At 70.3% G+C, this 189,552-nt stretch carries 179 protein-coding genes, 2 tRNA genes and 1 pseudogene; 120 read left to right on the top strand and 62 right to left on the bottom strand.

What is annotated here, in order from left to right:
- Positions 1 to 821 precede the first annotated feature (821 nt).
- Complete coding sequence (locus AC1ROY_RS27635; protein ID WP_493152146.1) at positions 822 to 1,190, bottom strand: DUF2493 domain-containing protein; 369 nt, start codon at positions 1,188 to 1,190, stop codon at positions 822 to 824.
- A 277-nt stretch (positions 1,191 to 1,467) separates the two neighbouring features.
- Between AC1ROY_RS27635 and AC1ROY_RS27630 the strand changes: the two genes are divergently transcribed.
- On the top strand, positions 1,468 to 1,668 hold the full coding sequence (locus AC1ROY_RS27630) for a hypothetical protein (RefSeq protein ID WP_493152145.1): 201 nt from the start codon (positions 1,468 to 1,470) through the stop codon (positions 1,666 to 1,668).
- Positions 1,669 to 1,940: 272 nt separating this feature from the next.
- Here the strand turns inward: AC1ROY_RS27630 and AC1ROY_RS27625 are convergent, their stop codons facing one another.
- Entirely contained in the window at positions 1,941 to 2,168 is a 228-nt protein-coding gene (locus tag AC1ROY_RS27625) for a hypothetical protein (protein WP_493152144.1), read from the bottom strand.
- 858 nt (positions 2,169 to 3,026) lie between these two features.
- Positions 3,027 to 4,361 carry a tyrosine-type recombinase/integrase gene (locus tag AC1ROY_RS27620; RefSeq protein WP_493152143.1) on the bottom strand — a complete coding sequence of 445 codons (1,335 nt, stop codon included), beginning with the start codon at positions 4,359 to 4,361 and terminating at the stop codon, positions 3,027 to 3,029.
- 163 nt (positions 4,362 to 4,524) lie between these two features.
- Between AC1ROY_RS27620 and AC1ROY_RS27615 the strand changes: the two genes are divergently transcribed.
- The 3 genes from AC1ROY_RS27615 (at position 4,525) to AC1ROY_RS27605 (ending at position 10,485) form a co-directional block, all read left to right on the top strand.
- Entirely contained in the window at positions 4,525 to 8,439 is a 3,915-nt protein-coding gene (locus AC1ROY_RS27615; protein WP_493152142.1) for an FkbM family methyltransferase, read from the top strand.
- A 245-nt stretch (positions 8,440 to 8,684) separates the two neighbouring features.
- On the top strand, positions 8,685 to 9,716 hold the full coding sequence (locus tag AC1ROY_RS27610; protein WP_493152141.1) for a GHMP family kinase ATP-binding protein: 1,032 nt from the start codon (positions 8,685 to 8,687) through the stop codon (positions 9,714 to 9,716).
- A gap of 37 nt (positions 9,717 to 9,753) precedes the next feature.
- Positions 9,754 to 10,485, top strand: a complete 732-nt coding sequence (locus AC1ROY_RS27605; RefSeq protein WP_493152140.1) for a class I SAM-dependent methyltransferase — start codon at positions 9,754 to 9,756, stop codon at positions 10,483 to 10,485.
- 3 nt (positions 10,486 to 10,488) lie between these two features.
- Here the strand turns inward: AC1ROY_RS27605 and AC1ROY_RS27600 are convergent, their stop codons facing one another.
- On the bottom strand, positions 10,489 to 11,751 hold the full coding sequence (locus AC1ROY_RS27600) for a DNA polymerase IV (protein ID WP_493152139.1): 1,263 nt from the start codon (positions 11,749 to 11,751) through the stop codon (positions 10,489 to 10,491).
- Between the two features lie 124 nt (positions 11,752 to 11,875).
- On the opposite strand from AC1ROY_RS27600, the gene AC1ROY_RS27595 reads away from it, so the two are divergent.
- Positions 11,876 to 13,444 (top strand): ABC transporter substrate-binding protein, encoded by a 1,569-nt coding sequence (locus AC1ROY_RS27595; RefSeq protein WP_493152138.1) that lies wholly within the window; start codon positions 11,876 to 11,878, stop codon positions 13,442 to 13,444.
- A gap of 3 nt (positions 13,445 to 13,447) precedes the next feature.
- Here the strand turns inward: AC1ROY_RS27595 and AC1ROY_RS27590 are convergent, their stop codons facing one another.
- Positions 13,448 to 15,040 (bottom strand): ABC transporter substrate-binding protein, encoded by a 1,593-nt coding sequence (locus tag AC1ROY_RS27590; protein WP_493152137.1) that lies wholly within the window; start codon positions 15,038 to 15,040, stop codon positions 13,448 to 13,450.
- A gap of 216 nt (positions 15,041 to 15,256) precedes the next feature.
- Here AC1ROY_RS27590 and AC1ROY_RS27585 point away from each other — a divergent pair, with 216 nt between their 5' ends.
- Complete coding sequence (locus AC1ROY_RS27585) at positions 15,257 to 16,045, top strand: IclR family transcriptional regulator (RefSeq protein ID WP_493152136.1); 789 nt, start codon at positions 15,257 to 15,259, stop codon at positions 16,043 to 16,045.
- 23 nt (positions 16,046 to 16,068) lie between these two features.
- Positions 16,069 to 17,361, top strand: coding sequence for an LLM class flavin-dependent oxidoreductase (locus AC1ROY_RS27580; RefSeq protein ID WP_493152135.1), 1,293 nt, complete (start codon positions 16,069 to 16,071; stop codon positions 17,359 to 17,361).
- A gap of 63 nt (positions 17,362 to 17,424) precedes the next feature.
- On the opposite strand, the gene AC1ROY_RS27575 is transcribed toward AC1ROY_RS27580, so the two are convergent.
- The gene (locus AC1ROY_RS27575) at positions 17,425 to 19,344 is read right to left on the bottom strand and encodes a PhoX family protein (protein ID WP_493152134.1); all 1,920 of its coding nucleotides are present in this window, start codon (positions 19,342 to 19,344) and stop codon (positions 17,425 to 17,427) included.
- A gap of 353 nt (positions 19,345 to 19,697) precedes the next feature.
- Here AC1ROY_RS27575 and AC1ROY_RS27570 point away from each other — a divergent pair, with 353 nt between their 5' ends.
- Positions 19,698 to 21,341, top strand: coding sequence for a GMC family oxidoreductase (locus AC1ROY_RS27570; protein ID WP_493152133.1), 1,644 nt, complete (start codon positions 19,698 to 19,700; stop codon positions 21,339 to 21,341).
- A 13-nt stretch (positions 21,342 to 21,354) separates the two neighbouring features.
- Here AC1ROY_RS27570 and AC1ROY_RS27565 read toward each other — a convergent pair whose 3' ends face one another.
- On the bottom strand, positions 21,355 to 22,230 hold the full coding sequence (locus AC1ROY_RS27565) for an ROK family protein (protein WP_493152149.1): 876 nt from the start codon (positions 22,228 to 22,230) through the stop codon (positions 21,355 to 21,357).
- 63 nt (positions 22,231 to 22,293) lie between these two features.
- On the opposite strand from AC1ROY_RS27565, the gene AC1ROY_RS27560 reads away from it, so the two are divergent.
- The 12 genes from AC1ROY_RS27560 (at position 22,294) to AC1ROY_RS27505 (ending at position 32,789) form a co-directional block, all read left to right on the top strand.
- Positions 22,294 to 22,539, top strand: a complete 246-nt coding sequence (locus tag AC1ROY_RS27560; RefSeq protein ID WP_493152132.1) for a sulfurtransferase TusA family protein — start codon at positions 22,294 to 22,296, stop codon at positions 22,537 to 22,539.
- Positions 22,536 to 23,462 carry a histone deacetylase family protein gene (locus AC1ROY_RS27555; protein WP_493152131.1) on the top strand — a complete coding sequence of 309 codons (927 nt, stop codon included), beginning with the start codon at positions 22,536 to 22,538 and terminating at the stop codon, positions 23,460 to 23,462. Before AC1ROY_RS27560 ends, AC1ROY_RS27555 begins: the two co-directional genes overlap by 4 nt.
- 87 nt (positions 23,463 to 23,549) lie before the next feature.
- Positions 23,550 to 23,822, top strand: coding sequence for an exodeoxyribonuclease VII small subunit (gene xseB / locus AC1ROY_RS27550; RefSeq protein WP_493152130.1), 273 nt, complete (start codon positions 23,550 to 23,552; stop codon positions 23,820 to 23,822).
- 34 nt (positions 23,823 to 23,856) lie between these two features.
- Positions 23,857 to 24,777: a polyprenyl synthetase family protein gene (locus tag AC1ROY_RS27545; protein WP_493152129.1), complete on the top strand. Its 921-nt coding sequence runs from the start codon at positions 23,857 to 23,859 to the stop codon at positions 24,775 to 24,777.
- The gene (gene dxs, locus AC1ROY_RS27540; protein WP_493152128.1) at positions 24,777 to 26,702 is read left to right on the top strand and encodes a 1-deoxy-D-xylulose-5-phosphate synthase; all 1,926 of its coding nucleotides are present in this window, start codon (positions 24,777 to 24,779) and stop codon (positions 26,700 to 26,702) included. The genes AC1ROY_RS27545 and dxs overlap by 1 nt, the downstream gene beginning before the upstream one ends.
- 3 nt (positions 26,703 to 26,705) lie before the next feature.
- Complete coding sequence (locus AC1ROY_RS27535) at positions 26,706 to 27,491, top strand: TlyA family RNA methyltransferase (RefSeq protein ID WP_493152127.1); 786 nt, start codon at positions 26,706 to 26,708, stop codon at positions 27,489 to 27,491.
- Positions 27,492 to 27,627: 136 nt separating this feature from the next.
- Complete coding sequence (locus AC1ROY_RS27530; protein ID WP_493152126.1) at positions 27,628 to 30,309, top strand: PAS domain-containing protein; 2,682 nt, start codon at positions 27,628 to 27,630, stop codon at positions 30,307 to 30,309.
- 77 nt (positions 30,310 to 30,386) lie between these two features.
- Complete coding sequence (locus AC1ROY_RS27525; RefSeq protein WP_493152125.1) at positions 30,387 to 30,629, top strand: YMGG-like glycine zipper-containing protein; 243 nt, start codon at positions 30,387 to 30,389, stop codon at positions 30,627 to 30,629.
- A gap of 8 nt (positions 30,630 to 30,637) precedes the next feature.
- A complete protein-coding gene (locus AC1ROY_RS27520; protein WP_493152124.1) occupies positions 30,638 to 31,123 on the top strand; it encodes a Dps family protein in 486 nt (161 codons plus the stop codon).
- Between the two features lie 22 nt (positions 31,124 to 31,145).
- Positions 31,146 to 31,511 (top strand): ElaB/YgaM/YqjD family protein, encoded by a 366-nt coding sequence (locus tag AC1ROY_RS27515; protein WP_493152123.1) that lies wholly within the window; start codon positions 31,146 to 31,148, stop codon positions 31,509 to 31,511.
- A gap of 172 nt (positions 31,512 to 31,683) precedes the next feature.
- Positions 31,684 to 32,376 (top strand): PRC-barrel domain-containing protein, encoded by a 693-nt coding sequence (locus AC1ROY_RS27510; RefSeq protein WP_493152122.1) that lies wholly within the window; start codon positions 31,684 to 31,686, stop codon positions 32,374 to 32,376.
- A gap of 203 nt (positions 32,377 to 32,579) precedes the next feature.
- Positions 32,580 to 32,789, top strand: a complete 210-nt coding sequence (locus tag AC1ROY_RS27505) for a hypothetical protein (RefSeq protein ID WP_493152121.1) — start codon at positions 32,580 to 32,582, stop codon at positions 32,787 to 32,789.
- Between the two features lie 37 nt (positions 32,790 to 32,826).
- Here AC1ROY_RS27505 and uvrB read toward each other — a convergent pair whose 3' ends face one another.
- The gene (gene uvrB / locus AC1ROY_RS27500; RefSeq protein WP_493152120.1) at positions 32,827 to 35,031 is read right to left on the bottom strand and encodes an excinuclease ABC subunit UvrB; all 2,205 of its coding nucleotides are present in this window, start codon (positions 35,029 to 35,031) and stop codon (positions 32,827 to 32,829) included.
- A gap of 90 nt (positions 35,032 to 35,121) precedes the next feature.
- Between uvrB and AC1ROY_RS27495 the strand changes: the two genes are divergently transcribed.
- Complete coding sequence (locus AC1ROY_RS27495) at positions 35,122 to 35,361, top strand: hypothetical protein (RefSeq protein WP_493152119.1); 240 nt, start codon at positions 35,122 to 35,124, stop codon at positions 35,359 to 35,361.
- 11 nt (positions 35,362 to 35,372) lie between these two features.
- The gene (locus tag AC1ROY_RS27490) at positions 35,373 to 36,125 is read left to right on the top strand and encodes a hypothetical protein (RefSeq protein ID WP_493152118.1); all 753 of its coding nucleotides are present in this window, start codon (positions 35,373 to 35,375) and stop codon (positions 36,123 to 36,125) included.
- Positions 36,126 to 36,180: 55 nt separating this feature from the next.
- On the opposite strand, the gene AC1ROY_RS27485 is transcribed toward AC1ROY_RS27490, so the two are convergent.
- From AC1ROY_RS27485 to AC1ROY_RS27475, 3 genes are all read right to left on the bottom strand, one after another.
- On the bottom strand, positions 36,181 to 37,116 hold the full coding sequence (locus AC1ROY_RS27485) for an FUSC family protein (RefSeq protein ID WP_493152117.1): 936 nt from the start codon (positions 37,114 to 37,116) through the stop codon (positions 36,181 to 36,183).
- A 68-nt stretch (positions 37,117 to 37,184) separates the two neighbouring features.
- Positions 37,185 to 38,171 (bottom strand): HlyD family secretion protein, encoded by a 987-nt coding sequence (locus tag AC1ROY_RS27480; protein ID WP_493152116.1) that lies wholly within the window; start codon positions 38,169 to 38,171, stop codon positions 37,185 to 37,187.
- 32 nt (positions 38,172 to 38,203) lie between these two features.
- Positions 38,204 to 38,734 carry a GNAT family N-acetyltransferase gene (locus tag AC1ROY_RS27475; RefSeq protein ID WP_493152115.1) on the bottom strand — a complete coding sequence of 177 codons (531 nt, stop codon included), beginning with the start codon at positions 38,732 to 38,734 and terminating at the stop codon, positions 38,204 to 38,206.
- Between the two features lie 62 nt (positions 38,735 to 38,796).
- On the opposite strand from AC1ROY_RS27475, the gene AC1ROY_RS27470 reads away from it, so the two are divergent.
- The 5 genes from AC1ROY_RS27470 to AC1ROY_RS27450 all read left to right on the top strand — a co-directional run bounded on the left by AC1ROY_RS27470 (position 38,797) and on the right by AC1ROY_RS27450 (position 43,380).
- Positions 38,797 to 39,618, top strand: coding sequence for a CoA transferase subunit A (locus tag AC1ROY_RS27470; protein WP_493152114.1), 822 nt, complete (start codon positions 38,797 to 38,799; stop codon positions 39,616 to 39,618).
- A complete protein-coding gene (locus AC1ROY_RS27465; RefSeq protein ID WP_493152113.1) occupies positions 39,615 to 40,355 on the top strand; it encodes a CoA-transferase in 741 nt (246 codons plus the stop codon). Before AC1ROY_RS27470 ends, AC1ROY_RS27465 begins: the two co-directional genes overlap by 4 nt.
- Positions 40,352 to 41,590, top strand: a complete 1,239-nt coding sequence (locus AC1ROY_RS27460; protein ID WP_493152112.1) for a CaiB/BaiF CoA transferase family protein — start codon at positions 40,352 to 40,354, stop codon at positions 41,588 to 41,590. Before AC1ROY_RS27465 ends, AC1ROY_RS27460 begins: the two co-directional genes overlap by 4 nt.
- A complete protein-coding gene (locus AC1ROY_RS27455) occupies positions 41,591 to 42,325 on the top strand; it encodes a hypothetical protein (protein ID WP_493152111.1) in 735 nt (244 codons plus the stop codon). It begins immediately after the preceding gene.
- 149 nt (positions 42,326 to 42,474) lie between these two features.
- Positions 42,475 to 43,380, top strand: coding sequence for an alpha/beta hydrolase (locus AC1ROY_RS27450; RefSeq protein ID WP_493152110.1), 906 nt, complete (start codon positions 42,475 to 42,477; stop codon positions 43,378 to 43,380).
- Between the two features lie 25 nt (positions 43,381 to 43,405).
- On the opposite strand, the gene AC1ROY_RS27445 is transcribed toward AC1ROY_RS27450, so the two are convergent.
- Together AC1ROY_RS27445 and AC1ROY_RS27440 are read right to left on the bottom strand one after the other, a co-directional pair.
- The gene (locus tag AC1ROY_RS27445) at positions 43,406 to 44,272 is read right to left on the bottom strand and encodes a CDP-alcohol phosphatidyltransferase family protein (protein WP_493152109.1); all 867 of its coding nucleotides are present in this window, start codon (positions 44,270 to 44,272) and stop codon (positions 43,406 to 43,408) included.
- Positions 44,269 to 44,943, bottom strand: coding sequence for a phosphatidylserine decarboxylase (locus AC1ROY_RS27440; protein WP_493152108.1), 675 nt, complete (start codon positions 44,941 to 44,943; stop codon positions 44,269 to 44,271). Before AC1ROY_RS27440 ends, AC1ROY_RS27445 begins: the two co-directional genes overlap by 4 nt.
- Positions 44,944 to 44,992: 49 nt before the next feature.
- Between AC1ROY_RS27440 and AC1ROY_RS27435 the strand changes: the two genes are divergently transcribed.
- A complete protein-coding gene (locus AC1ROY_RS27435; RefSeq protein WP_493152107.1) occupies positions 44,993 to 45,382 on the top strand; it encodes a hypothetical protein in 390 nt (129 codons plus the stop codon).
- Here the strand turns inward: AC1ROY_RS27435 and AC1ROY_RS27430 are convergent, their stop codons facing one another.
- Complete coding sequence (locus AC1ROY_RS27430; RefSeq protein ID WP_493152106.1) at positions 45,383 to 46,687, bottom strand: LysM peptidoglycan-binding domain-containing protein; 1,305 nt, start codon at positions 46,685 to 46,687, stop codon at positions 45,383 to 45,385.
- 443 nt (positions 46,688 to 47,130) lie between these two features.
- Between AC1ROY_RS27430 and AC1ROY_RS27425 the strand changes: the two genes are divergently transcribed.
- The gene (locus AC1ROY_RS27425; RefSeq protein ID WP_493152105.1) at positions 47,131 to 48,771 is read left to right on the top strand and encodes an ABC transporter substrate-binding protein; all 1,641 of its coding nucleotides are present in this window, start codon (positions 47,131 to 47,133) and stop codon (positions 48,769 to 48,771) included.
- 169 nt (positions 48,772 to 48,940) lie between these two features.
- Here AC1ROY_RS27425 and AC1ROY_RS27420 read toward each other — a convergent pair whose 3' ends face one another.
- The 3 genes from AC1ROY_RS27420 to aroC form a co-directional block, all read right to left on the bottom strand.
- A complete protein-coding gene (locus AC1ROY_RS27420) occupies positions 48,941 to 50,134 on the bottom strand; it encodes an MFS transporter (RefSeq protein ID WP_493152104.1) in 1,194 nt (397 codons plus the stop codon).
- Positions 50,135 to 50,226: 92 nt separating this feature from the next.
- Entirely contained in the window at positions 50,227 to 51,432 is a 1,206-nt protein-coding gene (locus tag AC1ROY_RS27415) for a hypothetical protein (RefSeq protein WP_493152103.1), read from the bottom strand.
- A gap of 115 nt (positions 51,433 to 51,547) precedes the next feature.
- Positions 51,548 to 52,654: a chorismate synthase gene (gene aroC, locus AC1ROY_RS27410; protein WP_493152102.1), complete on the bottom strand. Its 1,107-nt coding sequence runs from the start codon at positions 52,652 to 52,654 to the stop codon at positions 51,548 to 51,550.
- Between the two features lie 49 nt (positions 52,655 to 52,703).
- Between aroC and AC1ROY_RS27405 the strand changes: the two genes are divergently transcribed.
- Positions 52,704 to 53,000 (top strand): hypothetical protein, encoded by a 297-nt coding sequence (locus tag AC1ROY_RS27405; protein ID WP_493152101.1) that lies wholly within the window; start codon positions 52,704 to 52,706, stop codon positions 52,998 to 53,000.
- Between the two features lie 25 nt (positions 53,001 to 53,025).
- Positions 53,026 to 54,729 (top strand): cation:proton antiporter domain-containing protein, encoded by a 1,704-nt coding sequence (locus AC1ROY_RS27400; protein ID WP_493152100.1) that lies wholly within the window; start codon positions 53,026 to 53,028, stop codon positions 54,727 to 54,729.
- A gap of 18 nt (positions 54,730 to 54,747) precedes the next feature.
- On the opposite strand, the gene AC1ROY_RS27395 is transcribed toward AC1ROY_RS27400, so the two are convergent.
- Together AC1ROY_RS27395 and AC1ROY_RS27390 are read right to left on the bottom strand one after the other, a co-directional pair.
- A complete protein-coding gene (locus tag AC1ROY_RS27395; protein ID WP_493152099.1) occupies positions 54,748 to 55,704 on the bottom strand; it encodes a Bug family tripartite tricarboxylate transporter substrate binding protein in 957 nt (318 codons plus the stop codon).
- 8 nt (positions 55,705 to 55,712) lie between these two features.
- Complete coding sequence (locus tag AC1ROY_RS27390; RefSeq protein ID WP_493152098.1) at positions 55,713 to 56,369, bottom strand: GntR family transcriptional regulator; 657 nt, start codon at positions 56,367 to 56,369, stop codon at positions 55,713 to 55,715.
- A gap of 63 nt (positions 56,370 to 56,432) precedes the next feature.
- Between AC1ROY_RS27390 and AC1ROY_RS27385 the strand changes: the two genes are divergently transcribed.
- The 5 genes from AC1ROY_RS27385 (at position 56,433) to AC1ROY_RS27365 (ending at position 60,935) form a co-directional block, all read left to right on the top strand.
- A complete protein-coding gene (locus AC1ROY_RS27385) occupies positions 56,433 to 57,878 on the top strand; it encodes a hypothetical protein (RefSeq protein WP_493152097.1) in 1,446 nt (481 codons plus the stop codon).
- Positions 57,875 to 58,417, top strand: a complete 543-nt coding sequence (locus tag AC1ROY_RS27380) for a UGSC family (seleno)protein (RefSeq protein ID WP_493152096.1) — start codon at positions 57,875 to 57,877, stop codon at positions 58,415 to 58,417. Before AC1ROY_RS27385 ends, AC1ROY_RS27380 begins: the two co-directional genes overlap by 4 nt.
- Before the next feature lie 32 nt (positions 58,418 to 58,449).
- Entirely contained in the window at positions 58,450 to 58,824 is a 375-nt protein-coding gene (locus tag AC1ROY_RS27375) for a nuclear transport factor 2 family protein (protein ID WP_493152095.1), read from the top strand.
- Positions 58,825 to 58,870: 46 nt separating this feature from the next.
- Positions 58,871 to 59,824, top strand: coding sequence for a Bug family tripartite tricarboxylate transporter substrate binding protein (locus tag AC1ROY_RS27370; protein ID WP_493152094.1), 954 nt, complete (start codon positions 58,871 to 58,873; stop codon positions 59,822 to 59,824).
- Between the two features lie 64 nt (positions 59,825 to 59,888).
- A complete protein-coding gene (locus AC1ROY_RS27365) occupies positions 59,889 to 60,935 on the top strand; it encodes an AI-2E family transporter (RefSeq protein ID WP_493152093.1) in 1,047 nt (348 codons plus the stop codon).
- A 3-nt stretch (positions 60,936 to 60,938) separates the two neighbouring features.
- On the opposite strand, the gene AC1ROY_RS27360 is transcribed toward AC1ROY_RS27365, so the two are convergent.
- Positions 60,939 to 61,832 carry an AraC family transcriptional regulator gene (locus AC1ROY_RS27360; protein WP_493152092.1) on the bottom strand — a complete coding sequence of 298 codons (894 nt, stop codon included), beginning with the start codon at positions 61,830 to 61,832 and terminating at the stop codon, positions 60,939 to 60,941.
- 153 nt (positions 61,833 to 61,985) lie between these two features.
- Between AC1ROY_RS27360 and AC1ROY_RS27355 the strand changes: the two genes are divergently transcribed.
- Complete coding sequence (locus AC1ROY_RS27355) at positions 61,986 to 62,681, top strand: type 1 glutamine amidotransferase domain-containing protein (RefSeq protein WP_493152091.1); 696 nt, start codon at positions 61,986 to 61,988, stop codon at positions 62,679 to 62,681.
- Between the two features lie 45 nt (positions 62,682 to 62,726).
- Here AC1ROY_RS27355 and AC1ROY_RS27350 read toward each other — a convergent pair whose 3' ends face one another.
- Positions 62,727 to 64,157 carry an aldehyde dehydrogenase family protein gene (locus AC1ROY_RS27350; RefSeq protein WP_493152090.1) on the bottom strand — a complete coding sequence of 477 codons (1,431 nt, stop codon included), beginning with the start codon at positions 64,155 to 64,157 and terminating at the stop codon, positions 62,727 to 62,729.
- Between the two features lie 146 nt (positions 64,158 to 64,303).
- Here AC1ROY_RS27350 and AC1ROY_RS27345 point away from each other — a divergent pair, with 146 nt between their 5' ends.
- The 10 genes from AC1ROY_RS27345 to rutC all read left to right on the top strand — a co-directional run bounded on the left by AC1ROY_RS27345 (position 64,304) and on the right by rutC (position 74,463).
- Positions 64,304 to 65,710: an amidase gene (locus AC1ROY_RS27345; protein ID WP_493152089.1), complete on the top strand. Its 1,407-nt coding sequence runs from the start codon at positions 64,304 to 64,306 to the stop codon at positions 65,708 to 65,710.
- Positions 65,711 to 65,762: 52 nt separating this feature from the next.
- Positions 65,763 to 66,662, top strand: a complete 900-nt coding sequence (locus tag AC1ROY_RS27340; RefSeq protein ID WP_493152088.1) for a fumarylacetoacetate hydrolase family protein — start codon at positions 65,763 to 65,765, stop codon at positions 66,660 to 66,662.
- A 36-nt stretch (positions 66,663 to 66,698) separates the two neighbouring features.
- Positions 66,699 to 66,890, top strand: coding sequence for a hypothetical protein (locus AC1ROY_RS27335; protein WP_493152087.1), 192 nt, complete (start codon positions 66,699 to 66,701; stop codon positions 66,888 to 66,890).
- On the top strand, positions 66,887 to 67,864 hold the full coding sequence (locus AC1ROY_RS27330) for a tripartite tricarboxylate transporter substrate binding protein (protein WP_493152086.1): 978 nt from the start codon (positions 66,887 to 66,889) through the stop codon (positions 67,862 to 67,864). Before AC1ROY_RS27335 ends, AC1ROY_RS27330 begins: the two co-directional genes overlap by 4 nt.
- 30 nt (positions 67,865 to 67,894) lie before the next feature.
- Complete coding sequence (locus AC1ROY_RS27325) at positions 67,895 to 69,091, top strand: M20 family metallopeptidase (protein WP_493152085.1); 1,197 nt, start codon at positions 67,895 to 67,897, stop codon at positions 69,089 to 69,091.
- A 120-nt stretch (positions 69,092 to 69,211) separates the two neighbouring features.
- Positions 69,212 to 69,619 (top strand): hypothetical protein, encoded by a 408-nt coding sequence (locus AC1ROY_RS27320; RefSeq protein WP_493152084.1) that lies wholly within the window; start codon positions 69,212 to 69,214, stop codon positions 69,617 to 69,619.
- Positions 69,619 to 72,213, top strand: coding sequence for a hybrid sensor histidine kinase/response regulator (locus tag AC1ROY_RS27315; protein ID WP_493152083.1), 2,595 nt, complete (start codon positions 69,619 to 69,621; stop codon positions 72,211 to 72,213). Before AC1ROY_RS27320 ends, AC1ROY_RS27315 begins: the two co-directional genes overlap by 1 nt.
- 74 nt (positions 72,214 to 72,287) lie before the next feature.
- Entirely contained in the window at positions 72,288 to 73,232 is a 945-nt protein-coding gene (locus AC1ROY_RS27310) for a Bug family tripartite tricarboxylate transporter substrate binding protein (protein ID WP_493152082.1), read from the top strand.
- A 103-nt stretch (positions 73,233 to 73,335) separates the two neighbouring features.
- Complete coding sequence (rutB, locus tag AC1ROY_RS27305) at positions 73,336 to 74,070, top strand: pyrimidine utilization protein B (protein WP_493152081.1); 735 nt, start codon at positions 73,336 to 73,338, stop codon at positions 74,068 to 74,070.
- 6 nt (positions 74,071 to 74,076) lie between these two features.
- Entirely contained in the window at positions 74,077 to 74,463 is a 387-nt protein-coding gene (gene rutC, locus AC1ROY_RS27300) for a pyrimidine utilization protein C (protein ID WP_493152080.1), read from the top strand.
- Positions 74,464 to 74,520: 57 nt separating this feature from the next.
- Here rutC and AC1ROY_RS27295 read toward each other — a convergent pair whose 3' ends face one another.
- Positions 74,521 to 74,985 (bottom strand): Lrp/AsnC family transcriptional regulator, encoded by a 465-nt coding sequence (locus AC1ROY_RS27295; protein ID WP_493152079.1) that lies wholly within the window; start codon positions 74,983 to 74,985, stop codon positions 74,521 to 74,523.
- Between the two features lie 161 nt (positions 74,986 to 75,146).
- Here AC1ROY_RS27295 and AC1ROY_RS27290 point away from each other — a divergent pair, with 161 nt between their 5' ends.
- The 3 genes from AC1ROY_RS27290 (at position 75,147) to rutD (ending at position 77,278) form a co-directional block, all read left to right on the top strand.
- Positions 75,147 to 76,160 (top strand): 1-aminocyclopropane-1-carboxylate deaminase, encoded by a 1,014-nt coding sequence (locus tag AC1ROY_RS27290; protein WP_493152078.1) that lies wholly within the window; start codon positions 75,147 to 75,149, stop codon positions 76,158 to 76,160.
- Positions 76,161 to 76,166: 6 nt separating this feature from the next.
- A complete protein-coding gene (locus tag AC1ROY_RS27285) occupies positions 76,167 to 76,445 on the top strand; it encodes a hypothetical protein (RefSeq protein WP_493152077.1) in 279 nt (92 codons plus the stop codon).
- 77 nt (positions 76,446 to 76,522) lie between these two features.
- Positions 76,523 to 77,278 carry a pyrimidine utilization protein D gene (rutD, locus tag AC1ROY_RS27280; protein ID WP_493152076.1) on the top strand — a complete coding sequence of 252 codons (756 nt, stop codon included), beginning with the start codon at positions 76,523 to 76,525 and terminating at the stop codon, positions 77,276 to 77,278.
- On the opposite strand, the gene AC1ROY_RS27275 is transcribed toward rutD, so the two are convergent.
- Genes AC1ROY_RS27275 through AC1ROY_RS27260 form a run of 4 tightly spaced genes read right to left on the bottom strand, consistent with a single transcriptional unit; the run spans position 77,279 to position 81,241 of the window.
- Positions 77,279 to 78,640, bottom strand: a complete 1,362-nt coding sequence (locus AC1ROY_RS27275; protein ID WP_493152075.1) for an amidohydrolase family protein — start codon at positions 78,638 to 78,640, stop codon at positions 77,279 to 77,281.
- Positions 78,637 to 79,461 (bottom strand): ABC transporter permease, encoded by an 825-nt coding sequence (locus AC1ROY_RS27270; protein WP_493152074.1) that lies wholly within the window; start codon positions 79,459 to 79,461, stop codon positions 78,637 to 78,639. Before AC1ROY_RS27270 ends, AC1ROY_RS27275 begins: the two co-directional genes overlap by 4 nt.
- Positions 79,409 to 80,176: an ABC transporter ATP-binding protein gene (locus AC1ROY_RS27265; protein ID WP_493152073.1), complete on the bottom strand. Its 768-nt coding sequence runs from the start codon at positions 80,174 to 80,176 to the stop codon at positions 79,409 to 79,411. The genes AC1ROY_RS27270 and AC1ROY_RS27265 overlap by 53 nt, the downstream gene beginning before the upstream one ends.
- A 9-nt stretch (positions 80,177 to 80,185) precedes the next feature.
- On the bottom strand, positions 80,186 to 81,241 hold the full coding sequence (locus tag AC1ROY_RS27260; RefSeq protein ID WP_493152072.1) for an ABC transporter substrate-binding protein: 1,056 nt from the start codon (positions 81,239 to 81,241) through the stop codon (positions 80,186 to 80,188).
- Positions 81,242 to 81,547: 306 nt separating this feature from the next.
- Between AC1ROY_RS27260 and AC1ROY_RS27255 the strand changes: the two genes are divergently transcribed.
- Positions 81,548 to 83,701, top strand: a complete 2,154-nt coding sequence (locus tag AC1ROY_RS27255; protein WP_493152071.1) for an EAL domain-containing response regulator — start codon at positions 81,548 to 81,550, stop codon at positions 83,699 to 83,701.
- Positions 83,702 to 83,720: 19 nt separating this feature from the next.
- On the top strand, positions 83,721 to 86,201 hold the full coding sequence (locus AC1ROY_RS27250) for an ATP-binding protein (RefSeq protein ID WP_493152070.1): 2,481 nt from the start codon (positions 83,721 to 83,723) through the stop codon (positions 86,199 to 86,201).
- 86 nt (positions 86,202 to 86,287) lie between these two features.
- Here AC1ROY_RS27250 and AC1ROY_RS27245 read toward each other — a convergent pair whose 3' ends face one another.
- On the bottom strand, positions 86,288 to 87,247 hold the full coding sequence (locus AC1ROY_RS27245; RefSeq protein ID WP_493152069.1) for a crotonase/enoyl-CoA hydratase family protein: 960 nt from the start codon (positions 87,245 to 87,247) through the stop codon (positions 86,288 to 86,290).
- A gap of 264 nt (positions 87,248 to 87,511) precedes the next feature.
- On the opposite strand from AC1ROY_RS27245, the gene AC1ROY_RS27240 reads away from it, so the two are divergent.
- Together AC1ROY_RS27240 and AC1ROY_RS27235 are read left to right on the top strand one after the other, a co-directional pair.
- Positions 87,512 to 87,829, top strand: coding sequence for a plasmid stabilization protein (locus AC1ROY_RS27240; RefSeq protein ID WP_493152068.1), 318 nt, complete (start codon positions 87,512 to 87,514; stop codon positions 87,827 to 87,829).
- Positions 87,830 to 88,025: 196 nt separating this feature from the next.
- A complete protein-coding gene (locus tag AC1ROY_RS27235; protein ID WP_493152067.1) occupies positions 88,026 to 89,138 on the top strand; it encodes a hypothetical protein in 1,113 nt (370 codons plus the stop codon).
- Positions 89,139 to 89,257: 119 nt separating this feature from the next.
- On the opposite strand, the gene rpoH is transcribed toward AC1ROY_RS27235, so the two are convergent.
- Positions 89,258 to 90,139, bottom strand: coding sequence for an RNA polymerase sigma factor RpoH (gene rpoH / locus AC1ROY_RS27230; RefSeq protein ID WP_493152066.1), 882 nt, complete (start codon positions 90,137 to 90,139; stop codon positions 89,258 to 89,260).
- Between the two features lie 252 nt (positions 90,140 to 90,391).
- On the bottom strand, positions 90,392 to 91,393 hold the full coding sequence (locus AC1ROY_RS27225) for an RluA family pseudouridine synthase (protein ID WP_493152065.1): 1,002 nt from the start codon (positions 91,391 to 91,393) through the stop codon (positions 90,392 to 90,394).
- Between AC1ROY_RS27225 and AC1ROY_RS27220 the strand changes: the two genes are divergently transcribed.
- The 7 genes from AC1ROY_RS27220 to AC1ROY_RS27190 all read left to right on the top strand — a co-directional run bounded on the left by AC1ROY_RS27220 (position 91,394) and on the right by AC1ROY_RS27190 (position 96,539).
- Positions 91,394 to 91,684, top strand: coding sequence for a DUF6476 family protein (locus AC1ROY_RS27220; RefSeq protein WP_493152064.1), 291 nt, complete (start codon positions 91,394 to 91,396; stop codon positions 91,682 to 91,684).
- A gap of 85 nt (positions 91,685 to 91,769) precedes the next feature.
- Positions 91,770 to 91,845 (top strand) — tRNA-Glu (locus AC1ROY_RS27215).
- Positions 91,846 to 92,386: 541 nt separating this feature from the next.
- A complete protein-coding gene (locus AC1ROY_RS27210; RefSeq protein WP_493152063.1) occupies positions 92,387 to 92,818 on the top strand; it encodes a hypothetical protein in 432 nt (143 codons plus the stop codon).
- A 197-nt stretch (positions 92,819 to 93,015) separates the two neighbouring features.
- Positions 93,016 to 94,110, top strand: a complete 1,095-nt coding sequence (locus AC1ROY_RS27205) for an alpha/beta fold hydrolase (RefSeq protein ID WP_493152062.1) — start codon at positions 93,016 to 93,018, stop codon at positions 94,108 to 94,110.
- A 657-nt stretch (positions 94,111 to 94,767) separates the two neighbouring features.
- Entirely contained in the window at positions 94,768 to 94,968 is a 201-nt protein-coding gene (locus AC1ROY_RS27200; protein ID WP_493152061.1) for a hypothetical protein, read from the top strand.
- 212 nt (positions 94,969 to 95,180) lie between these two features.
- Entirely contained in the window at positions 95,181 to 95,465 is a 285-nt protein-coding gene (locus AC1ROY_RS27195; protein ID WP_493152060.1) for a hypothetical protein, read from the top strand.
- Between the two features lie 363 nt (positions 95,466 to 95,828).
- Positions 95,829 to 96,539, top strand: coding sequence for a hypothetical protein (locus AC1ROY_RS27190; protein ID WP_493152059.1), 711 nt, complete (start codon positions 95,829 to 95,831; stop codon positions 96,537 to 96,539).
- A 52-nt stretch (positions 96,540 to 96,591) separates the two neighbouring features.
- Here AC1ROY_RS27190 and AC1ROY_RS27185 read toward each other — a convergent pair whose 3' ends face one another.
- Genes AC1ROY_RS27185 through AC1ROY_RS27175 form a run of 3 tightly spaced genes read right to left on the bottom strand, consistent with a single transcriptional unit; the run spans position 96,592 to position 99,477 of the window.
- Positions 96,592 to 97,626, bottom strand: coding sequence for a glycosyltransferase family 2 protein (locus AC1ROY_RS27185; RefSeq protein ID WP_493152058.1), 1,035 nt, complete (start codon positions 97,624 to 97,626; stop codon positions 96,592 to 96,594).
- On the bottom strand, positions 97,623 to 98,324 hold the full coding sequence (locus tag AC1ROY_RS27180; RefSeq protein ID WP_493152057.1) for a hypothetical protein: 702 nt from the start codon (positions 98,322 to 98,324) through the stop codon (positions 97,623 to 97,625). The genes AC1ROY_RS27185 and AC1ROY_RS27180 overlap by 4 nt, the downstream gene beginning before the upstream one ends.
- Entirely contained in the window at positions 98,317 to 99,477 is a 1,161-nt protein-coding gene (locus AC1ROY_RS27175) for a glycosyltransferase (protein WP_493152056.1), read from the bottom strand. Before AC1ROY_RS27175 ends, AC1ROY_RS27180 begins: the two co-directional genes overlap by 8 nt.
- Before the next feature lie 1,119 nt (positions 99,478 to 100,596).
- Between AC1ROY_RS27175 and AC1ROY_RS27170 the strand changes: the two genes are divergently transcribed.
- Positions 100,597 to 101,430, top strand: coding sequence for an ABC transporter permease (locus tag AC1ROY_RS27170; protein WP_493152055.1), 834 nt, complete (start codon positions 100,597 to 100,599; stop codon positions 101,428 to 101,430).
- Positions 101,431 to 101,435: 5 nt separating this feature from the next.
- Complete coding sequence (locus AC1ROY_RS27165; protein ID WP_493152054.1) at positions 101,436 to 102,197, top strand: ABC transporter ATP-binding protein; 762 nt, start codon at positions 101,436 to 101,438, stop codon at positions 102,195 to 102,197.
- 21 nt (positions 102,198 to 102,218) lie between these two features.
- Here AC1ROY_RS27165 and AC1ROY_RS27160 read toward each other — a convergent pair whose 3' ends face one another.
- From AC1ROY_RS27160 to AC1ROY_RS27125, 8 genes are all read right to left on the bottom strand, one after another.
- Positions 102,219 to 103,187, bottom strand: coding sequence for a tripartite tricarboxylate transporter substrate binding protein (locus tag AC1ROY_RS27160; RefSeq protein ID WP_493152053.1), 969 nt, complete (start codon positions 103,185 to 103,187; stop codon positions 102,219 to 102,221).
- A gap of 67 nt (positions 103,188 to 103,254) precedes the next feature.
- Entirely contained in the window at positions 103,255 to 104,595 is a 1,341-nt protein-coding gene (locus AC1ROY_RS27155; protein ID WP_493152052.1) for an MFS transporter, read from the bottom strand.
- A 34-nt stretch (positions 104,596 to 104,629) separates the two neighbouring features.
- Positions 104,630 to 106,042 carry an FAD-binding oxidoreductase gene (locus tag AC1ROY_RS27150; protein WP_493152051.1) on the bottom strand — a complete coding sequence of 471 codons (1,413 nt, stop codon included), beginning with the start codon at positions 106,040 to 106,042 and terminating at the stop codon, positions 104,630 to 104,632.
- A complete protein-coding gene (locus AC1ROY_RS27145; RefSeq protein ID WP_493152050.1) occupies positions 106,039 to 106,977 on the bottom strand; it encodes a 2-hydroxyacid dehydrogenase in 939 nt (312 codons plus the stop codon). Before AC1ROY_RS27145 ends, AC1ROY_RS27150 begins: the two co-directional genes overlap by 4 nt.
- A 2-nt stretch (positions 106,978 to 106,979) precedes the next feature.
- Positions 106,980 to 107,642, bottom strand: coding sequence for an RraA family protein (locus AC1ROY_RS27140; RefSeq protein WP_493152049.1), 663 nt, complete (start codon positions 107,640 to 107,642; stop codon positions 106,980 to 106,982).
- Positions 107,643 to 107,653: 11 nt separating this feature from the next.
- On the bottom strand, positions 107,654 to 108,625 hold the full coding sequence (locus AC1ROY_RS27135) for a Bug family tripartite tricarboxylate transporter substrate binding protein (RefSeq protein WP_493152048.1): 972 nt from the start codon (positions 108,623 to 108,625) through the stop codon (positions 107,654 to 107,656).
- An 89-nt stretch (positions 108,626 to 108,714) separates the two neighbouring features.
- Entirely contained in the window at positions 108,715 to 109,749 is a 1,035-nt protein-coding gene (locus AC1ROY_RS27130; protein WP_493152047.1) for an NAD-dependent epimerase/dehydratase family protein, read from the bottom strand.
- Between the two features lie 2 nt (positions 109,750 to 109,751).
- Positions 109,752 to 111,197 carry an aldehyde dehydrogenase gene (locus tag AC1ROY_RS27125; protein WP_493152046.1) on the bottom strand — a complete coding sequence of 482 codons (1,446 nt, stop codon included), beginning with the start codon at positions 111,195 to 111,197 and terminating at the stop codon, positions 109,752 to 109,754.
- A gap of 107 nt (positions 111,198 to 111,304) precedes the next feature.
- Between AC1ROY_RS27125 and AC1ROY_RS27120 the strand changes: the two genes are divergently transcribed.
- The 14 genes from AC1ROY_RS27120 to AC1ROY_RS27055 all read left to right on the top strand — a co-directional run bounded on the left by AC1ROY_RS27120 (position 111,305) and on the right by AC1ROY_RS27055 (position 125,433).
- Entirely contained in the window at positions 111,305 to 112,030 is a 726-nt protein-coding gene (locus tag AC1ROY_RS27120; RefSeq protein WP_493152045.1) for a GntR family transcriptional regulator, read from the top strand.
- A gap of 282 nt (positions 112,031 to 112,312) precedes the next feature.
- The gene (locus AC1ROY_RS27115) at positions 112,313 to 112,492 is read left to right on the top strand and encodes a hypothetical protein (RefSeq protein ID WP_493152044.1); all 180 of its coding nucleotides are present in this window, start codon (positions 112,313 to 112,315) and stop codon (positions 112,490 to 112,492) included.
- A 93-nt stretch (positions 112,493 to 112,585) separates the two neighbouring features.
- On the top strand, positions 112,586 to 114,229 hold the full coding sequence (locus AC1ROY_RS27110; protein ID WP_493152043.1) for an arylsulfatase: 1,644 nt from the start codon (positions 112,586 to 112,588) through the stop codon (positions 114,227 to 114,229).
- Positions 114,230 to 114,231: 2 nt separating this feature from the next.
- A complete protein-coding gene (locus AC1ROY_RS27105) occupies positions 114,232 to 115,236 on the top strand; it encodes a sulfatase-like hydrolase/transferase (RefSeq protein ID WP_493152042.1) in 1,005 nt (334 codons plus the stop codon).
- A gap of 5 nt (positions 115,237 to 115,241) precedes the next feature.
- Positions 115,242 to 116,252 (top strand): AAA family ATPase, encoded by a 1,011-nt coding sequence (locus tag AC1ROY_RS27100; RefSeq protein WP_493152041.1) that lies wholly within the window; start codon positions 115,242 to 115,244, stop codon positions 116,250 to 116,252.
- A 1-nt stretch (position 116,253) separates the two neighbouring features.
- The gene (locus AC1ROY_RS27095; protein WP_493152040.1) at positions 116,254 to 117,183 is read left to right on the top strand and encodes a DUF58 domain-containing protein; all 930 of its coding nucleotides are present in this window, start codon (positions 116,254 to 116,256) and stop codon (positions 117,181 to 117,183) included.
- An 11-nt stretch (positions 117,184 to 117,194) separates the two neighbouring features.
- Positions 117,195 to 118,586: a DUF1254 domain-containing protein gene (locus tag AC1ROY_RS27090; RefSeq protein WP_493152039.1), complete on the top strand. Its 1,392-nt coding sequence runs from the start codon at positions 117,195 to 117,197 to the stop codon at positions 118,584 to 118,586.
- Between the two features lie 7 nt (positions 118,587 to 118,593).
- Entirely contained in the window at positions 118,594 to 120,120 is a 1,527-nt protein-coding gene (locus AC1ROY_RS27085; RefSeq protein WP_493152038.1) for a DUF1254 domain-containing protein, read from the top strand.
- A 15-nt stretch (positions 120,121 to 120,135) separates the two neighbouring features.
- Positions 120,136 to 120,384 (top strand): DUF3302 domain-containing protein, encoded by a 249-nt coding sequence (locus AC1ROY_RS27080; protein WP_493152037.1) that lies wholly within the window; start codon positions 120,136 to 120,138, stop codon positions 120,382 to 120,384.
- Positions 120,381 to 121,322 (top strand): efflux RND transporter periplasmic adaptor subunit, encoded by a 942-nt coding sequence (locus AC1ROY_RS27075; protein WP_493152036.1) that lies wholly within the window; start codon positions 120,381 to 120,383, stop codon positions 121,320 to 121,322. The genes AC1ROY_RS27080 and AC1ROY_RS27075 overlap by 4 nt, the downstream gene beginning before the upstream one ends.
- A gap of 68 nt (positions 121,323 to 121,390) precedes the next feature.
- Positions 121,391 to 121,834: a DUF4381 domain-containing protein gene (locus AC1ROY_RS27070; protein ID WP_493152035.1), complete on the top strand. Its 444-nt coding sequence runs from the start codon at positions 121,391 to 121,393 to the stop codon at positions 121,832 to 121,834.
- Positions 121,818 to 122,756, top strand: a complete 939-nt coding sequence (locus tag AC1ROY_RS27065) for a VWA domain-containing protein (RefSeq protein WP_493152034.1) — start codon at positions 121,818 to 121,820, stop codon at positions 122,754 to 122,756. Before AC1ROY_RS27070 ends, AC1ROY_RS27065 begins: the two co-directional genes overlap by 17 nt.
- Positions 122,753 to 124,231 (top strand): VWA domain-containing protein, encoded by a 1,479-nt coding sequence (locus tag AC1ROY_RS27060; RefSeq protein WP_493152033.1) that lies wholly within the window; start codon positions 122,753 to 122,755, stop codon positions 124,229 to 124,231. The genes AC1ROY_RS27065 and AC1ROY_RS27060 overlap by 4 nt, the downstream gene beginning before the upstream one ends.
- Positions 124,228 to 125,433 carry a BatD family protein gene (locus tag AC1ROY_RS27055; RefSeq protein WP_493152032.1) on the top strand — a complete coding sequence of 402 codons (1,206 nt, stop codon included), beginning with the start codon at positions 124,228 to 124,230 and terminating at the stop codon, positions 125,431 to 125,433. The genes AC1ROY_RS27060 and AC1ROY_RS27055 overlap by 4 nt, the downstream gene beginning before the upstream one ends.
- 28 nt (positions 125,434 to 125,461) lie before the next feature.
- Here the strand turns inward: AC1ROY_RS27055 and AC1ROY_RS27050 are convergent, their stop codons facing one another.
- Both AC1ROY_RS27050 and AC1ROY_RS27045 read right to left on the bottom strand, forming a co-directional pair.
- Entirely contained in the window at positions 125,462 to 126,130 is a 669-nt protein-coding gene (locus tag AC1ROY_RS27050) for a response regulator (protein ID WP_493152031.1), read from the bottom strand.
- Between the two features lie 359 nt (positions 126,131 to 126,489).
- Positions 126,490 to 128,103 carry a PAS domain-containing protein gene (locus AC1ROY_RS27045; protein WP_493152030.1) on the bottom strand — a complete coding sequence of 538 codons (1,614 nt, stop codon included), beginning with the start codon at positions 128,101 to 128,103 and terminating at the stop codon, positions 126,490 to 126,492.
- Positions 128,104 to 128,599: 496 nt separating this feature from the next.
- Here AC1ROY_RS27045 and AC1ROY_RS27040 point away from each other — a divergent pair, with 496 nt between their 5' ends.
- Positions 128,600 to 128,974, top strand: a complete 375-nt coding sequence (locus AC1ROY_RS27040) for a response regulator (protein WP_493152029.1) — start codon at positions 128,600 to 128,602, stop codon at positions 128,972 to 128,974.
- A 4-nt stretch (positions 128,975 to 128,978) separates the two neighbouring features.
- Here AC1ROY_RS27040 and AC1ROY_RS27035 read toward each other — a convergent pair whose 3' ends face one another.
- Complete coding sequence (locus AC1ROY_RS27035) at positions 128,979 to 129,548, bottom strand: hypothetical protein (protein ID WP_493152028.1); 570 nt, start codon at positions 129,546 to 129,548, stop codon at positions 128,979 to 128,981.
- A gap of 209 nt (positions 129,549 to 129,757) precedes the next feature.
- Between AC1ROY_RS27035 and AC1ROY_RS27030 the strand changes: the two genes are divergently transcribed.
- Positions 129,758 to 130,690 (top strand): SphA family protein, encoded by a 933-nt coding sequence (locus tag AC1ROY_RS27030; protein WP_493152027.1) that lies wholly within the window; start codon positions 129,758 to 129,760, stop codon positions 130,688 to 130,690.
- A gap of 635 nt (positions 130,691 to 131,325) precedes the next feature.
- The gene (locus AC1ROY_RS27025; protein WP_493152026.1) at positions 131,326 to 131,817 is read left to right on the top strand and encodes a hypothetical protein; all 492 of its coding nucleotides are present in this window, start codon (positions 131,326 to 131,328) and stop codon (positions 131,815 to 131,817) included.
- Positions 131,818 to 131,884: 67 nt separating this feature from the next.
- On the opposite strand, the gene AC1ROY_RS27020 is transcribed toward AC1ROY_RS27025, so the two are convergent.
- Both AC1ROY_RS27020 and AC1ROY_RS27015 read right to left on the bottom strand, forming a co-directional pair.
- Entirely contained in the window at positions 131,885 to 132,811 is a 927-nt protein-coding gene (locus tag AC1ROY_RS27020; protein ID WP_493152025.1) for an NAD(P)-dependent oxidoreductase, read from the bottom strand.
- Positions 132,808 to 133,164 carry a carboxymuconolactone decarboxylase family protein gene (locus AC1ROY_RS27015; protein ID WP_493152024.1) on the bottom strand — a complete coding sequence of 119 codons (357 nt, stop codon included), beginning with the start codon at positions 133,162 to 133,164 and terminating at the stop codon, positions 132,808 to 132,810. Before AC1ROY_RS27015 ends, AC1ROY_RS27020 begins: the two co-directional genes overlap by 4 nt.
- Positions 133,165 to 133,430: 266 nt before the next feature.
- Between AC1ROY_RS27015 and AC1ROY_RS27010 the strand changes: the two genes are divergently transcribed.
- The 17 genes from AC1ROY_RS27010 (at position 133,431) to AC1ROY_RS26930 (ending at position 150,590) form a co-directional block, all read left to right on the top strand.
- Positions 133,431 to 134,156: a GntR family transcriptional regulator gene (locus AC1ROY_RS27010; RefSeq protein WP_493152023.1), complete on the top strand. Its 726-nt coding sequence runs from the start codon at positions 133,431 to 133,433 to the stop codon at positions 134,154 to 134,156.
- Positions 134,157 to 134,239: 83 nt separating this feature from the next.
- Positions 134,240 to 135,022 carry an enoyl-CoA hydratase-related protein gene (locus tag AC1ROY_RS27005; protein WP_493152022.1) on the top strand — a complete coding sequence of 261 codons (783 nt, stop codon included), beginning with the start codon at positions 134,240 to 134,242 and terminating at the stop codon, positions 135,020 to 135,022.
- A gap of 49 nt (positions 135,023 to 135,071) precedes the next feature.
- On the top strand, positions 135,072 to 136,067 hold the full coding sequence (locus AC1ROY_RS27000; protein ID WP_493152021.1) for a Bug family tripartite tricarboxylate transporter substrate binding protein: 996 nt from the start codon (positions 135,072 to 135,074) through the stop codon (positions 136,065 to 136,067).
- A gap of 10 nt (positions 136,068 to 136,077) precedes the next feature.
- Positions 136,078 to 137,295, top strand: a complete 1,218-nt coding sequence (locus AC1ROY_RS26995; protein WP_493152020.1) for an acyl-CoA dehydrogenase family protein — start codon at positions 136,078 to 136,080, stop codon at positions 137,293 to 137,295.
- A 3-nt stretch (positions 137,296 to 137,298) separates the two neighbouring features.
- Positions 137,299 to 138,381: an acyl-CoA dehydrogenase family protein gene (locus tag AC1ROY_RS26990; protein ID WP_493152019.1), complete on the top strand. Its 1,083-nt coding sequence runs from the start codon at positions 137,299 to 137,301 to the stop codon at positions 138,379 to 138,381.
- Positions 138,378 to 139,040, top strand: a complete 663-nt coding sequence (locus AC1ROY_RS26985) for a 3-oxoacid CoA-transferase subunit A (protein ID WP_493152018.1) — start codon at positions 138,378 to 138,380, stop codon at positions 139,038 to 139,040. The genes AC1ROY_RS26990 and AC1ROY_RS26985 overlap by 4 nt, the downstream gene beginning before the upstream one ends.
- A gap of 12 nt (positions 139,041 to 139,052) precedes the next feature.
- Entirely contained in the window at positions 139,053 to 139,712 is a 660-nt protein-coding gene (locus AC1ROY_RS26980) for a 3-oxoacid CoA-transferase subunit B (protein ID WP_493152017.1), read from the top strand.
- A gap of 1 nt (position 139,713) precedes the next feature.
- A complete protein-coding gene (locus AC1ROY_RS26975) occupies positions 139,714 to 140,958 on the top strand; it encodes a thiolase C-terminal domain-containing protein (protein WP_493152016.1) in 1,245 nt (414 codons plus the stop codon).
- 11 nt (positions 140,959 to 140,969) lie between these two features.
- Positions 140,970 to 141,488, top strand: a complete 519-nt coding sequence (locus tag AC1ROY_RS26970) for a Zn-ribbon domain-containing OB-fold protein (protein ID WP_493152015.1) — start codon at positions 140,970 to 140,972, stop codon at positions 141,486 to 141,488.
- A gap of 231 nt (positions 141,489 to 141,719) precedes the next feature.
- Positions 141,720 to 143,309 (top strand): ABC transporter substrate-binding protein, encoded by a 1,590-nt coding sequence (locus AC1ROY_RS26965; protein WP_493152014.1) that lies wholly within the window; start codon positions 141,720 to 141,722, stop codon positions 143,307 to 143,309.
- A 106-nt stretch (positions 143,310 to 143,415) separates the two neighbouring features.
- On the top strand, positions 143,416 to 144,363 hold the full coding sequence (locus tag AC1ROY_RS26960) for an ABC transporter permease (protein WP_493152013.1): 948 nt from the start codon (positions 143,416 to 143,418) through the stop codon (positions 144,361 to 144,363).
- Positions 144,364 to 144,373: 10 nt separating this feature from the next.
- Positions 144,374 to 145,276 carry an ABC transporter permease gene (locus AC1ROY_RS26955; RefSeq protein WP_493152012.1) on the top strand — a complete coding sequence of 301 codons (903 nt, stop codon included), beginning with the start codon at positions 144,374 to 144,376 and terminating at the stop codon, positions 145,274 to 145,276.
- Between the two features lie 3 nt (positions 145,277 to 145,279).
- Positions 145,280 to 146,338, top strand: coding sequence for an ABC transporter ATP-binding protein (locus AC1ROY_RS26950; protein WP_493152011.1), 1,059 nt, complete (start codon positions 145,280 to 145,282; stop codon positions 146,336 to 146,338).
- A gap of 8 nt (positions 146,339 to 146,346) precedes the next feature.
- Positions 146,347 to 147,330 (top strand): ABC transporter ATP-binding protein, encoded by a 984-nt coding sequence (locus tag AC1ROY_RS26945; protein ID WP_493152010.1) that lies wholly within the window; start codon positions 146,347 to 146,349, stop codon positions 147,328 to 147,330.
- Positions 147,330 to 148,037: an isochorismatase family protein gene (locus AC1ROY_RS26940; RefSeq protein WP_493152009.1), complete on the top strand. Its 708-nt coding sequence runs from the start codon at positions 147,330 to 147,332 to the stop codon at positions 148,035 to 148,037. The genes AC1ROY_RS26945 and AC1ROY_RS26940 overlap by 1 nt, the downstream gene beginning before the upstream one ends.
- A gap of 231 nt (positions 148,038 to 148,268) precedes the next feature.
- Positions 148,269 to 149,615 carry an FAD-dependent oxidoreductase gene (locus tag AC1ROY_RS26935; RefSeq protein WP_493152008.1) on the top strand — a complete coding sequence of 449 codons (1,347 nt, stop codon included), beginning with the start codon at positions 148,269 to 148,271 and terminating at the stop codon, positions 149,613 to 149,615.
- A gap of 12 nt (positions 149,616 to 149,627) precedes the next feature.
- Positions 149,628 to 150,590, top strand: a complete 963-nt coding sequence (locus tag AC1ROY_RS26930) for a Bug family tripartite tricarboxylate transporter substrate binding protein (RefSeq protein ID WP_493152007.1) — start codon at positions 149,628 to 149,630, stop codon at positions 150,588 to 150,590.
- A gap of 134 nt (positions 150,591 to 150,724) precedes the next feature.
- Here the strand turns inward: AC1ROY_RS26930 and AC1ROY_RS26925 are convergent, their stop codons facing one another.
- Complete coding sequence (locus AC1ROY_RS26925) at positions 150,725 to 151,492, bottom strand: IclR family transcriptional regulator (RefSeq protein WP_493152006.1); 768 nt, start codon at positions 151,490 to 151,492, stop codon at positions 150,725 to 150,727.
- Positions 151,493 to 151,649: 157 nt separating this feature from the next.
- Between AC1ROY_RS26925 and AC1ROY_RS26920 the strand changes: the two genes are divergently transcribed.
- The 15 genes from AC1ROY_RS26920 to AC1ROY_RS26850 all read left to right on the top strand — a co-directional run bounded on the left by AC1ROY_RS26920 (position 151,650) and on the right by AC1ROY_RS26850 (position 165,439).
- A complete protein-coding gene (locus AC1ROY_RS26920; RefSeq protein ID WP_493152005.1) occupies positions 151,650 to 152,603 on the top strand; it encodes a tripartite tricarboxylate transporter substrate binding protein in 954 nt (317 codons plus the stop codon).
- Positions 152,600 to 153,475 carry an alpha/beta hydrolase gene (locus AC1ROY_RS26915; RefSeq protein ID WP_493152004.1) on the top strand — a complete coding sequence of 292 codons (876 nt, stop codon included), beginning with the start codon at positions 152,600 to 152,602 and terminating at the stop codon, positions 153,473 to 153,475. The genes AC1ROY_RS26920 and AC1ROY_RS26915 overlap by 4 nt, the downstream gene beginning before the upstream one ends.
- Positions 153,472 to 154,443 carry a Bug family tripartite tricarboxylate transporter substrate binding protein gene (locus AC1ROY_RS26910; protein WP_493152003.1) on the top strand — a complete coding sequence of 324 codons (972 nt, stop codon included), beginning with the start codon at positions 153,472 to 153,474 and terminating at the stop codon, positions 154,441 to 154,443. Before AC1ROY_RS26915 ends, AC1ROY_RS26910 begins: the two co-directional genes overlap by 4 nt.
- A gap of 5 nt (positions 154,444 to 154,448) precedes the next feature.
- Positions 154,449 to 155,261, top strand: coding sequence for an aspartate/glutamate racemase family protein (locus AC1ROY_RS26905; RefSeq protein ID WP_493152002.1), 813 nt, complete (start codon positions 154,449 to 154,451; stop codon positions 155,259 to 155,261).
- Between the two features lie 22 nt (positions 155,262 to 155,283).
- Entirely contained in the window at positions 155,284 to 155,868 is a 585-nt protein-coding gene (locus AC1ROY_RS26900; RefSeq protein ID WP_493152001.1) for a cysteine hydrolase family protein, read from the top strand.
- Positions 155,869 to 155,873: 5 nt separating this feature from the next.
- Positions 155,874 to 158,009, top strand: a complete 2,136-nt coding sequence (locus tag AC1ROY_RS26895) for an acetate--CoA ligase family protein (RefSeq protein WP_493152000.1) — start codon at positions 155,874 to 155,876, stop codon at positions 158,007 to 158,009.
- Positions 158,006 to 158,725, top strand: a complete 720-nt coding sequence (locus tag AC1ROY_RS26890) for an enoyl-CoA hydratase/isomerase family protein (protein ID WP_493151999.1) — start codon at positions 158,006 to 158,008, stop codon at positions 158,723 to 158,725. The genes AC1ROY_RS26895 and AC1ROY_RS26890 overlap by 4 nt, the downstream gene beginning before the upstream one ends.
- On the top strand, positions 158,715 to 159,857 hold the full coding sequence (locus AC1ROY_RS26885; RefSeq protein WP_493151998.1) for an acyl-CoA dehydrogenase family protein: 1,143 nt from the start codon (positions 158,715 to 158,717) through the stop codon (positions 159,855 to 159,857). The genes AC1ROY_RS26890 and AC1ROY_RS26885 overlap by 11 nt, the downstream gene beginning before the upstream one ends.
- Positions 159,854 to 161,026 (top strand): thiolase C-terminal domain-containing protein, encoded by a 1,173-nt coding sequence (locus tag AC1ROY_RS26880; protein WP_493151997.1) that lies wholly within the window; start codon positions 159,854 to 159,856, stop codon positions 161,024 to 161,026. The genes AC1ROY_RS26885 and AC1ROY_RS26880 overlap by 4 nt, the downstream gene beginning before the upstream one ends.
- Position 161,027: 1 nt before the next feature.
- Positions 161,028 to 161,390, top strand: coding sequence for a Zn-ribbon domain-containing OB-fold protein (locus tag AC1ROY_RS26875; RefSeq protein WP_493151996.1), 363 nt, complete (start codon positions 161,028 to 161,030; stop codon positions 161,388 to 161,390).
- 69 nt (positions 161,391 to 161,459) lie between these two features.
- Positions 161,460 to 162,425 carry a Bug family tripartite tricarboxylate transporter substrate binding protein gene (locus tag AC1ROY_RS26870; RefSeq protein WP_493151995.1) on the top strand — a complete coding sequence of 322 codons (966 nt, stop codon included), beginning with the start codon at positions 161,460 to 161,462 and terminating at the stop codon, positions 162,423 to 162,425.
- A 56-nt stretch (positions 162,426 to 162,481) separates the two neighbouring features.
- The gene (gene selD, locus AC1ROY_RS26865) at positions 162,482 to 163,528 is read left to right on the top strand and encodes a selenide, water dikinase SelD (RefSeq protein ID WP_493151994.1); all 1,047 of its coding nucleotides are present in this window, start codon (positions 162,482 to 162,484) and stop codon (positions 163,526 to 163,528) included.
- A 155-nt stretch (positions 163,529 to 163,683) separates the two neighbouring features.
- Entirely contained in the window at positions 163,684 to 163,995 is a 312-nt protein-coding gene (locus AC1ROY_RS26860; protein ID WP_493151993.1) for a hypothetical protein, read from the top strand.
- A 19-nt stretch (positions 163,996 to 164,014) separates the two neighbouring features.
- The gene (locus AC1ROY_RS26855; protein WP_493151992.1) at positions 164,015 to 165,019 is read left to right on the top strand and encodes a radical SAM protein; all 1,005 of its coding nucleotides are present in this window, start codon (positions 164,015 to 164,017) and stop codon (positions 165,017 to 165,019) included.
- A 96-nt stretch (positions 165,020 to 165,115) separates the two neighbouring features.
- Positions 165,116 to 165,439 (top strand): hypothetical protein, encoded by a 324-nt coding sequence (locus AC1ROY_RS26850; protein ID WP_493151991.1) that lies wholly within the window; start codon positions 165,116 to 165,118, stop codon positions 165,437 to 165,439.
- A 3-nt stretch (positions 165,440 to 165,442) separates the two neighbouring features.
- On the opposite strand, the gene AC1ROY_RS26845 is transcribed toward AC1ROY_RS26850, so the two are convergent.
- The 10 genes and pseudogenes from AC1ROY_RS26845 to AC1ROY_RS26800 all read right to left on the bottom strand — a co-directional run bounded on the left by AC1ROY_RS26845 (position 165,443) and on the right by AC1ROY_RS26800 (position 176,611).
- Positions 165,443 to 165,823: a hypothetical protein gene (locus AC1ROY_RS26845; RefSeq protein WP_493151990.1), complete on the bottom strand. Its 381-nt coding sequence runs from the start codon at positions 165,821 to 165,823 to the stop codon at positions 165,443 to 165,445.
- A gap of 8 nt (positions 165,824 to 165,831) precedes the next feature.
- Positions 165,832 to 165,927 (bottom strand) — tRNA-Sec (locus tag AC1ROY_RS26840).
- An 87-nt stretch (positions 165,928 to 166,014) separates the two neighbouring features.
- Positions 166,015 to 167,838, bottom strand: a pseudogene (gene selB, locus AC1ROY_RS26835) (selenocysteine-specific translation elongation factor); the annotation flags it as partial.
- Entirely contained in the window at positions 167,835 to 168,608 is a 774-nt protein-coding gene (locus AC1ROY_RS26830; protein ID WP_493151989.1) for a tetratricopeptide repeat protein, read from the bottom strand. The pseudogene selB and the gene AC1ROY_RS26830, both read right to left, overlap by 4 nt.
- The gene (gene selA / locus AC1ROY_RS26825) at positions 168,595 to 169,965 is read right to left on the bottom strand and encodes an L-seryl-tRNA(Sec) selenium transferase (RefSeq protein WP_493151988.1); all 1,371 of its coding nucleotides are present in this window, start codon (positions 169,963 to 169,965) and stop codon (positions 168,595 to 168,597) included. The genes AC1ROY_RS26830 and selA overlap by 14 nt, the downstream gene beginning before the upstream one ends.
- A 2-nt stretch (positions 169,966 to 169,967) precedes the next feature.
- Entirely contained in the window at positions 169,968 to 170,879 is a 912-nt protein-coding gene (gene fdhE / locus AC1ROY_RS26820) for a formate dehydrogenase accessory protein FdhE (RefSeq protein WP_493151987.1), read from the bottom strand.
- Between the two features lie 51 nt (positions 170,880 to 170,930).
- Entirely contained in the window at positions 170,931 to 171,629 is a 699-nt protein-coding gene (locus AC1ROY_RS26815; RefSeq protein ID WP_493151986.1) for a formate dehydrogenase subunit gamma, read from the bottom strand.
- Positions 171,626 to 172,537: a formate dehydrogenase subunit beta gene (gene fdxH / locus AC1ROY_RS26810; RefSeq protein ID WP_493152148.1), complete on the bottom strand. Its 912-nt coding sequence runs from the start codon at positions 172,535 to 172,537 to the stop codon at positions 171,626 to 171,628. Before fdxH ends, AC1ROY_RS26815 begins: the two co-directional genes overlap by 4 nt.
- A gap of 83 nt (positions 172,538 to 172,620) precedes the next feature.
- A complete protein-coding gene (fdnG, locus tag AC1ROY_RS26805) occupies positions 172,621 to 175,704 on the bottom strand; it encodes a formate dehydrogenase-N subunit alpha (protein ID WP_493152147.1) in 3,084 nt (1,027 codons plus the stop codon).
- 187 nt (positions 175,705 to 175,891) lie between these two features.
- Positions 175,892 to 176,611: a M48 family metallopeptidase gene (locus AC1ROY_RS26800; RefSeq protein ID WP_493151985.1), complete on the bottom strand. Its 720-nt coding sequence runs from the start codon at positions 176,609 to 176,611 to the stop codon at positions 175,892 to 175,894.
- Between the two features lie 93 nt (positions 176,612 to 176,704).
- Here AC1ROY_RS26800 and AC1ROY_RS26795 point away from each other — a divergent pair, with 93 nt between their 5' ends.
- Together AC1ROY_RS26795 and AC1ROY_RS26790 are read left to right on the top strand one after the other, a co-directional pair.
- On the top strand, positions 176,705 to 177,580 hold the full coding sequence (locus AC1ROY_RS26795) for a DMT family transporter (RefSeq protein ID WP_493151984.1): 876 nt from the start codon (positions 176,705 to 176,707) through the stop codon (positions 177,578 to 177,580).
- 59 nt (positions 177,581 to 177,639) lie between these two features.
- Positions 177,640 to 178,134 carry a VOC family protein gene (locus tag AC1ROY_RS26790; protein WP_493151983.1) on the top strand — a complete coding sequence of 165 codons (495 nt, stop codon included), beginning with the start codon at positions 177,640 to 177,642 and terminating at the stop codon, positions 178,132 to 178,134.
- A 4-nt stretch (positions 178,135 to 178,138) separates the two neighbouring features.
- Here the strand turns inward: AC1ROY_RS26790 and AC1ROY_RS26785 are convergent, their stop codons facing one another.
- Complete coding sequence (locus AC1ROY_RS26785; protein WP_493151982.1) at positions 178,139 to 179,653, bottom strand: helix-turn-helix domain-containing protein; 1,515 nt, start codon at positions 179,651 to 179,653, stop codon at positions 178,139 to 178,141.
- Between the two features lie 91 nt (positions 179,654 to 179,744).
- Between AC1ROY_RS26785 and AC1ROY_RS26780 the strand changes: the two genes are divergently transcribed.
- The 3 genes from AC1ROY_RS26780 to AC1ROY_RS26770 are packed head-to-tail and all read left to right on the top strand — an operon-like array spanning position 179,745 to position 182,196.
- Complete coding sequence (locus tag AC1ROY_RS26780) at positions 179,745 to 179,999, top strand: hypothetical protein (RefSeq protein ID WP_493151981.1); 255 nt, start codon at positions 179,745 to 179,747, stop codon at positions 179,997 to 179,999.
- A 23-nt stretch (positions 180,000 to 180,022) separates the two neighbouring features.
- The gene (locus AC1ROY_RS26775; protein WP_493151980.1) at positions 180,023 to 181,318 is read left to right on the top strand and encodes an ATP-grasp domain-containing protein; all 1,296 of its coding nucleotides are present in this window, start codon (positions 180,023 to 180,025) and stop codon (positions 181,316 to 181,318) included.
- A complete protein-coding gene (locus AC1ROY_RS26770; RefSeq protein WP_493151979.1) occupies positions 181,315 to 182,196 on the top strand; it encodes a DMT family transporter in 882 nt (293 codons plus the stop codon). The genes AC1ROY_RS26775 and AC1ROY_RS26770 overlap by 4 nt, the downstream gene beginning before the upstream one ends.
- Before the next feature lie 12 nt (positions 182,197 to 182,208).
- On the opposite strand, the gene AC1ROY_RS26765 is transcribed toward AC1ROY_RS26770, so the two are convergent.
- Together AC1ROY_RS26765 and AC1ROY_RS26760 are read right to left on the bottom strand one after the other, a co-directional pair.
- Positions 182,209 to 183,498: an adenylosuccinate synthase gene (locus tag AC1ROY_RS26765; protein WP_493151978.1), complete on the bottom strand. Its 1,290-nt coding sequence runs from the start codon at positions 183,496 to 183,498 to the stop codon at positions 182,209 to 182,211.
- Positions 183,498 to 184,658 carry an ATP phosphoribosyltransferase regulatory subunit gene (locus tag AC1ROY_RS26760; RefSeq protein ID WP_493151977.1) on the bottom strand — a complete coding sequence of 387 codons (1,161 nt, stop codon included), beginning with the start codon at positions 184,656 to 184,658 and terminating at the stop codon, positions 183,498 to 183,500. Before AC1ROY_RS26760 ends, AC1ROY_RS26765 begins: the two co-directional genes overlap by 1 nt.
- 63 nt (positions 184,659 to 184,721) lie before the next feature.
- On the opposite strand from AC1ROY_RS26760, the gene AC1ROY_RS26755 reads away from it, so the two are divergent.
- Positions 184,722 to 185,258: a hypothetical protein gene (locus AC1ROY_RS26755; RefSeq protein WP_493151976.1), complete on the top strand. Its 537-nt coding sequence runs from the start codon at positions 184,722 to 184,724 to the stop codon at positions 185,256 to 185,258.
- 3 nt (positions 185,259 to 185,261) lie between these two features.
- Here AC1ROY_RS26755 and AC1ROY_RS26750 read toward each other — a convergent pair whose 3' ends face one another.
- Positions 185,262 to 185,810 (bottom strand): carboxymuconolactone decarboxylase family protein, encoded by a 549-nt coding sequence (locus tag AC1ROY_RS26750; RefSeq protein WP_493151975.1) that lies wholly within the window; start codon positions 185,808 to 185,810, stop codon positions 185,262 to 185,264.
- Positions 185,811 to 185,866: 56 nt separating this feature from the next.
- Between AC1ROY_RS26750 and AC1ROY_RS26745 the strand changes: the two genes are divergently transcribed.
- A complete protein-coding gene (locus AC1ROY_RS26745; protein WP_493151974.1) occupies positions 185,867 to 187,429 on the top strand; it encodes a sulfatase-like hydrolase/transferase in 1,563 nt (520 codons plus the stop codon).
- Between the two features lie 57 nt (positions 187,430 to 187,486).
- On the opposite strand, the gene AC1ROY_RS26740 is transcribed toward AC1ROY_RS26745, so the two are convergent.
- The gene (locus AC1ROY_RS26740; RefSeq protein WP_493151973.1) at positions 187,487 to 187,984 is read right to left on the bottom strand and encodes a flavin reductase; all 498 of its coding nucleotides are present in this window, start codon (positions 187,982 to 187,984) and stop codon (positions 187,487 to 187,489) included.
- The gene (locus AC1ROY_RS26735) at positions 187,984 to 188,673 is read right to left on the bottom strand and encodes a DUF3047 domain-containing protein (protein WP_493151972.1); all 690 of its coding nucleotides are present in this window, start codon (positions 188,671 to 188,673) and stop codon (positions 187,984 to 187,986) included. The genes AC1ROY_RS26740 and AC1ROY_RS26735 overlap by 1 nt, the downstream gene beginning before the upstream one ends.
- Positions 188,674 to 188,723: 50 nt before the next feature.
- On the opposite strand from AC1ROY_RS26735, the gene AC1ROY_RS26730 reads away from it, so the two are divergent.
- Positions 188,724 to 189,425, top strand: coding sequence for a dienelactone hydrolase family protein (locus AC1ROY_RS26730; RefSeq protein ID WP_493151971.1), 702 nt, complete (start codon positions 188,724 to 188,726; stop codon positions 189,423 to 189,425).
- Positions 189,426 to 189,552: the final 127 nt, after the last annotated feature.

Raw genomic sequence — 189,552 nt, 5'->3', positions numbered from 1 at the left:
CGAAGTCCCCTCGCTCCAAGCTGACCCAGCACACTCAACACACCCGCCGGAAGAAGGGCCTCGGCACCGCGCTTACGATCTAGCAGCTCGCGCGCTCGAAGCTTTGCGGCAGGACTCTCAATGCCCCAGGCAATGAGCCTGCGAAGTTCGTCTGAGTCCCGCGCGTGGTCGCGCTCGGCTACCATGGTCGGAGATTCCATGTCGGTGTTTCTCGCGGACTGCATCCGGCCAGTCGAAACGGCCACGGAGCTTGAACACTTGGCGCGGCAGCCTGTTGCTCAGAGGCGATTAAGCGGACCCCGGCGTGGCCTTAGCGAGGATCCCTGGGGACAAGGTAGAGCCAGCGCGGCAGTGTCAGCCGATCCGTTCCACTCACCCTGCCTGATACGGCCGATCCCCATCGCTCGCGCGAACGGGCTCACTGCCGGCATGACGAAGATCAGTTGGCGACAAATGCCATGCATCAGGGCGCGAGCCACTTGAACGCCAAGATGCCAAGGCCCAGCAGCGCCAGCGAAGTCGCGGCTAGGCGCAGATAGGGCGCCATCATGGCTTCTTCGCGGGGCGCAGGCAGATCAGAGCAGTGCCCACGCCACCAGCGCCCAGAACACGATCATCGGCAGGATGAGGCCGGCGCCGATCCAGGTGAGGACGAACCGGCGGACGGAGTGTGAGGCGCGCGTCGGCATCAGGGCTTCCATGAGCGGTCCCGCCCATTCTGCCGCCCGGCGGTCATCAAATGTTAGGAGGACGGCATGTTCGAAGAAAGACGACCCTCGGGGCGACTTAGGCGCCGAGGGGATACTGCTGACCGATGCGGTCTACTGAACCTCGGCTCCGATTGGCTCCCACACCGGCACGCCCTGAGCTCGTAGTAGCCCTGCCATGTTGGCTGTGTCCCTTCCGCCCGGGAAAGCGATCGCTGCGTCCGGCTGGCCCTCGCGCAGCATCTGCTCGTTTCGGATCGGCCCGGCGGCGAGGCCGTAACGCTTCCAGTTCGCTGGATAGACAACCACTAGGACACCGCGATCGGCGCCCCAACGGCCGCCGAGAGTGTCTGCGCCCGAGGCTCCGCCGTGGATCAGAGTCGTAATAGATCGCCTCGCGTGCACGCGGTCCAGCACGTCATATATCTCCTTGACGTTAGCGAAATCGCGGCCGCCAAAGACAAGGACGCGGAAGCTCGGCATTCTCATCATGATCTGCGATTGACCCTTTTATCGCTCTGGATTGACGTAAACTACAATCCTGACGGGTAAATGGCGGAGCCGTCGAGTCATAAAAAGTGAGATAATCGCGTATATTGCTATTCGATACGCGAGCAGTCCGTGGATATCCAGGCGCCAAGCGACAGCAACATTCTATAGAATGAAATTTACCTCCGGATTTCCTGCAACCGCGGGTTGTCCATTGCGAATTGGGGCAGCAAGATTGTCATGAGTGATCCTTCCCTGGAGGAACCGAGCCTTGCCTGACCCGACGTCGAGAATTCTGGTTCCTGTGATCGCCGAGACTTTGATCAATTTGGAGCATATGGTCCTGATACTGGCTGCTATGCACGAGAACAGGAAAGATCCCGCATCCGTCGAACTGCTGATTATCGAAGCCCTGGGCTATATCGAGCGCAGCAAGCGAACGCTCAACTTGGAAGTGTCCGAGATAGCTTGAGGCGGTTTCGGACGCCAGAACCGCGAGGACAAATCGAGTTTCATCTGCGCGACTACGGCAAGAGCGGGATACCGCGGCCACCGATCGGGCCTGTATAAATCTCAACCTCCGCAGCCCACCGAAACCCTCCGGTCGAGGCCCGCCCAACTTGCCACTGGATTGGCGCGGGAAATCCTCGAAGCGGATGTCCGCCTCGCGCGGCGTGAACGCGCGCCCCGGCGTCTCGCGGCGGACTCGTTCTCACAAGACCGCAACCCGATGCGCCGCTCCGCTCAGTCCTTCCGAACCACATTGCACTCGCGCCAGAGCCAGCCCTGGAATTCCTGGACGGCGATGCCGGCATATGTGGGGCGCCCCGGCCGGTGGTGGAGCAACAGCTCGGGAAGACGCTGGGCCAACTCCTGCGCCGCATCAGGCGACTCTTTGAGTAGGGAGCGGACCGCCAAGTCCAGTACAAGCAAGCGGCCACTGAGTTCGGCGATTTTTAGGTCGGGCGCCACGATTTGTTCTCCCAAGCAAGGTTGTACTCATGCCGCCTTACAGAGTGCATTAGCGCATCTGGGTGAGGCAATAGAGTTCTGGGACTTGGGCTCGTTCACCTCGCCACCGCGTCGGCGGGGTGGGGAGAACGAGGAGCACTACGTCCTCGCAATACCAAGGATTTCCTCCACACGATGGAGGCGATCGCTGATGTCCTTGAGGAGTGCCAACGCTTGCTCGGACGCCCTCTCGCCACTGAGGCCGGCGGGGGTGCTGGCGCTGGTCAGCCCAAGCTGCTGCGCGCGCAATGGCTCAGTTTCCGTGGCCTGCGGCGGATCGACGGGTCGCGGCTGCTGCCGTCGCGCATCCTCTCGCAGTTCGCGCCTGACCCACTCCGGCAGGTCATATGAATCGCCCATCTCGCATCTCCCTGGTGTCGTCGCACCCACCAGTCTGAGCGAGGGCGGCTCCTGCGCGCGAATCCTTCCTTCGCATGGAGCCGCCTGAGATGAGCGTCGGCCTCTTCCCAGAGCAGTCGAATACCGCGCCGCCGCCCGCTGCAGGTGGTAGACTACTTGCGCCAGGGCTATCCGCCCGAAGGGCCGAGCACCACGCACGGCTGATGCCATTGGGCCTCTCATCCAGCCCAGGCAAGGCGGTCAGTCAGCCGCTGCTTGCCCGGCCGGCTCTTTGCGGAGGTTTTGGTGGTTATGGGGGTTTTGGGGAACGTGCGGAAATTCGGAAAACGAGGGTCAGCCTGAGGCCAGACACCTCGTTCCTCGCGGCGGGTGAGCACGAGCCAAGGCGCCTATGATCCCTATGATCCCCTATGCTTTTCCGGCCGGGCCCGACGCGTGCATCTGTGTGAGCGTGCGATCCTAAACCGCCGACCTCTTTGCCCGCTCGGATGCCAGGTCTGTGACCTCTGCTGTTTGCCCCATGCACCACCGTGCCCATGCCTCCATCATCGGTCGGCGCTCTTCCACCAGGGGATCGCGCGCATAGGCGGCTCGCACCTTGTCCTTGTCGCTGTGAGCCAGCGCCTTCTCGCTGAGGTGATCCGCGTAGCCATGAGCCAGCGACCACGCCTTGAAGGTCGCCCGGAAGCCGTGCGGCACCACGGCGCAGCCCTCGTCATCACGCCAGCGGGGGCGCTCGCCTTTCTCCAAACCTTCCAAGCTCATGCTGCGCACCATCATCGAGAGAGCCGTGTCCGATAATGGTCGGCCTTTGCGTCGCCCTGGGAAGACGAGGCTATCTGGTCCATCCGCAAGGGGCTTCATCTCGACCAGCAAATCCAAAGCCGCCAACGAGAGAGGCACTTGATGCAGCCTGCCGCCTTTCATTCTGGCGGCAGGCAAGGCCCAGATCGACGCACTCTCGTTGACCTCGCGCCAGGGCATGCCCCGCATCTCCCCACTCCGGGCGGCGGTCAGGATGGAGAAGCGCAGGGCCAGCGCGGCCATGCTGGAGCGCCCGCGGAGAGCGATCAGGAAGGCGGGAACCTGCTGCCAGGGGAGTGATGGGTAGTTCGCGCCCTTCTCCTTCTCCCGGCGCGCTGCGGCCTTCAGCTTGGTTGGGGCACCCAGCACTTCGGCAAGGTGTCCACGCCACGCTGCGGGATTGGAGCCTCTCGGCCGCAGGGATGTAGCGGCAGCATAGTTCAATACCGCCTCAATGCGTCCGCGCACTCGGGAGGCTGTCTCGGGCGTCTTCGTCCAGATCGGCTGAAGTGCGCGGAGGACATGATCTGTGTCGATCTCAGCCACCGGCACTGGCCCAAAGATCGGAAAGACGTAGGACCTCAGCGTGGTCAGCCATTGTTCGCCGTGCTTGGGATTCTTCCACTCGGATGACTTGGCCCCGTGCAAAGCTATGGCCGCGGTCTGGAAAGAGACCGGAGCAACCTCCGCCTCCGCCTCGTCCCTGTCCCGTGCAGCTTCGGCCTGTTTCGCGGCCAGCGGATCTACACCTGCCTTGAGCAGCGCCCGGGCCTCTCCCGCCCGCTGCCGAGCATCCGCGAGAGATAGCGCGGACGGCCCTCGTGCGGCGCCCAAGCCCATGTCCCTGCGCCGGCCGCGTACCGAGTATCGCAACACCCAGGAGGCAGAGCTAGCGCCCACCACGAGCATCAACCCGCTACCATCGACGTAGCTTCCCGGCTTTGCATTCTTCACCTGCAGGGCTGTAAGGGGCTCAGCTCGCTTCGGCATGGTTCGCTCCGCTGCTATGGAGTTATCCCCACAACGCTCCCCACATCATAGCGATGTCTTGGAACGGGCTCAAGCGAACGTCCACGGTCAAGCAATGAGGCAAAACGAGAAGAAGCGGCGAATAGGCGCATTCTCATACTGGCAGTTCGGCCGCAGGCGGATGTTGAAGAACTGGACACTGGCAGAGGCGCTCTCCGCCGGCGAGCGGCTGGAATGGGAGATCACGAGCGAGCGCCGCCGGACCGAGAGCGAGCGCCAGCACCGGGTCGAGCAGCTCAAGCAGCACCGCGCCGCCCTGGAGGCCCTGCGGGAGCAGATCGCCTCCCGCGACGTCGAGCTCGCGGAGGCGATCGCCGCGCGCGACATGGTCGCCAATAGCGGCATCTGGCGGCTGACCGCGCCGCTGCGCCGGCTGGGCAGCGAGCACCCCCGCGTGGCGCGCAACCTGCGGCGCGTCCTGCAGGTGATCTGGTGGACGGCGACGCTGCAGATCGGCCATCGCTTCCTGCTCTGGCGCCGCCACCGGGCCGCCGCCGCGCAGCAGGCCACGGCCGAGTTACCGTCCCTGCCGGAGCCCGCCGCACCGGCCGCCGCGCCACCCCGCACCCCGCTCACCCTGCGCCTCGACTTCGAGGAGATGTACGGCACCGCGCCGATCGGCTTCCCGGCCGTGGCCGACCCCGAGGTCTCGGTCATCATCCCGGCTTATCGCGGCCTGCCCGAGCTGCTGAACTGCCTCCGCTCGCTCGCCGTCCATCGGCGCGGCGAGCCGTCCTTCGAGGTCATCCTGGTGGACGACTGCCCGGCCGAGCCGGTGCTGCCCCTGATCCCGGAGAGCCCCGGCCTGGTCGGCATCGCCAATGCCGAGAACCTCGGCTTCCTGCGCACCTGCAACCGCGGCGCCGAGGCGGCGCGCGGGCGCATTCTCTGCCTGCTGAACAGCGACACCATCGTCCAGGCGGGCTGGCTCCGCACGCTCGTCGAGGCGTTGGACTCGTCTCCCCGCGCCGCACTGGCCGGGAGCATGCTGCTGAACGACGACGGCTCCATCCAGGATGCCGGCTGGCGTATCCTGTCGAACGGCTGGGGGCAGCCCATCGGCCGCGACGGCGATCCGCGCAACGGCGCCTACACCCGCCGGCGCCGCGTGGATTGCGTGACCGGCGCCTGCTTCGCCGTGCCCCGGCGCGTCTGGGACGAACTGGGCGGCCTCGACACCGCCTATGCGCCCGCCTTCTATGAGGAGTTCGACTTCGCCTTCCGCGCAAAGGAGAAGGGGCTGGAGGTCATCTACGAGCCGCGCAGTCGCGTCGTGCACCTCGGCAGCTCCTCCTACGGCGCCGAGCGCCGGGACCAGCTGTCGGGCATCAACCAGCAGACCTTCGCGGCCCGCTTCGCCGAGACGCTCCGCCGCCAGCCGGGCGACCCCTCGGACGAGTTCGCGATCGCCGAGGCCGGCCATCCGCGGCCGGTGATCCTGGTCGTCGACCACGGCGTGCCGCGGCCCGACCGCCATGCCGGCGACGTCACCATGACCTCCTACCTGCAGCTGCTGGTCCAGGCCGGCTGGCGGGTCGTCTTCGGGCCGCGCGACGGCTTGGCCGAAGGCCCCGCCGCCGAGGCTCTGGAGACGCTCGGCATCGAGCTGATCCGCGCGCCCTGGACCATCGAAGGCTGGCTCGCGGAGCACGGGAAACACCTCGACGCGGCCTGGATCAGCCGGCCGGAGATCGCGGCGAAGCTGCTCGGCCCGCTGCGCGCCCACAGCCGGGCCGAGATCGCCTACTACACGCACGACCTGCATTTCCAGCGGATGGAGCGCGAGGCCGCGACGCACGGTGACGCCGCGCTGACGCGTGCCGCCGCGGAGATGCGGGAGAAGGAGCTGGCCGTCCTGCGCGCGGCGGACCGCGTCATGACGCCGAGCGGCGAGGAAGCCGAGGTCATCCGCGGCCTCCTCCCGGAACAGCGGGTCATCGCCATCCCGTCCTACTGCTACGCCGAGGAGGAGCTGCATCCGCGCGACGCCGCCCATTTCGAGCCGCTGCAGGACGTGCTCTTCGTCGGCGGCTTCCCGCACACCCCGAACGTGGACGCGGCTCTGTTCATCGCCCGCGAGGTGATGCCTCTCGTCTGGCGGGAGCGGCCGGAGGCCCGCCTGCTGCTGGTCGGCTACGCCCCGCCGGCCGAGGTCCGCGCCCTGGCCGGGCCGCGCATCCTCGTGACCGGGCAGGTGCCGGAGCTCGATCCCTATTTCGACCGGTCGCGCGTCATGCTCGCGGCTCTGCGCTACGGCGCGGGCGTGAAGGGCAAGGTCGTCGAGGCGCTACGCTTCGGCCTGCCCGTGGTGACCACGCCGGTCGGCGCCGAGGGCATCGGCATCACGCCCGGAGCCGAGGCCCTCGTCGCCGGGGATGCGGCGGGGCTGGCCGCGGGCGTGCTGGCGCTGCTGGGGGATGCGGAACGCTGCGCCTCCCTGTCGCAAGCCGGCGTCGCGCTGATGCGGCACCGCTTCACGCGCAGCGCGGCGCGGGCTGCGCTCAACGAGGTGTTCCGCACGCCGCGCTGCAGCGCCTGCGGCTCGGCGAAGCTGATGGCACCGCCGCTGGACGGCAATTTCCGCGAATCCTTCGTCTGCCAGGGCTGCTATGCGTTGGGCCGCGCCGAGGCGATGGCGCGCGTGCTGGTGCGGCGCTTCGCCCAGGCCGGCGAGAGCTCGCTGCCCGAGCTGATGCGCAGCCGCCCGGAGCTCCGCATCCACGAGCTCGGCTTCGTGGGCGGCATCGCCGACGCGCTCAATGGCTTCCCGAACTACTCCACCTCCGAGTTCTTCCCGGACGTGCCGATCGGCACGCCGGGGCCGCACGGCGTGCGCTGCGAGGACGTGACCCGCCTCACCTATGCCGATGCGAGCTTCGACATGGTCCTCAGCCAGGACGTGATGGAGCATGTCCCCGACCCCGTCCGCGGCTTCGCGGAGACGGCGCGGGTGCTGCGGCCCGGCGGCTCGCATTTCTTCACCATCCCGCAATACCCCGACATGCCGCGCAGCGTGACCCGCGCCCGGCTGGGTGAGCAGGGTGTGGAGCACCTGCTGCCGGCGGAATACCACGGCGATCCCGTGCGGTCGGAGGGCGCGCTGGTCTTCACCGACTACGGCGCCGACCTCCCGGAGCTGATCGCGCAGGCCGGCCTGCTGCTGGTGCAGCACGACGTCCCCGTGCTCGGCGGCACGGCGCGCGAGTCGATCCGCATCTTCGAGGCGGTGAAGCTGCCGCCGCTGCCCGATCTCGACCAGGCGGACGCACGGATGCTGGCCGACCTGCAGGACAGCCAGGAGGCCTACGAGGTGCTGATCCGGCGCCTCTACACCTCCGAGCTGCGGACGGGCGACACGGCGATCGACGGCGGCGCCAATTTCGGCGCGCATACCGGGCCGATGACCGCGCTGGTCGGGCCCACGGGCCGCGTGCACGCCTTCGAGCCGCTGCCCCACGCGGCCGCCCATGTCCGCTCCACGTTGGCCGGCCGGCCGCAGCTCACGCTGCACAATAAGGCGCTCGGCCGCGAGGCCGGCCACGCGACCTTCCACCACGTGGTGAACGACGCGGCGCTCTCGAGCCTGCTCGACCGCGATCTCTCCTTCGCCTATCCGGACCTCGAGATCCAGAAGATCGAAACGGAGCTCGTGCCGCTCGACACGCTGGCCGACGAGCCGGTGCGCTTCATCAAGCTGGACCTGGAGGGCTACGACTTCCTGGCCCTGCGCGGCGCGACGGAGCTGCTGCGCCGGCAGCGCCCCATCGTCGCCTTCGAGTTCGGCGGCAAGGACGCCGCCCTGCCGGCCGGCTACGACGCACCGGAGTTCTTCGCCTATTTCGAGAGTGTGGACTACCGGCTGCTCGACCTGGTCGGCCGCGAGTTCACCACGGCCTTCTTCAACCTGCCCTGGGACCAGCGCGAGGTGCCGCACTACGTGGTCGCGGTGCCGAAGGAGCGGGAGGATGTCGCGCCGAAGCTGCGCGCGCAGGCCTGGTCGATCCTTGTCGGAGCCGGCCGCCGGCCGGCCGGGGCGTGAGCCGCATGCCCGGCGGGCAGCCCCATGCACGGCCTGCGCCGCTCCCGCGGCGCGCTCCCGCCGGGCGCGCGGAGGCCCATGCCGCCGCGTGCCCGGCGCACGGCATCCGCCTTCCCAAACGCGGCATTGCACGTCATAGCTGAACCTTCCCGGTGCCGGGGGGCGAAACGCCCGGCGGAACGCTTCGACAGGAGGCGCCGCATCCGAACGGCGCCCGATCCCATCCGCGGAGGACGACGCCTGCCATGATCATCCGTGCCCGAGCTCCGCTGCGCCTCGGCCTGGCCGGCGGCGGCACCGACGTCTCGCCCTACACCGACCTGCATGGCGGTGCCGTGATGAACGTCACCATCGACCGCTACGCCTATGCCATGGTGGAGCCGCTGACGGGCGACGAGATCGTCGTCGAGAGCGTGGACCTGAAGCGCCGCCGCGCCTATCCGGTGGCCGCGCGGCTGCCGCTGGACGGCGAGCTCGACATCGCCAAGGCGGTCTACAACCGCATCATCGCCGACTACGGGCACGGCAAGGGTCAGGCGGTGCGCATCAGCACCTTCTCGGAGGCGCCGGCCGGCTCCGGCCTCGGCTCCTCCTCGGCGATCGTGGTGGCGCTGGTGCAGGCCTTCACCGAATGGCTGGCGCTGCCGCTCGGCGAATACGACGTGGCGCACCTGGCCTATGTCATCGAGCGGCAGGACATCGGCCTGCATGGTGGGCGGCAGGACCAGTACGCCGCGGCCTTCGGCGGCTTCAACTTCATGGAGTTCTACGCGAACGACCGCGTCATCGTGAATCCGCTGAAGATCAAGCAGGAGGTCGCGAACGAGCTCGCCTCGCGCACCATGCTCTGCTTCACCGGCGTCTCGCGCGAGAGCGCCACGATCATCGCGCAGCAGAGCGACAACGTCCGCGCCGGCGCCACGAAATCCATCGACGCGATGCACGCGCTGAAGGCCTCCGCGCTCACCATGAAGGAGGCGCTGCTGCGCGGCGACTTCGAGCTGCTGGCCGAGACGCTGCGCGAGGGCTGGCTGCAGAAGCGCGCCATGGCGAGCGGCATCAGCAACGCCCGCATCGAGGAGGTGCAGGCGGCGGCGATGCAGGCCGGCGCCTATGCCGGCAAGGTCTCGGGCGCGGGCGGCGGCGGCTTCATGATGCTGCTGGTGCCGCTGGAGAGCCGGCTCGGCCTGATCGGCACGCTGGAGGCCATGGGCTGCCGCGTGGAGGGCTGCTTCTTCACGCAGGAAGGGGCTACGGCCTGGCGCGTGCGATCCTGATATCCCCTTCCCAGTCCGGCCAGGAGCCCGACCGCCCATGAGCGAGCTACCCGACTGGACCACCGCCCTGATCACGCAGAAGGAGCGGCTGAAGATCGGCGACGGGGAGCTGGAGCAGCTCTTCTGGCAGTTCTATCCGCGCTACCGCTTCCTCAAGACCCTGCCCATGAACGCCTCGCTGCTCGACATCGGCGCGGGCTCGGGCGGGCTGTCCTTCTGGTCGGAATGGGGCCACCCGCGCCGCAAGGACATCCGCTTCTTCGGCGTCGACCTGCAGCGTGGGCAGCATGCCGGCCGCTACGCCGACTGGCGCGTGGCGAACCTGGACGAGGGGCTGCCCGATTTCGGCCATCCCTTCCAGGGCTTCCTCGCCTCGCACCTCATCGAGCACGTCGCGAGCCCGGCCGGGCTGGTCGAGGCGATGCGCCGGCAGGCCGCGCCCGGGGCGCGCATCTACCTGGAATGGCCGCATCCGCGCAGCGCGGGCTTCCCGAAGGCGGCCGATCTCGGCGCGCAGGGCTTCGTCATGCAGACCTTCAATTTCTTCGACGACTTCACGCATCTGCGCACGCCGGAGCGGCGCGAGGTCGAGGACCTGCTTTCCGCCAGCGGCTTCCACATCGTCGAAAGCGGCGAGGTCACGCTCGGCCCGGTGGCCGAGGAATACATGGCGCGCGGCAGGCGCAGGAACGACATGGTCTGGCGCCAGATGGGCCTCTGGGCTGCGACCGGCTGGTGCAACTACGTGATCGGGCAATTGCCGGAGTAGCCCTCACCGCTTCCGCCCGCCCAGCGCCCGGCCCGCCACCACGCTCCCGGCCCCGAATTTCTCCCGGAGCGCCTCCACCGCGCGCCACCTGGCCGCGCGCTTCGGCGCATTCGGATCGGCGAGGTCGCCCCGGTCCGCATCGGCCGCCTCCGCCAGCGGCGCAGCGCCCAGACCCAGCAGCCGGTAGCGCGTGCCGTCCGCCGCCCTGGCCAGCAGCGGCCGTGCGGCCTCGAACATCGTCTCGGGGAGCAGCGTCGGCGCCGGCATCCGCGCGCTGCGCGTGATCGTCTCGAAGCCGGCCGTCTTCAGCTTCAGCACCACGCCGCCCGCCGCCAGCTCCTTCGCCGCCAGCCGCTTGGCCAGCCGCTCGCAGATGCGCCAGAGCACGGCCTCCAGTTCGGCGAGGCCGGCCAGGTCCTCGTCGAAGGTGGTCTCGGCGCTGACGCTCTTGGTCTCGCGATCGGGGCTGACAGACCGGCTGTCCTCGCCCCGGGCACGGGCCGCAAGCGACGGCCCCTCCGCGCCCAGCCGCGCCATCGCCGCCCGGTCGTCCAGGGCCGCGAGCTGGCCGAGCCGGGTGATCCCCGCCGCCTCCAGCCGCCGCGCCGCGGCCGGGCCGATCCCTGGCAGCAGGCCGACCCGCTGCGGCGCCAGCCATCCGGCGGCCTCGTTGCGCCCGATCACCGCGAAGCCGCGCGGCTTGTCGCGCTCGGCCGCCAGCTTCGCCATCAGCCGGTTGCCCGCGAGGCCGATGGAGACCGTCACCCCCACCTCCTGCTCCACCCGCTTCGCGAAGCGCGCCAGCACGGCCGCCGGCGGCGCGCGGTGCAGCCGCTCGGTTCCCGCGAGATCCAGCACCGCCTCGTCAATGGAGAGCGGCGCCACCAGCGGCGTCAGCGCCTCCATCATCGCGCGGATGCGGCGGCCCTCGGCCACGTATTTGGCCATATCCGGCTTGATCACCACCGCGTCGGGGCAGGCCGCCAGCGCCTTGAACATCGGCATCGCGCTGTGGATGCCATAGCCGCGCGCGACATAGCAGGCCGCCGAGACCACGCCGCGCTTCGCGCCGCCGACCAGGACCGGCTTGCTCGCCAGCTCCGGGCGGTCCCGCTTCTCGACGCTCGCGTAGAAGGCGTCGCAATCCACATGCGCGATGGTCAGCGCAAACAATTCGGCATGACAGAGCAGCCGGCGGCCACCGCAATGACGGCAGGCAGGCTCGGGGCCAGGATCCCGAAAACAGTCGCGGCAGAGCGCGTCCATGACGTCAGCATGAACCCGGGGCGAGCATCGCGGAAGGCTCCGCCCTCCCGCGTTCTCTCCGCTTCGCGGCCAACCCCGCCAGGGAACCAGTTCCCTGGACTCTGATTCCTTATAAGCTTCGCCCATGCACCGACGCTCGCTCCTCGCCCTCCCCGCCGCATCAGCGGCCCCTGCCCTCGCTCAGGGCGTCCGCCCCCTGAAATTCGTGCCCAATTCGGACCTCACCGTGCTGGACCCGATCTTCACCGCCGGCTTCGTCCAGCGCCTGCACGCGCTCATGGTCTTCGACACGCTCTACGGCCAGGACGAGAACTTCCAGGTCCAGCCCCAGATGGTCGCCGGCCACGTCGTCGAGAACGACGGGAAGCTCTGGCGCCTCACCCTCCGCGACGGCCTGCGCTTCCACGACGACACGCCCGTCCTCGCCCGCGACGTGGTCGCGAGCCTGCGCCGCTGGGGCAGCGTCGATCCCTTCGGCCAGGCGCTGATGGCCCAGACGGACGAGCTCTCGGCCGCCTCCGACACCGAGGTCCGCTTCCGCCTCAAGGCGCCCTTCCCGCTCCTGCCCGCGGCTCTCGGCAAGAGCACCGCCTTCCTCCCCGTCATCATGCCCGAGCGGCTCGCGAGCACGCCCGCCAACCGGCAGGTCACGGAGATGGTCGGCAGCGGGCCCTTCCGCTATCTCGCGGCCGAGCGCGTGGACGGCGTGCGCAGCGTCTGGGAGCGCTTCTCCGGCTACGTGCCGCGCCCCGACGGCACGCCCTCCTTCATGGCCGGCCCGAAGATCGCGCACCTGCCGCGCGTGGAATGGGTCACCATCCGCGACGACGCCACCGCCGCCGCCGCGCTTCGACAGGGCGAGGTGGACTGGTGGGAGCGCCCGCAGACCGACTACCTCGCCACCCTGCGCCGCCAGCGCGACATCACCGTCGAGGTGATCGACCGCACCGGCTTCATGACCATCATCCGCTTCAACCAGCTCTACCCGCCCTTCGATAATCCGGGCGTGCGGCGCGCGCTGCTGGGCGTGATCAGCCAGACCGACCTGATGGCCTCGGTCTCCGGCGGGGACCCGTCGCTGGCGGATGACCGCCTCGGCGTCTTCTGCCCGGAATCGCCCATGGCCAACGATGCGGGGATGGGCGTGCTGACCGGCCCGCGTGAACTCGGCAAGGCCCGGCGCGAGCTGGAGGCGGCGGGCTACAAGGGCGAGCCGGTGGTCTTCCTCACGCCCACCAACAACCAGGCGATGAACGGCCTGGCCGAGATCGCGGCGGATTCCCTGAAGCGGGCCGGCATGAACGTGAACCTCACCCCGGTCGATTTCAGCTCGTGGCTCGCCCGCCGCAACAACCGCGAGCCGCCCGAGCGCGGCGGCTGGAGCGCCACCGCCAGCTTCCTGCCCGGGACGGACATGTGGGACCCGGCGGGCCATCTCGCGATCCGCGGCAACGGCCCGCGCGCCTGGTCCGGCTGGCCCAACGCACCGAAGCTGGAGGAGCTCCGCGACGCGTGGTTCGCCGCGCCCGACGAAGCCGCCCAGAAGGCGATCTGCCGGCAGATCCAGGAACAGGTCTGGATCGACGTGCCCTACATTCCCGGCGGCCGCTGGTGGCAGCCGACCGCCTATCGCCGCAACGTGAGCGGCGTGCCGCGGGGCGCGCCGCTCTTCTACAACGTCCGGATGGGCTGAGGCTCAGCCCTTCCGCCGCAGGTTCCACATCACCGGCAGGCCGATCGGCAGCACGCCTTCCAGCTCCGTCCGATAGGCCGCCGGCACCGCGAACTGGCCGGTGAAGAGCATGGTCGCCTCCTCGTGCACCAGGGCCTGCATGCGGTCGGCCAGCTCCTTGCGCCGGGCGGGGTCGGACTCGGCCTCGAAGCGTTCGAGCAGCGGCTGCATCTCCGGGATGCAGTACCAGCCCGGATAGCTCGTCGAGCAGCTGTAGGCCGTGCCGTAGTTGGAGAGCGGGTTCAGCAGGTCATAGCCCGTCCAGACCACGGGGACGAGGCTCCAGCCGCCCTGCTCCACCGGGTCCTGCTTGAGGCGTCGCTGGGTGATGGTGGCGTAGTCGTAGGTCTGCAGGTCCACGTTGAAGCCGGCCTGCTTCAGCCGGTCGGCCAGCACCAGCGTCATCGGGCTGATCAGCGCGGAATCGCCGCTGTGCAGCAGCGCCACGCGCTGGTTCTTCATGCCGGACTGCTCCAGCAGCACCCGCGCCCGCGCCATGCCGCCCTCACGCCAGGGCCGGGTGCCGGCCTCGGAGGCATAGGGCCCGCCGCACATGAAGATGCTGCCGCAGAAGGGCATCGCCATGTCCGAGGGCAGCCCGAGCGCGGCCAGGATCTCCTCCTGGTCCACCGCGGCCTGGAGCGCCTGGCGTGCCAACCGGTTGTTGAAGGGCGGCTGCAGCGTGTTGACCTGCACGCCGCCCATCACCTGCGCGATCGGCGGCGGCGCGGCCATGGCGATGGAGCGCTCCCGCCGCAGCCGCGCGATGTAGTCGATCGGCACCAGCTCCAGGTAGTCCACCTCGCCCGTCTGCAGCGCCGCCACGCGGGTCGCGAGGTCGGGCATGGAGACGATCTCGATCACCTCGGCGCGCGGCACCTTGCCGCCGGCGAGGCCGTCCGCCGGCTCGTCGCGCGGCACGTAGTGGGGATTGCGGCGCAGGACGGCGCGCTCGCCCGGCCGCCATTCGGCGCGATTGAAGGTGAAGGGACCGGAGCCGACGATCTCCGCCACCTGCCGGCTGGCGGGCGTGGCCGCGAGGCGCGCCGGCATCATGAAGGGGACATAGGCGGCCGGCTTGCCCAGCGCCTCGATCACCCAGCCGAAGGGGCGCGACAGCTCCAGCGTGAAGCGGCGGTCGTCCTCGGCGCGCAGCTCCTTGGTGGCGGCGAAGAGCCGGCGGCCGAAGCCGTCATTCGAGCCCCAGCGGCGCAGGCTGGCCACGCAGTCCTCGGCGGTGACGGGGGTGCCGTCGTGCCAGGCGAGGCCGGGACGCAGGGTGAAGCCCCAACGCATCCCGTCCTCGCTGCGGGTCCAGCTTTCCAGCATCTGCGGGCGGTAGCGGCCCTGGCTATCCATCGAGACCAGCGTGTCGAAGACCATGTAGCCGAAGGCGCGGGTCGGATTGGTGTTGCCGAAATGCGGATCGAGGATCTGGAGCTCGACGCTCAGCACCAGCCGCACCGGCCGGTCGCGGCCCTGCGCCATCACCGCCCCGGAGACGAGGGCTGGCGCGCCGAGCAGAAGGGGGCGCCGCCCCAGGGAAAGGCCGCTCATCGGCGAGCCTCGTGCGATCGGTGCTGGAACATGCGGAACCCTCTCCCCGCGCGGCAGGCGCGGGCTGCTCGAAAATGGGTCGGGACTGGCGGTGCCAGCCTTTTCGGCCTGGCTTTTGGTCACTCGAAGAAAAATCGTATCTCTAGAAGATACTTTCATATCGAAATAATGGTAGACGGGAGCGCATTTGCCCGTCAACCTATCGCCGTGAGATCGATGACACTTGCCGAACGACCCGAGGCTGGCGAGCCGGAGCGGCGCGATCCCCTCTTCATCGAGGCGGTCGCCCGCGCCTTCCGCGTGCTGGAGACCTTCTCCACCTCGCCCCACCCCGCCTCGCTGCGCGAGATCGCCAAGGCCGCCGGCATCGACAAGAGCGGCGTGCAGCGGCTGGCGCACACGCTCGTGCAGCTCGGCTATCTCGAGACCGCGCGCGGCGGGCTGCTGCCGGGCCGGCGCCTGCTGGAGCGCTCCTTCGACTACCTGCGCAGCCACAAGCTGATCGAGCGCGCCACGCCCGTGCTGGTCGAGGTGCGCCGCACGGCGCAGGAGCGCGTGGACCTCAGCCTCTTCGACGACCTCACCATGCTCTACGCCATCCGCCTGCAGGCGAAGCGCGAGACCTTCTTCACCAATCTGGTGGGCCGCCGCATCCCGACCTTCTGTTCCTCCGGCGGGCAGGCGGCGATGTCGCGGCTGGACGAGGACCGCGTGCGCGACATCCTCGCCCGCTCGCCCATGGACAAGCCCACGCCGCAGACCACGACGGACCACGCGACCATCCTCGAGCGCGTCCGCCTCGCGCGCGCGGAGGGCTATGCGCTCGTCGCCAACGAGCTGCTGGCCGGCGTCGTCTCGGTCGCGGCGCCGGTCCTGAACGCCCAGGGCGAGCCCATCGCCGCCGTGCACATCGCCGGCCAGGTCGGCGAATGGCCGCCCGAGGAGTTCGGCCGCCGCTTCGGCCCCCTCGCCGCCGAGGCCGCGCAGGCGCTGCACGACGGCTGATCCTTCCACCGAAAGAGCAAGTCATGACCCCAGCAGCACGCCGGATGCACCTTGGCGTCTTCGTCCTTGGCACGGGCAACCACGTCGCGGGCTGGCGCTACCCCGGCGCCTTCGACAGCTTCCAGAGCCTGCCCGTGATCCAGCAGATCGCCCGCACGGCCGAGCGCGGTCTCTTCGACCTGCTCTTCCTCGGCGACAACCTCAGCTTCGATGCGGGCGCGCATCCCTCCTTCGCCGCGCGCTTCGAGCCGATCACCATGCTGTCGGCACTGGCCGCGACGACCACGCATCTCGGCCTCGGCGCCACCGCCTCCACCACCTATGGCGAGCCCTACACCGTCGCGCGCGCCTATGCCTCGCTGGACCATCTGAGCGGCGGGCGTGCGGCCTGGAATGCCGTGACCAGCTCCGGCCCCGCCACCGGGAAGAACTTCGGCCGGCAGCACCCGCCGCATGCCGAGCGCTACGCCGTCGCGGAGGAGTTCGTGGACGTGGTGCGCGGCCTCTGGGACTGCTGGGAGGACGACGCGATCGTGAAGGACCGCGTGACGGGCCGCTACATCGACGCCGCGAAGGTCCACAAGCTGAACCACCGGGGGCACTACTTCCAGGTGGAAGGGCCGCTCAACATCGGGCGCTGCCCGCAGGGACGGCCCATCATCCTGCAGGCGGGCTCCTCGGAGCCCGGGATGAAGCTCGCGGCGCGCACGGCCGACGTGGTCTTCTCCGTGGTGCAGGACCTGGAGGAGGCCCGGAAGGGCTATGCGGCGCTGAAGGCGAAGCTGCCAGATTACGGCCGCGCGCCGGAGGAGCTGTCGGTGCTGCCGGGCGTGATGCCCGTGATCGGCGCCACGCGGCAGGAGGCGCGCGACAGGCTCGACCTGCTGCAGGGCTTCGTGAGCGACACCAGCTCGATGGCGATGCTGTCCAACCGCATGGGGACGGACATGTCGGTCTACCCGCTCGATGGCCCGGTGCCGGACCTGCCGCTGCCGGAGACCTCGCACGGCTTCGCGCGCGCCATGCTGGCCAAGGCGCACCGCGAGAAGATGACCCTGCGTGACCTCTACAACCTCACTGCCGCGGCGCGCGGGCACTGGGTGATCTGCGGCACGCCGGCCGACATCGCGGACACGCTGGAAGAGTGGTTTTCGACGGGCGCGGCGGACGGGTTCAACATCCTGCCGCCCTATTTCCCCGGCGGCTTCGACGACTTCGTGGACCTCGTGGTGCCGGAGCTGCAGCGCCGCGGCCTGTACCGGACGGAATATGCGGGGACGACGCTGCGCGAGCATCTCGGGCTCAGGCGCCCGTGACCGCGGGTCCAGGGGCCCCTGGCCCCTGGCGGGGGTCGAGGGGGCGGAGCCCCTCGTCTTCCTTCAGCTCCCGACCGCGCCGCCGCCCGTCTTCGTGATCACCACCACCGAAGGCCGCGGCGGCATGGCGTCGTCGAAGTCCGGCCAGCGCGTGGAGGGGCGCTCGAAGGTGCTGCCTGAATCCTCGCCCGGATGCTGGATCGCGAGGAACAGCGCGCTGTCGTCCGGCAGCACGAAGGGGCCGCAGACCTCGGCGCCCGTGGGCGCCTGGTAGAAGAGGCGGGTCAGCGCGCGGCCCGGTCCCGTCGTGTCGGCGGCGTAGATGCCGTCGGCCACGCCGGCCGCGGTCGGCGCGCCGTCGGTCGCGATCCAGATGCGACCCTTGCTGTCGAAGGAGCAGTTGTCGGGACAGGAGAGCCAGCCCTCGGCGCTGGTCGCGCGATGGTACTCGGCGCCCGCGTCGAGGCCTGGCTTGCCGGCACGCAGGAAGAGGCTCCAGCGCATGGCGTCGGCCGCGTGCTCGCGCCGGTTCGCCGGGCCCGGCGGGATGATCTCCAGCACATGGCCGTGGTCGTTGCGCGGCCGCGGGTTGGCGGCGTCCACCCGCTGCGGCGTGCGCGAGGAGTTGTTGGTGAGCATGACATAGACCACGCCGGTCGCCGGGTTGGTCTCGACGTCCTCGGGCCGGTCCATCGGGGTGGCTTCCAGCAGGTCCGAGGCGCGGCGGGTCTCGATCAGCACGTCGGCCTGGCTGGCGAAGCCGTTGGCCGCGGTCAGCGGGCCCTGGCCGTGCACCAGCGGCAGCCAGCGCATCGTGCCGTCGGCGTCGAACTTCGCGACGCTGAGCGTGCCCTCGTCCAGCAGGTCGCGGTTGGCCGCGGGATCCTGCGGGTTCCAGGGCCGCGCGGTGACGAAGCGGTAGACGTAGTCGAAGCGCTCGTCGTCGCCCATGTAGATCACGACGCGGCCATCGGGCGCGATCGCATGGGTCGCGCCCTCGTGCTTCACCCGGCCGAGCGCGGTGCGCTTGATGGGCGTGCTCGTGGGGTCGTAGGGGTCGATCTCGACCACCCAGCCGAAGCGGTTGGCCTCGTTCGGCTCCTTCGAGCGGTCGAAGCGGGCGATGTGGCGGTACCAGCCATAGCCCGGCGTCGCGGTGATGCCGTAGCGGCGGTGGCTCTCCGCCTGGGCGGGATCGGCGAGCTCCCCACCGAAATAGGTGTTGAAGTTCTCCTCGCAGGTGAGGATCGTGCCCCAGGGCGTGGTGCCGCCGGCGCAGTTGTTCAGCATGCCGAGCACGCGCGTGCCGGAGGCGTCCTCGCTGGTGCGCAGCCGCGGATGCCCGGCCGCGGGGCCGGAGATGGTCATGGGCGTGCCGCCCGTGATGCGGCGGTTGAGGCGCGGATTGGCGGCGGGCTTCCAGCGCCCGTCCACGCGCTCCAGCTCCACGATGCTGCCGCCATGGGCCATGAGCTCGGCCTGGACCTGCTCGGCCGAGACGCGGGCGCGGGCCTCGCTGCCGGTGCCCATGCCGGGGAACATCAGGTTGGTGTTGGTGTATTCGTGGTTGGCCCAGAGGAGGGCGCGCTCGCCGATCCGGCCGCCGCGCTCGGGCGGGATCACGGCGATGAAGTCGTTGTTGTAGCCGAACTGGAGGGCCTGGGCCGCGGCCGTCACGTTGCGCGGGTCGAAGGCGGGCGCGTCGGGGACCACCGGGTCGCCCCAGCGGATGACGATGTGCTTCTCGTGGCCCTCGGCCACGGCGTCGGTCTGGGCGAGCTGGTGGCGCAGCTCGTTGAAGGTAAGGGTGGAGGGGCCGCCCTCGCGCGGAGCGGTCTGGGCCTCGGCGGCGCCGGTGCCCAGGGTCCAGGCGGCGGCCGCGCCGAGCAGCGCGCCGCGGCGGGAGAAGCGGGCCTCGATGATCTCGCCGATGGTCGCGCGGGGCGCGGGGTTGCTGCCGATGTCTTCGATCTCGATGGTCATGGCGTCACGTCCGGGGGTGGGGTTTGCGTGGTTGTTTGCCCCCGATCATGACGCGGCTGCGTGATCGTTTCGTGACGGCATCGGTACCCGGGGAGGATGTCCCGTGCCGAGGTAAGGACCTCGGTCATGCGCGGGGCGGGTCCGTCCCGGATGGCCCATACCAAAGCCGTCATGGGCCATGCCGGATCGCCTGCCTATCTCCGGTCGCTCGACCTGGAGGTCCACATGACCAGAACCGTTCTCATCCCCCGCGCAGCGTCCGGCCGTGGCCAGGCGATGGCCAGGCTTCCTGCCCTTCGCGACGGGAACCTCCTCGCGCGGAAGGGACGCGCCGTCAGCGCGAGGTCGAACCCATGAATCGGGATCTCGAAGACGCGCGCCACGCCCGCGCGGTCGCGGAGAACCAGTCGAAGCTCGGCCGCCATCTCCGGCCGGACTACGATTTCATCGTCTGTGGGGCGGGTTCCTCCGGCTCCGTCGTCGCGGCGCGGCTGGCCGAGCGGCACGACGCCCATGTGCTGCTGCTCGAGGCAGGCGGCGACGACCTGGTCCCCACGGTCATGGAGCCCGGCCAGTGGCCGCTCAATCTGGGCTCGGAGCGCGACTGGGCCTTCGAAGGGCAGCCCTGCCCCCACGTGAACGGGCGCCGCCTGCCCCTGAGCATGGGCAAGGCGCTGGGTGGCGGCTCCAGCGTCAACGTCATGGTCTGGGCGCGCGGCCACAGGGCGGACTGGGACCATTTCGCCGCCGAATCGGGTGATCCCGCCTGGGGCTACGACTCGGTGCTGGACTATTACCGCCGCATCGAGGATTGGCAGGGCCCAGCCGACGAGCGGCGCCGCGGCTCGGGCGGCCCCGTCCATGTGGCGCAGCCGGCCTCGCCGCAGCCGGTCGCGCAGGCGATGGTCGAGGCGGCCGGGCAGCTCGGCATCCCGCGCTTCGACAGCCCCAACGGCGCGATGATGGAAGGTGCCGGCGGGGCCGCCATCGCGGACCTGCGCATCCGCGGCGGCAGGCGGGAGTCGGTGCACCGGTCCTACACCTGGCGGCGCATGCACCAGCCGAACCTCACCGTGCTGACCGGCGCGCTCGTCTCCCGCCTCGTCCTCGACGGCACCCGGGTGATCGGCGTGGTGGCCCTGGTCGACGGGCGGCCCCTCACCTTCGGCGCGCGGCGCGAGGTCGTCCTCTCGCTCGGCGCCGTGCAGACGCCGAAGGTGCTCATGCAGTCCGGCATCGGTCCAGAGGAGGAGCTGCGCGCCCACGGCATCCACGTCGTGCAGCACCTGCCGGGCGTCGGCCGGAACTATCAGGACCACGTCGCCTTCGGCTGCACCTGGGAGTATCGCCGTCCGCAGGAGGTCGGCGGAGGCGGCTGCGAGGCGACGCTGTACTGGAAGAGCGACTCGCGGCTGGAAGCCCCCGACCTGCTGCAGTGCCAGCTGGAATTCGCGGTGCCCTCGCCGGCCGAGGTCGGCCTCCCGGCGCCCGAGCATGGTTGGACGATGTTCGCCGGCCTGGCCCAGCCAAAGAGCCGGGGCCGCCTGCGCCTCTCGGGCGCGGACCCGCTCGACCCGATCCTGATCGAGCCGAACGCGCTGAGCGAGCCCGAGGACATGGCCGCCGCCCTGGCGACGGTCGAGCTGTGCCGCGAGATCGGCAACCATGCCGCCTTCGGCGCGCTGGTGCAGCGTGAGGCGGCGCCGCGGCCGCGCGACCGCCGCGGCATGGAGCAGTTCCTCCGCAACGGGGCAGTGACCTACTGGCACCAATCCTGCACCGCGAAGATGGGCCGCGACCCCATGTCCGTCGTCGACCATGAACTCCGCGTCCACGGCATCGGCAATCTCCGCATCGCGGATGCGTCAATCATGCCGCGGATCACGACCGGCAATACGATGGCGCCCTGCGTCGTGATCGGCGAGCGGGCGGCGGACATGATCCGAGCCACCCACGGCATCCTGCCGGCCGAGCCGGCCGTTCACGCCCCGGCGTGACGGCTCGTCTGCCCTAATTCCACAGCCGGGCGGCGCCGAGCACGCCCGAGCTGTCGCCATGCCGCGCCGGCACGATCCGCGTCCGCACCATGTCGGAGAAGACGTGGCGCGGGAGGAGCTTCGGCAGGTCCTCGTAGAGATGCGCCATGTTGGACAGCCCGCCGCCCAGCACGATCACCTCCGGGTCGAGAATGTTCACCACATGCGCGAGCGCGCGGGCCAGCCGGTCGGCGTGGCGCGCCAGGGCGCCCCGCGCCGCCGGGTCGGGCCGCGCCGGCAGGCCCGAGGCATCCCGGGCGCCGGGCCCGTCGGCATCGGCCGCGAGCGCCGGCCCGCAGAGGAATTTCTCGATGCAGCCGCGCTGCCCGCACCAGCAGGCCGGGCCGGGAAACTCGTCCTCTGTCATCCAGGGCAGCGGGTTGTGGCCCCATTCGCCGCCGATCCGGTTGAAGCCCTCCAGCAGGCGCCCACCGATCACGATGCCGGCCCCCACCCCCGTCCCCAGGATCACCGCGAAGACGCTGGAGGCCCCCGCCCCCGCTCCATCAGCCGCCTCGGAGAGCGCCAGGCAGTTCGCGTCGTTGGAGATGCGGACGTCGCGGCCCAGCGCGGCGGCGAGGTCCGCGTCCAGCCGCCCGCCGTTCAGCCAGATGGAATTGGCACCACGCACCAGCCCCGTCGCGGGCGAGAGGCTGCCGGGGATGCCGACCCCCACCGTGCCATCAGCGCCGAGCTCCGCCTCCACCTCGGCGACCAGCGCCGCGATGCTGGCGATGACGCCGGCATAGTCCGGCGGCGTGGGCCGGCGGCGGCGCAGGATCTGCGCCCCCGAGGCGTCCAGCGCCACCACCTCGGTCTTCGTCCCGCCCAAATCCACGCCGATCCGCATGAAGGCAGGCTGCGGCGCCCCACCCTTGCGGGCAAGCCCCGTCGGATGTGGGATAGCGCGCATATGCCCGACCCCCTCGATCTGCGCGGCCTCGCCTGCCCGCTCCCCGTGCTCAAGGCCAACAAGGCGCTGCGCGGCATGGCGCCGGGCGAGACCCTCGTCCTGCTCGCCACCGACCCTGCGGCCGTGAAGGACTTTCATGCCTATGCCCAGGAGACGGGACACGAGCTCCTGGCCTGGGCGGAGGAGGAAGGCCGGGGCGGCGAAAGAATCTTCCGCTTCGCGCTGCGCCGAAGGGAAGAGCCATGACCGTCCTGCTGCTCACCCATCGCGACGGCCTCGCCCACGACATGGGCGAGGGCCATCCCGAATGCCCGGAACGGCTGCGCGCCGTGCTCCAGGCGCTGGATTCGGAGGAATTCTCCGACCTGCTCCGCGACGAGCCGGGGGAGGCCACCGAGGAGCAGCTCACCCGCGTCCACCCGGCCGACTACGTGGCGGCGATCCTCGGCATCCGCCCCGAACCCGGCGAGAAGATCGCGCTGGACGCCGACACCGTCATGTCCGCCGGCAGCGCCCGGGCCGCCCTGCTGGCCGCCGGCGCCGCCGTGCGCGCGGTGGACGAGGTGTGCACCGGGAAGGCGCTCCGCGTCTTCTGCGCGACCCGCCCGCCCGGCCACCACGCCGAGAAGCGCCGCCCGATGGGATTCTGCTTCTTCTCCAACGTGGTCGTCGCCGCGCGGCACGCGCAGGCCGTCCACGGGCTGAAGCGCGTCGCGATCCTGGATTTCGACGTCCATCACGGCAACGGGACCCAGGATTGCGTCTGGGAGGACCCGTCCATCTTCTTCGCCTCCTCGCACCAGATGCCGCTCTACCCCGGCACCGGCGCGGCCTCGGAGACGGGGGCGGGCAACGTCTTCAACGCCCCCCTGCCCCCGGGCGCCACCGGCGCCGCCTTCCGCGCCGCGTGGGGCCCGCTTCTGGCCGCCGCCGAGTCCTTCGAGCCTCAGCTGATCGTCGTCTCCGCCGGCTTCGACGCCCATGCGCGCGACCCGCTGGCCCAGCTCCGCCTGCACGAGGCCGACTTCGCCTGGATCACCGAGCAGATCTGCGCCCTGGCCGATCGCTGCTGCGAGGGCCGGGTGGTCAGCCTGCTGGAGGGCGGCTATGACCTCGACGCGCTGGCCGCTTCGGCCGCGGCGCATGTCCGGGCCCTGCTGCGCAGCTGATACCGATCGGTCCCGGCATTTGGGTTTTGTAACAGAAAGTCCTATACTCGCCCGTTCAGCGGGAGGATGCCCAATGGAGGGGCAGCGATGACCACCGATGCCCCTCATGGCACGTCCCTTGCGGCCAGCCCTGCTGGCGACGACATCCGGGACCTCCCCTTCGAGGAGGCGCTGAGCCAGCTGGAGGGCATCGTGCGGTCCCTGGAGGGCGGCAAGAGCACCCTGGCTCAGGCCATCGCCGAGTACGAGCGGGGAACGGCGCTGCGCCGCCATTGCGAGGCGAAGCTGGCCGAAGCCGAGGCGAAGGTGCAGGCAGTGGTGGAAGGCGCAGGCGGGCTCTCCCTGCGCGACGTTGAATAGACCAGACGTGGGAATAGGGATCGCGGGAACAGGTATGGATATGGTGACGGGCGGGAATTCCGCCGCCTTCCTCTCGGCTGCGATGACGCAGGCCGCCCAGGACATCGACGCGGCGCTCGACCAGCTCCTTCCCGTGGCGGAAGGCGACGAGGCGCGGCTGTTCGACGCGATGCGCTACTCCACCATCGGCGGGGGCAAGCGGCTGCGTGGCTTCCTGGTGCTGGAGGGGGCGAAACAGTTCGGCGTCTCGCGCACCTCGGCGCTGCGGGTGGCCTGCGCGATCGAGATGATCCACGCGTACAGCCTCATCCACGACGACCTGCCGGCGATGGACAATGACGACCTCCGCCGCGGCAAGCCGACCAACCACAAGGCCTTCGACGAGGCGACCGCGATCCTCGCGGGCGACGCCCTGCAGAGCCAGGCCTTCACCGTGCTGGCCGAGGAGGCCACCCATCCCGACCCGCAGGTGCGGATCGAGCTGGTGCGCATGCTGGCCCATGCCGCCGGCCCGCGCGGCATGTGCGGCGGCCAGATGCTCGACATGATGGCCGAGCAGGCCGCGGCGCCGCTGGAGGAATCGGCCATCGGCCGGCTCCAGCTGCTCAAGACGGGCAAGCTCATCGAATTCTCGGCCGAGGCCGGCGCCGTGCTGGGCAAGGCCGCCTCCTCGCAGCGCCATGCGCTGGAGAGCTACGGCCGCAACCTGGGCGCCGCCTTCCAGATCGCCGACGACCTGCTGGACGCCACCGCTTCCACGGAGGTGATGGGCAAGGCCACCGCCAAGGATGCCGGCGCGGGAAAAGCCACTCTGGTGGGGCTTTTGGGAGTGGATCGTGCAAGACTCCAAGCGGAGCGACTCGTAGCCCAGGCACGGGACCATCTGGAGGTCTTCGGCGCGAAAGCGTCCCTGTTGCGTGCCCTGGCCGATTTCGTGATCGAGCGGAGGAACTGATGCAAGACCGCCCCGAAACTCCCCTGCTCGACCGGGTCCGCTACCCCGCGGACATGCGCAACCTCTCCAACGAGCAGCTGCGCCAGCTGGCCGACGAGGTCCGGGCCGAGACCATCAGCGCCGTCTCGGTGACGGGCGGGCATCTCGGCGCCTCGCTCGGCGTGGTCGAGCTGACCGTGGCCGTGCATGCCGTCTTCGACACGCCGAACGACCGGCTGATCTGGGACGTCGGCCACCAGGCCTATCCGCACAAGATCCTGACCGGACGGCGCGACCGCATCCGCACGCTGCGCCAGGGCGGCGGGCTCTCCGGCTTCACCAAGCGCAGCGAGAGCGAGTACGACCCCTTCGGCGCGGCGCATTCCTCGACCTCGATCTCCGCCGGCCTCGGCATGGCCGTCGCGAGCGGGCTGAAGGGCGACGACCGGCACGTGATCGCCGTCATCGGCGACGGCTCCATGTCCGCCGGCATGGCCTATGAAGCCATGAACAATGCGGGGGCCAGCAAGGCCAACCTCATCGTCATCCTGAACGACAACGACATGTCGATCGCACCGCCCGTCGGCGCGATGTCGGCCTATCTGAGCCGCACCATCTCCTCGCGCCCCTTCCTGTCCGTACGCGAGTTCATGGCGAAGATGGCCAAGAACTTCCCGGGCCCGATAGAGCGCGCGGCCAAGCGCGCCGACGAATACGCGCGCGGCTTGCTGACCGGTGGGACCCTCTTCGAGGAGATGGGCTTCTACTATGTCGGCCCCGTCGACGGCCACAACCTGGATCACCTGCTGCCGGTCCTGCGGAATCTTCGCGATTCCGGCCATCAGGGGCCCTTCCTGCTGCATGCAGTGACGCAGAAGGGCAAGGGCTACGCGCCGGCCGAGGCCAGCGCCGACAAGTATCACGGCGTGGTGAAGTTCAACGTCGTCACCGGCGAGCAGCAGAAGCCGCCGCCGGGCCCGCCGAGCTACACCAAGGTCTTCGCCCAGTCGCTGATCGCCGAGGCCGAGGCCGACGAGCGCATCGTCGCCATCAACGCCGCCATGCCCTCGGGCACCGGGCTCGACCTCTTCGCCAAGCGCTTCCCCAAGCGCTGCTTCGACGTGGGCATCGCCGAGCAGCACGCGGTCACCTTCGCCGCGGGTATGGCGACCGAGGGGATGAAGCCCTTCTGCGCGATTTACTCGACCTTCCTGCAGCGCGGCTACGACCAGGTCGTGCACGACGTGGCGCTGCAGTCGCTGCCGGTGCGCTTCGGCATGGACCGCGCGGGCCTGGTCGGCGCGGACGGCGCGACGCATGCGGGCAGCTTCGACATCGCCTATCTCGGCTGCCTGCCGGGCTTCACGCTGATGGCCGCAGCCGACGAGATCGAGCTGGCCCACATGGTCGCCACCATGGCGACGATCGACGGCGGCCCCTCCGGCGTGCGCTACCCGCGCGGCGAGGGCCTGGGCGTCGAGGCGTTGCCGGCCCGCGGCATCGTCCTGCCCATCGGCAAGGGCCGCGTGCTGCGCGAGGGCAGCAAGGTCGCGATCCTGTCCTATGGAGCGCGGCTGCAGGAATGCCTCAAGGCCGCCGACGAGCTGGCGACCTTCGGCCTCTCCACCACCGTCGCTGATGCGCGCTTCGCCAAGCCGCTCGACACGGCGCTGGTCGAGCAGCTGGCCCGTCACCACGAGGTGCTGATCACCATCGAGGAAGGCAGCGTGAACGGCTTCGGCGGGCTGGTGATGCACCATCTCGCGACACACGGGCTGCTGGACCACGGCCTCAAGCTGCGGCCGATGACGCTGCCGGACATGTGGATCGACCACGAGTCGCCGAAGAAGCAGTACGACCTCGCGCGGCTGAACGCGCCGCAGATCGTCGAGACGGCGCTGGCGGCGCTGGGCAAGGGCGCTCTGGCGGTCCCTGCCACAGCCTAGGCCGTGGCCAAGGGCACGCGCGCCGACGTCGCGCTGGTCGAGCGCGGCCTCGCGGAATCGCGGACCCGCGCGCAGGCGCTCATCATGGCGGGCCTCGTCTATTCGGGCGAGCAGCGCATCAACAAGCCGGGAGAGGTGATCGCGCCCGACCGTGCCATCGAGCTGCGCGGGCAGGACCATCCCTGGGTCTCGCGCGGCGGCGTGAAGCTGGCGCATGGCCTCGCCCATTTCGGCCTTTCGCCGGAGGGGCGGGTCTGCATGGACCTGGGCTCCTCCACCGGCGGCTTCACCGACGTGCTGCTGACCCATGGCGCCGCCCATGTGTATGCGGTCGATGTCGGCCACGGCCAGCTCGCCTGGAAGCTGCGCAACGACCCCTGCGTGACGGTGATGGAGCGCGTCAACGCCCGCCACCTGACGTCGCTGCCGCCTCGCGCGGGCCAAGGCCCGCTGCCGGCGGAGGAGGGCGACCTCCCTCCCCTGGATGTCCTGGTCTGCGACGCCAGCTTCATCGGGCTGCGCGTGGTCCTCCCGGCGGCCCTGGGCTTCTGCAGGCCCGGCGCCTGGGCCATCGCGCTCATCAAGCCGCAATTCGAGGTCGGCCCCGCCATCGCCAAGGGCGGCGTGGTGCGCGACGCCGCGGTCCACGAGCGAGTCTGCGCCGAGATCGCCGCCTGGTGGGCCGCCCTGCCCGGCTGGCGCGTCCTGGGCGTGGAGCCGAGCCCCATCCTCGGCCCGGAGGGGAATCGCGAGTTCCTGATCGCCGCGGAGCGTATTTCCGCCGGCTAACCCCCTAATTCCATGTTTAGGAATGCGAAACCCGGGGGCCCGCCGCATCGTTGGACAAGGCAGACCGAAACCCGGGGAAAGCCCGGGACGGAAACCCATTTCGCGACATCCAAAGGTCGCGCGAGAGCCGCGCACCGTGCCCCTGGCCCTACGTGCCTTCCTCGGCCTTCTCCTGGCCCTTGTTCCCGCCGGCGCCGTCCTGGTCCAGATGGAGCGCGATGCGCGGATGGAGCGCGCCGTCCAGCTCGCCGACCAGGCCTCGGGCCTGGTGCAGCGCGTCGCCGCGCAGCAGGCGGCGACGATCGGCGCCGCGAAGCAGCTGATCAGCGCCATCGCGGCGACCCCTGCGCTCCAGGGCCGCGACTGCCCCGCCTTCCTGCGCCGCGTGCTGGAGGCCAATCCGCGCTACCTCGCGGCCGACCTCACGGATGCCGAGGGGCGCGCCGTCTGCACCAGCCGCGCGGAAGCGCCCGCCGATCTCGGCCTCCAGGCCGTGCTGCACGACAACGTCTTCCGGCTCGGCGGCTACCAGTCCGGCGCGCTGAGCCTCGCCGCACCGGTACGCGACGCGGCGGGGCGTGCGGTCGGCGCGGTCGCGCTGACCCTCTCGCTGGACTGGCTGGGCCGCGACCTCCAGGCCATGGGGTTGCCGCCGGATTGCGCGGCCACCATCGCCGACCGCGACGGCATCGTCCTCGCCAGCTCGCGCGATCCCGAGACGCGGGTAGGCCGCGCCCTCTCCGGCGTCGCGCACCGTTTCCTCGATGCCGCGGCCGCCGGCGTCGCGGCCGTGACCGGCGAGGAGGGGCTGCGGCAATTCGCCTATGTCCCACCCGGGGCCGGAAGCGGGCTCTTCCTCGCCGTGGGGCTCGACGAGCGCCAGGGCGCCGCGCTGCAGGCCGACCGCCGCATGGCCCTGATGATCGTGGGCGCGCTCCTGCTCAGCTTCCTGCTGGCGCTGCTGACCTTCCACGCCTCGGCCGAGGGGCCGGTGCAGGCGCTGCTCGGCGCCGCCCGGCGCTGGGGCGCGCAGGACTGGCGCGCGCGGGTCGGCCGCATCGGCGGCGGGCGCGACTTCCGCCGGTTGGCCGCCGCCTTCGATGGCATGGCCGAGGCGGTCGAGACGCGGCAGCGCGCGGAGGCCCGCTGGCAGGCCTGCATGGAGGCCGCGCCGCTGCTCGTGCTGGCGGCCGATCGCGAGGGCCGGGTGGAATGGGCCAATGCCCAGTGGCGCGAGGCCACCGGCCTCGGCCTCGAGGAGACCCGCAACGACGGCTGGCTCGCAGCCGTCGATCCGCAGGACCGCCCCGCCGTCGAGGCCGCCTGGCGCGCGGCGGTGTCGGATCCCTGCGGCGTTCCCCTGCTGCAGGAGCTGCGGCTGCGGGGCGGCCACCGCTGCCTGCTCAAGGGCGCGCCGGCCGTCTCGGCCGAGGGCGAGGTCCTGGCCTGGGCGCTCTTCGGCCTCGACGTGCGCGAGCTGCGCCAGGCCGAGGCGCGGGCCGACGCCACCGACGCCAGGCTGCGCGCCGTCTATGCCCATGCCCCGGTCGGCCTCTGCCTGCTGGACCGCGAGCTGCGCTTCCTCGCCGTCAACGAGCGGCTCGCCCGCGCCCATGGCAGCTCCGCCGCCGACCATCTGGGCCGGCCCCTCGCCGAGGTCGCGCCGCACTTCGCCGCCGAGCTGGAAGCCCGCCTGCATCGGCTGGTCGAGACCGGCGAGCCCGTCGAGGACCTGGAATTCTGCGCCACCACGGAGGGTGAGGAGGAGCGCTGCTGGCTCTGCAGCTACCATCCGGTGCGCGACCGCGCGGGCGCGGTGGTCGCGATCAGCGGTGCCGTCGTCGACATCACCGCGCGCCGGCGCATGGAGGATTCCGCCCGGAAGCTGTCGCAGGAGGTCGACCACCGCGCGCAGAACGCGCTGAGCGTGGTGCGCGGCCTGCTGCGCCTGTCCGCCGCCGATGCGCCGGACGACGTGCCCGCGCTGGTGGAGGAGCTGGAAGGCCGTATCGGCGCGATGAGCCGCGCGCATGACGTGCTCTCGCGCGAGAACTGGCTGGGCGCGGATCTCGGCGAGATCGTCGTGCGCGAGCTCGCCGCGCATCCCGGCCGGGTGAAGGCGTCGGGACCGCCGGTCCGCCTCACCGCGGAGGCCGCGCAGCCGCTCGCGCTCGCGCTCAACGAGCTGGTCAGCAACGCCCTGCGCCACGGCGCCCTCTCCAGGTCGATGGGGCATGTCACGCTGAGCTGGGCGCGCACGGAGGGCGGCGCAGAGCTGCGCTGGATCGAGCGCGGCGGGCCCGATATCGCGGGCCCGCCCGAGCGGATCGGCTTCGGCACCATGCTCGTCGACGCCAACATGCGCACCCAGCTCGCCGGCGAGGTACGCCGCCACTGGGAGGCCGAGGGCCTGACCTGCGTGCTCGCCATCGGCGCCGAAGCCCTGGCGCGGGATGCCGAATCCGCCGGGCTGGCGGAGGGGCCGCTCGCGGGGCGGCGCGTGCTGCTGGTGGAGGACGATCCGGTCTCGGCGCTCTCGCTGGCGGCGGCGCTGCGTGAGGGTGGCTGCGAGGTGCTGGGCCCGGCGCGCTCGGCCGCGGAGGCGATGTTCCTCGCCGGCCAGGTGGGGCGCGTGGATGTGGTGGTGCTCGCCGGACGGCTGGGTGGCCGGCCGGTGCAGGAGCTCGCCGAGGCGCTGCGCGACCGCGCCGGCGTGGTGCTGCACCTCTCCCCCGAGGGGCTGAGGGGCCGCCCCGTCACGCCGCGCGGATTGCGCGACGCGCTGGCCGAGGCGCTCGCAACGCCGCGCGGCGGCTGAGTTTCCCAAAGGGGGCATGCAACGGGAGCGGCATCCCGCGCGTTTCGAATTCACCAGACACCATCGGAGAAACGAACATGCGAATATTTGCGAAGGCGGCCTGTGCCGTCCTCCTCTTCGGCAGTCTTTCGGCCTGCGGCTACAGCACCGGCGACCGCGTCGGCTCGGGCGCGCTGATCGGCGGCGCCGGCGGCGCGGCGATCGGCGCCATGGCGGGCAACCCGCTGGCGGGCGCCGCGGCCGGTGCCGTGGCCGGCGGCGCCGTGGGCGGCCTGACCTCGCCGAACTCGGTCAACCTCGGCCGGCCCGTCTGGCGCTGAGGCCCGCCATGCCGAGCGACACCAAGACGAAGAAGCGCCCCGCCTCCAACAAGGCGGAGGCGGGCGTGGGCGCCTCGCTGAACGGGTTCCTGGCCGATACCTACGTCCTGCTGGCCAAGACGCAGGCCTGCCACTGGAACGCCACGGGCCCGAACTTCTTCGGCCTGCACAAGCTGACGGAAGCGCAGTACGGCGAGCTCTTCGCCAGCATCGACGAGCTGGCCGAGCGGGTTCGCGCGCTGGACGTGCTGGCCCCCACCGGCCTGAACGCCATGCTGCACCTCGCCTCGCTGCAGGAAGCGCCGGACGGCCCGGTCTCCACGGTCGATGCCGCGCGCATGCTGGCCGAGGACAACGCCACCCTGGCCGATCGCGCGAGCGACCTGGCCGAGGAGGCGGACGACGCCGACGACCTCGCGACACACGACATGCTCGTGAAGCGCATCGAGGTCCACGAGAAGGCCGCCTGGCTGCTTCGCAGCCATCTCGGCTGAACCTTTCATCCAGGAGCACATCATGTCCCAGAGCACCATCGACAACGCCCGCAACCTCGCCAACGACGCCAAGGGCGAGGCGACCCGCCTGGCCGGCAATGCCCGCGACCTCGCCTACAACGCCAAGGACGATGCCTCGCGCTTCGTGTCCGATGCCAAGGCCGAGATCGTGCAGCTGCGCGAGAAGGTCGAGGCGCTGATGAACGACCGCATCACCCCGGCCGTCTCGGCCGTCGCGGATCGCGCCAGCGCCATCGGCAAGTCCGCGAGCGACACGGTCCGGCATCAGGCCGATCGCGCCACGGATGCCGTGCACGACAAGCCGCTCATAGCCCTGGGCGTCGCGGCGCTGGCGGGATTCGTGATCGCGAGCCTGATCCGCCGCTGAGGCTGGCCAAGCTTGAGGGCGGAACGGGGCGGGAGGGAACTCCCGCCCCGTTTTGCTGCGCGCGCGAATGGCGGAAATCCGCGCTTTTCGCCACGTCCGGCAGCAGATCCGGGAAACTTTGCGTCGGGTCGTTCGTTCAACCCGCACTATCCTCAGAGAGGGAACCACGACGATGAAAAGCCTTCACACCAACCTGCTTCCGATGACCCTGGCCGCCGGTCTGGTCGTCGCCCCGATGCTCGCCTTCGCCCAGGCCGACGGCACGCCCGGCAATCCGCCGAGCACCGCCGCGGGCCGCGCGATCGACCGCGCCACCGGCAACCCGACCGTGCCAGACGGCGCCCCCGGCAATCCGCCCGGCACCGCGGCGGGCCGCGCCATGGACCGCGTGACTGGCCAGGCGACGAGCCGTGACGGCACGGGCAACAACCCGCCGGGCAGCATGGCGGACCGCGCCGCGGAGCGCGCCGGACAGGCCACGCGCGATGCGACCACTCCGGCTCCGGCCACCACTGCGACCGCGCCCACGACCGCCGCGACCACGCTGGCCGTGACCGCCGGCTCGGTGGTGACGGAACGCCCCCGCCTCAGCCAGATCATCGGCGGCAACGTCTACAACGAGCGCAACGAGCGCGTGGGCGAGGTCGACGACGTGATCCTGGCGACGCCTTCGGGCACCGCCCAGGCTCCGATGGCGATCATCCAGGTCGGCGGCTTCCTCGGCATGGGCGGCCGACTGGTCTCGGTTCCGCTGAACGACCTGCGCTGGAATGCCGAGAACAGCCGGATCGTGATGCCGGGCGCCACGAAGGAGGCCCTGCAGTCGCGGACGCCCTTCGACTACAACTCGCTCCGCCGCGGCTGAGCGATCTGCCTGACGAAGACAGGCGGCGCGGGGAAACCCGCGTCGCCTTTTCCTGTACGTGGTCTAAAAACATGCTATTGCATATGCGAAACCGGCTCACGCCAGAGACGTTGTGAAGACATGTCTGTCCACGCCACATTCATATCCAGGAGTGCGTCTCGCCGGTCCCGCCACGGGTTCCGTGGGGAGAGCAGCCGCTTGCCATGAGCGACGGCCCTGAAGAATCCGGAGACGAGAAGCCCATGCCGACCGCGTCCCAATGGTCGCCCAGGCCACGCCGGAATCCGCCTGCGGAAACCGGCTTCGACAGCTGGCTGAACCGCAGCCTGCGCGCCTCCTTCGGCGAGGTGGCCCAAGAGCCGGTGCCGCCGGAGTTACTGGAACTTATCCGCAGGAACACCCAGGCGAAGTAACCTGGGTTAGGGCCACAGGACTTTATTTGCGGTCCAACTATCTGCGTGCCGGGCGCTTCATCTTCTTCGGATCGTAGCCGCCACCCCCCGGGCCCATCGGCTTGGGCTTCCAATCCTTCTTGGCCTCCTTCCTGGGAACGGCCTCGCGTAGCGAGCGGCCCGCCTGGTTGGGCGAGAGCACCACGTCGCCGGGGATCCCCAGCTCCAGCGCCTCCAACCGCTTGATCTCGTCGCGGTAGCGGGCCGCCGTCTCGAATTCGAGATCGGCTGCCGCGGCACGCATCTTCTTCTCCATCTCCGCGATCGCCTGGCGCAGGTCCTTGCCGACGAACTGCGCCTCGGCATCGCCCTCCACCGCATCCACGGTCACGTAGTCGCCCTGGCTGACGTCGCGCAGCACGTCGGCGATCTCGCGGCGGATGGTGGTCGGCGTGATGCCGTGCTCGGTGTTGAAGGCGATCTGCTTGTTGCGGCGCCGCTCCGTCTCGCTCAGCGCGCGGGTCATGCTGTCGGTCATGCGGTCGGCGTAGAGGATGACGCGGCCCTCGGCGTTGCGCGCGGCGCGGCCAATGGTCTGGATCAGCGAGGTGGTGGAGCGGAGAAAACCCTCCTTGTCTGCATCCAGGATGGCGACCAGCCCGCATTCGGGGATGTCGAGCCCCTCGCGCAGCAGGTTGATGCCGACCAGCACGTCGAAGACGCCGCGGCGGAGGTCGCGGATGATCTCGATGCGCTCCAGCGTGTCGATGTCGCTGTGCAGGTAGCGCACGCGTACGCCCATCTCGGTGAGGTATTCGGTGAGCTGCTCGGCCATCCGCTTGGTGAGCACGGTGACGAGGGAACGGAAGCCCTTGGCGGCGACGGACTTCACCTCGGCCAGCAGGTCGTCCACCTGGCCCTCGACGGGGCGGATGTCGCAGACGGGGTCCACGAGGCCGGTGGGGCGGATGACCTGCTCGGCGAAGACGCCGGCGGTGCGCTCCATCTCCCAGGGGCCGGGGGTGGCGCTGACGAAGACGGTCTGGGGACGGAAGCTTTCCCACTCCTCGAACTTCAGCGGGCGGTTGTCGGTGCAGCTCGGCAGCCGGAAACCGAAATCGCTGAGGATGATCTTCCGGGCATAGTCGCCCCGGTACATGCCGCCGATCTGCGGCACGGTGACGTGGCTCTCGTCCACGACCAGCAAAGCGCCTTCGGGCAGGTATTCGAACAGCGTCGGCGGCGGCTCGCCGGGATTACGCCCCGAGAGGTAGCGGGAATAGTTCTCGATACCTTTGCAGGAGCCGGTGGTCTCCATCATCTCGATGTCGAAGGTGGTGCGCTGGTCCAGGCGTTGGGCCTCCAGCAGCTTGCCCTCGGCCTCCAGCTCCTTCAGCCGCTCCTTCAGCTCGATCTTGATCCGGCCGATGGCCTGCTGGAGGGTCGGGCGCGGCGTCACGTAGTGGCTGTTGGCGAAGATGGAGACCCTGTCGAACTCGCCCGTGATCTCGCCCGTCAGGGGGTCGAATTCGCGCAGGCTCTCCACCTCGTCGCCGAAGAGGCTGATGCGCCAGGCGCGGTCGTCCAGATGCGCCGGCCAGACGTCCAGGTTCTCGCCGCGCACCCGGAAGTTGCCGCGCTGGAAGGACGCATCGTTACGGCGATACTGCTGCTCGACGAGGCCCTTCAGCAGGGTGTCGCGCTGGATGGTCCCGCCGCGCTCCAGCTTCACGACCATATTCGAATAGGTCTCGACCGAGCCGATGCCGTAGATGCAGGAGACCGAGGCGACGATCACCACATCGCGCCGCTGCAGCAGCGACTGCGTGGCGGAATGGCGCATGCGGTCGATCTGCTCGTTGATCTGGCTGTCTTTTTCTATGTAGGTGTCCGTGCGCGGGACATAGGCTTCCGGCTGGAAGTAGTCGTAGTAGGAGACGAAGTACTCAACCGCGTTGTCGGGGAAGAAGCTCTTCATCTCGCCGTAGAGCTGCGCCGCCAGCGTCTTGTTGGGCGCCAGGATCAGCGTCGGCCGCTGCACCGCCTCGATCACCTTCGCCATGGTGAAGGTTTTTCCAGAACCGGTGACGCCCAGCAGCACCTGGTCGCGCTCGGCCGCGTTCACGCCCCGGATCAGCTCCTCGATGGCGCGCGGCTGGTCGCCGTTGGGCTGGAAGGGACTCGCGACCGTCAGGGGCTTGCCCACGGGCGGCATGGGCTGCCGGATGGGCTGGAAGAGCATGGGCGCGGCGATCAGGTTCATGGACCGCAATATAGGCACGGGGGCCGCCGCATGCAGCCGGCCCCATGCATCCGGTTTGGGCGATCGGGCGTTCCGGCCTATATGGAGCCCATGCCCGAGGATGTAGACCCCGACGACCTCTTCGTCAGCGACGACGCCTATGCGGCCGGTCGCGTTGCCTTCAAGCAGGGCGCCTCGGTGCTCGAGAACCCGATGGCGCAGACCGGCGACTGGGGCAAGGCCTGGTTCGCGGGCTGGCTCGACGCGCTGGCGGACGCCGTGACCGGCCAGGACCGCGAGAAGGCCGGCTATGCCCGCCTGCTCCGGCACGACAAGGCCGAGCCCTTCTGAGGCACATCGCCATGCGACACATCGCCGCTTTCCTCCTGGCCGCGAGCGTGGCGGCGCCCGCCGCGGCCCAGACCCGGATCATCGCCCAGGCCAACGGCTGGTCCGCCTTCGGCGGCACGGCCGAGGGCGGCGCCTCGACCTGCGGGCTGGAGACGCGCGACCCCAACACCGGGCGCCATTTCCTGCTGCAGCACCTGGTGGGACAGGACCGGCCGATCCTGCGGCTCTCCCGACAGGGATGGAACCTGCGCGCCTCCTCGGCGCTGCCGGTGCGGATCGTGATCGACAACCGGCGGATTTTCGCCGCCAACGCCACGGGCGCGGGGCGGGAGATGAGCTGGCCGCTCGCGCTGGAGACGTTCGAGCCGGCCTTCCGGCAGGGCGCGCTCATGCGGATCGAGTTCCCGAACGGGCCGGACGCGCCCTGGAACCTGAGTCTCACGGGCACCAACACCGTGATGGGCGCCTTCATGGGCTGCCTGCGGATGATGGTGATCCAGCCGGGCGAGATACAGCCCATCCAGCCGCCCCCGCCCGCGGAGCCGCCGCCCCTGGCGCCGCCGCTGGAGGAGCCGCTCCGGCCGCCAGTCGAGGCGCCCGCCTTCCCGACGGCGCCCGCCCCCGCTCCGACGGAGCTGCCGCGGATCGACCTGCCGGCCGACAAGACGCTGCCGGAAGCGCCGCCCGCGGACCGGCCGGCGGAGCCCGCGCCGTCGACCGATCCCAAGCAGGGACCGAAGGGCGGGCCGACCACTCGGCTCTGAGCCTAGGCCGGCACGGTCCGCCGCGGCGGCGCGACCAGCACCGCCACCACCAGGATCAGCGCCACGCCCAGCGAGATTCCCGCCAGCCGCTCCAGCACCGGCTGGGCTGCGCAGGCGGGCCGCGGTCGGAGACCAGCGCCATCACGAAGGCCACGCCGGCCTGGGTGCCGACATAGGCCGAGGGACCGCCGCCCTGGTGCAGGGTGGAGAAGACGAAGAGCCCCAGCCCCACCACGCCCAGCCACAGCATCAGCGAGTCCATCCCGACTCCCAGCACCAGGGCGAGGCCGGCGGCGGCGCCGAGCAGGCAGCCGAGCAGCCGCTGCCGCGCCCGCAGGTGGACCGAGCCCACGTCGCGGTCCAGCAGGACCATGGCGGTCGCGGCCATCTGCACCACCGCCGGCAGGTCCAGCGCCGCCCAGGCGAGCAGGACCAGCACCGGCAGGAGCCCGCCGGCGAGGGTCAGCCGGTCCAGCGCCGCCGGCGGCTCGGGCGCCGGGGCGCGATGCCCGGACGAGGCGGCGCCCGCAGCAACGAAGGTGGCGCAAAGCACGCCGGTGGTGATCTCCAGCAGGCGCCATTGCGCGAAGGCGAGCAGCCCGGCCGGCGCCGAGGCGCCCTGCATCAGCACCATCACGGCCGTCACGCCGCCGTAGAACCAGGCGTAGCCATGTGCCCCGGCGGCGAAGCGGCCGCGCACGCCCAGCGCGCCGACCGCGAAGAGCGACAGCACGAGCAGCCCTGGCTGTCCCGCGCTCGCCTGCGCCAGCAGCAGCCCCAGGCCGAGCCCCGTCACCGTGCCCGCCACGCGCTGCGCCGCCTTGGCCCAGAGCGCGTCGCGGTCCTGGTTCGCGACCACCCAGGCCGAGAGCGCCGCCCACCAGGGATCCTCGAGACCCAGCCACAGCGCCGCCAGCAGCGCCAGCACGACGCCGCCCGCCGTGACCAGCCCCTGCCGCGCGCTCCAGCCGGGGTTCGGAGCCTGTCCCATCAGGGTCCCCGGTGCCGAGGCAGAAAAGACCCGCCCGATCGCGGCGCGGGCTTTCGCGAGCTGGGCCCTCAGAACCACACCAGCACCCGCGCGGTCGCGCCGTGGTAGAGGCGGAAGCCCTCCGGCAGGGCGTCGAGCACGATCTCCACCGGGAAGCGCTGCGGGAGGCGGATCCAGTCCGTGTCGGCGGGCACGTTGGGCATCACGCCGTCCTCCGGGCCGGGGATGGTGCCGGACACGGCCGCCGCGGCGCTGCGCACGCGCCCGCGATGAAGGCGCCAGGGGTCGCTGCCGAGCGTCACCCAGACGCCCTGGCCGGCCCGCAGCCGGGCCATGTGGCGCTCCGTGACATTGGCGACAATGCGCCAGTCGGCATCGGTCACCAGCAGGAGCACGGGCTGACCGATGATCGCCGCGTCGCCCGGGCGGGCGGTGAAGGGCGCCACGCGGCCGGCGGCGGGGGCGGCGACCGTCGCGCGGCTCAGCTGGTATCGGGCGGTGTCGAGCGCCGCCGAGGCCTCGGCGATCTCGGCCTGGCGCACCTGCACGAGCTGCCGCGCCACCGCCACCGCGGCCTCGGCCTGGTTCACGGCGGCGCGGGACATCTCGGCATCGCGCGCGGCGTCGTCCACGCGCTGCATCGGCGTGTCGCCGGCGCGGACCAGCTGCCGCTGGCGGCCGAGCGCGGCCTCGGCATCGGCACGGCGGGCGAGGCCGGCATCCAGCGTGGCGGCGCCCTCGGCCACGGCCTGCTGCGCCAGCGTGTGCTGCTGCTGCGCGGTGGCGAGCTGCGCCTCGGCCGTGGCGACGGCCAGCGCGAAGGGCCGCGGCTCGATGGCGAAGAGAGCGTCGCCGGGCCGTATCAGCTGGTCGTCGCGCACGGGCAGGCTCGCGATCGGGCCGCCCACCTCGGGCGCCACGGTCACGAGCGCCGCGACCACGCGGGCGTCGCCGGAATAGGCGAAGATCGTGGCGGAGAGCTCATAGATCGCGAAAAGCAGCGCGGCGGCCAGCAGCACGGCGCGGACGAGATGCGTCTCGACCCAGCTCAGCATCGCGCCACCTTCTCTCCTGTTGCCGCCGAGTATCACACGGGGCGCGCGATCCGGTAGAGCAGGTGCAAGCGCTTCGGATGCCCCTCGGGCAGCCGCGGATGCTCGAAATCACCGTCGGGGGACATGCCGAGCTTTTCCATCAGGCGCCAGGACGGCTCGTTGGGCGGGATGGTCCAGGCGACGATCTCGCGCAATGCCAGCGGCCCGAAGCCGGTGTCGAGCGCGAGGCGCGCGGCCTCCTCGGCGTATCCTTGCCGTTGATGCGCGGGCGCGGTGCGCCAGCCGATCTCCACCGCCGGCGTGAAGCGCGCGTCGAAGCCGACATGCATGAGGCCGACAATCCCCACCAAGCCGGGCGCGTCCCGCCGCACGACGCTCCAGAAGCCGAAGCCGTGCTCCGCGTGATGCGCCATGATACGGGCCAGCCAGGCGTCGCTCTCCGTGCGATCCATGGTCTTGGCGAAGTGCTGCATCGTGACAGGGTCGCCGTTGATGGCGGCCAGCTCCGCCGCGTCGGAGGGCTCCGGCGGGCGCAGGAGCAGCCTCGGGCCTTGCAGGATCATCGGCGCTTCCCCCTCGCCTCGCGTGACGCTTCCGCGTAGATTCCGGCAGGAAGGAACGCAAGATGACCCCCATCGACCTGGAAACCATGGCCGCCGGTGTGCCCGACGGCGCACTCATCGCCCTGCCCCCGGACAATTCGCTGCCCTCCGTGGCGCTGGCCAAGGCGCTGATCCGCCGCGGCGCGCGCGAGTTGCGGCTGGTGGGTGTGCCGGTCTCGGGCTTCGCCACCGACATCCTGATCGGCGCGGGCTGCGTGGCGAGCGTGCAGACCAGCGCGGTGAGTCTCGGCGAGGCCGGCTTCGCCCCGCGCTTCACGGCGGCGCTGAAGGCCGGGAAGCTGAGCATCACCGACGCCACCTGCCCGGCCGTCCACACCATGCTGCAGGCCGCCGAGAAGGGCGTGCCCTTCATGCCGCTGCGCGGGATCATCGGCAGCGACATCCTGGCGCACCGGCCCGACTGGCGGGTGATCGAGAGCCCCTTCGGAACCGGCGAGAAGATCGTGGTGCTGCCGGCGCTGCATCCGGATATCGCGGTCTTCCATGGCGTCATGGCGGACAGCCATGGCAACATCTATGTCGGCCGCCGGCGCGAATGCGCGACCATCGCCCATGCGTCGAAGCGCGCGCTGGTGACTGTGGAGCGCGTGGTCGAGGGGAATTTCCTGGAGGACGAAAGGCTCGCCCCGGGGACGATCAACGCGACCTACATCAGCGCCTTCGCCATCGCCGAGCGCGGCGCGCGGCCGGCGGCGCTGCTCGACGAATACGGCTTCGACGCCGCCTATGTCGCCGCCTATGCGCGGGCGGCCAAGACCGATGCGGGCTTCGCCGAATGGTGCGCGGAGCATGTCTTCGAGTCCCGCGCGGTCGCTGCCGAATGAGCTACCGTTCGGAAGAGTTGCTAGCCGTCACGCTGGCCAGGCTGATCCGCGCCGTGCCGACGGGCCACATCGCCGTCGGCGCCGCCTCGCCCATCCCGGCGGCCGCCTGCTGGCTTGCGGTGAAGCAGGGCGAGCCGGTGCGGCTGTCCCTCCTGCACAAGCGCACCGGAAACCCCTTCACCGAGGGCACGCGCGAACTCTTCGACCTCACCGGACAGGGCCGCATCGATCTCTTCTTCCTCGGCGGCGGCGAGATCGACGGGCAGGCCAACCTCAACCTCATCGGCACCGGCGAATGGCCCGGCCGCGAGGTGCGCTTCCCGGGCAGCTTCGGCTCGGCCTTCATGTACTTCATGACGGGCCGCACGATCCTCTTCCGCGAGGAGCACAGCCCGCGCGTGCTGGTCGAGAAGGTCGCGCACATCTCGGCGCCGGGGATCAGCGAGCCCGGCGTCTACCGCCGCGGCCACGCGCAGGCGCTGGTGACGGGGCGCTGCGTCTTCGCCTTCCATCCGGACCGCGGCCGCTTCTCGCTGGCCTCGGTGCATCCGGGCGAGACGGTGGAGAGCGTGACGGCCATGACCGGTTTTTCGTTCGACATCGACGGCGAGGTCCCCGAGACGCCCGCGCCGACGGCCGAGGAACTTGCGCTCCTCCGCGGATCGGTGTGTGACGAGATGATGGAAACCTATCCCGACTTCTGTGCTCGGGTGTTCAACCGAAAGGCTGCGGCATGAACGACGCCCTTCCGATGGCCGAGGGCCGTGCCCTCGCCTCCGGTCCCGGCGCCCTCTCAGGGCTGCGCGTGGTGGATCTGACCCGCGTGCTCGGCGGTCCCTACTGCACCATGGTACTGAGCGACCACGGCGCCGAGGTCATCAAGCTCGAGCCGCCGCAGGGCGACGAGGTGCGCGACTGGGGCCCTCCCTTCGACGACAAGGGAGACGCCTCCTACTTCCTGGGCGTGAACCGCAACAAGAAGTCGGTCGGCCTCGACCTCTCGCAGCCGCAGGGCCGCGAGGTGCTGCTGCGTCTGCTCGAAGGGGCCGACGTGCTCATCGAGAACTTCAAGCCGGGCAGCATGGAGAAGTGGGGCCTCGGCTACGAGGAGGTGCTGTCGAAGCGCTTCCCCCGTCTGATCCATTGCCGCGTCTCGGGCTTCGGCGCGACGGGGCCGCTCGGCGGCTTCCCGGGCTACGACGCCATCCTGCAGGCGATGGTCGGCCTCATGTCGATCAACGGGACCGAGAATTCCGGGCCGACGCGGCTGGGCACGCCGATCGTGGACATCGCGACCGGGCTGTTCAGCACCATCGCCATCCTGATGGCGGTCGTCGAGCGCGAGAAGTCGGGCCAGGGCCAGTATTGCGACATGACGCTGCATGATTGCGGCATGGCGCTGCTGCACCCGCACGCCGCCAATTTCTTCCTCAACGGGAAGCGGCCGGTGGCCACGGGCAACCCGCATCCGAACCTCGCGCCCTATGCCAAGTTCACCACGAAGACCTGCGAGATCTTCGTCGGCTGCGGAAACGATCCGACCTTCAGGAAGTTCTGCAAGTTCCTCGGCCTGGAGGAGCTCGGCACCGATCCGCGCTTCGCCACCAACGGCCAGCGCGTGATCAACAAGCCGGCGCTGACGGAGATTCTGAACAACCGCTTCGCCGACGAGGACGGCATCGACCTCTGCCAGCGCATGCTGGCGGCGGGCCTGCCGGCCGGCCCCGTCTACGGCGTGGATCAGGCGATGTCCGCCCCGCACACGGCGCATCGCGACATGGTCACCGAGAAGGACGGCTATATCGGCCTCGGCACGCCCATCAAGTTGAGCCGCACGCCCGGCGGCACGCGCGCCGCGCCGCCGCGCTTCGCCCAGCACACCACCGAGGTGCTGGCAAAGCACGGCTTCTCCGAGGAGGAGATCGCGCGCCTCGCCGAGGCCGGCGTGCTGGTCGAGAAGCGGCGGAAGTAAGTGGTCCCCGAGGTCCGGGAGGCGGGTGCGCCTCCCGAGGTCGCCGCGATCTACGAAAAGCTGCGGGAGGCCTATGGCCTGCCGCTGGTCAACCTCATCTGGCGCCATTTCGCGGCGCTGGACGGGGTGCTGCCCTGGGCCTGGGAATCCGTGCGCCCCGCTTTGCCTCTGCTCGACGGCGCGCGGGAACGGGTGCTCGCCAGCCTTTCCGTGCCGAGCCTGCCGATGGGCGCGGCGGCGGCGCAGCTGGCCGCGCTCTACAACCGCGGCAATCTGAGCAACCTGATCCTGCTGACGGCGCTGCTGCGCGGCAAGCAGGGCGACGCCGTGGCCCCCGACGCGCCGCCGCCGGCGATGCTGCCGGGTTCCGTGCCGCTGCCGAAGCTGGAGGATCTGCCGGAGGACACGGCCCGCCCGGTGCGCGCCCTCGGTGCGCTGCACGGGCATGAGGCGGGGGTGATCCCGACCCTCTACCTCCATCTCGCGGCCTGGCCGGAGTTGCTGAAGCCGCTCTATGCGGCGCTCTCGCCGATGATGGCGATGGGCCGCATCGCCCTGCTGCGCGAGGCCGCCATCGCCGCCGCCTCCGTCGAGGCGGACCGGCTGCGCCCCTACCTCGCCGCGCCGCCGGAGCCGCCGGCCGAGGCGCTGGCCACCGCGCGCGACACGCTGCGCATCTTCACCACGCGCGTGATCCCCGAGATGGTGCCGATCGGCCTGATGATGGTGCGCTGATCCCCCCTGGACGTTTGAACCGACCTCGCTGATCCCTTTTCCGTCGCGACCGAAAACGGTCGCCGGCGCGCCGGAATCCGCCCGGCCGCAAACGCTTCCTTAAACTTCGAAAGAGACCATGGCGCCTCCACGCAAGGAGTGCGTCTGCCATGGTTCCCACACCCCAACTTTCCCGCCGCCACCTCTTGCTCGGCGGGAGCGCCGCGGCCCTGACCGGGTGCATGGCGCCCGGCCCCGACGGCGTCGCCGACTTCACGCATCTGAACATCCCCGTGCAGAACGACATCGCCTATGGCGACCATCCGCAGCAGCGGCTCGACGTCTATCCCGCCGCGAGTTCCAGGATCGGCAACGTCCTGCCCCGCCGTCCGGCGGTCGTCTTCTTCCATGGCGGCTTCTGGCAGTTCGGGGACCGGGCGGAGGCGCCGGTGCAGACGGTCTGCAGCCACCTCGCCGCCCGCGGGATCACGGCCATCGCGGCCGGCTACCGGCTCTATCCGGAGACCAACCACCAGGGGATCCTGGAGGATGCGGCGCAGGTCGTCGCCTGGGCCATCCGGAACGGCGAGGTTCACGGCGCGGCCCGCGGCCGCGTGGTGGCCAGCGGGCATTCGGCCGGCGGCTGGATGTCGGCGATGCTGCATGTGCGCCCGCAGCTGGTCCATCAGGCACTGGGCGTGGTGGAAAGCGACCGCCACCCCTTGAGCGGCATCGTTGGCGTCGCCGGGCCCTATGCGCACTGGCCCACCCGGTTCCCGCTGCTGTTCAACCTGTTCGAGGGCGTGCCCACCGAGCAGCGGCTGCCCAACACCTATGTCTCGGGCAACCTGCCGCCCTCGCTCCTGGTCCAGGGCATGTTCGACACGATCGTCTGGCCGCCGAACGCCATGTTCTTCGCGCGGGATCTCGAGCGCGCCGGCAACCGCTCCAACACGCGCTACTACATGCGCGAGCACATGACCGTGATGCCCGTCGTGGGGCTGCTGCCCGGAAGCCTCGCGCTGGTCGACGACATCGAGGCCTTCGTCAAAGGCCCGCGGGTCAGCGCCGCCTGAGCCCCGTAGGGTCGGCGGCTCCCTGTCACTCCTGGGCGGGAGCCGGCTCCTCAACGATCATCGCCTCGGCCTCGGCCTTCAGCCGCGCGTAGGAGCGGGCCGAGAGCACCAGCATCGCCATGTACATCGCGCCGCCCAGCGCCAGCGCGGCCCAGGGCTCGGTGACCAGGAAGGCGATGAAGGCGCCGGTGCCCAGCAGCAGCGGCAGCACCATCTGCGCCGGCACCTTGAAGTTCTTGAAGGACCAGGAGGGCAGCGTGCTCACCATCAGCCCGCCCACCACGAAGAGCACGATCGCGCTGAAGAGCGGATAGCGGATGGCATTGGCGAAGCCGTCCCACTCCCATTCCGCGAAGGCGAGCGAGGCGAAGAGCGGGAAGAGCGCCAGCCCCGCCCCCGCCGGCGCCGGGACGCCGGTGAAAAAGTTGTAGGCATAGGCGGGCTTGGGCGGCGGGATCACGCCCGGCTCGGCGATGCTCGCGGCGTTGAAGCGCGCCAGCCGCAGCGAGCTGCAGACGGCGAACATCACGCAGGGGATGAAGCCCAGAGGCCCTGCATGCTGGAGCGTCCAGAGGTAGAGGATGAGCGCCGGCGCCACGCCGAAGCAGAGGAAGTCGCTGAGGCTGTCGAACTCGGCGCCGAAGCGCGAGGTGCCCTTGAGCAGGCGGGCGATGCGCCCGTCCAGCCCGTCGATCACGGCCGCGACCACGATGAAGGAGGCGGCCTGCGGGAAGCGTCCCTCGATGCCGAAGCGGATCGCGACCAGGCCGAAGCACAGCCCGATCATCGTCATCAGGTTCGGGATGAGCCGGTTGAAGGAGGGACCGCGGAAGCGCGGCCGCTGGCGCGGGCCGAGGCGGCGGAGGCGCCCGCGGAGGCTCGGCTTGTTCATCCCGCGAGTTCCGCGAGCACGGTCTCGCCGCCGATCATGGTCTGGCCCACCAGCACCTTGGGCTTCACGCCCTCGGGCAGGTAGACGTCGGTGCGGCTGCCGAAGCGGATGATGCCGAAGCGGTCGCCTGCCAGTAGCTGGTCGCCCTCGCGCACCGTGCAGACGATGCGGCGCGCGACCAGCCCCGCGATCTGCACGCAGGCGAGCTGGCGGCCGTCCGGCAGGTCGAAGCGCAGCGCGTTGCGCTCGTTCTCCGTGGAGGCCTTCTCCATGCTCGCGTCGATGAAGGTACCGTGGCGATAGGCGATGCGGCTGATACGGCCCTGGACGGGCGCATAGTTCACGTGCACGTCGAGCACGGAGAGGAAGATGGCCACGCGCCAGCGCGGCGCCTCGCCCATCTCGAGCTCGGCCGGCGGGACGGCGGGGCCGACGAGGACGACCTTGCCGTCGGCCGGGGCGATGACGAGGTCACGCTCCTGCGGCGGCACGCGCTTGGGATCGCGGAAGAAGTAGAGGCAGAAGAGCGTGAAGGCGACGCCGATCCAGAAGAGCCAGGGCCCGAGGATCAGCCCGCCCACCACGGCGACCGCGGCGCCGCCATAGATGAAGGGCTTGCCTGCCGGGTGCGGCGGCGAAAGGACGAGGGACAGGCTGTTCGCGAGGGACATGCGGCGGGTTTATCCTCTGTTCACCTTTCTGCGGCAAGTTTCGGTCCGCATGATCACGCTCGGTCCCTTTGCCGTCGGACGCGACGGTTCGCTCTCCCCCCGCTCGCCCGGCCTCCGGCCCGCACTGCGCTTCGCCTGGCGGGGGCGCGCCTGCGAGGCCTTGCTGGTGGATGGCGCGCTCCGGCTGCGCGCGATGGCCGGCCGCATCCCCTCCACTGCGGAGCGCAACGCCGACCGCGCGGGAACGTTGCGCGCGGTGGCCGAGCTGCCGCCCGATCTGCCGGAGGGCTGGCAGCTCCGCCTGACCGCGGACCACCGGCTCGCGCTGGAGGCGGAGGCGCCGCCGCGCGGCACGGTGGTGGGCATGCTGGGCGAGATGGTGCGCTTCGCCATGGCGATGGACCCGTATCTGGACCGGCTGGAGGCGGCGGGCGCCTGATCAGGGCGCCCCGTGCGGCAGCGTGAAGACCTGCCCCGGATAGATCAGATGCGGGTTGCGGATCTGCTGGCGGTTGGCCGCGAAGATGTCCGTGTAGCGAATGCCCTGGCCATAGGCGCTGCGCGCGATGCGCCAGAGATTGTGGCCAGGCTGGACCACGTGCCGGCTCGGCGTCTCCTCCGCGCTGGCAACGGCGGGCGGCCGGTCGCGCTGGAAAGGCTGCTCGACGCGCGCGAGGACCTGCCCCCGCCCGCCGAGCTGGTCGGCGCGGAGCACATGGCGGCCGAAGGCCGGCTGCGCCTGGGGCGAGTAGCTCCAGCGGCCTTGGGTGTCGGCGACGACCTCGCCCACGGGGGCGTCGTCGATGTAAAGGCGCAGCTGCGCGCCGGCCGGGGCCGCGCCGGCAAAGCGCATGCCGGCGGTGCCGGCATAGTCCACGAGGTCGATCGAGAGCCGCGCCACGGCGGGCGCCTGCAGCACCTGGATCGGCGCCTGTACGCCCGGCGCGGGCAGCAGCAGCGCCAGGGGCGTGGATGGCGGCTCGGCGGTGGGCCCTGCCTCGGGCGCCGGACCGCCCGGCGCGGGCTGTGGGCGGGCCTCGGCCAGGACGGGCGCCGGCGGGCCGGGCACCAGGAGCACGACGCTGGCTTCACCCGCCAGCGGCTCGCCGCCGGGCAGGCGCGCGGTCAGCGTCAGCTCACGGGCACCGGGCGCCAGGGGGGAATCGGGCAGGATCACCCATTCGCCGCGCGCATCGGCCCGGCCGCGGCCGATCTCGCGGCCGTTCTCCAGCAGGATGACCTCGGCCCCGGGCGCGGCGCGGCCGGCGGTGACCAGCGCGCCCCGGGCGCCGACGCGCGCCACGTCGAAGCGCGGCGGATCCTGACGCGGGCGGGCGGGCTCGGGACGGGCGGCGGCGGGCGGCGTGGGCTCGACGCGCGGGGCGGCAGGCTCCGGGCGAGGCGTTGCGGCGACGACGGGTGACGTGGGTTCCGGACGCGGTGTCGCAGCAGCGACGGGCGGCGTGGATGCGGCGCGCGGCGCGACGGGGTCCGGACGGGGCGCGGCAGCGGTGGACGGCGCAGGCTCGGCGCGCGGGGCGGCGGGTTCCGGACGCGGGGTCGCGTCCTGTGGCCGGAGGGCGGCGATCTCAGGAGGCGGCGCGGCGGGCTCCGCGCGCGGCGGGGCAGCTTCCGGTGCCGGGGGGCGAGACGCCTCGGAAGACGGTGCCGCGGCGCCGGGCCGCGGCACGGAGGCTTCGGCGACCGGCGCGGCCGTCTGCGGGCTCGGCGTCAGCGCCGCCACGCTGGACCTCGCGGGGCCCGGCTGTGGCGTGGAGCTTTCGGATTCCGGGAGGCGCGGCGGCTCGGCACGGAGCGCCTCCGGACCCGGACCCGGGCCCTGGATCGTCCCCTGGGCTGTCTGCGCGGACGGGCGTGTCGGGGCCTCATCGGGCGCGGTCCGGAATGCGCCTCCCAGCCAGGCGCCCAGCAGGAGCGTGAGCCCCGCGACCGCGAATATCCCCAACCGGCCCAAGCTGATCCCCAACAGACTCGCGAATTTGTAACTAAGCGGAAGCGCGCCCGCCGTCCACGCCGGAGCGGGATTCCGTCCATGAAATCGGCGGCTTCGCGCCATTTTTGTCGCGGCCCCGCGCCGCGGTGCCATTTTTGGAGCGGAGCGTGGAGGGATGGCATGGCCTCCGTCTTGCAAGGCAGCTGTCACATCCCAGCCCGGAAGAGCCCTGAATGACGCAATCGCCCCTCTCCCGCCGCGACCTGCTGGCCCTCGCCGCGGCCGCCGGCGCCACCGGCATGCCATCCCCTTGGGCGGCCGGCGGCGCCCATGCCCAAACGGCGGGCGAGCGCGTGCTTCGCTACGGCATTTCCATGGCCGACATCCCCCAGACCACCGGCCAGCCCGACCGCGGCGCCGGCGCCTACCAGTTCACCGGCTACACGATCTACGACCCGCTGGTGGCCTGGGAGATGGATGTCGCCGACCGTCCCGGGAAGCTTGTGCCCGGCCTCGCCACGGGCTGGGAGGCCGATGCCGCGGATCGCAAGAAGTGGGTCTTCCGCCTGCGCCCCGGCGTGAAGTTCCACGACGGCAGCGACTTCGACGCCGATGCTGTCATCTGGAACTTCGAGAAGGTTCTTAATCCGCAGGCGCCGCATTTCGACAATCGCCAGGCCGCCCAGGTCCGCCCGCGCCTGCCGAGCGTGGCGAGCTACCGCAAGGTCGACCCGATGACCGTCGAGGTCACGACGCGGGCGGTGGACAGCATCTTCCCCTACCAGATGCTGTGGTTCCTCATCTCCTCGCCGGCGCAGTACGAGAAGCTGGGCCGCAGCTGGGAGCGCTTCGCCTCCGAGCCCTCGGGCACCGGCCCCTTCCGCCTCGCCCGCCTCGTCCCGCGCGAGCGCGCGGAGCTGTTGAAGAACACCGGCTACTGGAACCCCGCGCGGATGCCGAAGGTGGACCGCATCGTGCTGGTGGTCGCGCCCGAGGACACGACGCGCACCAACGCGCTGCTCACCGGCCAGGTGGACTTCATCGAGACGCCCTCGCCCGACCTCGTGCCGCGGCTGCGGCAGTCCGGCGCGCGGATCATCGAGAACGTGACGCCGCATGTCTGGAACTACCATCTGAGCCTGCTGGAGGGCTCGCCCTGGCGCGACCTGAAGCTGCGGCAGGCGGCCAACCTCGCCATCAACCGCGACGAGATCGTGGCGCTGATGAACGGGCTGGCGAAGCCGGCGGTGGGCGTGGTGGATCCGACCTCGCCCTGGTTCGGCAATCCCACCTTCCGCATCACCCATGATCCGGACCGCGCGCGGCGGCTGGTGCAGGAGGCGGGCTTCTCGCGCGCCAACCCGCTGAAGACGAAGTTCCTCGTGCCGAGCGGCGGGTCGGGGCAGATGCTCTCGATGCCGATCAACGAGTACATCCAGTCGGCCTATCGCGAGGTCGGCATCGACATCGAGTTCCAGGTGGTGGAGCTCGAGGTGTCCTACACCTGCTGGCGCCAGGGCGCGGCCGGCGAGATCGCGCGCTCCGGCAACATCACCGCGAACAACGTCGCCTATGTGACGAGCGACCCGCTCTACGCGCTGATCCGCTTCTTCCACTCCAACCAGATCTCGCCGCGCGGCGTGAACTGGAGCCACTACCGCGACGCCGAGATGGACCGGCTGATCGACGAGGCGACGAGCAACTTCGATCCGGCGGCGGTGGATCGGCTGATGGCCCAGGTGCACCAGAAGGCGGTGGACGAGGCGCTGCTGGTCTTCGTGGTGCACGACACCAACCCGCATGCGGCGAGCCGCAACGTGCGCGGCTACACGCAGGCGCAGCACTGGTTCCAGGACCTGACGACTTTGGCGTAGCCAAAGTCTTTGTTTTTCGTGCCCTCAGACGCCGGGCGCCGCCTCCGGCGGCTTGGCTTCGCCGCAGCACTGCTGCACCCGATGGGAAGTCGAGTGGGCGGCGCCGGCCTCAGTCGCGGCCGGATTCTCGATTGGTGCGCTCCTCTTGTTAGCGCGCACCGAGGTCCAGTTATGATCGCCTGAGCGCCGCCACGGCCAGCATCGACATTGCCAGCAAGACCATCACGCCGGCAAAGACGCAGACGCTCGTCCATCCCGCGAGGCTCCAGGCGTAGACGCCCGCAAAGGAGCCGAAGGCGCCGCCGCCGAAGACCGACACCATGTAGACCGTGTTCAGCCGCGCGCGGATCTGGTCGCCGAGCCGGAAGATGCGGACCTGGTTCGCCACCTGCCCCGCCTGCATGCCGAAATCCAGCAGGTTCACCGCCAGCACCAGCGCGAGTGCCGAGGCACCGCCCAGCGTCCCGGACACGAGCAAGGACACGGCCACGCAGGCCAGCCCGATCGCATTCACGAGGTTCGGCCCGATCCGGTCCGAGAGCCGCCCGGCCATCGGCGCCACCATCGCACCCGGCGCGCCCCACAATCCGAACAGCCCCACCGCTGCCGCGCCGAAGCCGAAGGCCGGCGTCGCGAGGTGGAAGGCCAGCGTCGCCCAGAAGGCCGAAAAGGCCGCGAAGACGCAGAAGCCGATGCCCGCCGAGGTCCGCAGCGCCCGGTGCTCCAGCAGCAGCGCCGGCAGCGAGGCCAGCAGCGCGCCATAGCCCTGACGCCGGCTCGGCGGCGCGGCGGCGGGCAGATAGGCAGGCAGCGCCAGGAAGAGCAGCGCCGTCAGCACGCCCGCGACGAGATAGGAGGCGCGCCAGCTTCCCGCCGCCGTCTCCACCGCGCCCGAGACGGTGCGCGAAAGCAGGATGCCAAGGATCAGCCCGGTCTGCAGCACGCCGATGACGCGGCCGCGATGATGGCCCTCGACCATCGAGGCCGCGACGGGAATGAGAATCTGCGGCACCACCGTCGCAGCCGCGATGACAGCGCTGGCGACGGCGAGCGCGCCGGCATCCGGTACGACCGCCGCACCGAACAGCCCGAGCGCGGTCACCGACATCAGCCAGCGCAACAGCCGCCGCGGCGCCACCAAGTCGGCCAGCGGCACCACGAAGAGGATGCCGAGCGCGTAGCCGACCTGCGCCGCCACCGCGACCCGGCCGGCCATCGGCTCTGGCACGCCGAAATCCTGCGCGATGGCATCGAGCAAGGGCTGGCAGAGATAGATGTTGCCGACCATGACGCCGCAGGCCGCAGCCATCATCATGAGCGTGCCGCGCCGCGCGCCCGGGATGAGCGAAGTGCTGTTCGACATGAAGTGCCTTCCGCGAAGGCCTCGCGCGGTCGCCGCCCCGCGGACGCGCTTCCGCGGGACGTCAGGCCAGGTGGGCCAGTCTGTTCATCCGTTCAGTTGCTGCTGATCGCGGGCTCCAGCCCCGCATGCTTCGCCGCCGGATGTCCTGGATTCCGGAAGCGGAGCTCGCCTTCGGGGACGGAAGCGCCGACCCCGAAGAATTCCTGCCGCGTGGTGCAGGTCACTGCCACGACGCGCTTCGCCACCGGCTCGGTCAGGAAGCGCCGCACCGCACCCTCCAGCTCCAGCGTGTCGCGCAGCGAGTGCCACTCGGCCGCCTCGAGGTCGTCCAGGAAGACGGAGAGGATGCCCGGCTGCCTTCCCGAGAGCCGCGCCTCCGCCGTGGAGGCCAGCCGCCGGCCGACCGCCTGGGAGATCGCGTTCTCGCGGCCCGCGCGGGCCGCCATGACGAAGATGCTGCCGCTCGCGGGATCCGCCGTGACGGCGAGATGCGCCTCCACCCCGAAGACCTGCCGCAGCCGCGCCGGCAGTGCGCGCTGCGGGTCGCTCGCGGCCTGGGCGCCGGCCAGGACCAGCGGGTCCAGCTTCAGCACCGCGTCGGCGCTGGAATCCTGCCGGCGCTCATTGGCCAGCATGGTGGAGATGCGCGCGTGCAGATCCGCGAGCTGGGTCGTGTCGGTGACGCCCTCGGGCAGCGTCATCTTCAGGATGTAGCGGCCGGGATGGGCCGCGAGCCAGGTCTGCAGCTCCGGATTCACCCGGTCTACCAGGCTCGCCCAGTGGCCGCGGTGCAGCGGGCGGCCTTCTTCCGCCGAGACGGTCTCGCAGACCACCTCGGTCGCCGCGCCGCCGCGCTCGATGAGCAGGTCGTGGTCGGCGCCGTCCAACAGGCCGTCGAAGCGCACCGCGAAGCCACGCGCCCGCAGCAGCGAGGCCGTCCGGACGAGGTGGAAGAGCGGGATCAGATTCGCCTCGCCGGCGAGGCCCGCCGCGAGCATGACCTTGATCCGCTTGCGGCCGGCGTCGGGCAACGCCTTGGCCAGCCCCGCGACCTCGCGGGCGAAGCCCAGCACCAGCCGCTCCGCGCGGCCGGCCTTGGCCATCATCTCCGGCCGGTCGAGCCGGGCCAGGATCAGCTCCAGCATGTGGCGCTGCTGCGCGGCGCGGCCGGCCAGCGAGCCCGGCTGCGCGCGCGTGCCCAGGTCGAGCACGCGCTTGCGCCAGGTGGCGGCGCCGGCCAGGGCCACGAAGGCCTTCAACGCACTGACATCGGCGGAGGTCGGTTCGGCAGGCGGCATAAGCCCTCGTCTGGGTGTCGCGGCATCGAGCGCGGCCGACACCGTCCCGTCTTGCACAGAAGCGCTGTCTTGCACGGAAACGCTATCAGGATTCATTCCTGCGCCTCAACCGGGGTCATTCGCGCGGAAGCCGACCCAGGATGGGGGCCCCGGGGTTCTGCGCGCGGTGGCGCAGGAGGTGGTCGGCGAGGATGCAGGCGAGCATGGCCTCGCCCACTGGCACGGCGCGGATGCCGACGCAGGGATCGTGGCGGCCCTTGGTCAGGATGTCCGTGTTTTCACCCGCCTGCGTCACGGCCTGGCGGGGGGTGAGGATCGAGCTCGTGGGCTTCACGGCGAAGCGGGCGACGATGGGCTGGCCCGTCGAAATACCGCCCAGGATCCCGCCCGCATGGTTGGCGAGGAACTCGACCTGGCCATCCTGGCGCATGCGCATCTCATCGGCGTTCTCCTCGCCGGAAAGGGCAGCGGCGGCGAACCCGTCGCCGATCTCGACACCCTTCACCGCGTTGATGGACATGAGCCCGGCCGCGATCTCCGCGTCGAGCTTGCCATAGATGGGAGCTCCGAGCCCCACGGGAACCCCCTCGGCCCGCACTTCGATCACGGCGCCGACCGAGCTGCCCGCCTTGCGCACGGCGGAGAGCCGTTCTTCCCACCGGACGGCAGCCCTGGGGTCGGGGCACCAGAATTCGTTGTTGCCCACCTCGGCCCAGTCCCAGGCCTCGCGGTCGATGCGGTCGGCGCCGATCTGGACGAGCGCCCCGCGGATCACGACCCCTTCCCCCAGCACGCGCCGCGCCACCGCGCCGGCCGCCACGCGCATGGCCGTCTCGCGCGCCGAGGCCCGGCCGCCGCCGCGGTAGTCGCGGATGCCGTATTTCCATTCATAGGCGATGTCGGCGTGCCCGGGCCGGAAGGACTTCGCGATCTCGCCGTAGTCCTTGCTGCGCTGATCCTGGTTCTCGATGTGCAGCGCGATGGGCGTCCCGGTGGCCCGCCCCTCGAAGACGCCGGAGAGGATGCGGACCTGGTCCGGCTCCTGCCGCTGCGTCACGAACTTGGAGGTGCCGGGCTTCCGCTTGTCCAGGAAAGGCTGGATCCAGGCCTCGTCCAGTTCCAGCCCGGGCGGGCAGCCGTCGACGACGCAGCCGATGGCCGGGCCGTGGCTCTCGCCCCAGGTGGTGACGCGGAAGAGGTGGCCGAAGCTGTTGTGACTCATGGCCTCCCCTCCTAGCCTGGGAGAGACGCCACGGCCACTGGGAGGGCGCATGCGCCGCCTCCTGGTCCTGCTGCCGCTGGCGCCCCTGCTCGCCCCTCTGGCCATCCCCCTGGTCATCTCTTGGGCCGCCCTGGCCCAGCCCGCCGAGCTCTGCCGCCTCTACCCGCGCGACGGCGAGCATGCCGGCTGCGGCCTCTGCGGCGGCCCCGGCTGGCGCCGGCCCGATGGGCGCTGCGCCAACTGGAGCGATGTCGGCCCGCCCGACTGCCGCGCCCTGCGCCGCGAGTTGGCCGATCCCGCCCGCTGCGCGCGGCAAAGGGATCGCGGCCGCCCCATGGCGCGCTGAACGGGGCACGGGTTACCCTTCCTTCATGCACCCCGCCCCGTCGCTTCTGGCGACCCTCGTCGTCGCCCTTGCGCTCGCCTTCGGCCTGGGGCTCGTGGCCCGTCTGCTGCGGCTGCCGCCGCTCCTGGGCTACCTCGCCGCCGGCCTCGCGGTCGGGCCCTATACGCCGGGCTTCGTCGCCGACCGGGGGATGACCTCGGCCATGGCGGAGATCGGCGTGGCGCTGCTGCTCTTCGGAGTCGGGCTGCACTTCCGGCCGCGCGACCTGCTGGCGGTCTGGCGCGTGGCGGTGCCGGGCGCGATCGGCCAGGTCGCGATCGGCACCACGCTGGGCAGCCTGCTCGGCTGGCTGGCGCTGGGACTCGGCCCAGGGCCGGCGGTCGTCTTCGGGCTGGCGCTGGCCATCTCCTCCACGGCCGTCGCGACCCGCACCCTCGAGGAGCGCGGCCGGCTCTCCGGCGAGGCCGGGCGGGTCGCGCTCGGCTGGCTCGTCGCGCAGGACCTCATCGTGGTGCTCGCCCTGGTGCTGCTGCCGGTCCTGTCCGGCGTCCCCGGCGAGCTCGGCGGAGCGCTCGCCCGGACCGCGCTGCAGCTTGTGGCCTTCGTGCTGCTGCTGGGCGTCGTCGGGCGCGTGCTCATGCCACGGCTGCTGGCCCTGGTCGCCGCCACGGGGTCGCGCGAGCTGTTCACGCTGGCCGTGGTCGTGGCCGCGCTCGGCACAGCCTTCGGCTGCTCCGCCCTCTTCGGCGTCTCGCCCGCGCTCGGCGCCTTCTTCGCCGGGGTGCTGCTGGCCGAGAGCCCCCAGGGCCACCAGGCCGCCGCCGAGACCATGCCGCTGCAACGCATCTTCGTGGCGCTCTTCTTCGTCTCGGTCGGCATGCTGGTGGACCCCGTCGCCATCCTCGCCGCGCCCTGGCTGGCGCTCGCGGCCTTCGTCACGGTGCTGCTCGGCACCGGCGTCGCGATCCTGGTGCTGCTCACCGCGCTGCGCGTGGCGCTGCCGACGGCGGCCACCGTCGCGGGCGGGCTGGCCCAGATCGGCGAGTTCTCCTTCGTCCTGCAGGAGCTCGCCATCGGCTTCCACGTCCTGCCCGCCGAGGCGCGCGGGCCCATATTGGCGGCGGCGACGCTGACCATCATCCTGGCCCCCGTCTCGCTGTCCCTGTCCGAGCGGCTGGCGACCCGCCTCGTCGGCGAGCGCCGCTACCGCGCCTGGATCGCCCGCCGCGCCGGCGCGAGGGCCTTCGCCGCGCTGCCGCCGGGCCTCTCCGGCCACGCGATCATCGCGGGCTACGGGCGCGTCGGCCGTGTCGTCGCCCAGGCGCTCACCGAGCACGGCATCCCCCATGTCGCCATTGAGGCGGACCACGGCGTCGCCATGGACCTGCGCGCCCAGGGGCTGCCCGTCGTCTGGGGCGACGCCGCCCAGCCGGAGGTGCTCAAGGCCGCCCGTCCCGAGACCGCCAGCCTCATCATCCTCGCCATGCCCGACGCCTTCGGCTGCCGGCGCGTGCTCGACATGGCCCGTGCCGCCAACCCGACCATCGCCGCCACCGCGCGCGCCCATAACGACGAGGAGGCGAGCTTCCTGGGCCGGCTCGACGGGGTGGGGCTGGTGGTGATGGGCGAGCGCGAGATCGCGCTCGGCATGGCGGGATTCGCGCTGCAGCACTTCGAGCTGGAGGCGGACACGGCGCAGCGGACGGTGGATCGGCTGCGGCAGGGGTGATGCAGGCCCCTCCTGCGATCAGTCCGCCCGGATGCCCCGCTGCCGGATCAGGCTCGACCACAGCTCCACCTCGCGCGCGAGGAAGACTCCCAGCTCTCCCGGCGAGCTGGGCGCGGCCTCCGTGCCGTCGCGCAGCAGGCGCTCCACGATCTCCGGCTTGCGCAGGGTGGCGCTGGCGGCCGCATGGAGCTTCTCCAGCACGGCCGGCGGTGTGCGGGCCGGCGCGAAGAGCCCGTACCAGTTCAGCGTGGTGAAATCGGCGAAGCCCTGCTCGATGAGCGTCGGCACCTCGGGCGCGGCGGGGCTCCGGCGCGGGCCGGTGAAGGCGACGGCGCGCAGCTTGCCGTCGCGCACCAGCGGCAGCGCGGTCGAGGGATTGTCGAACATGCCGTCGAGCCGGCCGGCCACGAGGTCCGTCAGCGCGCCGGCGGAGGAGCGGTAGGCGACATGGACCATCGGCACGCCGGTCCGCGCGGCGAGGAGCTCCATGGAGAGATGCCCCATGCTGCCGGGCGCGGCCGAGCCGAAGTTCAGCCCGCCGGGCTTCGCGCGCGCCGCGGCGACGAGGGCCTGCGCGTCGCGGACGGGGCTGTCGGCGGCGACCACCAGGATCTGCGGGTTGGTCATGACCATGGTGATCGGCGCGAAGTCGCGCAGTGGGTCGAAGGGCAGCCGCGGGAAGAGGCCGACATTGATGGCGAGCGGCGCCGCAGTGAGCAGCAGCGTGTAGCCGTCAGGCGCGGCGCGGGCGACGTATTCCGTGCCGATCTGCGTGGCCGCGCCGCCGCGGTTCTCGACCACCACCGTCTGCCCGAGTTCGGCCGACATCAGCGGCGCCATGAGCCGTGCCACGAGGTCGGTGGCGCCGCCGGGCGCATAGGGCACCAGGATCTGCACGGACCGCGTCGGGTAGCCTTGCGCCCGGGCCGGCACGGCGAGCAGCGTCGGGGCGGCGAGCAGGTGGCGGCGGCGCATGGCGTCTCCTAGCTGAGAGGAAGGGCGGGAAGCTTCTGGCTGGCCTGGGCCTGGACGCGGCGGACATGGGCGGCGAGCTCCGCCTCGGCCTCGGCGAGGCGGCCGGCGAGCGCCAGGTCCAGGATGCGGCGGTGATGCGCAAGCGCGGTGGCCATGCGCTTGGCGTTGCGCGGCAGGCGGTGGCGCAGCGCGCCGACCTGGCTGGCGATGCCGCGATAGGAGTCGATGAGCAGCGAGTTGCCCGAGGCGCCCACGATCGCCTCGTGGAAGGCGGCATCCATGGCCTCGGCGCGGGCGAGGTCACCCGCCTCCAGCGCCAGCGCGGCGCCGGCGAGCGGCACGGAAAGCGCGGCGGCCAACCGGTCCGGGTCATGACCCGCCGCAAGGCGCAGCGCGCCGCATTCCAGGATGGCGCGCATCTCGCAGACGGTGCGGATCGCCTCGGCGTCGGGCGACATGACGAAGCTGCCGCTCTGCGGGCGGATGGTGACGAGGCCCTCGGCGGCGAGGCGCTGCAGCGCCTGCTTCACCGGCGTGCGGCTGATCTCCAGCTCGGCGGCCAGCGTGCGGTCGGAAAGGCGCTGCCCGAAGGCCAGTTCTCCCCGAACGATCCGGTCGCGGATCTGTGCCAGGGCCTGGTTGCTGAGAGGGTCGGCGGCGTCCATCTATCTGGAATACCAGTTTTCGGTTGACAGCCGCAAGGAGGAATCTGGTATTCCAGTTTCATCATGCCGCTCGATACCCCCCAGGCCCCTGCCCTGCCCGATGACGGGCTCGTCCTCTTCCTCAAGGCGGAGTGCCCGACCTGCCGGCTGCTGATGCCACTGCTGCCGTCGCTCGGCGCGACGCTGGTCATCCAGGACGACCCCGCCGCCTTCCCCGCGGGCGCCCTGGACGACACGGCGCTGGCCGCCTCCTTCGCGGAGAACATCGAGATCGTCCCCACGCTGATCCGCCGCGAGGCCGGCCGCGAAGCCGAGCGCACCGAGGGCTGGGATCGTGCGGACTGGCGCCGCCTCACCGGCGACGAGACGCTCGGAGAGGCCCTGCCCGCCTTCCGCCCCGGCTGCGGCTCCAAGTCGCGCGAGCCCAATGTCCACGAGCACCTGGTCGCGCGCTTCGGCGAGACCGGCATCGCCAGCCGCCGCATCGGCATCGGCGAATGGGATGACCCCATCGAGGCCTGCTTCGACCGCGGCTGGACGGACGGCCTGCCCGTCGTCCCGCCCACGGACGCGCGCATCCTGCGCATGCTGCAGGGCACACGGCGCAAGCCGGACGAGGTGATCGGCCGCGTGCCGCCGGACCTCATGCCCGTCACCGTCGAGAAGGTCGCGATCAACGCCGTCATGGCCGGCTGCCGGCCGGAATACATGCCCGTGCTGCTGGCCGCGCTGGAGACCGCGCTGGAGCCGGTCTTCACCCTGCACGGCATCGTCTGCACGACCTGCTTCTCCTCTCCGGTCATCATCGTGAACGGGCCGATCGCCAGGCGCATCGGGATGAATGCCGGCATCAATGCGCTGGGCCAGGGCAACCGCGCCAATGCGACGATCGGCCGCGCGCTGAACCTCATCATCCGCAATGTCGGCGGCGGGCGGCCGGGCGAGCTGGACCGCAGCACCATCGGCGGCCCCGGCAAGTATACCTTCTGCTTCGCGGAGAACGAGGACGATCCGCGCTGGCAATCGCTCGCCGAGGCGCGCGGCATCGCGCCGGGCAAATCTGCCGTGACGCTGTTCCAGGGCGACGGCATCCAGGGCTTCGTGGACTGGAAGAGCCGCACGCCGGAGGAGCTGTCGCGCTCGCTGGCGATGAGCCTCGCCGCCGTCGGCCACCCCAAGCTCTGCGAGTTCTTCAATGCCATCCTGGTGCTCTCGCCCGAGCACCACGCCATCTTCGCCGATGCCGGCTGGGACCGCGCGCGCATCGAGGCGAGCCTGCACGACGACCTCCGCCGCCCTGGCGAGGAGCTCATCGCCGGCGCGCAGGGCGTGGGCGAGGGCATCGCGCCGGCGCGCGCGAAAGAGATGGTGAACAAGTTCTGGCCGGAAGGGCTGCTGGTCGTCCGCGCGGGCGGCGCGGCGGGGCTCTACTCCGCCATCTGCTGCGGCTGGACGGGCGGGCGCTTCCGCGAGGAAAGCCAGCCCGTGACCAGGGAGATCGTCGAATGAGAAGCCAGGAACACCTGCTGCGCGACCCCACCGCCGAGGCCGCCGCCACGCGCCGCGCGCCCGTAGCCCCGCCCGCCGACCTGCGCGCCGGCACGCTCGCCCTGCTCGACATCGGCAAGATGCGCGGCGACGAGTTCGTGGACCGGCTGGCCGTGCTGCTCGCCGCGCGCGGCTACCGGCTCAAGCGCTGGAAGAAGCCCACCAACACGCGCACCGCGCCGCTGCCGATCCTGCACGAGATCGCGGAGCAGGCCGATGCGGTGATCATCGCGCTATCGGATTGCGGCTCCTGCACCTCCTGCTCGACGCACGACCTGAACGACCTGGACCAGCGCGGCATTCCCGGCGTGAACATCCTCACCGAGGAATTCCGCGACGCCTTCGACCGGCAATGCGGCAGCCTCGGCTTCGACGGGCGCTCGGTCTTCGTGCCGCATCCGATCCTCAACCGCACGACGGCGGAGATCGAGGCCATCGCGGAGGCGTATCTGGACGCGATCCTGGCGAGCCTCGATCCGGGTTTGCGCGCCGCCGCCTAGACGCAACCCGCCGCGTCGCGCAGCATCGCGCGATGATCGAGGACGAGATCCGCCGCATCCTGGACGCCAAGACGGACGCCCTCATCCGCCGTGACGCCATCGCGCTGGACGCCCTGCTCGATCCCGGCTTCGTCTATCTCAACGCAAGCGGCCGCACCCTCGACAAGGCGGGCTATGTGGAGACCTACTGCGTCTCCGACCAGGTGGTCTTCCTCTCACAGGACATCACCGACCTGCACGTCACGCCGCATGACGGCTTCGCCATCGCCACCCTCACGCTGCACGACAGGTTCCAGGTCCATGGCCGCGTGATCGAGGGCGACTACCGCTCCCTCTGCGTCTTCCGGATGACGGAGGGTTCATGGCGCTGGGCCGCCGGGCAGACCATGCCCGCGCCGCCCCGGTGACCTGCGCCATCAGCTGGTCCAGGATGCGCGCGGAGGAACTTTTCCCATGAAGCGTCGCACCGCCCTGGCCCTGCTGGCCACGCCCGCCATCGCCCAGGCGCAACCCGCCTGGCCCCAGCGCCCCGTCCGCATCGTCGTCCCCTTCCCACCCGGCGGCTCCAACGACGTCATCGCCCGCCCGCTGGCCGAGAAGATGCAGCAGCGCCTCGGCCAGCCCGTCGTCATCGAGAACCGGCCCGGTGCCGGCGGCTCGATCGGCGCCGCGCAGGTCGCGCAATCCGCGGCGGACGGCCACACGCTGATGGTCTCCAGCAGCAGCTTCGCCGCCTCGGCCGCGGTGCAGCGCACGCCCTACGACGCCATCGAGAGCTTCGACACCGTCTCGCTGTTGGCACGCGCTCCCTTCCTCGTGTTGACCAACCCGAACTTCCCGCCGCGCACGATCCAGGATCTCGTCGCCTATTGCCGAGCCCGTCCCGGCGAGGTGGATTTCGCCAGTTCCGGCCCCGGCGGCATCAACCACTTCGTCACCGAGCTTTTTGCCCTGCGCGCGGGGTTGCGGCTCAACCACGTGCCCTATCGCGGCATGCCGCCGGCCGTGACGGACCTCGTCGCCGGCCATGTGCCGCTGCTGATCACCACCATGGCCAGCGCCTCCGCGGCCATCCGCGAGAACCGCGTGCGGCTGCTCGCCTATTGCGCCGCCGGGGCGCCGGCCGGCAGCCCGCCCGCACCGCTGGTGAAGGAGGCGACAGGCATCGACTACGAGGCCTCCATCTGGTGGGGGCTGCTGGGCCCGCGCGGCATTCCGGCCGAGCCGATGCGCGTCCTCAGCGCCGCCATCGCGGCCTCGCTGGCCGAGCCGGACGTGGCGCGGATCTACGAGGCCGAGGGCGCCACGCCCGGGGGCTCGACGCCGCAGCATTATGCGGAGGTGCTGCGCCGCGACATCGCCGGCTTCCGGGAGGTCGCGCAGGCGGCGAACATCCGGCTGGACTGAGCGCCCCGCCCTCCCTTTTTTGGAAGCCGGGGCAACCGCGCGGCACGGCCGTCATTCAGCGCCCATGCCCCGCACCATCCTCTCCGTGCTCATCCTCCTCGCCGTCCTGCTGACGCTGTTCACCCTGGCGCCGGGGGTGCTGCTGGTCCTCTTCGCCGGGGCGCTGCTGGCCGTGGCCCTGCGGGCGCTCGCGGTCCCCATCGCCGCGCGCCTCGGGATCGGGGAAGGCTGGGGCGTCATGGTCGTGGCCCTGCTCGCCTTGCTGCTGCTGGGCCTCGCCTTCTGGTTCGCCGCCGACGCGCTCTCCGCCCAGGCCGACAGCTTCCGGCAGGAGTTGCCCGCCCTGGTGGAGCGCGTGCAGGGGCAGCTGTCGCGCTATGGCTGGGGCCGCTGGATCATCGAGCAGGTCGACCCCCGCCGCCTCATCCCCTCGGGCGAGGCCGCCAGCCAGGCGGCCACCTATGCCGTCTCCAGCCTCGGCGGAGTGCTCGGCGGGCTGGGCGACGTGGTGCTGATCCTGCTGCTCGGCCTCTATCTGGCGAGCGACCCCGGCCCCTACCGCAAGGCCGCACTGTCGCTGGTGGCACCACCAGCCCGCCCGCGCTTCCGGACCCTGCTCGACGAGGCCGGGGAGACGCTCCGCGGCTGGCTGGTGGGCCAGCTCTTCGCGATGGTCGTGACCGGCCTCTTCATCGGCACCGGCCTCTGGGCGCTGGGCGTGCCGCTGGCCGGGCTCCTGGCGCTGATCGCCGCGATCTTCGGCTTCATCCCCTATATCGGGCCGGTGATCTCGGTGGTGCCGGCGCTGCTGGTGGCCCTGGGCGAGGATCCATCGCTGATCCCCTGGGTGATCGGCCTCTTCGTGCTGTCGCAGAATGTCGAGGGCAACCTGCTGACGCCGATGGTGCAGAGCCGCACCGCGGATCTGCCGCCGGCCTATCTGCTCGGCGCCCAGGCGCTGATGGGCTCCGGCTTCGGGCTGATCGGGGTGGTGCTGGCAGCGCCGCTCGCCGCGCTGGTCATGGTGGCGGTGAAGGTCGGCTATGTGCAGGGCTGGGTGGAGGCGGAGGGGCGCGGCAGGCTGCTCGGGCCCGATGGAGGCGAAGGCTGAGGATCAGGCCACAGCCTGCGCCCGGCGCCTGGCCTCCTCCATCGCGCGGGCGGGCGGCAGGCCGAAGAACCGTCCGTACTCGCGCGTGAACTGCGGCACGCTCTCGTAGCCGACCGCATAGGCCGCCTGGCTGGATGTCGCGCCATCCGCCATCATCAGGCGCCGCGCCTCGATCAGCCGGAGCTGCTTCTGGAACTGCAGGGGCGAGAGCGAGGTCACCGCCCGAAAATGCTGGTGGAAGGTCGAGGGACTCATGCCCGCGGCCGCGGCCAGGCGCTCGACCGGCAGGCGCGACGCGAACTCGGTACGGATGAGGCTGGCCGCGCGGGCGATGCGCTGGGCATGGCTGTCCGGGAAGCCGAGATGGCGGATCGCGGGCCCCAGGCGCCCGGCCAGCAGCCAGTAATGCATCTCGCGCAGCAGCTGCCCCTGGAGCACCGGCAGCGAGGCCGGTCGATCGAGCAAGCGCAGCAGGCGCAGCGCCGCGTCGGCGACCTCGGCATCGGTGGGCTCGAGCCGGAGCGCCGCGCCGACCTCCGGCGGCACCGCCGCCATCTCGGCCGAGAGCGCCGCGACAACAGCGGGATCGAGATCGAGCACGAAGGACAGGTAGGGCGCCACACGGCTGGCCCTGGTGATCTGGCTGACGGTCGGGACATCGGCGGTGATCAGCAGGGAATCGCCCGCACCGAAGGAGAGCGTGCGGCTCCCCATCGTCACCTCCTTGGTTCCCTGCACGACCAGGCAGATCAGCGGTCGCTGGATGCCGTATTGCAGCTCGCCTGTGCCGGTGGAGCGCACGGTGACCAGGCCCGGGATCGGCGCGCGGGCGATGCCGTGCCCGTCGGCATGGGCCTCGGCATGGCGGCGGATCGCATCGAGGAGGGCCTCGGTCATGCCGCCCTTCCTAGCGGACGGAGCGCGGCGGGTTCAACGACCTTCGGAGGATCAGGCAAGGATCCCCGAGCTTCCGACAACACGGGGCAGACCCGGCGCGCGATATCGGGCGGGCCGCAGAGAGCGGTCACCACCCCACCAAGGAGACGAAAGATGAGCCGGATCCTGATTGTCCTGTCCGCCGCCGAAACCTGGACGCGCGCCGACGGATCCAAATACGCGAGCGGCGTCTGGGCCGAGGAGTTCGTCGTGATGGACGAGAGGTTCGTGGCCGCCGGCTGCGCCGTCGACATCGCCACCCCCGGCGGCGTGACGCCGACCATCGACCCGCACAGCATGAACCCCCATGTCGTCGGGCAGGAGAATGTCGACCATTTCCGCGCCTATCTCGACGCGATCGCGCCGCGGCTGGCAAGGCCGCTGGTGCTGAGCGAGGTCGAGACCGCTGCCTATGACGCCATCGTGATCCCCGGCGGCCACGGTCCGGTCGAGGACCTCTACAAGGATGCCGACATGGGCCGCGTCCTCGTCGAAGCCGAGCGTGCGGGAAAGATCATCGCGCCGGTCTGCCACGGCCAGGCGGCGCTGCTGGCGGCGAAGGACGCGCAGGGCGGCTGGCTGTTCAAGGGCCGCCGCATGACCTCCTTCAGCGACGAGGAGGAGGTTGAGCTCGGCACGGCCGACAACGCGCCCTGGCTGCTCGCTGACACGCTGCGCAAGTCCGGCGCGGACTACGTGAAGGGGCCGAACTGGGGCGCCTATGTCGTGGCCGACCGCAACCTGCTCAGCGGCCAGAACCCGGCCTCCAGCCTGCCGCTGGCCGAGGCCGTGCTGGCCGCGCTGCGCTGAAGAAGCCGGTGGTGCCCGGAATCCCGGGCACCACCGCATCGGACATCAGGCGGCCTCGTAGCCGATGACCGCCTTGATCTCCGTGAAGTCGTCGAGCGCCCACTTGCCGTACTCGCGCCCGTTGCCCGATTGCTTGTAGCCGCCGAAGGGCGCGGCCGTGTCGCCCGCGGGGTAGTTCATGAACACGTTGCCCGCGCGCATCTGCGCCGAGACCTCGCGCACCTTCTTCACATCGGCGCCCTGCACATAGGCCGCCAGTCCGTAGATGGTGTCGTTGGCCATCTCGATCACCTCGGCCTCGTCCTTGTAGGGCAGGATCGCGAGCACCGGCCCGAAGATCTCCTCGCGCGCGATGGTCATGTCGTTGCGCACGCCGGCGAAGACCGTCGGCCGCACGAAGTAGCCGCGGTTGAGGTTTTCCGGCCGGCCGGGGCCGCCCGTCACCAGCTCCGCGCCCTCATCGATGCCGGCCTGGATCAGGCGCTGGATCTTCTCGAACTGGATCCCGCTGACCACCGGGCCGATGGTGGTGCCGGGGCTCTTCACGTCGCCGACCACCACGCTCTCGGCCGCGGCCCTGGCGATGGCCTTGACCTCCTCGTGGCGGTCCAGCGGCACGAACATGCGCGTCGGCGCGTTGCAGGACTGGCCGCTGTTGCCCATCATGCCCAGCACGCCCTTGCGCACCGCCGTCGGGAAGTCGACGTCCGGCAGCAGGATATTGGCCGACTTGCCGCCGAGCTCCTGTGCCACGCGCTTCACCGTGGTCGCCGCGGCCTGGGCGACGAGGATGCCCGCCCGGGTGGAGCCGGTGAAGGACATCATGTCGATGTCAGGATGCGACGACATGGCCGCGCCCACGACGCCGCCCTCGCCCTGCACCATGTTGTAGACGCCCTTCGGCACGCCGGCCGCATGCATCACCTCGGACCAGATGATGGCGTTGAGCGGCGCGACCTCGGAGGGCTTGAGCACCATGGTGCAGCCGGCCGCGATGCCCGGCGCCACCTTGCAGACGATCTGGTTGATCGGCCAGTTCCAGGGTGTGATGAGCCCGACCACGCCGATCGGCTCGCGCGCGATGAGCGTGGTGCCCTCGAGCTCCTCGAACCTGTACTCCTCCAGCACCTGGATCATGCGCTGGAGGTGCGCCGTGCCGGTCGCGGCCTGGCGCTCCAGCGCGAACTTCAGCGGCGCGCCCATCTCCTGCGAAAGGGCGGCGGCGATGTCGTCGCGGCGCTTGGTGTATTCGGAGAGGATGGCCCTCAGCAGGTCCAGCCGGTCCTTGCGGCTGGTGCGCGCATAGGACGGAAAGGCCGCCTTGGCGGCGGCGACGGCACGGTCCACATCGTCGGCGCCGCCGACGGCGATCTGGGTGAAGGCCTCCTCGGTGGAGGGGTCGACCACGTCGAGAAGCCTGGGCTCGAGCGGGGCGACCCAGGCGCCGTTCACATAATGCTCGCGTTCGTGTTGCATGTGGGAAGTCCTCCGCGTGTGGGCCGGTGGCCCGGCTCGTTATCCTCTCCCGGATATAGCGCATCCGCAAGCGGAGGCCCATGATCGCCTCTGATTTCCGTCCTGGGGCGTGACGTTTTCCCGGCATGGGCGCATCCTTGTCCCCCATGCACGACATCACCACGAAGACCGATCCTGCGCTCATGGCGGCGGAGGAGCTTCTGGCGCTCTATGCCCGCCGCGCGCTGTCGCCCGTCGAGGCGCTGAAGGCCGTCTCCGAGCGCATCGCCCGCTTCAACCCCTGGGTGAACGCCTTCGCGGCCCTCAATCCGCGCGCCATCCAGCAGGCCGGCGAGAGCGAGGCGCGCTGGATGGCCGGGCGGCCGATGGGCCAGCTCGACGGCGTGCCGACGACCGTGAAGGACCTGCTGAACCTCGCGGGCTTCCCCACGCGGCGCGGCAGCCGGACCACGGACAGCAAGCCGGCCGTCGAGGACGCGCCGGCCGTGATGGGCCTCAAGCAGGCCGGCGCCGTGATCATCGGCAAGACCACCACCACGGAATTCGGCTGGAAGTCGCCCGGCGACTGCCCGCTGCACGGCATCACCCGCAACCCCTGGAACCGCGAGCGCACGCCGGGCGGCTCGTCGAGCGGTGCAGGCGCCGCGGGCGCCGCCGGCTTCGGCCCGCTGCATATCGGCACGGATGCCGGCGGCTCCATCCGCATTCCCGCGGCCTTCTGCGGGCTCGTGGGGGTGAAGCCGAGCTTCGGCCGCGTGCCGCAATGGCCGCTCGGCGCCTTCGCCAATGTCGCCGTGGCCGGGCCGATGACGCGCTCGGTGCGCGACGCGGCGCTCATGTTCAACGCGCTGGCCCGCCACGACCTGCGCGACCCCTTCTGCCTCCCCGACGAGAAGCGCGAATGGCGGGACGGCATCGAGGACGGCGTGAAGGGCCTGCGCGTCGCTGTGGTCCGGCGCCTCGGCTTCGACGCGCCGCTGGACGCCGACGGCGGGACCGCGCTGGACGAGGCCGCGAAGGCGCTGGAGGCGGCCGGCGCGATCGTCGAGGAGGCGGATCCGCGGCTTCCCGACACCCGTGCCATCTTCGGCCGCGTCTGGGGCGTGGCGCTGGCGCGGCTGATGGCCATGGTTCCGGCCGAGAAGCGTGAGATGCTGGATGCCGGTATCCTGGAGGTCGCCGAGGCGGAATCGGCCATGAACGCGGTGGACTTCCTCGGCGCCGATGCCCTGCGCATCGAGGCAGCGCATGCCATGGCACGCTTCCATCAGGTCTACGACCTGATGCTCACCCCCTGCACGCCCACCGCCGCCTTCGCCGCCGACCAGCCGACGCTGCACCCGCAGATGGCGCTCTGGCGTGACTGGGCGCCCTGGACCTTCACCCACAACCTGACGCGCCAGCCGGCCATCTCCGTCCCTGTCGGCCTCGATTCCGAGGGCATGCCGCGCGCCGTGCAGGTGGCGGCCGCGCTCTATCGCGACGACCTCTGCTTCCGCGCGGCGCGGGCCCTCGAAATCGCAAGGCAGACCCCCACCGCCCCTGACTTGTAACCGTCACGCAAAGCTGCTTTCTCCCCGCCCGGGTCTTGGGCGGGAAGTTGGCATGCGGCTGGTCACGTTCACGCGCGCCGGGCAGGTGCGGCAGGAAGTGGGTGCGCTCGGCGCTGACGGCGCCGTGCTCGATCTCTGCGCGGTCGAGCCGCTGCTGCGCGGCGAGACCATGGTCGGCGTCGCCGCCGCCGAGCCTGCCTTGCTGGACAAGCTGCGCGAGGCGGCCGCCAAGGCGCCGCTCGTGACCGGCGCCACGCTCTGCGCGCCCATCCCCCGCACGCCGAAGAACATCTTCTGCGTCGGCAAGAACTACCATGAGCATGCGAAGGAATTCGCGGGCTCCGGCTTCGACGGCGGCGCCAAGGACGTGGTGCCGCCCTATCCCGTCGTCTTCAGCAAGCCGCACACCTCGATCATCGCCAACGGCGAGCCGATCCTCAGCCATCTCGATCCGACCGGCGGCCTCGACTACGAGGGCGAGCTCGGCGTGGTCATCGGCCCATTGAATAGAGAGGGGGGCGGCCGCGGCATCTCCAAGGCCGACGCGCTCTCGCATGTCTTCGGCTACACCATCGTCAACGACGTCACGGCGCGCCACCTGCAGAAGCGCCACAGCCAGTGGATCCTGGGCAAGGGGCTCGACAGCTTCTGCCCGATGGGCCCGGCCATCCTCACCGCCGACGAAGTGCCCGACCCGACCAAGCTCACCCTCACCACCTGGGTGAATGGCGAGCAGCGGCAGCACGCCCCGGTCTCCGACCTGATCTTCGACATTCCGACGCTGATCGAGGCGATCAGCGCAGCCATCACGCTGGAGCCGGGCGACCTCATCGCCACCGGCACGCCGGCGGGCGTGGGCATCGGCTTCAATCCGCCGGTCTTCCTGAAGGCCGGCGATGTCGTGCGGATCGAGGTGCCGGGCATCGGCACCCTGGAGAATCGGGTGGCCTGAGGGCCATAAGGCTTTCCCGTGACGGGAGGATGACGAATGCGTGCTCTGAAGCTTCTTCCTTTGGCGCGCCGCCGTTGCCTGATGGCAGCGCCGGCCAACCCGTCCGAGCGCCTGCCGGACGCGGCCTCCTTCTATGAACCGCCGCGCGGCGGCTCGGCCGAGACCGAGATGATGAAGGACCGCGACTGGCAGAGCGAGACCGTCACGCGGATCGGTCCCAAGGAATGAGCGCGGCGTCGCTGCCGCGGCGCCTCGTCCTGGCGGCCCCGCTGGCCGCCTCCCTGCCTGCCCAGGCGCAGGACTTCCCGAGCCGGGCCATCACCATCGTCGTGGGCTTTCCGCCGGGCGGCCAGGCCGACCTCGCGGCGCGGCCCGTCGCCTCGGCGCTGGAGCGCATCCTCCGCCAGCCCGTGGTCGTGCAGAACCGCGCGGGCGGTGCCGGCGCCATCGGTTCGGGCTTCGTCGCCCGGGCCGCGCCCGACGGCTACACGCTACTGATGGCGCTCTCCTCGCTGGCGGTGCTCCCGGAGTCGGAAAAGCTCTTCGGCCGGCCCGCGCCCTATACGGTTGATCAGTTCGCGCCGATCGCGCTGGTGAACGCCGACCCGACCATGCTCGCGGTCCCGGCCAACGCGCCCTGGCGCTCGATCGCCGATTTCGTGGCCGACGCGAAGGCGCGGCCGGGTGACATCCCCTACGGCTCCTCCGGCGCCTACGGCACGCTGCACGTGGCTATGGAGATGTTCGCGACCGCAGCCGGCATCCGGCTGCTGCACGTGCCCTTCCAGGGCGCGGGGCCGGCCATCACGGCGCTGCTCTCCGGCGACATCAAGGCACTGGCCTCGGCACCCGGCACGCTGACCCAGCACGTCCAGGGCGGGCGCCTGCGCGTGCTCGGCTGCTGGGGCCGCGAGCGCGCGCCCGCCTTCCCCGACGTGCCGACCTTCATGGAGGCCGGCTTCCCCGAGGTGGAGTTCTACATCTGGGCCGGGCTCTTCGCCGCCGCGGCGACGCCGGCGCCGGTGGTGACGCGGCTGCGCGAGGCCATGCGCGCCGCCATGCAGGATGCGGACCTTCTCCGCGCCTTCGAGGCCGCGGGCTCGCCCCCGCGCTACATGGATGCGCCCGACTTTTCCCGATTTTTCGCCGAGGACAGCGCGCGGCTGGTGGGGGCTGTTCAACGCATCGGCCGCGTGGAGTAGCCTGCCTCCGACAGATTGGAGGCTGCCCGCATGAACACCGAAACCACCGAAGGCAAGATCACCGCCTGGCTCGCCACCCAGCAGCAGGCGATGGTCGACACGCTGGAGGCCATGGTGAACACCGATGGCGGTAGCTACGACAAGGCCGGCGTCGATGCCGTCGGCAAGATCGTGAAGGATTTCTTCGACGGTCAGGGCATCACGGTCGAGACCGTGCGGGGCGAGAAATTCGGCGACTGCCTGCGCGCGGTCCTGCCGCATGAGGGGGCCTCCGCCGTCCGCACGCGCGGCAACCACGCCGCCAACATCGTGCTGATGGGCCATCGCGACACCGTCTTCCCCAAGGGCGAGCCGACCCGCCGGCCCTTCACCATCAAGGACGGCCGTGCCTACGGCCCCGGCGTGGCGGACATGAAGGCCGGGCTGGTCATGAACATGTTCGTCCTCGCCGCCTTCAAGAAGTTCGGCGGCGCGCCGGGCCCGATGGTCGGCCTCTTCACCGGCGACGAGGAGATCGGCTCCCCCGAGGGCCGCGCGGTCATCGAGGAGGAGGCCCGCGGCGCCCGCGTCGTCTTCAACTCCGAGCCCGGCCGACTCACCGGCAACGTGGTCACGGGACGCAAGGGCGGCGTCTTCAGCATCTTCGAGATCGAGGGCAAGGCCGCCCATTCCGGCGGCAACTTCGAGGCCGGCATCTCCGCGATCGGCGAGCTCGCGCACAAGATTGTCGCCATCCACGCGCTGACGGATCTCAAGCGCGGCATCACGCTCAATGTCGGCCTCGTCTCGGGCGGGCAGAGCGTGAACACCGTGGCGCCCTCGGCCACCGGCCAGATCGACCTGCGCTACGTGAACCCGGCCGACCGCGACGAGATCATGGGCAGGATCCACGAGATCATCGCCAAGAGCTACGTGCCCGGCACCAAGGCGAAGCTCATCATCCGCGGCGAGTTCCTGCCGCTCACCCAGGACGAGGCGGCCGCGCGGCTTTTCACCATGTACCAGGGCGCGGCGAAGGACGCCGGGCTCGAGGTGAAGGGGGAGTTCTCCGGCGGCTGCGCCGATAGCGGCTTCACCGCCGCCCAGGGAGCTCCGACCATCTGCTCGGTCGGGCCGGTGGGCGGGTTCGCGCACAGCCCGGAGGAGTACCTGGAGGTCGCGAGCTTCGTGCCGCGGGCGCAAGCCCTGGCCCGTTCGGTGCTGCGGCTGGAGAGCGCGGGGCTCTGACCGCATCGGCGCGGGGACATCCCGCGCCTCTTCCATCGCCCGCCGCATCCGGCAGTGGATTATTGCGCATCTAAACATGCCTCGTGCTACATCCGGCACCTGCGAGGTGTGGGAATGAGAATGCCCGACGCTTATCCTGGGGCTGCCGCCCCATCCGACCGCACCCGACGGCCGCATCGGACCTCGTCGGCGCCGCATGAAAGCCGCCGCCAGGGCGGCGCCACGGCGCTGCCGGTTCTCCTCCTTGTCTTCAGCCTGGTCGGCGCCCTCGTGGCAGGGCTGATGCCGCAGACGGGACAGACCCAGTTCGCCGTCATCGCCGCCCCCTGGAAGGGGCTCGACGGAATGGCCGGGCTGGTCGCCGCCGCCGATGGCAGGATCGTCGATGGCGGCCGGCTGCCCAACGTCATCTTCGCGCAGTCCGACAGTCCCGGCTTTGCCGCCGCGCTGTACCGCGCCGGCGCCTGGCTCGTGCTCGATCCGGTCCTGCTGCGCGGCTGCCTCGGCTCCGGCGGAAGGAGCGCCTGATGTCCGAGCTCGACTGGCTCCGGCGCCGCTTCGGCGCCGCGCTCGTGTGGCTGCTCTGGCTGCATGTGCCGGCGGTGGCGCTGGGCGCCGTCCTCGTGGATCGTTCGCCGGTCGCGCCGGCGATCTTCTCCGCCGGGCTGGCGGCGGCCTTCCACCTCTGCTGGTGGCTCCGCGGGATCGCGCCAGTGACGCGCTACGTCTCGGCCGTCGCGCTGATGGGGCAGCCGGCGGTGATGCTGTACCTGCTCGCCGGGCACGCCTGGCAGATGGACATGCACATGTACTTCTTCGCGCTGCTCGCCCTGCTGATCGGCTGGTGCGACTGGCGCGTGATCGTGATCGGCGCGGTCACCATCGCCCTGCATCACCTCGTGCTCAACTTCGTGCTGCCGACAGCCATCTTCCTCGGCGGATCGGATATCGACCGGGTCTATTTCCACGCCGCGATCGTGCTGTTCCAGAGCGCCGTGCTGGTCGCGCTGTGCGTCACGCTGGTCCGGACCTTCGACCGGATCGCGGCCATGAGCGCGGAGATCCGGCTCCAGAACGAGACGCTGGAGCTGCGGGTCGAGCAGCGGACGCAGGAGGCCCAGGCGGCGAATGCGGCGAAGACCCTCTTCCTGGCCAATATGAGCCACGAGATCCGCACGCCCATGAACGCGATCCTCGGCTTCAGCCATCTCGCGCTGCGCACGGAGATGACGCCCAAGCAGCGCGACTACATCCTCAAGATCCGCTCGGCGAGCGGCGCGCTGCTCGGCCTGATCAACGACATCCTGGACTTCTCGAAGATTGAGGCCGGCAAGCTCACCCTCGAGCGGGCGCCCTTCGACCTGCGGGCCACGCTCGACGGCGTCTCCGCCATCGCCGGCGTGCGGGCGCAGGAGAAGGGCATCGGCCTGCGCTTCGTGGTCGAGGCGGGGGTGCCGGCGGCGCTGGTGGGCGATTCGCTCCGCCTCAACCAGGTGGTCCTCAACCTGGTCTCCAATGCCGTGAAGTTCACCGAGCGCGGCGAGGTGGCCGTCACCGTCCGGCCGAGGTCCCCGCCGGGCGACGACATCGCGCTCGAGGTCGCCGTCCGCGACACCGGGATCGGCATGACGCCGGACCAGCAGGCGCGGCTGTTCCGCTCCTTCACGCAAGCCGACAGCTCCACCACGCGCCGCTTCGGCGGGACCGGCCTCGGGCTGGCCATCAGCAAGCAGCTGGTGGAGCTGATGGGCGGCACGATCTTCGTGGACAGCACGCCCGGCGAGGGAAGCTGCTTCCGCTTCATCCTCCGGCTGGGCGTCGCCGATGCGGCGGCGATCGCGCGGCGCCCGGCCGTGGAGGCCCTCGCGCGCCTGCGCATCATGGTCGTGGACGACAACGCCGCCTCGCGGTCGATCCTGCAGGAGATGTTCTCGGCCTGGTCGGTCGGGGTGGAGCTCTTCGCCTCCGCGGCGGAGGCGCTCAGCGCCCTGGACGAGGCCGAGGCGAACGGCGCGCCCTTCGACCTCGTCCTCATGGACTGGAAGATGCCCGGCATGGACGGGATGGAGGCCGCCCGGCGCATCCATGGCAAGGTCACGGGCGCCAAGCCGCCGGTCGTCGTGATGGTGAGCGCCTATGGCCGCGAGGAGATGGCGGAGAAGGCCGAGGCGAACGGCATCTCCGCCGTGCTCGTGAAGCCCGTGGATCCCGGGCTGCTGCTGGACACGCTGACGACGCTCTTCGGCACCGGGCCCGAGGCCGTTCCCGCCCCCCCCGGCCCGGCCCCGATTCCACGCGTCGCCCCGGCGTTCCGCGGCGCGCGCGTCCTCCTGGCGGAGGACAACGAGATCAACCGCGAGGTCGCGGTCGAGCTTCTCACCGATGCCGGCCTCGTCGTCGAGATCGCGGAGAACGGCCGCGTCGCCTGGGACAAGGTCCTCGCGGAGCCGCGCGGCTTCGCCGCCGTGCTGATGGACGTGCAGATGCCGGAGATGGACGGGATCGACGCCACGATCCGGATCCGCGAGCGCATCCCCGCGAGCGAGCTGCCGATCATCGCCATGACCGCGCATGCCTATGAGCAGGAGCGGCAGCGCTGCCTGCAGGCCGGCATGAACGATCATGTCGCCAAGCCCGTCGATCCGGCGGCGCTGGTCGCGACGCTCGACCGCTGGCTCGCGGTGGGGCATGCGGAGGCGAGCCCGCCGCCTTCGGTCGCGATGCCGGCCGCCGCCGACGGGCTGCCGCAGCTCCTGCCGCCTTACGACCTCGACGCCGCGCTCGTCCGCGTGAACGGCAAGCGCAAGCTGCTGCGCAAGCTGATCATCGAGTTCGGCGCGAGTTTCGGCGATGCCGCCCTGCGGCTCCGCCAGCAGATCGCCGAAGGCCGCTCCGACGAAGCGGCCTGGCTCGCGCATGCGCTCAGGGGCACAGCGGGTTCTCTGGGCGCCGACAGCGTGGCCGAGGCCGCCCTGCGCCTCGAGGATGCCCTCATCGGGCGGGAGCCGGGCGATCCGGAACCGCTGCTGCGGCGGCTGGAGGACGCGCTTCGCCCGGCCGTTGCCGCGGCGCGGTCGCTCTCGGCCGAGCTCGGGCGAGAGGCGGTGGCACCCCTGCCGTAGCGGTGCCACCATCGCGCTGATGGCCTGAAGATTGCTTGATCTTCATGCCGCCGATCGCGGCGATGGAGAACCGAATGCCCGATGTCCCGCGCCGCGCCCTTCTCGCCCTGCCGGCGCTCGCTCCGCTCGCCGCGCAGGCCCAGTCCGGCCTGCGCCTCATCGTCCCCTTCCCGCCCGGCGGCGCGGCGGATTTCCTCGGCCGCATCGTGGGCGAGCGGATGGCGCGCGCGATGGGGCAGCCCGTCACCATCGAGAACCGCTCGGGCGCCGGCGGCAATATCGGCACGGCGGCCGCGGCCCAGGCCGGCGGCGACGGCGGGACCATCATGCTCAACGGCGTGCCGATGGCCGTGAACCGCTTCCTCTATGCCTCGCTGCCCTTCGACCCGGACCGCGATTTCTCGCCGATCGGGCTGATTGCCGTGGTGCCCAACATCATGGTCGTGCCGACCGACCTGCCGGTGAGCAACGTCGCCGAATTCGTCGCCCTCGCGCGCACGCGGCCGATGAACTACGCCTCCATCGGCAATGGCACCTCGCTGCACCTGGCCGGCGCGCAATTCGCCATCGCCACGGGGCTGAACATGACGCATGTGCCCTATCGCGAGACGGGTGCCGCGAATAACGACCTCATGGCCGGGCGCGTCGAGGTGATGTTCCAGACCATCTCCGCCGCGGCCGGCCTCGTGCGCGGCGGGCGGATGAAGGCGCTGGCCGTCACCAGCGCCGAGCGCGCGCCGGCCTTCCCTGACGTGCCGACCTTGAAGGAGGCGGGCGTGGACCTGGTCTCCGTCGGCTGGTTCGGCCTCTTCGCGCCGCGCGGCGTGCCGGCGGACCGGCTGGCGAAGCTGGAGGCCGAGACCCTTGCCGCCGTGCGCGACCCCGCGGTGGCGCAGCGCGTCGTCGAGAGCGGCAGCCTCCCGCGCGCCATGCCGGGCGTGGAGTTCACCGCCTTCATCGCCGACGAGACACGCCGCTTCGGCGAGCTCGTGCGGGCCGCCGGCATCCGCGCGGATTGAGGCATGCGCTGCACGCTCGCGAGGCAGAAGCGGGACGCCCCGCGCCTCGCCTCGATGGCATGATGCGTGCATTCTTTCGGGCATCGAGACAGGAGCCCATCGCATGAGCCTTCCCGCCGGCTACGCCCCCGAGGCGCCGACCCGCGCCGCCATCACTCTGCCCGCGCGGCCCGAAGCGATCCGCCTCAACCCGGCCGAGACCGCGATGATCATCGTGGACATGCAGAACGCCTATGCCATGCCCGGCGGCTATCTCGACGTCGCAGGCTTCGACGTGAGCGGCATCCCGCCGGTGATCCCCATGGTCGCCAAGGCGGCCGCGGCCGCGCGCGCCGCAGGCATGCCGGTGATCTTCTTCCAGAACGGCTTCGACCCCTCCTATTCGGATGCGGGCACGCCGGCCTCGCCCAACTGGCACAAGTCCAACGCGCTGAAGACGATGCGCGCCAGGCCAGAATACAAGGGAAAGCTGCTCGCCCGCGGGACCTGGGACCACGCGCTGGTGGACGGGCTGACTCCGCAACCGGGCGATCTCGTGGTGCCGAAGACGCGCTATTCCGGCTTCTACAACACCAACATCGACAGCCTCCTGCGCGCGCGGGGCATCCGCAACATCGTCTTCACGGGAATCGCGACGAATGTCTGCGTGGAGAGCTCGCTGCGCGACGCCTACCACCTCGAGTATTTCTGTGTGGTCCTCGAGGATGCGACGCACGCGGCGGGGCCCGATTTTACCCAGAAGGCCGCGCTCTACAACATCGAGACCTTCTTCGGCTGGGTCTCCACCGTCGCGGATTTCTGCGGCGCCATCGGCCAATCTCCGGAACAGGGAAAGTAAAGCGACATGCCCTTCAAGCCCGTCATCCCCGCCGGCTCCGGCAAGCCGCTGGCGCCCTATTCGCCCGGTGCGCTGGCCGACGGCGTGCTCTACGTCTCGGGCACCCTGCCCTTCGACAAGGACAATAACGTGATGCATCCGGGCGACATCGGCGCCCAGACGCGGCTCGTGCTCGACACCATCAAATCCGTGGTCGAGGCCGCCGGCGGCACCATGGCCGACGTCACCTTCAACCAGATCTTCCTCACGGACTGGGCCAGCTATGCCGGCATGAACGAGGTCTATGCGCAGTTCTTCCCGGGCGACAAGCCGGCGCGCTACTGCATCAAGTGCGAGTTGGTGAAGCCGGGCGCGCTCGTCGAGATCGCGACCACCGCGCATATCGGCAAGTAGGAGCCTGCCTGGAAGTCCCGGCGGGTCGGCTCCGCGTGTCGCGGATCCGGCAGGCTCTCAGAACTCCAGCGGCGCGTTGTCCACGACCTCCTTCATGACGAAGAAGGTGCGCGTCTGACGCACCCCGGGGAGCGCGATGAGCTGCTCCCCGTGGATGCGGTTGAAATCCTCCATGTCGCCGACGCGGATCTTGAGGAAGTAGTCGAAATCGCCGGCGACCAGGTGGCAGTCCAGGACGAATTTCAGCCGGGCCGCCGCCTGCTCGAAACTGGCGAAACTCTCAGGCGTCGAGCGGTCGAGCACGACGCCCACGATCGCGAGCGCGCCCTTGCCGACCTTCCGCGGCGCGACCATCGCCCGCGTCTGGGTGATGTAGCCGTCCTCGAAGAGGCGCTGGGTGCGGCGGTGACAGGTGGCGGGGCTGACGCTGACCGTTTCGGCCAGATCGGCATTGCTCAGCCGACCGTTATTCTGCAGCAAACGCAGGATCTTGAGATCGATTCTGTCGAGCTTGGAGGCCATGAAAGGATCTTCCATAAGTCCGCGGCAATGCGGCAAGCATGGCGACAAACTGCGGTAGATCAGAAGTGATTTCCAGAATTTCCTCCCTGATATCGAGAGCACCTTCCATTTTTTTGGTGATAGCTGACTGACCCGTTCGGATCACCAAACGGGATGCCATAATGCTGGAAAAATTCGCGCGCTATCCGCTGACCTTCGGCCCCACCCCCATCGAGAGGCTCGACCGGCTCTCCAGCCATCTCGGCGGCAAGGTCGAGATCCACGCCAAGCGCGACGACTGCAATTCGGGCCTCGCCTATGGCGGCAACAAGCTGCGCAAGCTCGAATACATCATCCCCGACGCCATCGCCTCCAATGCCGACACGCTGGTCTCGATCGGCGGCGTGCAGTCCAACCACACCCGCATGGTCGCGGCCGTCGCGGCGAAGATCGGCATGAAGTGCCGCCTCGTGCAGGAGAGCTGGGTGCCGAACGAGGACGCCGTCTACGACCGCGTCGGCAACATCATGCTCAGCCGCATCATGGGCGCCGACGTGCAGATGGTCGACGAGGGCTTCGACATCGGCATCCGCGAGAGCTGGGAGCAGGCGCTCGAGGATGTGAAGGCCAAGGGCGGCAAGCCCTATGCGATCCCGGCCGGCGCCTCCGTGCACAAGTTCGGCGGCCTCGGCTATGTCGGCTTCGCGGAGGAGGTGCGGGCGCAGGAGAAGGAGCTCGGCTTCAGCTTCGACTACATCATCGTCTGCACCGTCACAGGCTCGACCCATGCCGGCATGCTCGTCGGCTTCGCCAAGGACGGGCGCGAGCGCAGGGTCATCGGCATCGACGCCTCCGCCACGCCGGCGCAGACCCGGGCGCAGGTGCTCGACATCGCGCAGAAGACCGCGGCGCTCGTCGAGCTGGGCCGCGAGATCGTCGAGGACGACGTCGTCCTGATCGAGGACTACGCCTATCCCGTCTACGGCGTTCCCTCCGAGGAGACGAAGGAGGCCATCCGCCTCTGCGCCCGCCTCGAGGGCATGATCACCGACCCCGTCTACGAGGGAAAATCCATGCAGGGCCTCATCGACCTCGTCGGCAAGGGCTATTTCCCGGAGGGGTCGAAGATCCTCTATGCGCATCTCGGCGGCGCGCCGGCGCTCAACGGCTATGGCTACGCCTTCCGCAACGGCTGAGCGGCGATGGGCGCCGTCCTCCTCTGCGAGTTCCCCTCCGCGGACGGCGCCGCGCGGCCCTGGATCCTCGAGCGCCTCGCGCTGCTGGCCCTGCGGGGCGGCGCGGAGCTGCAATTCGTCGGAACGGAGCAGGCGGGCGAGGTGATCGCCATCCGCTTCGCCGATGCGGCGCTCGCCGGGGCGACCCTGGCCGAGTGGCGGGGGGAGGAACCGCCTGCCACGATCGCGATCAGGCTGCTGCGGATGGAGCCCATTCCCCCCTTCCCCGCCAGCCTGTTTCCCTGAGTCGGCGCCTCGGCCCAAGACCGCCCGTCTGTTAGGCTGCCGCCGACGACATGGGGCATCGGCGGATGAAATTCGAAGTGACTGGGCGCGCGGACGCGCCGGCCATCGTGCTCTCCGCCGGCCTCGGCGGAGCGGCCGCCTTCTGGACGCCGCAGCGTGCCGCGCTGGAGGAGCATTTTTCCGTCGTCGCCTTCGACCAGCGAGGCACGGGTCGCAACCTCGAGCCGCTGCCGGACGGCTACACCATCGGCCACATGGCGGACGATGTGGTGGAGGTGCTGGATGCGGCGGGCATCGCGCAGGCGCATTTCCTTGGCCATGCGGTGGGCGGCCTGGTGGGGCTGGAGCTGGCGCGGCGGCATCCGGCGCGGCTCGGGCGGCTGGTCGTGGTGAACAGCTGGGCGAAGGTGGATCGCCACACGGAGCGCTGCTTCGACATCCGCATCGGCATCCTGCACGCGCAGGGAGTCGGGGCCTATGTCGCGGCGCAGCCACTCTTCCTGCACACGGCGCCGTACCTCTCCGCGAACCACGACAAGATCCTGGCCGAGATCATTGAAGGCACCGCGCACTTCCAGGGGGCGGAGAATCTGCTGAAGCGCATCGGGGCCGGGCGCGCCTTTGACGTGCGTGCGGACCTCGCGCGCATCGAGGCGCCCACGCTGGTGGCGGCCTCGCGCGACGACCTGCTGGTGCCCTGGACCGCATCGCAGGCGCTGGCGGAAGGGCTGCCGGCGGCGGAGCTCTGGGTGACGGCGGAGGGGGCGCACGCCTTCTCGGTGGAGAAGCCGGGGGTGTTCAATCCGGTGCTGCTGGATTTCCTGCTGGATTGATCAGGTGCCGAACGCCGCCTGCGCCTCCGGCAGTTCCCAGATCCGCCGGATCGCCGCAGCGCCTTCCGCCGTGATGGAATCCTCATCCACCAGCAGGTGCTTCCCGCCGCGCATCAACAGCCGCCCATCCACCACCGTCGCGTCGAGCTCGGCGCGGTGTCCGAGCCACACCATCGCCCGGATCGGATCGGCCATCGGCTGGAGATGCGGGTGCGTCAGATCGATCACACTGAGGTCCGCCGTCGCGCCCACGGCGATGCGGCCGAGATCCGGCCGCCCCATCGCCTCCGCGGCGACGCGCGTCACGGCGGCGACCAGCTCCCGCGCGGTGGCGACGCTCGCGTCGCCCGCCTCCAGCTTCGAGACCATCCCGGCCGCGCCCAGCTCGCCCATCAGGTCCATGTTGTAGCCGTCCGTGCCGATGACGGTGCGCAGACCGGCGGATCTGAACCGCGAGAAGGGCGCGAACACGCCGCCCCGCGCGAAGGTGCGCGGGCAGTTCACCACGGTGCTGCCGGAGGATTTCAGCCGCGCGAGGTCGAAGGGACTGCAATGGATGCAATGCGCCGCGATGAGGTTCGGACCAAGGGCGCCCGCGCGCTCCAGATACTCCACGGGCGAGCAGTCGTAGCGCGACTGCGCGAGCGCGTTCTCGGCCGCGCTCTGCGAGACATGGACGGTGATGGGAATGCCCAGCTCGCGCGCGCGATCCGCCGCGGCTCGGATCAGCTCGGGCCCGCAGGTGTCGGTGGCGTGCGGCGCCATGGCCAGGCGGATGCGGCCCTCCTCCTGCCCGTCCCAGATCTCGCGCAGGCGTTCCCATTCGGCGAGGTCGGCCGTGCCGTCGTCGTTCCCGATCGTCGCGTAGTCCATCTTCCCGTCCGGCCCCATCTTCGGGTCGGCCGAGGAGAAGACGTAGGGCGCTCCGTAGAAGCGCAGGCCGAGCTCGGCGGCGGCCTGGAACATCTCGGGGATGCCGTTGCGGAAGGGCTCCAGCACCGTGGCCGCGCCGCCCTTCATCACCTGCAGCAGGCCGAGGCGTGCCGCGGCCAGCCGCTCGGCCGCGGTGAGCTGCTCCAGCGCGAGCCGGCTCAGCGGCATGAGCAGCCGATAGACCAGGCTGGCCTCGTCGCCGCTCGCGCCGTCCTCGGTGCGGTTGCGCACGACCATCTCGCTGAAGCAGTGGTTGTGCAGGTTCATCAGCCCGGGGAGGACGAGGCGGCCGGGCGCATCCAGCACGGTATCGGCGGAAGGCCGATCCGGCGTGATCGCGACGATCCTGTCGCCTTCCACCAGCACCCAGCGATCGGCGACGACGCCTTGTTCCGTCAGCACATGGCTGCCGAAGACCGCGAGACTCATGCTTTTTCCTCTTGGGCTGCCCAGGGAAAGCACAGCCGCTCCACCACCACCACGGCCTGGAACAGCACGATGCCGAGGAAGGACAGGATCAGCAGCGCCCCGAAGGCCAGCGACGTCCGGAAGAAAGCCGTCGCCGACATGATCTGGTAGCCGAGCCCCTGGTCGGCCGCCACGAATTCGCCGACGACGGCGCCCACCACCGCGAAGGTCATGGCGAGCTTGAGCCCGCTGAAGATGAAGGGAATGGCATAGGGCATCCGCACCAGCAGGAGCTGCTGCAGCCGCGAGGCGCGCAGCGAGCGGCTGAGCTCGATCAGCTCCGGTGGCGCCGCCATCAGCCCCGTCGCGGTGGAGATCACCAGCGGGAAGAAGGCGACCAGGAAGGTGACGGTGACGCGCGAGAGCTCGCCGGGCCCGAGCGCCAGCACCAGGATGGGCGCCAGCGCCACCTTGGGCACGCTCTGGATCAGCACCAGGATCGGATAGACGGCATGCGCGACATTGGCCGAGGAGGTCACCAGCACCGCAAGCGGCAGGCTGACCACGATGGACAGCAGGAATCCCAGCAGGATCGTCGTCACCGTCGAGCTGGTGTGGCGCAGCATCACCTGGCCGGCCGCCGACGTCGCCGTCCAAATCTGCGTGGGCGCGGGCAGGATGTATTCCGGGACGCCGGAGACGCGCACCCCCGCCTCCCAGACGGCGAAGAAGGCCACGACAGTCAGCACCGGCACCACGACGGGCCGCAGCGCCCGCCAGAGCCGCCGCCTAGGCCGCGACAGGATGACGGCCGAAGATGTGATCGCGGATGCGTCCGGCACAGCGCTCGAACTCCTGGGTTGAGACCTGGCGGAAGCTGCGCGGCCGCGGCAGGTCCACGTCCACGATGTCGGCGACGCGCCCGGGCCGCGGCGACATGGTGATCACGCGGTCGGCCAGGATCACCGCCTCGGTGATGGAATGGGTGACGAAGACCACCGTGCAGGGCCGCTCGGTCCAGAGGCGCAGCAGCTCCAGGCTCATCTCCTCGCGGGTGAGCGCGTCCAGCGCGCCGAAGGGCTCGTCCATCAGCAGGATGCGCGGCTCGTGCACCAGGGCACGGCAGATGGCGACGCGCTGCTGCATGCCGCCGGAGAGCTCGCGCGGCGTCTTGCGCTCGAAGCCGCCGAGGCCGGCCATGGCGAGCAGCTCGCGCGCCCGCGCCTCGCCGGCGGCATCGCGGCGGCCGAGGATGCGCAGCGGGAAGAGCACGTTGGTCAGCACGTCGGCCCAGGGCAGCAGGGTCGCGGCCTGGAAGACGAAGCCGACATCGGCATGCGGGCCGGTGACGTGATACCCGTCCACCAGCACCTGGCCGGAGCTCTGCGGCACGAGGCCGGCGATCAGCCGCAGCAGGGTGGACTTGCCGCAGCCGGACTGGCCGACGATCGCGGTGAAGGCGCCCTCCGGCACCTCCAGCGAGACGCCGGACAGCGCCTCGACCTCGACACCGTCGGCCGCCTCGAAGCGCTTGCCGACGGATTCCAGCCGGATCAAGTCATCCCCCTACTGAGCGCCCGGCACATACCGCGTGTCGATCAGCTGGTTCACGTCGTAGGCCGGGTCGAGCTGCTGGCTGTCCGCCACGACGCGGTAGGTCTCGCGCAGGCGCGTCTCCTCGAAGCGGCCGAAATTGGCGAGCGTGGCGGCATCGGGGAACATGTACTGGTACATGATCCGCATGCTGCCGGCCGCATCGTCGGCATCGACGTCGGGGTGGCGACGGTTGTGGAGCCGTGCGGCCTCGTCGATGTTGTCCTTGGCCCAGAGGTAGCTCTCGTGCACGGCGGCGAGGAAGCGGCGCACCATGTCGGGATTGGCGCGGATCGTCTCCTCGGTCGCGATCCAGCAGTAAGAGTAGATCCGGAAGCCGTAATCGGCGAAGGGGATGGAGCGGATGCGCTGGCCCACGCGCTCGGCCTGCTTGTTCTGGTAGTAGAGATGCGTCGCGAAGAGCGGCGCGCCGTCCACGCGGCGCGAGATCAGCATGGGCGCCATGGCCGGCGCATCCACCGTCACCCAGCGCACCGAGTTCGGGTCCAGGTTGTTCATCCGCGCGACGATCGGGAAGTAGATGAAGTGGCTGTTGCCCGGCGTGGTCGCGAGCGTGCGGCCGGCCAGCTGCTGGATGCTGGTGATGCCGCTGCTCTCCAGCACGAAGAGCGAGTGCGGCGACATCGCGTGCTGGTTCATGATGCAGCGCACCGGCGCATTCTCGCGCACCCGCGCTGCCATGACGGCGGAGATGTCGCCGTCGCCGAAGGGCGAGGCGCCGGAGGCGATACGCCTGACAGCGTCGCCCGAGCCGCGGCCCGTGCTGTAGCTGAGGTCGATGTTGTGGCGCCGGAACACCCCACGCTCGATGCCGGCCGAGATCGGCGCGTATTCGCCCGTCGGCAGCCAGGAATACTGGAAGTGGACCCGCTCCTGCGCGAGCACGGCGCCTGGCGCCAGCAGCGCCACGGCAAGCGCGAGCCCTTGCCGGAGGCGGGACAGGCCCTGCCGGAGGCCGGAAGTAAGGGTGATCCGGGGCGAGGCCCCAAGGGTATCCGCGTGCATCATCCTGGCCCCGTGTTCCGGTGTGGCGAGCTGTGCGATGCGGTTCCCCCGTTCCCCCGACGCTACGCCGGGCCGTATTTGTTTTGCAAGCCGGGCAAAGAATTAGGCACCATGGAGCACAAGGCCGCGCCGCGCGCGCGGAAAGGATAATTCATTGATTTGGAATGCATTCAGGCCGGGACGCCCCGAAGAGGTCGCACGCCTTGGGCGGCCGCGGGATCGCGCGGCCATGTTCATGACACACGGGAAGGTGCATCAGCACCCACCGGCGGGGAAACCGCCGGATGTGAAACCGCGGCCGGCTCCCTGATGTCCCTGATCCTGATCCTTGACGACCGCGGCACCAACCGGAAGATTCTCGCGCAGCTCGCGGTCTCGGTGGAGCCCACGGCGAAGGTCGTCACCTTCGGCAATCCCCTGCTGGCCCTGGCCTGGATGGACGGCCACCGGCCCGACCTCGTCATCAGCGACTACCGCATGCCGCATCTCGACGGCGCCGAGGTGGCCGGCCGCATCCGCGCCAAGGCGACGGGCGCCGACGTGCCGATCATCGTCGTCACCGCCTACAACGATCCCGTCTTCCGCCTGCGCGCGCTGGAGGCCGGCGCCACCGACTTCCTCGTCTCGCCGGTGGACCATGCCGAGTTCCGCACGCGGGTGCGCAACCTGCTGGCGCTGCGCCAGCACCAGCTCCAGGCGCGCCGGCAGGTCCAGGCCCTGGCGCGCGACCTGGAGGCCTCCGAGCGCTCGCGCCACGCGCTGGTGCGCGAGAGCCGGGAATCCCTCGCCCAGCTCATCGACACCGTGCCGGCCATGATCAGCGCGACCGACCGCGCGGGAAAGCTCATCTTCGTCAACGCCCGCCAGGCGACCATCGCGGGCTCCACCCCAGCCGAGCTGGTCGGCCACGACGCGCTGCGGATCCTGGGCGAGGGCCGCCTGGCACGCGGGCTCGCCGCCGACGCCGAGGTCTTCGCCTCCGGCCTGCCCATGACCGGCTTCGAGGAGGAGCTGTCGGACGGCCAGGGCGGCTCGCGCACGCTCTTCACCACCAAGGCGCCGCTGCGCGACGGCGAGGGCCGGGTCATGGCCGTCGTCACCACCTCGATCGACATCACCGACCGCAAGCGCGCCGAGGAGCAGCTCCTCTACCTCGCCCGCCATGACGCGCTGACCGGCCTGCCCAACCGCTCCATGCTGGGCGAGCGGCTGCGCGACCGCTGCGGGCGCGCCGGCGGCCGGCGCGGCGACGCGCCCTTCGCACTCCACATCCTCGACCTCGACCGCTTCAAGGCGGTGAACGACGCGCTCGGCCACGAGGCGGGCGACCGCCTGCTGCGCGACGTCGCGGCCCGGCTCACCGAGGCGGTCGGCCAGGACAGCCTCGTGGCGCGGCTGGGTGGCGACGAGTTCGCCATCCTCCAGAGCGACGTCGGCGCGGCGCAGGAGGCCGCGCATCTCGCGCTGCGCGTCCGGGACGCGCTGGAGCGGCCCTTTGCCGTGCTCGGCCGCAGCGTCCAGATGGCCGCCAGCATCGGCATCACCCTCTACCCCGGCGACGCGACCTCGGCCGAGGAGCTGCTGCGCCACGCCGACCTCGCCATGTACCGGGCCAAGTCCGAGGGCGGAAAGGGCTACAGCTTCTTCGACCCCGCCATGGACCAGGCGGCCCGCGAGGCCATGCAGCTGGAGGCCGACTTGCGCGGCGCGCTGGCCCGCGGCGAGTTCGAGCTGCTGTGGCAGCCGCAGCTCTGCCTTGCGACCAACCGCCTCGTCGGCGCCGAGGCGCTGCTGCGCTGGAACCATCCAGAGCGCGGCCTCCTCGCTCCCGGCGCCTTCCTGGGGGCAGCGGAGGAGACCGGGCTCATCACCCCCATCACCGCCTGGGTGCTGCGCGCGGCCTGCCGCCAGGGCGCCGCCTGGGCCGGCCTGCCGGGGGGCGGCATCCGCGTCTCGGCCAATATCTCGCCCTCGCTCTTCCGCCAGGCCGACGTGCGCAATCTGGTCGCCGCCGCGCTGGAGGAGGCCGGCCTCGCGCCCGCGACCTTCGACCTGGAGCTCACCGAGCGCGTGCCGATGGACGACCTGGAGAAGGTCGCGGGGACGCTGCGGGAGCTGCGGGAGCTCGGCGTCTGCCTTTCCATCGACGATTTCGGCGTGGGCTACTCGTCGCTCGTCTATGTGAAGAGCTTCCCGGTGCAGCGGCTGAAGATCGACCGCTCCTTCGTCTCCCAGCTCCCCGGCAGCGCGGTGGACGCGGCGATTGTGGCCGGCGTGGTCTCGCTCGGCCGCAACCTCGGCATGCGCGTCGTGGCCGAGGGCGTCGAGACGCAGACGCAGCTGGACGCCGTGCGCGAGCTGGGCTGCGACGAGATCCAGGGCTTCTTCGTGAGCCACCCCGTCACGGCCGCGGCGCTGGAGGGCCGGCTGGCCGGGGCGGACGCGCCGGCGCCCGGCGCGTGACATCCCAGCGCGTGACGCCATGAGCCAGCAGCCCGCGGAACGGCCGCGAGCCGGCCTCCTCAGCTTCCGCACGCTGCGCGGCCGGCCGGACACCGAGCACGAGATGAGCTTCAACCGGCTCGCCTTCGCGCTGATCATCACGATCTTCCTCCTTCTGGAGGGCATGCCGTGGCACACGCTGGAGGTCGTGGCGGTCTACTGGATCTTCGCGATCGCCATCTTCGCGCACATCCTGGTCTTCCCCGCGGTCAACAACCTCCGGCGCGTCGTCACGCTGACGCTGGACATGGCCCTGCTCTCCTACGAGATGCATGTCGGCGGCGAGAAGACGTCGGTGCTGGCGGCGCTCTACCTCTGGGCCATCCTCGGCAACGGCTTCCGCTTCGGCGTCACCTGGCTCCGCGTCGGGCAGGCGCTGGCCATACTGGGCTTCGCGGGGGTCGTGGCCTTCACCCCCTTCTGGCGCGAGCAGCCCCACCTCTCCGCCGGCTTCATGCTCGGGCTCATCGCCATCCCCGCCTATGCGGCGACGCTGATCCGCAAGCTCTCGGCCGCCAAGGCCCAGGCGGAGGCCGCGAACCAGGCCAAGAGCATGTTCCTGGCCAGCGTCAGCCACGAGCTGCGCACGCCGCTCAACGCCATCATCGGCATGGGCGGGTTGCTGCAGCATTCCGAGCTCGACGCCGAGCAGCGCGAGATGGCCGGCACCGTCACCGATGCCGGACGCAACCTGCTGCGGCTGATCGAGAGCATCCTCGACTTCTCGCGCATCGAGGCCGGGCAGATGCCGGTCCGGCACGAGGATTTCGACCTGCCGGCCATGCTCGACGAGGTCCGCCGCATGCTGGCCGGCACCGCGCGGGAAAAGGGGCTGCGCTTCACCTTCCACGCCACGCCCCGCACGCCGCGGCGGCTGGCGGGCGACGCCTCCCTCACCCGTGAGGTGCTGCTGAACCTGGTGGGCAACGCGCTGAAGTTCACCGCCTCGGGCGGCGTGGTGGTCGCGGCCGACGCCGTGCCGACGGAGGGCGGCGTGCGGCTGCGCTTCGAGGTGACGGACACCGGCATCGGCATCGCGCCCGAGGCGCAGGCGCGCATCTTCGAGGCCTTCTCCCAGGCGGACGCGAGCATCATCAACCGCTTCGGCGGCACCGGCCTCGGTCTGGCGATCAGCAAGCGGACGGCGGAGCTGCTGGGCGGCGAGATCGGCGTCGAGAGCCTCGAAGGCGTGGGCAGCACCTTCTGGTGCGCGCTGCCGATGGGGCTCGCGGCGCCCGTCGCCGAGGCGCCGCCGGCCGAGGCGGTGCTGCTGGCCCCCGGCGTCGACGGCCGCGCCGAAGCCTGGCTCGCGGCGGGGCTGCGGCTGCGCGCCGCGGCGACCCTGGCCGAGGCCGTGGCGGCGCTGGAGGGGCTGCCGGCCGCCACCCCGCGGCTGCTGGTGGTCGACGCCCGGGCCCTGGGCATGGCGCCAGCCGCCCTCGCCCAGGCGCTGGAGGCGCTGGATCCCCCCGGGGCCTGGCGGACCATCCTGCTGGCGCCGGACCAGCCCGAGGGTTTGCCGCCCCTGCCCCTGCGGCGCGCCTTCGTCACACTGCTGCCGCCGGCGCCCACCGCGGAGCAGCTCGCGGCGGCGCTGCTCCTGGCCGGCGGCACCGTCCGCCGTGGCGAAGCGCCGCTGCCGCAGCCCGCCGCCCGCCGGCGCCTCTCCGTGCTGGTCGCCGACGACAACCGGGTGAACCTGCGCGTGGTCTCGCGCATCCTGGAGACCGCCGGCCACGAGCCCACCCTCGTCTCCGACGGCGAGGAGGCGCTGGACGTGCTGGAGGCCCGCGACTTCGACCTCGTGCTGATGGACCTCAACATGCCGCGGCTGGACGGCATCGAGGCCGCGAAGCTCTACGCCGTGCAGGCGCTGGGCCGGCGGCGCGTGCCCTGGCTCGCGGTGACGGCCGATGCCACGGACGAGGCGCGCCGGCGCTGCGAGGAGGCGGGCTTCGCCGGCTGCCTCGTGAAGCCGTTGACCCCGGCCGCGCTGCTCGGCGCCATCGAGGCGCTGCCCCTGCCGGAAGAGCCGGGCGCCGGGACGGCCCCGGGCATCGCCGCCATCGCCAGCCACCCGCGCTTCCGCCCGACCGGAGCCGTGCTGGTAGACCAGCGCGCGCTGGACGACCTGGAGCTGCTGGGCGGCGCCGAATTCGCGCACGAGGTGGTGACCGAGTTCCTGGAGGATGCGGAGCTCACCCTCGGCGAGCTGTCGCGCGCGGTGACGGCGGGGGATTCGGGCGCCTTCCGCGCGAAGGCGCATGCGCTGCACAGCGCGGCCGCCAATGTGGGCGCCCGCGCGCTCTGCGAGCTCTGCCTGCTGTGCCGCAACGTCGGGCCGGACGTGCTGCGCGAGCAGGGCCGGTCCATCGTGGAGCGGCTGGCCGCGGAGCTCGACCGGGCGCGGCCGCTGCTGCTGCGCGAGGGCAAGGGCGGAATGGGGCAGCAGCGGAGCTGAGAGGTTTTTGTTGTGCCCCAGGCCGGGCGGCGGGGCCGGCCGCATGTGCGGCCGGACACCTCCCCCGACGCTTCGCTCCCATCACGTCACTCCGCCGCCATCGCCGGCACCCGCGCCCCCAGCTCGGCCGCCACGCGCTTCTCCTGCGCCTGGGTGAGGCGCAGCATCTTGCGCAGGTCCATCTCCGAGATGCCCAGCGCCGTCTCGGCCCAGATGTCCACCACGTCCTTCAGCTCGGGCAATGTCACCGGATCCACGCGCCGGCGCACGCGCAGCAGCGCCTGCTGGGCGTTGTGCTTGCGGGTCGCGTTGTCGATGTAGTCGCGCACCGCGGCCTCGCCCTCGCCCGGCCCGGCCAGCACGTTCACGATGCCCATGCCGTGCAGTTCCTCCGCGGAGTAGAGGCGGCCGGACATGATCATCTTCTCCGCCTCCACCTGGCCGATCCGGCGGGACAGGAAGCTGTAGGCGCCCATGCCGGGGAAGAGGTTGAACAGGATCTCCGGCAGGCCGAACTTCGCCTGTCGCTCGGCCACGATGACGTCGAAGGCCAGGGCGCATTCGAAGCCGCCGCCCAGCGCGTCGCCCTGCACCAGCGCGATGGTGACGACGGGGGCCTGGAAGGCCTCGGCATTGCCGTGGATCGCCTCGACGCAGAGGTGGCCGTAGCGGCGCAGCGCCGGCAGGTCGCGGTTGCGGATCTTTTCCGCGAAGAGGGCGAGGTCGCCGCCCAGGTTGAAGATGCCGGGCAGCCGGCTGCCCATGACGTAGTAGCGCAGCGCCGTGCCGAACCTGGCGCGGCGATCGGCCGAGAGCGCGTCGCGCAGCAGGGCCTGCTGGGCAAGGATGTCCTGCAGCAGATCCAGCGTGAAGCTGGGCTTCGGGCCGGGATGCATATGGGCCCAGAAGCTCGCCGTGTCGGGCTCGAGCCGCGTCTCCAGCGTCGCGAATCGGGCCGTGGCCAGCATCGCGGCGGGATCGCCGAAGGAGCCCCCGCTGAAGGACAGCGGGGCGGCCTGGGTTTCCGGGGGGGAGAGGAAGGTCATCGCATGCTCCGTTTTTGGGATGAATCGGCCGGTGGGGGATGAATCGCAGTCGGTCGGCAGGCCGTGCGCCATGTTAACCACGAACGTGTCGCGTTTAAGTTGTAAACTGAGGGCTTCACTCGCGCATCCGGCGATGCGAGCCGCCATCGCTGCGGACCCGGAGCATGCGATTGCAGGAAGCGGCACGGGCCGCTCCGCGCGCGCAACTCCAGGGGCCGGTCCCTCGTTTTCCGGGCGGATGAACCGCCATCGAGGAGGGGCAGCATGCCACGCGGAGATAAGTCCAAATACACCGACAAGCAGGAGCGCAAGGCCGACCACATCGCCGAGGGCTACGAGAAGCGCGGCATCCCGGATAAGGAGGCCGAGCGTCGCGCCTGGGCGACCGTCAACAAGGACGACGGCGGCGGCAAGAAGGCGGGCGGCTCCGGCCGCGGCGCGGAGACCGGCCATCCGGCGGCGCACAAGGGTGGAAAGATGGGCGGCAGGGCCGCGGCTTCCCGCAGCGCCGCGGAACGCTCCGCCTCAGCCCGGAAGGCAGCGGCGACGCGCAAGAAGAACGCGGAATCCAAGGCCTCCTGACAGCAGGGAAGCGACCAGCCGGAACCTATTGTTATTATACTGCATCGAATAATCTTTCGCGACGATCCTTTACCCTCGCGCAGCCCGCATCTACCCAATCCGGACAGTATCGGATCCCACAGCTGTTGCATCAGCCATGCGAGGGCAGAGAATGGTCGCGAACCCCCATGGCCACAGGCGTATCCGGCGCTTCGCCATGCCCGCCTGTCTTGCGGGCCTGCTGCTCAACCCATGGCCGGCCGAGGCGCATGTCAAATGGTTCGCGCCCTATATCGTCGGCGCGCCGCCGCAGCCGGTCACCGCGACCCTGACCAATCCCTGGTTCTGGACCGGCCTCGGCCTCGTGCTGATCTTCTTCCTGGTGACTCGCGCCATCGAGAAATCCCCGGCGGGCGAAGCGATCCTTGCCCGGATGGACCGGATCACCGACCCGCTCTGGCAGAGGCTCGACGAATTCGTTCGCCTCGTCATCGCAGCCTTCTTCGTCGCGATCTTCGCCGTGGGCGGCGTCTACCTGACGCCGGACCTGAAGACACCGGCCGAATGGGTCTCCTGGGCGCAGCTGCTGATCGCGGCCCTGGTCATCCCGCGGGCCACACGGCCCCTCGCCGCCGCCGGCATCATCGGGCTCTGGCTGATGGCACTGCGCGACTACGACATCTTCCACCTGCTCGACTATCTCGCGCTCGGCGTCGGCGTCGCGGCCTACCTCGTGCTGGAATCCTCCAGCCGTCCGGAATGGCGGAGGCACCGCTTCGAGGTCCTTCGCTGGGGTGTGGCGATCGCGCTGATGTGGTCGAGCCTGGAGAAGTTCGCCTATCCCGAGTGGTTCTACCCGCTCGTCGTCGAGAAGCCCTTCCTGACCCTCGGCATGCCGCGCGACGCCTTCATCCCGATGGCGGGCGTCGCCGAGTTCACCATGGGCTTCGGCATGATCTGGACGCCGCTGGTGCGCCGGCTCTCGGCGATCGCGCTCTTCGTGATCTTCAACCTGGCGGTCTATCCCTTCGGGCGGATCGACCTCATCGGCCATGCCCTGATCATGGCGGTCATTGTCGCGATCGCCGCCGACCATACCCGCGAGGTGCATTTCCTGCCGGCGCTGAAGAGCAGGCTGGCCGGCGTGCCGGCCGGACTCGCAGCGGCGCTGCTGATCTTCGCCACCGGCTACTGGGGCCTGCACATCGCCTTCTACGGGCCGGAGGGCCAGATCGGGGCGCCGACCGGCGAGATGTCGACCCATTCGTACAGCCCCGAGCATCCGCACGGCCCCCAGGCGCCGGCAAGTGGATCCGGCGCGCCGCGATAGGCGGGCCGGAGGCCATCGACAGGGCCCCTGCAAGCCCGAGTCGAGCCCATGAAAAAGGCGGCGCCGGTTGCCCGGCGCCGCCTCGTCCATACCCGTTACCCGACCGCGAGCCTGCGCAATTATCCGACCGCGAGCCTGCGCTCGACGATCTGCTGCTTCATGCTCTTCTGCAGCTTCTCGAAGGCGCGGACCTCGATCTGCCGCACCCGCTCGCGGCTGATGTTGTACTGCTGGCTCAGCTCCTCGAGCGTGGTCGGCTCGTCCTTCAGGCGCCGCTCGATCAGGATGTGGCGCTCGCGCTCGTTCAGCGTGCGCAGCGCGCCGTTCAGCATGTCCTTGCGGTTGGACATGTCCTGCCGCTCGGCGAGTTCCTCCTCCTGGCTCTCGGATTCATCCACCAGCCAGTCCTGCCACTCGCCCTCGCTGTCGGCGCGGACGGGGGCGTTCAGGCTGTTGTCCGGCGAGGCCAGCCGGCGGTTCATGCTCACCACGTCCTGCTCGGGGACGTCGAGGGTCTTGGCGATCTTGGCCACGACCTCGGGCTGCAGGTCGCCGTCCTCCAGCGCCCCGATCTGGCCCTTCAGCCGGCGGAGATTGAAGAACAGCTTCTTCTGCGCCGCGGTCGTGCCCATCTTCACGAGCGACCAGCTGTGCAGGATGTATTCTTGAATCGCGGCCCGGATCCACCACATGGCATATGTGGCCAGGCGGAAGCCGCGATCCGGATCGAAGCGCTTTACCGCCTGCATCATGCCGACATTGCCCTCGCTGATGAGCTCGCCGACGGGCAGGCCGTAGCCGCGGTAGCCCATGGCGATCTTGGCCACGAGGCGGAGATGCGAGGTCACGAGCTTGTGGGCGGCGCCTTCGTCACCGGCGTCACGCCAGCGCTTGGCGAGGCTCAGCTCCTCCTCGGGGGCGAGCATCGGAAACTTGCGGATGTCCTGCAGATAGCGGGACAGGTTGCCTTCGGGGGCCATCGGAATGCTGAGGGATGCCATAGAAAGCCTTCCATCTGCGTCGCGCCCCACCCCGTGACGGCGGCAGGCACGCAACTTTTACGGCTAACGCGGTCGGGGCCCTCCCGGCTGCATCCGCCCCGGTCACGGAGGGGGCGGTCTCAGTAGCCTGGGTCTTCGAGCGGCACCCCGGCGCGTTGCCAATGTCGTAACCCTAGCCGGGTTGTCAGTCGGTGTCCAGTAAAACCGACCAATTTGGTCCGGATAGGAGCTTTCCGCCCCAGGATGAGAGACTCAGCCGGGGGACGTGCTGAGTTGGATCAGGAGATCCTGCATGTCCTTCGGTGGCTCCGAGCGGAAGGTTAGCATCGCCCCGGTCACCGGATGCTTGAACGCGAGTGACGTCGCGTGCAGGGCCTGGCGGGGAAAGGCCAGCAGGGATTCCCTGATATCGTCGGGCAGGAGCTTGCTCGCGGCCGGGGTGCGCCGGAGATAGACCGGGTCGCCCACCAGCGGATGGCCGCGATGCGCCAGATGCACGCGGATCTGGTGGGTCCGGCCGGTCATGAGCTTGCAGCGCAGCAGGGCCACCGCCCCGAACCAGGACCGCTCGGTCGTGTAGCGCGTGACCGCGTGCTTGCCCGAGGTGGCGCCCGCAGCCTGCCCCCGGGAGCGCGGCTCGACCACCGCCATGCGCTTGCGGTCGGTCGCATGCCGGCCGATGGCGGCCTCGATCTCGTCCTTGGCGGGGCTGGGCATGCCCCAGACGAGGGCCAGGTATTCGCGGTCCAGGTCGCGGGCGGCGAAGGCCTCGGAGAGGGCCTGGTGCGCGACCTGCGTCTTGGCCACGACCATGATGCCCGAGGTGTCCTTGTCCAACCGGTGGACGATGCCCGGCCGCTTCTCCCCGCCGATTCCCTCCAGTTCCTCGCCGGCATGGGCCAGCAGGCCGTTCACCAGCGTACCGTCGGCATTGCCCGGCGCAGGGTGGACGACGAGGCCGGCCGGCTTGTCGAGCACGAGCAGGTCGCGGTCCTCGTAGAGGATGTCGAGGTCCATGGCCTGCGCCGCGGGCTTCGCCGGCACCGGCGAGGGCGGCGCGAGCGTGTAGGTGGAGCCGGCGCGGACCGCATGGGCGGGCTCGGTCACCGCCTCGCCGTCGCGCGTCGCGTGGCCCTGCTCGATCAGCGCCTTGACGCGAGAGCGCGAGAGACCGCCTATCCGCTCCGCGAGGAAGCGGTCCAGGCGCGTGCCCTGGTCGGCCTCGGTCGCGGCGATCTCATGGGTCTTGGACAAATGCGGGCACTCAAAATCCTGGTTGTGGCGATGGGGGTGATGATCGTCGCGGGCACCGTGGCCCTCGTCGTGGTCCTCGTCCAGCGCGCCGGGCGCGGGGGTGGCGCGTCGCTGCCGCCGATGAGCCTGGACCTGCCGGCGGGGAGCCGGATCGTCGGCATCGCGGGCGCCGAGGGGCGCTTCGCCGTACTGGTGCAGCGGCCGGACGGCGACCGGATCGTCTTCCTCGACGCGCGGACCGGGCGGCCCGTGGGCGAGGTCATTCCCGGGACGGCGGTGCCCACGCGTTAAGAGGTTTGCGCTGAGCGCAGGGCTTTCCGCATACCCCCCGCTTGATCCCGGGAGAAAGCCCATCTAGAAGCTCGGCTCCGGCCACGTCCCTTTCGTCTAGAGGCCTAGGACACCGCCCTCTCACGGCGGCAACAGGGGTTCGAATCCCCTAAGGGACGCCATTTCTTTCCATGGCTTGGTTGTTGATCCGGCACGGATGTCCAATCCCTTGCCCGCATCATTTCTTTCAGAGCACTGGATTGGCCATCGGCGTTCGCCGGGAATCCGCGGGGCCGGCTGTCGTCGAGGCCATGCTCCCTCCGCCGAGCGCTCACCCTGGCCGAGGGGCCCGGGCCAAGTCCCGGCAGGCCGCCAGCATCCATTCCAAAAGCGAAGCGCCGCCCCTGTGACGGGACGGCGCTTCCGTTGTCCTGCCCAGGCGGACAGCTCAGCCGAGCTTGATCCCCGAGGCGGGGGTCGTGCTCGTGAGAGCCGCCATATGCGGCATGTGACAATGAGACATCGGACCACCTCCTTTCAGTTGTTGAACGAGGGTCAAGAGGTGGTGCCGACAGGCGGCTTTCAATCCTGGCGCCGGGCGCCATCCGCCGCTCGGTGAGACTCCCTTAATGTGTTCCCAAGATGGGGCATTTCGCCCTGATCCGGCCATCCTTCTCACCTTTAGGTGAGGATCTGAACCTTTCTCACCATCAGGAACCCTCGATGCTCAAGAGCCTGTTCGTCATTCCCTTCCTCTTCCTCGCGACTGCCTGCGGGACCGCTCCCAGCCGCAGCACCGATCCAGCGGCTCGTCGGACTATGATGGAGGCGCTGCCCAACCAAGGGACATGCCAGCCAGCCGAACCCGAAGGCGCCCGAGCCTGCACCATTCGGCTGGGCTCGAAGGATGTGCGGATTTCCCAATACCAGACCCTCACCACGATCCGGTACCGCGACACCGATACCGCCGAGGCGGCGTTCCTGACCGACATGCGGCGGGTGCTGACTACCGCCCAGACGCCCAACATCGATCGCGCCATGTCCATCATCGCCAGCCATGGCAGATCCGGCGCGATGGAAAATTTCACCAGCGGCTGCTTCCCGGATACCAGCACGCCCCAGAACACCGGCTGCTTCGTGATGCTGACCTACTGAGCCGCGGACTGAATCTGCGCCACGGCGCGATGGCGGCCGCCCTGCCCTTCCTGGCGGCCGCTGTACCATGCCGCGCCGACTCCGCGAAGCGCGACGGGTTCAGTCAATTCAACCTCCTGGGGCGTCGGCTCTTACTCGCCTTGCTTGACGCTGCTACGCTGCTCGGCAAGCGACAATAATAACGTGGAGGAAATGCGATGGTGACGCTGCAACGCTGCCTGGCGTTCGCCTGGCTGTGCATTCTGTTGCTCGCCCCTGCGGCCCACGCGCATACCCCCAGCCAGCCGCCGCACCAGAGCTTCAGCATGGGCGATCTGCGCTTGGAAAGCGGCGAGGCGATCCGCGATTTTGCGATCTCCTACGTCACGCACGGCACGCTGAACGCCGAGCGCTCGAACGCCATCCTCATGGTGACGGCCATCAGTGGCAATCATCACCGGCTCGACTTCATGATCGGCCCCGGCAAGGCCTTGGACACGGACCGCTTCTTCATCATCGCCACCGACGCGATCGGCAACGGGCTGACGACCTCGCCCAGCAACAGCCGCGCCCAGCCGCGGATGCAGTTCCCCCGCTTCACCATCCGCGACATGGTCGCCTCGCAGCATCGCCTGCTGACCGAGCATCTCGGCATCAACCATGTCGTGGCCGTGGTCGGCCCTTCGATGGGCGGCATGCAGGTCCTGCAATGGGGCGTCAGCCATCCGGCCTTCATGGACAACCTGGTGGCCATGGTGCCGCTCGCGCGCACGCCAGCCTGGACGGTTGCCGTGCTCGATGCCAGCCGTCAGGCGATCATGCTCGACCCCGCCTGGAACGGCGGCAACTACACCGCCCCGCCCGAGCGCGGCATCCGCCTGTGGCGCGACATCTTGAGCTTCCTCGCGGCGCGCGCGCCCGAGATGTACCGTGACCAGTTTCCCAGCGCGCCGCTGGAGGTGCTGCCCTGGCTGCGCGCGCAGGAGGCGTCGCTGATCAACGCCTTCGACGCCAATGACTGGCTCTACCAGACCTGGGCCTATGAGCGGCACGACATCGGCGCGACGCCCGGCATGAATGGCGACCTCGTGACCGCCCTGCGCGCCATCCGGGCCCGGACCCTGATCCTGCATGGCACCGGCGACCTGCTCAATCCGGAATACGAGCCGATCGACGCGGCGCGCTTCATCCGCGATGTCCGCGTGGTGCGCATCAGTCCCGGCACCATCACCGGCCATGCCTCGGCCGGCGGCGGCATGCCGGCAGATGTCGATTTCCTCAACCGTGAGGTCGGCGCCTTCCTGCGCCGGTAGTTGCTCGCCTGCCCGGTCGGGACTTGTGGGGAAGATTATGCAGGTGCCGGCACGGCGGTCATTCGGCCGGCCTCACCCGGGGACCACCTTGGCCTCGTGAGTTCCGCCCCGCCCGGCAGGGGCACCAGAATCTCCTCGTTTTGCTCGCCCAGCTTCGGCATGGCACAGGGCAATGAGGGCAGCAGAGGCGCCGTAGGGGGGTATCTTCAGGCCAACCTCGCCTTCCCCCAACCCGACCCTGGACCTGGCGAATGAAATGGCGGAACCGCTGCGCCACGCGCTCCTGAGGGGAGCCATCCGCTCCAGCCGCGCCACCGGGCAGCACGACGCCATCATCGCCTTGCTGACGGAGGGTCGCGCGCCGGAGGCGGCGCGGGCCATGCACGATCATATGCTCCGGCGCCCTGGCCGCGGTGGGGACACAGCCGGCCGTGGCTGGCTGATCCCCTCATTCCACTCCCACCTCCTCCATTGGAAGAGATGATGATCCACAGCCATTTCCGTGCTTCGATGATGCGCGGACCATGCGCCATAACCGGATCAGGCGTGGCGTGGCGGCTTTCCACGATGATGCAGTTATGTGCTTGGCAGGACGTTCCGTTCCATTAGCCTGCAGGCATCCGATTCTGAGATGGATCTTCAACAGGAGGTTTAGAATTGCCCCGGATACTCGCCGCTATCGCCCTTGTCGCCGTGCTGGGCGGATGCGTCGCCGAGCCGCCAGGCGCGCCTGTCGGTATCGCCTATGTCGCGCCCACTTATGCCATTCCCGCCCCGGGCTATGCGTGGCGCTACCATGCGACCTATGGCTGGGGCTGGTGGCACCCACACTACGGTTGGCACCGCGGCTGGCGCTGAGGGCGATCCCGGCTCGCCCAGAACTACAGGCCGAGCGCCTGAACCGCCGGGTTTGGGGGGCGGCGCTGAATTTCCCGCGACCGCTCTGCCTCCCCGCGACTCGGAATGCCCAAAGCGCCGCCATTTTCCGTGTCGTGAGCATATTTCCAGGGGCGAGCCGGGGAAACTCCCCGATCACCGCGCGATTGCAGATACGGAGCAAGGAGCGCGTGATGACTTCAAGCGATGACGGACGGCAGCCGTCTCTCACCGGCCAGGCACTGGCGGTCGTGGAAACCCTCAACACGCGCGTCGATCTGTTGGACGTGCTGATGATTTCGCTGATCCATACCTTGCCTCGCGACACACGCGAGAGGGCTGCAGAGGCACTGGTGCTGGCGGCCGAGACCAATTCCAGCAAGCTGATCAGCGAGGATACGGCAGCCGCGCTCAATATGGGCGCCCGGCGGAAGATCGCCGAAGCCTGGGCGCTGATCCTTCGCGATCCGTCACGCTGAGAGCGGAGTGCCCGCCACCGTATCAGCCTGTCGCCTGGCCTTTCTGCGGCGAGGTCTGTGACGGGGCCGGCCGCAGATCCTCGCGCGCGGAGATCCCCGAGCATGACGTCGCGGAGCTTCCCGCTCGGAGCCCGCTTTCACCGGGGACTGGCCGAGAGCCCTTATCGCAGCTAGCGTGCCTGCGCGCTGGAGTATCAGTCTGCTTCTCGAAATGGGGCAGAGATAACCAAATAAATGTAAATTGAGTATATCGGGCAAAAAATGAAGACGGCAGGTATATTTCTTTTCCACGTACCATCCGAAAGAATTTTAGGACATTATCGGCGCCTTGTTGCCGAAAATCATCGGCATATAGATTGGCGAATGGTCTTCAATCCCGAAAATAAACCTGAGCCTCAGATAGATGTCCCATACGAGTCGGCCGAATCTGTCCTGCCGAACAGGTTTTTGGAAATGGAGCGCACAGGCGGTATACAAGGCGGATTATTGGATTTGATTATAATCCCTTGCGCTGCTGCTTTGGATGCGGATTTTGTGTGGTTTCTGGAATACGACGTCGACTTCAGCGGATCCTGGGAGTTTTTCTTCAGGCAATTTTCCGAAAATTCGGCGGATTTGTTGACATCGACGGTAATTCCAAAAATAAATTCCAACAATTGGTATCATTGGAGGCATGCGAGGGCGCCGCAATACGTCACCGCGGAGCAAACATGTCGTGCCTTTCATCCCGTCATGCGATTGTCTCGGCGGTTTATCCAGATTTATCAGGATATGATGAGAGATCCCGCTTGGCGGGGACATTACGAATTCACTTTTCCGACCGCAGCGCTGGTCAGCGGCTTCGAGGTGCAGGATATCGGCGGCAGAGGCCCATTCACGCCGCCCGCGCGACGCAACCTCAATTACGAAAACACGCCGGACAGCGACTATCTGGACCCTGGAACCTTTCAATGGCGTCCATCGAGGCCAGGATACTTCCATGAGGCTCCCGAAATCTTCAAGAAAAGCAATATGCTTTATCATCCGATCAAGGCAGGCGTGAAAGACTGGGAGAATTCCATCCTCTTTGAATAAAGGACCGACAGAAGCAAACTTGCTCAGAGAATTGCATGCCGATGACGAACGGTCATCGCGGCGATGGTCCGTCCAGTCCATAATCGAAGACACTTCCTGTCTTGTACAACGCAGGGAGGGGGGGCGCCGCCGCGGCGGCCGCATCGGCAATTCCCTTGGCGCGTGACAGGAAAAAGCTCTGCCGGTAGGCGCCGGTGAGTGCCTGCTGCAACTCGTCATGCGCGGGCAGCCCCGCCGCGCGCCGGGCGAGGGTCAGGTGCTCCAGCTGCCGCGTCCACCGCAGGAGCCCGGCATATTCCAGACGCTCCGCGGCCCAGGCCCGCCGCCCATCGTCGATCGCGCAATAGGATTGGATCGTCGGGTCCGGATGAAGGGCGGCGAAGAGGTGCTGGGAGCGGCCTTGCTGGTACGAGCGATGGCAGAACTGATCGAAGGTGATGGACCGGATCATCTCGGTATGCGCCCGTGGTTCGTAAACCACCCGCAGGCCAACCCTGGCCAGCCTCCAGCCGAGCTCGATATCCTCGTAGCCGAACCGGAAATCCGGATGGAACAGCCCATAGCGGACGAGCAGCCCACGCTTGCAGGAAACCCGCCCGCCCCAGAAGGAGGTGAAGTCCAGAATCTCGCCGGGCTTCAGCGAACTGTAGCAGAACAGCTCGTGGCCGACTTCCGTCACGTGGCGCATGACGGGTGACAGCAGGACCTCCTGATCGAGCGTCGTCAGTCCAAGGACTGCCATGCCGGGATCCGGCCATCGGAGGTGCATCGCCAGATGCGCGGTGAGCAGTTCGGGGCAGGCGACGTCGTCGTCGTCGAGAAAAAGGACGATGGGCGCCCGCGCCACGAGCGTGCCGAGATTCCTGGCCGCGGCCACGCCCGCGGAATTCTTCCGGAAGTACCGAAGCGGCAGCCTGTCCCGCCAGGCCTGCACCACCGACTCGGTGGCGTCGGTGGACCCGTCGTCCACCACCGCCACTTCGAAGCGGTCGGGATGGAGGGTCTGCCTCGCGAGGCCATCGAGCACCCGTGGCAGCAAGTCCGCGCGATTGCACGTCGTCAGGATCGCGGAAATCTCGAGCGTCACGTGTAGGCCTCGAGGATTCTGGAGGCGTCCTCCAAGGCCAGGTGCGGTCGCTGCGCCAGTAGCCAGGCCATCGCTTCCTGGGCGGCGACGGCGGAGTAGGCCGAGGCGGCGCGGCGAATGCGGTGGGCGATCGGCGCGGCGTCGACGATGCCCATCCGAAGGCCGGCCTCTTCCATGACCACGGGCCAGACCAGGTCGAGTCCCCAGCCCATTCCGACCGAAGCATCGAAGGGCAGAAGCAGCTCCGCCGCGTCGCGCCGCAGGCATGTGACCGGCCCGATCTCCACGAACCGCGTCCAGCGGGCCGAGAGGCCTGGAATGACCTGGACGATCGGGTGATCCGTGTAGCTGTCGACCGTCCGCGCCGGCTGGAACAGGGCAAAATCGTGTCGGCCGGCGACCTCGAGAAGCCGGTCGAGAAAATGGGCTCCCATCTCCACGTCGTCGTCGCAGAGCAGGACATAGTCGAAATCGGCGGCATCGTCGGTCAGCCGGGCCAGCAGCTCGAATTTCGGCAAGGGCTCCGTCACGACCATCTGCGTCCCCGGGAGGTCGAAACGCCCACGCCCGCCCGGAGCGATGGCGAGCCAGCGCTGGACGACATGATGCTCGGCGCTCGAAGCCAGGGCGTGCGCGATGTGCGCGACGGAACTCGCGGCCTCCGTCATGTAGATGCCCGCGGCGAGGACTCTAGCCACTCAGCAGGGCCTCAAGCTGACTGCGTATGACCCGGACCGAAAGGGTGGCCTCGATCAGCCCCAGCCCCCGTTCCGAGAGGCGCGTCCAGAGGACATCGTCGCCGAGCAGCCGCAGGACCTCGCCGGCGAACTCCTCTTCGCCGTCCGCGACGAGGACATGCTCGCCATGCCGGAGATTCATCCCCTCGGCGCCGATCTTGGTGGCCACGACCGGCAGTCCGTGGGCCATGCTCTGCCCCACCTTCCCCTTCATGCCCGCCCCGAATCGGAGGGGCGCGACAAAGGCGCGGCTCACCTGGAAAAGCGGCGCGAGATCCTCGACGAAGCCCAGCACTTCCACACCCGGCCGCTCGCCCAGGGCCCGCACATCCTCGCCCATGTTGCTGCCGACGATGGTCAGCACGGTCTCCGGCGCCTCGCGACGGATGCGCGGCAGGATGCGTTCGACGAACCAGCGGACCGCATCGCCGTTCGGGCGGTGCCAGAAGCCGCCGACGAAAAGAAGGCCCTTGCGGCCCGCGACGCCCGCGGGCGCTTCTCGGGGAATGCTGAAGATGTTGGGCAGAACTTCCACGGCCGCTTGCGGCACCAGTTCGAGCAGCGCCGCCTTCTCGTCCGCGCTCACCGCGACGGTCAGGTCCGCCGCCTCGGCACAGGCGATCTCGATCGCCTTCTGACGCTCCGCTTCACGAAGCAATTCCGCGTCGCCCTGCAGCGCCGCTTCGCGCGACAGGCGCAGGGCGTGGAAATCCACCATGTCGAAGATGATGCGGGTCTTTCGGGAATGGCTGCGGATGCTTGGGATGATCGCGGATGCAACCTCGGGGAACGACAGGAAAGCCCAGTCAAGACCGCGGCCCGATGCGCGCATGAAGGCCTGGACCTCCTCTATCCCGTAAATAAATTGAGATACCCCAGCCTCACGCAGCGAATCTTCGTATCGGATTCTTCCCTCACGACTTGAGAGAACGCCCGGTTGTTTTTCAGCAGAATACAAGGAACCGAAAACAAGGGACCATCCTGCTGAGCTCAGCAACTCCATGATCGTCTTCAGCCGCAGGCCGCCGCTGTGCTGATCAAAGAGCGGCAAATGATCGGCCATGACGAAGATGTTGCCACGAGAAGAAACAGGCGCCGGGAGGGAGACGTCCACATTCTGCTGTTGCGGCGCCTCCAGCCGAGGAAGCGAGGTAACTTCCGGCGGAAGCGATAGAACTGGGTTCCCCTCCGCCGGGGATCCCAGGATGCGTCGGAGGGCCGTCGAAACAGCACGGATGGGAGCGCTCATCCTCCAGGAGTTTGAGGCATAAATCGTCGCGATGGCCTGCTTCTCGTGATTTAGCTCGGCCCTTTCATGATTTAACGCCACATGAAGTGAATCTATTTCCGCACGATATTCGGAGATGACTTGCTGCAGTTGGGCGATTTTTCCCCGCAAATCATCTCTTTCTTTAATTAAATATAATATATCTTGCCGAAGTATGGCCTCCCGAGCTCGGGGCATATTAGAATTTTCGCCTGGAATACAGACATGTAGATATTCCACATCTCGTCCAGATGAAGCAATTGCAGGATGCGGTTTAGTCATATCTTGCACCGCGGATGATGTTTTCTCCAAGAAACGACATAGCCTGTCTCGCGCGGCAGAGGGGGCCGGACCATGGCAGGCCCGGCTGCGGCTGCATCGGACCCGGGGCGTCGGGCGCATCGGGTTTCGATCCGGCACGCCGCAAGCGCCCGCGCGGCGGGAGAAAGAGTTAAAGCCCCTGCCCTGCGCGGCGCGGAATGGCTGGGCGCCCTCCAGGAGAGGGACGCGTCGGCGGAGCGACATCCCGGCCGGCAGCGCGGCGGGAGCGTCGCATGCGCGCTTGCTCGTTTATCCCGATCCTCTCGGCCTGCGTGAGGCCGTTCGATATGCGGAGGATGCAGTCGCATCGGTCTCGGGCATGGAACCGAGGTGTCACGCACTTGATGGATTCCATAGTTGCCAAGGCATCATATGTTGCGCAAACATGCTCAAGCATGGCAACCTCTTTTCCGGAGCTTACGAGGCACGACAGACATGAAATTGTTGCGTTGAAATCGAAGTAACGATTCAACATGAGAAATATCATGAATTATTTTTCGGCATTAATCCTCGAATTTATCGCCATATCTGGAGATATTTTTGATCATATAAGAAAAATTTCAACTTATATGGATATCTCCAGGAAATGAAATCATATTCGGCCATCCACGCGAGAATTCATTTGAATAGCGTGAGATCGTTTTCATGACGAAAACGATCCCCGCGATACGCCTCTACGATGCCGCCATCCCCCGCAGGGCGGCCCGCGCGGGGGACGATCTCCGTCAGGGACTGGTCCGATGGCGACTCGCCTGGGCCCTGGCGCGCAGCGACGTTCTCCACCGTTACCGCGGCTCGGTCCTCGGACCGATCTGGCTGACCATGTCCACCGCGGTGATGCTGGCGGCCCTGGGCTTCCTCTATGCGAAGCTCTTCCAGATGGAGATCGAGGCCTACCTGCCCTGGCTGGCCGTCAGCCTGATCGTCTGGAACATCATGGCGCAGGTCTCGGCCGAGGCCTGCACGACGCTGACCGGCGCGGAGGGCATCATCCGCCAGATGCCCCTGCCCTACAGCGTCCAGGCCCTGCGCACCGTCCTGCGCAATGCCCTGGTGGCGGCGCACAACCTGCCGCTGATCGTCGTCGTGTTCCTCATCTTCGGCGTCTCTCCCGGCTGGGGCGCGCTCTGGGCGATCCCCGGCTTCGTCCTGCTGGCCGTCAACGCCTTCTGGGCCTCGCTCTTCCTGGGGGTCGTCTGCGCCCGCTTCCGGGATATCCCGCCGATCGTCGCGTCGATCGTCCAGATCGCCTTCTTCGTCACGCCCGTCATCTGGAAGCCCGAGCTCGTGCGGAGCTGGGCCCCCTACCTGCCGCTCAACCCGTTCTTCTCCCTGATGGAGATCGTGCGCGGCCCGATCATAGGGACCGCGGTCCCGCCCACGGTGTGGGTCGCGGCGCTGCTGTACACGCTCCTCCTCTGGGCGGTGGCGCAGGCGTTCTTCACGCGCTTCCGCAGCCGCATCGCCTTCTGGGTCTGACGGAGATGGCGTGCATCGAGGCCAAGGGCCTGTCGATCGAGTTTCCGCTCTATCACCACAACGCCCGCTCGCTGAAGAAGCGCCTCCTCGGCAGCGGCCTGCTCCGGCTGAAGACCGACACGGACAACCGCCTCGTCGTCGCGGCCCTCCGCGACCTGACCTTCCGGATCGGAAGCGGCGAGCGCGTCGCCCTGGTGGGGCCGAACGGCGCGGGCAAGTCCACGCTGCTGCGGTCGCTGGCGGGCATCTACGAGCCCGTCGCGGGCAGCCTGAGCATCCAGGGAGAGATCGGCTCGCTGATCGACCCGGCGGCCGGCATGGACCCCCTCTTGACCGGCCGCGAGAACATCATCCTTCGCTGCCTCTATCGCGGGATGACCGCGGCCGAAGGCAGGGCGCTGGCCGATTCCGTGGTCGCCTTCGCGGGCCTCGGGGAGTTCATCGACGTGCCGATCCGCGGCTACTCGACCGGGATGAGCGTCCGGCTCGGCTTCGCCCTCGCGACCGCCATGACGCCGGACATCCTGCTGATGGACGAGTGGTTCCTGGCCGGCGACGCCGATTTCATGGTCCGCGCGGAGGCCCGTCTCGGCGAGCTCGTCACGGCGTCCGAGATCCTCGTCATCGCCACGCACGACATGAACATCGTCCGGAAGTGGTGCACCCGCGTCATCACCCTGTCCGGAGGCGCCATCGTGGAGGACCGGCCGGTGGCCGAGGCCTTCGACACCGAGGCCGAGACCAGGCCCGCCGACAGCCCCGCCTGAAGGCGCGGGACGACGGCCCGATCAGGCCTCCGACCAGGGCTGCCGCTGCCACATCTCGCGGAAGCGCCGGTCGGCCTCCGCCAGGCGCGCGCGCCAGGCCGGGCCGTCCAGATAGTCCATCTCCGTGAACTGGACCCGGCATTGCTCCTGGAAGGCCGGATCTGCCACCACCTTGGCCGTCGCCTCGCGCAGCCGCGCCACGACATCCGCCGGCGTGCCCTTGGCCAGCACGATCCCGCGCTCGGAGCTCATGGTCACGTCCAGCCCGGCCTGCCTGAAGGTCGGCACGTCCGGCGCGAAGGGCGAGCGCGTCTCGCCGCCCTGCACCAGCATCCGCACGCCGGCCGGCGAGGCCGCCACCTCGCCCACGTTCAGGCCCGCGACCTCCACCTGGTTGCCGAGCACCGCCGTGCGCATGGGCCCCGCGCCCGGGAAGGGCACGTGGATCAGCCGCACGCCCGCCGCCGCCTGGAACATGACCAGGGCGAGATGCTCGTCCGTGCCGACGCCGGTGGAGCCGAAGCTGATGGTGTCCGGCGCCTGCTTCGCCCGTGCGACCAGATCGGCGAAGTCACGGATGGGGCTCGCGGCCGGCACGCTGAAGGCCGAGGGGTCGGAGACGAGGTTCGCCACATACTCGAAGTCGTCGAGCGTGAACTGCGGCGTCCGCCGCTCGATCGGCAGGCTGACCAGCCCCGGCATGTTGGTGATGCCGAGCACATGCCCATCCGGCCGCGCCCGCGCCACATAGGAGAGGCCGATCTCGCCCGAGGCGCCGGGGCGGTTGTTCACCACGACCGAGCCTCCGAGCTCCTTTTCCAGGAAGCGGGCGAAGGTGCGCGCCGTGACGTCCGTGCCGCCGCCGGCCGAGAAGCCGACGATCAGCTCGATGGGACGGTCGGGATAGCGGCGGGTCTGCGCGAGCGCAGGCGAGGCCAGGCCCGCGGCGGCGAGCGTCAGGAGGGCGGAGCGGCGATGCAGGCTGTTCATGATGCGAGGACCTCGAGAAGCGTTCGGTGTCTGGTTTAGGGGGATGAGCCTTAAGGGGAGGTGAAGCTCACTCCGCCGGCACGTCGCGTGCGGCGGGGCGCACCGGAAAGCGACGGCGATCCAGCCCGAGCACCACCAGCACGGCGGCGCCGGCCATGGCGGCCACGAGCAGCAGGCCGCCGGTGTATTCGCCCGTCGCGGTCCTGATCCAGCCCATGGCATAGGGGCCCACGAAGCCGGAGAGGTTGGCCAGCGCGTTGATGCTGGCGATGCCGGCCGCAGCCGCGGCGCCGGACAGAAAGCCGCTCGGCAGCGTCCAGAAAACCGGGTGGCAGCCGTAGATGCCGAAGGCGGAGATGCTGAAGCAGATGATCTTCAGCACCGGATCCTGCACGAGGGCGGCGGCGGCGAAGCCCAGCGCGCCGAGGCTGAGGGCGCCGATGAGGTGCAGCCGGCGCTCGCCCTTCCGGTCGGAATGGCGGCCCCAGAGCATCATGCTGACCGTGCCGACCGCCGAGGGGATGGCAGCCACGAAGCCGGTCTGCAGGTTGCTGAGGCCGAACTCGCGGATGATGGAGGGCAGGAAGAAGCCCAGCGTGTAGTTCATCGCGACGATGCCGAAGTAGATGTAGCTCAGCGCCAGCACGATCGGGCTGGTCATCATCTTCCAGAGGCCCTGGTGGTCGGGCACCGGGCGCTCGCGCTCCTCCTGCTCGAGGCGGCCGGCAAGCCAGTCGCGCTCGGCCGGCGCCAGCCAGCGCGCCTGGGCGGGCCGGTCGGTGAGCCAGAACAGGACCGCGACGGACAGCAGGACGGCGGGGACGGCCTCGATGATGAACATCCACTGCCAGCCGTTCAGCCCGCCCACGCCGTGCAGGTTCAGCAGCCAGCCCGAGAGCGGCGCGCCCAGCACGCTGGAGAGCGGCAGCGCCGCCATAAAGTAGCCGACGACGCGGGCGCGGTAGCTGCTCGGGAACCACAGCGTCAGGTAGAAGATCACGCCCGGAAAGAAGCCGGCCTCGGCAGCGCCGAGCAGCAGGCGGATGGTGTAGAAGACCGTCTCATGGGACAGGCCCGTCGCGTCGGAAATCTGCGGGATGAAGCCCATCGCGCCCGAGAGCACGCCCCAGGTCACCATGATACGCGCGATCCAGAGCCGCGCGCCGAAGCGGTGCAGCAGCAGGTTCGAAGGCACCTCGAAGATGAAGTAGGTGACGAAGAAGATGCCGGCGCCGAGGCCGAACACCTCCGCGGAGAAGCCGAGGTCGCTGTTCATGGTAAGCGCCGCGAAGCCGACGTTCACGCGGTCGAGGTAGGAGACGATGTAGCAGAGAAAGAGGAAGGGCACGATGCGCAGCATCACCTTCCGCATCGTGGCGCCTTCCAGCGCCGGTGCCGTCATGGACATCCGGATTCCTGTCAGATGGTGGGGCCTGCGGTCGTCACGGCAGCAGCACCCCGGGATTCATCAGGCCATCGGGGTCGATGGCCTGCTTGATGGCGCGCATGAGCCGCAGCTCGACGGGCTGCTTGTAGCGGGCGAGGTCGGCGGTGCGGACGCGGCCGATGCCCTGCTCCGCGCTGATCGAGCCGCCGAGCGCGTGCACCGCGTCATGCACCAGCGCGGAGAGTCCGGGCTGCATGGCATGCAGCGTGGCGTCGTCGGCCTCCGCGGGGCGCGCGACGTTGTAGTGCAGGTTGCCGTCGCCCAGATGCCCGAAAGTGAAGTTGCGCACGCCCGGGAAACGGGCCTGCAGCGCCGCATCCGTGCTCTCCACGAAGTCGGGCACGGTCGAAACCGGCAGCGACACGTCGTGCTTGAGGCACTTACCGTCCTCGGCCAAGGCGAGGGTGATGCTCTCGCGCAGATGCCACATCGCGCGCGTCTGGGCGATGTTATGGGCAATCGCCACGTCGCCGACCTCGTCCGCTTCCAGTGCCGCGCCGAGCACCGCCTCCAGCCGCGCCACCGCATGCGCCTCGTCCTCGGCGTCGCTGATCTCCAGCAGCACGTACCAGGGCGCCCCCAGCGTCGCGAAGGGCGCGCGCTGCTGCGGGTAGGTCTGCGTCACCAGCCGCAGGCAGGCGTCGGACATGAGCTCGAAACCGGTCAGCGTGGCGTGGAAGCCGGCGCGGCAGCGCGCCAGGAAGCGCCCGGCCTCGTGGATCGAGCCGAGCGCGACCAGCGCCGTGCAGCGGGCCGCCGGCAGGGGAAAGAGCTTCAGCGTGGCGGCGGTGATGACGCCCAGCGTGCCCTCGCTGCCGATGAAGAGGTCGCGCAGGTCGTAGCCGCTGTTGTCCTTCCGCAAGCCGCGCAGCCCGTGCCAGACCTCGCCGTCCGGCAGCACGACCTCCAGGCCCAGGCAGAGCTCGCGCGTATTGCCGTAGCGCAGCACCGCGGTGCCGCCGGCATTGCTGCCGAGGTTGCCGCCGATCATGCAGCTCCCCTCCGCGCCCAGCGAGAGCGGGAAGAGCCGCCCCGCGGCCTCGGCCGCCCGCTGCACGGCCTGGAGCACGCAGCCGGCCTCGACGGTGATGGTGTCGTTCTCGGCGTCGATCGAGCGCACGCGGTTCAGCCGCGCGAGCGAGAGTAGCACGGCACCGCCTTCGGGTCCGGGCACGCCGCCCGCGACCTGGCCAGTATTGCCACCCTGCGGCACCACCGGCACGCCCTGCGCCCCGCAGGCGCGCGTCACGGCGGCCACTTCGTCGGTGTCGCCGGGCCGCACCACCAGGCGCGCGCGGCCGTGCACCAGCTTGCGCCAGTCGGTGAGATAGGGCTCGGCGGCCTCGCCGGTCAGCACATGGCCGAACCCGACGATCCGGGCCAGCTCCAGCAGCAGGGCGTCGCTCACGGCAGGATCGGCGTCAGCACGCGGCCCTCGCGCCGGAAGGCGAGGAGATTGTCCACCACCAGCTGCTCCATCGCTTCGCGCGTCTCGATGGTCGCGCTGCCGACATGCGGGGAGATGACGACATCGTCGCGGCGGCACAGCGCCTCCGGCGCGCCGGGCTCGCCCTGCAGCACATCGAGCCCCGCGCCGCCCAGGGTCCCGGCCTCCAGCGCCGCGATCAGCGCCTCCTGGTCCACCACCGAGCCGCGACCGATGTTCACGAGGATGCCGCGTGGCCCCAGCGCCGCCAGCACCTCGGCCGAGACCAGGTGGCGAGTCTCCGGCCCGCCACCAGCCGCAACGACGAGGAAGTCGCTCCAATCGGCCAGGGCGGGCAGCGAGGCCTCGAAGCCGTAGGGCACGTCCTTCGGCCTTCGCCCGTGATAGCGCACCTGCATGTCGAAGCCCTGGCCGCGCCGCGCGATCGCCGTGCCGATGCGCCCCAGTCCCAGGATGCCCAGCCGCCGGCCCGAGACCTTCGTGGTGAGCGGGAACCCGCCCAGATCGACCCACTCGCCCGCCCGCACGTAGCGGTCGGCCGCGGGGATGCGCCGGGCCGCCGCGATCAGAAGCCCCCAGGCGAGGTCCGCCACGCAATCGTCCAGCACGTCCGGCGTGTTCGCGACCTGGATGCCGCGCGCATGCGCCGCGTCGACGTCCAGCGTGTCGTAGCCCACGCCCCAGCTGGAGATGGCGCGCAGGTTGGGCAACGCCGCGATGTCAGCGGCGTCGCAGCCGCGGCGCACGCTGGTGGCGAGCAGCTCCACCTCCGTGCCATGCCGCGCCAGCCAGCCGGCATCCTCTTCCCACAGCCGGACGGCGCCCAGATCGTCACGCAGCAGCCGGTCGGCCAGCGGGCCGATCGGCGCCAGTTGCAGGGTCAGGGATGCCGCCACGCTCAGACCTTCTCGGGCGGCAGGTAGCCGGAGGCGGCGCCGGCGGCCGAGAAACTCATGCCCGCCCGCATCCGCTCCTCCACCGCCTGGTCGGCGGCCAGCAGCTTTTCGGCGCGCGGCAGCACGTCGTCGAGCAGCTTGCGCGGGACCACGATGATGCCGGTCTCGTCGCCGACGACGAGGTCGTCCTGCTCCACCTTCACGCCGCCCACCGTCACCGGCACGCCGATCGGCAGCAGCTTCAGCCGGCCCTTGCCCGTGGTCGGCGCGACATGGCGGGCGGCGAGCCAGAGCCCGAGGCCGCGGATCTCGTCCACGTCACGGCAGGCGCCGTCGATCACCACGCCCTCGACGCCCTGCGTCTTGGCGCCCGTCGCGGCGAGGCCGCCCATGGTGGAGATCGGCTGCCCCCCGACATCCACCATCAGCACGCGGCCCGGCTGCGCCGCATCGACCAGCCGGCCGACGGCGAACTCGGCCTTCTCGAACTCGTGCAGCTTGCCGGGGATCTGCCGCGCCGTGGTGGCGAAGCCGCAGATGCGGCCCGAGCCGGACTGCATGGGAATGCCCTGCACCAACCCCTCCAGGTCGAGCTGGTCCAGCGCGTCGCACCAGGTGCTGACGGGGATCTCGCGGCAGCGGGCGAGCAGTTCGGTGTCAGTCATGCTGAGAGCCCTCAGTTGATGGTGGCGCCGGAGACGCGCACCGCCTCGGCCCATCGCGCCGTCTCGGCGGCGATGAACTGGTCGAAGCGCGCCGGCGGGTAATTGGTGACGTCGCTGCCCATCTCGACCAGCCGCCGGGTGAAGTCGGGCTCGGCCACGATGGCGCCGATGTCGCGGGCGATCTTCTCGCGCAGCGCGTTCGGCAGGCCCGCGGGCGCGAAGGTGCCGAACCAGGTCGCGGCCTCGAAATCGGCCATGCCGGCCTCGGCGAAGGTCGGGATATTGCCGATCGCGTCCATGCGCCGGCTGTGCGCGAGCGCGATGGCCTTCATCTCGCCGCTCTTGATGTAGGGCAGCACGGCGGAAAGCGTGGAGAAGGAGGCGTCCACCAGCCCGGCCAGGAGGTCGGTGTTGAGCGGCGCGTCGCCGCGGTAGGGTACGACCTCGGAATTGACGCCGGCCTTCAGCTTGAACAGCGCGGCGGTCAGATGCTGTGCCGTGCCATTGCCCGTGGTGCCGAAGGTGACGCCCTGCGGCTGCGCCTTCCCCCAGGCGACGAAGCCCGCCAGGTCGGTCGCCGGCACACGCTTCGAGATGACGAGGACGAGCGGGATGATCGCGGTCAGCGTGATCGCGGTAAAGTCACGGATCGGGTCGTAGGAGAGGCTGCGGTACAGGCTCTTGCTGATGGTGTGCGCGCTCGTCGTCTCGAAGAGGGTGTAGCCGTCCGGCTCGGCGCGGGCGACGACCTCGGCGCCGATCGTGGCGCCGGCGCCTGCGCGGTTCTCGATCACCACGGGCTGGCCCCATTGTGTCGTGAGCTTCTCGCCGATCATGCGGGCGATCACGTCGGTCGCGCCGCCCGGCGGATAGGGCACCACCATGCGCACAGAGCGGGTGGGATAGGCGGCCTGCGCGCGCGCGGCCGAGGGCAGGAAGGGGGCAGCGGCCAGGAGGCCAAGCGCACGGCGTGCGATGTTCATGTCAGTTTCCTCATTGGATGGATGCCCGTCCTTGAAGTGCCGGCGGGCGCGGGGTGCCGGGCGGGGAACCGCCCGGCCGTCCGGCAGTCCTACTCGGCGGCGTTGCGCATGGCGGCCGCGTCGCGCCAGGCGAGCAGGCGGCGCAGGCCTTCGCGCATGTCCACCTGCGGCTCCCAGCCGATGGCGTCCTTCGCGGCCTTATGCACGATCTCGAAGGCGCCGCCCGAGGTGAGGCGCACCTTGGTGGGATCGGGCTCCACCAGCTCGGGCTGCAGGTCTGGCCGGCCGGAGAGCTCGGCGACCAGCTTGACCAGCTGCAGCGTCGTGACCGGCTCGGGGCCGGAGGTGTTCACGGCCACGTCGGTGCTGGCGGATTCCAGCGCCATGCAGTTGGCCCGCGCGAGGTCGCCCACATAGACGAAGTGCTTCGTCTCGCTGCCGTCGCCGATCACCTTCGGCCGCTCGCCGCGCTTGATGGCGTCATGCGTCTCCACGATGTAGAGCGCGTTCGCCGCGCGGTAGTGCTGCCGCTCGCCATAGACGGTGGAGTAGCGCAGCACCACGTAGTCCTGCCCGTGCTTGCGGTGCGCGTCGCGGCAGAGCTGCTCGCCGATGATCTTGGACGCGCCGTAGAGCACGGCGGCCGGCGGGGCGCCGGCGGCGTGGAACGGCGTCTCCTCGACGAGATCGCCCTTCACGCCCGGGCCGTAGCCGTAGACCGCGTTCGACGAGGAGAAAATCAGCTTCTTCACCTTGTTCGCGCGGCAGGCCTCCAGCACGTTCTGCACGCCGCGGATGTTGACGTCGATACCGCCCCAGGGGTCGCGGTCGAAGTTCAGCGTCATGAAGGCGGCGAGGTGGACGATGCCATCCAGCCCCTCGGTCGCAGCCAGGAGCTGGTGCAGCTTCAGGATGTCGCCCTGCACCACCTTCACCTTCGGATTGTCCTCGAGGTGGGCGATGTTCGGCTGGCCGCCGAAGGAGAGGTTGTCGAAGATGACGACCTGCTCGGCGCCGCGCGCCAGCATCTCGTCCACGGTGGCGGAGCCGACGAGGCTCGCGCCGCCGATGACCATGAGCTTGCTGCCCTTCACCGGGACAGCGGCGGATGCTTTCTTCGCCATGTTCAGCGCGCCACCGACATGGGCTGTTCGTGCAGACCGAAATACATGCTTTTCACCTGTGCGTAGAGCCGGAGGCCGTCGATGCCTTTCTCGCGACCGATCCCGCTGTTCTTGAAGCCACCGAAAGGCGTGGTGGTGACGGACTGCTTGTAGGTGTTGATCCAGACCGAGCCGGCCTCCAGCGCGCGTCCGACGCGCCAGGCCTTCTTGAAGCTCTCGGTCCAGATGCCGCAGGCCAGGCCGAAGGCCGTGCCGTTGCCCTGCGCGACGATGTCGGCCTCGTCCTGGAAGGGCAGGCAGACCAGGACGGGACCGAAGGCCTCCTCCTGGCAGGTCAGGGATTCCGTGGGCAGGCCGTCGATCACGGTCGGCAGGTAGTAGGCGCCCTTGGCGTATTCCGCGCCTTCCGGCACGGCGCCGCCGCAGAGGATGCGGCCGCCCTCGGACCGCGCGCGGTCCACGAAGCGGATCACGCGCTCGCGGTGATGGAAGGAGGCCAGCGGGCCCATCTCCACGCCCTTCGCATCGGGGGCGGCCACGCGCAGGGTCTTCGCCCGCTCGACGACGCGGCGCACGACCTCGTCGTAGATCGGCGCCTCGACGAAGAGGCGCGAGCCCGCGACGCAGGACTGCCCGGCCGAGCCGAAGATGCCGGCGACGACGGCGGCCACCGCATGGTCGAGATCCGCATCGGCGAAGACCACGTGCGGCGACTTGCCGCCGAGCTCCAGTGCCACCGGGATCAGCTTGTCGCCGCAGGTCCGGCCGATGGCGCGGCCCGTGGTCGTGCCGCCGGTGAAGCTCACCATGCGCACGCCGGGATGCGCCACCAGCGCCGCGCCGATCTCCGCGCCGCGGCCCTGCACCACCTGCAGCATGCCCTCGGGCAGCCCGGCCTTCAGCGCGATGCGAGCCAGCTCCGGCCCCAGCAGCGGCGAGTCCTCGGAGGGCTTCAGCAGCACCGCATTGCCCGCGGCCAGGGCCGGCGCGACCTTGGTGGCGTCGTTCATGATGGGCGAGTTCCAGGGCGTGATGCAGGCCACCACGCCAAAGGGCTCCAGCACCGTGAAGGAAACGTACTCGCCGCGCTGCGGCGTCACGTTCGTCTCGATCGTCTCGCAGACGCCGGCATAGTAGCGGAAGGTGCCGATGGCGCTCTCGACCATGCCACGGCATTCGGCGAGCGGCTTGCCGTTGTCGCGCATCTGCAGCGTGGCGAGCGCTTCCTTCTCGGCCGCGATGCCGTCGGCGATGGCGTTCAGCACCAGCGCGCGGCGATGCGGCAGCAGCGAATTCCAGCCGGAGTTGTGAAAGGCCTGCCAGCCGCGCTCGACCATCGCGTCGAGATCGGCCGGCGTCGTCACGCGCACGCTTCCCACCACCTCGCCGGTGGCGGGGTCGGTGCTGATCAGTTCATCCCCCTGGATGGAGGGCGGTAGCGCGTCCATGCGGCGTTCCCCGTTATTCCTGGCTGACGGGCGGTTTGCGCGCATCTGGGCGGGCTGGAAAGTGGGTCGATGTTGCCAATCGCGGCAATAGGATTATTGATAATCCCATGGACACTTTGCCGCCTGCCAAGGCCCCGTCCCGCAAGGAATCATCCCGAGCCGGCCGCGACGTCGAGCTGCCCGGGCAGGTCGCGGCCGTGATCGCCGCCATCGAGACCGACATCATCCGCGGCCGCATCCTGCCGCGCACGCGGCTGATCGAGGACCACCTGATGGAGGATTACGACGCCAAGCGCCATGCGGTGCGCGCGGCGCTGGCGGAGCTGCAGCGCCTCGGCGTGGTGACGAAGCCGCGCCATCGCGGGGCCGAACTGCCGCTCTTCACCGCCACGGAGCTCGACGACCTCTACGCCATGCGCATGGTGCTGCACCGCGCAGCGGCCCAGGCCACGCCCTTTCCCGTCCCGCGGGCGAGGCTGGCGGAGGTGACGGCGGCCATGAAGGCGCATGCCGCCGCGGCCCGCAGCGGCGACCTGATCCGCATCCACCGCGAGAACATGGCCTTCCATCGCGCGCTCTTCGGCCTCTGCGACAACCCCTACCTGGCGGAGTCGATCCGGCTGCACGACTGGCTGAGCTTTCCCGCGCGCGCCTATGGCGCAGCCGATCCGGGCGCGCTAGCACAGGCCTGCGAGGAGCACGAGGCCATGGTGAAGGCCCTGCGCCAGCAGGACCGCGAGGCGCTGGTGCACCTCTCCGTCACCCATATGGAGCGGGCGCGGCAGCTCTACATGGAGAAGTTCCTGCCGGGGCGTGTTCGGCCCCGCCGCTGATCCGGCGGCGATCCGACCGTCGCGAGGTCCCGACCGGCACGGCGTCACGCGGATGGGCTGACGAAGCACGGGAAGCACGCGCGGCTGCGGTGAATCCCGCGGGGTCCTCAGGTATCGCACCGATGCCGACCATCCATGACCCTGAATAGGCTTGCGCCCTCCCAGGAGGAGCTGCGCCGGCGATGAGAGTTGCCCTTCGACTCGCTGCATCGATGGTGGCGTCGGCACTCCAGGCCCCTACCCCGTCGCGAGCCACCGCGGGAAGCAACCGGGACCACTGAGATGAGCGCCACCCGCCGCGGCCTCGCCCTCGCCGCCCCGGCCATTGGACCGGCCCCGCCCGGCTGCGCGCCCCAGCGGACCGGGCGCGTCCAGGCCGACCATTCCGGCGCGGGCCGGCTGCAGCCGGCGACGACCGGCGGGAACCTGTTCGGGGCCGCGCTGCCCCCACTGCGCGGCTAGCGCGCCGACGACCAACGGCGGAGCCACCCGGCGACCGCCCTGCCCGAAGCCCGGAGCGGCGGTGGGAAAGTTTCACCAAGGGAGATGACGTCGATGACGGATCGAACGGGCGAGGAGCCGCTGAACAGGCGCTCGATGCTGCTGGGAGCCTCGACGCTCGCCGCGGGAGGCACGGCCTATGCGCAGGCCCAGACGGCGCCGCAGACCACGCCGCCGGCTGCGGCGCCCGCGCCCCGCCCGGCCGCTCCCGCCGCCGCGGGCAGCGGCCGGCCGCCCAATATCCTGGTGATCTTCGGCGACGACATCGGGCTGTGGAACATCAGCCACAACAACCGCGGCGGCATGGGCTACAGCACGCCCAACATCGACCGCATCCACCGCGAGGGCGCGACCTTCACGGACTACTACGGCGAGCAGTCCTGCACCGCCGGCCGCGCGGCCTTCATCACGGGTCAGTCGCCGGTGCGCACGGGCCTCACCAAGGTGGGCATCCCCGGCGCCGATGTGGGCCTGCAGAAGGAGGATCCGACCATCGCCGAGCTGCTGAAGCCGCTCGGCTATGCCACCGGCCAGTTCGGCAAGAACCACCTCGGCGACAAGGACGAGTTCCTGCCCACGGCGCACGGCTTCGACGAGTTCTTCGGCAACCTCTACCACCTCAACGCCGAGGAGGAGCCCGAGCGCCGCGACTACCCGCGCGATCCGGAATTCCGCCGCCGCTACGGTCCCCGCGGCGTGATCCGCAGCTTCGCCGACGGCCGCATCCAGGACACCGGCCCGCTGAACCGCAAGCGGATGGAGACGATCGACGACGAGACCACCGCCGCCACGATGGACTTCATCGACCGGCAGCATGCGGCGAACAAGCCCTTCTTCGTCTGGCACAACGCCACGCGCATGCACGTCTTCACCCATATCCCGCCGAACTACGAGGGCCGGAGCGGGCTGAACTTCTACGCCGACGGCATGATCCAGCACGACGACCATGTTGGGCTGCTGCTGAAGAAGCTCGACGACCTCGGCATCACCGACAACACCATCGTCATCTACTCCACCGACAACGGCCCGCACTTCAACGAATGGCCGGACGGCGCGATCACGCCGTACAAGAGCGAGAAGAACACCAACTGGGAGGGCGCCTTCCGGGTTCCCTGCGCCATCCGCTGGCCGGGCCGCATCGAGCCGGGTAAGGTCTGCAACGGCATGGTCGGCGCCAACGACTGGATGCCGACCCTGCTGGCCGCAGCCGGCGTGCCTGACATCAAGGAGAAGCTGCTGGCTGGCCACACCGCGGGCAGCATGACCTACAAGGTCCATCTCGACGGCTACAACCAGCTTCCCTACCTGACCGGCCAGGCACCACAATCGGCCCGCACCCAGTTCTTCTACTTCGACGATGACGGCGAGCTCGTCGCGCTGCGCAATGATCGGTGGAAGGTGCACTTCGCTGTCCAGCGGGCGCATCAGTTCCAGGTGTGGATGGAACCCTTCATCCACATGCGCGTCCCCTACCTGGTCGACATGAAGATGGATCCCTTCGAGCGCGCGATGACGGATTCCAACAACTACTTCCACTGGACCATCCAGAACGCCTACCTCATCGGGGCGGCGCAGCCGGTGGCGGCGGCCTTCCTCGGCACCTTCAGGGATTTTCCGCCGCGACAACGGCCGGCGTCCTTCAACGTGGATCAGTATCTCCAGATGCTGACCCGAGGTGCGAACGCCGGGGGCAGATGACGATGACCCACGCCTGTCGTGGGGCGGCCGTGCTGGCCCTCGTGCTGCTCGCGGGGTGCGCCACCTCCGCGGGCTTCGACCAGCGCATGCAGGCCTATGTCGGCCGCAGCGAGGGCGACCTCGTGGCCTCGCTCGGCGTGCCTGCGCGGACCTTCCAGACGCCGGAGGGCCGCCGCTTCGTGCAGTACGAGCGGCGGCGGATCCAGGCCAGCTCGCTAGGCGGCTGGGGCTGGCGCGGCGGCGTGGATGTCACGACCTGGGACTGCAACGTGACCTTCGAGGTCACGGGCGACCTCGGCATCGCCGACAACACCATCGTCATCAACACCACCGACAACGGCGCCGAGGTGATGACCTGGCCGGATGGCGGCAGCACGCCCTTCCGCGGCGAGAAGGCGACCAACTGGGAGGGCGGCTACCGCGTGCCCTTCTGCCTGCGCTGGCCCGGCGTGGTGCAGCCCGGCACCATCGTCAACGACGTCTGCTCGCACGAGGACATCCTGCCGACGCTCCTCGGCATGGCCGGCGTGCCCGATATCGTCGAGCGCTGCCTGCGCGGGCACCAGACCGGCAGCAAGACCTTCCGGGTGCATCTGGACGGCTACAACCTGGTGCCCTTCCTGCGGGGCGAGCAGCAGGCCTCGCCGCGCAAGGAGTTCATCTACTGGAACGACGACGGCAAGCTGGTCGCGGTGCGCTACGAGAACTGGAAGATCGTCTTCGCCGAGCAGCGGGCGACGGGCATCGGCGTGTGGCGCGAAGGCTTCACCGATCTCCGGGTACCGCTGATCCTTCATATCCGCTCCGACCCCTTCGAGCGGGGACCGGAGAGCATCCTCTTCGAGAACTGGATGTTCCACAGGGCCTTCCTGCTGGTTCCCGTGCAGGCCATGGTGGCGCAGCATCTCCAGACCTTCCGAGACTTCCCGCCACGCCAGCGTCCGGCCAGCTTCAGCATCGATGAGGTGATGGCGACGATGCAGCGCGGCGCGGCCGGGCGGCAGTGAGCGCGATGGCCGCCGCGCCGGAGGCTGCCGGGGCGGAAGCCGCCTCCCCCCGCGCGGCCTTCGCCGAGCTCCGCGCGCGCATGGGGCGGGCCATCATCGGCCAGGAGCGCGTGATCGAGCGACTGCTCGTTGCCCTGCTGGCCGACGGCAACGTGCTGCTGGAGGGCCTACCCGGCGTCGCCAAGACGCGCGCGGCGAAGAGCCTCGCGCAGAGCCTGGATGCGGAGTTTCGGCGTATTCAGTTCACGCCAGACCTGCTGCCGACCGACGTGGTCGGCAGCGAGGTCTATCACCAGGAGGGCGGCGGCAGCTTCCGCTTCGACCCCGGCCCGATCTTCGGCAACCTCATCCTGGTGGACGAGATCAACCGCGCGCCTGCCAAGGTGCAGTCGGCCCTGCTGGAGGCAATGGAGGAGCGGCAGGTCACCGTCGCCGGCACCACGCACAGGCTGCCGCCGCTCTTCATGGTGATGGCGACGCAGAACCCGATCGAGCAGGAAGGCACCTACCCCTTGCCCGAGGCGCAGCTCGACCGGTTCCTCATGCATGTGAAGGTGGACTACCCGCCCGATGCCGACGAGCGCGCCGTGCTGCGCCTCGTGCGCGAGGAGGAGCGCGCGGCGCAGTCCGGCGCGCCGCCGCCGCGCCCGGCACCGATCCCGCAGGACGCCGTCTTCGCGGCGCGGGCGGAGATGGCCGCGCTGCATGTCGCCGATGCGATCGACGACTACGTGGTCGCGCTGGTCACCGCCACGCGCCACGCGGACGCACTGGACAAGGATCTCGGCCGCTGGATCGAGGTGGGATGCAGCCCGCGCGGCTCCATCGGCCTCGACCGCGCGGCACGCGCGCATGCCTGGCTTTCCGGCCAGGACCACGTGACGCCGGAGAATGTCCGCGCCGTGGTGCCCGACGTGCTGCGCCACCGCCTCATGCTCAGCTACGAGGCCCAGGCCGACCGCGTCACTGGTGATGCGGTGCTGGAGCGGCTGGTCTCGCTCGTCGCGGTGGCGTGAGATGGACGCGCGCCTCGCCCCTGACCTCGCGGCCCTCGCCCGGCTGCAGCACGAGGCGCGCGGTTTTTCCTTCCTGAACCGGCAGCCCGTGCATTCGCTGCTCTCCGGCCGCCGCGCGAGCCGCGTGCGCGGGCGCGGGCTGGCCTTCGAGGAGATCCGGGCCTACCGGCCGGGCGACGACATCCGCCACATCGACTGGCGCGCCAGCGCCCGCACCGGCGACACCCAGACGCGCATCTTCACCGAGGAGCGCGACCGGCCGACCTTGCTGATCGTCGACCTGACGGCGGCGATGTTCTGCGGCTCCGTCCACGCCACCAAATCGGCCATCGCGGCGGAGGTGGCGGCGCTGTGCTGCTGGCGCGGGCTGCGCGCGGGCGATCGCCTTGGCGCGCTGGTCTTCGGGGACGAGGGCGTCACGGAATTCCGCGCGCATCGCAGCCGCGCCGCCGTGATGCGCATCCTGGGCGAGGTGGCGCGCCGCGCCGAGGCGCTGGCCGCGGCGCCGCCACGCCCGGCCGGACCCGAGGCGCTGAACGCCGCGCTGCGCCGCGCCGAGCAGCTGGTCACGCATGACGCCATGGTGGTTGTCATCGCCGACATCCAGGCGGCCGATCCGGCGGCGGCGCGCAGCCTAGGCCGCATCTCCAGGCACAACGACGTCATCGCGATCCCGGTCTCCGACCCGCTGGAGCGCGCGTTGCCGGCCTCGCCCTGGCGCGGCCGCGCCACCGACGGCGCGCAGACCGCCACGATCGATCCGCGCGGCATCGGGAGCCGGGTGGCGGAGGCTTACGCGCAGCGGCTTGAGGCGACCCGCAAGGGCGGGCTCCGGCTGGAGACGCCGGTGCTGCCCGTCGGCACGGAAGAGGAAGCGGCGCCGCAGTTGCGTCGCATGCTGGGCGCCGCTGCCGCGGCCAAACGACGTTGAGGAACATCCCCATGGGCTCGCCGATCCCCCGAACCCGCCTGCCGCGCCGCACCCTCGCCAGCCTGGCTGGCGGTCTCGCGCTCGCCCGGCCCGCCTTCGCGCAGGACGACCCGGCCGCCCTCGCGAAGGACGCCTGGATCTACGCCTACGCCATGCTGATGAACTACTCGACCATCCATGTCCAAGCGCTCGACCGGAACGCGCCGGGCTATGTCGGCGGCTTCAACACGTATCGGCACTATGCGCGCTACTTCACGCCCGCCGACCGCGACATCGTCACGCCGAACAACGACACGCCCTATTCCATCGCCTGGCTGGACCTGCGCGCCGAGCCGATGGTGCTGACCGTGCCGGCCGTTCCCGCCGACCGCTACTACTCCTGCCAGTTCTACGACCTCTTCACCCACAACTTCACGATCCTCGGCACGCGCACGACGGGTCATGAAGCCGCGAGCTTCCTCTTCGCGGGGCCGGGCTGGAACGGCGCCGTGCCGCCAGGTATCAAGCAAGTCTTCCGGCCGGAGACGCAGATCATCGGCGGGCTCACCCGCACGGCGCTGCACGGGCCGGACGACATCCCGGCGCTGCAGGCGATCCAGGCCGGCTTCCGCCTGCAGCCGCTCAGCGCCTTCGCCAGCATTGCCCCGCCGCCGCCGGCACCCGCGGTGGACTGGTTGCCCTGGGACGAGCGCCGCGCCCTGGGGCCGGACTTCATCGCCTATCTGAACAGGCTGCTGCCCTTCTATCCGATCATCCATCCGAGCGAGACGGCGCTGTTCGAGCGCTTCGGCCGGATCGGCATTGGCGCGGGGCGGCCTTTCGATCCCGCCACGCTGCCCGCGCCGCAGCGCGAGGCCATTATGCGCGGCGCGACCGAGGGCATGGCGGCGCTGCGCCAGGTAATCTCCACCACGACCTCCTCGCTCGGGCTCTTCGGCACGCGCGAGGCGCTGGGGCCTGACTATCTCATGCGGCGCTCCGTCGCGGCCGCGATGGGCATCTATGGCCTTTCGAAGGAGGAGGCGGTCTATCTCGGCGACGACAAGGACGCCGACCGCCGGCCGCTCGACGGCGCCAGCCGCTACACGCTGCGCTTCGAGCGCGGCAACCTGCCGCCGGCCTCCATCTTCTGGTCGGTCACGGTGTATGACCTGCCGGATCGCCTGCTCGTGGCCAATCCGATCAATCGCTACTCGCTGGGCGACCGCTCCGGGCTGAAGACCGAGGCCGACGGCTCCACGACGATCCACCTGCAGGCCACCTCGCCCGGGCCGGACCATCAGGCGAACTGGCTGCCCGTTCCCACCACGGGCGGCTTCAACATCGTGCTGCGGATGTACGGCCCGAGCCCCGCCGTGCAGGCCGGCCAGTGGCACATGCCGCCCATCGTGAAACAGAACTGAGGACGCCATGACCATCACGCGACGCCTGATCGGCCAGGCCGGCCTCGCCACCGCCGCGGCGGCACCCGCGCTCGCGCAGGGCAGCGGGCCCGCGGCCTCCGCCGGCCCGCGCGTGCCGCCCGCCGCCGCCGCCTCGCCCTTCGTCGCCCCATCCGCCGCCGGGCTGAATACGGCCATCGGCAAGCTGAAATTCACGCGCGGCTATCCCGACCAGGCGACGACGCGGCTGCTCTTCGACAACCTCGACCTGCAGCGTGCGGTCCAGGCCTATATCTGGGCCCTGCCCATCGTCGCCTTCGCGCAATGGCAGGCGCAGCACCGGCAGGTCTTCGGGGCCGGCGAGACCGACATGGTCCTGTACGAGAGCGTCCGCGACAAGCTCGGGCTGCTGACGGCGAACGCGACCACGCCCTACATCATCGGCTTCCACGACCTCGCGCGGACCGGGCCGCTCGTGATCGACCTGCCCGCCGGCGAGACCGCAGGCGGCGTCGGTGATTTCTGGCAGCGCTCGCTCGGCGACTACGGGCAGGCCGGGCCGGATCAGGGACGGGGTGGCAAGTACCTGCTGCTCGGCCCCGGACAGGAGGATCCGCACGCGCCGGGCCATCACGTGCTGGTCTCCAGCACGAACAATGTGATGAACGGCTTCCGGCTGCTCGCCGCCGATCCGGCCATGGGCCGCGCGCTGATGGCGCAATACCGCGTCTATCCCTACGCGCAGCGCGACAACCCGCCGGTCCAGCGCGTCCTCCGTCCGGAAGGCCGCTCCTGGAGCGGCACGCAACCGCGCGGAATCGCCTATTGGGAGCGGCTGTCGGCCATCGTCGACGACGAGCCGGTACAGGAGCGCGACCGCTTCTTCATGGCCATGCTGCGCCCTCTCGGGCTGAGGAAGGGCCAGCCCTTCCGCCCCGACGCGCGGCAGCGCGCGCTGCTGGAACAGGCTGCGCTGCTCGGCGAGGCCACCGTGCGCGCGATGGATGTCGAGAAGCGCTTCACCGGCACGCAGATGTGGGACCGGCAGCACTGGCACTGGCTCTATCTCTTCGACGTGACGCAGCGGCAGGACAGCTACGACCAGCTCGACGAGCGCTCCACCTGGTTCTACGAGGCGGTCGGCGCGGCCTCGGCCATGGCGATCCGCCAGCCGGGTCCGGGGCAGGTCTATCTCGGCGCCAACAAGGATGCGCGCGGCGACTGGCTGGACGGCGGGCGCAACTACCGGCTGCGCGTGCCGGCGAACGTGCCGGCGCGGCAGTTCTGGTCCGTCACCGCCTACGACCTCGAGACGCGCTGCTTCATCGACACGCCGCACGACCGCGCCGATCGCGGCTCGCGCAGCGACCTCGCGAAGAATGCAGATGGTGCCGTCGATCTCTTCTTCGGCCCGCGCGCACCCCCCGGGCGCGAGGCGAACTGGGTGCCGACACGGCCGGGGCGCGGCTGGTTCGCCTATTTCCGCCTCTACTATCCGGAGGCGCCCTTCTTCGCAAAGACCTGGCAGCTGCCGGACTTCGAGCGCGTCGGATAGGCAGGGAGGCACGCCATGACCGGCCTGGATATCTTCGCCTGGATCGTGCTGATCGTCATGGCGGTCAGCACCATCGGCGTCGCGTGCATCGCGGGATGGCTGCCCGGTCATGTCGCGGCCCACCGCAACCACCCCTGGGCCGAGGCCGTGAAGGTGGCCGGCTGGGTCACGCTGCTCTTCGGCTTCGTGCTGTGGCCCGTCGTCTTCGTCTGGGCCTATGTCGACATGCCCCGAGGGGACACGCGGGGGCGGCCCGTCGCATGATCGTCTTTCTCCTCAATGTCTATCTCGTCCTCCTCTTCCTGCTGGTGAGGCTGCGGGTCGTCCGGTTCAACCTGTTCTGGAAGGCCTCGCCCTTCCTGGTCCTCCTGCTGCTGCTGGTCGGCCTGTTCGTTCCGATGGGCTGGGGCGCTCCGTCGGGGCCGGCGCTCATCGGGCGCATGTCGGTCGCCATCGTGCCGGATGTGGCCGGCGAGGTGATCGAGGTGCCCGTTCAGCCGAACGCGCCGCTGCGGGCAGGCGACATCCTCTTCCAGATCGACCCGCGTCCCTTCCAGTCGCAGGTGACCGCCCTCGAGGCCCAGCTCTCCTTCGCGCAGCTGCGCCTGGAGCAGATGACCCAGCTGCAGCGCTCGCAGGCGGGCCGCGCCTTCGACGTGGAGCAGCGGCAATCGGAGGTGCAGCAGCTCCAGGCGGAACTCGACGGCGCCCGCTGGAACCTGGAGAAGACGACCGTGCGCGCCCCGGCCGACGGCTACGTGACGAACGTGGCACTCCGCAAGGGCGCCCGTGTCGCGAACCTGCCGCTCTCGCCGGTGATGGCCTTCATCGACACGTCCAGCACCATCGCAGTCGTCGAGATCCAGCAGATCGATGCGCGCTATGTCGAGACGGGCCAGCGGGTGGAGTTCGCCCTGAAATTCCTGCCCGGCCGCATCGTCACCGGAAGGGTGGAAGCCGTGCTGCAGGCCATCGCCGCCGGCCAGGCGCAGGTGTCCGGCCAGGCCGCCAGCGCGCGCCCGGGACAGGCTGCGCCGTTCATCGTGCGGGTCGCCCTGGACGATGCGGCGCTGGCGGCCAGCCTGCCTGCCGGCAGCGCCGGCACCGCGGCCATCTTCACGGAGCGCGTGACCGCCAGCCACGTCATCCGGCGGGTGCTGCTCCGGCAGCAGGCGATCCTCAACTACGTGCTGCCGTTCTGATGCATGGCACGGCAGGACAAGGGGGCTGATATGGAGAATGACTTGAGGGCCCGTCTCGGGCGCTTCGGATGAACCCCACGGCACCCAGCCGGGAGGCGATGCATGGGCTGATCCTGCCCGCCCCCATTCCACTCTGGCCGGCGACGCCGGCCTGGTACGTGCTGGGCGCGCTGATCCTGCTGGCCTTGCTCTGGTTCGGCCGGCGCGGCTGGAAGTCCTGGCGGCGCAACGCCTATCGCCGCGCGGCGCTGCACGAGCTGGAGGCCGCGCAGGCCCCCGCCGAGATCGCCGTGGTCCTGAAGCGCACCGCGCTCGCCGCCTGGCCGCGCGCACGGGTCGCCTCGCTGACCGGCGCCGAATGGGCGGAGTGGCTGCGCGCTTCCGCGCCCCGCGCGCGCTTGACCGAGGCGATGGCGCGCCTGCTGGCCGAGCTCGCCTACCTGCCCGCGACACCGCCCGGCACGAAGGACGCCGCCCGCAGCTGGATCCGCCGGCATGACCTTCGGGCTTGACCATCCCTGGGCGCTCGCGCTGCTGCCGCTGCCGCTGCTGGCGCGCTGGCTCCTCCCCGCATTCCATGGCCGGCAGGTCGCGCTGCGCGTGCCCTTCCTCGCGCGGCTGCCGGCCAGCCAGGGCGCAAGCGCCCCGCGCCCCTGGCGCCGCGCGCTGGCCCTCCTGGCCTGGCTGCTGCTCGTCCTCGCCCTTGCCGCGCCGGTCCGCATCGAGCCGCCGGTGACGCGCGAGACGGGCGGGCGCGACGTGCTGCTCGCGCTCGATCTCTCGGGCTCGATGGAGACGGCGGACATGGCGGGCGCCACCCGCATCGACGCCGCGCGCGCCGTGCTGAAGGGCTTCATCGCCGACCGCCCGCGCGACCGCATCGGCCTCGTCGTCTTCGGCACCGCGGCCTTCATGCTCGCGCCCTTCACCGCGGATCACACGGCGCTGCTCGCTTTGCTGGACGAGACCTTTCCCCGGATGGCCGGGCCGCAGACCATGATCGGCGACGCGATCGGCCTCGCCGCCCAGAGCTTCGAGCGGGCCGAGGTCGCGGGCCGGCTGATGGTCCTGCTCACCGACGGCAACGACACCGGCAGCCGCGTGCCGCCCGCGCGCGCGGCCGACATCGCGGGGCGGATGGGCGTGCGGATCTACACCGTCTCGCTCGGCGACCCCGCCACAGTGGGCGAGGCGGCGCTGGACGTGGCGACACTGGAGGCGATCGGCACCGGCACGGGCGGTGCGCATTTCCACGCGGGCGATCCCGCGGCACTGGCGGAGATCTATCGCCGCATCGACGCGCTGGAGCCGACGGTCTCGCGCAACGTCGCCTGGCGGCCGCGCAAGCCGCTCTTCGTCTGGCCGCTGACCGGCGTCGCGGCGCTGGTCGCGCTGCTCTCGCTCGGCCGGGTCGGACGCGAGGCAGCGGCATGAGCGAGCTGCACCTGCTGCGCCCCTGGTGGCTGCTGCTGCTCCTGCTGGCACCGCTGCCGTTGCTGCTCGACCATCAGCGGCGGCGCGAGGCCGGCGGATGGCGCGGCGTGGTGGCGCCGCACCTGCTGGACGCGCTGCTGATGGTGCAGGGAACGCGCTCGTGGCTGCGGCCCGCCGTGCTGGCCGCCGCGATGCTGGCCGTGCTGGCGCTCTGTCTGTCGGGCCCGACCTGGCGGCGCGAGCGCAGCCCCTTCGTGACCGACAGCGCGACCATGGTCGTGGTGCTGGACCTCTCGCGCTCCGCCGCGCCGGCACTGGAGGCCGGCAAGCGCAAGATCCGCGACCTCGTGGCGGCGCGCGGCGGCGCGCGGACGGGGCTCATCGCCTATGCCGGCACCGCCCATGCCGTGCTGCCGCCGACCGACGACCCCAGGCTGATCGAGACCTATCTCGACGCTCTCGCGCCCGAGATCATGCCGCGCGACGGCAACGCGGCCGGTGCCGCCGCTTCCGCCGCCCGCCGCGTCCTGGATGCCGAGCCGGGCGCCGGCACCATGGTCTTCGTCACCCCCGCCGTGCCCGCTGTCGAGGCCGCTGGCTTCGCCGAGGCCCTGCGCGGCGCACGCCATGCCGCGCTGGTCCTCGCCACCGGCCCCGGTCCCTTCGCGGGCGTGCCCGGCACCGGCATCATCGAGCGCACGCCGGACGGCGCCGACGTCACTGATGTCGTCGCCCGCGCGCAACGGCACTTCGCGGCGGCGCCGACCGACGATCCCACGATGCGCTGGCAGGATGCCGGCCCCTGGCTCGCGCTGCTGCTCGTGCCGCTGGCGCTGCCCTGGGCTCGGCGGGGGTTTCTCGTCGCGGCCGTGATGGTCCTGCCGGCGCAGGCGGCGGAGTCCGGCTGGTTCTCCCGGCTCTGGCTCACGTCCGACCAGCAGGCGCGGCTGATGCTGGAGCGTGGCGACGCGGCGGATGCGGCGGCGCTGTTCACCGATCCGGTGTGGCGCGGCGTCGCGCTCTATCGGGCGGGCGACTACGAGGGCTCGGCGGCCGCCTTCGCGCTGCGCGACACGGCCGAGGCGCAATACGACCGCGGCAATGCGCTGATGATGCGCCCGCGCGGCTGGGACGACGCCATTCCAGCCTATGACCGCGCGCTCCAGCTCCGCCCGGATTTCCCCGAGGCGCGCGCGAACCGCGACGTCGCTCTGGCCTTCCGCGCGCAATGGCAGGCCGCCGAGGCGCAGCGCGCCACGAACCAGACCGACCAGGAACAGAAGCCCGGTGACGGCGAGACGCAGATCGACCAGACGCCGCCCGACCAGCGCCCGCGCGAGGACGACGGCAATCCCAATCGCGTCGCCGGCCAGGGCCTCTCCGACGACCAGATCCAGGAGATGTGGATGCGCCGCGTCGGCGGCACGCCGCGCGACTTTCTTCGGTTGCGCTTCGCCCGACAGACGCAGCGATGAGGCTCCTCCTGCTTCTGTTCCTGGCCTTCCCGGCGATGGCGCAGGAGGTGCCGCTCGCGCTGCGCCTCGAGGTCTCGCCGCGCGGCCCGGTCTGGATCGGCCAGCGCGTGACGGTGACGCTGACCGCCATGACACCGGCGCGCTTCGCCGCCTCGCCGACCTTCCCCGAACTCGTGCCGCAGGGCCGCGCCATCCTGCTGCCGGAGGGCACGACGGTGCCGGGCTCGGAACGGGTCGGCGGCACGACCTACGCCGCGCTCCAGCACAGCTATGAGCTCTTCCCTGCCGAGGCCGGCGCGCTCACCCTGCCCGCCATCCGCATGTCCGCGCGCATCGGCGACGGCACGGAAGCGACCGCGGAGGTGGAAGGCCTGCGCATCGAGGCCCGCGCGCCGCCGGGGGCCACGGATCTCTCCCGCCTCGTCGTCGCGCCCGAGTTCCGGCTGACGGCGACCACCGACCGCGCGCCGGAGGGCCTGCGCGTCGGCGAGGCCGTCACCCGCACGCTGCGGCTGGAGGCGCGGGACACGAGCTCGATGCTGCTGCCGCTGGCGCTCTGGGGCCGGCCTGAGGGCGTCGCCGTCTATCCCGATCCGCCCGAGCTGCACGACCAGACCTCGCGCGGCGACCTGCGCGCGACGCGTCAGGAACGCGCGGCCTATGTGCCGCAGCGTCCCGGCCCGGTGGAGCTGCCGGGCTTTTCCTTCGCCTGGTTCGAGCCGCGCGCGGGCCGGATGCAGGTGGTGAGCGTCGATCCCATCCGCTTCGAGGCGCTGCCTGCGGCAGAGACGGCGCCTCCGCTGCGCCGGCCCCTCCCCTGGCTCGCGGCCGGCGCACTGGCCCTTCTCCTCGCCGCCGGCGCGGGCTTCGCTCTCCTTCGCCGCCGGCCGCGCCCCGCGCCGGAGTGCGAGGCCTTCGCGGCGCTGCGGGCGGCCTGCTGCGCCGACCTGGCCCAGGCGGCCTTCGCGGCCCTGTACCGCTGGAACGACGCGCTGGCCCCGCCGGCGCGCGAGGCTGCCGCCCGCGTCGCGCCGCTCCGGGCCGAAGCGCGACGGCTGGAGGACGGTCTCTACGGCAGGCCCGCCACCCGCCCCTGGGCCGGTTCCGCCCTGCTGCATGCCGTGAGGTCCGCCCGATGGCGCCTGCGCCGCCGTCCGACGCGCCGGCCGCGCGCACCCGTGCTGCCCGAACTCAACCCCTGACCCGCGCCATCCAACGCCGCGCCCCACTTCAGATCGGCGTCAGCTTGTTCCGCACCGCGTAGCGCACCAGCCCCACCACCGAATGCGTGTCCAGCTTGCGCATCGCCGAGGAGCGGTGGGTCTCCACCGTCTTCACGCTGAGCTCGAGGCGCTTGGCGACCTCCTTGTTGCTCAGCCCCTCCGCCAGGAGCTGGACGATCTCCCGCTCGCGCGTGGTCAGCGGCTCCTGATCCTTCTTTCCGGGCTCGCCGGGCGCGGCGGCGCGGAGGAAGCCGTCGAGGATGGTCTCACTGACCTTCCAGTTGAAATAGGGCTGGTGCGCCGCCAGCGCCTCGACCGCCGCGATCACCGAGCGCCCGGCATCGGACTTCAGCAGATAGCCCTTGGCGCCGGCGGCCAGCACCTCGCGGATCAGCTGCTCCGTCTCGTGCATGGTGAAGATCAGGATCTCGGTCTTGGGCGAGGAGCGGCGGATGATGCGCGTCGCGTCCAGCCCGTTCAGGCTCGGCATGGAGATGTCGAGGATGGCGATGTCCGGCTGCAGCTGCTCGGCCATCTCCACGGCCTGGCGGCCGCTCAGCGCCTCGCCGCAGACGGTCCAGCCCTCCTGCGCCTCCAGCAGTGCGCGCAGGCCGTGCCGGACGACGTCGTGGTCATCCGCGAGAAGGATGCGAAGCGGTCCCGGTTCCTTCCGCATCGAATGCCTGCGCTCCACGGTTCTAGGGACGATCCCCGGGCCATGCTAAGGCTCCGGCCGGCGCGATGTGATCGGGTGGAACCCGCAGAACGAGGGAAGAGCGTCTGTAGGCGGCGGCCAGCCGGCGCCCCCGCGTCCTCACGACCCGCCGCCGAAGCCGCGCCGCGCGGCGCGCGGGGGAGCTCCGCGCGCCATCTCCCCGCGCAGCCCGCGCCGGCGAGGCTGGCGGCGATCGCGCGCGACAGCATGGCGGCGGTTCCTTCCCGAAGGGTGAAGGTCGTCACCGTCGCAGGGCCGCGCGCCGCATCGTAACGGGCCTTCGCACGAGGCCGGCCGGAATTGCAGGAGAGCCGCGGCCGTCATTCGGCCAGCGAGGCCGCCTCCGCGGCGAGCTCCGCGGGGCTCGACGCCTCGACGACCGTGCCGCCGGCGCAGGATTCGATCGCCAGCGCACCCCCGACCGCCCGCATCCGCTCGCGCATGCCGACCAGGCCGAGCCCCGCCCCCTTCTGCTGCGGCGCCATGCCTCTGCCGTCGTCGGCGATGCGCAGGCGCACCATGCGCTCGCCGTCCCCGGCACGGTCCAGGCTGAGCCCGATGGAGACCTCGCTCGCGCCCGCATGGCGCCAGGCGTTGGCGAGCGCCTCCTGCGCCACGCGGAACATGGCCGTCTCCGCCTCGCGGGGGAGCGGCAGGCGGCCGTGCTCGGTGCAGCGGTCGGGGCCGCGCTCGGGCATGTCGAGCCGGACCGGCAGGCCCGTCCGCTTCGAGAAGCCGTCGGCGAACCAGGCGAGCGCCGCCTGCAGGCCCATCTCGTCGAGCAACGGCGGATAGAGCAGGTAGGACAGGGTCCGGATCTCCCGTTGGCTGCCATCGATCAGCTCCAGCGCCTCCTCCAGGTCGCGCGAGGCGCCAAGCTTCGACTGCGCGCTGCGAATGGCCAGCGAGGCGCCCAGCAGGTTCTGCGCCGTCGAATCGTGGAGATCTCGCGCGATGCGCCGGCGCTCGTCGTCCTGCATGGTCAGCAGCCGGCGGGTGAGCAGCCGCAGGGTCTCCGCCGATTCGCGGATTCCCGTCACGTCCTGGGCTGAGCAGATGAGCCGGGTCACCCGGCCATCGGCGCCGCGGGCGATGGCCCTGCGCTGGCTGTGGAGCCAGCGCTGCGAGCCGTCCCGGAGGCAAAGGCGCAGGGTGATCTCGGCCACCGCGCCGTCCTCCAGGTCGAGGCAGTCCCGGCGATGCCGGAGCAGCGCGGGCCGGTCGTCCGGATGGACCAGCGACCACAGGGCCGCCGTCGCCTCCACGCCGCTGGGCGGCGAGTCCGGGATCAGCGCCAGGTAGCCGTGGTTGAGGTGCTCGCTCGCTCCGGTTTCCAGGTCCAGGACATAGAGCAGCCCCGGCGCCGCCTCGGTCACGCGGCGGAACAAGGCCTGGGCGGCCTCCGCCTCGGCCTGCGCCGCCCGACGCTCGGTGACGTCGATCAGCTCGCCCATGAGGCGCCGGCGCGCTCCCGGATCCGGATGGGCGCGGAGGACCACGCGGCGGTACCCGCCCGGCCCGCTGGCCCGACGGATGCGGATCTCGGCGAGAATGGGCGAGCGGCCTTCCGCGACCTGGCGCTTCAGGGCCTCGATCGCCGGGCCGTCGTCGGGATGGCAGATTCGCGGCCAGTCCTGCCGCAGCCGCGCCATCGACGCGCCGACCGGCACGCCGAGCATGGCCGACGCCTCGCGGGACAGGGTGATGGTGTCGGCCTCGACGTCCCATTCCCAGTGGCCGATGCCGGCCGCCTCCTGCGCCAGGCGCCGCCGCGCGGCGCTTGCGGACAGGGCGGCATCGACGTCGGGATCCGGCTTCGCGCCGGCGGCGGGAAAGACGCCTGGATCGTGGCGCCTCGAGCCCTGGGAGAACGGCGTGCCCGGGACCAGGAAAAGACCCTGGGGCTCGCGCTGGGAGCGGAATCTACCGGGCATCCCCGGGACCCTGGCCGGAGGTGGGGCTGGCTGAGAGGCTTTTCCCCTCGCCGGGGGAGGCGGGACCGTATGCTCCGATCCTGACCACAGGAGAGGCGGCTGGGAGCATGGGTGTTTCCCCTATTGTTTCTAGAAAGCAACCCTACGCATCAATCCGGGATTGATACATTACCATCAATTCATAATGCAACTTTCGCCGGAGTTGCGAGTCAGGCTTTTCAGGCGCTCGGCCAAGCACCGAAAAAATGATCCTGTATGGCATATTTTTGATATTCTTGCCGGATTGGAGAATTTTAGATACATTTCAGCCATATTGGGCAACCTGGAACCTGTATCTACCCACCCTCAAGGACCTGGTGATCAGCGCCATGCCTGCCGCAGCCGGCCTGAAAGCGGCCCTCCCTCCCAGGGACGCAGTTCCGGGACCGCTGCGGAATGCATCCGGCACCGGCAGGCCCTGATGCCTGAAACTTCCAACCCATCCCCGGGCGGGCCCATGCCCGCGCCGGTCCGTGTCCTGCTCGCCGACGATCATGACGGCATGCGACGCCGCATCCGGCGCATGCTCGAGGCCGACGGCCGCCTTCTGGTCTACGCCGAGGCGAAGGACGGCGAAGAGGCCGTGCGACAGGCCCTGGAGACGCGCCCCGCGGTCGCCGTCCTCGACCTTTCCATGCCCTTGCTCTCCGGTGTCGAGGCGGCCCGGCGCATCCGCGCCGCCCTGCCGGAGACGCGGATCGTGATCGTCACGCTCCACCCCCGACCCGACGGCCCGCCCCCAGGGGCGGACGGGCCGAACGTCCATGCCTGGGTGTCCAAGCAGGAGGCGGCCGAGCGGCTGGTCCCGGCCGTACTCGGCCTGTCCGGCTGAGGCCTCAGCGCGGCGCCGGCACGATCCGGATGGCCTGCGCCTCGGTATAGGCGATCTCCACCTCGTCGCCGGGCCGCAGCCCGCGCGCGAAGTCCTGCATCTGCGGCTTGCCGAGCACGACCCGCCGCGGCACGCCGCGGGGGCCGACGAAATCCACCGTGTTCATCACCGGGTCCACCGCCTCGATGCGCACGCGCAGGCGCACCGTCTGGCTGGTCCGCTCGCCGGGACGCGAGCCGCGCGGCGGGTTCTGGACCTGGATTCCTTCGTCGACGATGGGCGGGGTGCCCGGGCGGGCCATCGAGGCCGCCAGGGCCACCCGGTAGTTCACGATCACTTGGTCGCCGGGGCGGATTCGCGCCAGGTCCGGCACGTCGCGGGAGATGTCGAAGGTCACAAGCCCGCCGGTCGGGTCGCGCAGCAGGACGGTGCGGCCCCGCGCATCCACGGTCTCCACCGTCGAGCGCATCTCCGCGGTCCGCTCGATCATGGCGGGCTGCGCGGCGAGCGGCAGCGCGAAGGCGGTGGCCGTCAGCAGGCCGGCCGCCCAGACAGCGAATATCCTTCGAGACATGGTGTCCTCCATCCCAGAGGCGCCATCGGACGACGCAGGGGGCGCGCGGGTCCATCCGGGAAAGGCCCGAGGCCGGCGCTCGCCATCCCGGAGGCCGCCCCCGCCCGAGAAAGCCTGTGGGATCGCCGAGGCCGATCTCGGTGATCCACCCGATACGGCGACCGCGGACCCGCGCCCTAGCCTGTGGCGGCCTGCCGAAGGAGCACCGCATGCGCGCCAGCCATCCCGCCCTCATCGCCGGCGCGGTGCTGCTCGCCGCCGCCGTGCCCGGCGCGGCCCGCGCCACCGAGGCGGCTGCGGGCCACTACGTGATCGGCGCCAATGCCGCGCCGGGAGCAGGGATCGTGCCGCCGGAGCCGGGCCTCTACTGGGCGAACCAGACCGTCTACTATCAGGGCTCGCTCGGGCGCTCGGTGCAGCTGCCCATCGCGGGGCGGATCGAGAGCGGCTTGGAGGCAGGCTTCTTCAGCACCGCGGTCGCCGCGCTCTACGTGCCGAAGCTGGATCTCGGGAACTTCTCGCTCGCCTTCGGCGTCGCCCTGCCGCTGCAGAACCTCGACGCGCGCGTCTTCAGCGGCACGCGCGAGCGCAGTGAGAACAACTGGAGCTTCGGCGACATGGTGATCACGCCGGCGGCGCTCGGCTACCGGAGCGGCCAGAACTTCTTCCAGGCGCGGCTCGACGTCTTCGCGCCCACCGGGAACTACAGCACCTCCTCCATCGCCAATGTCGGCATGAACTACTGGACCTTCGTGCCGACCATCGCCTACACGCGGCTCGGTCGGAACTACGACCTCTCGATCGGCGCGGGCATCGACCTCAACACCCGCAACCCGAAGACGCGCTACACCAGCGGCGCGATGTTCCACCTGGACGCCACGGCGATCTACGACGTGGCGCCGGGCTTCGGCCTGGGCATCCTCGCCTCGATGATGAGCCAGGTCGCGGACGATCGCGGCGGGCTCGCGGCGCGGCTGAACGGGTTCCGCGGGCAGTCCTTCGCCGTGGGGCCGATCGCCCGCTACAACTTCCAGCTCGGCGGCGCGCACCTGCAGACCATGTTCTCCTGGGCGCCGGAATTCGCCGTGCAGAACCGGCCGAGCGGCAATGCCTTCCAGTTCCGGGTCTCGGGGCGGTTCTGAGCGGGCCGTCCGCGGCGACCGCGCGGCGCGTCAGCGGCCTCGTGGCTCGGCGAGATGCGCTCGTTGTAGCCCAGCAGCAGGATGGTGCGGCTGAGAGACGGATGGGCACGACCGGCTTGAAGTTCATCGTGTAGGCAGAGCCGTCATGCTTCGGGCTATCGCGGAAGTCGAAATTGTCCTGGAAGAGGGCGAAGGCGGGGCTGGAGACCGGGTTCTGCAGCTGCTGGGCCAAGTCGCCGTGATGCGGCGCGTCGGCCTGCTGCGCCAGGGCGACGGAAGCCGGCGCGAGGAGGCAGATCGAAAAGAAAGGGGGCGCCTCCCGCCCCATGAAGGAGCGAGGCAAGGCCATGCCCGCGTCGTGCCGGCATCGGGTGAAGGCCCGAGGGCCGCGGATCATGCGGCCCCGCCTGCCGGGAGGGCGCCGGAGGTCCTGCCGTCGCTGCCGGGCCCGACGGCGCGGCCACCGGCGCTGGCCCCGCCGATCTACTCGATCGAACCCCGGCGGCTCGGGTATTCAGCCGATACCACCTGAAGGCCGCCTTGGGTCACGGTCAAAGCCTCCCGCAACGGAGAGGACGTGCCCGATTGCCCTGCAACCGGCCAGTCCTTGGGAAACGCAGGGTGAGGTGAAAAAGATGCTCCACGGAAGAACGCTGCTGACACTGACCGCCATGCTGGGCCTCGCCGCCTGCGACACGGCCGGCACGTCGACGGCGCAGAGCGAGATGTATCCCCTTTTGGACAATACGGGCCGCGTCGTCGCCTACGCGCCTCCCTCCGCCGTGCGCAACGCGCCGCCCGGAACCGCGGTCCGGATGAACCTCAACGGCCAGGACCAGCTGGTGACCCTGGGGCCCCGGACGTCGCAGGGCGTCTCGGCCGGCACGCCGGTCGTCGCGGGTACGGAGGACGGCCGCCCGATCATCACTCATGTCGGCCCCGGCGCCGGCGACTTCTCGCCGACCGGCACGCCGGTCGTCACGGGCACGGGGGCGGACGGCCGCCCGATCATCACCTATGTCCAGCCGGGCCAGCGGGCGCCGACGGGCGTCGTCGGCGGCCGGCGCCAGACGGCCCCGGGCACGCTGGCGCCGGGCGTCTCGCCGGTGGTCGAGCCCGCGCGATGAGACGCCGCCGGCGCGCCGTCCCGCGCGCCGGAACCAGGGCTGATCTTGCGACGGCCGCGCAGCAGCGTCAGCCGGGCTTGTCCGCCGCCAGCGCCGCGTCGATCTCCGCGCGCGGGACCTTGATCTCGACCCCCGCGCGCTCCTGCTGGAGCAGCATGGCCGAGCGGGAATCCCGCGTCGCCCAGCCCCGGCCAAGCGCCTCCGTCATCTCCTCCAGGGCCATGTTGGAGAGGCGCATGGGCACGCCCAGCTCCTTGCCCACGGCCGTCGCCAGCGAGACGTCCTTGTGCGCCAGCTTCAGGGCGAAGCGCGCTGGATCGTAAATCCCGGGGAGGAACTGGTCGGCGAGGGAGTCGAAGGTGCGTCGCCTTCCGTTCGCGCCCTGCCGCACCGCCTTCCACAGATGCAGCGGATCGACGCCGGCCTTCACGCCCATGGTGAAGGCCTCGGCCATCGCCGCGTTCACCACATAGCCGCTGAGGTTGTGCACGAGCTTCGCGACCGAGGCCGCGCCCATCGGGCCGATATACATGACCTGGTCGCCGATTGCGTCGAGCACGGACCGGTGCCGCTCGAACATCTGCTCGTCGCCGCCGACCCAGAGCGCCAGCTTGCCGGAGGCCGCGCCCTGCGGCCCACCGCTCACCGGAGATTCCAGCAGATGCGCGCCGTGCTGCCGGAAGACCTCCTCCATCCGCCGCGTCATGGTCGGCGAATTGGTGGAGAGGTCCACCAGCGTCAGCCCCTCTCGCGCAGCAGTAAGGACCTGGGTCGCCACCACCTCGAATTCCGGCGGGCCGGGCAGCGAGGTGAAGACGAGATCCACCTGCCCGGCCAGCTCCGCCGGCGAGCCGGCCCAGGCCGCGCCCTTCTCCAGCAGCGGCTCGGCCGCGGCGCGGCGCATGTCGTGGACCACGAGCTCGTGCCCGGCCTTCTGCAGGTTGGCGGCCATGCTGCCGCCCATGAGGCCGAGGCCGATAAAACCGAGCTTCATGGCGCCTTCCCTTCGCGCGCTTCGAGGATGCCGCGCAGGATGTTCGCGCCCGTGATGCCCGAGGGCCATCCGGCGTAGAAGGCGAGGTGCGTGATCATCTCGCCGAGCTCCTCCCGCGTCACGCCGTTGGTCAGGGCGCGCTCCATGTGGACCTTGAGCTGATCGGGCCGATAGGCGGTGACCAGCGCCGCGCAGGTGATCAGGCTGCGGTCGCGCTTGGAGAGGCCGGGGCGCTCCCAGACGTCGCCGAACAGCACCTCGTGGGTGAGGTCGACGAGCTTCGGCGTATAGGGCCTGAGGGCCTCGCGCTCCGGCATGGGGGGCGCCTTCGAGCCGGGTGGCGATGCGTTCATTGGATGACCTCCCTGCGGGGCTCGCGAACCTCGCCCGCCCCCGCCAGGTCAGATTATCGTATTACGATACCCGGTAAAGGGGTGGTCGATCGGATTTCGGAACGGGGCCGTCGGCGCTTCATTCCGGCAGATTTCCGCCGAAAATTCCGTATCGCGGCATCGTGCGGCCCTGTAGGCTTGCCATCCCCGTCATACCGCCATAACGTCCCACCGTAATACGGTATTCGCAGGAGAGATCGAAACATCTTGGGCCGGAGCACCACCCTGTGAGCGCCTCCCTTCGCGTCATCCCCTCCCATTCCCTGCGCCACCGCGTGGCGGAGACCCTGCGCGAGGCCATCGCCATGGGCCGCTTCCGCATGGGCGACCGCCTGCTGGAGCGCGAGCTCTGCGAGCTCACCGGCGTCAGCCGCACCTGCGTGCGCGAGGCGCTGCGCCAGCTGGAATCCGAGGGGCTGGTCACCAGCATCCCCAACCGCGGCCCCATCGTGACGCCCATCGGCCTTGCCGAGGGGCGCGACATCTACGACCTGCGCATCGTGCTCGAGGGCCTGGCCGCCAAGCTCTTCGCCACCCGCGCGACGCCGCAGGAGCTGGAGGAGATCGCGGCCACCGTCGCCGAGCTGGACGCCATCGCGTCAGCGCCGGAATTCGATGCACAGGCCTTCCTCGCCGCGAAGGACCGCTTCTACGCACAGCTGCGCAACGGCTCGCGCAACGAGCCGCTGGCCCTGCAGCTCCGTAGCCTGCTGATGCGCATGCGCCAGCTCCGCTCGGCCGCGCTGACCGATCCCGAGCGCCCGCGCACCTGCATGGTCGAGGTCCACGCGATCCTGGCCGCGCTGCGCTCGCGCGACGAGGAGGCGGCCTGGAGCTCCTGCACCATGCATGTCCGCCGCTCGGCCATCGCCGCGCTGGCAGGGCTGGAGCGCGTGCAGGCAGAGGCCGCGGCGCAACGCCGTCTTGTGATCGGCGGAGGTGCCGCCGGGTAGCGACTTCGACGTGTCTGAATGAGGAAACGTGACGTGAGAAAAGTGGCGAACAACGCCGTTGTCATCCCGCCGGAGGCGGCCGCATGAGCGAGCCCGTCTACTGCACCACGGAGAAGCGCGGCCGCGTCTTTTTCCTCACCATCAACCGGCCGGAGGTGATGAACGCGCTGCATCGGCCGGCGAACCTGCAGATGCAGGCCGCGCTGGACGGCTTCGCCGCCGATCCCGATCTGTGGATCGCCATCGTCACCGGCGCCGGACCACGCGCCTTCTCGGCCGGCAACGACCTGAAGTACCAGGCCGCCGGCGGCGACACGGCGCCGGTGCCCACGGGCTTCGGCGGGATCGTCGGCCGCTTCGATCTGAACAAGCCCGTCATCGCCGCCGTGAACGGCATCGCCATGGGCGGCGGCTTCGAGATCGCGCTGGCCTGCGACCTCATCATCGCCTCGGAGAATGCGGTCTTCGCCCTGCCCGAGCCCCGCGTCGGGCTGGCCGCGCTGGGCGGCGGGCTGCTGCGGCTGCCGCGCCAGATCCCGCTCAAGCAGGCCATGGGCATGATCCTCACCGGCCGCCACGTCCCCGCCCGCGAGGGGCTGGCGATGGGCTTCGTCAACGAGGTCGTGCCCGAGGGCCAGGCGCTGGAGGCCGCGGAGCGCTGGGCCGCCGAGATCGCCTCCCGCTCGCCCATGGCGGTGCGCGCTTCCAAGGAAGTGGTGCGCCGCGGGCTGGAGATGGAGCTGGAGCCGGCCTTCCGCACGCAGCGGGAGTTCTCCGCCGTGAAGGCCATGCTCGCCAGCGAGGATTTCGTCGAGGGCCCGAAGGCCTTCTCCGAGAAGCGGCCGCCACAATGGAAGGGCCGATGAGTCCCTGAAGGCGGCAAAGACCGCCGGCAATGATGGTGAGGAGGAAACAATGACAAGAACAACAGAGGCCGGGCGAAGGTCGCTCCTCGGGGCGAGCTTGGCGGTGGTCGCGGCGCCCGCGGTCGTGGCGCAGACCGGGGCCTGGCGGCCGACGCGGCCGATCCGCATCGTGGTGCCCGCCGCGGCGGGCGGCACGGGCGACCTGCTCGGCCGCATCCTCAGCGAGTACTGCCTGCGCCGCTGGGGCCAGCCCGTCTCCGTCGAGAACAAGGGCGGCGCCGGCGGCCTCATCGGCACGCAGGACGTGCTGAACCAGCCGGCCGACGGGTACAACTGGCTGATCGGCAATATCGGCCCGCAATCCATCGCCTATTCGCTGTACCGCACCATGCCCTACCGGCCGGACAACCTGGCGCCGGTGAGCAACCTCCTGACCGCCCCGAACGTGCTCGTCACCAACAAGAGTGTGGCGGCCAACACCATCCCGGAATTCGTGGAGTGGCTGCGGAGCCAGAACGGCGCCGCCTCCTACGCCAGCTCCGGGCCGGGGCAGTCCACGCATCTGTCGGCAGTGTGGTTCCTCCAGCTCGCGGGCGTGCGGGCGATCCACGTGCCGTATCGCGGCTCGGGGCCGGCCATCAACGACCTGATCGCCGGCACGGTCGCCTTCTACTTCGACAATCTCAGCAACGGCATCCGCTACGTGCGCGACGGCACGTTGAAGGGCCTCGGCATCACCAGCGCCCAGCCCAGCCCACAGACCGACATGGTGCCGATCCGTACCACCCTGCCCACGCTCGCGCCCTTCGACGTCTCGACCTGGTTCGGCGTCTTCATGCGCGCCGGCACGCCGCAGCCTGCCATCGAGGAGGCGAATGCCGCCATCAAGGGGCTGCTCGAGCAGGACTCCACCAAGGCGCTCTACGCGCAGATGGCCGCCAACACCGCCTGGTGCACGCCCGAGCAGCAGGCCGATTTCGTGACGCGCGATGCGGCCAAATGGGCCGGGGTCATCCGTGCCGCCAATCTGCAGATCGACAATTGAGAAAGCCGCGATGGACCTGAATTTCTCCGAGAAGCACCAGGCCTTCCAGGCCGAGGTGCGCGACTTCATCCGCAAGTTCGGCCCGGGCTCGCCCGCGACCGGCGGCGGCCGCAAGAAGCCCGACCAGAAGACCCGCGACTGGCAGGCCCTGCTCATCGAGCACGGCTATGCCGGCCGCACCATCCCGAAGGACTACGGCGGCTACGGCGCCGAGCCCGACGTGCTGGAAGCGGCGATCATCGCCGAGGAGTTTTCTCGCGCAAACATCCATCCCGGCATCATGAACCAGGGCATCAGCATGTTCGCGCCGACGCTGCTGGAGGTCGGCACGCCGGAGCAGTGCCGGCGCTGGGTGCCGCCCACCATCCGCGGCGAGATCATCTGGTGCCAGGGCTATTCCGAGCCGGAGGCGGGCAGCGACCTCGCTTCCGTTCGGACCAAGGCCGTGGTGGACGGCGGCGACTTCGTCATCAACGGCCAGAAGATCTGGACCAGCTCGGCCCACTACGCCGATATGATGTTTCTGCTGGTCCGCACCGAGCCGGACAAGCCGAAGCACGAGGGCATCTCCTACCTGCTGCTCGACATGAAGACGCCGGGCATCGACGTCCGGCCGCTGCGCACCATGACCGGCCGCGCGGAGTTCAACGAGGTCTTCTTCACAGATGTCCGCACGCCCGTGGACCACATCGTGATGGGCCGCGGCCAGGGCTGGCACGTGGCGAACATCACGCTGAAGCACGAGCGCATGGGCATCGGCAGCTCCGGCCGGCTGACGCACCGGATGCAGCGGCTCATCGAGTTGCTGAGCCGCACGGAGCAGGACGGCGTGCCGCTGATCGCGATCGGCGACTACCGCTCGCGCCTCGCGCGCATGCAGGGCGAGGTGCTGGCCTGGCGCGCGCACAACCTGCGCCTGCTGACGGACAAGGCGCGCGGCGAGGAGTCGGGGCTGCGGCGCTTCATCCTGAAATACGGCGCGACCATGCTCGGCCATCGCATGACCTCGCTGGCCGTGGACGCGCTGGGTATCGAGGGGCTGGTGGCGCTCTCCGAGGGCGAGGACGCGCAGGACGACGAGGCCGCGAACTGGAACAGCGACTACTTCTACGACATCGGCCTGTTCATCGGCGGCGGCACCTCGAACATCCAGAAGAACATCATCGGCGAGCGGGGGCTGGGGCTGCCGCGCGAGCCGAAGGTCGTGACAGCGGCCGGGAGGGCCTGAGACATGGAATTCGCACTCAGCCACGAGCAGGCGGCGCTGCAGGAATCGGTCGGCGGCTATCTGACCGACCAGTATCCGCTGGAGAAGATCCGCGCGCATGCGGCGATCGGCTCCGGCCATGACCCGGCGCTGTGGAAGGGCCTCGCCGACCTCGGCGTCCAGGGGCTCCTGGTGCCGGAGGAATTCGGCGGCACGGGGCTGGAACTGCTCGACGCGGCGCTGGTCGCGCAGGCGATCGGCGCGGCGGCCGCCCCTGCCCCCTTCGTCGCAAGCGGCGTGATGGCACCCCTCGCCCTGCTGCGCAGCGGCAGCGACGAGCAGCAGAAGTACTGGCTGCCTGATATTGCCAGCGGCGAGATCCGCGCCGGCCTGGGCTTCGCGCAGCACCATGCGAAGTCGAGCCTCACGATGAACGGCACGCTGAACGGCCACCTGACCGGGGTGCTGGATGCGGGCGCGGCCACGCATCTCATCGCCTATCTCGCCGATGGGCGCGCCGTGCTGGTCGATGCCACCGATCCCGGTGTCAGCCTGGAGATGCGCCGCACGCTGGACGGCACGCGCCCCCTCACCGACGTCACCTTCACCAATGCCAAGGCCACGCTGCTCGACGCCGCCAACGACCCCATGGCCGCAATGAACGAGGTGCTCGACGCCGGCCGCATCATGCTTGCGGCCGACACGCTCGGCGCCGCGCAGACGATGTTCGACAAGGCCGTGGAATGGGCCAAGCAGCGCGTGCAGTTCGGTCGCGTCATCGGCAGCTACCAAGGCGTGAAGTACATGTGCTCGGACATGGCGACCATGCTGGAGCCCTGCCACGCCTTCGTCTGGCACGCCGCCTACTGCTTCGACACGCACGACCCCGAGGCGCGACTGATGGCCTGCCAGGTGAAGGCGCATCTGGACGAGGTCGGCCGCGACGTCGCGCGCATCTCGACGGAGGTGCATGGCGGCATGGGCTTCACCGACCTCACGGGCCTGCACTATTGGATGAAGCGGATCGGCTTCAACCGCCAGGTCCTCGGCGGCACCGAGCGCTGCCGGCAGGAGGCCGCGCGGCTGCAAGGCTGGGCTGCCGCGTGATCGACAAGCGCGTGAAGAGCCTGGAGGACGCGGTCCAGGGCATCCCGGACGGCGCCACTATCCTCATCGGCGGCTTCGGCGAGGCCGGGGTGCCGACGGAGCTGGTGGAGGCGCTGGCGGAGGTGCAGGCCGACGACCTCACTGTCGTCTCCAACAATGCCGGCTTCGGCCGCGGCGGGCTGGCCAAGTTCCTCGCGACCGGGCGGGTGAAGAAGATCGTCTGCTCCTTCCCACGCTCGGCCGGCTCCGTGGTCTTCGAGGAGCTCTACGAGAGCGGCCGGCTGGAGCTGGAGCTCGTGCCGCAGGGCACCTTCAGCGAACGCATCCGCGCGGGTGCCGCCGGGATCGGCGGCTTCTACACGCGCACGTCAGTCGGCACCGAGCTGGAGCAGGGCAAGGAGGTCCGCGACATGGATGGCCAGCGCTGGGTGCTCGAAAAACCCATCAAGGGCGACTTCGCCTTCATCAAGGCACGCCGCGCCGACCGTTGGGGCAATCTCGACTACCACAGCGCCGCACGCAGCCTCGGCCCCGTGATGGCGGCGGCCGCGAAGACCACCGTCGCGCAGGTGCGCGAGATCGTGGAGCTCGGCGAGATCCATCCGGAGCACGTCGTCACCCCCGGCATCTTCGTGCACCGGGTCGTCCAGGTGAATTGAGGGAGAAGCGCCATGCAGCCATTGAACCGCGAGGGCATCGCACGCCGCGCCGCCCGCGATATCCCCGAGGGCTCCTATGTGAACCTCGGCGTCGGCATCCCGACGCTGGTGGCCGGCTGCATGCCGGCAGGGCGCGAGGTCATCCTCCACAGCGAGAACGGCATCCTCGGCCTCGGCCCCCCGCCGCCCAAGGGCGAGGAGGACTGGGATGTCGTGGATGCCGGCAAGCGGCCGGTGACGCTGCTGCCGGGGGCCTCGGTCTTCACCCATAGCGACAGCTTCATGATGATCCGCGGCGGGCATATCGACATCTCGCTGCTCGGCGCCTTCGAGGTGTCGGAGCGCGGCGACATCGCCAACTGGAAGGCGCTTGGCTCGAAGCTGGCGCCGGCGGTCGGTGGGGCGATGGACCTGGCCGTTGGCGCAAAGCACGTCTGGGTGTTGATGGAGCACATCCGCAAGGACGGCGCGGCGCGCATCCTGGAGCAGTGCAGCTTCCCGCTGACGGCGCCGACGGCCGTGACGCGGATCTACACCGACCTCGCCGTGCTGGACGTCACCCCCGAGGGGCTGGTGGTGCGCGAGATGGTGGAAGGCCTCGACCTTGCGAGCCTCCAGGAGAAGACCGGCGCCCGGCTCACCGCCGCGCCCGATTGCGCGGTGCTGCACTGAGATGCCGGAGATCGACGCAGAGACGCCCCGCCACCTCCGCGACAAATACGCCATCGTCGGCGTGGGCGAGACCGCCTATGTCCGCGGCTCCGGCCGCACCACCCGCGCCATGGCCGGCGAGGCTGTGCGCAAGGCCATCGCCGATGCCGGGCTGAAGCCGTCCGAGGTGGATGGCATGCTCTCCTACCAGTCGAATGATTCCGTGCTCTCCACCCTGGTCTCGGCCGATCTGGGGATGCGGCTCAACTTCTACATGGACGTGCTGGGCGGCGGCTCCTCCATCGAGGCGCTGGTGGGCATCGCCTCCGGCGTCATCGAGGCCGGGCTGTGCCGCAGCGTGGTGATCTTCCGCTCCATGAACGGCTTCTCCGAGGTTCGCATCGGCGGCAGCGGGGCGCGTCCGGCGCCGATCACGGGCGACGCGCTGCATGGCACGCCCTATGGCTGGCTGAGCCCCGGCCAGCGCTTCGCCTTCTCCTTCACGCGGCACATGTGCGAGCACGGCACGACCTCCGAGCAGGTCGCGATGGTGCGGGTCATCCACAGCGAGCACGCCTCGAACAACCCGAAGGCGATCATGAAGCGGCGCGTCACGGCGGATCAGGTGCTCTCCAGCCGGCTGATCTGCACGCCCCTGCGGCTGCTGGACTGCTGCCTGGAGACGGACAATGCGACGGCGATCGTCGTCACCTCCGCGGACCGGGCGAAGGATTGTGCCCACCTGCCCGCGCTGGTCCGCGGCGTGGTCGGGCGGGTGAGCAAGCCGCGCCTCGACATGCACTTTCAGCACGGGCCCATCTCGGTCGCGGCCGGCGCCTATGGGAAAGACCGGCTCTGGTCCAATGCCGGCATCGGGCCGGAGGAGGTGGACGTGACCGGCGCCTACGACGCCTTCACCTTCACCACGCTGATGCAGCTGGAAGCCTATGGCTTCTGCAAGCCGGGCGAGGGCGGCGGCTATGTCTCGGACGGCACGATCCGCCTGGGCGGCCGGCGGCCGAACAACACCAGCGGCGGGCAGCTCTGCGAGGGCTACACGCATGGCATCAACCTGGTGATCGAGAACGTCCGCCAGCTCAGGCACGAGGCCGATGATTCCTGCCCCATCGGGCCGGACGGGAAGCGCGTCCACACCTACGATTACGGCGAGGGCGGCTGCCGCCAGGTGCATGGGGCGGAGGTGTCCATGAATATGGGCTGGGCGGGGCCGCAGACCGGCTCCGCCATGGTCCTGCGGCGCGGCTGAGGGAGAGGCGCATGTCCATCCAGGCCGACTACCTCGGCATGCCGCTCGAGATCTCCGATCTCGACACGGAGAACCGCGACTACTTCGCCCATTGCGCGCAGCACGCGTTCCATCTGCAGAAGTGCCTGTCCTGCGAGCTGGTGCGCTATCCGCCCGCGCCCTCCTGCCCCTGGTGCGCCGCTCCGGCGGCCGAGTGGGTGAAGGTGGAGGGCCAGGGCACCGTCCACTCCTATACCGAGGTCCATCACGCCATCCAGGGCGCCCTCAAGCCGCACACGCCTTACCTCGTGTTGCTGGTGGAGCTGGACACGCAGCGCGGCCAGCCCAGCCCCGAAGAGGCGCTGCGCGTCATCGGCAACCTGACCCTCCCCGACGGCTCGCCGGCGCCGCCGGAACTGGTCGCGCAGGTCGGCATCGGCACGCGCGTCCGGATGGTCTTCGCCGACGCCTCGCCGGAAATCGCCCTGCCGCAATGGACCCTCGATGAGGCGGCCGGGTCCGGCCCGCCCTGGCGCCACGACCGGGGTTGAGCCCGGGCGGCGCCATGCCTCCGCCGGGTGCAACCCGCCTGCCGGAACGGCGCTTTCCGGGCAGAAGGCTCCGTCCAAGCCTGTCCGGGCCGGCATTTTCCGGTTGAGAAGGATTTTGCCGCCAGCCTAACCTGCCTCCGGGGCCGCTCTCCTCGACGGGCGCGGCGAAGGAACTCAGTCGCACTCCACGCAATTCCGGCCGGCCGCAAGGCTGCCCGGACGGGAGTTTCCATGACGAGACGCTTCGCTTCCCTCGCCGCCGGCCTCGCCCTCTTCGCCACGCTCGCAGCGCCCCCCGCCCAGGCCCAGGAAACCGTGCTGCGCATCGGCATGACGGCAGGCGACATCCCCGTCACCGCCGGCATGCCCGACCAGGGCTTCGAGGGCTTCCGCTTCGTCGGCTACAACCTCTACGACTCGCTGGTCGCCTGGGACCTCTCGCGCAGCGACGTCGCGGCCGACATCAAGCCGGGCCTCGCCGAATCCTGGGCGATCGACCCGAACAACAACCGCCGCTGGCTCTTCCGCCTGCGCAGCGGCGTGAAGTTCCACGACGGCTCGCCCCTGACGGCCGCCGACATCGTCTGGAACTTCGAGCGCTACACGCGTGAGGGCGCGCCGCAGTTCAATGCCCGGCAATTCGCCTTCGCCCGTCCCTATCTCGGCAATTTCGAGAGCATCGAGGCGGTGGACGAGCTCACCGTCGCCATCACCACCAAGCAGACGGACAGCCTGCTGCCCTACAACATGAGCTTCCTCATGATGGTCAGCCCGCGCCGCTCGGCCGAGGTGAACAACGACGCCGACGCCTTCGCGCGCAACCCCTCGGGCACCGGCCCCTGGCGCTTCTCGCGCATGGTGCCCGGCGAGCGGCTGGAGCTGGTCCGCAACCCCGACTACTGGGACCGCAACCGCGTGCCCAAGACGGATCGCCTGGTCCTGCTCCCGATGCCCGAGGCCTCGACGCGCACCGCGGCGCTGCTCTCGGGACAGGTGGACTGGATCGAGGCGCCGGCGCCCGACGCCATCCCCCGCCTGCGTTCCTCGCGCATGCAGATCGTCACCAACTCCTACCCGCACAACTGGTCCTACCAGCTCAACTTCGTGGACGGCCCCTTCGCCGACGTGCGCGTCCGCCGGGCCGCCAACCACGCGCTGAACCGCCCCGACTTCAAGGAGATGCTCGGCGGCGTGGCGCTGGAGAGCTATGCCAACCTGCCGCCGGGCGTGCCCTATTACGGCAATCCCACGCGCTACATGTATGATCCCGCCCGCGCCCGCGCCCTGCTGCGCGAGGCGAACTGCCTGCCCTGCCGCATCACGCTGGCGATCTCCACTTCCGGCTCCGGCCAGATGCAGCCGCTGCCGATGAACGAGCTCGTCAAGGCGCAGCTGGAGGCGGCCGGCTTCCAGGTCACGCTGCAGACCATGGACTGGAACGCGCTGCTGCAGGTTGGCCGCGACGGCCGCCAGCGGCACCAGGGCGTGAACGGCATCAACATCAGCCGCTCGCTGCAGGATCCGTTCAACGGGATGTTCCGCTTCGTCTGGAGCCGCCAGGCCGCGCCCGCCGGCTCCAACTGGGGCCACTACAACAGCCCGGAGATGGACGCGCTGATCGACCGTGCGCTCGCCACCTTCGACCCGGCCGCGCGCCTCGCCCTGCTCACCCAGATCCACGAGAAGATGAGCGAGGACGCGGTGATGCTCTGGGTCGTGCACGACCTGAACCCGCGCGCCATGTCGCCCCGCGTGCGCGGCTTCGTGCAGGCGCAGAGCTGGTTCCAGGACCTGACGCCGATCACCATGGCGCCGCGCTGAGCATGATCGCTGCAGGTGGAAGCACCGAAAAGCGTGAATCATGCTCTCGAACAGGAAGCCAGAGGCTTTGCAGTGAGCTCTTGCGAACGGAAAAGGCTCTAGGCCCATGCTCGGCTACGTGATCCGGCGGCTGCTGGCCGCGATCCCCATCGCCCTCGGCGTCTCGATGATCTGCTTTGCGCTGGTCTTCCTGGCACCGGGCGATCCGATCCAGACGCTGCTGCCGCCGGATGCGAGCGCAGAGACCGTGGAGCAGCTGAAGCGGCTCTACGGCCTCGATCGGCCCCTGCCGATCCAGTACATCGAATGGGTCTGGCGGGTGCTTCATGGCGATTTCGGCCGCTCCATCGCCAATGGTAGGCCGGTGCTGGAGGAGATCCAGCGCTCGCTCGGCAATACGGTGCTGCTGGCGACGGTGGCGGTGCTGATCGCCTTCAGCGTCGCCTTCGTCCTGGGAACCATCGCCGGCCGCAAGTCCGGCACCTGGATCGACCGCCTCGTGACCGGCGTCGCCGTGCTCGGCGTCTCCGTCCCGAACTACTGGCTGGGCATCGTGCTGGTCATCATCTTCTCGGTCGAGATGATGGTGCTGCCCGCCTCCGGCACGGCGGGCGACACCTTCGACCCGACGAGCTGGGAGCACGTCCAGTACCTCGTCCTGCCGGTGTTCACGCTCTCCATGATCCCGGTCGGCATCATCGCACGCACCACGCGCTCGGCGATCTCCGAGGTGATGAACCAGGAATTCGTCGTCACCTTGCGCGCCAACGGACTGCCGGAATGGCGCGTGCTGAAGCATGCCATCAAGAACGCGCTGCCGCCGGTGCTGGCCGTCATGGGCCTGCAGTTCGGCACGCTGATGGGCGGCTCGATCCTGGTGGAGACCGTCTTCTCCTGGCCGGGCAGCGGCTACCTGCTGAGCAAGGCGATCCTCAACCGCGACGTGCCGGTCCTCCAGGGCGCGATCCTGGTGCTGGCGATGATCTTCGTCGTGACCAACCTCGCCGTGGACCTCTTCCAGTCCACGCTCGACCCGCGCATCCGGCGTGGCTGAAAGGCCGAACATGTCCACCGCCGTCAGCGACGCCGTTGCCCCAGATGCCGCCGAGCTCGCGCTGCCCCGGCAGCGCGGCTACTGGGGCACGGTCGGCTACCGCCTGCGCTACGACTACGTCACGCTCTTCTTCCTGACCGTCCTGGTGCTCATCATCCTGGCCGCTGTCTTCGCACCCCTGATCGCGCCCTTCGACCCCTATCAGGAGAGCATCATTCGGCGCCTGAAGCCGCCGGGCTACATGGACCGCTACATCCTCGGCACCGACGAGTTGGGGCGGGACATGCTGTCGCGCCTGCTCTATGGCGGCCGCATCACCCTCACCATGGGCTTCACGCCGGTGGTGGTGGCGACACTGGTCGGCGGCAGCCTCGGCGTGCTGGCGGGCTACACCGGCGGCGTGATCAACATGGTCATCATGCGTGTGGTGGACGTGTTCTACGCCTTCCCCTCCGTGCTGCTGGCCGTCGCCATCTCGGGCGCCATGGGCGGCGGCGCGGTGAACGGGATGATCGCGCTCTCGCTGGTCTTCATCCCGCCGCTCTGCCGTGTGGCCGAGACGGCGACGACGCAGGTGCGCAACCTCGACTTCGTGGACGCGGCCCGCGCCACCGGCGCGCCGATGCGCCTCGTGCTCTGGCACCACGTGCTGGGCAACGTGCTGGGGCCGGTGCTGATCTATGCCTCGAGCCTGATCTCGGTGGCGATCATCCTGGCCTCGGGCCTGTCCTTCCTCGGCCTTGGCGTGAAGCCGCCCGATCCGGACTGGGGGCTCATGCTGAACGCGCTGCGGCAGTCGATCTACGTGAACCCGCTGGTCGCGGCGATGCCGGGCATCGCCATCCTCATCACCTCCATCAGCATGAACCTGGTGAGCGACGGTCTCCGCGCCGCCATGGACGTGCGGAGCTAGCGCATGGTCATGACCGACTTCGCCGTGGACGAGAACGACGCGCGCGACCGCGGCGGGCCGCAGCAGCCGCTGCTGACCGTCAACGGGCTCAAGAAGCACTTCGCCATCCGCGGGGGCGTGCTGGGCCGCGTGAAGGCCCAGGTGCGCGCCGTGGACGGCATCTCCTTCACCGTGCGCAAGGGCGAGACGCTGGGGATCGTGGGCGAATCCGGCTGCGGCAAGTCCACCGTGGCGCGGCTGCTCATGCGGCTCATCAAGCCCGACGCCGGCGAGCAGATCTTCGACGGCGACGCGGTGGGCGAGCGCGGCGGCATCAGCATCGCCGACATGCGCCGCCAGGTGCAGATGGTGTTCCAGGATTCCGCCTCGTCCCTGAACCCGCGCATGCCCGTGCAGAACTCCATCGCCTTCGGGCCCATCGCCTTCGGCACGAAGGAAGACGAGGCGATCGGCATGGCGCGCGAGCTGCTGGTGAAGGTGGGGCTGAACCCTGCCCTCTTCGGCGGCCGTTACCCGCACGAGCTCTCGGGCGGTCAGAAGCAGCGCATCAACATCGCCCGCGCGCTGGCGCTGAAACCGCGCATGATCATCCTGGACGAGGCGGTCTCGGCCCTGGACAAGAGCATCGAGGCGCAGGTGCTGAACCTGCTCCAGAAGCTCAAACGCGAGCTCAACCTCACCTATGTCTTCATCAGCCACGATCTCGGCGTGGTGCGCTGGATCAGCGACCGGGTGATGGTGATGTATCTCGGCGAGGTCGTGGAGATCGGCCCGGCGGACGAGCTCTACAACAACCCCAAGCACCCCTACACCCGCGCCCTGCTGGCCTCGCGCCCCGCGCTCGACCCTGACAACCGGCGCGAGGAGGCGCCGGTCAGCGGCGATCCACCCAACCCGATCAACCCGCCCTCCGGCTGCCGCTTCCACACGCGCTGCCCGCATGCGGAAGCCGTGTGCAGCGCCAGGGCGCCGATCCTGGGGCATGGCGATCCCGATGCCCATGCGGCGGCCTGCCACATGCAGGACCCGACCTCGGGCCACAGCCAGGCGGTGATGCATTGAGCGCGCCCATGAATCCCCTCGTCGAGGTCGAGGATCTTTCCGTCAACTTCGTCACGCGCGAGAGCAATGTTCGCGCGGTGAACGGCGTCAGCTTCACCATGATGCCAGGCGAGGTGATGTGCATGCTGGGCGAGTCCGGCTCCGGCAAGAGCGTCACCATGCGTGCGCTCATGCGCCTGCTGCCGCCCAAGCGCAGCGTCATCACGGGGAAGATCCGCATCGACGGCCAGGATGTGCTGGCCATGGACGACCGCCGGCTGCGGCAGATGCGCGGCGCCACCGTCTCCATGATCTTCCAGGAGCCGATGACCGCCTTTGACCCCGTGACCCGCGTGGGCGACCAGATCGCCGAGGTGGTATCGCTGCACCGCGGCGTGGACCGCAAGGCGGCACGGCAGCGGGCGCTGGATCTCTTCGATCTGGTGCGCATCCCCTCGGCGCAGCGGCGGCTCGACGCTTATCCGCACGAGCTCTCCGGCGGGCTGCGGCAGCGCGCGATGATCGCCCTCGCCCTCTCCTGCGAGCCCAAGCTGCTGCTGGCCGACGAGCCGACCACGGCGCTGGACGCCACGGTGCAGATCCAGGTGCTGATCCTGCTGCGGCGGCTCCAGCAGGAGCTGGGCATGTCCGTGATCTTCGTGACGCATGACCTCGGCGTCGCGGCCGAGATCGCCGACCGCGTGGCCGTCATGTATGCCGGCCGCGTGGTGGAGACGGGCCCGGTGCGCGACCTGCTGCGCAACCCGCAGCACCCCTACACGGCGGGGCTGCTGGCCTCGACCGTCCACGACCAGCCGCGCGACCAGGACCTCAAGACCATCCCTGGCGCGCCGCCCGACATGCGGCGGCTGCCGCCGGGGTGCAGCTTCGCGCCGCGCTGCCCGAAGGTGATCGCCGACTGCAACGCGGCCATGCCGCCCCCCGTCAGCCCCGAGCCGGGGCGCATCGTGCGCTGCATCCGCATCGGCGTGCCGGTGCCGGAATTCGCCTGATGCAGCACGTGATCGACATCCCCGACAGCGTGATCGAGCGCGTGGTGAGGCGCTGCGGCACGCCGCATCCCTTCGCCGAGCTCGACCCTGTCAGCACCGCACTGCTCGTGGTGGACATGCAGAACGGCTACATGGACGCCGAGGTCGGCCATTCCGCCGTGCCGACCGCGCCCGGCATCGTGCCGACCATCAACCATCTGGCCGAAAGCCTCCGGCAGGCCGGTGGCAAGGTCTACTGGATCCAGAACGCCACCACGGAACAATCCCGCGTGGAGTGGTCCGTGCTGGAGGAGCAGGCGAGCCCGTCCCGCCGCGCCGCGCGCATCCGCTCCGTCTCGCCGGGCACCAAGGGCCACGAGTTCTGGCCCACCCTCGACATCCGGGATGGCGACGAGATCGTGCCGAAGTACCGCTATTCCTGCTTCATCCGCGGCGCCTCGGACCTGGAGGATCGGCTGCGCGCCCGTGGCATCGACACGGTGCTGGTGACCGGCACGCTCACCAATGTCTGCTGCGAGAGCACGGCGCGCGATGCGATGATGCTCAACTTCCGCACCATCATGGTCTCCGACGCCAATGCCGCGATGACGGATGCCGAGCACAATGCCTCGCTGATCAACTTCTATCTGTCCTTCGGCGACGTGCAGACCGCCGCCGAGATCGAGGCTGCGCTGGCAGCGCCCACGGCCCTGCGCCGGACGGCCTGACTCACCCGACGCCGAGTTCCAGCTGCCGCGCAATGGCGCGGCTATCATCCAGACGCGGAAGGCGAATTCCTCCGGCACGACGGCAGATCGAGCGCAATCCGCACCGCGGACGCGCGGGGCACCGTCGCGCCGATCCCGCGTTGACGCGTCCGCGGCCGCAGGCCTAGCCTTTCCGCATAATAGCAAAACAACCCGCCAAGCGGGTTGAAAACGAGAATGCGGGAAACGAAGATGGACACGGATGTCCTGGTGATCGGGGCGGGCCTCGCGGGCTTCTGCGCGAGCCTCGAGGCATTGGCCGCCGGTCGCGAGGTGGTGCTGCTGGAGAAGCAGCAGGAAGTCGGCGGCAGCACCGTGCTCAGCGGCGGCGCCATGGCCTTCGCCGGCACCGACGGCCAGGCGGAAGCGGGCATCGAGGACAGCGGCGACAGGCTGCGCGAGGACCTGCTGCGCGTCGGTGAGCACCGCAACGATCCCACCCTCGTCGAGGCCTATGTCGAAGCCCAGCTCGGCACCTGGCGCTGGCTGCGCGAACAGGGCGTGCGCTTCACCTCCGTGCAGCTCGGCGGCGGGCAATCGCTGCCACGCTCCAATCGGGTGGACACGCGACAGATGATCGGCGCGCTGGCGGGGCGCGCGACCGCGAGCAACCGCTTCACCCTGCGAACCTCCACGCCGGCCGAGCATCTGGTTCGCGAGGGCGACCGCGTCGTCGGCGCTCGCGCCAGCGGCGGGGACATCCGCGCGCGCCACGGCGTGGTGCTGGCCAGCGGGGGCTTCTCCCGCGACGAGACGCTGCTCGCGCTCTTCGCCCCCGCCCAGCGCGACGCGCTGCGCATCGGCGGCCGCGGCAACACCGGCGACGGTCTGCGCATGGCCTGCGCGATGGGCGCCGGCCTCGCCGACATCGGCTACATCCGCGGCACCTTCGGCACGCATCCGGATGCGGGGCCGGAGCAGCTCTCCATCATCCATGCCATCTACAAGGGCGCCATCGCGGTGAACCGGCATGGGCTACGGTTCATCGACGAATCCCTCTCCTACAAGATCATCGGCGACGCCTGCCTGCAGCAGCCGGAGGGCCTCGCCTTCCAGATCTTCGACCAGCCGATCATGGACCTTTCCGTCCCCGGAGTGGCGACCTCCGATATGCGGGCCGGCCTTGCCGACGGGCGCGTGCTCCAGGCCGGCACGCTGGAGGATCTGGCGCGGCGCGCGGGCATCGACCCCGACGGGCTGCGCGCCACCGTCGCGCGCTACAACGCCGACGCCGCCAACGGGCGCGACATGCTCTTCGGCCGGGACGGGCTGTCGAGCCATTACGGCGCGCTGCGCGCGATCGGGACAGCACCCTTCTACGCCTTCCCCTCCACGAGCTCCGTCCTCGCCACCTATGGCGGCATCGCCGTGGACGCTGACATGCGCGTGCGCGACGTCTTCGGCGCTGTCATCCCCGGCCTCTTCGCCGCCGGCGAGGTCACGGGCGGGCTGCACGGCGCCGCCTACATGACCGGCTCCTCGCTCGGGAAGAGCTCCATCTTCGGCCGCATCGCAGGACGCAACGCCGCGAGCGCATAAAGGAGGAACGCGATGAACATCCCACGACGCGCGCTGGCCGCCCTCGCGGCCATCCCTGCCGCGGCGCACGCCCAGTCGTTCCCCAGCGAGACGGTGAAGATCGTCATCCCCTTCCCGCCCGGCGGCCCTGCCGACCTCGTCGGCCGCGCCCTGGCCCGCGACATGGCGGCCGACTGGGGCCAGCCCGTCGTCGTGGACAACCGTGCCGGCGGCAACGGCTTCCCCGCCGCCGAGTTCGTGGCCCGCGCGCGGCCCGACGGCCACACGCTCTTCATGCCCTTCTTCGGCACCCTGGTCGTGAATCCTGGCCTTTATTCCAGCCTGCCCTACGACCCGCAGCGCGACTTTGCGCCGATCACCGTCGTCGCGACCCTGCCGCTGATGCTGGTGGTGCATCCCAACTCGCCCTGGCGAACGCTGGACGACGTGATCGCCGACGCGAAGCGGCGGCCGGGCGCGATCAACTACGCCTCCGGCGGCATCGGCCAGGGCGCGCATCTCGCCGGCGCGCTGCTCGCGAAGATGGCCGGCATCCAGCTGACCCACGTGCCCTATCGCGGCAACGCGCCTGCCGTCGCCGACGTCATCGCCGGCCATGTCAGCATGATCTTCGACGGCATGGCGACCTCGCTGCCGCATGTGCGCGACGGGCGGCTGCGCGCCATCGCCGTCTCCACCGCGCGACGCGCCACCGCCATGCCCGACCTGCCGACGGTGGCGGAGTCCGGCCTCGTGGGCTTCGACGTGGGCTCCTGGTTCGGGCTGCTGGCGCCGGCGGACACACCCGCGCCGGTGGTGGAGCGCATCAACGCCGAGGTGCGCGCGGTGATGGGGCGCGAGGCGGTGCGGAAGCTGATCTCGGACGCCGGGCTGGAGGCGATGCCGTGCAGCCCGGAAGAATTCGCGACGATGATGCGGACGGAGACGCAGCGCTGGACGGAGCTGATCCGCGAGATCGGCATTCGCGCGGATTAGCCGTGGGCGGTTCCTTGAGGGGCTTTGCCCCTCAAACTCCCCGCCAAGAAACTCAGTTTCTTGGATCTTCGATCAGTAAGGGGTCCAGGGCAAAAAGCCCTGGTGGGGGAGCCCGAGGGGGCACAGCCTCCTCGCTAATCCGGCGGCAGCAGCGCCGACAGATGCGCCGCCAGCGCCTTCAGCGCCTCCGCGATCGGCCCGCGCAGCTTCTCCACCGTCGCCACCGACACCGCGCCGCCGCTGTTCAGCGCCATCGCCATGCGCCGCCCGGGCGCGGCGACCGGCACGCCGATCGCGTTCACGTCCGGGTGGTAATGTCGCAGGTTCACCACGAAGCCGTGCTTCGCGTGGTGCTCCCGCGCCTCCTCGATCTTCCGCTCCGCGTCCGGCCAGGCCTCGCCCAACGCCTTGGAAAGCCGCGCCGTGGCGCGACGCCGCTCCTCCGGCGTCACGCCCGCCAGATAGGCCCAGCCCAGCGCCGAGCTCGCCATGGAGAGCGTCGAGCCCACGTTCAGCGCGAGCCGCAGGATGGTCGGCGCCTCGGCGCGCTGCACCACCACCATCTCCGTGCGCGAGGGCGCGGCCAGCGAGACCGCGACACCGAAGCGATCCGCGATCTCCTTCATCGGCCGGTAGGCCAGGTCGGCGATGGCGGCGCTCGCCACCGAGCCCTGGCCCAGCGTCAGCACACCCGGCCCCGCGCGCAGCTTGTCGGCCTCGCGCCCCGGCACCAGCAGTCCCACCTGCTGGAGCGTGTAGCAGAGCCGCCAGACGGTGGATTGCGGCAGCCCGACCCTGGCCGCGATCTGCGTGGTGCCGAGCTCCGGATGCTCGGCGGTGAAGCACTGCAGCACCTGGATGCCGCGCGCGAGCGCCGTCACGAAATCGCGGTCTTCCTTCATCGCCCGAGTCTCCTCCCACGCGATTGACGCGCGTCCTGCCCGAGGTCTATCGTCCCCACTATACAGTTTGTCAATCCGCTATACGGGTTGACACGGATGCCCATCAAGAGGCGTTCGAGGGAAGGAAACGGTGGTCATGCTGAGCAGGCGGGCAGCCTTGGGCACGCCCCTCCTCCTGTCGTCCGTGGCGGCGCGCGCACAGGTCGCGGGCTTCCCGAGCCGCCCCGTGCGGATCGTCGTCCCCTACCCGCCCGGCGGCCCGAACGATCTCGTCGCCCGCGCCATCGCGCGCGGCATGACCGAGCGCTGGGGCAGGCCCGTGGTGGTGGAGAACCGCCCCGGCGGCGCGGCCGGCGTGGTGGGCACCGAGCTCGTCGCGCGCTCGGAGCCGGACGGGCACACGCTCGTGCTGAACGGCATCACGCATGCGATCGCGCCCGGGCTGTACGCGCGGCTGCCCTACGACACCGCCAGGGATTTCACCGCCGTCTCGCTGGTCGGCTGGGCGCCGCTGATGCTGGTGGTGCATCCCTCGATCCCGGCGGTCAGCGTCGCCGAGCTGATCGCCTATGCGAAGACGCGGCCGGGGCAGCTCTCCTACGCCTCGACGGGCAACGGCACCTCGATCCACCTCGCCACCGAGATGTTCAAGCGCCAGGCGGGCGTCGACATCCTGCACGTGCCCTATCGCGGCAGCTCGCAGGCCATGACGGGGCTCGTGGCGGGCGAGGTGCAGGTGATGATCGAGGCGGTGCCCTCCGCCCTGCCGCATGCGCGCGAGGGCCGGCTGCGCGCGCTGGCCGTGACCAGCCTCGAGCGCTGGCCCGCCTTGAAGGATCTGCCGACGATCGCGGAATCCGGCCTGCCGGGCTTCGACGCCGGCATCTGGTGGGGCGTGCTCGGCCCCGCGCGCATCCCCGCGCCGATCCTCGCCACGCTGAACGAGGGCGTGAACGCGGCGCTGCAGGAGCCGGATGCGCGACAGGCGCTGGGCCGGCTTGGCATCCAGCCCATCGGCACCACGCCCGAGGCCTTCGAGCAGCGCATCCGCCAGGACATGGACCGCTACGCCGCGCTGATCCGCGACGTGGGCATCCGGCCGCCCGAATGAGCACGGCCATCCGCCACGGCTATGTGCAGACCCCGCGCGGCGCCGTCCACTATGCCGAGGCCGGCGAGGGCCCGCCGCTCCTGCTGCTGCACGCGACGCCGCGCTCGCACCGCGCCTTCCGCCACATGCTGCCGCTGCTGGCGCCGCACTTCCGGGCCATCGCGATCGATGCGCCCGGCTACGGCGCCTCCTACCGGCTGCCGGGGCACGTCGACATGGCGTGGTTCGGCCAGTCGCTGGCGCAGATTCTGGACGGGCTCAGGCTGGAGCGGGCGCATGTCTTCGCGCTGCACACGGGCAACAAGATCGCCGCCGCCTTCGCGCAGGACTTTCCGGACCGCATCGACCGCCTCGTCTTCACGGGACAGACCCACAGCATCATCATCGAAGGCCCCGACCGCGAGCGCGAGATCCGCGCCTTCTGCGATCGCTTTTTTCCCCAGTACGCCGCGAGCCCTGACGGCGCACATCATCTGCGCGATTGGGTCGCGACGCATGCCGTGATCGAGGGCCATTGGTGGCCCCAGAAGCTGCTGACCGGCGCGGAGGTCATGGAAGAAGACATCGCCGCCGCCGAGATCCGCGTGATCGACCATATGCAGGGCTGGCGCAGCATCGTGCCGACCTACGAGGCGATCCTCTCCTTCGACCTGCCAAGCGCGCTGCGCCAAGTGCAGGCGCCGACGCTTGTGCTGGAGCTGCTCGCCGCCAACGAGACGCACCTGCCCCGTCAGGCCGAGCGCATCTGCGCAATCATGTCGCGTGCCATCCCCGGCCATGTGCCCGATGCCGACGGCCTCACGCCGGAGCGGCGGCCTGCGGCGATCGTCGAGGCCTTCCTGCCCTTCCTGCTCGCGGAGACGGCGCCATGATCACACGTGCTCGCTTCCTGACCGGTCTCGGCGCCACGCTGGCTGCGCCGCATCTCGCACAGGCGCAGGACACGGCGCCCACACGCATCATCGTGCCTTTCGCAGCTGGCGGGCCGGCGGATCTCGTGGCGCGGACGCTCGCCGCGCGCATGGGCGAGGCGATGGGCCAGACCTTCGTCATCGAGAACCGCGACGGCGCCGGCGGCAATATCGGCACCGCCGCGGTCGCGCGCGCTGCGCCGGACGGCAAGACGCTGCTGCTCGGCACCAACGGGCCGCTGGTCATCAATGTCAGCCTGCTGGCGTCCCTGCCCTTCGACCCGCTGAAGGATTTCACGCCCATCAGCCACCTGGCCTCCGTGCCACTCTACCTCGCGGTGCCGGCGGCGCTGCCGGTGCGGGACGTGAAGGAGTTGGTCGCCATGGCCCGGGCGCAGCCAGGCTCCGTCTCCTATGCCTCTTCGGGGATCGGCAGCGGTGGGCACCTGTCGGGCGGGCTGCTGGCCTATCGCGCCGGCGTGCAGATGACACATGTGGCCTATCGCGGCGCGGCCCCGGCGACCACCGACCTGCTGGCCGGCCGCGTGCAGATGCTCTTCGTGGGCATGCCCGTCATCGAGGCGCATGTCCGCGAAGGCCGCTTGCGCGTGCTGGCCGTGGTGACGCCGCAGCGCACCACGGCGCGGCCGGACATCCCGACCGTCGCCGAAGCCGCGGAACTGCCGGGCTTCGAGATCGCCTCCTGGTACGGGCTGCTGGGACCGGCGGGGATGCCGCCCGCGACGGTCGCGCGGCTCAACGCCGAGGCGAACCGCGCCCTGCACAACCCTGAAGCGGCGGACCTGCTCTTCACCCGCAGCGGGCTGGAGCGTGTCGCGAGCTTGCCGGAGGAATTCGCCGCGACGCTCCGGCGCGAGATCCCCGAATACGCCGAGATCGTGCGCCAGATCGGCGCGCGCCAGGAGTGACCCCCATGCGCATCTGGTACCAGTCCATGGCGCCCATCGCCCATCTCACGGGCTACACGGAGGCCCTGGCGCGCCACGCGAAGCTGGCCTGCTCCGACGGCATGGAGGTCTTCGTCAACGGCGCCTCGGAAGAACCCTATCACGGCACCACGCCGGCCGACCTGCTGCGCTACCCCTATGCCAAGCATGTGCTGGGCGAGGAGGCGATCGGCCACGCGCTGCGTGCCGAGCGCGAGGGCTTCGACGCCATCATCCTCGGCAGCTTCAGCGAGCCCTTTCTGCCGGAGATCCGCTCGCTGCTCGACATTCCCGTGGTCTCCATGCCGGAGGCCTCGATGCAGCTTGCCTGCGCGCTCTCGGAAAGCTTTTCGATGATCACGCTCGGCCCGCCCAACGTGATGCGCGTGAAGAAGACGGTGGCGCGGCACGGGATGCAAGCGCGCGTCAGCGGCGTGCATGCGCTGACGCGGCAATGGGACGAAGCGCAGCTCGATGCCGCCTTCGCCGAGCCTGCCGCTCTCATCGAGAGCTTTTCGGAGGTCGCGCGCCGCTCGCTCGCCGACGGCGCGGACCTGGTGATCGCCGCCGAGGGCGTGCTGAACGAGGTGCTCTTCCAGCACGGGCTGCACGAGATCGACGGCGCCACCGTGATGGACTGCGTCGGCGCCGCGCTCCTGAACGCGGAGATGCAGGTGAATGCGCGGAAGAAGCTCGGCCTCGGCCCGGGCCGGCGCTGGGCGAAGCGGCCCGGGCGCGACGTGCTGGAACGGCTCTACACGGCGCAGCGCGCCAATCTCGACGCCCTCACCCAGGGCTGAACCCTCGCCTGCAAGGATACCGATGATGCGCTCGATCTACCTGGTGCTGGACATGGAGAACGACCTGGTCGCGGAGGACGGCCCCAATGGTAAGAGTCCGTTCGGCGAGCAGATACAGAGACGCGGCATCATCGGCCGGACCAAGACCGCCATCGCCAAGGCGCGCGCCGCGGGCCTACCCATCGGCTATGTGCGCGTCGGCTTCTCGCCCGACTACCGCGAGGCGCCGGACACCTCCGCCATCTTCTCGGGGGCGAAGCAGCACGGGCTCTTCAAGCTCGGCACATCAGGCACCGAGGTGCATGCCGGACTGGTGCCGCAGCCGGGCGACTTCGACATCGTGAAGCATCGCGTCAGCCCCTTCTACGCAACCAACCTCGAGGCGATCCTCCGGGCGCACCGGATCGAGCGCATCTTCTGCTCGGGCGTGTCCACGGTCGCCGTGGTGCAGAGTACGGTGCGCGAAGCGCATGACCGCGACTACGTCGTCACCGTGCTGGAGGATTGCTGTGCCAGCGGCACCATCGAGGACCACGACGCCGCCATCCGCACGCTGCAGCGCTTCTGCGCCTTCACCACCTCCGACGCGGTGCACTTCTCCGCATGAACGTGATGCCAGACCGCACCCTCTTCCCCGACCTGCGCCGCTTCTTCGTGCCTGATACCGTGGCGCTGGTCGGCGCCACGGAGGATCTCGGGAAATTCGGCGGGCGCTGCCTGAAGCAGATGCTCGACTTCGGTTTTCGGGGCGAGGTTTTTCCCGTGAACCCGAACCGGGCGGAAGTCTTCGGGCGGCCCTGCTACCCCTCGCTCTCCGCTCTGCCGGCAGTCCCCGATCATGTCGGCATCGTGCTGCCGGCCAAGGCCTGCATCGCGACCGTCGCCGAATGCGGAAGGCTCGGCATCCCCTTCGCCACCGTCTTCTCCAGCGGCTTCTCCGAGTTCGGCACGGAGGAGAGCACGGCGCTCCAGGCCGAGCTGGTCCGCATGGCGCGCGCCGCCGGCGTGCGGCTGATGGGGCCGAACTGCAACGGCATGATCAACTTCGTGGACGGTTTCGCGCTGACCTCCACGGCCACCATCTCGGGGCCTCGCCGCGCGGCGGGCGACATCGGCATCGTCGGCCAGAGCGGCGGCGCCACCCAGGTGAACGTGATGTGGCGCGCGCAGGAGCTGGGGCTCGGCGTGAGCTACCAGGTGAGCTCGGGCAACGACGCCGACCTCGACCTGCTCGACTATATGAACTTCATGATCGAGGACCCCGGCACGCGCGTGGTTCTCGCGCTGGCCGAGCGCATCGCCGACGGCGCGCGCCTGCGCGCGCTGGCCGAGCGGGCGGCGGAGCTGGAGAAGCCCATCGCGCTCATCAAGTTCGGGCGCACGGAGGCCGGCGCGAAGGCGGCCGCCTCGCACACCGGCGCGGTGACGGGCGCGGACGCGGTCTTCGACGCGGCGGCGCGGCAGCTTGGGATCATCCGCGTGAACGACGCGGCAGAGCTCTACGAGGCCGCGATGCTGTTGCGCCAGCGCGCGCGGCCGCGGGGGAACCGGGCGGCCGCGCTGGCCATCTCGGGCGGCAACCTCGTGCTGTTCACGGATCTCGCGGCGGCGCACGGCATCAGCTTCCCAGCCTTCGCGCCGGAGACCGCGACGAAGCTGCGCACGCTCATCCCGGGCTTCATGGCGGTGAACAATCCGGCCGACCTCAGCGCGGGCGCGATCGGCGCGAAGGATCTTTTCGCGAACGCCGCGCGCACGCTGCTGGAGGATCCCTCGGTAGACGTGACGGTGCCACTGATCACCTTCGCGCCTGCCGCCGATATCCGCGCCGTGGCAGCGATGGCCGAGACGGCGCAAAAGCCCGTCGCGATCCTCTGGACCGGGAAATGCAGCGACGACGAGACGCTGACACGACAGACGCTGGTCTCGGAGGGCCGCGCCGTGTTCCGCGACGCCCTGCCCTGCGCGCAGGCGATCTCGCGGAGCATGAACTGGTCCGCCTTCCTGCGGCGTCGCGCCGGGGCACCCAAGCCGCAGCGGCCGGCCGATGCCGATCCGGCCAAGGCTCGCGCGCTGCTGGAGGCCGGCGGCACCAGCCTCTCCGAGGGGGCCTCGCGCCAGGTGCTCGCCTGCTACGGGCTGCACGGCCCGTCCGAGGTCCTGGCCGCCACGCCCGAGGAGGCCGCGGCCGCCGCGGTTGGGCTGGGCGGCAAGGTCGCGCTGAAGATCCAGTCGCCCGACATCCTGCACAAGACCGAGGCCGGCGTGATCCGCCTCGGCGTGACGGCGGACGCCGCGGCCGGCGCCGCGCGCGACATCCTCGCCGCAGCCAAGGCCTATGCGCCGGACGCGCGCATCGAGGGCATCCTCGTGCAGGAGATGGTAACCGGCGGCCAGGAGATGCTGCTGGGCATGGCGCGCGATGCGACCTTCGGGCCGGTGCTCACGCTGGGCTTCGGCGGCATCCATGTGGAGGTGCTGCGCGACGTCACCTTCCGGCTGCCGCCCGTCACGGCCGAGGAAGCGCAGGCGGCGCTGGAGGAGCTCCGCCTCGCCCCCATGCTGCGTGGCGTGCGCGGGGCGCCGGCGGCCGACGTGCCGGCGCTGGCCGACGCCATCGCGCGCTTCTCCTGGCTGATCGCCGATCTCGGCGAGCTGCTGGAGGAGGTGGACGTGAACCCGCTCGCCGTGATGCCCACTGATGGCGGCGTGCGCGTGCTGGACGCGCTCGTGGTGAAGCGCAAATGAGCCTGCTCCGCGAGACCCTGCCCGGCGGCATCCTCCGCCTCACCATGGACCGCCCCAAGGCGGCCAATGCGCTGAATCGCGGCCTCCAGGAATCACTGACGGCGATGCTCGCGGAGGCCGGCCGCGACGCCTCCGTCCGCGCCGTGCTGCTGGCGGGCTCCGGCGGCCGTGTCTTCAGCGCGGGGGCCGACCTGCGCGAGACCCTGCATGAGGACCCGGCCGAGGCGCGCGTGATTCGTCGCCACCTGCTGATGGGCGCGCTGCTCGCCGTGCTCGACTGCGCGCGCCCAGTGATCGCGGTCGTGCGCGGCAAGGCGGTGGGCGGCGGCGGCATGATCGCGCTGCTGGCCGACGAGGTGCTGATGGAATCCGGCGCCTCCATCTCCATGCCGGAGATCGCGCTCGGCATGGCCTCGCCGATTGGCGTCTCGGTCGTCGCCGCGCGCGGCGGCCGCAACGCGGCGCACGCCCTGCTGCAGGCTGGCGAGGCGATGGATGCCGCCACCTCGAAAGCCGCCGGCCTCGCCGACGCCGTGCATGCCGACGACGCGCTGGATGCCGCCGCGATCGCGCGGGCGGAAAAGCTCGGCGGCTTCAATCCCGGGGCCTATGCCGCCAACAAGTCCTGGATAAACGCGCCCCTCCGGGAGGCGCTGCTCCGCGCGGCGGAGGCCGCCGCCCGGACCACGATGGGAGCCCCCACGAATGCGACTTGAACCCTCGGAAGAGCTCGCCGAGCTGCGCGGCCAGGTCCGCCGCTTCGTCGAAGACAAGCTCGACCCCATCGCCGCCGAGATCGACCGCAGCGGCGAGGTGCCCGACGCCGCCTGGTCCCTGCTGCGCGAGCAGGGCTGGCTCGGCCTGCTGCTGCCCGCCGAGGCCGGCGGCGGCGGTGCCGACCTCATGACCTATTGCCTCGTGATGGAGGAGGTCGCGCGCTCGCACCGCGTCTTCACGCTCATCATGGACGCGACCAGTGGGCTCACCCCGCTCGGCATCCTCAACCACGGCTCGCAGGCCCAGAAGGACCGCTGGCTGCGCGGCCTCACCGAGGGCACGTTGCGCGCCGCCTTCGGCCTCACCGAGCCCGATGCCGGCTCCGACGCGGCCGCCATGCGCACCAAGGCCGAGCGCGTCCCCGGCGGTTGGAGGATCAACGGCCGCAAGCACTGGATCAGCGGCGGCCATGCGGCCGATGTCGTGATGGTCGTGGCCGTCACCGATCCCGAGAAGCGCGCCCGCGGCGGCATCGGCGCCTTCCTCGTCGAGCGCGGCACGCCGGGCTTCGAGGTCACGCGCGTCGATACCACCATCGGCTCCGAGGCGATCAAGCTCGGCGAGCTGACCTTCACCGATTGCGTCGTGCCGGACGCGGCGCTGCTCGGCGATCCCGGCCAGGGCTTCGCCATCGCCATGGGCTCGCTGACCAATGGGCGGCTGGGCGTCTCGGCCGCCTGCATCGGCGCGGCGGACCGGCTGCTTTCCATGGCCGTGGAGCACGCCAAGCAGCGCGTCACCTTCGGCAAGCCACTGGCCGAGCGCCAGGCGATCCAATGGATGCTGGCCGACAGCGCCATGGAGATCGAGGCCGCGCGTGCGCTGCTCTACGACACGCTGCGCAAGGTGGTGGCCGGGCAAAAATTCGGCACGCTGGCCAGCATGTGCAAGGTCGTCTGCACGGAGATGGTGGGCCGCGTCGCCGACCGCTCGGTGCAGGTGCATGGCGGCATGGGGCTGGTGCGCGGCTTCTCCGTCGAGCGCTTCTACCGCGACATCCGCCATTACCGCGTGGGTGAAGGCGCCTCGGAGATCCAGCGCATGCTCATCGCGCGGGACCTGTTCAAGTGAGCGCAGCCCTGCTGCAAGGCGCCGCCATCGCCGGCATCGGCGAGAGCCGGCTCGGCCGCGTGCCCGGCATGAACGCGCTGGCCCTGCAGAACGAGGCCGCCGAGGTCGCGCTGGCCGATGCGGGCCTCACCTTCGCCGATGTGGACGGGCTGCTCACCACGCCCCTGCGCACGGAATCCTGGCCCATGCCCTGCAGCGTGGTGGCCGAGGGGCTGGGCCTCCATCCGCGCTACATCGCGACGCTGGACGTCGCCGGCGCCTCCGGCTGCTCCATGGTGCTGCACGCGGCCATGGCCATCGCCACGGGCCAGGCGAGCACGGTGCTCTGCGTGGCGGGGCAGCCCTCGCTCTCCCATCGCGGCCGCGGCGACACCGTGAAGGCGCTGGCCGGCGCCGGCTGGGCGCATCCGGACCTGGAAGCGCCCTACGGCCCGATAGTGCCGACGCTCTACGCGCTCTTCGCACAGCGTCACATGGCGGAATACGGCACCACGCCCGAGCAGCTCGCCGAGGTCGCGGTCGCGATGCGCGGCTGGGCCGGCATGAACGACAATGCGCAGAAGCGCGAGCCCATCACCATCGCCGACGTGCTGGCCTCGCCGCCGGTCACCTCGCCCTTCCACGTGCTGGACTGTGCGCTGGTCTCGGACGGCGCCGCGGCCTTCGTGGTCACCAGCGCCGAGCGCGCGCGCGACCTCCGCCAACCGCCGGTGAAGCCGCTCGGCGGCGGGCACGGATTCAGCCACACCTATATTGGCGACTACGACGCGCCCGCCGTCACCGGCGCACTGCATTCCGGCCGCGAGGCCTTCCGGCAGGCTGGCGTGACGCCCGCCGACGTCCAGGTCGCCCAGCTCTACGACTGCTTCACCATCACCGTGATCGCGGAGCTGGAGGATCTCGGCTTCTGCGCGAAGGGCGAGGGCGGCGCCTTCGTGCAGGGCGGGCGCATCGGCCCTGGCGGCAGCTGTCCCGTGACGACGCATGGCGGGCTGCTTTCGGCGGGGCATCCAGGCCTCGCGGGCGGGATGTTCCACGTCATCGAGGCTGTCAGGCAGCTGCGCGGACAGGCGGGCCAGCGGCAGGTGCCCAACGTCGAGCTGGCGCTGGCGCATGGCAATGGCGGGATCATCGGGCTGCATTGCTCCGTGATCCTTGGGAGGGGTTGAGATGAGCGCTCTGCTCGAGGGCTATGCGCAGAACCGGCTGGTCCTGCCGGTCTGCGATTCCTGCGGCGCCGCGCATCTCTATCCGCGGCCGCGCTGCCCGCGCTGCGGCGGCACTGATTTCCACGACCAGGAGGCCAGCGGGCGCGGCGAGGTGACGAGTTTCTCGATCGTTCGGCGCGCCCCCTCGCCCGATTTCGCTGATGCCGTGCCCTACACGATCGGCCTGATCCGCCTTGCCGAGGGGCCGCAGATGATGGCCTGGATCGTCGACACGCCGCCGGACGCCCTGCACGTCGGCATGCAGGTGACGCTGCGCTTCGCCGACCTGCCCGGCGGCGAGCGGCGCCCGGTCTTCGCCCCATGAGGGGCGGCCGCGAAAAGCGCCCGCCGAACTTCACCGGGCGCTAAAAGAAAGAAAAACGGGAGGACAAACATGCTCCACATCGCCAGAAGAACGGCTCTCACCGCCGCCGCCGTGCTGACCGCGACCCACGCGCGCGCCCAGGCCTGGCCCACGCGGCCGATCCGCCTCATCAACCCCTGGACGCCCGGCGGCCCGGCCGACACGGTGGCGCGCCCGCTGGCAAACAAGCTCAGCGAGGCGCTGGGCCAGCCGGTGGTCATCGAGAACCGGCCGGGAGCCAACGGCACGATCGGCGCCAACGTCGTCGCCCGCGCGGCGCCGGACGGCTACACGCTGTTCTTCTCCCATGTCGGGCCCATCGCCCTCAGCCCGAAATTTTCCGCCGTCCCCTACGACCCCCAGAAGGACTTCGCCCCCATCACCCAGCTCGTCTCCGGGCCGATCGTGCTGCTGGTCCGGCCCGACATCCCCGCGCAGACCGTGTCCGAGCTGCTGGCCCTCGCGCGCGCCAATCCCGGCCAGTACAGCTACGGCTCGGTCGGCCCCGGCAGCACGACGCATCTGGCGGGCGAGATGCTGGCGCTGATGGGCCATGTCCAGCTCCTGCACGTGCCCTACCAGGGCGCGGCCCCCGTGGTGACGGACCTGCTGGGCGGCCGCCTGCACTTCGCGTTCCTGAACTTCTCCGGCGCGCTGGCGCAGGTCCAGGCGGGCGGGCTGCGCGCCATCGCCGTCTCGACCGAGCGCCGCATCTCCGCCCTGCCCGACCTGCCCACCGTCGCAGAGACGCTGCCGGGCTTCGAGGTGAACTCCTGGTACGGGCTGATGGCGCCGGCCGGCACGCCGCGGCCCATCATCGAGCGCCTCTACCAGGAGAGCGCTGCCGCCTTCCGGACGCCCGAGATCGCCACGGGGATGCGCGGCCAGGGCTTCGACACGGTGCTTTCCACACCGGAGCAGTATGCCGACAAGATCGCCGCCGACCTCGCGCGCTGGGGCGAGCTGGCGCGGGCGACGGGCATCCGGATCGGATGATCCTGGCGGAAGCGCGATCGCGTCCCTAAGTTCCTCTTCCAAGCTGGGAGAGCGCCATGGACATCCCGATGATCCGCCTGACCGAGCTCGCCCATGGCGGCGGCTGCGGCTGCAAGCTGGCGCCCTCGGTGCTGCAGAGCCTGCTCGCGGACCAGCCCATGGCCGGCCCCTTCGCGCAGCTCCTGGTCGGCTCCGAGACGGCGGACGACGCCGCCGTGTGGAAGGTGGACGAGAACCTCGCCGTCATGGCGACGACCGACTTCTTCATGCCCATGGTGGACGATCCCGAGGATTTCGGGCGGATCGCGGCCACCAACGCCATCTCCGACATCTACGCGATGGGCGGCAAGCCGATCATGGCCCTGGCGATCCTGGGCATGCCGATCGGCAAGCTCGACCCCTCCGTGGTCCGGCGCATCCTGGCCGGTGGCGCCGCCATCTGCGCCGAGGCGGGAATCCCCGTCGCCGGCGGGCACTCCATCGACTGCCCGGAGCCGGTCTATGGCCTCGCCGTGATCGGCCTCGGCCGGCCGGACCGCGTGCTGCGCAACACTGGCGCCAGGGCCGGCGACGCGCTGATCCTGACCAAGGGGATCGGCGTCGGCATCTACTCGGCGGCGATCAAGAAGGACCGGCTGCCGGACGGCGCCTATGAGGAGATGATCGCCTCCACCACGCTGCTGAACCGCGTGGGCGCGGAGCTCTCCGCCGATCCGGCCGTGCATGGCGTGACCGACGTCACCGGCTTCGGCATCCTCGGCCACGGGCTGGAGATGGCGCGCGGCTCGGGCCTGACGCTGGCCATCCGGCGCGATGCCGTCCCCTTCCTGAAGCACGCGGAAGCCCTCGCGCAGCAGGGCTTCATCACGGGCGCCTCGCACCGCAACTGGGACAGCTACGGCGCCAGCATCGAGCTGCCGGCGGATTGCCCTGACTGGCAGCGCCTGCTGCTGGCCGACCCGCAGACCTCCGGCGGGCTGCTGATCGCCTGCGCGTCCGAGGCGGCGGAAGGGCTGGTCGGGCGCATCCGCGCCGCCGGCTATCCGCTGGCCCGCATCGTCGGCACGGCCCAGGCCGGCGAGCCGCGCGTGATCGTCGGCTGACACGGCCCCGGAGCCGCGGACGCGGCCCGGGTGGGGCCGGCGCCCCCCCATCTCACGATGACTTTACGAAGGGATCACTCCCCCTCGCCTATCGATGCTCGGCGCCAGAACCCGGCGCCGCAACGGGTATCGGTATCCGAAAAGGAGGATTCATCATGAAGAAGGAAAGCCCGCTGGCTTCCGCCCTCGCCGCCGGCAGCCTCGATGCGGACAAGCTGAAGGACTTCGCGAACCACATCGCGAAGTTCGAAAGCAGCACCGGCCTGAAGCTGAAGCGGGTCCTGATCAACGGCATCCCGCCTTTCGAGCGGGTGGCCACCGCCGAGTTCGACGTGCCGCGCAGGCAGCTCGGCAGCATCGTCGGCAAGCTCTACAATGAGGCCGAGTTCGGGCCGAGCATCATGATCAACGGCATCCCTGCCTGGGAGCACGTCCAGCTCTCCATGAACTACGCCGCGGGGGGCTGACACCGCCATGGCCGGCGCGATGAACAGCAGGACGGTCCAGATCCATCTGAACCGCCGCTGCAACCTCTCCTGCCGCCATTGCTACTCGGCCTCCGGGCCGGGTGAGGGCGAGGCGCTGGATCCCGGCGCCCTCGCCCTTCTCCTCGCCGACGCGCGGGAGGAGGGTTACACGGTGGCGGCCTTCTCGGGCGGCGAGCCCTTTCTCTATCCCGGCTTCGGCGAGGTGCTGTCGGAGGCGCGGGGCCTCGGCTTCGCCTGCATCGGCGTCACCAACGGCACGGTGCTGAACGAGGCGCGGCAGCGTTTGCTGCCCTGCTTCGACGTGCTGGCCGTCAGTATGGACGGCCCGGAGCGGATCCATAACGAGATCCGGCGCTCGCCCGTGGCCTGGTCGCGCATGCTGGCCGGGCTCGCCACCCTCCGCGAGGCCGGGTTGCGCTTCGGCATCGCGCATACGGTCACGCGCGCGAGCCTGCCGCATCTGCCCTGGGTGGCGGATTTCGCGCTGGACCAGGGCGCGGAGGTGCTGCAGCTCCACCCGCTCGGCATGGTCGGCGCGGCGGCAGCGATGGAACACGCGGCACTGGACGGCGAGGCGCTGGCACGCACCTACCTCGCCGCCATGGCACTGCGCATGGACCATGGCCAGGCGCTGCGAATCCATGTGGACCTCTTCAACCGCGAGCGCCTGCGCGAGAGGCCGGATCTCGTCATTCCCGGCCTGGGGCTGGAGCCGGGCGAGGACCGCCTGGCCGACGCGCTCAACCCGCTGGTGGTGATGTCGAACGGCGACGTCAGCCCGGTCTGCCACGCGATGCACCCACGCTTCCGGCTCGGCAACATCAACGAGCGGCGGCTGCGCGACATGGCCGGGCCGTGGATGGAGGAAGGCCTGCCCGAGCTGCGCCGCTTCTGCATGGAACTTCTGCGGAGCACGCTCGCGGAGGAGGACGCCTGGCCCTACTTCAACTGGTACGAGCTGCTGGAACAGGCCTCGATGGAGCGTCATCCCGTCGAGGCGTAGTTCCCTGGGTTGAGGAACACCGCCTCACGGATCGGCATCTGAAGGCAACCCATCGGGGCCGCCGGCGCTTTCTCCTGAAAGGACAGGAGACGTCCGATGCGCTTTTCCCTCCCGCTGATCGCGGCACTCGCTTTCGCTGCGCCGGCCCTCGCCCAGCAGCCGCAGCAACCGCCTTCGGGCCAGAGCACCACCCAGGGCTGCAACCCCTCCGGCCGGGCCGAAGCGGCCACGCCCCCCAGCCGCAGCGGCGACAGCACCGCTCCCGGCAATGCCGCCACGGGCTGGACCGGTGGCATGGGCGGCTCGCACACCGGCACCAACACCCAGGGGGCGACGCAGAGCTCGCCGACCTGGCAGGCGCCGACCGCGCGCGGCCTCGACCCGATCGCCACGCCCGTGCGGCCCGAGGCCGCCTGCTGACGCTCAGTGCGGCTTCATCTCCTCGAGCTGGAGCCGCAGCCCGTCGGCGTTGAAGAAATCGCCGTCGCGGATCAGCGTGCGGTCCTCGTTGAGCTTGCGCGTGAGCGCGTTCAGCCGCGACCGCGCCCCGGCATCCGGCACCAGCCCCTCGCGGCCTGCGCGCCAGAAGACCACGCCCGACCAGTGCACTCCGGCGCCGGCGAAGAGCGTCACCATCTCCGGCCAGCGCGTCTCGTCGCCGACCACGTGCAGCCAGGCCGAACGCAGCGGGACGACGCTGGTCTCGCCGATCTCCACCAGCACGAAGAGCACGGTGAAGTCGCCCACTTCGCGATGAGTGGCGGTCAGCCACTCGTCGAAATCGGTCTGGATGGGAGGGTTCATGCGGCATCTGGCGGAAGAGAATGGGAGTCGAACCCACCCGGGACAGTCTCGCTGCCCCACCCGGATTTGAAGTCCGGACGCCCCACCGGGGACGCCTCTCCTCCGAACAGATCGACGCGGTGCGGATTGATGCGCCTGAGGTCGCCGCGGCGCAAGGTTACCCCCTGGCGGTCCAGGAAATCCAGGATCTGGATCGCGACCTTTCGCCCGTTGTCCAAGCGGTCGCGGAAGAGCGCGGCGGTGAACTCCCCGCCCTCGGCCTGCGCGGCGACATCGATCGCGATCCGCACCATCTCGGCGGTGGTGGCACGGGCGAAGAAGTGGTCGTGGGCGATCTGGTCGACGCGGCCGAGCCGCGCGCAGGCCTTGAGCAGCCGGCGAATCTCGATCTCCGCGACGCCGAGCAGCCCGGCGAGGTCGCGCACGCGCGGCGGCCGGAAGCGCGCCTCGCCGCCGAGCAGCGGCTCGATGCGGGCGTAGAGCTCCTCGTCCGCGGGATCGAGGCGGACCTCATGGCCCGGCAGACGCAGGAAGGCGCCCTCCAGCACGATGGCCCCCGCCCTCGCCTGCCGCTCCAGCGCGGCCTTGAAGGCGGGCGCGGGCAGCCGCGGCTGGACCAGCATGCGCAGCCGCTCGCGGCCGATGCCCTGCTGATCCGTATTCTCCTCGTGGTAGCGGGCCAGCCCGGCCACGAGATTTCCGCAGAACTCCGCCCAGCGCGCCGGTGAGAGCGTGAGGATCGCACTCTCCGCCTCGACGGTCACGGCGCCCTCGGCCAGGGCCTGGCCTTCGGCCGCGGTCAGGGCGTGGTCGCGGGCGAAGCCGGTGAGCTCCACCTGATAGGGCGCCACCTCCAGCAGCCGGGCGAAGGCGCGGGCCGGGTCGCGCTCGGACAGCGCATCGAGCTGCGCCAGGCGCTCCGGCGTGCGGCGCTTGCGCGACGGCGCGCGCAGGTCGAGGAAGCGCCCGCCGCCGATGGTCCGCTGCGCCGAGACATCGCGCAGGATGAAGCGGTCGCCCACCGCCGCCGCGATGGGGCGGTCGAGCACGAGCTGGACCAGCCCGCTGCCGCCCGGCTCGACCGGATCGCCGAGCGGGACAAGGCGCGCGCCCACCTCGGCGCTGGCATGGTGCAACCGCGCGGGGAACCAGGTGCCCAGCGGCTTCGGCTCGCCCGAGAGCACGCGGAAGACGGCGTCGATCCGGTCGGTCGGCGCGTGCAGCGCCGATGCCAGGATCATGTCGCCGCGCGCGATCGCGTCCTTCGAGATGTCGCGGCCGGCGATGTTCAGCGCGCAGCGCTGCCCCGTCAGCCCGCGATCCGCCGGCCGGTTCTGGGCATGGATGGAGCGCACGCGCGCTGCGAGGCCAGAGGGGCTGACCACCACCTGGTCGCCCACGGCGACGGCGCCCGACAGCACAGTCCCGGTGACGACCGTGCCGGCACCGGAGAGCGTGAAGCAGCGATCCACGGCGAGACGGAAGGCACCGGCTGTGCCCGGCTCGGCCGTCGCAGCCTCGGCATAGGCGAGCGCCGCGCGCAGCGCCTCCATCCCCTGCCCCGTATGGGCGGAGACGGGCAGGATCGGCGCCTCCTCCAGCGCGGTGTCGGCCAGCAGCTCGTGCAGCTCCGCCGTGACCTCGGCGATGCGCTCGGCATCAGCGAGGTCGGACTTGCTCAGCGCCACCAGCCCGCGCCGCACGCCGAGCAGGTCGAGGATGGCCAGGTGCTCGCGCGTCTGCGGCATCACGCCGTCATCGGCGGCGACAACCAGCATGGCGAAGTCGATACCGCTGGCGCCGGCCAGCATGGTGTGGACGAAGCGCTCGTGGCCGGGCACGTCGACGAAGCCGATCACGCGCTCGCCATTGCCATGCGGTAGGTAGGCGAAGCCGAGATCGATCGTGATGCCGCGCGCCTTCTCCTCCTTGAGCCGGTCGGCGTCCACGCCGGTCAGCGCCTTCACCAGCGCGGTCTTGCCGTGGTCGATGTGCCCCGCGGTGCCGACGATCATGGCAGTGGGATTCCCGCGCGGCGCTCGGCCTCCTCGAGGCCGGCATCGTCCAGCGAGGCCCGCACGGGGCCGAGGAAGGGCCGCGCCAGCTTGCTGCCGCCGGACTGGGCCCGCATGAGCCAGGCCAGCGCCTCGATGGGGTCGCGATCGACGCCGGCGCCCATGTGCAGCGCGGCGCCCAGCATGGCCTGGCCGTCGGCGTCGCCGAGCTCGGCGCCCTGGCGCCACCAGGCGGCCGCCTTGGCCACGTCGCGTTCCACGCCCAGCGCGTGATGGTAGATCATGCCCATCCGCGTCATGGAGGAGGCGATGCCAGCCTCGGCGGCGAGCAGCGCCCATCTCCGGGCTTCCTCGGGGTCGGAGGGCATCACCTCGCCCTCCAGCAGCATCCAGGAGAACATGTCCTGCGCCAGCGCGTCGCCCTGCTCGGCGGCCGCGCGGTAGAGTTCCACCGCGCGTGCGGGGTCGGACTCCACGCCCTCGCCACCGCGCAGGTAGAGAGTCGCGAGGTTGCGCTGGCCCGGCGCGTGGCCGGCCGCGGCCGAGAGCGTCAGCCACTTTTCCGCGATGCGCGGATTCGCGGGCACGCCGAGACCTTCGAAGAAACAGCCGCCGATATTGGACTGCGCGCGCGCATTGCCGGCGCGGGCCAGCGGCTCCCAGAGCTCCAGCGCCACCGCGTAGTCGCCGGCGCGGAAAGCGGCCATGGCCTCCTCCATCGGGTCGGGCGGCGGCGCGGGCGCGCGGCGGAGGCGATTAAGCCAGGCCACGAAGCGTCTCCAGGAAGCCGGCCTCGTCAGACAGGCAGCGCAGGTCGAGCACCAGCGCGCCGTCCTGCACGTGGCCAATCACCGGACGCGGCAGCCCCCGCAGCGCGGCGGCCAGCGCCGCAAGATCGCGACCACGCAGGGCGACGAGACGCAGGCCATGGCTCGGCAGCGTGTCGAGCGGCAGCGCGCCGGAGCCGATCTGGCTGCGGCAGGCGCAGGTCTCCACGGCGATGCCGGGCGGCATCAGCGCCGCCACGAGCGGCGCGAGGCGCTGGGCCTGCGCGCCGATGTCGGACGCCTCGCGCGCCAGCATGCGCAGCGTCGGCAGCCGCTCCGCGAGGCGGTCGGGATCGCGGTAGAGCTTCAGCGTGGCCTCCAGCGCGGCGAGGCGGAGCTTGTCCACGCGCAGCGCGCGCTTCATCGGGTTGCGGTTGATCGCCGCGATCAGGTCCTTGCGGCCGACGATGAAGCCAGCTTGCGGCCCGCCCAGCAGCTTGTCGCCGGAGAAGGTGACGAGGTCGGCGCCCTCGGCCACCGCCTCGCGCACCGTGGGCTCCTTGGCGAGGCCCCAGCGCGAGAGGTCCACCAGCGTGCCGGAGCCGAGGTCATTCAGCAGCGGCACACCGGCCTCACGCGCGATGGCCGACAGCGCCGCGCCGCCCACCTCCGCGGTGAAGCCCTCGATCCGGTAGTTGGAGGTGTGGACCTTGAGGATCAGCCCCGTCTCGGCGCGCAGTGCGCCCTTGTAGTCCTTCGGATGCGTGCGGTTGGTGGTGCCGACCTCGACCAGCGTCACGCCCGCGCGCGCCATGATGTCCGGCATGCGGAAGGCGCCGCCGATCTCGATCAGCTCGCCACGGGAGACGATGGCCTCGCGCCCGGCGCCCAGCGTGTTCAGCGCGATCAGCACGGCCGCGGCGTTGTTGTTGACGAGGGTCGCATCCTCCGCGCCGGTCAGTTCGCGGAGCAGATCGCGGACGTGATCGTCGCGCTCGCCGCGCTTGCCGGTGTCGAGCTCGAATTCCAGTGCCACGGCCTCGCGCATGGCGGATGTCGCCGCCTCGATCGCCGCCTCGGCCAGCACGGCGCGGCCGAGATTGGTGTGCAGCACCGTGCCGGTCAGATTGAAGAGCGGCCGCAGGTTGGAACGGTCCCGCGCCTTCAGCCGTTCCGCCGCGATGGCGGCGACCACCTCGGCCGTCGGGAGCGTCGGTTCGGCGCCGGCGCGTGCCCCGGCCAGCACCGCGCGGATCGCCGTCGTCACCTCGGTGCGGCCATGGCGCGCGATGGCCGCCTCCGACGCGCCCAGCACCCGGTCCACCGAAGGCAGGCCGCGCAGGTCCGGTCTGTCCGTCACGGTCAGTAGCCGATCAGGAAGGGATCGAAGCCGGCGCGGCGATACTCCGTGCCCTGCATCAGCAGGTCGAGCCCCAGGCTCCCCACATCGTCCGCGATGCCCTCCAGCGAGGGGTTCTTGCTCTGGTAGAGGATCTTCACCCAGCTCCGGCAGGAATCGCAGGTCTCCGCCTTGATGGCCGCATCCTCCTCGCCTTCGGCCGATTTATAGCCGACGCCCTTGGTCGAGCCGCAAGCCAGGCACTTGATGCGGACCTCGTTCCAGAGCGTTCCGCAGAAGGCGCAGCAGGCGTAGCGCGAGTTCTCCGTGCCCAGCCGCCCCGACACCACGGAGCTGGCCGGCGGCCCGCCACAGACGGGGCAGAGCCCAGTCTCGACCGGCACCAGCCGCTCCGGATCCAAGGTCGAGGCCTGCCGCGCCGCATGCACCTGCATGGCGGCCGAGAGGAAGAGGTGCGGCGGCAGCGCGTCGAAGGGGATGGAATCGGCCAGCACGTTGCCGATCATCTCATCGAGGATCTCCGGCGGCGCGCGGCGCAGCAGCTCCAGCGCCTCGGCGGCCTGGGGCGGCTTCTCCAGCGGCATCGCGGCCTCGAGAAACCGGGCGATGGTGGCGCGCAGCTCCGGCGACTTCTCCAGCAGCTTGCGGTCGAGCGGCGGCATGGCGCCGGTGCGGGCGCGCTCCACCTGCTCGGGCGGGATGGGCACGGCGGGCGGCAGCGCAGCCGCGACCTCGGCCTGCACGCCCACCAGGCCGGACAGGAAGCGCAGATACGGCGCGAGCTGGCTGCCTTCCGCCAGTTCCGCGAAGCGGTTGGCGCGGGCCAAAAACATCCCCGCCGGATCGGGCAGGATGGCGAAGGGCGGCTTGACGATGCGCCCGATCATTGAGGGATCGGGCTGAATTCCAGACATACCGGACATGGAACCTCGGTGGGCCGAACCGGCCACGGCGTGAAACTGGAGCTACTCGGCGGGGTCCATCTTACGGCGTCCGGCGAGCTGGCGCAGCCATTTCCGGTGGTGTCGCCAGGCCCAGCCGCCCGTGACGGTCCCGCGCGTCATCGCCCGCAGCGTGCCGCGCGTCCATATGGCGGCATAGACGTGCAGGATGAAGATGCAGATGATCAGCACGGCCGCGACGGCATGCACCAGCACGGCGATGCGGCGGATCTGAATGGACGTGGCCTCGCCGAAATACTGGTCCCAGATCAGGATGCCGCTGGCGATCAGCACCAGGATCAGCCCCGTCATCCCCCAGAAGATGAATTTCTGGCCCGCATTGTACTTGCCGAGCTCCGGCAGCCGCTCCTCATGGCCGCCGACGACGTCCTTGATCTTCTTCAGCCAGATCCAGTCCGTCCGCTCCGGCAGGTTCGCCTTCCAGAGCTGGAAGAAGAAGATGAAGAAGCTGAAGAACAGCACCACGCCGATCCAGGGATGGAAGGTGCGCGTGTTCTGCCCGCCGCCGAAGAGCCCGGTCAGGAAGAAGAACTCCGGCGCGAAGAGCGCGAGCCCGGAGAGCAGCAGCAGGATCAGGCTCGACGCCGTGATCCAGTGGTTGAGCCGCTGCCACGGCCCGTAGCGGTTCACCGTGACGGGATGGCCGGGATGGACGGCATCGCCCGGCTGGGCGTTGCCATCCGGAATGGCCTGCTGGCTCATCCGACCCTCTCCTCGGGAGGCGGCGGCGGCACGGGCTGGCCCTCGACGAGCTTCTCCGCATTCTCCTCGTCCTCGCGGGCGACGCGGTTCGCTCGGCCGAAGATGCCGTGCACGATGCTGCCCACCGCCGCGAAGCCCATGACGGCCAGGCCGACATACTTCGTCATGCCCTTCCAGGTCTCGACGAGCGGCGAGATGCGGGGATTGTCCGGCAGGTCCGAGTAGATGCCCGGCTTGTCCGCGTGGTGCAGCACGTACATGACATGCGTGCCGCCGACGCCCGGCGGGTCGTAGAGCCCGGCATTGGCGAAGCCGCGCGACTTCAGGTCGGTGATGCGCTCCGCCGCGTGCTTCTTCATGTCCTCCTTGGTGCCGAAGACGATGGCCTGGGTCGGGCAGGCCTTGGCGCAGGCGGGGCCCTGGCCGACGGCCACGCGGTCCGAGCAGAGGGTGCACTTGTAGGCGCGGTGGTCCGTCTGCGAGATGCGGGGGATGTTGAAGGGGCAGCCCTTCACGCAATAGCCGCAGCCGATGCAATTCTCGTGGATGAAGTCCACAATGCCGTTGGTGTACTGCACGATCGCGCCGGGCGCCGGGCAGGCCTTGAGGCAGCCGGGATCGGCGCAATGCATGCAGCCGTCCTTGCGGATCAGCCACTCCAGGTTGCTCGTCTCCGGGTTCACCCATTCGGTGAACCGCATGAGCGTGTACATCTGGTCCGTGAGGTCGTGCGGATTCTCGTAGACCCCCACGTTCACGCCGACCGGAGGGTTGGTGTCGTTCCACTCGATGCAGGCCGATTGGCAGGCCTTGCAGCCGATGCACTTCGACACGTCGATCAGCTTGGCGACCGGCGTGAGCTGGCGCGTCGGCTCCGGCACGCTCCGGGTCGCCGAGCGGCGCATCATGTCCTGCTCGCCGAAATTGGCGGCGAGCGCCCGCACCGGCGGGTTGCTCACCGCGGTGCGGGGCTGGTCGGCCATGGTCCCGCTCATGACACGACTCCCGGTGGCGTGGTGGGCTCGATGTTGACGAGGAACGCCTTGAAGCCCGGCGTCTCGATATTCGCGTCGCCGACGAAGGGCGTGAGCGTGTTCGCGCTGTATCCCTTCTTCGCCGCGCCGGTGAAGCCCCAGTGGATGGGGATGCCCACCACATGGACCACGCGCCCGCCGTCGCAGTGCAGCGGCTGGATGCGCCGCGTCACCACCGCCTTGGCCTTCACCGAGCCGCGCTTCGACCAGACACGCACCCAGCCGCCGCCGGTGATTCCCCGCATGGCCGCGAGCTCATGCGAGATCTCCACGAAGAACTCGGGCTGCAGGGCGGCATTCACCTTGTTGTGCTTGGTCCAGTAGTGGAAGTGCTCGGTGAGCCGGTAGGTCGTGGCCGCGAAGGGGAACTCGTCAGAGTTGCCGAAGCGCGCGACGTCGCTCTGGAAGATGCGCGCCACGGGATTGCCGCGCATCCTCGGGTTGAGGACGTTGGGCACCGGCGTCTCGAAGGGCTCCAGATGCGACGGGAAGGGCCCGTCGCGCATCATGCCGCGCGCGAAGAGGCGCGCGGAGCCTTCCTGGTTCATGATGAAGGGCATGACCGTCTCGGGCCTCGAGGTCGGCCCGATGTCCGGCACGTCGTAGCCGGTCCATTGCGTGCCGTTCCACTCCAGCAGCTTGCGGGTGGGATCCCAGGGCTTGCCCTGCAGGTCCGCCGAGGCACGGTTGTACAGCGTGCGCCGGTTGAGCGGCCAGGCGAAGGTCCAGTTGGGATAGGCGCCCGTCCCGTCGCGGTCTTCCGTGCTGCGCCGGGCCATGTTGTTGCCTGCCTCGTTGAAGCAGCCGGAGTAGATCCAGCAGCCGCACATGGTCGAGCCGTCGTCGCGCAGCTGGGAGAAGTTCACCACCTGCTTGCCGGCCTGCAGCAGCACCTTGGACGGATCGGCGGGGTCGGTGAGGTCGACGAGCGCGCGCCCGTTGATCTCCTTCGCCAGCTCCTCGGCCTCGGGCTCGTTCGGGTCGTGGTAGTTCCAGGAGAGGTTGAGGATCGGGTCGGGGAAGGCCCCGCCCTCCTTCCGGTAGAGCTCCCGCATGCGCAGGAAGATCTGCGACATGATCCAGGTGTCCTTCTTGGCCTCGCCGGGCGGGGTCGCCGCCGGCCAGAACCATTGCAGCCACCGGCCCGAATTGGTCAGCGAGCCCTCGTCCTCCGCGAAGCAGACGGTGGGGAGCTGGATCACCTCGGTGCGGATGCTCGCCGGGTTCACGTCGTTGAACTCGCCGTGATTCTCCCAGAAGCGCGCCGTCTCCGTCTCGAGCGGGTCCATCGTGACGAGGAACTTGAGCTTCGAGAGCGAGGCCGTGCACTTGCCGCGGTCGGGGAAGGCCATCAGGGGGTTGAAGCCCTGGCAGATATAGCCGTTCACCCGCCCCTGGTTCATCAGCTCGAACATGCGCAGGATGTCGTAGGACGGCACGTCGAGCTTGGGGATGTAGTCGTAGCACCAGTCGTTCTCGGCCTTGGCGGCGTCGCCCCACATGGCCTTCTGGAAGCTCACCATGAACTTCGAGTAGTTCTGCCAGTAGCTGGTCTGGCCTGGCCGCAGCGGCTTGAACTGCCGCGACTGCATGTAGGTCGCGTAGGTGGTCTCCCGCTCGGTCGGCATGTTCAGGTAGCCGGTGAGCAGGTGCGACATCAGGCCCATGTCGGTCAGGCCCTGGATGTTCGAGTGGCCGCGCAGCGCGTTCATGCCGCCACCGCGCACGCCGATATTGCCCAGGATGAGCTGGAGCATCGCCATGGTGCGGATGTTCTGCGAGCCGTGCGAATGCTGCGTCCAGCCGAGCGCGTACATCGACGTCATGGTCTTCGTCGGCGTGGAGCACTCGGAGATCATCTGGGCCACGCGCAGGAACTTCTCCTGGGGCGTGCCGCAGATGCGCTGCACCATCTCGGGCGTGTAGATCGAGACGTGCTGCTTCAGCAGGTTCCAGACGCAGCGCGGGTGCTGCAGCGTCGGGTCGACCTGGGCGAAGCCGTCCTCGCCGATGACGTAGTCCCAACTCGACCGATCGTAGTCGCGCTTCTCCTCGTCATAGCCGGAGAACAGGCCGTCGGCGTAGCTGAAGCCGTCCTTCACGATGAAGGAGGCGTTGGTGAAGGCCTTGGTGTACTCCCACTGCACGCGGTCGTTCTGAATGCAGTAGTTGATCACCCCCAGCAGGAAGGCGATGTCCGTCCCCTGCCGGATCGGCGCGTAGAAATCCGCGACCGAGGCCGTGCGCGTGAATCGCGGATCGACGACGATGAGCTTCGCGCCGCGGTGGGCCTTCGCCTCCGTGACCCATTTGAAGCCGCAGGGATGCGCCTCCGCCGCATTGCCGCCCATGACGACGACGAGGTCGGTGTTCTTGATGTCGGTCCAGGAGTTGGTCATCGCTCCACGGCCAAATGTCGGGCCCAAACTGGACACCGTGGGGCCGTGTCAGACGCGCGCCTGGTTATCGAATCCTACAATGCCGAGCGTCTTGGCGACCTTGAAGGTCGTCCAGGCCGTCTCGTTGGTGGTGGCCGAGGCCGCGAGCATGCCGGTGGTCGTCCAGCGGTTCACCGGGACGCCGGCCTGGTTGCGGGCGATGAAGTTCGCGTCGCGATCGTCCTTCATCAGGCGCGCGATCCGGTCCAGCGCCTGGTCCCAGCTGATCCGCTCGAAGCGGTCCGAGCCGGGGCGGCGGAGCATGGGGTAGCTGAGGCGCGTCTCGGACTTCACGAAGTCCTTCAGCGCGGCGCCCTTGGGGCAGAGCGTGCCGAGGTTCGTGGGGTGGTCCACGTCGCCCTCGACATGGATCAGCTCGGCCCGCTCGCCCTTCCGGACGTCGCCGCGCGAATACATGATCACCCCGCAGGCGACCGAGCAGTAGGTACAGGTGTTGCGCGTCTCGGTGGTGTTCACGAGCTTGAAGGGCCGGACATGGGCGATGACCGCCGCCTCCGCCTCTCCGAAACCCATCGCCGTCACCGACGTCGCCGCAACGCCCGCACCGGCGACCTTAAGCAGGCCACGACGCGAGAGTTCCATGTTCATCTGGTCCTCCCATCCTAAGGAGTTGAGCACTGAGGAGAGCCATCCGCATTGGATGAAGTCAAGGGGAAACGCCCGACCGACCGGCGCGTTATTCTTCTTCATTTACATCGCTTTATGATTTGAATTACAGCGCTCTAGGAACGTTCCGGCGCTGCATCGCAGCACCCGTTCCAAAGCGGGCTCAACCCACCCGTTGCAGGGCCGCTCCGTGCCGCCGCAGCCACTCCGTGGCAGCGCGGCGATGCGGCGTCCGCGCCTCCACATGCGCCCAGAACCGGTCGGAGTGGTTCATCTCGCGCAGATGCGCGACCTCGTGCGCCACCACATAGTCCAGCACCCAGTCGGGCGCGAGAACGAGGCGCCAGGAGAAGGCCAGCGTGCGGTCCGGCGCGCAGCTTCCCCAGCGGCTGCGCGTGTCCTTGAGCCGGATGGCGCGCGGCACGACGCCCAGCGCCTCGGCATGAGGCTTCGCCGCGGCGCCGATTCGCCGCAACGCCTCGGCGCGCAGAAAATCCTTCACGCGGCGGGCCACGAAGGCGGGGTCGCCGGTCACCACCAGCGCGCCTTCCTCCAGGAAGGCGGCGCCGCGCCGGTTCGGATCATGGCGGATCACATGCTCGACCCCGCCGATCGGCACCGAGGCGCCGGGCTCGAAGGGCCGCTCCGGCGCGAGCGCGGCGAGGCGCTGCATCACCCAGCCGGCGTGCTCGGACAGCAGCGCGAGGCCGTGCCGGCGGCCGACGCGGTTGGGGAGCGTCACCACCACCGCCCCCTCCGCGGGGTCGATTCGCAGCGAGACGCGCCGCGCCCGGGCGGAGCGCTTCCAGACCACCGGGCACGGCTCCGGCGGCAGGAGCGGATCGCGCCTGAGCTCGATGGTCTCGGAGTCGGGGAACTGCATGGACCGCCAGCATGTGGGAAAGCCCCCCGATGGTTCAACGGTTGACGGTTCAACGGTTGACATCAACCGCCGGTCCGGCGCGACTGGCATGCAATGAACATCGCCCGGACCCTGCCGAGTCTTCTCGTTCTCGGCAGCATCTGGGGCCTCACCCCCTCCCTCGCGAAGCTGGCCATGGCGGCGGGCGTGCCCGGGCTGGGCTTCGGCTTCTGGGCGGCGCTGGGCTCCGCCTCGCTGCTGGCCGTGATCTGTGCCCTGCGGCGGATTCCCATTCCACTGGACCGGGCGCATCTGCGCTACTACGCGGGCGCCGGGCTCACCGGCTTCGCGCTGGCGAACCTCTTCGGCTACACGGCGCTGCAGCACATCCCGGCCGGATTCTTCGCGCTGCTGATGCCGCTCTCGCCCATGCTGACGGTGATCGGCGCGGCCCTGCTGGGGCAGGAGCGGCTGAACGCCCGCAGCGTCGGCGGCACGGCGCTGGGCTTCGCCGGCGTGGCGCTGGCCATGGCGCCGGGCGCGGCCTTGCCCGACTCCTCGCTGATCGGCTGGGCGCTCGTCGCGGCCCTCTGCCCGGCCTGCTACGCGGCCTCCAACCTGGTCGGCGTGCAATGGGCGCCGCGCAACACCCAGCCGCTGGCGGCCGCCGCCGGCACGCTCTTCGCGGCGGCCGGTTTCCTGGCGGTGCTGGGGCTGGCGCTGGGGCAGTTCCATATCCCGGGTGAGGCCGAGCCCTTCGGCGAGGCGCTGCTGCCGGTGCAGGCGGTGGCGACCGGGCTGGCCTATCTCGTCTACTTCCGGCTGCTGGTGACGGCCGGGAGCGTGATCACCAGCCAGTCGGGCTATATCGTCACCATCATGGGCGTGGTCTGGGGCGCCGTGATCTTCGGCGAGCGGATGGGGCCGCTCACCCTGCCCGCCGCGGCGCTGGTCTTCGCCGGGCTCTGGCTGGTCACGCATCGCCGCTGATCGCCGTCATTTCCATCCGTGATTGGCCTCGCCCGTGGGCGCGGTGCGATGTTCGGGCCATGGACACGAACCTCCCCACCTACCGCGCCCCGGCCGAGACCCGCATCGGCCACGTCCACCTCAAGGTGGCCGACATCCCCCGCTCGCTCGCCTTCTGGCACGGCGTGCTCGGGCTGGACGTGATGATCCAGGGGCCGAGCGTCGCCTTCCTCTCGGCGGGCGGCTACCACCATCACATCGCGCTCAACACCTGGGAAAGCCTGGGAGGTTCGCCACCACCGGCGGGGCACACCGGGCTGTACCATGTGGCGATCCTCTACCCGGACCGGGCCGCGCTGGCTGGCGTGCTGAAGCGCGTGCGGGATGCGGGCATCGCACTGGAAGGCGCGTCGGATCATGGGGTGAGCGAGGCGCTCTACCTGCGAGATCCGGACGGGAACGGCGTCGAGCTGTACCGCGACCGGCCGCGCGAGGAATGGCCAGTGGACGCGGACGGCAAGATGACGATGTACACGCGCCGGCTGGATGTGGGGGCGTTGCTGGCCGAGGCGTGACGCCTCAGTCGCGCCGGGTAAAGCCCTCCTTCCTCAGGGCTAGGCCCGTCATGTCGTCGCCGAGGATCTCGACGGCGCAGGCACGGCCGGCATCGCTCAGCTGCTTCAGCGCCCGCGGATCGCCGCTCGCCCGCGACGCCTGCAGCGCGCGGTAGAGGACGACGAAGTGGCAGAGCAGCGCGACCTGCGCATCGCGCGGCCCACCTGTCCCGCGCGGCGCGCCCAGTGCCCCCTGCACCTGCCGCACCACGCCGCGCACCTGGTCGATCCCCGGATCCGCGGCGTGGTTGATCGTCGTCCAGAGCAGGACGGCGAAGCTCGCCACCACGTCCGCGATTCGGGCCGGCGACCGGTCGAAGGCCTCCAGGATATGGGAGAAGGTGCCGGGAAAGTCGTGCTGGCCGAGCAGGACGGAAAGCTCCCCGGCGGCGGCCGCGTCGCGTCGGCCGAGGGCGCCGAGAAGCCGCGCGATCTCCTCCGCAGAGGGCGCCGCGTCGCCGGACATCGCCTCCGGCTCCTCCGGCACGGCGGCCAGCATCCGGGCCAGGAAGGCCGGACCGAGCAGCGCCGCGATCGCGGGTGACACCACCGGCACCAGCCGCGTCCAGCGCTGCCGGACGCTGAGGCCCGGGGCGGCGGGCAGCCCGTAGCCGGGCAGTTCGATCCGGGGGATCGCCTCCGGATCGGCCCGGCGCGCCCATTCGCTCGGCGCGCAGCCGACCATGTCGGTGAAGACGTGGTGGAAGCGCGCATAGCTGCCGAACCCCGCAGCGAAGGAGGCGGCGAGCAGGTTCGCCCCCGGCCGGTACTCCTCCATAAAGCGCGCGAGGCGGATGTGGTTCCGCCAGTCCAGGAAGCTGCGGTTGGTGTGCTCGACCAGCAGGCGGCTCAGATAGGGCGCCGCCACGCCCGCCTCGGCCGCGAGCTGCGAGAGCGACAGCTCCCCGCCCGCCTCGCGCAGCAGCACGAGCGCGCGCGTCACCGCCGGATGCAGCGGCCGCAGGTTCGCCGGCGGGCTGCTGCGGCTGGCCCGACGGGCGCGCTGCAGCGCATAGGTCAGGCCCGCATTATAGGCCGCTGGATCGTCGGAATCCTGCGCGACCTGGCTCAGCAGCCGGTCCAGGTCCACCAGCTCCTCGCCGGGCAGCAGCCGCGACGGCTCCGCCGCGATGTCCTCGGCCCAGCCGGCCTCCAGCAGCGCGGGCTCCAGGCTGACCACCCACATCTCCAGGCTCGGCGAGCGCAGCAGGCGGTGCGGCTGGCCGGGGCCGAGCCAGATCAGCGTGCCGGGCCGCAGCTCGTAGGTGCGGTTGCCCAGCGTGTAGCTGCCGCCGCCGCGCACCACGAGGTCGAACTCCACATGCGGGTGGTGGTGGTCGATGTGCAGGCGGGCGCCGGCGACGGTCCGGCGGACCTCGCCCAGAAGTCCCTCGGGGATGGGCCTGCCACGATCGCGGATGTCGCCGCCCTTCCAGCCTGAATCGCAAGAAACGCTATCGGGCCGTGGGAATGGCGGCAAGAAGCCGCTCCCCCTCCAGGCGGATAACGGCGCCACGGGATCCGCGGCAGGACCGATGCCGGAACCGGCGGAATCCCAAGGAGATACTGCCATGTCCCTCGAACAGGCCCTCGCCGTCGGCACCGCCTCCACCTTCTCCGCCGCGAAGCTCGCGGCTGCCGCGCTGGGCGGAATTGTCCGCGCCCTGAGCCATCGGAGCGAGCTGGAGCACGTCGCCTCCCTCAGCCCGTCGGAGCTGCGCGACATCGGGCTGCTGCCCGGCGATGTCGCCTTCGCGCGTCAGCTGCCCCTGACGACCGACCCGACCGCCGAGCTGGCCCGCCGGGCCACCTACGGCCGCCTGTGAAGCCCCGACCGGAGGATATCGCCATGATCACCGACCGCAGGCGCATCGTCGTCGTCGACGGCTATTCCACCGGGCGGGAGCTGGTGCGCCAGCTCCTGGACCGCGGCGTCGAATGCCTGCACCTCCGCTCCGAGGCGCGCATCCCCGCCGCGGCCCGCTCCTTCGACCCGACGCCCTACGACGCCGATCTCGGCCATGTCGGCGATTTCAGCGCCGCGCTGGACTCGCTGAAGATGCTGCGCCCCGACGGCGTCGTCCCGGGCTCGGAATGGGGCGTCTCCTTCGCCGAGCGGCTGGCGCATGCCCTGGGACTGCCGACCAACCGGATCGGCACGCTGGCCGCGCGCCGCGACAAGTTCGCGATGATCGAGACGGTGCGGCGCGCGGGTCTGCGCACGGCCGAGCAGGCCCGCCTCCGCAGCGTCCACGAGGCGCAGGACTGGGCGGCGCGGCACGGCGCCTGGCCGATCGTCGTGAAGCCGGCGGCGAGCGCGGGGTCGGACGGCGTCTCGATCTGCCGCAGCCCCGCGGAGATCGACGCTGCCTTCCGCCGCGCGCTGCATCGGGAGAACCTCATCGGCACGCGCAACGAGGAGCTGCTGGTGCAGTCCTTCCTCGACGGCCCGCAGCTCATCGTGAACACGGTCAGCCGCGACGGGCGGCACTATGTCACCGACGCCTGGGACGTGGAGTTCTCCGACCCGGCGTCACCGATGGCGCCCACGGCGATCCACCTGCTGGACCTGCGCGCGCCGCGGGCCGCCGCGACCGCCGCCTACACGCTGAAGGTGCTGGACGCGCTCGGCATCCAGAACGGCGCGGCGCATACCGAGCTGAAATGGACGCGCGAGGGGCCGGTGCTGATCGAGACCGGCGCGCGCCTGATGGGGGCCGCCATGGACGCGCCCTCCTACCGCTCGGCCCGGATGACGACGCAGGCAAGCGTCTACGCCACCGCCCTGACCGCCTCCGACGCGGAGTGGGACCGGATCGCCGGCAGCCGGCACTACGCGATCCGCCGGCACCTGGCGAAGGTCTTCTTCGTCTTCGAGCGCGACGGCGAGGTGCGCAGCCTCGAGGGGCTCGGCCGCCTGCGCGAGCTGCCCTCCTTCAACGCGCATTACCGCGCGCTCCGGGTCGGCGGCCGCGTCTGGCGGACGGAGGATTCGCTGGCCTGCGGCGGCGTGGTCTACCTGGTCCATGACGATATCAGGCAGATCGCGGCGGATCTCCGGCAGTTCCGGATCTGGGAGCGGGCCGGGCTGCTCTACGGCCTCTCCTGCCAGGCGCAGCCGGCCGAGACGGAGGGCGCGGCATGATCGGCGGCTCCGTCCTCACCTTCGCGGGCGTCTCGCTGCAATCGGCCGGGGAGGTGCTCTACGGCACCTTCCTGCATGAGGTGCCGGCGCCGCTCTTCATCCTGCTGAGCGTCTGCCTCACGGCGCTCGTCTTCCTGGCCGCCACGCGCTTCCGCCTGCCCCAGGAGGGGCGCGGCCTCATGCTCCAGGCGAACCTCTGGACGGCGACCTGCTTCGTCAGCTTCTACTTTGCGCTGAAGCACCTGCCGCCGGCGGTCTGCACCGCGATCGAGATCGGCGCCTCGCTCCTCGCCGCGGTCGCGCTGACCCGCGTGCAGGGGACCGCCTGGAGCCAGGGCGCGCGCTACCTGGCCTGCGCGGGGATCGTCGCCGGCTGCGCCCTGCTCTCCTGGGTGGAGCTCCGCACGATGATGCCGGAAGCCTCGTCCGGGCTCGCCTGGGCCGCGATATCAGCGGCGACGGTGACGGGCGTGACCTCGGCGCTCTTCGCGGGGGTGTCGCGGAAGCTCTCCACCCACGGCTGGTCCTCCGGCGCGGTGCTGGCGCACCGCTTCTACCTGAGCATCGCGGTCGCGCTGGGCTGGATGCTCTGGGACGGGCTGCCGGCGGCGCTGCCCTCGACGGCGGAACTTGCCATCGTGCCGGCGATCGGCGCCGTGGCGGTGCTGGCGCCGCTGCTGCTGTTCCAGATCGCGCTGCGGCGGATCGACGCGCTCACCTTCATGATCTGCATGGCGGTGCAGCCGCTGCTGTCCTTCGGGCTGTCCTCGGTCTCGCCACGCTACGGCTTCGACTGGCCGACACTGGCCGGCATCCTGGTGGTGACGCTGTTCCTGGCGCTGGACCTCTCGGCCCGGCGCCGGATGCGGCCGGCCTGACGGCCGGCCGGCTCAGCCCGCGAAGGGATCCTTCAGCGCGATCGTGTCGTCGCGGTCCGGCGAGGTGCTGAGCATCATCACCGGCGCCTCCACCAGCTCCTCGATGCGGCGCACATACTTCACCGCCTGCGCCGGCAGCTCCGCATAGCTGCGCGCGCCGAAGGTGGAGCCCGACCAGCCGTCCATCACCTCGAAGATCGGCTCCGCCTTGGCCTGGGCCTTCATCGCGGAGGGCAGGTGCTTCAGCACCTGGCCGTCCACGCGGTAGCCCACGCAGATCTTCAGCTCCTTCAGCCCGTCCAGCACGTCGAGCTTGGTCAGCACCAGCCCGTTGACGCCGCCAAGCTTCACCGCCTGGCGCACCATCGCGGCATCGAACCAGCCGCAGCGGCGGGGACGGCCCGTGACCGTGCCGAACTCGCGGCCGCGCTCTCCGAGCAGCTTGCCGGTCTCGTCGAAGAGCTCGCTCGGGAACGGGCCGGAGCCCACGCGCGTCGCATAGGCCTTGGCGATGCCGAGCACGAGGCCGATCGAATCCGGACCGACGCCCGAGCCCGCCGCCGCATTACCGGCGACCGTGTTGCTGCTGGTCACATAGGGATAGGTGCCGTGGTCCACGTCGAGCATCACCGCCTGCGCACCCTCGAAGAGCACGCGCTTGCCCTCGTGCCGCGCCGCATCGAGACGTTCCCAGACCGGCTCGGCATAGGGCAGCAGCTTCGGCGCCAGGGCCAGCAGCCCGTCCAGCAGCGCCTGCTTCTCGAATTCCGGCGAGCCCAGACCGCGTAGCAGCGAGTTGTGGTGCAGCAGCAGCTCGTCGAGCTTGGCCGACAGCGTCTCCGGCTCGGCCAGGTCGCAGAGGCGGATGGCGCGGCGGCCCACCTTGTCCTCATAGGCCGGGCCGATGCCGCGGCCGGTGGTGCCGATCTTGTCCTCGCCGCGGGCGGCCTCTCGCGCGCGGTCGAGCGCCGGGTGCAGCGGCAGGATCAGCGGCACGTTGTCGGCGATGCGCAGGTTGTGGGGCCCGACGTCCAGCCCCTGCCCGCGCACCTTCTCGATCTCGGAGAGCAGCGCGTCCGGGTCCAGCACCACGCCATTGCCGATGATGCCGAGCTTGCCGCGCACCACGCCCGAGGGCAGCAGGCTGAGCTTGTAGGTCGTGTTGCCCACCACGAGCGTATGGCCGGCGTTGTGACCGCCCTGGAAGCGCACGACGATGTCGGCCCGGCTCGCAAGCCAGTCCACCACCTTGCCCTTGCCCTCGTCGCCCCACTGGGCGCCGATCACGGCGACATTGGCCATCAGCCGGTACCTTTCCCGATCGGGACGGCGCGCTGGCCGTCCCATAGATAAGTGCAGCGCAGGGCGCTGGCCTGGTCGGCGGCGGAGAGCGCCGCCACGGTGGCGAAGCCCTGGTCGCGCAGCGCCGCGCCGTCGGCGGCGGGCGTGCCCAGGGGCAGGAAGCAGCGGGGACGCGAGGGCGCCGGCGGGGCCGCGCGGAGCACGGCGTCGGGATAGAGAGTCATGCCCGTCGCCGGCTCGTCGTTGACCGAGAGGTAGCGACCGCCACGGGCCAGCTCCCCCGTCCGGCCCGGCCCGAAGATCGTGAAGGCGACGCCCACATGATACTGGAAGCCGCGGAACTCCACGGGGTCCAGCGTGATGCGCAGCCCGGGCGCGCGGGCGGCGATGGCCTCGATGACGCTGGACGCATTCTCCGCGATGGCCCGGGCGGCCTCGGGCAGCTCGGCTGCGCGCAGCACCTCGACGGCGTGGGCGGCCGGTCCCGCGGCGGCGAGCAGCGTGGGCAGCAGGGCCGCGACCGGGCCGGCGCCATCGGCCAAGGCAGTGACGGCGGCCGCGTCCTTGCGGTCCAGCGCCCGGACCAGGCGCTCGGCCAGGGCCGGCGAGACGCCCGCGGCGTCCAGCAGCGCATGGGCCATGCGCGGCAGGGTGACGTCCAGCGTGATGCCGGTGACGCCGACCCGCGCCAGCGCCTCGGCCGCGACCAGGGCGACCTCGGCATCGGCCTCGGGCGCGGCGCCGCCGATCAGCTCGATCCCGGCCTGAGGCAGTTGGCGGGAGGGGGCCAGCTCGGAGCCGCGCACCCGCAGCACCTGGCCGGAATAGCAGAGCCGCAGCGGCCGCGCCTGGAGGCCGAGCCGGGTGGCGGCGATGCGGGCCACCTGCGGGGTGGTGTCGGCGCGCAGCCCCATCATCCGCTGGCTGACCGGGTCCATCAGGCGAAAGGTCTGCTCGGCGACCGCGGCGCCGGAGCCGGCCAGCAGGCCCTCCTCGAATTCCAGCAGAGGGGGCTTCACCCGCTCGTAACCGTAGCGGGCGAAGCCTTCCATCAGGGCTTCGACAAGCGCCGCCTCCTGCTCCGCCTCGGGCGGCAGCAGATCCATGAGCCCGGCCGGAAGCAGGCCGGGCGGCGAGAACGGGTTGGCGGCGTCATTCATCCCGTGGCCGTGTGTGGCAGCGTGCGTGCTGACGGGCAAGATGCGGCGTGCCAGAATAACGCCATGAAACGCCGCGCGCTCCTGATCATGTCCGCCCCCTTGGCCCTTCTGGCCGCCGGCTGTGCCGAAGATCCCTCGCAGAGCTACCTCTGGGGCTTCGGCGATCCGATCCGGGGAGCAGCGCTCAACGCGACCCGGATGCTGGGCGATACCTCCCAATATGACGGCAACCCCGCCGGCGCGGCGATCGCGGCCGCGACGCTCGAATTCCTGGCCCGCAGCTTCCGCGACGACCCGATCTGGTCGTTCCGGGTCAATCCCGCCACCACACAGGAGCTCCAGGCCGCCGTGCTGGAGATGCGGGGCGCGCTGGGTATCAGCCCGACCGCACCCAATGCCGTGATCGAGCAACTGCTCCGCCAGGCCGCCCAGGCGCTGCGCGCCGGCAGCCAGGCCCGCGCGCTGGCCGCCCTCTCGGGCCCGAACTTCACGGTCCCGCCCGAGGAGGTGCTGCGGCGGCTGGGCAGCCTGCCCCGCCTGCGCCGCGTCTCGAGCGCCGCCGGCATGGCGAACGAGGAGGCCTTCCGCCGGCCGCGCTGAGGCTCAGCCGAAGGGGTCGGGCTCGCCGTCCGGCAGCGGCACGCGGGCCACGTTCAGCGTGAGGCCGACCGCGGCGTAGTAGCCGCAGATGCCCAGCAGCTCGGCCACGCCCTTCTCGCCGAAGATGGCCCTGGCCTTCTCGAAGGCGGCGTCGGTCACGTCCTTGTCGCGGTGTAGCTCGGTGCAGAAGTGGTAGACCGCGGCCTCGTCCTCTTCCATGTCCCTGGGCTGCTGGCCCACGCGGATGGCCTCGACGATCTCCGGCTTCAGCCCGCCTTTCAGGGCCAGCTCCGCATGCGCGAACCACTCGTAGCGCGCCTCGTAGGCCTTGGCCGTGATGATGATCGCCAGCTCTGAGAGGCGCGCGGGGAAACCGCTGTCCCAGCGCATGAAGCGGCCGGCGCGCTGCATGATGTCGGCCATCTCCGGGCTGTGCAGCCAGGCCGGGAAGGGTCCGCGCAGCCCGGCGCGCGCGCCGGAGGCGATGTTGTCGGCAACCTCGCGCTGGCGCGCGGTCATGGTCTCGGGGGTGAGGGCGGTGAAGCGGGCCATGGGCGTTTCCTGATTCCGTGTTGCCGCTACGATGCCGCGCAGCAAGGGAAACGCCAATGGCCGCCGGAAACGTCCTGTTCATCATGTGCGACCAGTTGCGCTGGGATCACCTGGGCTGCTCGGGCCATCCCTTCCTGAAGACGCCGAACATCGACGCCCTGGCGGCGCGCGGCGTGCGGTTCAGCCAGGCCTATGTGCAGTCGGGCATCTGCGGCCCCTCGCGGATGAGCTTCTACACGGGGCGCTACGTCGCCTCGCACGGCGCCACGCACAACCGCGTGCCGCTTTCCGTCGGCGAGGTGACGCTCGGCTGGCACCTGCGCGAGGCGGGGAGGACGCTGGCGCTGGCCGGCAAGACCCACATGCTGCCCGACGTCAGGGGCATGAAGCGCCTGCTGGTCGAGGGGCAGGACGAGCTGGCCGTGCTGCTGCGCGAGGGCTGGTTCACCCTGGTCGACCGCCATGACGGCCACCACGCCGAGACCGACAGCGCCTATGCGCATTGGCTGCGCGCCCAGGGTTACGACGATCCCGATCCCTGGACGAACCACGTCATCGCCGTGGAGAACGAGCGCGGCGAGGTGCTCAACGGCTGGAAGATGCGCAACGCCCGCCTCCCCGCCCGCGTGCGCGAGGAGCACAGCGAGACCGCCTACACCACCGACCAGGCGCTGCGCTTCATCGAGGGCCAGGGCGAGACGCCCTGGGTGCTGCACCTCTCCTATGTGAAGCCGCACTGGCCCTATATCGCGCCGGCGCCCTACCACGCGATGTACACGCCCGAGCAATGCCTGCCCGTCCGCCGGCATCCGGCGGAGCGCGGCGAGGCGGCGCATCCCGTGCTGCGCGAGTTCCAGAACGAGGAGGTCGCGCAGAGTTTTCAACGCGATGAGTGCATCGCTGCGGTGCGGCCAACCTATCAGGGCCTCATCGCGCAGATCGACACGCATCTCGGCCGCGTCTGGGAATTGCTGGAGCGCACGGGGCGCTGGAAGGACACGCTGGTGATCTTCACCGCGGACCATGGCGACTACCTCGGCGACCACTGGCTCGGCGAGAAGGAGCTGTTCCACGACTGCATCCAGCGGGTGCCCTTTCTCCTGTACGACCCCTCGCCCGAGGCGGATGCGACGCGCGGCACCATGGACGACCGCTTCGTGGAGGCGATCGACTGCGTGCCGACCATCCTCGACGCGCTGGGGATGGAACCGCAGCCGCATCTGCTGGAGGGCCGCTCGCTGCTGCCGCTGTTGCGCGGCGAGGCTCAGGGCTGGCGCGGCGCAGTGTTCAGCGAATTGGACTGGACCTTCCGAGCCGCGCGCCGGCGGCTCGGGCTGCCGACAGGGAACCATCGCGGCTTCATGGTGCGGACCGAGCGGTGGAAGTACCTCCACTGGACCAGCGGCATCCGGCCTCAGCTTTACGACCTCGCAACCGATCCGGAGGAGTTCTTCGACCTGGGCGAGGATCCGGCGCTGGAGCCGGTGCGGATCGCGATGCGCGAGCGGCTGCTGGACTGGGCGACGAACCTCAAGACCCGCACGACGCTGACCTGGGCCGAGGCTGAGTTCCGCACCGACCGTCATAAGGCGGCAGGTGTCTTCTACGGGGAATGGTGAGGCCGATCGCCGCACATTCTGCGGCGAAGAGGGCCCTTAATCCCCGCAAAGGTGGCCTTACGCCGCCACGCCCACCCGCCGGTAATCCCGCGCGAAGTACAGCAGCGCCGCATCCACCCCCTCGCCCAGCCGGATCGCCTCGATCTCGGCGAAGACCACGAGATGCGTCCCCTTCTCCACCATGTCCGTGATGCGCCCGTCGAAGGCGACCATCGCGCCATCCAGCACCGGCGCGCCGGTGGCGAGCCTGCTCCAGCCCCCGCTCTCGAAGCGAGCCTCGCCCTCCACGCCGGTGAAACCCGCGAAGATTCCCGAGAGTTCCTGCTGCTCGGCCGCCAGCGTGTTCACGCAGAGCACGCCATTGGTGCGGAAGGCCTCCACCGAGGAAACCGTGCGGTTCATGCAGACCAGCAGGGTCGGCGGGCTGTCGGTCACACTGCACATGGCGCTGGCGGTGAAGCCCGCGCGCCCCGCCGGCCCATCGGTCGTGATGATGTTCACGGCGGCGCAGAGCCGCGCCATGGCATCCCGGAATTCCTTGCGCTCGACGGGCATCACCGCTCCTCACCGCATCTGCCGAACCTGATCCGCTCCACCATGGCCGAGATTCGTGCCTGTGTATCCTCGCTGTCGGTGCCGATGGCAATTTCCTGCAGCGGGGGCGGCTCGCCCCCGAAGGCGGCCCGCCAGTCCGCCGCCAGGTCTACCCGCTCCTCGAACCATCGTCCCGTGGGCGTGCCGGCGTGGCGCAGGACCCGCACCTTGGCGAGGCCGGGCACCCAGGGGCTGACGAAGAGCGGCGGCTCGCGCCCCGTGCCGCCCCAGACATAGATCAGCAGGCTCCGCGGCAGCCGATGGTTCCCGGCACGGAACTGCGCGACGGCATGCTGGGTCCGCTGCCAGGCCGTGACATGGGGTGGCCAGCCCTGGAATCCCGCGGTGATGGCGACGGCGCGGTCGTCGCCGCCGCGGCGGGTGAGATTGGTCGCCGGCGGCCCCGCATCGACCCGCCAGCGCCAGGAAAGGCAGCCGGCGTCGCCCTCGGCCCGGCGCCAGACGAAGCTGCCGACGCCTTCGCCGGAGATGGCCAACCCGTCGGGACGATGGGTGAAGGCGGCGGGATGCAGCTGGCCCTCGTATTGGCCATGGATCCAGCCCTCGGCGGCCAGGCCGGCGTCGATCGAGGCCTGCGCCCTCGTCGCGACTCCGAAGGTTAACGCGGCGAGCATGGTGCGGCGGAGCATCCTCCGTTACATGGCTGTCATCGGGAACAATGCCAAGGGAGTTCAGCATCATGGCCGTGATTCAGATTGCCGCGACGGACGGCGCCGGCAGCTTTGACTGCCTCGTTGCAGCGCCGAAGGCCCAGCCCTCGGGCGTGGTGGTGCTGATCCAGGAGATCTTCGGGATCAACAGCGCCATGCACGCGCTGTCCGACTGGGTCGCCGACATGGGCTTCATCGCCCTCACGCCCGACCTCTTCTGGCGGCAGGAGCGGAACGTCGTGCTGGAGCCCGACGAAGGCCAGGCACAATGGGAGAAGGCCTTCCAGTTCCTGAACGGCTTCGACCAGGAAAAGGGCCTCGCCGACATCGCCGCGACCATCGCCCATGGCCGGACGATGGACGGCTCGACGGGCAAGGTCGGCACCATGGGCTTCTGCCTGGGCGGCCGGATGGCCTTCAAGGCCGCGACCGGCACCGATGCCGACTGCAACGTCAGCTACTACGGCGTGATGCTGGACGCGCTGGTGGCCGAGAAGCCGGCCTTCCGCGGACCGCTGCTGATGCACATCGCCGAGAAGGACAAGTTCGTCCCGCCCGAGGCGCAGCAGAAGATCCTGGAAGGCGTGAAGGGCAATCCCAAGGTGACCGCGCATGTCTATCCGGGCGTGGACCACGCCTTCGCGCGCATGGGCGGGCACGCCTGGGACGGCCGCGCGGCGACCATCGCCAATGGCCGGACGGCGGAATTCCTGGTGAAATACCTGGGGTAAGTCACACTTCGTCGCATCCGGCATCGCGGCGTCATGGCATCTTCCGGCGGCCATGACGCCGCTCGCCGCCCATGCCGCGATCCGCTTCGGCCTCGGGGCCCGCCCCGAGGCGCCGGTGCCGTCTGAC

It is taken from the genome of Roseococcus sp. GW821-FHT12F05 (assembly GCF_058806835.1).
Note: the sequence above shows the minus strand (reverse complement) of the source record. Positions and strands in the feature narration are given on the sequence as shown.

Excerpts from the sequence above, each read along its gene's own strand:
- AC1ROY_RS27635 (WP_493152146.1), bottom strand. The coding sequence starts at position 1,190 with ATGCCGAGCTTCCGCGTCCTTGTCTTTGGCGGCCGCGATTTCGCTAAC.
- AC1ROY_RS27620 (WP_493152143.1), bottom strand. The coding sequence starts at position 4,361 with ATGCCGAAGCGAGCTGAGCCCCTTACAGCCCTGCAGGTGAAGAATGCA.
- AC1ROY_RS27610 (WP_493152141.1), top strand. The coding sequence starts at position 8,685 with ATGATCATCCGTGCCCGAGCTCCGCTGCGCCTCGGCCTGGCCGGCGGC.
- AC1ROY_RS27605 (WP_493152140.1), top strand. The coding sequence starts at position 9,754 with ATGAGCGAGCTACCCGACTGGACCACCGCCCTGATCACGCAGAAGGAG.
- AC1ROY_RS27600 (WP_493152139.1), bottom strand. The coding sequence starts at position 11,751 with ATGGACGCGCTCTGCCGCGACTGTTTTCGGGATCCTGGCCCCGAGCCT.
- AC1ROY_RS27595 (WP_493152138.1), top strand. The coding sequence starts at position 11,876 with ATGCACCGACGCTCGCTCCTCGCCCTCCCCGCCGCATCAGCGGCCCCT.
- AC1ROY_RS27590 (WP_493152137.1), bottom strand. The coding sequence starts at position 15,040 with ATGAGCGGCCTTTCCCTGGGGCGGCGCCCCCTTCTGCTCGGCGCGCCA.
- AC1ROY_RS27585 (WP_493152136.1), top strand. The coding sequence starts at position 15,257 with ATGACACTTGCCGAACGACCCGAGGCTGGCGAGCCGGAGCGGCGCGAT.
- AC1ROY_RS27580 (WP_493152135.1), top strand. The coding sequence starts at position 16,069 with ATGACCCCAGCAGCACGCCGGATGCACCTTGGCGTCTTCGTCCTTGGC.
- AC1ROY_RS27575 (WP_493152134.1), bottom strand. The coding sequence starts at position 19,344 with ATGACCATCGAGATCGAAGACATCGGCAGCAACCCCGCGCCCCGCGCG.
- AC1ROY_RS27570 (WP_493152133.1), top strand. The coding sequence starts at position 19,698 with ATGAATCGGGATCTCGAAGACGCGCGCCACGCCCGCGCGGTCGCGGAG.
- AC1ROY_RS27565 (WP_493152149.1), bottom strand. The coding sequence starts at position 22,230 with ATGCGGATCGGCGTGGATTTGGGCGGGACGAAGACCGAGGTGGTGGCG.
- AC1ROY_RS27560 (WP_493152132.1), top strand. The coding sequence starts at position 22,294 with ATGCCCGACCCCCTCGATCTGCGCGGCCTCGCCTGCCCGCTCCCCGTG.
- AC1ROY_RS27555 (WP_493152131.1), top strand. The coding sequence starts at position 22,536 with ATGACCGTCCTGCTGCTCACCCATCGCGACGGCCTCGCCCACGACATG.
- xseB (WP_493152130.1), top strand. The coding sequence starts at position 23,550 with ATGACCACCGATGCCCCTCATGGCACGTCCCTTGCGGCCAGCCCTGCT.
- AC1ROY_RS27545 (WP_493152129.1), top strand. The coding sequence starts at position 23,857 with ATGGATATGGTGACGGGCGGGAATTCCGCCGCCTTCCTCTCGGCTGCG.
- dxs (WP_493152128.1), top strand. The coding sequence starts at position 24,777 with ATGCAAGACCGCCCCGAAACTCCCCTGCTCGACCGGGTCCGCTACCCC.
- AC1ROY_RS27525 (WP_493152125.1), top strand. The coding sequence starts at position 30,387 with ATGCGAATATTTGCGAAGGCGGCCTGTGCCGTCCTCCTCTTCGGCAGT.
- AC1ROY_RS27520 (WP_493152124.1), top strand. The coding sequence starts at position 30,638 with ATGCCGAGCGACACCAAGACGAAGAAGCGCCCCGCCTCCAACAAGGCG.
- AC1ROY_RS27515 (WP_493152123.1), top strand. The coding sequence starts at position 31,146 with ATGTCCCAGAGCACCATCGACAACGCCCGCAACCTCGCCAACGACGCC.
- AC1ROY_RS27510 (WP_493152122.1), top strand. The coding sequence starts at position 31,684 with ATGAAAAGCCTTCACACCAACCTGCTTCCGATGACCCTGGCCGCCGGT.
- AC1ROY_RS27505 (WP_493152121.1), top strand. The coding sequence starts at position 32,580 with ATGAGCGACGGCCCTGAAGAATCCGGAGACGAGAAGCCCATGCCGACC.
- uvrB (WP_493152120.1), bottom strand. The coding sequence starts at position 35,031 with ATGAACCTGATCGCCGCGCCCATGCTCTTCCAGCCCATCCGGCAGCCC.
- AC1ROY_RS27495 (WP_493152119.1), top strand. The coding sequence starts at position 35,122 with ATGCCCGAGGATGTAGACCCCGACGACCTCTTCGTCAGCGACGACGCC.
- AC1ROY_RS27490 (WP_493152118.1), top strand. The coding sequence starts at position 35,373 with ATGCGACACATCGCCGCTTTCCTCCTGGCCGCGAGCGTGGCGGCGCCC.
- AC1ROY_RS27485 (WP_493152117.1), bottom strand. The coding sequence starts at position 37,116 with ATGGGACAGGCTCCGAACCCCGGCTGGAGCGCGCGGCAGGGGCTGGTC.
- AC1ROY_RS27480 (WP_493152116.1), bottom strand. The coding sequence starts at position 38,171 with ATGCTGAGCTGGGTCGAGACGCATCTCGTCCGCGCCGTGCTGCTGGCC.
- AC1ROY_RS27475 (WP_493152115.1), bottom strand. The coding sequence starts at position 38,734 with ATGATCCTGCAAGGCCCGAGGCTGCTCCTGCGCCCGCCGGAGCCCTCC.
- AC1ROY_RS27470 (WP_493152114.1), top strand. The coding sequence starts at position 38,797 with ATGACCCCCATCGACCTGGAAACCATGGCCGCCGGTGTGCCCGACGGC.
- AC1ROY_RS27465 (WP_493152113.1), top strand. The coding sequence starts at position 39,615 with ATGAGCTACCGTTCGGAAGAGTTGCTAGCCGTCACGCTGGCCAGGCTG.
- AC1ROY_RS27460 (WP_493152112.1), top strand. The coding sequence starts at position 40,352 with ATGAACGACGCCCTTCCGATGGCCGAGGGCCGTGCCCTCGCCTCCGGT.
- AC1ROY_RS27450 (WP_493152110.1), top strand. The coding sequence starts at position 42,475 with ATGGTTCCCACACCCCAACTTTCCCGCCGCCACCTCTTGCTCGGCGGG.
- AC1ROY_RS27445 (WP_493152109.1), bottom strand. The coding sequence starts at position 44,272 with ATGAACAAGCCGAGCCTCCGCGGGCGCCTCCGCCGCCTCGGCCCGCGC.
- AC1ROY_RS27440 (WP_493152108.1), bottom strand. The coding sequence starts at position 44,943 with ATGTCCCTCGCGAACAGCCTGTCCCTCGTCCTTTCGCCGCCGCACCCG.
- AC1ROY_RS27435 (WP_493152107.1), top strand. The coding sequence starts at position 44,993 with ATGATCACGCTCGGTCCCTTTGCCGTCGGACGCGACGGTTCGCTCTCC.
- AC1ROY_RS27425 (WP_493152105.1), top strand. The coding sequence starts at position 47,131 with ATGACGCAATCGCCCCTCTCCCGCCGCGACCTGCTGGCCCTCGCCGCG.
- AC1ROY_RS27420 (WP_493152104.1), bottom strand. The coding sequence starts at position 50,134 with ATGTCGAACAGCACTTCGCTCATCCCGGGCGCGCGGCGCGGCACGCTC.
- AC1ROY_RS27415 (WP_493152103.1), bottom strand. The coding sequence starts at position 51,432 with ATGCCGCCTGCCGAACCGACCTCCGCCGATGTCAGTGCGTTGAAGGCC.
- aroC (WP_493152102.1), bottom strand. The coding sequence starts at position 52,654 with ATGAGTCACAACAGCTTCGGCCACCTCTTCCGCGTCACCACCTGGGGC.
- AC1ROY_RS27405 (WP_493152101.1), top strand. The coding sequence starts at position 52,704 with ATGCGCCGCCTCCTGGTCCTGCTGCCGCTGGCGCCCCTGCTCGCCCCT.
- AC1ROY_RS27400 (WP_493152100.1), top strand. The coding sequence starts at position 53,026 with ATGCACCCCGCCCCGTCGCTTCTGGCGACCCTCGTCGTCGCCCTTGCG.
- AC1ROY_RS27395 (WP_493152099.1), bottom strand. The coding sequence starts at position 55,704 with ATGCGCCGCCGCCACCTGCTCGCCGCCCCGACGCTGCTCGCCGTGCCG.
- AC1ROY_RS27390 (WP_493152098.1), bottom strand. The coding sequence starts at position 56,369 with ATGGACGCCGCCGACCCTCTCAGCAACCAGGCCCTGGCACAGATCCGC.
- AC1ROY_RS27385 (WP_493152097.1), top strand. The coding sequence starts at position 56,433 with ATGCCGCTCGATACCCCCCAGGCCCCTGCCCTGCCCGATGACGGGCTC.
- AC1ROY_RS27380 (WP_493152096.1), top strand. The coding sequence starts at position 57,875 with ATGAGAAGCCAGGAACACCTGCTGCGCGACCCCACCGCCGAGGCCGCC.
- AC1ROY_RS27375 (WP_493152095.1), top strand. The coding sequence starts at position 58,450 with ATGATCGAGGACGAGATCCGCCGCATCCTGGACGCCAAGACGGACGCC.
- AC1ROY_RS27370 (WP_493152094.1), top strand. The coding sequence starts at position 58,871 with ATGAAGCGTCGCACCGCCCTGGCCCTGCTGGCCACGCCCGCCATCGCC.
- AC1ROY_RS27365 (WP_493152093.1), top strand. The coding sequence starts at position 59,889 with ATGCCCCGCACCATCCTCTCCGTGCTCATCCTCCTCGCCGTCCTGCTG.
- AC1ROY_RS27360 (WP_493152092.1), bottom strand. The coding sequence starts at position 61,832 with ATGACCGAGGCCCTCCTCGATGCGATCCGCCGCCATGCCGAGGCCCAT.
- AC1ROY_RS27355 (WP_493152091.1), top strand. The coding sequence starts at position 61,986 with ATGAGCCGGATCCTGATTGTCCTGTCCGCCGCCGAAACCTGGACGCGC.
- AC1ROY_RS27350 (WP_493152090.1), bottom strand. The coding sequence starts at position 64,157 with ATGCAACACGAACGCGAGCATTATGTGAACGGCGCCTGGGTCGCCCCG.
- AC1ROY_RS27345 (WP_493152089.1), top strand. The coding sequence starts at position 64,304 with ATGCACGACATCACCACGAAGACCGATCCTGCGCTCATGGCGGCGGAG.
- AC1ROY_RS27340 (WP_493152088.1), top strand. The coding sequence starts at position 65,763 with ATGCGGCTGGTCACGTTCACGCGCGCCGGGCAGGTGCGGCAGGAAGTG.
- AC1ROY_RS27335 (WP_493152087.1), top strand. The coding sequence starts at position 66,699 with ATGCGTGCTCTGAAGCTTCTTCCTTTGGCGCGCCGCCGTTGCCTGATG.
- AC1ROY_RS27330 (WP_493152086.1), top strand. The coding sequence starts at position 66,887 with ATGAGCGCGGCGTCGCTGCCGCGGCGCCTCGTCCTGGCGGCCCCGCTG.
- AC1ROY_RS27325 (WP_493152085.1), top strand. The coding sequence starts at position 67,895 with ATGAACACCGAAACCACCGAAGGCAAGATCACCGCCTGGCTCGCCACC.
- AC1ROY_RS27320 (WP_493152084.1), top strand. The coding sequence starts at position 69,212 with ATGCCCGACGCTTATCCTGGGGCTGCCGCCCCATCCGACCGCACCCGA.
- AC1ROY_RS27315 (WP_493152083.1), top strand. The coding sequence starts at position 69,619 with ATGTCCGAGCTCGACTGGCTCCGGCGCCGCTTCGGCGCCGCGCTCGTG.
- AC1ROY_RS27310 (WP_493152082.1), top strand. The coding sequence starts at position 72,288 with ATGCCCGATGTCCCGCGCCGCGCCCTTCTCGCCCTGCCGGCGCTCGCT.
- rutB (WP_493152081.1), top strand. The coding sequence starts at position 73,336 with ATGAGCCTTCCCGCCGGCTACGCCCCCGAGGCGCCGACCCGCGCCGCC.
- rutC (WP_493152080.1), top strand. The coding sequence starts at position 74,077 with ATGCCCTTCAAGCCCGTCATCCCCGCCGGCTCCGGCAAGCCGCTGGCG.
- AC1ROY_RS27295 (WP_493152079.1), bottom strand. The coding sequence starts at position 74,985 with ATGGCCTCCAAGCTCGACAGAATCGATCTCAAGATCCTGCGTTTGCTG.
- AC1ROY_RS27290 (WP_493152078.1), top strand. The coding sequence starts at position 75,147 with ATGCTGGAAAAATTCGCGCGCTATCCGCTGACCTTCGGCCCCACCCCC.
- AC1ROY_RS27285 (WP_493152077.1), top strand. The coding sequence starts at position 76,167 with ATGGGCGCCGTCCTCCTCTGCGAGTTCCCCTCCGCGGACGGCGCCGCG.
- AC1ROY_RS27275 (WP_493152075.1), bottom strand. The coding sequence starts at position 78,640 with ATGAGTCTCGCGGTCTTCGGCAGCCATGTGCTGACGGAACAAGGCGTC.
- AC1ROY_RS27260 (WP_493152072.1), bottom strand. The coding sequence starts at position 81,241 with ATGATGCACGCGGATACCCTTGGGGCCTCGCCCCGGATCACCCTTACT.
- AC1ROY_RS27255 (WP_493152071.1), top strand. The coding sequence starts at position 81,548 with ATGTCCCTGATCCTGATCCTTGACGACCGCGGCACCAACCGGAAGATT.
- AC1ROY_RS27250 (WP_493152070.1), top strand. The coding sequence starts at position 83,721 with ATGAGCCAGCAGCCCGCGGAACGGCCGCGAGCCGGCCTCCTCAGCTTC.
- AC1ROY_RS27245 (WP_493152069.1), bottom strand. The coding sequence starts at position 87,247 with ATGACCTTCCTCTCCCCCCCGGAAACCCAGGCCGCCCCGCTGTCCTTC.
- AC1ROY_RS27240 (WP_493152068.1), top strand. The coding sequence starts at position 87,512 with ATGCCACGCGGAGATAAGTCCAAATACACCGACAAGCAGGAGCGCAAG.
- AC1ROY_RS27235 (WP_493152067.1), top strand. The coding sequence starts at position 88,026 with ATGCCCGCCTGTCTTGCGGGCCTGCTGCTCAACCCATGGCCGGCCGAG.
- rpoH (WP_493152066.1), bottom strand. The coding sequence starts at position 90,139 with ATGGCATCCCTCAGCATTCCGATGGCCCCCGAAGGCAACCTGTCCCGC.
- AC1ROY_RS27220 (WP_493152064.1), top strand. The coding sequence starts at position 91,394 with ATGCGGGCACTCAAAATCCTGGTTGTGGCGATGGGGGTGATGATCGTC.
- AC1ROY_RS27210 (WP_493152063.1), top strand. The coding sequence starts at position 92,387 with ATGCTCAAGAGCCTGTTCGTCATTCCCTTCCTCTTCCTCGCGACTGCC.
- AC1ROY_RS27205 (WP_493152062.1), top strand. The coding sequence starts at position 93,016 with ATGGTGACGCTGCAACGCTGCCTGGCGTTCGCCTGGCTGTGCATTCTG.
- AC1ROY_RS27195 (WP_493152060.1), top strand. The coding sequence starts at position 95,181 with ATGACTTCAAGCGATGACGGACGGCAGCCGTCTCTCACCGGCCAGGCA.
- AC1ROY_RS27190 (WP_493152059.1), top strand. The coding sequence starts at position 95,829 with ATGGTCTTCAATCCCGAAAATAAACCTGAGCCTCAGATAGATGTCCCA.
- AC1ROY_RS27170 (WP_493152055.1), top strand. The coding sequence starts at position 100,597 with ATGACGAAAACGATCCCCGCGATACGCCTCTACGATGCCGCCATCCCC.
- AC1ROY_RS27165 (WP_493152054.1), top strand. The coding sequence starts at position 101,436 with ATGGCGTGCATCGAGGCCAAGGGCCTGTCGATCGAGTTTCCGCTCTAT.
- AC1ROY_RS27160 (WP_493152053.1), bottom strand. The coding sequence starts at position 103,187 with ATGAACAGCCTGCATCGCCGCTCCGCCCTCCTGACGCTCGCCGCCGCG.
- AC1ROY_RS27155 (WP_493152052.1), bottom strand. The coding sequence starts at position 104,595 with ATGTCCATGACGGCACCGGCGCTGGAAGGCGCCACGATGCGGAAGGTG.
- AC1ROY_RS27140 (WP_493152049.1), bottom strand. The coding sequence starts at position 107,642 with ATGACTGACACCGAACTGCTCGCCCGCTGCCGCGAGATCCCCGTCAGC.
- AC1ROY_RS27135 (WP_493152048.1), bottom strand. The coding sequence starts at position 108,625 with ATGAACATCGCACGCCGTGCGCTTGGCCTCCTGGCCGCTGCCCCCTTC.
- AC1ROY_RS27130 (WP_493152047.1), bottom strand. The coding sequence starts at position 109,749 with ATGGCGAAGAAAGCATCCGCCGCTGTCCCGGTGAAGGGCAGCAAGCTC.
- AC1ROY_RS27125 (WP_493152046.1), bottom strand. The coding sequence starts at position 111,197 with ATGGACGCGCTACCGCCCTCCATCCAGGGGGATGAACTGATCAGCACC.
- AC1ROY_RS27120 (WP_493152045.1), top strand. The coding sequence starts at position 111,305 with ATGGACACTTTGCCGCCTGCCAAGGCCCCGTCCCGCAAGGAATCATCC.
- AC1ROY_RS27115 (WP_493152044.1), top strand. The coding sequence starts at position 112,313 with ATGAGCGCCACCCGCCGCGGCCTCGCCCTCGCCGCCCCGGCCATTGGA.
- AC1ROY_RS27110 (WP_493152043.1), top strand. The coding sequence starts at position 112,586 with ATGACGGATCGAACGGGCGAGGAGCCGCTGAACAGGCGCTCGATGCTG.
- AC1ROY_RS27105 (WP_493152042.1), top strand. The coding sequence starts at position 114,232 with ATGACCCACGCCTGTCGTGGGGCGGCCGTGCTGGCCCTCGTGCTGCTC.
- AC1ROY_RS27100 (WP_493152041.1), top strand. The coding sequence starts at position 115,242 with ATGGCCGCCGCGCCGGAGGCTGCCGGGGCGGAAGCCGCCTCCCCCCGC.
- AC1ROY_RS27095 (WP_493152040.1), top strand. The coding sequence starts at position 116,254 with ATGGACGCGCGCCTCGCCCCTGACCTCGCGGCCCTCGCCCGGCTGCAG.
- AC1ROY_RS27090 (WP_493152039.1), top strand. The coding sequence starts at position 117,195 with ATGGGCTCGCCGATCCCCCGAACCCGCCTGCCGCGCCGCACCCTCGCC.
- AC1ROY_RS27085 (WP_493152038.1), top strand. The coding sequence starts at position 118,594 with ATGACCATCACGCGACGCCTGATCGGCCAGGCCGGCCTCGCCACCGCC.
- AC1ROY_RS27080 (WP_493152037.1), top strand. The coding sequence starts at position 120,136 with ATGACCGGCCTGGATATCTTCGCCTGGATCGTGCTGATCGTCATGGCG.
- AC1ROY_RS27075 (WP_493152036.1), top strand. The coding sequence starts at position 120,381 with ATGATCGTCTTTCTCCTCAATGTCTATCTCGTCCTCCTCTTCCTGCTG.
- AC1ROY_RS27070 (WP_493152035.1), top strand. The coding sequence starts at position 121,391 with ATGAACCCCACGGCACCCAGCCGGGAGGCGATGCATGGGCTGATCCTG.
- AC1ROY_RS27065 (WP_493152034.1), top strand. The coding sequence starts at position 121,818 with ATGACCTTCGGGCTTGACCATCCCTGGGCGCTCGCGCTGCTGCCGCTG.
- AC1ROY_RS27060 (WP_493152033.1), top strand. The coding sequence starts at position 122,753 with ATGAGCGAGCTGCACCTGCTGCGCCCCTGGTGGCTGCTGCTGCTCCTG.
- AC1ROY_RS27055 (WP_493152032.1), top strand. The coding sequence starts at position 124,228 with ATGAGGCTCCTCCTGCTTCTGTTCCTGGCCTTCCCGGCGATGGCGCAG.
- AC1ROY_RS27050 (WP_493152031.1), bottom strand. The coding sequence starts at position 126,130 with ATGCGGAAGGAACCGGGACCGCTTCGCATCCTTCTCGCGGATGACCAC.
- AC1ROY_RS27045 (WP_493152030.1), bottom strand. The coding sequence starts at position 128,103 with ATGCCCGGTAGATTCCGCTCCCAGCGCGAGCCCCAGGGTCTTTTCCTG.
- AC1ROY_RS27040 (WP_493152029.1), top strand. The coding sequence starts at position 128,600 with ATGCCCGCGCCGGTCCGTGTCCTGCTCGCCGACGATCATGACGGCATG.
- AC1ROY_RS27035 (WP_493152028.1), bottom strand. The coding sequence starts at position 129,548 with ATGTCTCGAAGGATATTCGCTGTCTGGGCGGCCGGCCTGCTGACGGCC.
- AC1ROY_RS27030 (WP_493152027.1), top strand. The coding sequence starts at position 129,758 with ATGCGCGCCAGCCATCCCGCCCTCATCGCCGGCGCGGTGCTGCTCGCC.
- AC1ROY_RS27025 (WP_493152026.1), top strand. The coding sequence starts at position 131,326 with ATGCTCCACGGAAGAACGCTGCTGACACTGACCGCCATGCTGGGCCTC.
- AC1ROY_RS27020 (WP_493152025.1), bottom strand. The coding sequence starts at position 132,811 with ATGAAGCTCGGTTTTATCGGCCTCGGCCTCATGGGCGGCAGCATGGCC.
- AC1ROY_RS27015 (WP_493152024.1), bottom strand. The coding sequence starts at position 133,164 with ATGAACGCATCGCCACCCGGCTCGAAGGCGCCCCCCATGCCGGAGCGC.
- AC1ROY_RS27005 (WP_493152022.1), top strand. The coding sequence starts at position 134,240 with ATGAGCGAGCCCGTCTACTGCACCACGGAGAAGCGCGGCCGCGTCTTT.
- AC1ROY_RS27000 (WP_493152021.1), top strand. The coding sequence starts at position 135,072 with ATGACAAGAACAACAGAGGCCGGGCGAAGGTCGCTCCTCGGGGCGAGC.
- AC1ROY_RS26995 (WP_493152020.1), top strand. The coding sequence starts at position 136,078 with ATGGACCTGAATTTCTCCGAGAAGCACCAGGCCTTCCAGGCCGAGGTG.
- AC1ROY_RS26990 (WP_493152019.1), top strand. The coding sequence starts at position 137,299 with ATGGAATTCGCACTCAGCCACGAGCAGGCGGCGCTGCAGGAATCGGTC.
- AC1ROY_RS26980 (WP_493152017.1), top strand. The coding sequence starts at position 139,053 with ATGCAGCCATTGAACCGCGAGGGCATCGCACGCCGCGCCGCCCGCGAT.
- AC1ROY_RS26975 (WP_493152016.1), top strand. The coding sequence starts at position 139,714 with ATGCCGGAGATCGACGCAGAGACGCCCCGCCACCTCCGCGACAAATAC.
- AC1ROY_RS26970 (WP_493152015.1), top strand. The coding sequence starts at position 140,970 with ATGTCCATCCAGGCCGACTACCTCGGCATGCCGCTCGAGATCTCCGAT.
- AC1ROY_RS26965 (WP_493152014.1), top strand. The coding sequence starts at position 141,720 with ATGACGAGACGCTTCGCTTCCCTCGCCGCCGGCCTCGCCCTCTTCGCC.
- AC1ROY_RS26960 (WP_493152013.1), top strand. The coding sequence starts at position 143,416 with ATGCTCGGCTACGTGATCCGGCGGCTGCTGGCCGCGATCCCCATCGCC.
- AC1ROY_RS26955 (WP_493152012.1), top strand. The coding sequence starts at position 144,374 with ATGTCCACCGCCGTCAGCGACGCCGTTGCCCCAGATGCCGCCGAGCTC.
- AC1ROY_RS26950 (WP_493152011.1), top strand. The coding sequence starts at position 145,280 with ATGGTCATGACCGACTTCGCCGTGGACGAGAACGACGCGCGCGACCGC.
- AC1ROY_RS26945 (WP_493152010.1), top strand. The coding sequence starts at position 146,347 with ATGAATCCCCTCGTCGAGGTCGAGGATCTTTCCGTCAACTTCGTCACG.
- AC1ROY_RS26940 (WP_493152009.1), top strand. The coding sequence starts at position 147,330 with ATGCAGCACGTGATCGACATCCCCGACAGCGTGATCGAGCGCGTGGTG.
- AC1ROY_RS26935 (WP_493152008.1), top strand. The coding sequence starts at position 148,269 with ATGGACACGGATGTCCTGGTGATCGGGGCGGGCCTCGCGGGCTTCTGC.
- AC1ROY_RS26930 (WP_493152007.1), top strand. The coding sequence starts at position 149,628 with ATGAACATCCCACGACGCGCGCTGGCCGCCCTCGCGGCCATCCCTGCC.
- AC1ROY_RS26925 (WP_493152006.1), bottom strand. The coding sequence starts at position 151,492 with ATGAAGGAAGACCGCGATTTCGTGACGGCGCTCGCGCGCGGCATCCAG.
- AC1ROY_RS26915 (WP_493152004.1), top strand. The coding sequence starts at position 152,600 with ATGAGCACGGCCATCCGCCACGGCTATGTGCAGACCCCGCGCGGCGCC.
- AC1ROY_RS26910 (WP_493152003.1), top strand. The coding sequence starts at position 153,472 with ATGATCACACGTGCTCGCTTCCTGACCGGTCTCGGCGCCACGCTGGCT.
- AC1ROY_RS26905 (WP_493152002.1), top strand. The coding sequence starts at position 154,449 with ATGCGCATCTGGTACCAGTCCATGGCGCCCATCGCCCATCTCACGGGC.
- AC1ROY_RS26900 (WP_493152001.1), top strand. The coding sequence starts at position 155,284 with ATGATGCGCTCGATCTACCTGGTGCTGGACATGGAGAACGACCTGGTC.
- AC1ROY_RS26895 (WP_493152000.1), top strand. The coding sequence starts at position 155,874 with ATGCCAGACCGCACCCTCTTCCCCGACCTGCGCCGCTTCTTCGTGCCT.
- AC1ROY_RS26890 (WP_493151999.1), top strand. The coding sequence starts at position 158,006 with ATGAGCCTGCTCCGCGAGACCCTGCCCGGCGGCATCCTCCGCCTCACC.
- AC1ROY_RS26885 (WP_493151998.1), top strand. The coding sequence starts at position 158,715 with ATGCGACTTGAACCCTCGGAAGAGCTCGCCGAGCTGCGCGGCCAGGTC.
- AC1ROY_RS26875 (WP_493151996.1), top strand. The coding sequence starts at position 161,028 with ATGAGCGCTCTGCTCGAGGGCTATGCGCAGAACCGGCTGGTCCTGCCG.
- AC1ROY_RS26870 (WP_493151995.1), top strand. The coding sequence starts at position 161,460 with ATGCTCCACATCGCCAGAAGAACGGCTCTCACCGCCGCCGCCGTGCTG.
- selD (WP_493151994.1), top strand. The coding sequence starts at position 162,482 with ATGGACATCCCGATGATCCGCCTGACCGAGCTCGCCCATGGCGGCGGC.
- AC1ROY_RS26860 (WP_493151993.1), top strand. The coding sequence starts at position 163,684 with ATGAAGAAGGAAAGCCCGCTGGCTTCCGCCCTCGCCGCCGGCAGCCTC.
- AC1ROY_RS26855 (WP_493151992.1), top strand. The coding sequence starts at position 164,015 with ATGAACAGCAGGACGGTCCAGATCCATCTGAACCGCCGCTGCAACCTC.
- AC1ROY_RS26850 (WP_493151991.1), top strand. The coding sequence starts at position 165,116 with ATGCGCTTTTCCCTCCCGCTGATCGCGGCACTCGCTTTCGCTGCGCCG.
- AC1ROY_RS26845 (WP_493151990.1), bottom strand. The coding sequence starts at position 165,823 with ATGAACCCTCCCATCCAGACCGATTTCGACGAGTGGCTGACCGCCACT.
- fdhE (WP_493151987.1), bottom strand. The coding sequence starts at position 170,879 with ATGTCTGGAATTCAGCCCGATCCCTCAATGATCGGGCGCATCGTCAAG.
- AC1ROY_RS26815 (WP_493151986.1), bottom strand. The coding sequence starts at position 171,629 with ATGAGCCAGCAGGCCATTCCGGATGGCAACGCCCAGCCGGGCGATGCC.
- fdxH (WP_493152148.1), bottom strand. The coding sequence starts at position 172,537 with ATGATGCGCCGCTCGGCGACCCGGAGCGTGCCGGAGCCGACGCGCCAG.
- AC1ROY_RS26800 (WP_493151985.1), bottom strand. The coding sequence starts at position 176,611 with ATGCAGTTCCCCGACTCCGAGACCATCGAGCTCAGGCGCGATCCGCTC.
- AC1ROY_RS26795 (WP_493151984.1), top strand. The coding sequence starts at position 176,705 with ATGAACATCGCCCGGACCCTGCCGAGTCTTCTCGTTCTCGGCAGCATC.
- AC1ROY_RS26790 (WP_493151983.1), top strand. The coding sequence starts at position 177,640 with ATGGACACGAACCTCCCCACCTACCGCGCCCCGGCCGAGACCCGCATC.
- AC1ROY_RS26780 (WP_493151981.1), top strand. The coding sequence starts at position 179,745 with ATGTCCCTCGAACAGGCCCTCGCCGTCGGCACCGCCTCCACCTTCTCC.
- AC1ROY_RS26775 (WP_493151980.1), top strand. The coding sequence starts at position 180,023 with ATGATCACCGACCGCAGGCGCATCGTCGTCGTCGACGGCTATTCCACC.
- AC1ROY_RS26770 (WP_493151979.1), top strand. The coding sequence starts at position 181,315 with ATGATCGGCGGCTCCGTCCTCACCTTCGCGGGCGTCTCGCTGCAATCG.
- AC1ROY_RS26765 (WP_493151978.1), bottom strand. The coding sequence starts at position 183,498 with ATGGCCAATGTCGCCGTGATCGGCGCCCAGTGGGGCGACGAGGGCAAG.
- AC1ROY_RS26760 (WP_493151977.1), bottom strand. The coding sequence starts at position 184,658 with ATGAATGACGCCGCCAACCCGTTCTCGCCGCCCGGCCTGCTTCCGGCC.
- AC1ROY_RS26755 (WP_493151976.1), top strand. The coding sequence starts at position 184,722 with ATGAAACGCCGCGCGCTCCTGATCATGTCCGCCCCCTTGGCCCTTCTG.
- AC1ROY_RS26750 (WP_493151975.1), bottom strand. The coding sequence starts at position 185,810 with ATGGCCCGCTTCACCGCCCTCACCCCCGAGACCATGACCGCGCGCCAG.
- AC1ROY_RS26745 (WP_493151974.1), top strand. The coding sequence starts at position 185,867 with ATGGCCGCCGGAAACGTCCTGTTCATCATGTGCGACCAGTTGCGCTGG.
- AC1ROY_RS26740 (WP_493151973.1), bottom strand. The coding sequence starts at position 187,984 with ATGCCCGTCGAGCGCAAGGAATTCCGGGATGCCATGGCGCGGCTCTGC.
- AC1ROY_RS26735 (WP_493151972.1), bottom strand. The coding sequence starts at position 188,673 with ATGCTCCGCCGCACCATGCTCGCCGCGTTAACCTTCGGAGTCGCGACG.
- AC1ROY_RS26730 (WP_493151971.1), top strand. The coding sequence starts at position 188,724 with ATGGCCGTGATTCAGATTGCCGCGACGGACGGCGCCGGCAGCTTTGAC.